At 73.2% G+C, this 230686-nt stretch carries 179 protein-coding genes, 2 tRNA genes and 3 pseudogenes (2 of these 184 running past the window's edge); 96 read left to right on the forward strand and 88 right to left on the reverse strand.

Features of this window, described 5'->3' with window-relative positions:
- Positions 1-265: the 3' portion of a GNAT family N-acetyltransferase gene (locus SCA03_RS01690; protein ID WP_030890331.1), read on the forward strand. The gene continues 359 nt to the left of window position 1, outside the view; only the last 265 of its 624 coding nucleotides appear in the window; its start codon lies off the left edge, out of view; the stop codon is at positions 263-265.
- Positions 266-415: 150 nt separating this feature from the next.
- Positions 416-1759: an NADP-specific glutamate dehydrogenase gene (gene gdhA / locus SCA03_RS01695; protein ID WP_030878318.1), complete on the forward strand. Its 1344-nt coding sequence runs from the start codon at positions 416-418 to the stop codon at positions 1757-1759.
- Between the two features lie 210 nt (positions 1760-1969).
- Here the strand turns inward: gdhA and SCA03_RS01700 are convergent, their stop codons facing one another.
- Positions 1970-2560, reverse strand: a complete 591-nt coding sequence (locus SCA03_RS01700; protein ID WP_086814656.1) for a TetR/AcrR family transcriptional regulator — start codon at positions 2558-2560, stop codon at positions 1970-1972.
- Positions 2561-2696: 136 nt separating this feature from the next.
- Between SCA03_RS01700 and SCA03_RS01705 the strand changes: the two genes are divergently transcribed.
- The gene (locus tag SCA03_RS01705) at positions 2697-4217 is read left to right on the forward strand and encodes a DHA2 family efflux MFS transporter permease subunit (protein ID WP_170223826.1); all 1521 of its coding nucleotides are present in this window, start codon (positions 2697-2699) and stop codon (positions 4215-4217) included.
- Here SCA03_RS01705 and SCA03_RS01710 read toward each other — a convergent pair.
- On the reverse strand, positions 4207-5037 hold the full coding sequence (locus tag SCA03_RS01710; protein WP_086818156.1) for an alpha/beta fold hydrolase: 831 nt from the start codon (positions 5035-5037) through the stop codon (positions 4207-4209). The genes SCA03_RS01705 and SCA03_RS01710 overlap by 11 nt on opposite strands.
- A 57-nt stretch (positions 5038-5094) precedes the next feature.
- On the opposite strand from SCA03_RS01710, the gene SCA03_RS01715 reads away from it, so the two are divergent.
- On the forward strand, positions 5095-5622 hold the full coding sequence (locus SCA03_RS01715) for a MarR family winged helix-turn-helix transcriptional regulator (RefSeq protein ID WP_051846366.1): 528 nt from the start codon (positions 5095-5097) through the stop codon (positions 5620-5622).
- Positions 5623-5653: 31 nt separating this feature from the next.
- On the opposite strand, the gene pip is transcribed toward SCA03_RS01715, so the two are convergent.
- Both pip and SCA03_RS01725 read right to left on the reverse strand, forming a co-directional pair.
- Positions 5654-6580, reverse strand: a complete 927-nt coding sequence (gene pip / locus SCA03_RS01720; protein WP_212767249.1) for a prolyl aminopeptidase — start codon at positions 6578-6580, stop codon at positions 5654-5656.
- A gap of 109 nt (positions 6581-6689) precedes the next feature.
- Positions 6690-7928, reverse strand: a complete 1239-nt coding sequence (locus SCA03_RS01725) for a globin domain-containing protein (protein WP_086818252.1) — start codon at positions 7926-7928, stop codon at positions 6690-6692.
- A gap of 541 nt (positions 7929-8469) precedes the next feature.
- Here SCA03_RS01725 and SCA03_RS01730 point away from each other — a divergent pair.
- Positions 8470-9132, forward strand: a pseudogene (locus SCA03_RS01730) (response regulator); the annotation flags it as partial.
- Positions 9133-9570: 438 nt separating this feature from the next.
- On the opposite strand, the gene SCA03_RS01735 reads toward SCA03_RS01730, so the two are convergent.
- Complete coding sequence (locus tag SCA03_RS01735; protein WP_030890316.1) at positions 9571-11289, reverse strand: sensor histidine kinase; 1719 nt, start codon at positions 11287-11289, stop codon at positions 9571-9573.
- Positions 11290-11440: 151 nt separating this feature from the next.
- The gene (locus SCA03_RS36715) at positions 11441-12844 is read right to left on the reverse strand and encodes an NUDIX hydrolase (RefSeq protein ID WP_211293522.1); all 1404 of its coding nucleotides are present in this window, start codon (positions 12842-12844) and stop codon (positions 11441-11443) included.
- 246 nt (positions 12845-13090) lie between these two features.
- On the opposite strand from SCA03_RS36715, the gene SCA03_RS01745 reads away from it, so the two are divergent.
- The 16 genes from SCA03_RS01745 to SCA03_RS01820 all read left to right on the forward strand — a co-directional run bounded on the left by SCA03_RS01745 (position 13091) and on the right by SCA03_RS01820 (position 28965).
- Positions 13091-13597, forward strand: coding sequence for a hypothetical protein (locus SCA03_RS01745; protein WP_174864478.1), 507 nt, complete (start codon positions 13091-13093; stop codon positions 13595-13597).
- Positions 13598-13744: 147 nt separating this feature from the next.
- The gene (locus SCA03_RS01750) at positions 13745-14359 is read left to right on the forward strand and encodes a DNA polymerase ligase N-terminal domain-containing protein (RefSeq protein ID WP_030892071.1); all 615 of its coding nucleotides are present in this window, start codon (positions 13745-13747) and stop codon (positions 14357-14359) included.
- A complete protein-coding gene (ligD, locus tag SCA03_RS01755; protein ID WP_030890305.1) occupies positions 14356-15372 on the forward strand; it encodes a non-homologous end-joining DNA ligase in 1017 nt (338 codons plus the stop codon). The genes SCA03_RS01750 and ligD overlap by 4 nt, the downstream gene beginning before the upstream one ends.
- Positions 15373-15437: 65 nt before the next feature.
- Entirely contained in the window at positions 15438-16958 is a 1521-nt protein-coding gene (locus tag SCA03_RS01760; RefSeq protein ID WP_086815263.1) for an aminotransferase class I/II-fold pyridoxal phosphate-dependent enzyme, read from the forward strand.
- Complete coding sequence (locus SCA03_RS01765) at positions 16955-17152, forward strand: hypothetical protein (RefSeq protein ID WP_086815262.1); 198 nt, start codon at positions 16955-16957, stop codon at positions 17150-17152. The genes SCA03_RS01760 and SCA03_RS01765 overlap by 4 nt, the downstream gene beginning before the upstream one ends.
- Positions 17149-17598, forward strand: coding sequence for a monovalent cation/H+ antiporter complex subunit F (locus SCA03_RS01770; protein WP_030890296.1), 450 nt, complete (start codon positions 17149-17151; stop codon positions 17596-17598). Before SCA03_RS01765 ends, SCA03_RS01770 begins: the two co-directional genes overlap by 4 nt.
- A gap of 6 nt (positions 17599-17604) precedes the next feature.
- Positions 17605-17871, forward strand: coding sequence for a Na(+)/H(+) antiporter subunit B (locus tag SCA03_RS01775; RefSeq protein ID WP_030890293.1), 267 nt, complete (start codon positions 17605-17607; stop codon positions 17869-17871).
- Positions 17868-18725 carry an MnhB domain-containing protein gene (locus tag SCA03_RS01780; protein WP_078874131.1) on the forward strand — a complete coding sequence of 286 codons (858 nt, stop codon included), beginning with the start codon at positions 17868-17870 and terminating at the stop codon, positions 18723-18725. Before SCA03_RS01775 ends, SCA03_RS01780 begins: the two co-directional genes overlap by 4 nt.
- Positions 18722-19069, forward strand: coding sequence for a sodium:proton antiporter (locus tag SCA03_RS01785; RefSeq protein ID WP_030890288.1), 348 nt, complete (start codon positions 18722-18724; stop codon positions 19067-19069). Before SCA03_RS01780 ends, SCA03_RS01785 begins: the two co-directional genes overlap by 4 nt.
- Entirely contained in the window at positions 19066-20898 is a 1833-nt protein-coding gene (locus tag SCA03_RS01790) for a complex I subunit 5 family protein (protein WP_086815258.1), read from the forward strand. The genes SCA03_RS01785 and SCA03_RS01790 overlap by 4 nt, the downstream gene beginning before the upstream one ends.
- A gap of 352 nt (positions 20899-21250) precedes the next feature.
- The gene (locus tag SCA03_RS01795) at positions 21251-23794 is read left to right on the forward strand and encodes a sensor histidine kinase (RefSeq protein WP_086815257.1); all 2544 of its coding nucleotides are present in this window, start codon (positions 21251-21253) and stop codon (positions 23792-23794) included.
- A complete protein-coding gene (locus tag SCA03_RS01800; protein WP_030875311.1) occupies positions 23791-24201 on the forward strand; it encodes a roadblock/LC7 domain-containing protein in 411 nt (136 codons plus the stop codon). Before SCA03_RS01795 ends, SCA03_RS01800 begins: the two co-directional genes overlap by 4 nt.
- A 94-nt stretch (positions 24202-24295) precedes the next feature.
- Positions 24296-25507 (forward strand): ABC transporter substrate-binding protein, encoded by a 1212-nt coding sequence (locus SCA03_RS01805; protein WP_051846363.1) that lies wholly within the window; start codon positions 24296-24298, stop codon positions 25505-25507.
- Between the two features lies 1 nt (position 25508).
- On the forward strand, positions 25509-27443 hold the full coding sequence (locus SCA03_RS01810) for a branched-chain amino acid ABC transporter permease (protein ID WP_086815256.1): 1935 nt from the start codon (positions 25509-25511) through the stop codon (positions 27441-27443).
- Positions 27440-28267: an ABC transporter ATP-binding protein gene (locus SCA03_RS01815; RefSeq protein WP_086815255.1), complete on the forward strand. Its 828-nt coding sequence runs from the start codon at positions 27440-27442 to the stop codon at positions 28265-28267. Before SCA03_RS01810 ends, SCA03_RS01815 begins: the two co-directional genes overlap by 4 nt.
- Positions 28246-28965, forward strand: coding sequence for an ABC transporter ATP-binding protein (locus SCA03_RS01820; protein ID WP_086815254.1), 720 nt, complete (start codon positions 28246-28248; stop codon positions 28963-28965). Before SCA03_RS01815 ends, SCA03_RS01820 begins: the two co-directional genes overlap by 22 nt.
- Before the next feature lie 136 nt (positions 28966-29101).
- Here the strand turns inward: SCA03_RS01820 and SCA03_RS01825 are convergent, their stop codons facing one another.
- Positions 29102-30343 (reverse strand): Rossmann-fold NAD(P)-binding domain-containing protein, encoded by a 1242-nt coding sequence (locus SCA03_RS01825; protein WP_086815261.1) that lies wholly within the window; start codon positions 30341-30343, stop codon positions 29102-29104.
- 155 nt (positions 30344-30498) lie between these two features.
- On the opposite strand from SCA03_RS01825, the gene SCA03_RS01830 reads away from it, so the two are divergent.
- Positions 30499-31086: a DUF2165 domain-containing protein gene (locus tag SCA03_RS01830; RefSeq protein WP_051855600.1), complete on the forward strand. Its 588-nt coding sequence runs from the start codon at positions 30499-30501 to the stop codon at positions 31084-31086.
- A gap of 41 nt (positions 31087-31127) precedes the next feature.
- On the opposite strand, the gene SCA03_RS01835 is transcribed toward SCA03_RS01830, so the two are convergent.
- A complete protein-coding gene (locus SCA03_RS01835) occupies positions 31128-32213 on the reverse strand; it encodes an enoyl-CoA hydratase/isomerase family protein (protein WP_086815253.1) in 1086 nt (361 codons plus the stop codon).
- A 320-nt stretch (positions 32214-32533) separates the two neighbouring features.
- Here SCA03_RS01835 and SCA03_RS01840 point away from each other — a divergent pair, with 320 nt between their 5' ends.
- Complete coding sequence (locus SCA03_RS01840) at positions 32534-33418, forward strand: ABC transporter substrate-binding protein (protein WP_086815252.1); 885 nt, start codon at positions 32534-32536, stop codon at positions 33416-33418.
- Between the two features lie 56 nt (positions 33419-33474).
- Here SCA03_RS01840 and SCA03_RS01845 read toward each other — a convergent pair whose 3' ends face one another.
- Positions 33475-34062 (reverse strand): DinB family protein, encoded by a 588-nt coding sequence (locus SCA03_RS01845; RefSeq protein WP_086815251.1) that lies wholly within the window; start codon positions 34060-34062, stop codon positions 33475-33477.
- 214 nt (positions 34063-34276) lie between these two features.
- Here SCA03_RS01845 and SCA03_RS01850 point away from each other — a divergent pair, with 214 nt between their 5' ends.
- A complete protein-coding gene (locus tag SCA03_RS01850) occupies positions 34277-35092 on the forward strand; it encodes an SAM-dependent methyltransferase (protein WP_030875280.1) in 816 nt (271 codons plus the stop codon).
- 102 nt (positions 35093-35194) lie between these two features.
- Here SCA03_RS01850 and thiI read toward each other — a convergent pair whose 3' ends face one another.
- Both thiI and SCA03_RS01860 read right to left on the reverse strand, forming a co-directional pair.
- Positions 35195-36574, reverse strand: a complete 1380-nt coding sequence (gene thiI / locus SCA03_RS01855) for a tRNA uracil 4-sulfurtransferase ThiI (protein ID WP_371863883.1) — start codon at positions 36572-36574, stop codon at positions 35195-35197.
- Between the two features lie 245 nt (positions 36575-36819).
- Positions 36820-37977, reverse strand: a complete 1158-nt coding sequence (locus SCA03_RS01860) for an FAD-dependent monooxygenase (RefSeq protein ID WP_086815250.1) — start codon at positions 37975-37977, stop codon at positions 36820-36822.
- 79 nt (positions 37978-38056) lie between these two features.
- Between SCA03_RS01860 and SCA03_RS01865 the strand changes: the two genes are divergently transcribed.
- Positions 38057-38629, forward strand: a complete 573-nt coding sequence (locus SCA03_RS01865; RefSeq protein ID WP_030890254.1) for a TetR/AcrR family transcriptional regulator — start codon at positions 38057-38059, stop codon at positions 38627-38629.
- Between the two features lie 24 nt (positions 38630-38653).
- On the opposite strand, the gene SCA03_RS01870 is transcribed toward SCA03_RS01865, so the two are convergent.
- The 6 genes from SCA03_RS01870 to SCA03_RS01895 form a co-directional block, all read right to left on the reverse strand.
- A complete protein-coding gene (locus tag SCA03_RS01870) occupies positions 38654-39757 on the reverse strand; it encodes a PP2C family protein-serine/threonine phosphatase (protein ID WP_086815249.1) in 1104 nt (367 codons plus the stop codon).
- A 248-nt stretch (positions 39758-40005) separates the two neighbouring features.
- Complete coding sequence (locus SCA03_RS01875) at positions 40006-40995, reverse strand: zinc-dependent alcohol dehydrogenase family protein (RefSeq protein ID WP_030875263.1); 990 nt, start codon at positions 40993-40995, stop codon at positions 40006-40008.
- Complete coding sequence (locus SCA03_RS01880) at positions 40992-41888, reverse strand: carbohydrate ABC transporter permease (RefSeq protein ID WP_030875261.1); 897 nt, start codon at positions 41886-41888, stop codon at positions 40992-40994. The genes SCA03_RS01875 and SCA03_RS01880 overlap by 4 nt, the downstream gene beginning before the upstream one ends.
- Positions 41885-42841 carry a carbohydrate ABC transporter permease gene (locus tag SCA03_RS01885; RefSeq protein WP_086815248.1) on the reverse strand — a complete coding sequence of 319 codons (957 nt, stop codon included), beginning with the start codon at positions 42839-42841 and terminating at the stop codon, positions 41885-41887. The genes SCA03_RS01880 and SCA03_RS01885 overlap by 4 nt, the downstream gene beginning before the upstream one ends.
- Positions 42838-44217: an ABC transporter substrate-binding protein gene (locus tag SCA03_RS01890; RefSeq protein WP_030875254.1), complete on the reverse strand. Its 1380-nt coding sequence runs from the start codon at positions 44215-44217 to the stop codon at positions 42838-42840. The genes SCA03_RS01885 and SCA03_RS01890 overlap by 4 nt, the downstream gene beginning before the upstream one ends.
- A gap of 131 nt (positions 44218-44348) precedes the next feature.
- Positions 44349-45113, reverse strand: coding sequence for a DeoR/GlpR family DNA-binding transcription regulator (locus tag SCA03_RS01895; protein ID WP_030875251.1), 765 nt, complete (start codon positions 45111-45113; stop codon positions 44349-44351).
- 646 nt (positions 45114-45759) lie between these two features.
- On the opposite strand from SCA03_RS01895, the gene SCA03_RS01900 reads away from it, so the two are divergent.
- Positions 45760-46395 carry a M23 family metallopeptidase gene (locus SCA03_RS01900; protein ID WP_086815246.1) on the forward strand — a complete coding sequence of 212 codons (636 nt, stop codon included), beginning with the start codon at positions 45760-45762 and terminating at the stop codon, positions 46393-46395.
- Positions 46396-46566: 171 nt separating this feature from the next.
- Here SCA03_RS01900 and SCA03_RS01905 read toward each other — a convergent pair.
- The 3 genes from SCA03_RS01905 to SCA03_RS01915 all read right to left on the reverse strand — a co-directional run bounded on the left by SCA03_RS01905 (position 46567) and on the right by SCA03_RS01915 (position 48364).
- Positions 46567-46640 (reverse strand) — tRNA-Pro (locus SCA03_RS01905).
- A 252-nt stretch (positions 46641-46892) separates the two neighbouring features.
- Positions 46893-47348, reverse strand: a complete 456-nt coding sequence (locus SCA03_RS01910; RefSeq protein ID WP_030890245.1) for a cold-shock protein — start codon at positions 47346-47348, stop codon at positions 46893-46895.
- 164 nt (positions 47349-47512) lie between these two features.
- A complete protein-coding gene (locus tag SCA03_RS01915) occupies positions 47513-48364 on the reverse strand; it encodes a helix-turn-helix transcriptional regulator (protein ID WP_030875242.1) in 852 nt (283 codons plus the stop codon).
- Positions 48365-48581: 217 nt separating this feature from the next.
- Between SCA03_RS01915 and SCA03_RS01920 the strand changes: the two genes are divergently transcribed.
- A complete protein-coding gene (locus SCA03_RS01920) occupies positions 48582-50102 on the forward strand; it encodes an MFS transporter (RefSeq protein WP_230988437.1) in 1521 nt (506 codons plus the stop codon).
- Positions 50103-50239: 137 nt separating this feature from the next.
- Here the strand turns inward: SCA03_RS01920 and SCA03_RS01925 are convergent.
- Positions 50240-50316, reverse strand: a tRNA-Pro gene (locus SCA03_RS01925).
- A 254-nt stretch (positions 50317-50570) separates the two neighbouring features.
- Between SCA03_RS01925 and SCA03_RS01930 the strand changes: the two genes are divergently transcribed.
- On the forward strand, positions 50571-51899 hold the full coding sequence (locus SCA03_RS01930; protein WP_030875235.1) for an NAD(P)/FAD-dependent oxidoreductase: 1329 nt from the start codon (positions 50571-50573) through the stop codon (positions 51897-51899).
- A 616-nt stretch (positions 51900-52515) separates the two neighbouring features.
- Positions 52516-53598, forward strand: a complete 1083-nt coding sequence (locus tag SCA03_RS01935; protein WP_086815245.1) for a glycosyltransferase family 2 protein — start codon at positions 52516-52518, stop codon at positions 53596-53598.
- A gap of 24 nt (positions 53599-53622) precedes the next feature.
- On the opposite strand, the gene SCA03_RS01940 is transcribed toward SCA03_RS01935, so the two are convergent.
- On the reverse strand, positions 53623-55080 hold the full coding sequence (locus tag SCA03_RS01940; protein WP_086815244.1) for a lipase maturation factor family protein: 1458 nt from the start codon (positions 55078-55080) through the stop codon (positions 53623-53625).
- Between the two features lie 122 nt (positions 55081-55202).
- Here SCA03_RS01940 and SCA03_RS01945 point away from each other — a divergent pair, with 122 nt between their 5' ends.
- The 4 genes from SCA03_RS01945 (at position 55203) to SCA03_RS01960 (ending at position 60925) form a co-directional block, all read left to right on the forward strand.
- Entirely contained in the window at positions 55203-57722 is a 2520-nt protein-coding gene (locus SCA03_RS01945) for an excinuclease ABC subunit UvrA (RefSeq protein WP_086815243.1), read from the forward strand.
- Positions 57723-57822: 100 nt separating this feature from the next.
- The gene (locus SCA03_RS01950; protein ID WP_086815242.1) at positions 57823-59046 is read left to right on the forward strand and encodes an FAD-dependent monooxygenase; all 1224 of its coding nucleotides are present in this window, start codon (positions 57823-57825) and stop codon (positions 59044-59046) included.
- 58 nt (positions 59047-59104) lie between these two features.
- On the forward strand, positions 59105-59782 hold the full coding sequence (locus SCA03_RS01955; protein ID WP_030875217.1) for a response regulator: 678 nt from the start codon (positions 59105-59107) through the stop codon (positions 59780-59782).
- 120 nt (positions 59783-59902) lie between these two features.
- Entirely contained in the window at positions 59903-60925 is a 1023-nt protein-coding gene (locus SCA03_RS01960; RefSeq protein WP_086815241.1) for an MsnO8 family LLM class oxidoreductase, read from the forward strand.
- Here the strand turns inward: SCA03_RS01960 and SCA03_RS01965 are convergent.
- From SCA03_RS01965 to SCA03_RS01995, 7 genes are all read right to left on the reverse strand, one after another.
- A complete protein-coding gene (locus SCA03_RS01965) occupies positions 60894-62348 on the reverse strand; it encodes an acyl-CoA synthetase (RefSeq protein WP_086815240.1) in 1455 nt (484 codons plus the stop codon). The two genes, SCA03_RS01960 and SCA03_RS01965, sit on opposite strands and share 32 nt — an antisense overlap.
- Positions 62349-62620: 272 nt before the next feature.
- Positions 62621-64480, reverse strand: a complete 1860-nt coding sequence (locus tag SCA03_RS01970; RefSeq protein ID WP_086815239.1) for an alpha-L-fucosidase — start codon at positions 64478-64480, stop codon at positions 62621-62623.
- A 53-nt stretch (positions 64481-64533) separates the two neighbouring features.
- The gene (locus tag SCA03_RS01975) at positions 64534-66876 is read right to left on the reverse strand and encodes a glycosyl hydrolase family 95 catalytic domain-containing protein (RefSeq protein ID WP_086815238.1); all 2343 of its coding nucleotides are present in this window, start codon (positions 66874-66876) and stop codon (positions 64534-64536) included.
- Between the two features lie 398 nt (positions 66877-67274).
- Positions 67275-67943, reverse strand: coding sequence for an N-acetylmuramoyl-L-alanine amidase (locus SCA03_RS01980; RefSeq protein WP_086815259.1), 669 nt, complete (start codon positions 67941-67943; stop codon positions 67275-67277).
- A gap of 236 nt (positions 67944-68179) precedes the next feature.
- On the reverse strand, positions 68180-69628 hold the full coding sequence (gene xylB / locus SCA03_RS01985) for a xylulokinase (protein WP_030875198.1): 1449 nt from the start codon (positions 69626-69628) through the stop codon (positions 68180-68182).
- 124 nt (positions 69629-69752) lie between these two features.
- Positions 69753-70784, reverse strand: coding sequence for a sigma-70 family RNA polymerase sigma factor (locus tag SCA03_RS01990; protein ID WP_086815237.1), 1032 nt, complete (start codon positions 70782-70784; stop codon positions 69753-69755).
- A 139-nt stretch (positions 70785-70923) separates the two neighbouring features.
- Complete coding sequence (locus SCA03_RS01995) at positions 70924-71424, reverse strand: ATP-binding protein (protein WP_371863889.1); 501 nt, start codon at positions 71422-71424, stop codon at positions 70924-70926.
- Between the two features lie 243 nt (positions 71425-71667).
- Here SCA03_RS01995 and SCA03_RS02000 point away from each other — a divergent pair, with 243 nt between their 5' ends.
- The 4 genes from SCA03_RS02000 (at position 71668) to SCA03_RS02020 (ending at position 74583) form a co-directional block, all read left to right on the forward strand.
- Positions 71668-72492, forward strand: a complete 825-nt coding sequence (locus SCA03_RS02000) for a Sco1979 family transcriptional regulator (RefSeq protein ID WP_170297860.1) — start codon at positions 71668-71670, stop codon at positions 72490-72492.
- 1 nt (position 72493) lies between these two features.
- Positions 72494-72730, forward strand: a complete 237-nt coding sequence (locus tag SCA03_RS02005) for a DUF397 domain-containing protein (protein WP_030875188.1) — start codon at positions 72494-72496, stop codon at positions 72728-72730.
- 269 nt (positions 72731-72999) lie between these two features.
- Positions 73000-73611 (forward strand): hypothetical protein, encoded by a 612-nt coding sequence (locus SCA03_RS02015; RefSeq protein WP_030890203.1) that lies wholly within the window; start codon positions 73000-73002, stop codon positions 73609-73611.
- Positions 73612-73785: 174 nt separating this feature from the next.
- Positions 73786-74583, forward strand: a complete 798-nt coding sequence (locus SCA03_RS02020) for an SGNH/GDSL hydrolase family protein (RefSeq protein WP_030875181.1) — start codon at positions 73786-73788, stop codon at positions 74581-74583.
- Between the two features lie 43 nt (positions 74584-74626).
- On the opposite strand, the gene SCA03_RS02025 is transcribed toward SCA03_RS02020, so the two are convergent.
- Both SCA03_RS02025 and SCA03_RS02030 read right to left on the reverse strand, forming a co-directional pair.
- Positions 74627-75973 carry an SWIM zinc finger family protein gene (locus SCA03_RS02025; protein ID WP_086815235.1) on the reverse strand — a complete coding sequence of 449 codons (1347 nt, stop codon included), beginning with the start codon at positions 75971-75973 and terminating at the stop codon, positions 74627-74629.
- Complete coding sequence (locus SCA03_RS02030; RefSeq protein WP_230988439.1) at positions 75970-78870, reverse strand: SCO1167/SCO6262 family helicase; 2901 nt, start codon at positions 78868-78870, stop codon at positions 75970-75972. Before SCA03_RS02030 ends, SCA03_RS02025 begins: the two co-directional genes overlap by 4 nt.
- A 191-nt stretch (positions 78871-79061) precedes the next feature.
- Here SCA03_RS02030 and SCA03_RS02035 point away from each other — a divergent pair, with 191 nt between their 5' ends.
- Positions 79062-79244, forward strand: coding sequence for a tail-anchor membrane protein (locus tag SCA03_RS02035; RefSeq protein ID WP_086815233.1), 183 nt, complete (start codon positions 79062-79064; stop codon positions 79242-79244).
- A 37-nt stretch (positions 79245-79281) separates the two neighbouring features.
- Here SCA03_RS02035 and SCA03_RS02040 read toward each other — a convergent pair whose 3' ends face one another.
- Positions 79282-80064, reverse strand: a complete 783-nt coding sequence (locus tag SCA03_RS02040; protein ID WP_086815232.1) for a hypothetical protein — start codon at positions 80062-80064, stop codon at positions 79282-79284.
- A gap of 88 nt (positions 80065-80152) precedes the next feature.
- Here SCA03_RS02040 and SCA03_RS02045 point away from each other — a divergent pair, with 88 nt between their 5' ends.
- On the forward strand, positions 80153-81079 hold the full coding sequence (locus SCA03_RS02045) for an oxygenase MpaB family protein (RefSeq protein WP_030875166.1): 927 nt from the start codon (positions 80153-80155) through the stop codon (positions 81077-81079).
- Between the two features lie 117 nt (positions 81080-81196).
- Here SCA03_RS02045 and SCA03_RS02050 read toward each other — a convergent pair whose 3' ends face one another.
- Positions 81197-81889: a class I SAM-dependent methyltransferase gene (locus SCA03_RS02050; protein WP_086815231.1), complete on the reverse strand. Its 693-nt coding sequence runs from the start codon at positions 81887-81889 to the stop codon at positions 81197-81199.
- Between the two features lie 149 nt (positions 81890-82038).
- On the opposite strand from SCA03_RS02050, the gene SCA03_RS02055 reads away from it, so the two are divergent.
- The gene (locus tag SCA03_RS02055; RefSeq protein WP_030875161.1) at positions 82039-82425 is read left to right on the forward strand and encodes a roadblock/LC7 domain-containing protein; all 387 of its coding nucleotides are present in this window, start codon (positions 82039-82041) and stop codon (positions 82423-82425) included.
- Positions 82426-82531: 106 nt separating this feature from the next.
- Positions 82532-83500, forward strand: coding sequence for a DUF6397 family protein (locus tag SCA03_RS02060; RefSeq protein WP_086815230.1), 969 nt, complete (start codon positions 82532-82534; stop codon positions 83498-83500).
- A 76-nt stretch (positions 83501-83576) separates the two neighbouring features.
- Here the strand turns inward: SCA03_RS02060 and tesB are convergent, their stop codons facing one another.
- Positions 83577-84491 carry an acyl-CoA thioesterase II gene (gene tesB, locus SCA03_RS02065; RefSeq protein ID WP_030890185.1) on the reverse strand — a complete coding sequence of 305 codons (915 nt, stop codon included), beginning with the start codon at positions 84489-84491 and terminating at the stop codon, positions 83577-83579.
- A gap of 52 nt (positions 84492-84543) precedes the next feature.
- The gene (locus SCA03_RS02070) at positions 84544-87072 is read right to left on the reverse strand and encodes a DEAD/DEAH box helicase (RefSeq protein ID WP_141275171.1); all 2529 of its coding nucleotides are present in this window, start codon (positions 87070-87072) and stop codon (positions 84544-84546) included.
- 175 nt (positions 87073-87247) lie between these two features.
- Here SCA03_RS02070 and SCA03_RS02075 point away from each other — a divergent pair, with 175 nt between their 5' ends.
- Positions 87248-88042 carry a metal-dependent hydrolase gene (locus SCA03_RS02075; RefSeq protein WP_030875154.1) on the forward strand — a complete coding sequence of 265 codons (795 nt, stop codon included), beginning with the start codon at positions 87248-87250 and terminating at the stop codon, positions 88040-88042.
- A gap of 131 nt (positions 88043-88173) precedes the next feature.
- Here SCA03_RS02075 and SCA03_RS02080 read toward each other — a convergent pair whose 3' ends face one another.
- Positions 88174-90009, reverse strand: a complete 1836-nt coding sequence (locus SCA03_RS02080; RefSeq protein ID WP_086814572.1) for an ABC transporter ATP-binding protein — start codon at positions 90007-90009, stop codon at positions 88174-88176.
- 798 nt (positions 90010-90807) lie between these two features.
- Positions 90808-92823, reverse strand: a complete 2016-nt coding sequence (locus tag SCA03_RS02085; RefSeq protein ID WP_086814565.1) for an ABC transporter transmembrane domain-containing protein — start codon at positions 92821-92823, stop codon at positions 90808-90810.
- A gap of 145 nt (positions 92824-92968) precedes the next feature.
- Between SCA03_RS02085 and SCA03_RS02090 the strand changes: the two genes are divergently transcribed.
- The gene (locus tag SCA03_RS02090; RefSeq protein ID WP_107428941.1) at positions 92969-93817 is read left to right on the forward strand and encodes a L,D-transpeptidase family protein; all 849 of its coding nucleotides are present in this window, start codon (positions 92969-92971) and stop codon (positions 93815-93817) included.
- A gap of 23 nt (positions 93818-93840) precedes the next feature.
- On the opposite strand, the gene SCA03_RS02095 is transcribed toward SCA03_RS02090, so the two are convergent.
- Positions 93841-95250: a Gfo/Idh/MocA family protein gene (locus tag SCA03_RS02095; protein WP_030890171.1), complete on the reverse strand. Its 1410-nt coding sequence runs from the start codon at positions 95248-95250 to the stop codon at positions 93841-93843.
- 391 nt (positions 95251-95641) lie between these two features.
- On the opposite strand from SCA03_RS02095, the gene SCA03_RS02100 reads away from it, so the two are divergent.
- Positions 95642-97057: an alpha-amylase gene (locus tag SCA03_RS02100; RefSeq protein ID WP_086814564.1), complete on the forward strand. Its 1416-nt coding sequence runs from the start codon at positions 95642-95644 to the stop codon at positions 97055-97057.
- A gap of 48 nt (positions 97058-97105) precedes the next feature.
- Here SCA03_RS02100 and SCA03_RS02105 read toward each other — a convergent pair whose 3' ends face one another.
- A complete protein-coding gene (locus SCA03_RS02105) occupies positions 97106-100081 on the reverse strand; it encodes an FAD-binding and (Fe-S)-binding domain-containing protein (RefSeq protein WP_086814563.1) in 2976 nt (991 codons plus the stop codon).
- Positions 100082-100332: 251 nt separating this feature from the next.
- Positions 100333-100767, reverse strand: a pseudogene (locus tag SCA03_RS02110) (MarR family winged helix-turn-helix transcriptional regulator); the annotation flags it as partial.
- Between the two features lie 152 nt (positions 100768-100919).
- Between SCA03_RS02110 and SCA03_RS02115 the strand changes: the two are divergent.
- Positions 100920-102731, forward strand: coding sequence for an ABC transporter ATP-binding protein (locus tag SCA03_RS02115; RefSeq protein WP_030875131.1), 1812 nt, complete (start codon positions 100920-100922; stop codon positions 102729-102731).
- An 18-nt stretch (positions 102732-102749) separates the two neighbouring features.
- On the opposite strand, the gene SCA03_RS02120 is transcribed toward SCA03_RS02115, so the two are convergent.
- Positions 102750-103139 (reverse strand): VOC family protein, encoded by a 390-nt coding sequence (locus SCA03_RS02120; protein ID WP_086814561.1) that lies wholly within the window; start codon positions 103137-103139, stop codon positions 102750-102752.
- A gap of 53 nt (positions 103140-103192) precedes the next feature.
- Positions 103193-104485, reverse strand: a complete 1293-nt coding sequence (locus SCA03_RS02125; RefSeq protein WP_086814560.1) for an exo-beta-N-acetylmuramidase NamZ family protein — start codon at positions 104483-104485, stop codon at positions 103193-103195.
- 210 nt (positions 104486-104695) lie between these two features.
- On the opposite strand from SCA03_RS02125, the gene SCA03_RS02130 reads away from it, so the two are divergent.
- Positions 104696-105211, forward strand: a complete 516-nt coding sequence (locus SCA03_RS02130; RefSeq protein ID WP_086814559.1) for an O-acetyl-ADP-ribose deacetylase — start codon at positions 104696-104698, stop codon at positions 105209-105211.
- 84 nt (positions 105212-105295) lie between these two features.
- Here SCA03_RS02130 and SCA03_RS02135 read toward each other — a convergent pair whose 3' ends face one another.
- From SCA03_RS02135 to SCA03_RS02145, 3 genes are all read right to left on the reverse strand, one after another.
- Positions 105296-106387, reverse strand: a complete 1092-nt coding sequence (locus SCA03_RS02135; RefSeq protein WP_086814558.1) for a questin oxidase family protein — start codon at positions 106385-106387, stop codon at positions 105296-105298.
- Between the two features lie 105 nt (positions 106388-106492).
- Positions 106493-107299, reverse strand: coding sequence for an ABC transporter ATP-binding protein (locus SCA03_RS02140; RefSeq protein ID WP_086814557.1), 807 nt, complete (start codon positions 107297-107299; stop codon positions 106493-106495).
- Positions 107300-107487: 188 nt separating this feature from the next.
- Positions 107488-108081, reverse strand: a complete 594-nt coding sequence (locus SCA03_RS02145; RefSeq protein WP_030875115.1) for a hypothetical protein — start codon at positions 108079-108081, stop codon at positions 107488-107490.
- A 191-nt stretch (positions 108082-108272) separates the two neighbouring features.
- On the opposite strand from SCA03_RS02145, the gene SCA03_RS02150 reads away from it, so the two are divergent.
- On the forward strand, positions 108273-109475 hold the full coding sequence (locus SCA03_RS02150; RefSeq protein ID WP_230988440.1) for a LysR family transcriptional regulator: 1203 nt from the start codon (positions 108273-108275) through the stop codon (positions 109473-109475).
- Positions 109476-109512: 37 nt separating this feature from the next.
- On the opposite strand, the gene SCA03_RS02155 is transcribed toward SCA03_RS02150, so the two are convergent.
- Entirely contained in the window at positions 109513-111018 is a 1506-nt protein-coding gene (locus SCA03_RS02155) for a rhamnulokinase (protein WP_086814556.1), read from the reverse strand.
- On the reverse strand, positions 111015-112202 hold the full coding sequence (gene rhaI, locus SCA03_RS02160; RefSeq protein ID WP_086814555.1) for an L-rhamnose isomerase: 1188 nt from the start codon (positions 112200-112202) through the stop codon (positions 111015-111017). The genes SCA03_RS02155 and rhaI overlap by 4 nt, the downstream gene beginning before the upstream one ends.
- A 378-nt stretch (positions 112203-112580) precedes the next feature.
- Between rhaI and SCA03_RS02165 the strand changes: the two genes are divergently transcribed.
- The 5 genes from SCA03_RS02165 to SCA03_RS02185 all read left to right on the forward strand — a co-directional run bounded on the left by SCA03_RS02165 (position 112581) and on the right by SCA03_RS02185 (position 118422).
- Complete coding sequence (locus tag SCA03_RS02165) at positions 112581-114122, forward strand: sugar ABC transporter ATP-binding protein (RefSeq protein ID WP_086814554.1); 1542 nt, start codon at positions 112581-112583, stop codon at positions 114120-114122.
- A gap of 73 nt (positions 114123-114195) precedes the next feature.
- Positions 114196-115233, forward strand: a complete 1038-nt coding sequence (locus SCA03_RS02170; protein ID WP_030875100.1) for an ABC transporter permease — start codon at positions 114196-114198, stop codon at positions 115231-115233.
- Entirely contained in the window at positions 115230-116252 is a 1023-nt protein-coding gene (locus tag SCA03_RS02175; protein WP_086814553.1) for an ABC transporter permease, read from the forward strand. Before SCA03_RS02170 ends, SCA03_RS02175 begins: the two co-directional genes overlap by 4 nt.
- A gap of 31 nt (positions 116253-116283) precedes the next feature.
- Positions 116284-117372 carry a rhamnose ABC transporter substrate-binding protein gene (rhaS, locus tag SCA03_RS02180; RefSeq protein ID WP_030875096.1) on the forward strand — a complete coding sequence of 363 codons (1089 nt, stop codon included), beginning with the start codon at positions 116284-116286 and terminating at the stop codon, positions 117370-117372.
- A 30-nt stretch (positions 117373-117402) separates the two neighbouring features.
- Positions 117403-118422, forward strand: a complete 1020-nt coding sequence (locus SCA03_RS02185; RefSeq protein WP_086814552.1) for a LacI family DNA-binding transcriptional regulator — start codon at positions 117403-117405, stop codon at positions 118420-118422.
- Positions 118423-119050: 628 nt separating this feature from the next.
- Here SCA03_RS02185 and SCA03_RS02190 read toward each other — a convergent pair.
- Entirely contained in the window at positions 119051-120157 is a 1107-nt protein-coding gene (locus SCA03_RS02190; protein WP_086814568.1) for an NAD(P)-binding domain-containing protein, read from the reverse strand.
- Positions 120158-120261: 104 nt separating this feature from the next.
- On the opposite strand from SCA03_RS02190, the gene SCA03_RS02195 reads away from it, so the two are divergent.
- On the forward strand, positions 120262-120684 hold the full coding sequence (locus SCA03_RS02195; protein WP_030875088.1) for a secondary thiamine-phosphate synthase enzyme YjbQ: 423 nt from the start codon (positions 120262-120264) through the stop codon (positions 120682-120684).
- Positions 120685-121143: 459 nt separating this feature from the next.
- Here the strand turns inward: SCA03_RS02195 and SCA03_RS02200 are convergent, their stop codons facing one another.
- Positions 121144-122088, reverse strand: coding sequence for an amidohydrolase family protein (locus tag SCA03_RS02200; RefSeq protein ID WP_086814551.1), 945 nt, complete (start codon positions 122086-122088; stop codon positions 121144-121146).
- 63 nt (positions 122089-122151) lie between these two features.
- Here SCA03_RS02200 and SCA03_RS02205 point away from each other — a divergent pair, with 63 nt between their 5' ends.
- Entirely contained in the window at positions 122152-122679 is a 528-nt protein-coding gene (locus SCA03_RS02205; RefSeq protein WP_086814550.1) for a MarR family winged helix-turn-helix transcriptional regulator, read from the forward strand.
- A gap of 130 nt (positions 122680-122809) precedes the next feature.
- Here the strand turns inward: SCA03_RS02205 and SCA03_RS02210 are convergent, their stop codons facing one another.
- From SCA03_RS02210 to SCA03_RS02270, 13 genes are all read right to left on the reverse strand, one after another.
- A complete protein-coding gene (locus SCA03_RS02210; protein WP_371863884.1) occupies positions 122810-124078 on the reverse strand; it encodes a metallophosphoesterase in 1269 nt (422 codons plus the stop codon).
- Positions 124079-124466: 388 nt separating this feature from the next.
- Entirely contained in the window at positions 124467-125369 is a 903-nt protein-coding gene (locus SCA03_RS02215; RefSeq protein ID WP_212766951.1) for a CPBP family intramembrane glutamic endopeptidase, read from the reverse strand.
- Between the two features lie 196 nt (positions 125370-125565).
- Positions 125566-126882, reverse strand: coding sequence for a sensor histidine kinase (locus tag SCA03_RS02220; RefSeq protein ID WP_086814549.1), 1317 nt, complete (start codon positions 126880-126882; stop codon positions 125566-125568).
- A gap of 485 nt (positions 126883-127367) precedes the next feature.
- Positions 127368-128027, reverse strand: coding sequence for a response regulator (locus SCA03_RS02225; RefSeq protein ID WP_086814548.1), 660 nt, complete (start codon positions 128025-128027; stop codon positions 127368-127370).
- A 410-nt stretch (positions 128028-128437) separates the two neighbouring features.
- Positions 128438-129646, reverse strand: coding sequence for a cytochrome P450 (locus tag SCA03_RS02230; RefSeq protein WP_141275172.1), 1209 nt, complete (start codon positions 129644-129646; stop codon positions 128438-128440).
- Between the two features lie 56 nt (positions 129647-129702).
- Positions 129703-130518, reverse strand: a complete 816-nt coding sequence (locus SCA03_RS02235; protein WP_086814546.1) for a tRNA-dependent cyclodipeptide synthase — start codon at positions 130516-130518, stop codon at positions 129703-129705.
- Positions 130519-131786: 1268 nt separating this feature from the next.
- Positions 131787-134054, reverse strand: coding sequence for a protein kinase domain-containing protein (locus SCA03_RS02240; RefSeq protein ID WP_086814545.1), 2268 nt, complete (start codon positions 134052-134054; stop codon positions 131787-131789).
- Positions 134055-134283: 229 nt separating this feature from the next.
- Positions 134284-135342 (reverse strand): GNAT family N-acetyltransferase, encoded by a 1059-nt coding sequence (locus SCA03_RS02245; protein WP_230988441.1) that lies wholly within the window; start codon positions 135340-135342, stop codon positions 134284-134286.
- A 525-nt stretch (positions 135343-135867) separates the two neighbouring features.
- On the reverse strand, positions 135868-137316 hold the full coding sequence (locus SCA03_RS02250) for an MFS transporter (protein WP_086814544.1): 1449 nt from the start codon (positions 137314-137316) through the stop codon (positions 135868-135870).
- A gap of 119 nt (positions 137317-137435) precedes the next feature.
- A complete protein-coding gene (locus SCA03_RS02255; RefSeq protein WP_086814543.1) occupies positions 137436-138470 on the reverse strand; it encodes a dipeptidase in 1035 nt (344 codons plus the stop codon).
- Complete coding sequence (locus tag SCA03_RS02260; RefSeq protein WP_086814542.1) at positions 138467-139171, reverse strand: hypothetical protein; 705 nt, start codon at positions 139169-139171, stop codon at positions 138467-138469. Before SCA03_RS02260 ends, SCA03_RS02255 begins: the two co-directional genes overlap by 4 nt.
- Positions 139168-140913, reverse strand: a complete 1746-nt coding sequence (locus tag SCA03_RS02265; RefSeq protein ID WP_086814541.1) for a serine/threonine-protein kinase — start codon at positions 140911-140913, stop codon at positions 139168-139170. Before SCA03_RS02265 ends, SCA03_RS02260 begins: the two co-directional genes overlap by 4 nt.
- Positions 140914-141330: 417 nt before the next feature.
- Entirely contained in the window at positions 141331-142116 is a 786-nt protein-coding gene (locus SCA03_RS02270; protein WP_086818146.1) for an IclR family transcriptional regulator, read from the reverse strand.
- Between the two features lie 517 nt (positions 142117-142633).
- Here SCA03_RS02270 and SCA03_RS02275 point away from each other — a divergent pair.
- The 4 genes from SCA03_RS02275 (at position 142634) to SCA03_RS02290 (ending at position 147088) form a co-directional block, all read left to right on the forward strand.
- Positions 142634-143596, forward strand: coding sequence for an alcohol dehydrogenase catalytic domain-containing protein (locus tag SCA03_RS02275; protein ID WP_211293552.1), 963 nt, complete (start codon positions 142634-142636; stop codon positions 143594-143596).
- A 360-nt stretch (positions 143597-143956) separates the two neighbouring features.
- On the forward strand, positions 143957-144922 hold the full coding sequence (locus SCA03_RS02280; protein ID WP_086817491.1) for an alpha/beta hydrolase: 966 nt from the start codon (positions 143957-143959) through the stop codon (positions 144920-144922).
- 55 nt (positions 144923-144977) lie between these two features.
- Positions 144978-145973, forward strand: coding sequence for a hypothetical protein (locus tag SCA03_RS02285; RefSeq protein WP_063767332.1), 996 nt, complete (start codon positions 144978-144980; stop codon positions 145971-145973).
- 239 nt (positions 145974-146212) lie between these two features.
- Entirely contained in the window at positions 146213-147088 is an 876-nt protein-coding gene (locus SCA03_RS02290; protein WP_086817492.1) for an SDR family NAD(P)-dependent oxidoreductase, read from the forward strand.
- 138 nt (positions 147089-147226) lie between these two features.
- On the opposite strand, the gene SCA03_RS02295 is transcribed toward SCA03_RS02290, so the two are convergent.
- Complete coding sequence (locus tag SCA03_RS02295) at positions 147227-148177, reverse strand: alpha/beta fold hydrolase (protein WP_086817494.1); 951 nt, start codon at positions 148175-148177, stop codon at positions 147227-147229.
- A gap of 282 nt (positions 148178-148459) precedes the next feature.
- Entirely contained in the window at positions 148460-149392 is a 933-nt protein-coding gene (locus tag SCA03_RS02300) for an NADP-dependent oxidoreductase (protein WP_086817496.1), read from the reverse strand.
- A 566-nt stretch (positions 149393-149958) separates the two neighbouring features.
- Between SCA03_RS02300 and SCA03_RS02305 the strand changes: the two genes are divergently transcribed.
- A complete protein-coding gene (locus SCA03_RS02305; RefSeq protein ID WP_030875023.1) occupies positions 149959-150717 on the forward strand; it encodes an IclR family transcriptional regulator in 759 nt (252 codons plus the stop codon).
- Between the two features lie 386 nt (positions 150718-151103).
- On the opposite strand, the gene SCA03_RS02310 is transcribed toward SCA03_RS02305, so the two are convergent.
- Both SCA03_RS02310 and SCA03_RS02315 read right to left on the reverse strand, forming a co-directional pair.
- Positions 151104-151937 carry a PIG-L family deacetylase gene (locus SCA03_RS02310; RefSeq protein WP_030875020.1) on the reverse strand — a complete coding sequence of 278 codons (834 nt, stop codon included), beginning with the start codon at positions 151935-151937 and terminating at the stop codon, positions 151104-151106.
- Positions 151938-153019: 1082 nt separating this feature from the next.
- A complete protein-coding gene (locus SCA03_RS02315) occupies positions 153020-153919 on the reverse strand; it encodes a collagen-like domain-containing protein (protein WP_107429098.1) in 900 nt (299 codons plus the stop codon).
- Positions 153920-154569: 650 nt separating this feature from the next.
- Between SCA03_RS02315 and SCA03_RS02320 the strand changes: the two genes are divergently transcribed.
- From SCA03_RS02320 to SCA03_RS37140, 5 genes and pseudogenes are all read left to right on the forward strand, one after another.
- Positions 154570-156267, forward strand: coding sequence for a PucR family transcriptional regulator (locus tag SCA03_RS02320; RefSeq protein ID WP_086817501.1), 1698 nt, complete (start codon positions 154570-154572; stop codon positions 156265-156267).
- Positions 156268-156494: 227 nt separating this feature from the next.
- Positions 156495-157886 (forward strand): type III PLP-dependent enzyme domain-containing protein, encoded by a 1392-nt coding sequence (locus tag SCA03_RS02325; RefSeq protein WP_086817503.1) that lies wholly within the window; start codon positions 156495-156497, stop codon positions 157884-157886.
- Entirely contained in the window at positions 157883-158716 is an 834-nt protein-coding gene (locus tag SCA03_RS02330; RefSeq protein WP_030875013.1) for a M55 family metallopeptidase, read from the forward strand. Before SCA03_RS02325 ends, SCA03_RS02330 begins: the two co-directional genes overlap by 4 nt.
- A gap of 137 nt (positions 158717-158853) precedes the next feature.
- Positions 158854-160299, forward strand: coding sequence for an amino acid permease (locus tag SCA03_RS02335; RefSeq protein WP_187767651.1), 1446 nt, complete (start codon positions 158854-158856; stop codon positions 160297-160299).
- A 34-nt stretch (positions 160300-160333) separates the two neighbouring features.
- A pseudogene (locus tag SCA03_RS37140) lies at positions 160334-160426 on the forward strand (carboxymuconolactone decarboxylase family protein); the annotation flags it as partial.
- A 109-nt stretch (positions 160427-160535) separates the two neighbouring features.
- Here SCA03_RS37140 and SCA03_RS36720 read toward each other — a convergent pair.
- On the reverse strand, positions 160536-162719 hold the full coding sequence (locus SCA03_RS36720) for an FUSC family protein (RefSeq protein WP_086815529.1): 2184 nt from the start codon (positions 162717-162719) through the stop codon (positions 160536-160538).
- Between the two features lie 71 nt (positions 162720-162790).
- Here SCA03_RS36720 and SCA03_RS02350 point away from each other — a divergent pair, with 71 nt between their 5' ends.
- From SCA03_RS02350 to SCA03_RS02375, 6 genes are all read left to right on the forward strand, one after another.
- Positions 162791-163210 (forward strand): MarR family winged helix-turn-helix transcriptional regulator, encoded by a 420-nt coding sequence (locus tag SCA03_RS02350; protein WP_030874996.1) that lies wholly within the window; start codon positions 162791-162793, stop codon positions 163208-163210.
- Between the two features lie 545 nt (positions 163211-163755).
- Positions 163756-164622: an FAD binding domain-containing protein gene (locus SCA03_RS02355; RefSeq protein ID WP_086815530.1), complete on the forward strand. Its 867-nt coding sequence runs from the start codon at positions 163756-163758 to the stop codon at positions 164620-164622.
- The gene (locus tag SCA03_RS02360) at positions 164604-165164 is read left to right on the forward strand and encodes a (2Fe-2S)-binding protein (RefSeq protein WP_212767694.1); all 561 of its coding nucleotides are present in this window, start codon (positions 164604-164606) and stop codon (positions 165162-165164) included. The genes SCA03_RS02355 and SCA03_RS02360 overlap by 19 nt, the downstream gene beginning before the upstream one ends.
- Complete coding sequence (locus SCA03_RS02365) at positions 165161-167629, forward strand: xanthine dehydrogenase family protein molybdopterin-binding subunit (RefSeq protein WP_141275173.1); 2469 nt, start codon at positions 165161-165163, stop codon at positions 167627-167629. The genes SCA03_RS02360 and SCA03_RS02365 overlap by 4 nt, the downstream gene beginning before the upstream one ends.
- A 19-nt stretch (positions 167630-167648) precedes the next feature.
- Positions 167649-168302 carry an SRPBCC family protein gene (locus SCA03_RS02370; RefSeq protein ID WP_030874987.1) on the forward strand — a complete coding sequence of 218 codons (654 nt, stop codon included), beginning with the start codon at positions 167649-167651 and terminating at the stop codon, positions 168300-168302.
- 668 nt (positions 168303-168970) lie between these two features.
- On the forward strand, positions 168971-170347 hold the full coding sequence (locus SCA03_RS02375) for an NsdA family TPR-like regulatory protein (protein ID WP_086815531.1): 1377 nt from the start codon (positions 168971-168973) through the stop codon (positions 170345-170347).
- Positions 170348-170416: 69 nt separating this feature from the next.
- On the opposite strand, the gene SCA03_RS02380 is transcribed toward SCA03_RS02375, so the two are convergent.
- The 4 genes from SCA03_RS02380 to SCA03_RS02395 form a co-directional block, all read right to left on the reverse strand.
- Positions 170417-171892 carry a flavin-containing monooxygenase gene (locus SCA03_RS02380; RefSeq protein WP_086815532.1) on the reverse strand — a complete coding sequence of 492 codons (1476 nt, stop codon included), beginning with the start codon at positions 171890-171892 and terminating at the stop codon, positions 170417-170419.
- Positions 171893-171950: 58 nt separating this feature from the next.
- Complete coding sequence (locus tag SCA03_RS02385) at positions 171951-173048, reverse strand: SDR family oxidoreductase (protein WP_086815533.1); 1098 nt, start codon at positions 173046-173048, stop codon at positions 171951-171953.
- Positions 173045-179275 (reverse strand): sulfolipid-1 biosynthesis phthioceranic/hydroxyphthioceranic acid synthase, encoded by a 6231-nt coding sequence (gene pks2 / locus SCA03_RS02390; RefSeq protein WP_086815534.1) that lies wholly within the window; start codon positions 179273-179275, stop codon positions 173045-173047. The genes SCA03_RS02385 and pks2 overlap by 4 nt, the downstream gene beginning before the upstream one ends.
- A gap of 71 nt (positions 179276-179346) precedes the next feature.
- Positions 179347-179565 (reverse strand): DUF5988 family protein, encoded by a 219-nt coding sequence (locus SCA03_RS02395; RefSeq protein WP_107429002.1) that lies wholly within the window; start codon positions 179563-179565, stop codon positions 179347-179349.
- 318 nt (positions 179566-179883) lie between these two features.
- On the opposite strand from SCA03_RS02395, the gene SCA03_RS02400 reads away from it, so the two are divergent.
- On the forward strand, positions 179884-180072 hold the full coding sequence (locus tag SCA03_RS02400; RefSeq protein WP_141275174.1) for a hypothetical protein: 189 nt from the start codon (positions 179884-179886) through the stop codon (positions 180070-180072).
- A gap of 262 nt (positions 180073-180334) precedes the next feature.
- Here SCA03_RS02400 and SCA03_RS02405 read toward each other — a convergent pair whose 3' ends face one another.
- Positions 180335-181303, reverse strand: coding sequence for an NmrA/HSCARG family protein (locus tag SCA03_RS02405; RefSeq protein WP_230988442.1), 969 nt, complete (start codon positions 181301-181303; stop codon positions 180335-180337).
- Positions 181300-182262 (reverse strand): NADP-dependent oxidoreductase, encoded by a 963-nt coding sequence (locus SCA03_RS02410; RefSeq protein ID WP_086815536.1) that lies wholly within the window; start codon positions 182260-182262, stop codon positions 181300-181302. The genes SCA03_RS02405 and SCA03_RS02410 overlap by 4 nt, the downstream gene beginning before the upstream one ends.
- A 128-nt stretch (positions 182263-182390) precedes the next feature.
- Between SCA03_RS02410 and SCA03_RS02415 the strand changes: the two genes are divergently transcribed.
- Positions 182391-183392: a GlxA family transcriptional regulator gene (locus SCA03_RS02415; RefSeq protein WP_086815537.1), complete on the forward strand. Its 1002-nt coding sequence runs from the start codon at positions 182391-182393 to the stop codon at positions 183390-183392.
- Here SCA03_RS02415 and SCA03_RS02420 read toward each other — a convergent pair.
- Positions 183389-184825: an FAD-dependent oxidoreductase gene (locus SCA03_RS02420; RefSeq protein ID WP_086815538.1), complete on the reverse strand. Its 1437-nt coding sequence runs from the start codon at positions 184823-184825 to the stop codon at positions 183389-183391. The genes SCA03_RS02415 and SCA03_RS02420 overlap by 4 nt on opposite strands.
- 78 nt (positions 184826-184903) lie before the next feature.
- On the opposite strand from SCA03_RS02420, the gene SCA03_RS02425 reads away from it, so the two are divergent.
- On the forward strand, positions 184904-185533 hold the full coding sequence (locus SCA03_RS02425) for a TetR/AcrR family transcriptional regulator (protein ID WP_086815539.1): 630 nt from the start codon (positions 184904-184906) through the stop codon (positions 185531-185533).
- A gap of 48 nt (positions 185534-185581) precedes the next feature.
- Here SCA03_RS02425 and SCA03_RS02430 read toward each other — a convergent pair whose 3' ends face one another.
- On the reverse strand, positions 185582-186220 hold the full coding sequence (locus tag SCA03_RS02430; RefSeq protein ID WP_230988443.1) for a TetR/AcrR family transcriptional regulator: 639 nt from the start codon (positions 186218-186220) through the stop codon (positions 185582-185584).
- 86 nt (positions 186221-186306) lie between these two features.
- Between SCA03_RS02430 and SCA03_RS02435 the strand changes: the two genes are divergently transcribed.
- Entirely contained in the window at positions 186307-187548 is a 1242-nt protein-coding gene (locus SCA03_RS02435; protein WP_230988444.1) for an oxidoreductase, read from the forward strand.
- 30 nt (positions 187549-187578) lie between these two features.
- On the opposite strand, the gene SCA03_RS02440 is transcribed toward SCA03_RS02435, so the two are convergent.
- From SCA03_RS02440 to SCA03_RS02455, 4 genes are all read right to left on the reverse strand, one after another.
- A complete protein-coding gene (locus SCA03_RS02440; RefSeq protein WP_230988445.1) occupies positions 187579-187911 on the reverse strand; it encodes a muconolactone Delta-isomerase in 333 nt (110 codons plus the stop codon).
- Positions 187912-188004: 93 nt separating this feature from the next.
- On the reverse strand, positions 188005-189330 hold the full coding sequence (locus SCA03_RS02445; RefSeq protein WP_086815542.1) for a nicotinate phosphoribosyltransferase: 1326 nt from the start codon (positions 189328-189330) through the stop codon (positions 188005-188007).
- Between the two features lie 228 nt (positions 189331-189558).
- The gene (locus tag SCA03_RS02450) at positions 189559-192138 is read right to left on the reverse strand and encodes a glycoside hydrolase family 65 protein (RefSeq protein WP_086815543.1); all 2580 of its coding nucleotides are present in this window, start codon (positions 192136-192138) and stop codon (positions 189559-189561) included.
- 517 nt (positions 192139-192655) lie between these two features.
- On the reverse strand, positions 192656-193381 hold the full coding sequence (locus SCA03_RS02455; RefSeq protein ID WP_230988446.1) for a LuxR C-terminal-related transcriptional regulator: 726 nt from the start codon (positions 193379-193381) through the stop codon (positions 192656-192658).
- 752 nt (positions 193382-194133) lie between these two features.
- On the opposite strand from SCA03_RS02455, the gene SCA03_RS02460 reads away from it, so the two are divergent.
- The 3 genes from SCA03_RS02460 to SCA03_RS02470 all read left to right on the forward strand — a co-directional run bounded on the left by SCA03_RS02460 (position 194134) and on the right by SCA03_RS02470 (position 197133).
- On the forward strand, positions 194134-194712 hold the full coding sequence (locus SCA03_RS02460; RefSeq protein WP_158102292.1) for a helix-turn-helix domain-containing protein: 579 nt from the start codon (positions 194134-194136) through the stop codon (positions 194710-194712).
- Between the two features lie 314 nt (positions 194713-195026).
- Positions 195027-195938 (forward strand): dTDP-4-dehydrorhamnose reductase, encoded by a 912-nt coding sequence (gene rfbD / locus SCA03_RS02465; protein WP_230988447.1) that lies wholly within the window; start codon positions 195027-195029, stop codon positions 195936-195938.
- A 145-nt stretch (positions 195939-196083) separates the two neighbouring features.
- Positions 196084-197133, forward strand: a complete 1050-nt coding sequence (locus SCA03_RS02470) for a methyltransferase (RefSeq protein ID WP_086817892.1) — start codon at positions 196084-196086, stop codon at positions 197131-197133.
- Between the two features lie 88 nt (positions 197134-197221).
- Here the strand turns inward: SCA03_RS02470 and SCA03_RS02475 are convergent, their stop codons facing one another.
- Complete coding sequence (locus SCA03_RS02475) at positions 197222-198202, reverse strand: dTDP-glucose 4,6-dehydratase (protein WP_086817891.1); 981 nt, start codon at positions 198200-198202, stop codon at positions 197222-197224.
- The gene (locus SCA03_RS02480; protein ID WP_030874943.1) at positions 198199-199266 is read right to left on the reverse strand and encodes a glucose-1-phosphate thymidylyltransferase; all 1068 of its coding nucleotides are present in this window, start codon (positions 199264-199266) and stop codon (positions 198199-198201) included. The genes SCA03_RS02475 and SCA03_RS02480 overlap by 4 nt, the downstream gene beginning before the upstream one ends.
- A 183-nt stretch (positions 199267-199449) precedes the next feature.
- Here SCA03_RS02480 and SCA03_RS02485 point away from each other — a divergent pair, with 183 nt between their 5' ends.
- The 10 genes from SCA03_RS02485 to SCA03_RS02520 all read left to right on the forward strand — a co-directional run bounded on the left by SCA03_RS02485 (position 199450) and on the right by SCA03_RS02520 (position 211510).
- Positions 199450-200484, forward strand: a complete 1035-nt coding sequence (locus SCA03_RS02485; protein WP_086817890.1) for a T3SS effector HopA1 family protein — start codon at positions 199450-199452, stop codon at positions 200482-200484.
- Positions 200485-200496: 12 nt separating this feature from the next.
- A complete protein-coding gene (locus SCA03_RS02490) occupies positions 200497-201648 on the forward strand; it encodes a glycosyltransferase family 2 protein (RefSeq protein WP_086817889.1) in 1152 nt (383 codons plus the stop codon).
- Positions 201649-201747: 99 nt separating this feature from the next.
- Positions 201748-202890: a class V lanthionine synthetase subunit LxmK gene (lxmK, locus tag SCA03_RS02495; RefSeq protein WP_086817888.1), complete on the forward strand. Its 1143-nt coding sequence runs from the start codon at positions 201748-201750 to the stop codon at positions 202888-202890.
- A 77-nt stretch (positions 202891-202967) separates the two neighbouring features.
- A complete protein-coding gene (locus SCA03_RS34930; RefSeq protein WP_169729690.1) occupies positions 202968-203129 on the forward strand; it encodes an LxmA leader domain family RiPP in 162 nt (53 codons plus the stop codon).
- 121 nt (positions 203130-203250) lie between these two features.
- Positions 203251-205002: an ABC transporter ATP-binding protein gene (locus tag SCA03_RS02500; protein ID WP_086817887.1), complete on the forward strand. Its 1752-nt coding sequence runs from the start codon at positions 203251-203253 to the stop codon at positions 205000-205002.
- A gap of 185 nt (positions 205003-205187) precedes the next feature.
- Positions 205188-206138 carry an LLM class flavin-dependent oxidoreductase gene (locus tag SCA03_RS02505; RefSeq protein ID WP_086817886.1) on the forward strand — a complete coding sequence of 317 codons (951 nt, stop codon included), beginning with the start codon at positions 205188-205190 and terminating at the stop codon, positions 206136-206138.
- Positions 206135-206938, forward strand: coding sequence for a flavoprotein (locus SCA03_RS02510; protein WP_230988448.1), 804 nt, complete (start codon positions 206135-206137; stop codon positions 206936-206938). Before SCA03_RS02505 ends, SCA03_RS02510 begins: the two co-directional genes overlap by 4 nt.
- Complete coding sequence (locus SCA03_RS34935) at positions 206923-207828, forward strand: hypothetical protein (protein WP_030890015.1); 906 nt, start codon at positions 206923-206925, stop codon at positions 207826-207828. The genes SCA03_RS02510 and SCA03_RS34935 overlap by 16 nt, the downstream gene beginning before the upstream one ends.
- Entirely contained in the window at positions 207825-210434 is a 2610-nt protein-coding gene (locus SCA03_RS02515; protein WP_170223827.1) for a M16 family metallopeptidase, read from the forward strand. Before SCA03_RS34935 ends, SCA03_RS02515 begins: the two co-directional genes overlap by 4 nt.
- Positions 210431-211510 carry a glycosyltransferase family 2 protein gene (locus tag SCA03_RS02520; protein ID WP_086816368.1) on the forward strand — a complete coding sequence of 360 codons (1080 nt, stop codon included), beginning with the start codon at positions 210431-210433 and terminating at the stop codon, positions 211508-211510. Before SCA03_RS02515 ends, SCA03_RS02520 begins: the two co-directional genes overlap by 4 nt.
- Before the next feature lie 4 nt (positions 211511-211514).
- Here the strand turns inward: SCA03_RS02520 and SCA03_RS34940 are convergent, their stop codons facing one another.
- Complete coding sequence (locus tag SCA03_RS34940) at positions 211515-211661, reverse strand: hypothetical protein (protein ID WP_158102314.1); 147 nt, start codon at positions 211659-211661, stop codon at positions 211515-211517.
- Between the two features lie 203 nt (positions 211662-211864).
- On the opposite strand from SCA03_RS34940, the gene SCA03_RS02525 reads away from it, so the two are divergent.
- Genes SCA03_RS02525 through SCA03_RS02540 form a run of 4 tightly spaced genes read left to right on the forward strand, consistent with a single transcriptional unit; the run spans position 211865 to position 214578 of the window.
- Positions 211865-212842, forward strand: coding sequence for an ABC transporter ATP-binding protein (locus SCA03_RS02525; protein ID WP_086816366.1), 978 nt, complete (start codon positions 211865-211867; stop codon positions 212840-212842).
- Complete coding sequence (locus SCA03_RS02530; protein WP_030874928.1) at positions 212839-213699, forward strand: ABC transporter permease; 861 nt, start codon at positions 212839-212841, stop codon at positions 213697-213699. The genes SCA03_RS02525 and SCA03_RS02530 overlap by 4 nt, the downstream gene beginning before the upstream one ends.
- Positions 213692-214024, forward strand: coding sequence for a helix-turn-helix transcriptional regulator (locus SCA03_RS35900; RefSeq protein ID WP_230988449.1), 333 nt, complete (start codon positions 213692-213694; stop codon positions 214022-214024). Before SCA03_RS02530 ends, SCA03_RS35900 begins: the two co-directional genes overlap by 8 nt.
- A 5-nt stretch (positions 214025-214029) precedes the next feature.
- Positions 214030-214578, forward strand: coding sequence for a hypothetical protein (locus SCA03_RS02540; RefSeq protein WP_030890003.1), 549 nt, complete (start codon positions 214030-214032; stop codon positions 214576-214578).
- A gap of 91 nt (positions 214579-214669) precedes the next feature.
- Here the strand turns inward: SCA03_RS02540 and SCA03_RS02545 are convergent, their stop codons facing one another.
- Positions 214670-215287 (reverse strand): TetR/AcrR family transcriptional regulator, encoded by a 618-nt coding sequence (locus SCA03_RS02545; RefSeq protein WP_037865472.1) that lies wholly within the window; start codon positions 215285-215287, stop codon positions 214670-214672.
- Between the two features lie 46 nt (positions 215288-215333).
- Here SCA03_RS02545 and SCA03_RS02550 point away from each other — a divergent pair, with 46 nt between their 5' ends.
- The 4 genes from SCA03_RS02550 to SCA03_RS02565 all read left to right on the forward strand — a co-directional run bounded on the left by SCA03_RS02550 (position 215334) and on the right by SCA03_RS02565 (position 219580).
- Complete coding sequence (locus SCA03_RS02550; RefSeq protein WP_086816360.1) at positions 215334-215798, forward strand: SRPBCC family protein; 465 nt, start codon at positions 215334-215336, stop codon at positions 215796-215798.
- Positions 215799-216020: 222 nt separating this feature from the next.
- A complete protein-coding gene (locus tag SCA03_RS02555; RefSeq protein ID WP_030874924.1) occupies positions 216021-217274 on the forward strand; it encodes a glycosyltransferase family 4 protein in 1254 nt (417 codons plus the stop codon).
- The gene (locus SCA03_RS02560) at positions 217271-218233 is read left to right on the forward strand and encodes a hypothetical protein (protein WP_086816358.1); all 963 of its coding nucleotides are present in this window, start codon (positions 217271-217273) and stop codon (positions 218231-218233) included. Before SCA03_RS02555 ends, SCA03_RS02560 begins: the two co-directional genes overlap by 4 nt.
- 84 nt (positions 218234-218317) lie before the next feature.
- Positions 218318-219580 (forward strand): APC family permease, encoded by a 1263-nt coding sequence (locus tag SCA03_RS02565; RefSeq protein WP_086816356.1) that lies wholly within the window; start codon positions 218318-218320, stop codon positions 219578-219580.
- A 46-nt stretch (positions 219581-219626) separates the two neighbouring features.
- Here SCA03_RS02565 and SCA03_RS02570 read toward each other — a convergent pair whose 3' ends face one another.
- The gene (locus SCA03_RS02570) at positions 219627-221108 is read right to left on the reverse strand and encodes an MFS transporter (RefSeq protein WP_230988450.1); all 1482 of its coding nucleotides are present in this window, start codon (positions 221106-221108) and stop codon (positions 219627-219629) included.
- Positions 221109-221181: 73 nt separating this feature from the next.
- Here SCA03_RS02570 and SCA03_RS02575 point away from each other — a divergent pair, with 73 nt between their 5' ends.
- Positions 221182-222096, forward strand: a complete 915-nt coding sequence (locus SCA03_RS02575) for a LysR family transcriptional regulator (protein WP_030874917.1) — start codon at positions 221182-221184, stop codon at positions 222094-222096.
- 104 nt (positions 222097-222200) lie between these two features.
- Here the strand turns inward: SCA03_RS02575 and SCA03_RS02580 are convergent, their stop codons facing one another.
- From SCA03_RS02580 to SCA03_RS02595, 4 genes are all read right to left on the reverse strand, one after another.
- A complete protein-coding gene (locus tag SCA03_RS02580; protein WP_086816354.1) occupies positions 222201-223082 on the reverse strand; it encodes a hypothetical protein in 882 nt (293 codons plus the stop codon).
- On the reverse strand, positions 223082-224350 hold the full coding sequence (locus tag SCA03_RS02585; RefSeq protein ID WP_086816352.1) for a VWA domain-containing protein: 1269 nt from the start codon (positions 224348-224350) through the stop codon (positions 223082-223084). Before SCA03_RS02585 ends, SCA03_RS02580 begins: the two co-directional genes overlap by 1 nt.
- Positions 224351-224449: 99 nt before the next feature.
- The gene (locus tag SCA03_RS02590; RefSeq protein ID WP_086816350.1) at positions 224450-225922 is read right to left on the reverse strand and encodes a flavin-containing monooxygenase; all 1473 of its coding nucleotides are present in this window, start codon (positions 225920-225922) and stop codon (positions 224450-224452) included.
- On the reverse strand, positions 225919-230686 hold the 3' portion of the coding sequence (locus tag SCA03_RS02595) for a type I polyketide synthase (RefSeq protein ID WP_086816348.1). Its footprint extends 2453 nt past the window's final position; 4768 of the gene's 7221 nt are visible here — the last part of the coding sequence; the start codon falls outside the window, past its right edge — the gene reads right to left on this strand; its stop codon occupies positions 225919-225921. Before SCA03_RS02595 ends, SCA03_RS02590 begins: the two co-directional genes overlap by 4 nt.

The following is a 230686-nucleotide window of genomic DNA, read 5'->3' on the forward strand; positions in this document are numbered from 1 at the left end:
GGCCCCCTACCGGCCCACGGAGCCGGCCTGGTTCCTCGGCACCGTCGGTGTCGCCCCCGACGCGCAGGGCCGGGGCCTGGGCAGCAAGGTCGTGCGGGCGGGCCTCCGCGCGGCGGACGAGGCGGGCCACCCCGCGTTCCTGGAGACGTCCAGCGAGCGGAACGTGGCCTTCTACGAGCGCCTCGGCTTCACGGTGACCGGCGAGGTCGACCTCCCGGACGGCGGTCCGCGCACCTGGACGATGCTGCGCCGGCCGGGCGTCTGAGCGCTCCCCGGTCGGCCGGGCGCCGGCGTCCCGCGTCTCGTATGCCGATCACCCTACGGGCACGTACGGCATCCACACGTACCCTCTGGGAAGCCTGTTCGAAAGAAGATGGGTGACGACCGAACCGACCGACAGACGAGGAGGGTGCCTGTGGACGCCAGCGCCCGTATCGAGGCCGTGTACGCCGACGTGCTGCGCCGCAATCCCGGCGAGGAAGAATTCCACCAGGCCGTGCACGAAGTGCTGCACAGCCTGGGCCCGGTGCTGAGCAAGCGGCCCGAGTACGCGGAGGCGAAGCTCGTCGAACGGCTCGTCGAACCCGAGCGGCAGCTGATGTTCCGGGTGCCGTGGACCGACGACAAGGGCGAGGTCCACGTCAACCGGGGCTACCGCGTCGAGTTCAGCAGCGCGCTGGGCCCCTACAAGGGCGGCCTGCGGTTCGTCCCGCACCTCGCCCTGGGCACCGTCAAGTTCCTGGCCTTCGAGCAGATCTTCAAGAACGCGCTCACCGGACTGGGCATCGGCGGCGGCAAGGGCGGCGCGGACTTCGACCCCAAGGGGCGCAGCGACGCCGAGGTCATGCGCTTCTGCCAGTCCTTCATGACGGAGCTGTACCGCCACCTCGGCGAGCACACCGACGTCCCGGCCGGCGACATCAACGTCGGCACCCGCGAGATCGGATTCCTCTTCGGCCAGTACAAGCGGCTGACCAACCGCTACGAGGCCGGCGTGCTCACCGGCAAGGGCACCGGCTGGGGCGGCTCGCAGGCCCGTACCGAGGCCACCGGCTACGGCACCGTCCACTTCGTCCAGGAGATGCTCGCCACCCGGGGCGAGGAGCTGGCCGGGCGCCGGGTCGTGCTGTCCGGCTCCGGCAACGTCTCCCTGTTCGCCATCGAGAAGGCACAGGCCCTCGGTGCGCACGTGGTGGCCTGCTCGGACTCCTCCGGCTACGTCGTCGACGAGCGCGGCCTCGACCTCGACCTGCTCAAGGAGATCAAGCTGGAGCGCCGGGCCCGGCTGGACACCTACGCGGAGGCCCGCCCGGCCGCCGAGTTCTCCTCGCGCGGCTCGGTCTACGACGTGGCCTGCGACATCGCACTGCCCTGCGCGACGCAGAACGAGCTGACGGAGAAGCACGCCGTCGGCCTCGTCAAGAACGGCGTCAAGGCCGTGGCGGAGGGCGCCAACATGCCCTGTACGCCGCCCGCCGTCGAGGTCTTCCGCGACGCCGGTGTCCTGTACGGGCCGGGCAAGGCCGCCAACGCGGGAGGCGTGGCCACCTCTGCGCTGGAGATGCGGCAGAACGCCGCCCGGGAGATCTGGGGCTTCGAGGAGACGGAGGGCCGGCTGGCCGCCGTCATGCGGGACATCCACACCGAGTGCGTCACCGCGGCCGAGGAGTACGGCGCCCCCGACGACTACGTGCTGGGCGCCAACGTGGCCGGTTTCCTGCGGGTCGCCGACGCGATGCAGGCCCAGGGCCTGGTCTGACGGCTGCGGCCTCCGCGGTCCCCGCGCGCCCGCGCACCTTCGCGGCCCCGCGCGCGGGGGCGGGGGCCGTCGGTGCGGCCGCCGGGAGCGGCCGGACAGCGTGGCGCGGCTGCGGCGACCGGGTCCGGGAGCGCCGGAGTTGCGTGCGCGCCGACTCTTGTGCGCCGGGTACGGACCGGGGTCTCGGCGACGGCGGGGGAGCGGGGCGGGTCAGGTCCGCCCCGGTGGTTGCGGCCGGGCTCCGAGGGTGGGCGGTTCGGCTGCGGGCAGGCCGCGCAGCAGGCTGTCCAGGAACAGGTCGAAACGTACGGGGGCGTCCCCGAGCAGCCGCTGTTCCTGCGCGCCGAGCCAGGTGACCAGCGAGGTGCCGAAGATGTACCAGCTGTGCAGCGCCGTCTCCCGGGAGGCGCCGGCCGCGGTGAAGGCGGAGACGACCGCGTCCTGCATCGTCGTGAACGCCCGTGAGTGGCGGTGGGGCCGGGAGACGCGGGTCGCATAGCCGGGGACGGCGAGGAATTCGTCGTGTGCGGCCCAGCCGAGCCGGGCCAGCCAGGAGCGCCAGTCGGCGGCGGTCGGCGGCTCGGCGGGCACGATCCTGTCCACGACCACTTCGCTGACCAGGTCGATGATCCCGTCCCGGCCGTCCACCCACCGGTAGAGCGCGGAGTGCGAGACGCCGAGCCGGGCCGCCAGTTCGCGCATGGACAGCGATTCCAGATCACCCGAGGCCACGGCGGCCCGCACGATCGTCTCTCGGCTCAGCCGCGCGGGCGGGCCGGGCCGCTTCCCGGGACCAGTCATGACCAGGACTTTACCGAGCCGCGGACGAGTGCTGTGCGGCAGGTGGTGACCACTGGTCTCTATTCGGTTAGGCTCACCTTAGTTTTGGTGAACTGGCGCTCGTCGGCGCTCCGGTGGGCCGACGGAAGGGAGCACTGTGTCCGGGGACGTGTCCGGTCGTGTGGCCGGTGAGGTGGCCGAGGAGGCGCCCGGGGAGGGGTCTTCCGGTGCGACGACGGGTTCCACGGGGGCGGGGCGTGCGCCCTCGCCCGCGCTGCGCATGGTGCTGGCCTGCGGTGCGCTGTTCCTCGTCGTGCTCGACGCGACGATCGTCTCGGTCGCCCTGCCCGCGATCGGCGGCCGGCTCGGCCTGGGCGGCGCGGGGCTGGGCTGGGTGGTCAACGCCTACACCCTGGCCGTCGCGGGTGTGCTGCTCCTCGGCGGGCGGCTCGCCGATCTGTTCGGGGTCCGCGCGGTCCTGGTGGGCGGGCTGGCGGTCTTCAGCCTCGGCAATCTGGGCTCGGCGTTGGCCATGGAGCCCGCCCAGCTGATCACCGCGCGTGCCGTGCAGGGGATCGGCGGTGCGCTGCTGCTCCCGGCGACCCTGACCGTCGTGCACCGGACCTACGACGATCCGGTGCGCCGCACCCGGGCGTTGGGCCTGTGGAGCATGGTCGGCGCGGTCGGCGCCGCCGCCGGGACCGTCGCCGGGGGATTCCTCACCGACAGCCTCGGCTGGCGCTCGGTCTTCTGGACGAAGGTGCCGCTCGGCGCGGCGCTGGCCGTCCTCGGGCTGTGTGTGCTGACCCGGCGGACCGCGGGGGCCCGGGCGCCGCGCCCCCGGCTCGATGTGCTCGGCGCGCTGCTGGTGACCGCCGGGCTGACCGCTCTCGTGTACGGCATCGTCGCCGTCCGGGACACGGCCACGCGCGGTGGGGCGCAGGCCGCGCTGGTGGCGGCCGTGGTGCTGCTCGGGGTGTTCCTCGTGCACCAGGCCCGCTGGGCGCCCGAACCGCTCGTCCCGCTGCGGATCTTCGCCCACCGCTCGGTCAGCAGCGCCAACGTGGTCGTCTTCTGTCTGGGCGTCGCCTACCTGGCCAGCCCGGTGCTGCTCGCCCTGTACCTCCAACAGGTGCTGCACTACAGCGCGAGCCGCGCCGGCTTCGGCTTCCTGCCCGCCGCGTTCGCGGTGATGCTCGGCGCCCAGCTGGCCGGGTGGCTCACCTCGCGCTGGGGTCCGCGCCGCACCGCCGTGCTCGGTACGGCGCTCACGGCCGCCGGGTTCCTGCTGCTGGCCCGGGTGGGGGAGCACAGCTCCTTCCTGCCGGACATCGCCGTGCCGTCGCTGGTCTTCGGGCTGGGCGCGGGGCTCTCGTTCACGCCGATCACGGTGAGCGCCACCAGCGGTGTCGACGCCTCGCTGACCGGTCTGGCCTCCGGGCTGCTCAACACCACGCGCCAGGTGGCCACCGCGCTGGGTGTCGCGGTGCTCTCGACGGTCGCCGAGGCACGGGGCGGCGCGGCGGGCTACGCGCTCACCTTTCTGATCAGCGGCGGCCTGGTGCTGCTCGGCACGGTGACGGCCCTGGTGTGGATGCCGGCGCCGGGGGCGTCACGTACGGCGGGGGAGGCGGGGGCATCGGGGGGCGGGCCGTCGTCGCGCGGTGTCAGGGGGTGAGGCCCGCGAGGAAGTCGCCCAGCAACGAGTTGTAGGTATCGGGGCGTTCCATGTTGGGGAAGTGGCCGGCGTTCTCGACGGTGGCGGCGCGGCCGTCGGCGACCGTGCGGACGAGGCGTGCGGACATCGCCAGGTGGTCGGAGGTGTCCAGCGCGCCGTCGATGGCCAGGACCGGGACGGTGATGTCCGCGGCGCGCTTCCAGGTGTCCTCGACGGGGACGCGGTGGTCCGGTTCGCCCGCGGTGTGCTTGGCGATGGTCCGCTGCGTCATCTCGCGCAGCCGGCGGAGCACCTCGGGATCCACGTCGGCCGTCTCGCGGTGGGGTCCGGCCGCGAACCGCAGATGGACGGCCAGCCAGCGCTCCGCGTCGCCCGCGGCCAGCGCGCGCTGCTGTTCGGCGAAGGCCGCCAGGTTCCAGGGGTCCTCGAACGTGGGCTCGCTCGTCCCCACCCCGGTGACCACCACCGCGCGGACCAGCTCGGGGTGTTCGAGCGCGGTGTCGACCGCGGTGGCGCCGCCCATCGAGACGCCGGCCAGGACCGCGGAGGGCAGATCGAGGTGGCGCAGCAGCGCGGCCAGGTCGTCGGTGGCGCGGAAGGGGCGGGTCGCGTTGGCGGATTCCCCGTGTCCCCGGGCGTCCGGGGTGATGACCCGGTACCGCGAGGCGAAGGCCGCCCGCTGGGCGTCCCACATGCCGTGGTCGGCGAAGCCCGCGTGGAGCAGGACGAGGGGCGGCCCGGAGCCCTCGTCGAGGTAGGCCAGGCGCCCGTCGGGCGTCGCGAACGAGGAGATCCGGGAACGTGCGTCACCGTCAGACATGACAACCAAGGTGTCATTTCTCTGGGGAGTTGGCAACCCAGGTGTCATCCTGGTGGGGTGACAGACGACACCGCCTCCCGCGCACCCTCCCCGGACCCGTCCCGAGCCCCGCTGCCTCCCGGTGAACTCGCCGCCCGGCTGGCCGAGGTCTACTCCCTGGTCGGTCCGCTCTACCGGCGGGCCCACCGCAAGATGGAACAGGTCGCGCCGACCGAGAGCCTCTCGGTCGGCATGCGTGCCGTGCTGGATCTGCTGCGCGAGCACGGGCCGCAGACGGTGCCCCAGATGGGCCGCGCCCAGGCGCTCAGCCGGCAGTTCGTACAGCGGATGGTCAACGACGCGACGGCACAGCACCTCGTGGAGGCCGTCCCCAACCCGGCGCACCGGCGCTCCCCGCTGATCCGGCTCACCGAGGCGGGCAGCGCCGCCGTCGGCGCCCTGCACGCCCGCGAACAGGACCTGTTGAGCCATGTCGGCGGCGAACTGACCCGCGAGGACGTCGAGTCCTGCGTCAAGGTCCTCACCCGGATGCTGGCGTTCCTGGACGACGTCGACGTGGACGTCGCCACCGACGAGCAGACGTAGGGCGCCGAACGGGCGCTGCGCGGCGGCCCGTTCAGCCGGTGGCGGCGAAACGGTCCAGGGCCGCCGTGATCCGTCGCCCGGTCTCCTCGGTGCCCAGGTGCCCGGCGTCCTCCACGACGGTCAGCTCCGCGTCCGGCCAGGCCCGGGCCAGCTCCCAGGCCGTCTCCAGCGGGCCGCCCAGATCGAGCCTGCCGTGCACGAGGACGCCCGGGATCCCGGCCAGGCGGTCCGCGTCCCGCAGCAGCGCGCCCTCCTCCAGCCAGGCGCCGTTCGAGAAGTAGTGCGCGCAGATCCGCACCAGCCCCAGCCGGTCGCGCGAAGGGCGGTCGCTGTAGGGGCGGGTGGCGCCGCCGGTCTCGCCCAGCAGCACCGTGTCCTCCCAGGCGCACCACTCCCGCGTCGCCCGCTCGCGCACCGCCGCATCGGGGTGGCCGGTCAACCGGGCGTAGGCGGCGGCGAGTTCGACGCCGCTCGCGTCGGCTGAGGCGCCGGCGGCCGTCCGGAAGCGTTCCCACTGGCCGGGGAAGTAGCGGCCCACGCCCCGGTAGAGCCAGTCGATCTCGCGGCGCCGGGTGGTGGTCACCGCCGCGATCACGATCTGCGACACCCGGTGCGGATGGGCCTCGGCGTAGGCCAGCAGCAGCGTCGAGCCCCACGAGCCGCCGTGCAGCAACCACCGCTCCACACCGAGGTGTTCGCGCAGCCGCTCCATGTCGGCCACCAGGTGCCAGGTCGTGTTGTGCCGCATGGGGGTGGCCGGGTCGCTCGCGTGCGGCGTGCTGCGTCCACAGCCGCGCTGGTCGAACAGGACGATGCGGTACCGCGCCGGGTCGAACAGCCGCCGCCACCCCACCCCGCAGCCGGACCCGGGGCCGCCGTGCACGACGAGCGCCGGCTTGCCCTCCGGGTTCCCGCACACCTCCCAGTAGACGCGGTTGCCGTCACCCACGTCGAGCATGCCGCTGTCGTACGGCTCGATGTGCCCGAACACCCGCCCACCCCGCTCCGTCGGCTCCGGCCGGGCCCCCGCCCGGCCGGGCCACGTTACGTCACGGGCACCCGCCCGGTCAGGCCGGTTGTGCGGCCCCGGCTGCGTCGGATGCGTCGGCTGCGTCGGCCGTCCACAGGTCGGGGCCGAAGACCTCGTAGCGGATGTTGCGGGCGGCGAGCCCGCCGGCCAGCAACTGGCGCCGCACCGCCCGCATGAACGGCAGCGGCCCGCACAGGTACGCGGTCGCGTGCGCGGGGAGGTCCAGCGCGGTCACGTCGAGGAGCCCCGAGTGCACCCCGGGCGTCTCGGCGCCGGGCCGCTCGTACCAGAACTCGCCCCGGCCGCCGGGGAGTTCACGCACCAGCCGGTGCATGTCCGTGCGCAGCGCGTGCGTCGCGGGAGAGCGGTCGGCGTGCAGCACCAGCACCTCGCGCTCGGAGTGGGTGGCCGCCAGATGCTCCAGCATGCCGACCATGGGAGTGCAGCCGATCCCCGCCGAGGCGAGCACGAGCGGGCCGTTCCCGTCCGCGAGCGTCACCTCGCCGAACGGCGCGGACAGCAGCAGCTCGTCGCCCGCGCGCACCGTCTCGTGCAGCAGCGTGGACACCTCGCCGTCCGGCGTCCGGCCCCCGCCGCGCAGCCGTTTGACGGTGATCCGGCGCAGCTCGCCGCCGGGGGCCGACGACAGGCTGTACTGCCGCAGCTGGTGCACCCCGTCCGGCATCCGCACCCGCACGCTCACGTACTGCCCGGGCAGCGCCGGGGGCAGCGGCCCGTCGTCGGTGGTGCGCAGCAGGAACGAGACCACGTCCGCCGTCTCCTCCCGCCGCTCGACGACCGTCCACGGCCGCCACGGGTGCCCGGGCCGCACCTGCGCCTCCAGATACAGCCGCGCCTCCTGCGCGACGAGGGCGCCGGCCATCAGCCAGTACACCTCGTCCCACGCCGCGACGACCTCGGGGGTGGCGGCCGGGCCGAGCACCTCGCCGATGGCCCCGAACAGGTACTTGTGCACGATCGCGTACTGGTCCTCGGTGACCCCGACTGCCGCGTGCTTGTGCGCGATCCGGGACAGCAGCGTGTCCGGCCGGGCCTCGGGGGCGCCCAGCAGCGCACCGGCGAAGGCCGCCACCGCCCCGGCCAGCGCCCTGCGCTGACTGCCGTCCGCCTGGTTCCCGCGGTTGAACAGGCCGTCCAGCAGATCGGGATGCTCGGCGAACATCGTCGTGTAGAAGCGGTGGGTGATCTCGTCCAGTGCTCCGGACACGGCCGGCAGGGTCTCTCGGACGACCGAGGCGGAGGAGGGGGACAGCATGACGGTGCTCCTTGCGGCAACGTGCGGAAACGGACGGACGACGGGCGGACGGTGCGGTGACGGCGGAGGCGGACGGCGCCCGGGAACGGCGGTCCGCGCGCCGTCGGTGCCCCGGCCGCTCGGGCGCCCGGTGGCCGGCCGGCGTGGCCGTCGGGGGAAAGCGGCACGCCGGCCGGCACCGTCACCGTGGTACCAGTGCACGACCCCGCCGCCGGTGCCGCTGCGGCGGATCGGGGACCAAGGTCCCGGGGATCCGGGACGGCCGGGCCCCGCGCGCCGCGCGCCGCCGGGACCAGTGGACCGCGGCGCGGGAAGAACCCGGCCGCGCCGCCCTCGGCGGGGGACCGGGGACCTTCGGCCCTGTCGGCGTGGCGAAGAATGTGCCTGACTGTCTGGTGCCGGTGCGCCCCTCCCGACCGTGGGACGCGAGGTGCGCGCACCGGCCCAGCTTCAGCACACAGCAGCTGCCGCACGCCCGCCCCGGCCCGCCGGGGGCCGGGCGCCGGCGCGGCGACCGGGAACCATCAGGGATGAGGCAAGGGTGAGCGGCACAGCCGGAGCGCGGCCCGAGGAAGGCCGCCCGATCAGGGTCTTCCTGCTCGACGACCACGAGGTGGTACGCCGAGGAGTGCGCGACCTGCTGGACGACGAGCCCGGCATGACCGTCGTCGGCGAGGCCGGCACGGCGGAGCAGGCGCTCGCACGGGTGCCGGCGCTCCGCCCGGACGTGGCCGTCCTCGACGTCCGGCTGCCCGACGGCGACGGGGTGACCGTCTGCCGCGAACTGCGCTCCCTCATGCCGGGACTGGCCTGTCTGATGCTCACCTCCTTCGACGACGAGGAGGCGCTGCTCGACGCCGTCATGGCCGACGCGGCCGGCTACGTCCTCAAGCAGATCACCGGCACCGATCTGATCACCGCGGTGCGCACGGTGGCCGACGGGCGCTCGATGCTGGACCCGGGGGCCACCGCACGCCTCATGGCCCGGCTGCGGGGACAGGCCGACGGAGGCGGCCGGGACGATCTGGAGGAGCTGACCGCCCGCGAGCGCGAGATCCTCGCGCTGATCGGGGAGGGGCTCACCAACCGGCAGATCGGCGCGCGGCTGTATCTGGCGGAGAAGACCGTCAAGAACCACATCTCCCGGCTGCTGGCCAAGCTCGGCGTGGAACGCCGGGTGCAGGCCGCCGTCATCGCCACCCGCCGCCTCGGCACGGGCACCGCCCCCACCGAGCGCCGCACACCCGCCGAGCGCCGCGCCCCCGGCGACCGGCGTACCCCCGGCGACGCGGGCACCACCGCCCGCCCGGCCCGTCCCACCGGCGCCCCGCTGCCCCCGTCCGGGATCCGGCCCCGCCCCGGCGGCGCGGCACCGTTCCCCGGCCGGCCCGGCTGAACCCCCGCCGCCGACGGCCGTCCGCGTCCGGGCCGAGCCCGGTGCCGACGGTCAGCGGCGGCCCGGCCGACGGCTCGATGGGACCCGCGCCGCCGCACCAGCCGCTCGACCGCGCCGTGCCGCCGGGGCAGCGGCGGGCGGCCGGGCGGCGGTATCGAACGGGTGGGCCGAAGAAGGGCGTGGGAACGGGACACCGGCGGAGCCGTCGGGTGACGGCGCCGGGTGCCCCGGGCCCCGGCCGTCCGCTCAGTCCGTGTCCAGGGGCGCCGACCAGCGCAGCCGGGTGCCGCCGTCGGGCGGGGTGGACAGTTCCAGGGAGCCGCCGACGCCGGCCGCACGGTGCTCCAGGTTGCGCAGCCCGCTGCGCCGGACCCCCTCGGGTATGCCGCATCCGTCGTCCGTGACGGTCAGGGTGACGTGGCCGCCCGCGGCCTGGAGGGAGACCTGGACGGCGCTCGCGCCCGCGTGCCGGGCCGCGTTGCTCAGCGCCTCACCGAGGACGGCGAGGACGTGGTCGGCCACATGCTCGGGCACATCCGTGTCCAGCAGGCCCTCCAGGGAGAGCCGGGGCGCGTATCCGAGGGTTTCCCGTGCCGCCTCCACCGCGCGGGCCGCCCGGGCGCGCAGCCCGTCGCCGGCCTTCTCGTCCTGGCGCAGCCCGAAGATGGTCGACCGGATGATCTTGATCGTCTCGTCCAGGTCGCTCACCGCGCGGGTCACCCGGTCCCGGGCGGCGGGGTTGTCCACGAGACGGGCGGCGCTCTGGAGCGTCATACCGGTCGCGAACAGCCGCTGGATGGCGAGGTCGTGCAGGTCCCGTGCGATGCGGTCGCGGTCCTCCAGGAGCGCGATCTGCTCGGCGTCCCTGCGGTGTTCGGCCAGCTCCAGGGCGAGCGCCGCCTGGCCGGCGAAGCCCAGCAGCGCGTCGGTCTCCTCCCCGGCGAAGACGGCCGAGCCCCGCTCCCGCGCCAGCAGCAGGACGCCGCGCACCACTCCGTCCCGCGCCCCGAGCGGCACGGCGACGGCGGGGCCGAGCCCGTGGAAGCGGGGCGGTCCCGCCGTGCAGCGCGGATCGTCCGCGATCCGTTCCGTCGCGGCGGGCGAGCCGGTGAGACAGGCGGTGCCGGAGAGCGTGCCCTCCAGCGGGACGGTCAGACCGAGCCGGGACGGCGCGTCCCGGCCGGCGGCGAACTCCACCGTGAGTTCGCTCCCGTCGCCCGCCGGTGTCGAGACGTCCGCCAGGGCCGCGCCGGTGATCTCCCGGGCGCGCTCGGCGATCAGCTCCAGCACCTCGACCCGGGGCAGGCCCGACAGCAGACCGCGGGTGATCTCCGCGCCCGCGCCCAGCCACGCCTGCCGGCGGCGGGCCTCCTGGTAGAGGCGGGCGTTGTCGATGGCGACGCCCGCGGCCACCGCCAGGGTGGAGAGCACCGCCTCGTCCTCGGCGTCGAAGTCCGAACCGTCCCGCTTGTCGGTCAGATAGAGGTTGCCGAAGACCTCGTCACGGACCCGCAGCGGCACCCCCACGAAGCCGCGCATCGGCGGGTGGTTGGGCGGGAAGCCGGACGAGGCCGGGTGGGTGGTCAGATCGCTCAGCCGCAGCGGCCGGGGATCGCGGATCAGCTCGCCCAGGATGCCCTTGCCGGACGGCAGCGGGCCGATCGCCTCGGCCTCCTCCTCGCTCAGGCCGACGGTGAAGAACTGCCCCAGCGTGTGCCCCTCGGGGCCGATGACGCCGAGGGCGCCGTACCGGGCGTCGACCAGGGCGACCGCTGCCTCGACGACCCGCTGGAGCACCTGGTCGAGGTCCAGCTCGCGGCCGACCGACAGCACCGCCTCCAGCAGACTGTGCACCCGGTCGCGGATGCCGCGGGCCCCCTCGATGTGCGCCTGGAGTTCGTCCAGGAGCTGGTCGAGCCGGAGCCGGGGCAGCCGCGAGGGTCTCTCGGCGGGCTCCTGCGTCACCGTCCGGTCACCTCCGTGCGTGTCCTGCCGCGGCCTCCGCGGACGGAAACCGCACGTCACGCCTACGGTAGCGGCCGGCCTCCGGCGCCTCGGAGGCAGCCCGGGCACCGGCCGGCGACCGGGCCCGGTCCCCGGCCGGTCCGGCCGCGGTTCACTCCGGCGTTCCGCCGCCCCGCTGCGCCCGGGGCGGGGCGCCGGCGGCGGTGCCGGGCTGCGGCACACCGCCTTCCAGCTGCGCGACGGTGCCGAGGGCCAGGGCCCGCAACCCGTGCCGGAGCAGCGGGGCCTGCCAGTCCGGCAGGAGAGCGGCGGCCTCCCGCGCCTCCACCCACACCGCCCGGACCGCTCCGGACCCACCCGGCGCCCCGGCCTCCGGCCCGGCGGTCGACCGCGGTTCCGCGTCCGGCCCGACCTCCGCCTCGGCGTCCGACCGGGGTTCCGTGCTCGGCTCGTCCTCCGGCCCCTCCGGCCCCTCCGGCCCCTCCGGCCCGTCCTTCCGCCCGGTGCCCGGGACGGTTGCCGCTTCGTCCGCTCCCGTCGGGCCGAACGCCCCGGAAGCGCAGCCCGGGTCCGTGGCCGGGTGGGCCGGGTCCGTGGCCGGTTGGTCCGGGACCGCCGTCGGGTGGTCCGGGTCCGCCGCGAACAGATGGGCGGTCAGGGCGCGTCCGCCGGGCGGGGCGGGCACACCGTCCACCGCGAGCAGCCTTCCCACCGGCGCGGGGCGGGTGCCGAGCGCCCGGGCCGCAGCGCGGGCGGCTCCCCGGGCCGGTGTCTCCGCGGCCGTGAGCGGTCCGCCGGGCAGCACCAGACCGCCGCCCGGTGCCTCGGCCGCGCCGTCCCCCCGCTCGTCCGGCCCGTCGGTGCCCGCCCGCACCAGCAGCACCCGGCCCCGCCCGTCCTCGTGGAGCACCGCGGCGTACACCGCGGGCGACGGCAGGAGGGCCCACCGGTCCCGGGGATCCAGCGGTACGGGCCGGCCGTCATGCAGCTGGGCGGTGTGTGCGCCGCGTTCGGCCTCCAGCGCGGCGGCCGTGCGCCGGCGCAGCCGCCGGGGCAGCCGGGCCAGCGCGGCCTCCTCCGGGAGGAAGGCGGCGGCGCGCAACTCGTCCCGCTGGAGCACCAGATCGTCCACGGTCACCGGCAGCGGCAGCCGGACGGTGTAGACGCAGGCGACGAGGGCGCGGCCGTAGACGGCGGCGGGTACGTCGTCGACGGCCAGCAGCCGCCCGGCCCGCGCGGGAACCGGGCCCAGCTCCTCGCGGATCTCCCGCAGCAGGCCGTCGACGAGCCCCTCGTCGTCCACCATGCCGCCGGGCAGGTCCCAGCCGTCCTTGTAGACCGGGTCGACGACGAGGATGCGGCCCCGCTCGTCCCGGATCACGGCGTCCACGGCGGCCGCCGGTGCGGGGTGCGCGGCCAGATAGCCGGCCAGGTCCGCGTCGTAGGGCTCCTCGGCCCGGTCCGGGGGTGCAGGCGTTCGGGGGACGGCCGGGATGCCGGACGGGGGAGTACGGGGGACGGTGGATGCGGCGGGGGTGCCGGATACGGGCTGCACGCGGGCCTCCAGAAGTCGGGCGGCGGTCGCCGGGAGGGCGGGCGGTCCGTACGCACGGTGCCGCCGTCGCCTCCCGGTGAGGTCAACTCGCCGGACGGGCAACGGGGCACGCGCCGCGCGGCCGGTGCCGCACACCGGCACCGCACCCGGCGGCGGCACGCTCCGCGTGGGCCGCCGGGCCCGGTCCGGTGCCGGCGCCGAGCGGTGCACGGGCACCGCCGAGACCAGCGGACGAGGGGAACGACGATGGTGAAGGAATACATGTCCGAGCAGGCCGTACGGGACGCCGCCGGCACGAACCACCCGGTGGCCCGGCACGTCACGGGCACGGCGGGCCCGCCCGACGCCGGCCACCCCGTGGTGCGCATCTTCACCGAGGCGGCCGCCTCGGTGCCCGGCTATCCGCTGGATCCCCTGGTCAGCGACGAGTTCTGTGTGCTGATCGGCCCCGGCAACGCCTCCAGCATGATCGCCGTCTATCTCGACGACACCGTCACGCTGTGGGTGGACCAGTACATGTGGAACGTCTACGAGTGGTCCGACGAGGACACCAGCCAGCTGGGCGCGCTCGCCGACGCGATCGCCGCCGTCCAGCGCGGCGACGGAGCGGTGCACTACCGCGAGGAGGACGGCCGCCTCGTCCGGCTGGGCGGACGGCTCGGCGAGGTCACCGTGGGGCCCGGCGTCACCAAGCCGCCGCCGCTCGTCCTGCCGCTGACTCCCTGGAGCGAGCAGCTCGGCCCGGTGCGCTGACGCGGCGGGCCGGAGCGCCCGCCCTGCGCCGGCGGGCGCCGAGGGGGACAGTGGATCCGGCGACCCCGTGCGCCACCCGCCCGTGGCGGGCACCCGGGCCGGCGTACCGCAGACAGCCGACGCAGACGTCGGTCGAGGAGGCAGGCCGTGAGTGACAAGGACACGCTGAGCACCTACCGCGGCAAGCGGGACTTCGCGAGGACGGCGGAACCCCAGGGACAGCCCGGCGAGGCCGGTGAGCAGCCGGTCTACGTGGTGCAGATCCACGACGCGACCACGCTGCACTTCGACTTCAGGCTGGAGTGCGAGGGGGTGCTGAAGTCCTGGTCCGTGCCGAAGGGGCCGTCGACGGACCCGAAGACCAAACGGCTGGCGATGCCCACCGAGGACCATCCGATGGAGTACCGGCACTTCGAGGGCGTCATCCCGCGCGGCGAGTACGGCGCGGGCCCGGTGATCGTCTGGGACCAGGGCACCTACGAGCCGCTGACCCGCGACTTCCCCCGGGCACTGGCCAAGGGGCACATCTCCTTCCGGCTGCACGACGGCAAGCTGCGCGGCGAGTGGGCGCTCAGCCGCTTCCGCAGCGGGGAGGACGGCGAACGCGAGGCGTGGCTGCTGGTCAAGAAGAACGACCGGTACGCCTCCCCGCGCCCCGGCGTCGACCCGCAGCGGGTCCGCTCGGCGATCAGCTCCCGCACCCTCAAGCAGGTCGCCGAGCACGGCGAGGAACGCATGCCCGAGGGAGACACCGGGACATGAACCCGCTGCTGGAGAAGCTCCCCGAGGCCGAGCGCTCCCGGCTGCGCACCGCACCGCCCGGCGCCGAACTCGCCGAGAACCCGATGCGCGCCGAGCTGAGCGACCGGCGCGACTTCCGCGAGGGCTGGCTCTTCGAGCGCAAGCTCGACGGGGTGCGGGCCCTCGCCGTCCGCGAGGAGGGGCGCACGCGGCTGCTCTCCCGCACCGGACGCCGGGTGGACGAGACCTACCCGGAGATCGTCGACGCGCTCGCCGCGCAGCCCTGCGCGGACTTCACCGTCGACGGGGAGATCGTCGCCTTCTCCGGCAACCGCACCGACTTCGGCCTGCTCCAGCAGCGCATGCAGCTCAGCAGCGCACGCAAGGCCAGAGCCAGCGGCGTCGCCGTCACCTACTACGTCTTCGATCTGCTGCGGCTGGACGGCACCGACCTCACCCGGCTGCCGCTGCGCACCCGCAAGTCCCTGCTGCGCAGGGCCCTCGACCCGGGTGCGCCGCTGCGCTTCACCCAGCACCGCAACCAGGGCGGTGCCGAGGAGCTGGCGAAGGCGTGCGCGCGCGGCTGGGAGGGGCTGATCGCCAAACGGGCCGACGGGCCCTACCGCTTCCGCCGCTCCGGGGACTGGCTCAAGCTCAAGTGCGCACGCGAGCAGGAGATGGTGATCGGCGGCTTCACCGAACCGTCCGGCTCGCGCATCGGGTTCGGCGCCCTGCTGCTCGGCTACTACGAGAAGGGCGCGCTGCGGTACGCCGGCAAGGTCGGCACCGGCTGGGACACGGCCTCGCTGCGCGCCCTGCGCGCCGGCCTGGACCGGATCGAGACGCGCCGCAGCCCCTTCGCCGGGCAGGTGCGCGAACGCGGCGCCCACTGGGTCGAGCCCCGGCTCGTCGCCCAGATCGCGTTCGGCGAGTGGACCCGGGACGGCATGCTGCGCCACCCGCGGTTCCTGGGGCTGCGTGACGACAAGGCGCCGCACGACGTGGTGCGCGAGATCCCGCGGGAGCGGCGGTGACGGCCCGGGCCCCGCACGGCGGCGGGACAGGTTCCGGATCGTCCGGCGCGGGCACCCCGTCCCGCATGGACCACACTTCCGCGCCCGTGCTGGAGGCACTGGAGCACTACCGCGGCGCAGGCCACCTGCCGTTCACCCCGCCCGGGCACAAGCAGGCCCGCGGGGCCGATCCGCGGGTGCGCGAGGTGCTCGGCGACGCCGTCTTCCTCGGTGACGTGCTGGCCTCCGGCGGGCTCGACGACCGGCGGGACCGCGGCGAGGTGCTGCGCAGCGCCGAGCGCCTCATGGCCGACGCCGTGCACGCCGAGCACACCTTCTTCTCCACCTGCGGCAGCTCCCTGTCGGTGAAGGCCGCGATGCTCGCCGTCGCGGGGCCGCACGAGAAGCTGCTGGTGGGCCGGGACGCGCACAAGTCGGTGATCTCCGGCCTGGTGCTCTCGGGCATCCGCCCCGTGTGGGTCGAGCCGCAGTGGGACGACGAGCGCCAGCTCGCACACGCGCCCGCGCCCGAGGCCTACGAGCGGGCCTTCGCCGCACACCCGGAGGCGCGCGGCGCGCTGGTCACCAGCCCGACGCCGTACGGCAGTTGCGCGGATCTCGCGGCGGTCGCGGAGGTCTGCCACCGGCGTGGGCGCCCGCTGCTCGTCGACGAGGCGTGGGGCGCCCATCTGCCCTTCCATCCGGACCTGCCCACCTGGGCGATGGACGCGGGCGCCGACGTCTGCGTCACCAGCATCCACAAGATGGGCAGCGGCCTCGAACAGGGCTCGGTCTTCCATCTCCAGGGACCGTACATCGATCCCGTCCTCCTCTCCTCCCGCGCCGATCTGCTGGGCACCACCAGCCCCAGCGTCCTCATCTACGCGGGACTGGACGGCTGGCGCCGGCAGATGGTGCAGCACGGGCACCAACTGCTCGGCCACGCCCTGGAGCTGGCCGGCCGCACCCGCGCGGCGCTGGAGGGCGTGCCCGGCGTCCATGTGGACGGCGCCGGGGACCTCACCGGGCCCGGCCGGGGCGCCGCACTGGATCCGCTGCCCGTCGTGCTCGATCTGTCCGGGCTGCCCGTCACCGGCTACCAGGCGGCGGACTGGCTGCGCGCCACCCACCGGGTCGACGTCCACATCAGCGACCACCGGCGCATCAATGTGCAGCTGACCCACGCCGACGACGAGGACAGCAGCCGGCGGCTCGTCGACGCGGTGCGCGACCTCGCCGAACGCGCGGACAGCGGCGAGGAGTTCGCGTCCTCGCCCACCGTCCGGCTGCCCGCCGCCTCCCGGCTGCGGATGGAGCAGGAGTGCCTGCCCCGGGACGCCTACTTCGGCCGGGTCGAGGACGTCCCCGCCGACGAGGCCGTCGGCCGTGTCGTCGCCGAGATGATCACCCCGTATCCGCCCGGCATCCCCACCGCGCTGCCCGGCGAGCGGCTCACGCACACCGTGCTGCGCTATCTGCGCTCCGGCGTCGAGGCGGGGATGAACCTGCCCGACGCGGCGGCGCCCGACCTGTCCACGGTGCGGGTCGTCGTCGAGGGCGCGGACGAGGCCGCCGAGGGCGGGCCCGAAGGGTGCGCGGCACCGTGAGGCCCCGGCCGCCGCGCGCCCGGCGGGCAGCCCGCGCCGCCGGGGAGACCGCGCTGTGGTGGGCCGTGCTGACCGGGCTGTGGCTGGTGCTCATCCAGACCGTCGACCGGCTCGAACTCGTCGTCGGCACGGCCGCCGCGCTGCCGGTCGCCTGCGCGGCCCGCGCCGCCCGGCTCGCGGCGGCACACCGGTGAACGGCTGGCTGGCGGCGGCCTGCGCGCTGCTCGTGCTCGGTCTGCTGCCCGCGCTGGCCGCCGCCTGCACCGGGCCCGTGCTGCGCCGCGTGCTGGCGCAGAACCTCACCACCGTCCTCACCGCGCTCGTCCTGCTGCTGCTGGCGCAGGGGTACGCGCGCCCCGCGTACGGCGATCTCGCGCTGGTGCTGGCGGTGCTCGGCCCGGCGGGCACGCTCGTCTTCGAGCGGCTGCTGGCCGAGGAGCTGGCCGCGAGCCCCGCCCGCACCCCCTTCCAGCGTCTGATGGGGCTCGCCGGGACGGCGGCCGTGCCGCCGGTCGTGCTGGCGCTGGCCGTGGTGACCGACCCGGGCCGGGCCACCGTGAAGCTGCTGCTGACCGGCTGTCTGCTGCTGGCCGGCAGCGCCGTGTGCACCCGCGCGCTGACCGCCGCCTGGGGGAGGTGACCGGGGGTGGACGAACTGCCCGTGGCGCTGGCCCTGTTGCTGGTCGCCTGCGCGGGCACGGCGGCCGTCGCCACCCGCGACCCGGTACGCCAGTCCCTGGTGCTCGGGGTGCTCGGGCTGGCGCTCGCCCTGCTGTTCACGGTCCTCCAGGCGCCGGACGTCGCCCTGTCCCAGCTGGCCGTCGGCACGGCTCTCACACCGCTGATGGTGCTGCTGTCCGTCCGCAAGGTGCGGCGCAAGGCACGCAGCGAGCGCAGGGAGGAGCACGAGTGAGCCCGCGGACGCGGCTGTGGGTGCTGGCGTGCGGCGTCGCCGGGGTGGCGGCGCTGCTCGCGGTGACGGTGTGGCGGCTGCCGCCGTTCGGCGGGGCCCGGCACCCCTACGGCGAGCGTGCCGTGGAGGCGGCGCTGGCAAGCCGCGTGGCCAACGCCGTGGCCTCCGTCAACTTCGACCAGCGTGCCTTCGACACCCTCGGCGAGCAGGCCATCCTGTTCGGTTCCGTGCTGGGCACCGTCGTCGTGCTGCGGCAGACCCGCGACGAGCGGCGCGTCGAGCCCGAACCGGCCGGGGTCGCGGGACCGGTGCGCCGCTACGCGCTGATCGCGCTGCCCGTCGTCCTGCTGACCGGCGTCTACGTCGTCGCGCACGGCCAGTTGAGCCCCGGTGGCGGCTTCCAGGGCGGGGTCGTCGCGGCGACCGGGCTCCATCTGCTGTACGTGGCCGTCGACTACCGGGCGCTGAAGAGGGTCCGGTCGGTGCATCTGTTCACCCTGGCGGACGCCGCGGGCGAGGCCGGCTATCTGCTGCTGGGCACCGGCGGGCTGCTGGCGGGCACCGCCTACCTGACGGATGTGCTGCCGCTCGGCACGTTCGGCACCCTCGCGTCGGGCGGCACCGTGCCCCTGCTGAACGCCGCGATCGGTGTGGAGGTGGCGGCGGCCGTCGTGGTGCTGCTGGCGCGCTTCCTCGACCAGGCCATCGAGATCGTGACGAGCGGCGAGGAAGGGGACCGGGCACCCGGCACGGACGGCGCACCCGGCACCGGCGGTGCGCGGCCCGCGGGCGGTACGGGGCGTGCGGACGGTGCGGACGGGCCGCACCGCACCGGGCGGGGTGGGGCCGGGTGAGCGTGCTGCCGTATCTCGTCGCCGGCTGGCTGTTCCTGGCCGGCTGCGTGGGCATGGCCACCAGCCGCAACCTCATCCACGCCGTCGGCTCGCTCGCCGTCTGCCAGTCCTCGACCTATGTGCTGCTGCTGGCCGTCGGCTACCGGCGCGGCGGTACGGCGCCCGTGCACTCCGACATCCGGCCCGGCTCCCGGCCGCTCGTCGACCCCGTGGTCCAGGCGCTCACCCTGACCGATGTCGTCGTGGGCGCCACGGTGACGGCGCTGCTGCTCGCGCTCGTCGTCCAGGTCGCCAAGCGGCACGGCACCGTCGACCCGGACGAGCTGCGGGAGCTGCGCGGATGACGGCCGCCCAGGCGCTGCCGCTGCTGGTCGTGCTGCCGCTGACGGGCGCCGCGCTGCTGGTGGCGGCCGGGCGGTGGCTGCCCCGGTACGCGGCCGACGCGTTCGGCTGCGCCGTCGCGGCGGCCACCGCGGCGCTGGCCTGTCTGCTGCTGGCGGCCCGGAGCGGGAGCGCCCCCGTCGAGTGGGTGGGCGGCCGGCGTCCCGTGCACGGTTCGGGGGTGGGCATCTCCCTGGTCGGGGACCGGGCCGGGCTGGGGCTGGCCGCGCTGGTCGGCGTCCTCGTCGTGGCGGCGCTCGTGCACTCCTGGCGGTTCTTCGACGAGCCGCCCAGCGGCCAGAACGGCGCCTTCCCCGCGCTCGTGCTGATCTTCCAGGCCGGTATGGGCGGATTCACGCTCACCGGCGACCTGTTCAACGCGTTCGTCTTCTTCGAGCTGATGGGCGTCATCTCCTATGCGCTGACCGGCTACCGCGTCGAGGAGGCACGGGCCGTGCAGGGGGCGCTCACCTTCGGCTTCCTCAACTCCGTGGGCGGCTACGCCACGCTGCTGGGCATCGGGCTGCTGTACGCACGCACCGGCGAGCTGGGCTTCGCCCAGATCGGCGCGCGGCTCGACGCCCGCCCCGGCGGGGGCGACGCGCTGGTGACCGGGGCGCTGGTGCTGGTGGCGACCGGGCTGCTGGTCAAGGCGGCCGCCGTGCCCTTCCACTTCTGGCTGCCGGACGCCCACACGGTCGCGCCGTCCCCGGTGTGCATGCTGCTGTCCGGCGTCATGGTGCAGCTCGGGCTGTACGGCGTGGCCCGGGTGTACTGGACGGTCTTCGCCGGGCCGGGCGGTGTCCCCGAGCAGGCCGTGCAGCGGGCCCTGCTCGCGCTCGGGGTGCTGACCGCCGTCACCGGCGCGCTGCTGTGCTGGCTCCAGCGGCACATCAAGCGTCTGCTGGCCTTCTCCACGATCGCGCACACGGGGCTGTTCCTGGTGGCGCTCTCCGCGCTGACCCCCGACGCGGTCTCCGGTGTGGCGCTGTATCTGCTCGCGCACGCCGGGGTGAAGGCCGCGCTGTTCGCCGGGGCCGGGGTGCTGGTGTCGCGGTTCGGCAGCGTCGACGAGCGGGAGCTGCACGGCCGGGGCCGCGGGATCTGGGGTGTGGCGGCGGTGTTCGGCCTGGGCGGGCTCGCGCTGGCGGGGCTCCCGCCGTTCGGCACGGCCCTGGGCAAGGCGCTGTGCGAGGAGTCGGCGGGACCGGCGGCGAGCGTGCTGTTCGTCGCCGTCTCGGCGGTCACCGGGGGAGCGGTGCTGCGGGTGACGGGCGGGGTGTTCCTCGGCCTCGGCGGGCGCGGTGCCCCGGCGGACGGCGGGCGCGCGGCGCGGGCGGGCCGGGAGCAGCAGGCGGAGGAGACCAGCGGGGCGGGCGAGGAGCCGGAGACCGGGGTGCGGCTGACGCGGGTGCCCGACACGATGCTCGGCTCGGCCGCCGCCCTGCTGGCCGGGGGACTGGCCGTCGGCTGTGTGCCCGCGCTGTGGCGCGCGGTCGGGGAGACGGCCGGTGCCTTCACGGACCACGCCGGATACGCCGCGTCCGTGCTCGGTACCACGGCGACCGGTCCGGTGCTCTCCGCACCGCCGCACTGGTCGGTGCCGGGCGTGGGCCTGGGCCTGCTGTCGGTGGTGCTCGCGCTGGCGGCCGCGGCCGGCGGGGTGCGTGCGGCGGGCGGGCGCAGGCCCCGCTGGTCGTTGCCGCTGCGCCGGCTGCACTCGGGGCATGTGGGCGACTACGTCGCCTGCGCGATGGTGGGCATCGCGCTGTTCGCCCTGCTGCTGTGGTGACGCGGCGCCTCCCCGACGGCAGCTGAAGCGGAGGTTCCTCCTCCTGTGACCTCCGGTCAACCCCCGTGCGCCGCCCTCCGGTTCGGGGTGCCGAGGAGATTGACGGGGATGTGCCGGAATTGCCGTGCCCAAGATCCTCGGGATCTTCACGGAGCCTTGGCCAATGCCTCGTACGCAGCAGCCGAACGGCATAGCATCGGGGATCGAACACGGGGGCAACTCCCGTCACTTCCACGCCCATTGGCATGCCCTGACACGGGAGCCACAGGCGCCGCACCCGTTCCGCCGACCAGCAAGACAGGTGTTCCGTGCAGTACACGATCCTGCCCCGACCAGGCAGGAGGGGACCGCGTTGAGGATCACTCCGCGCCTCGTCCTGTTGGTGGCGGTACCGCTCGCCGTCGCCCTCGCGTTCGCCGTCCGGGCCCTCACCCCCGCCACCGAGCAGGCCGTCGAAGCCAACCGGCTGACCCACCTGGTGGAGGTGGCGTCCTCCGCTTCCGAGCTGGCGCACGCCCTCCAGAACGAACGCGCGGCCGCCACCGCCTATGTCGCCTCGCACGAGGACGACACCCACTTCGCGCGCACCGCCGAGGCCACCGACCGCGCCGCCGAGCGCTACCGGCAGCGGCGGGGCGAGGTCTCCTCACCGCCGGAGGGAACCGCCGCGGCCCTGCGCCGCATCGACCGCTCGCTGGAACAGCTCCCCTCCCTGCGTGCCCAGGTGCGCTCCGGGAACGGCTCCCTCAGCTCCCTCGCGTTCGGCTACCGCATCACCATCGCCGAGCTGATCGCCTACCGCGAGGGCCTCGCCCAGGCGGGCGGCGTCGACCCGGCCACCGCCGACCGCATCCGGGCCGCCGCCGCCGTCACCGAGGCCGGCGAGAACCTCGGACAGCAACAGGCCGCCGTCACCCGGTCGTTCGCCGCGGGCGGCTTCACCCGCGCCTCCCACCAGTCGTTCGACGCGACCCGCACCGGCTACACCGACGCGCTCGCCGACGTCTACGCGCTCGGACCCTCCGCGTGGCGCACCTGGCTGGAGCGCTCGCTGTCCGGGCCCAAGGCGCTCGCCGCGCAGCGACTGGAGGACGAGGCGGCCCGAACGACGCCCGGCTCCCGGCCGGACTTCTCCCCGGCACGCTGGCACAAGTCCTCCGCCGACCGGCTGTCCCTGCTGCACACCGTCGAGCGCCGCATCGACGACGACCTGAACGGGACGGTCACCTCGCGGCGCACCACGCTCATCTGGTGGGCCGCCGGTGAACTCGCCCTGGTCGTCCTCACCCTGGCCGGCGTCCTGTTCATCGCGCTGCGGCTGGCCCGTGCCATGATCCGGCGGCTGCGGGACCTGCGCAACGCGGCGCACGAGGTCGCACACCGGCGGCTGCCCGAGGCGATGAAGGAGCTGTCCACCTCGCGGGCGCCGGGCGGGGCGACACCCGAGGAGATCGCCCGGCGCGCCGGCAGCCCGCTTCAGACGACGGGCCGGGACGAGATCGGCGAGGTCGGCGAGGCGTTCAACGCCGTCCACCACGAGGCGGTGCGCCTCGCCGCCCAACAGGCCGCCTCGCACGAGAAGTTCGCCCAGACCCTTGTCGGTGTGGCCCGGCGCGGCGCCGTGCTCACCGGTGTGATGGCCGGCCAGCTCGACGCCGTCCAGCGCGACGAGCTGGACCCCGAACGCATGCGCACGCTCTTCGCGCTGGACCACCTGGCCATCCGCATGGAGCGCAACACCAACAGCCTGCTCGTCCTCGGCGGACACGGCCAGGGCCGGGTGCGCACCGCCAACGCCTCGTGCACGGCCGTCGTCTACGCCGCGGCCCAGCAGATCGAGCGCTACGAGCGGGTCACCCTCGGCCATGTCGAGCCCAGCATCGGCATCGCGGCCCGCGTGGTGGACGATGTCGCCCATCTGCTGGCCGAACTGCTCGACAACGCCACCCGGTTCTCCCCGCCGGAGACCGAGGTCGGGGTCGCCGCCTGGCATCTGAAGGACCGCGTCGTGGTGCAGATCGTCGACGAGGGCGTGGGCATCGCACCGCACCGGCGCGGCGAGCTGAACGAACGGCTGGCCACCCCCAGCGACGACGTCGGCGCCGCCGCCCGCTCCATGGGCCTGCACGTCGTCTCCCGCCTCGCCGCCCGGCACTCCATCGGCGTCGAACTGCGGGCCTCTTCGGGCCCCGGCACCATCGCCGAGGTCACCCTGCCCGGCTCGGCACTGGCCGAACTGCCCCCGCCTGAACAGCCCGGAGGCCACCCGGCCCTCGCCCGCGGGACCGGAACCTCCGGAGCCCCCGGAAGAGACGCGACGGACTCGACGGACTCGACGGACCCGGCGGCAGGGGCCGCGGGCGCGGACGGCGGCGGCCCGGCGGACGGGCGCGCGTCCTCCGCACCGGCGCCCGCCGCCCGGCCCCAACGGCCGCTGCCCGGCGGCCGGCCGGTGCCCCGCCGGCCGGACCGCGCCCGCGGCGCCGACCCCGAGCACGAGCAGACGGCGGACGAGGCACCCCGGCCCGCCGACCCGGCACCGGCCCGTTCCCAGGAGCGGGTGGCCGGCATCAGCCCCGCCGGGCTGCCCGTCCGCCGCCGCCGGCCCACCCCGGGCCGGCTCGGCGCCCGCCCGGACGAGGGCGCCGGGACCCCGGGGGCGCCCGGGAGCACCGCGAACGCCCCCGGCGCCGGGGACGCCGCCGGAGCCCGCCCCGCCAAGGGCCCGCGGCAGCGCCGCGACTCACGCCAGGTCTCCGACGTCCTGGCCGCGTACACCCAGGGCATCAACCGCAGCGCCCGCGCCTCGGGCGGCGGCAGGGCCGCCCCGGCCACCGACCACGCCGCCGGGGCCACCGACGACACCGACGACGACACCCAACGGAGCACCACATGACCACGGAATCCACCGGAGACCTCGGCTGGCTGCTGAGCGACTTCGCCGCCCGCGTCCCCGGCGTGACCCGGGCCATCGCGGTCTCGGTCGACGGACTCGCGCTCGCCTCCACCGGGATGGACACCGACGACGCCGACCGGCTCGCCGCCATCGCCTCCGGGGTCGTCAACCTGCTCTCCGGCGCCGCCCAGTTGATGCGCACCGACCCGGTCGAGCACAGCCTCACCGCGATGGAGGGCGGCTATCTGTTCTCCATGGCCGTCTCCTCCGGCGCCTCCCTGCTGGTGACCACCACCCGGGACGCAGACATCGGCGAGGTCAGCTACATGATGTCCGAACTGATCAACCAGGTCGGCGACGCGCTCAGCCCCCAGCTGCGCGAGCAGGCCGGGCCCTCGGCGCAGTGACACCGGCGGCCCGCCGCCCCGGCCGGGCCCCGTCCGGTCCGTGCGGCGGCCGCCCGGCCACCGTCCCCCTCGTCGACGTCGAAATGGAGCCACAGTGACGCAGATCGCCCGCGCAGCCCGTCCGGTCCGGCGGGTGCGCCGTACCGTGCAGGCCGTCGCGCTCGCCCTGTCCCTGACGGCCGCGGCCGCGTGCAGCGGCGGTGCAGGGGATGACGGAAAGGTCAAGGTGGGCCTGCTCGTCTCGCTCTCCGGCACCTACAAGTCCGTCGGCACCGACATGCGCTCCGGTTTCGAGCTGTACCTCGACACCCACGGCGGCAAGCTCGGCGGACGCGAGGTGGAACTCTCCGTCGCCGACGAGGGGGACGGGCCGCCCACCGCCGTGCCCGCCGCCACCAAGCTGCTGAAGAAGGACCGCGTCGACGTGCTCACCGGCATCGTCGGCGGCGGCTCCTTCAACGCCGTCCTGCCGCTCACCAAGCGCAGCGGCATCCCGCTGATCGGCTCCAACGGCCGCCCCGAGGTCAAGGACGTCTCCAACGTCTGGCACACCAGCTACCTCTCCGACGAGCCCGGCGAGGCCATCGCCGAGTACGTCAAGAAGAAGGTCGACGGGCCCGTCTACGCCATCGGCCCCGACTACCAGGGCGGCCACGACGAACTGCGCGGCTTCACCACGGCGTTCGAGAAGGCCGGCGGCAAGCTCGCCAACTCCGACGGGAAGACCCGCTGGACGCCGTTCCCGAAGACGACGAACTTCACCCCGTACTTCGCCGACATCGCCAAGTCCGGTGCCAAGGCCGTCTACTGCTTCTACGCGGGCAAGGCGGCCATCGACTTCGTCAAGCAGTACGCGCAGTCCGACGTGGCCGACCTGCCGCTGTACTCCGCCGGGTTCCTCACCGAGGGCAGCACCCTGCCCGCCCAGGGCAAGGCCGCGAAGAACATCTACTCCTCGCTCAACTACGCACCCGACCTCGACAACGAGGCCAACCGCACCTTCGTCGCCGACTGGACCGAGGCGCACGACACCACACCCACCACCTACGCCATGTCCTCCTACGACGCGGCGGCGGTGCTGGACAAGGCCATCTCCGCCGCCGCCGACGCCGGCAAGGAGATCACGCCGAAGACCGTCAACGAGGCCATCGGCGAGCTGGGCCAGCTCGAAAGCCCCCGCGGCACCTGGGAGTTCGGCGACCGCACCCACGCCCCCGTGCAGAAGTGGTACCTGCGCCAGGTCCGCCCCGACGGCAAGAAGCTGGACAACGTGATGGTCCAGGACCTGGCCACACTCGGCGACTGAGGTGGGCGCACTCGACGCACAGCTGGTGCCGGCGGTCGACGGCGTGGCCTACGGGCTGCTGCTCTTCGTCGTCGCCGCCGGACTCGGCCTCGCCTTCGGCACCGCCGGCGTCCTCAACCTGGCACACGGCGCCCTGTACGCCGTCGGCGCCTACACGGGCGCCGCGCTCTCCGACGGCACCTGGACCGGGCTGCTGCTCGGCCTGGCCGCCGGCACCCTCGCCTCCTGCGCCGCCGGAGTGCTGCTGTCCGTGGCCCTCGCACCGCTGGCCCGGCGCGGCCATCTCGCCCAGGCACTGCTGACGTTCGGCCTCGCGCTGATCGGCGGCAACCTGCTCATCGAGGCGTTCGGCGCCGACGAGATGCCCGTGCACGTCCCCGCCGCGCTGGACGCCTCCGTCCCGCTGCTGGGCCACCGCTACCCGGCCTACCGGCTGGTGTTCTGTGCGATGGCCCTCGTGCTCGCCGCCGCCGGCACCTGGGTGCTCACCCGTACCCGCGCCGGCGCCGCCGTCCGCGCCACCGCCGACGACCCCGGGATGGTGGCCGCCTGCGGCATCGCACCCCGCGCCGTGCACACCGGGGTGCTCGCCGCCGCCGGGGCACTGGCCGGGGCCGCCGGGGTGCTCGGCGCGCCCATCATCGGCCCCGGGCCCGGCACCGCCGACACGGTGCTGATGCTCTCCCTCGTGGTCGTCGTCCTCGGCGGGCTCCGCTCGCTGTGGGGCACGCTCGCCGCTGCCGTCGCCGTCGGCGAGGTGCAGACCCTCGGCGTCTCCCTCGCCCCCGACTGGGCGCCCTACCTGCTGTTCGCCGCCATGGCCTGCGTGCTCACCCTGCGCGCCCGCAGCGCCCCGCTGCACGACCCCGCCGGGGCGTCCGACGCCGCCTCGGCGCCCGCCGCCCCCGGCCCGGTGCGGCGGCTGACCACGGCCCTGCACACCCTGACCGGCGCCGTACGCGGGGCCGCAGCCCGGGTGCCCGGCCCCCGGCTGCGGCGCGGACTGCCGCTCGCCGTCCTGCTCGTACTGCTGGCCGCCGTGCCCTGGCTGCTGGACCTCTACAGCGTCTCCCTCGCCGCCTACGCGCTCGCGCTGGGCCTCGTCGCCGTCAGCGCCTCGGTCATGACCGGGCACGCGGGCCTGCCCACCCTGGGCCAGACCGCGCCGTTCGCCGTCGGCGCCTACACCACCGCGCTGGCCGCCGACGCCGGCTGGACGGCGGGGCCCCTCCAACTGTGCGCCGCCGCTGCCGCCGCCGCGCTGTTCTCCGCGCTCACCGGCCCCGCCGTCGTCCGCGCCCGGGGCACCACGGTGCTGATGATCACCCTCGCCCTCGGGGAGCTGACCCACACCGCGCTCGGCGGCATGACGTCGCTGACCGGCGGCACCGACGGCCTGTCCGGCTTCCCCGCCACCCGCCCGCTGTGGGGCGCCGAGCCCCTCGCCGACGAGGCCGCCACCTACGGCTACGTACTGGTCGTCGCCGTGCTCGCGCTCGCCGTCACGCTGATGCTGCTGCGCTCGCCCGCGGGCACCCTGCTGGCCGGGATCCGCGGCGCCGAGCCGCGGATGCGCGCCGCCGGGCACCCCGTGGGCCGCTATCTGCTGGTCGCCCACATCGGCGCCGGCACCCTCGCGGGCATCGGCGGCGCCCTCCTCGTCACCGTGCAGAGCTACGTCTCACCCGCCGACGTCGGCTTCGAGATCGCGGCGCTCGCCCTGCTGGCCGCCGTCATCGGCGGCACGACCTCCGTCGTCGGCGCGGTCCTCGGCGCCGGGCTCATCGTCTTCACCCGCGACTGGCTCGCCGGCGTGTGGCCCGGCCACGGCCCCCTGCTGCTGGGCGTGCTGTTCGTGCTCACCGTCCATCTGCTGCCCCAGGGACTGGCCGGACTGCGCGGCGGCGGCCCGGCACCCGCGAAGGAACCGGCATGACCAGTCCACCGGCCACCGGCACCACCGGTCTCGTCCTGTCCGGCCTCACCCGCCGCCACGGCAGCCTCACCGCGGTCGAGGACGTCGGCCTGCACCTGCCGCCGGGCGCCCGGCACGCCGTCATCGGGCCCAACGGAGCGGGCAAGACCACGCTGCTCGACCTCGTCGCCGGCGCGATCGCCCCGCACCGCGGCACCGTCACCCTCGACGGCCACGACCTCACCCGGGCCGGGCCCGCCCGCCGCAGCCGCTTCGGCATCGCCCGCAGCTTCCAACGGCCCGCCCTGGCCGACGAGGTGAGCGTCCTGGACCATCTCGTCCTCGCCGCCTGGCACCACCACCCCCGGCGCCGCGGCGCCTGGCGCAGCCCGGCCCGGCACCGCGCCGTGCGTGCGGACGCCGCCGAACAGGCCGCCGCCGTCGGCCTCGGCGACGCGCTGCACACCCGGGCCGGTGCCCTGCCGCACGGCCGCCGCCGGCTGCTGGACGTGGCCGCCGCGCTCGCCTCCCGGCCCCGCGTCCTGCTGCTCGACGAGCCGGCCGCCGGCCTCACCGACGACGAACTGGCCCTGCTGCCCGGACTGCTGGACGAGCTGGCCGACGGGGTGAGCATCCTGCTGGTCGAGCACCACACCGAGGTCATCGGCCGGCTCGCCGGCACCGTCACCGTGCTCGTCGAGGGCCGCACCCTCCTCACGGCGCCCACAGCACAGGCGCTGGAGCACCCCGCCGTACGCGCCGCCTACCTCGGCCTCCCGGAGGAGACACCCCCGCGCCCCCGCCCCGCCGAAGGAGACACCCCGTGCTCGAACTCGACGCCGTGAGCGCCGGTTACGGCGGCGGCACCGTCCTGCACGCCCTGGACCTGACCGTGCCGGCGGGCAGCGTGCACGCGGTCGTCGGCCACAACGGCGCCGGCAAGACCACCCTCGTGCACACCGTCGCCGGGCTGCTGCGGCCCCGCGCGGGCAGCATCCGGGTGGCCGGCACGGAGCTGGCCGGCCGGCCGGCGCACCGTGTGGCGCGCGCCGGAGTCGCCCTCGTCCCGCAGGGCCGGCGCGTCTTCGCCTCGCTGACCGTCGCCGAACATCTGCGGCTCGCCCACCGCGCCAAGGCCGCCGGGCCGTGGACGCCCGAGCGGGTCCTCGCGCTGATGCCCCGGCTCGCCGAACGCCGCGGCCACCGCGGCGGTCAACTCTCCGGCGGCGAACAGCAGATGCTCGCCCTCGCCCGCGCCCTGCTCACCGGCCCCCGCGTGCTGCTCCTCGACGAGCCCACCGAGGGCCTCGCCCCGGTCTACGTACGCCGCGTCCGGGAACTCGCCGGCCTCCTCGCACAGGAGGGCCTCGCCGTCCTGCTGGTCTCACCGAGCCCCGCACTGGCCGTCGACTGCGCCGACACGGTGACCGTCCTCACCTCCGGCCGCATCACCGCCCGCCTCGCCGGCACCCCCCTGCGCACCGACCCGGAGCCCCTGCACACCGCCCTGTCCCTGGACACCGCGGGACCGACGGGCGACTGAGGCCCGCCTCCTTCGAACGGGGAATCAGGGGAATCAGCGGTCGCGCCGCGCGCAGGGCTCCGCGCCGGTGTCCTCGGCCCGAGCGCGGTCCGGCGGGCCCACCGGGCGGCACCCGACGGCGCCGCCCGGTGGACGGTCAGGCCCGGCCGCGGGCGTGGCCGCCGAATCCGCTGCTGTGTTCGGAGCCCTGGTGCTGCGCCCGCCACCACTGCTCCAGGTCCTCCTCGGTGAGCCCGGCCCAGTCGGGGGCCTCCGTCACCTGGGCGCGGCCCAGCCGGCGGCCGAGGCCCACCATGGTGGCGCCGACGGCGGTGCGGTCGGCGTCGTAGGTCTTGGTGACCGCCTCCCAGTCGGCACCGGACCGCCAGGCGGTCTCCAGGGCCCAGGCGTCCTGGAGGGCCTTGACGCTGGAGCCGCCGGTGTGCGGGCGGGCCACGGTCGCCGCGTCGCCGGCCAGCAGCAGCCGGCCGGCGGCGTAGTGCGGCACCTCCAGGTCGTAGATCGGCTGGACGAGCGTGCTGTCCGCCGGTGTGTCCAGCACGCATCCGGCCCAGTACGCCGGGAAGTGCTCCGCCACCAACCCGCGCAGGAATCCGGTCAGTTCGGGGTCCAGCCCGCCGGGCGGCAGCGAGGTCGGCGTCCGCAGGTCCTGCCGGGCGTCCGTCCCCGCGGGCGGCGCCACGTACAGCACCCAGTTGAGCCGCTGCCCGCCCCGCCCGTCGGGTATGCGGTACATCATGCAGTGGCCGCCGGGGAACAGCACCGTGCGGGCCTCGGCGGGGTCCGGCGCCGACTGCCGGCGGGCGGACTCCTCCGGGTACGGCGGCGGGGCGCAACTGCCGCGCCAGGCGAGATAGCCCGCCCAGGTGGGGCGCAGCCCGGGGAACATCGTCTCGCGTACCACCGAGCGGTAGCCGTCGGCGCCGATCACCGCGTCGTAGCGCTCGCCGCGCCCGTCCGCCAGCCGCAGCGTCACGCCGTCGGCGTCGGGCTCGACCGCCGTGACCACGGTGTCCGTCCGGTACACGGCGCCCTCCGGCACCCGGCGTCTCAGCTCGTCCCACAGCGAGCCCCAGGAGTAGGCCCGGAACGGGAAGGTGTGCACAGCGACGGCCCTGCCCAGCGGGGCCGAGCCGTCGCGTACGGTCCAGATCCGGCGGTGCAGCGGGGACCAGGGCATGGCCGCGTCGACGTAGCCGGCCGCCTCCAGCTCGGCGAACCGGTCGCTGTGCAGCGTCACCCCGAGCCCGCGCTCGCGCAGCCGTCCGCCCGCCCTCTCCAGCACGGTGACCCGTCCGGCGCCGCCCCGCGCCGCCGCCAGCGCCGCCGCGCACCCGGCGACGCTGCCGCCCACCACCGCGATGTTGCCGTCCCGCACCGCACACTCCTCGTCGTTCACCTGTTCCTGGACGCGGCCACGCTTCCGTGTGCGGTGCGCCGCGTCAACATCCCGGCGTGGCAGGGTCGTTGCCGAAACGGCACGGAGACCGAGAGAGGGTGACCGGCCGGTCACCCGGTGGAGAGGAGAGCCCGATGTCCGACGCATCCGGCGGCAGGCCCGCACCCGCGGACCCGTCCCGCGACGAGGACGCGGCACAGGGCCCGCTGTGGCGGTACGTACGCGCCACGAGCTGCGCGGTGACGCTGATGACCGCCCTGTACTTCCTGCTGGTGGCCTTCGACAACCTCAGCAACCCGGGCAGCAACTGGGAGTTCGTCAAGGGCGTGCTCGCCGGGGACGGCACCCCGCCGGACGACGGCTTCGAATGGCGCGGGATCCACGCCACCTGGTTCGCCGTCCTCGCCTACGTCCTGATCATCGCGGGGGAGACCGTGGCCGGGGCGCTCCTGGCGTTCGGCGGCGTCCGCGGGCTGCTGCACCTGCGCCGCCCCGGGCGCTGGGAGCGCGAGCAGCGTGCGGTGTTCGCCGGGGGCGTGGTGGGCCTGCTGGTCTTCTTCCTCGGCTTCCTGGTGATCGGCGGCAACTGGTTCGTGATGTACCTCAACGACAAGTGGAACGGTATGCAGCCGGCTTTCCAGAACACGGTCGTCGTGCTGTTCACCCTGGTGCTGAGCGCGCTGGCGGCCCTGGGCGGCGGGCGGAGCGGCCGGCGCGGATGATCCGTGCGGATCCGCGCGCGGCGGCTGCGGGCGCGGACGGCTCAGCCGAGCCCCAGCTCGCGTCCGGCGAGGGGCGCGAAGTACCGCCCCACGTCGGCCTGTTCCACCGCGTCGAACCGGGCGGGCGACCAGCGCGGGCTGTTGTCCTTGTCGATGAGCCGGGCGCGCACCCCCTCGGCGAAGTCGGCCGAGTGCAGGGCCGTCAGCGACACCCGGTACTCCTGGTCCAGGGCCTCCCGGAGCGAGCCGAGGCGCCGGGCGCGGCGCAGTGCGGCGAGCGTCACCGTCACCGCGGTCGGCGAGCGGCTCTCGATCGACTCGGCGGCCTCCTTGGCCTCCGGGTCGCCGTGGTCGCGCAGCCGGCGCAGGATCTCCGGGACGCTGTCGGCCGCGTAGCAGGCGTCGATCCAGGAACGCTGCCCGGCCAGCGGCGCCTCCGGTGCGGGCCGGGCCACGCGCGCCACGGCCCGCGCCGGTGTCTCCTCCTCCAGCGCCGTCAGGAGTTCCTCCAGCGCTCCGGCCGGTACGAAGTGGTCGGCGAGACCGCACAGCAGGGCGTCGCCGGCGCCCACCGACGAGGCCGTCAGCGCGAGATGGGTGCCCAGCTCGCCGGGCGCCCGGGACAGCAGCCAGGTGCCGCCGACGTCGGGCACGAAACCGATGGCGGTCTCCGGCATGGCCAGCACCGTCCGGTCGGTGACGACGCGCACCGAGCCGTGCGCAGACAGGCCGACACCGCCGCCCATCACGACGCCGTCCATCACGGCCACATACGGCTTCGAGTACTCGGCGATCCGGGCGTTGAGCCGGTACTCGTCCGCCCAGAAGGCCGTCGAGGCCGCACCGCCGCCCGCCGCGACGTCCGCGTGGATGCCCCGCACGTCCCCGCCCGCGCACAGGCCGCGCTCCCCGGCGCCGGTGAGCACGACGGCGGCCACCTCGTCCTGCCCTTCCCAGCCGTCCAGCGCCCCGGCGATCAGCCGGACCATCGCGTGGTTCAGGGCGTTGAGCGCGCGCGGCCGGTTGAGCCGGATGTGCCCGGTGCGGCCCCGGCGGCCGAGCAGGACGGGCTCCTCGCCCTCCGCCGAGGAGTGCGCGGCGGGTCCGGGGGAGGGGGCGGAGGACATGGGCGGCGGCTTCCTTCCCGTCGACACGGATGATCGTCCGGTCACGGTACCCGCAGCGCCCGGTGTGCCCGGCCGCGGGTACGCCACCGGCCCGCGGGGCAGAGTCGAGGGCAGGCGCCCCGGCCCTCCGTACGGCGAACCGGCGTTCCCCCGCCGGTGGTTGAGCGAACGGCACCCGCCGCCGGGCCGTGGACGGCGGCCCCGGGGGGGCGGGAGCACGCAGCACCGGACGCCCACACGACAACCGCGGAACACACGACAACCGAGGAACTCACGGCAACCGAGGAACTCACGGCAAGCGAAGAGAGGTACTCCGCACCATGACCGCACAGACGCCCTGGTTCTTCCACGACGACAGAGGCCACCGCGCCACCGCGGCCGCCCCGCCCCGGCGCATCGTCGCCTACCTCCAGGCGGCGGCCTCGTTATGGGACCACGGTCTGACCCCCGCGGGCCTGTTCGGCTCGCTGCACGACGGCGCCGCACCCGACCCGCTCAAGACGGGCGACCTGCCGCTGGACGGCGTGCCCTACCTGGGCGCGGGGGACGCGCTGAGCACCGAGGCGGTGCTGGCGGCCCGGCCCGATCTGCTGGTGGCCGTCACCTACGACGGCAAGAGCGTCTACGGGCTCGATCCGCAGCAGGCCGAGGAGTTGGCCGCGCGGGTGCCGACCGTCGCGCTCGCCGTCGGGCCCGGGCACAGCCTCGTGGCGGTACGCGACCGGTTCGCCGCGCTGGCGGCCGCGCTCGGCGGCCGGGGAACGGCGCGCACGCCCGCACTGGACGCCGCCGAGCAGCGGCTGACCCGGGCGGCGTCCGGCGCCCCCGGCATCCGCGTCCTGGCGCTCTCGCCCGCGGGCCGGGACAGCGTGCACCTGGCGCGGCCCGAGGCGTGGGGCGACCTCGCCGAACTGGCCGCCCGGGGCGTGACGACGGTCCACCCGCCCGCCGGCCTGAGCGCCAACTGGTCGACGACCGACTGGGACACGGCCGCCGCCCTGCAACCGCACCTCGTCCTCGCGGACGCACGCGGCAATGCCACCCCGGCCGGTGAACTCGCGGGCGTGCCCGGCTGGGAGGCGCTCACCGCGCGGGCGCGCGTCCTGCCGTGGAACCCCGAACTGCCCTGCGGGCCGCAGGCGCACGCCGCCTTCCTGGAGACGGTCGCCGAGGCCCTGGAGGGCGTGGGCCCGGACACGGACTGACCGCCCGGCACCGGGACCGGCCGCCGGGCGGCCGGTGAGCCCGGGCGGGGAGGAGGTCATCCGTCCGCGGCCCGTGCGGCCCGCTCCACCCGGTCCCGGTGCTCCGCCCACCAACGCGCGTCGCCCTCCGGCAGGTTGGTGTTGTCCGCGCGCAGCCCGGCCGCGCCGTCGATCAGTTCGCGCACCAGGTCGGCGTGGCCGGCGTGCCGGTGGGTCTCCGCCGTCATATGGATCAGCGCGCGGTGCAGCGTCAGCTCCCGCTGCCCCGCCGGCCAATGCGGGGCCACGCCCACCGCGTCCAGCGGCAGCCGGGCGATCGTCTCGTCGGAGTGCGCACACGCCTCCCGGTACTGGCCGAGGATCTGTGCCCGCGGCTCGTCCTCGGTGGCCCACATGTCCACGTTCGCGGGGGCGTCTTCCGTCAGCCACCGCGGCGGGTGCGGATACGCCCGGCCGAAGACCGTGCCGAAGTAGCCCAGTTCGCAGCCCGTCAGATGTTTGACGAGGCCGAGCAGATTGGTGCCCGTCGGGGTCAGCGGCCTGCGTATGTCGTACTCGCCGAGGCCGTCGAGCTTCCAGACGAGCGCCGCACGGCCCGCCCGCAGATATCTCAACAGGTCCTCTTTGGCTCCGGAGTCGGTCATGCGGGCAGCCTGGCACGGTGCCGCGCCGTGTCCCACCGGATTCCGCACACGCCCGGCAGGACACCGGCGGCGCCGGCAGCGCCGGCAACGCCGGCAACAGGGCGGGGAGCGCGACCGCAGCAGGCAGGCCGAAGGCGGATCCGGTACGCACCCTGGCGCCCGGCCGAGGTGTGTACCAAGCTGGGCGGCCCACGGACCCACTCCGGGAGAGGACATGAACCACGCGTCCCCGGCCCCCGCCTCGCCGGGCCTTCGGCCGCACACCGCCCGCCTGTACGACTACTTCCTGGGTGGGAAGACGAACTACGGCGTCGACCGGAAGCTGGCCACCGAGGCGCTGAGCCTCTATCCGAACACCATGGTCGCCGCCCGGCACAACCGTGCCTTCATGCACCGGGTGGTGCGGTATCTGGGCCGCGAGGCGGGCCTGTGCCAGTTCCTCGACATCGGCACCGGCATTCCCACCGAGCCCAATCTGCACCAGGTCGCACAGCGCGAGCACCCCGAGGCACGCGTCGTCTACTCCGACAACGACCCCATCGTCCTCGCGCACGCCCGGGCCCTGATGACCGGCAGCCCGGAGGGGGCGACCGACTACGTCGAGGCCGATGTCCGCGACCCGGAACTCATCCTCGAACACGCCGGGAGAACCCTCGACTTCGACCGGCCCGTCGCGCTGTCCCTGATCGCCCTCATGCACTTCGTGGGCGACGCCGACGACCCGTTCGGCATCGTGCGGCGGCTGGTCGACGCCCTTCCGTCCGGCAGCGCGCTGGCCCTCTCGCACGCCACCCTGGAGCTGGACCCCGGTCTCCAGAAGGTCGCCGACGCCTACGGCCGGCAGGGCCTGGAGGTCCGGCTGCGCGACCACGAGCAGGTGCTCGGCTTCTTCTCCGGCCTGGAACTCGTCGAGCCCGGCCTCGTGGCCACCTGCGACTGGCGGCCCGAGCTGGACGACTCACCCCAGGACGCGGACATGGTCGACCGCTCCGAGGTCGGCGTCTGGGCGGCACTCGGCATCAAACCGTGACACGGCCGACCACGGCGGCCCGGCCGGAGCGCCCCGCCCGCGCCGACGGGCCGCCGACCGGCCGGTGACCGGACGGGCCGCCGACGGGACGGGCCGCCGGACTCACGCCCCGGACGAGGCAGCCCGCGCGCCGGCAGCACACGAGGACGAGGACGAGGACGCGGGCGAGGGAACAGGTGCGGACGCCGACGGAGAGGCCGACGCGGAGGGCGCGTCGTCGGCGCCGGGCGTGAGCGTCCAGGAGCCCTCCAGCAGTTCCTCGACCAGCTCGTCCACCTCCAGCCGGCGCTCGATCCGGTGCACGTCCGTCGTCCGCGCGCGGGTGCTGACCTGCCGGGGCGCGAGCAGGCTGCAACAGTCCTCGTCGGGCAGCACCGAGATCTCCGCGGTGCCCAGCTGCTGCGCCTCGTCGATGATCTCCTGCTTCTCCCAGCCGACCAGCGGACGCAGCAGCGGCAGCGGCGCCGCCTCGTCCACGGCCGCCATGTTCGCCAGCGTCTGGCTGGCGACCTGGCCCAGGCTGTCGCCCGTCACCAGCGTCTCGGCGCCCAGCCGCGCGGCGAGCGCCCCGGCGGTACGGGCCATCAACCGCCGCTGCGCGACGACCTGGTAGCGCCCGGCGCCCGCGATCGCGAGCTGCTTCTGCGCCTTGCCCAGCGGGACGACGTGCAGCCGGCCGCCGGGCTGGAACCGGCACAGCTGCCGGGCGAGCGCGTACGCCTTGTACACCGAGGAAGCGTCGGTGTACGGCGCGCCGGTGAAGTGCACGAAGTCGCAGGCCAGTCCGCGCCGCATCGCCCGGTACGCCGCGACGGGCGAGTCGTAGCCGCCCGACAGCAGCGCCAGGGCCCGCCCGCTCGACCCCACCGGGAGCCCGCCCTGCCCGGGCAGCTTCTCCCAGGAAAGACAGGTGCCGCCCCGCTCGACCTCGATGTTCAGCTCGACGTCCGGCGCGGACAGGTTCACCGGCAGGCCCGTCTCCTCGCACACCCGTGCGCCGACGGCGGCGGCCAGCCGCGAGGAGGTCAGCGGGAACGTCTTGTCCCGCCGCCGGGCCCGCACCGCGAAGGTGACCTCCCGCCCGCGCTCCTCCCGTACGGAGCGCAGCACCTCCACCGCCGTACGGCCGATGTCCTCCTCGCTGCTGCTCACCCGCAGCGCGGGCTGCACGAGGTTGAAGCCGATCACCCGCCGGACGCACTCCACCAGCCGCTCCCGCGGGACCCGGCCGCCGACGAGCGTGACGCTGCGGCCCTTCTTGACCCAAGTGGGCCCCTCCACGCCCCGCAGCGCGTCCTGGAGGTTGCGCTGGAGCAGCTCCTCGAACCGCGCCCGGTTGCGTCCCCGCAGAAAGACCTCGCCGTGCTTGAGCAGCACACACTCCTGTGCCGAGGCGACGCCGCCCGCCGCCGTCCCGGCCCGCTGCTCCGGCTCGGGCCGGCCGGGCGAGGGGATGCTCGGAACACTCGGAACGATGGCCACGGAACTCTCCTTCGCGAGTCACGCTTCTCCAGCTGCTGAGCGGCCCCGACCCGCAACGGGTTCTCCTCCCCTGCGGTGCTCCCGCCACGGGCGCGGGCCGCACCACCTTCCCGACCAGCCTATGCGATCGCCCGGCGGAGGCGGCCGGGGTCGCCCGAGGCCCCGGGGCTCCACCGGGCCCGGGAGCGCGCCCGCCGCCAACCCCCGCACCGGCCGGGGGAGTCGGGCCGCAGGACGCGCCGGGGTCAGTCCGGCGCCGGAGGCGTCCAGTCGGCGTGGCGCAGCATCGCCCGGACGGTGACGCGGTCCGGGGCCAGCCGCAGGGCGGCGTTGCGGGCCGCGACGGCGAGCGGCGCGGACAGCTGCGGGCCGAGCCGTCCGGCCCGGCGGGCGGCCGCCGCCACGGACTGGCTGCGCGGCCGGCGCTCGGCGTCGTACCGCACCAGCGCGGCGTCGGTCCCCACCCCGGAGGCGAGCGCGGCGGCCAGCGTCACCGCGTCCTCCAGCCCCTGGCAGGCGCCCTGGCCGAGGTGCGGCGCCATGGCGTGCGCGGCGTCGCCCAGCAGCACTGTGCGCCCGCCGAAGTAGCGGGGCAGGGGAGTGGCCAGCTCCTGGACGTCGTGCCGGAGCACCTCGCCGGGACGGGTCGCGGCCAGCAGTTCGGGCACCGGCCGGTGCCAGCCGGCGAACTCTTCGCGTGCGGTCTCCAGCGCGTCCCCGGGCGGCGCCCCGGCGGACGCGGGGAGGACCGCGTGCCACTCCGCGCGCCCGTCGGCCAGCGAGAGATGCCCGAACTCGGTGCCCCGGCCCCAGGTGAGCGTGAAGTCCTCGTCCGTTGCGACGGGCCGGTGGGTGAGCGCACGCAGCACCGTCGCGCCCGTGCGGACGGGGCCGGGATGTGCCGGGAAGAGCCGGGCCCGCAGCCGGCTGCCCACACCGTCGGCGGCCACCACGAGGTCCGCCTCCCGCACGGTGTCCGTCGCGTGCACCCGCACCCGGCGGCCGTCCGCCGGACCGGTCCCGGTCACCTCGGCGCCGGTCACCAGGGCGCCGTCGGGCAGGGCCGCGCGCAGCAGCCGGTGCAGCCGGGCGCGGGAGATGCCCACCAGCGCCGTCCCGAGCTTCCGCTCCAGCACCCGGCCGTCCATGCGCGCCAGCCGGCGCCCGTCCGGGGTGCGGGTGCCGCCGGTGTACTGGGGGCGGCCCGCCGCACGCAGCGCCGGACCGAGCCCGAGCGCCTCCAGGGCGCGGACGCCGTTGGCCGCGAGGGAGATGCCCGCGCCGACGTCCGCCAGCACGGGCGCCCGCTCCAGCACGGTCACCCGCCAGCCGGCCCGGTGCAGCCCGATCGCCGCGGCCAGCCCCCCGATGCCGCCGCCCACCACCACAGCACGGTCGTCCATGACGCCTCGCTTTCTACATCTGTAGAAATCTCTGTGCGGGACAGCGTACGGCGGTCCTCTACCGGTGTAGAAAGGCGGGGTGACGACGGACCGCAGAACAGCACTCGCCGACACCGCCATCGACGTACTCGCCCGGGACGGCATGCGCGGCCTCACCCACCGCGCCGTGGACCGGGCCGCCGCCTTCCCGCCCGGCACCACCTCCGCCTACTTCCGCACCCGGCAGGCCCTGCTCACCGCGCTCGTGCGCCGCCTCGCCGACCGCGACCAGGCCGAACTCCAGGAAGCCGGACGTGCCGCCGGCCGCCCCCGCACCGTCGCCGAACTCACCGCCGGACTCACCGCCTTCACCGCCCGCCGCCTCACCGGCGAGGGCCGGCTGCGCACCCTCGCCCGCTACGCCTGCGCCGTCGAGAGCGTCCGCCACCCCGAGCTGCGCGAGATCCTCACCCCCCGCGACAACGCCGCACGGAGCGCCGTACGCGACTTCCTCGCCGCGCACGGGGCCCGGGAGCCGGAGGAGCGCACCAACACCCTGCTGGCCTGCGTCGACGGCCTGGTGTTCGACCGGCTGGTGAGCGGCGGCGCCGTCGCGGAGACGGAGATCGAGGCCCTGGTCGCCGCCGCGCTCTCGCCCGCCGGCACCCCCTGACCGGCCCGGCGCGCGCCCGTCGCCCTACGCCGTCTCCGGCCCCTCCCGCCCGGGCTCCTCGTGCAGCAGGACGAGCACCGCCAGATCGTCCTGGCGCTGGCCGCCGGTCCAGTGGGTGACGGCGGCGATCAGCGCATCGGCCAGCTCGCACGGGTGCCGGGGCGTGATCCCGGCCAGGTCCCTGGTGGCGTCGAAGAACACGCCGCGCGCGTCCCTGGCCTCCGTCACCCCGTCCGTGACCAGCACCAGCGCGTCCCCGGGAGCGAACGGCAGCGTCTCGGCCACCCGCCGCGCCGGCCGCCCGAGGCCCGTCGACAGCGGCAGCTCGGGATGGGCCGGCTCCAGACAGGTCACCTGACCCTCCCGAACCAGATAGGGCGGCGGATGGCCCCGGTTGAGCAGCGTCACCGAGCCGCCGCCGGGTGGGATCTCGACGAGCAGGGCCGTCACGAAGCCCTCGATGTCGTCCAGCGTGTCCTGCCGCCGGCCGCCCTCGCGGTCGAGCGCCCGATCGAGCCGCTCGGCCAGCTCGTGCAGCGTCGGCATGTGCTCGGCCGCCTCGCGGAACGCCCCCACGACCACCGACACGGCCGAGACGGCGCGCAGCCCCTTGCCCCGCACATCGCCGATGATCGCCCGGATCCCGAACGGGGTCTCCTGGAGCGCGTACAGGTCGCCGCCGATCGCCGCCCCCACCTGCGCGGCCACGTACCGGTCCGCGATCGTCACCGGGCCCACGCTCTCCGGCGGCGCCGGCAGCACCGCCCGCTGGGCCGCCTCGGCGACGTCCTGCACCGCCGTCAGATCGTCCTGCTGCCGGTCGACGAACCACTTGATCCACAGCCCGACCAGCCCGACGAGCAGCACCGCCAGCACGTCCGTGACGACGGCCGTCGGCTCGCGGTGCGCGGCCACCGCCATCCCCGCCGCCGTCCCGCAGGCGGCCAGCGCGTACAGCGCACAGACCCGGAAGGTGGAGACCATGCTCGCCAGCAGCGGTGCGCAGGACAGCAGGGGGAGCCCGAAGTACGGCCGGGGGCCGAAGGCGTCGGCCAGCGCGCCGCCGACGAGCAGCACCAACGGCGCCGTATGCGGCACCCTGCCCAGCACGTTCCGCGCTCTGCGCACCCCAGCTCTCCCCGTTCCTCCTCGATGGAGCACGGAAATCCGTGCTCTTTCCCGCCGATTCTTACATTTATGGGTATTTCCGCAGCTTTACTGCGGACGAGCGGCAGGGGAGGGCGAGCACGCCGGAGCGCCGTGCCGGGAGAAGGAGGAGCCGACACGGCGCCCGGTGGACGGCCGTGGGGTGCTGCGGTGTGCGGCCGTCGCCGTCCGGTGCTCCGCCCGGGGGCGAGCGGAGCACCGGGGAGCCGTCAGGGAGCGACGACGATCTTCCGCCCCTTGCCCTGGGCGAACCGGTCCAGCGCCTCGGGGTAGGAGTCCAGCGGCATCCGGTCCGAGATGAACACCTCGGGGTCGAGCACCCCGGCGGCGAACAGCTCGGCGGCCCGCTCGTAGCTGTGCAGCACCGCCATCGAACCGGTGATGGTGATCTCCTGGTTGTAGATCCGGTACGGGTCGATCGTGGCGCGCGTCGCGTAGTCCGCGACCCCGAACTGCAAGAAGGTCCCCGCCTTGGCGACCCGGCCGAGCCCGTCCTGGATGGCCGCCGCGTTGCCCGTGGCGTCCACGACCAGGTCCCAGCCCTCCGGCTGGTCCAGCTCGTCGGCGCCGACCGCCGCCCGCGTGCAGGACAGCTGCCGGGCCGTCGCCAGCCGGTCGGGGTTCACATCGACCATGTCGACGGAGGCCGCACCGGTGCGCTTGGCCAGCTCCAGCATCATCAGGCCCATCGTCCCCGAGCCGTAGATGAGCACATGGGCGCCCAGCCTGGTGTTGAGCACGTCGTAACCGCGCACGGCGCAGGACAGCGGCTCGATCAGCGCGGCGTCCTCGGTGCGCACATGCTCCGGCAGCGGCACGCAGTTGGCGACGGGCGCGACGGCGTACTCGGCGGCGCCGCCCGCCCGCGTCACCCCGATCGCCTGCCACCGGTCGCACAGGTTGTTGTGCCCGGTGCGGCACCAGCGGCACTCGTAGCAGTACAGCGAGGGGTCGACGGCGACCCGGGTGCCCTCGGCCAGCTCGGTGACCTCGCTGCCCACGGCCACCACCTCGCCCGCGAACTCGTGCCCCGGCACCACCGGCAGGGTGGGCGCGAACTCGCCCTGGAGGATGTGCAGATCGGTTCCGCACAGACCGCACGCCGCCACCTTCACCACCACGTCGCGGGGTCCGGGGGTGGGGTCGGGGACGTGCGAGAGGGCGACCTTGCCCACGGACTCGACGACTGCGGCCTTCATTTGACAGCTCCTAGCGACAGGCCCTGGACCAGCTTGTCCTGGGCGGCGAACCCCGCGGCGAGCACCGGCAGGGAGATCACGAGGGACGCGGCGCACACCTTCGCCAGGAACAGCCCCTGGCTGGTGATGAAACCGGTCAGGAAGACCGGCGCGGTCTGGGCCACCACACCGGTCAGCACACGCGCGAAGAGCAACTCGTTCCAGCTGAAGATGAAGCAGATCAGCGCGGTGGCGGCGATGCCGGGCGCGGCGACCGGCGCGACGACGCGGGTCAGGACGGTGGGCAGCCGCGCCCCGTCGATCTGCGCCGCCTCGATCAGCGCCACCGGCACCTCGGCGAGGAAGGACTGCATCATCCACACCGCGATCGGCAGGTTCATCGACGTGTAGAGGATGACCAGCAGCCAGACGTTGTCCAGCATCCCGGTGTTCTTCGCGAACAGATAGATCGGCAGCAGGCCGGCCACCAGCGGCAGCATCTTCGTCGACAGGAAGAAGAACAGCACATCCGTCCACTTGCGCACCGGACGGATCGACAGCGCGTAGGCCGCCGGCAGCGCGAGCACGAGCACGCACAGCGTCGAGAACACCGACGCCATCAGCGAGTTGGCGAGCGCGGGCCACGGGCTGGGCCCGCCCCCGCCGCCGAAGAACTCGCGGTACCCGTCCAGCGTGAGCGAGGCGCCCACCGAGGGCGGATTGGTGGCGGCGTCCGACTCCGAGTGGAAGGAGGTCAGCACCATCCAGGCCATCGGCAGGACGAACACCAGGGCGCACACCCAGGCCAGCAGGCCCAGCAGGGTGTTGACCCGGCGTGCCCGGCGGGGCGACGGGGCGCCCGGCGGGGCCTGTGCGCCCCGGGCGGCGGGCGGAGCTGCGGTGGCGGCGCTCATGCGCGGACCTCCTCGCGGAAGAGGGACGAGACCACCCGCAGGACGAGGGTGGCGATCACCAGCGAGCCGATCACCACCAGCACACCGGCGGCCGAGGCGAGGCCGTACTCGTGGCCCTGGTAGAAGGTCTGGTAGATCGTGTACGGAAGGTTGGCGGTGCCGAGCCCGCCCGAGGTGATCGTGAAGACGGCGTCGAAGTTCTGCACGATGTAGATGGAGCCGAGCAGCGCCCCCAGCTCCAGGTAGCGCCGCAGATGCGGCAGTGTGAGGTACCGGAAGATCTGCCAGGCACCGGCCCCGTCGATCCGGGCGGCCTCGATGGCGTCCGCCGGGCGGCTCTGGAGACCGGCCAGCAGGATGAGCATCATGAACGGCGTCCACTGCCAGATCAGCGCGATCTCCACCGCGCCGAGCGGCATGGAGGCGATCCAGTCCGGCTGGGGCGGTTTGTCGCCGCCCACCCAGGTGAGCAGGCCGTTGAGCAGCCCGTACTCGGGGTTGAACAGCACGTGCTTCCACAGCAGCGCGGCGGCCACCGGGACCAGCAGGAACGGCGCGATCAGCAGCGTGCGCACCAGGCCGCGGCCCGGGAAGCGCCGGTCGAGCAGCAGCGCGAGCAGCAGCCCGAGCACCAGGCTCACCAGCACGACGACGACCGTGAGCAGGATGGTGGTCAGCACCGAGTCGCGCAGCTGCGCATCACCCAGCACCTCCTGGTAGTTGGCCAGGCCGCCGAAGGTCCGCGCCTCCGGGTAGAGGGCGTTCCAGTCGAAGAAGGAGACGACCAGCGTGGCGGCGAAGGGCAGCTGCGTCACCACGATCAGGAAGATCAGCGCGGGCAGCAGCGGCGCGCGCGTCACCCAGGCCCGCACCTTGCCGGGCGGCCGGGAGGCCGGGGCGGCGGACGAGGGGGCGGCGGACGGTTCCGCGGGAGCGACGGTCGGAGTGGTCACTGGCGGTCCCGCCCCTCGTAGTCCTCGGAGATCTCGGACGCCAGCTTCTGGGACTTGCGCAGCGCGCTGTCCACCGACTGGCGCCCGGCGATCGCCGCGCTGATCTCCTGCGACACCTTCGTACCCAGGTCGGCGAACTCGGGTATGCCGACGAACTGGATGCCGATCGCCGGGCGTTCCTGCACGCCCGGATCCCGCGGTTTGGCGCCCGCGATGGCCTGCTTCGTGACCTCGCCGAAGTCACCGGCCTGCTTCTTGTACTCGGGCAGCTCATAGGTGGAGGCCCGCTTGCCCGCCGGCACGTTGGCCCAGCCGAACTCCCGCCCCACCAGCCGCTCGTACTCCTTGCCGGAGGCCCAGGAGATGAACTTCCACGCCTTGTCGGGGTTGGGGCTGGCCTTCTGGATGCCCCAGGCCCAGGTGTACAGCCAGCCCGACTGCTTGGTGCGCTCCACCGGGGCCGGCACGTACCCGATCTTGCCGCGCACCGGGGACTTGGCCGCCTCCAGCGAGCCCGCCCCCGCGGTGGCGTCGTACCACATGGCACTCTTGCCCTGCGTCATGTTGTTGAGGCACTCGGCGTACCCGGACTGCGCGGCGCCCGCCTGCCCGTGCTCGCGCACGAGCTTCACATAGAACTTCGTCGCCTTGACGAACTCCGGGTCCTGGAGCCGGGCCTTCCAGTCCTTGTCGAACCAGGTGCCCCCGAAGGTGTTGACCATGGACGTCAGCGGTGCGATCAGCTCGCCCCAGCCGGGCAGCCCGCGCAGACAGATCCCCTTCATCCCCTTGCGGGAGCCGTCCGCCTTCGCGGCCAGCTCCGCGACCTGCTGCCAGGTGGGGTGGGCGGGCATCTTCAGCCCTTCCTCGGCGAAGACGTCCTTGCGGTACATCAGGAAGGAGGACTCGCCGTAGAACGGCTCGGCGTAGACCTGCCCGTCCTCGCCGCTGAGCGACTCCCGCACCGGCGGCAGGATGTCCTTCTGGTCGAAGCGTTTGTCCTTCTTGATGTAGGGGTCCAGCGAGCGCAGCCACTCGTTCTTGGCATAGACCGGCGTCTCGTAGTTGCTGAGGGTCGCCACGTCGTACTGGCCCGCCTGGTTGGCGAAGTCCTGGCTGATCTTGTCGCGGACGTCGTTCTCCGGCAGGACCGTGAAGTCGACCTTGATACCGGTCTTCGCGGTGAAGTGCTCGGCGGTCAGCTTGCGCAGCTCGGCCATCTGAGGGTTGTTCACCATCAGGACGCGAAGCGTGTCACCGCCGGACGCGAGCTCTCCGGCCCCGGCGCAGCCGGAGAGCGCTAGCAGCATGCCGGCGGTGGTCACCGCCAGAACCGCGCGGCCTCTCCGCATGCGGGGGCGGCTCGGATGGTGCATCGGGAACTCCTGGCATTTTCGGATGGATTTCGATTCAGCGGATGCGTAAGGAGCCACCGTCCACCGCCAGGCTGCCCGCAGCGGCGCGCGACGGCTCCCCACGACGGAGAGCGGACAGGCCGTCGGACCCGTCAGACCCGGATGACCTGCGGCCCACGCAGGGCGTAGCGGTGCGCCTCGTGCCCGGGCAGCGCCGTCGAGGTCACGATCGCCTCGAAGTCGCCGACCTCGGCGAACCGGCAGAAGCTCACGGCGCCGAACTTCGAGTGCAGCCCCGCGAACACCCGCCGCCGGGAAGCCCGCACCGCCTGCGCCTTCACCTCGCCGACGGCCGGATCCGGAGTGGTCAGCCCGTGCTCCCGCGAGATGCCGTTCGCGCCGACGAAGGCCAGGTCGATGACGAAACCCGCCAGCATCTTCGACGTCCAGTGCTCCACGGTCGCCAGCGTGCCGCCACGCACCCGGCCCCCCAGCAGCAGCACGGTGAACTCCCCGTCGCCCGCCGCCAGGGAGCTGGCGACCGGCAGGGACGCCGTCACCACCGTCAGCGGCCGGTCCCGCGGAAGCGCCTCGGCGATCAGCTGCGGGGTGAACCCCTCGTCGATGAACACCGTTTCGGCGTCCCCGAGCATCCCGGCCGCCGCCTGCGCTATCCGCCGTTTCTCCGGCACGTGCATCGTCGTGCGGAACGCCAGCGTCGTCTCGAAGCCCGCACTCTCGACCGGATAGGCGCCACCGTGCGTACGGCGCAGCAGCCCGTGCGACTCCAGTACCCGCAGATCGCGGCGCACGGTCTCCTTCGCGACGCCCAGATCCACCGCGAGCCGCCCGACGTCGACGGCCCCCTCACGGCGGGCCGTCGCCACGATCGTCCGCTGCCGCTCCTCCGCACTCATGCTCTCGGGTGCACCTCTCCGTTCGGTCACCGCGGTGCCCGTTCCTGCCCGCAGGGAGAGTTCTACCGGCCCGCGTGCCCCCCGACCAGACTCCTCCTGAACCCGATGCTGCCCGCTTCTGCCCGCTTCCGATGGGGAGTTGAGCCGCTTCAACCCTGGAACCAGGGGTTCCGCGGTCACGAACGGATGCCCGCCCGCACAGCACGGGCGCCCGTTTCCTGCCCGGTGCCTGTCCACCACCGCCCGGAACGGACGTTGCGCCTGTCGACGAGTGCCGACGAGCGCCGACGAGCGCGGACGACTGCCGGCGATTGGCGCCGACCGCCGACCACCACCACTGCCGACGGCGGCCGACAGCCTCCACCGGCCACCCGGCCGACGGGCACGGACGGACCCGCGCACGCCAGGGGGCGCACAGCGCTCTTCCCGGCGCCTCGCTTACATCCCGTTGGGCGCTCCCGCTACCTCTGCGCGGGTGAAAGAACCACGATCGCGCCCGGAATCTCAGCGGCACGGCGCCCCGTAACGAGTTTGCTACCTCTCACCCGGCACGGGGGGAGCGGCCCGCCCCCCGGTCCGGGACGTACGGGCCTGACTCCGACACCAACCCAGAGTTTCCGGACTCGACGGCAAGGAGCTGATCCAGATGCGCAAGACCAAGGTCGCAACCTTCGGTGTGCTGGCCGCGGCGATGATCGCGGTCCCCGCCACCCCCGCATTCGCCTACGAGGTGGAGCCCGGCGACACGCTCTCCGAGCTCGCCCAGAAGCACGGAACGACCTGGCAAGACCTCGCGGCCAGAAACGGCCTCCCCGATCCCGATCGCATCTACGCCGGCCAGCATCTCGACCTGGACGGGGCCAGTAGCCCCGATACGCCCACGGCCCCCCGTCAGCAGGCCGCTCCGCCCCAGCAGTCCGCACCCCAGCAGCCCACCGCACCCCGGCGCGAATCCCGGCCGCAGAGCGAAACGCAGCCGTCCGGGCAGCAGTCCTCCGGCAGCCACTCGGCCGGGAAGCACTCCTCCGGCGGGAGCCGTGCCTCCGCGCCCCAGGCGGCCTCCCGCTCCGAGGCCCGGGCCAAGAAGGAGATCATCCGCCGCGAGTCCAGCGGCAACCCGAACGCTCAGAACGGCAAGTACCACGGCCTGTTCCAGACCGACCAGCCGTGGGGCCGCGGCACCGTCGCCGAACAGCACGCCGGCGCCGAGAAGTACGTCCGGGAGCGCTACGGGTCCTGGAAGTCGGCGCTGCACTTCCACGACACACACGGCTGGTACTGACCCACACACGGCTGGTACTGACCCGCGACGCAAACCCCCAGGCGGCACCGCCCGGCCCAGGCGCCGGGCCGGGCGGGCCCCCGGAACAGCAACCCCCGCACAGCGCGGACGCGCACACGAAAGAGCCGCTCCGGCACTGCCGGAGCGGCCTTCACCTGCTCTTCTTCACTGTCGGGACGGCGGGATTTGAACCCACGACCCCTTGACCCCCAGTCAAGTGCGCTACCAAACTGCGCCACGTCCCGGTGCCTCACGACTCGGGGCCGGGCCCCGCGCCGCTCGCGCGGTAAGAACAATACAACACTTCGAACGCCCGGATCACCGCCGACCTGCCACCGCCCGCGGTACCGGCCGTCCCGGGCGCCCCGCCCCGCCTCGGCGGAAACCGGCACCCGGCCCCGGCCCCCGGAGCCCCCGGCCCGGGCCCGTGCACACGCTCGGCGCACGACGGGCCCCACGCGGGCCGGGGGCCGGAAACAGCCGGAGGAAAGAAGACGTCAGTCCTCCGCCCAGCCGTGACTGCGGCCGAACTGCACCAACTGCCGCCGGATCTCCAGGACCTGTTTGCCCGTCAGCTCCGGCGCCGTGGCCAGCAGCAGCTCGGTGACGGAACGGGTGTACTCGGCGACACTGAGCACGTCGCACAGCGGATCCTCGCCGTCCTCCGTGCGCGGCGACGGCGACGGCACCGACGAGGAGAGCCCCGCGGGAGCCACGGCGCCGCGCGCCGGAGCGGAGGCGAACTCGGCCGCCTTCGACAGCCGCACCGAGGAAGCCTTCAGCCCCCGGTCGCCGTCCTCGATCTCGAACTCGACCGCCACGCCCGCGTGCACCAGGGACTCGGGGACCAGCAGATCGTTCGCGTGCAGAAACACGTCTTCGCCGCCGTGTTCCGGCGCGATGAACCCGTAACCCCTCGCACCGTCGAACCGGACAACTCGGCCAGCAGCCATACGTATTCACCTCAACCACATCTCCGGGCCCTGTGCCCGAACACCTGCGCAGATCCTAACGGGCCCGCTGTCGCGAGGAACACGGTTCCCGCAAGTCCACCGCCGAACCGCCGCCCCCGCGCTGCTCCGGCCTCGCGCCTCCCGCCGTGTGAGCGGCAGCGCGCTCAGCCGGGCCGCGCCTCCGCCCGCCGTGCCAGCCGCTCCCTCGTACCCGTCCCCGGCTTCGGCCGGAGCAGCACGATACGCAGATCGGGACGGTCGCCCAGCTGGAGCGCCGTCCGCTCGAACACCAGCCGCCCGTCCGGCACTTGGAAGACCTTCTCGCCGAGTCCGGAGTCCCGCACCTCCTGCTCGGCCCACAGCCGCGCGAAGCTCTCGCTGCGCCGCGACAGCCGGCCGACGATCCGGGCGAACTCCGCGTCGTCCGGATGCCGTGCGGCGTCCGCCCGGAACTGGGCGACGAGCGACGGCGCCATCGACTCCCACTCCGGCAGCACCCGCTCGGCATCCGGACCGCGCTCGAACCCCTCCAGACAGCTGCGCAGCGGGGCCGCCTTCCCGAGCAGCAGCTCGACGGGTGCGTTCGCGTACACGCAGCGCCAGTAACGGTCCAGGACATAGGCGGGGTTCGGGGCCCACTCGTCGGCGAGGGCGGCCACCTGCCCGGGGACGCCCGGCTCCGTGCCGCCGGTGTCCGCGTCCGGCGCGGGCGGTACGTGCCCGGCCAGCCGGTACAGATGCGCCAGTTCGTCCCCGTCCAGCCGCAGTGCCTCACCGACGGCGGCGAGGATGCCCGCGGTGACGGAGATCGGCCGCCCCTGCTCCAGCCACGTGTACCAGGTGAGGCCGACTCCGGCGAGCGTGGCGACCTCCTCGCGCCGGAGCCCCGGGGTGCGGCGCCGCCTCGTCGGCGGAAGCCCCACGTCCTGCGGGGAGAGCCTGGCCCGCCGACTGCGCAGGAAGTCGCGCAACTCCGTTCTGCGTCCTGCCTGCTCCGCTCCCGGCGTGGTGGTCACAGCAACAGCATAAACACCAACTTCACCCTGTGCGCGGGCCGGTTGAGACTGGTCCCGGCCGCGGCGGCCGGACCTTCCCCGGCCGCGCGCTGCCCCGGGCGGCGGCCCCTGCCGGGCCGCCGCGGGGGCCCGGGCCGCCCACCGGCCCGCTCCTCATCTCCGCATCCGCTCGCATCACAGCCCGGGCCGCTCCCGGCACACCGAAAGGCAGCACCACGTGTCCCGCACACCCGACGACGCGCCACGCTCCGGCCCTGCCGAGCCCTCCAGGACCGGGGCACCGGGCACGAGCCCGGACGAGGGACCCGCGGCCGCCACACCGGCCCAATGGGCGGCGCTCGCGGTGCTGTTGCTCGGCGCGTTCATGGGGTTCCTCGACATCTTCATCGTGAACGTCGCCAACCCGTCCATCCAGGCCGAACTGCACGCCGGATTCGCTGAGATCCAACTCGTCCCCACCGGATACACGCTCGCCTACGGCGCCGGCCTGGTGACCGGCGGACGGCTCGGCGACCTCCTCGGCCGGCGCCGCCTCTTCCTGGCGGGGCTGGTCGCCTTCGCCGCCGCCTCGGTGGGCTGCGCCGCGGCCCAGAGCCCCGGCTTCCTCATCGCCGCCCGTGTCGTGCAGGGCCTCGCGGCGGCCGTGATGCTGCCCCAGGTGCTCGCGCTGATCCAGGTCACCTTCCGGCGGGAGAGCCAGCGTGCCCGCGCCATCGGCCTGTACGGGGCGGTCATCGGCGTCGGCGTCGTCGCCGGGCAGATCGTCGGCGGTCTGCTCATCGCCTGGGACGTCGCCGGGCTCGGCTGGAGGTCCGTCTTCCTCGTCAACGTGCCGCTGTGCCTGATCGCCCTCGTGGCCGGTGTCCGGCTGATCGAGGACGACGAGCGCGGCAACGGCGCGGCCGGCCCCCGGCCGACCCTCGACCTGCCGGGTGCCGCCCTGCTCGGTCTCGGTCTGCTGGCCGGTATCCACGCCCTCGTCACCGGAGCGGAACGGGGCTGGCCGGGAGTCCGCACAGCTCAGGCCGTCCTGGCCGTCGCACTGCTGGGCCTGTTCGCGCTCCGGGAGCGCCGTGTGGCCGCCGCCGGGGCGGCACCGCTGCTGCCGCCCCGGCTCTTCCGGCAGCGGGGCTTCGCCCTCGGCCTGCCCACCGCCGCGAGCTTCCACGGCATGAACGGCGCCTTCGTCTTCCTTCTCGCCTTCCATTTGCAGAAGACCGAGGGCCTCACCGCACTGGAGTCCGCGCTGACCTTCACCCCCATGGCGATCCTGACGTCCGTTGCCTCCGTGCTGTGCGGCCGCCTCGTGGCACGTTTCGGCCGCCACGCCGTCACCGCTTCCGCAGCTGCCATGGCGCTCGGACTGCTGCTCGTCCTCGCGGGCGTCGTCCTGCGCCCCGACGGTCCGGCCACGGCGCTGCTGCCCGGTCTGCTGCTGTACGGCGCCGGAGGCGGCATCGTGGCGACCTCACTGCTGGGTACGGCGCTCTCCGGTGTGCACCCGGACGACGTGGGTGCCGCATCGGGAGGCATCCTCACGGCCATCCAGGCGTCCGAGGCACTCGGCGTCGCGGGGATCGGCGCCCTCTTCGCGACGCTCTCCCACAGTGACGCCGCATACGGCTTCGCCCGCACCGTCCTCGTCCTGGCGGCCCTCGCCCTGCTGACCGCCGCGCTGCTCGACCTGCTGGGACGGCCCGGCCGCCGGAGCGCACCGGCGGGGGAGCAGCACAGCTGACCAACCCCGCACAGCTGGTGGGGGCCCGGATGGGAGCAGCACAGCTGAGGAAGTTTTCCGTCGCGAGGGGACGCCGCAGGGCATACGAAAAGGCCATCCCCGAAACCTCGGAGATGGCCTTCGACCTACGAAATCGCTGGTCGGGACGGCGGGATTTGAACCCACGACCCCTTGACCCCCAGTCAAGTGCGCTACCAAACTGCGCCACGTCCCGGTGCCTCACGACTCGGGGCCGGGCCCCGCGCCGCTCGCGCACAAAGAACAATACAGCACTCCAGGCAGTGCTCGCGCACCCCCGTCCGGACCAGCCGGCCCGCATTCATGCAGGCAGGAGCCACGGCAGCGGTCGCCACCGCATCAGCGGCGGGTTTCACGGCGGTGCCCCGGGGAACCCCGGGACGGGCCCGTGCACACGAGGGCCCGCCCCGCGCGGTCCCGCCCCGCCGCTTCCGGAAGGAGGCACACGCAGTGAGCCGGTCGCGCATCGTGATCGTCGGAGCCGGGTTCGCCGGATACCAGGCGGCACGCACCCTCTCCCGCAGGCTCCGCGGACTCGCCGAGATCGTCCTGGTCAACCCCAACGACTACTTCCTGTATCTGCCCCTGCTGCCCGAGGTGGCCTCCGGAGCCCTGGAGCCCCGGCGCGTCTCCGTCTCCCTGGCGGGCACACTGCCCCGCGTCCGGCTCGTCCTGGGCGAAGTGGGTGCCATCGACTTCGACCAGCATCTGCTCCACTACACCGACCCGGAGGGCGGCCGGGGCGAGCTGTCCTACGACCGGCTCCTGCTGACCGTCGGCAGCGTCAACAAACTGCTGCCCATCCCCGGCGTCGCCGAGCACGCCCACGGGTTCCGGGGCATGCCCGAGGCGCTCTACCTGCGCGACCACGTCAACAGGCAGATCGCCATGTCCGCCACCTGCGAGGATCCCGCCGAAGCCGAGGCACGCCGGACCTTCGTGGTCGTGGGCGCCGGATACACCGGCACCGAGGTCGCCGCGCACGGCAAGATGTTCACCGATTCCCTCGCCCGGCAGCACGCCCGCCCCGGGGGGCCCGGCCGCAGGGCCGACCACGCGCCCCGCTGGCTGCTGCTCGACATCGCCTCCCGCGTCCTGCCGGAACTCGACGAACGCCTCTCCACGACAGCGGACCGGGTGCTGCGCAAACGCGGTGTCGAGGTCCGCACCGGAACGTCCGTCAAGGAGGCCACGGATGACGGCGTCCTCCTCGACGACGGAGACTTCGTCCGCACCCACTCGCTCATCTGGTGCGTGGGCGTGCGCCCCGACCCGCTCGTCGAGGACATCGGACTGGACACCGAGCGCGGACGCCTCGTCGTCGACCCGTACCTGCGCGTGCCCGGATGCCCCGACGTGTACGCCTGCGGCGACGCCGCCGCCGTGCCCGACCTGACACAGCCCGGGTCCTACACACCGATGACCGCTCAGCACGCCACACGCCAGGGCAAGATCGCGGGCCGTAATCTCGCCGCCTCCCTCGGCCACGGTGACGCGCGGCCCTACAAGCACCACGACCTGGGCTTCACCGTGGACCTCGGCGGGATCCAGGGCGCCGCGAATCCGCTGGGTCTCCCGCTGTCCGGACCGCTCGCCAACCTCGTCACGCGCGGCTACCACCTGGCCGCCATGCCGGGGAACCGTGTGCGCGTCCTCGCCGACTGGGCCCTGGACGCCGTTCTGCCGCGCCAGGCGGCCCAGCTCGGGCTGGTCCGCTCCTGGTCCGTGCCGCTGGAATCCTCCTCGCCGGAGGTCGCACGGCTGCCCTCCGCGCACTGAGCCGCCGGGGCCGGGCTGCCGACGAGTCCGGCTGGGCCCTCTGAGCTCCCGAGCCGCCTGATCGGGTCTCGCATGAGCCCTCTGATCGGGTCTCGCGCGGGTGCGTCGGCCCGCAGGGGGTGCCGGGGCCCGTACGAGGGCGTTCGGTGCCGGGCCCCGGGTGCCGGAGGTGGCGCTCCGCGTCGGTGTACCGCGGCCTGCGCACCGGGGCCGGTGCACCGGGGCCGTCACTCACCCACACGAGTGCCGGAGTTGTCCACAACTCCCTGGTTTTCCACGGGAATCGGGTCTCTTCGGCAGCCCTCGCCGAACGCCGCTACCTTCCTTCGCATCGCCCCCGGGACCCACCGGCCGGGCTCCGCACCACCAGCAAGGGAGGGATCCCCATGCACGGGGGACTGCCCATGATCGGGCTCAGCGTGCTCGTCTACGCGGCCGTCGCAGCCGTGGTTCTCGCCGGGACCGCCTGCGGCCGCGTCCGGGAGCACACGCGAAGGAGCCGCCACGTCCGGAACGCCGGGGGCTGCGCCCGTCCGGCGTCGCGGCACGGGGCCCGGCGGCACCGGCGATTCCGGCGCGTCCGCCGCGCCGGGCAGGCACGGGGGAGTGGTGAGCCGTGCACGGCCGTGTGACCGTCATCGTGCCGGCCCACAACGAGGAGGCCGGCCTCCCCGCCACCCTGGAGTCCATCCGGGCCCAGACCCACCCGCCGGTCCAGGTCATCGTCGTCGACGACGCCTCCCAGGACCGCACCGGAGACGTCGCCCGGCGCCACGGCGCCCAGGTACTGCGCCCACCCGCGAACCTCGGCAGCAAGGCCAAGGCCCAGAACCACGCCCTGGCCCACTGCGAGGGAGACCTCGTCCTGGCCGTCGACGCCGACACCGTCCTCGCACCCGACTACATCGAACGCCTCGTGCCCGCCTTCGACGCCCCCGAAGTCCTCGTCGCCGCCGGCAATGTGCAGACCCGCTTCGCCAGAACCGTGTGGGAACGCGGGCGCTCCGTGGAGTACCTCTTCGGGTTCCACTGGCACCGCCCCATCCAGGAGCGCGCCGGCAGCCCCATGGTCTGCTCGGGCTGCTGCTCCGTCTTCCGCCGGGACGCGCTCGTGGCGGCGGGCGGCTTCCCGGAACGCACCATCGTCGAGGACATGGACTACAGCTGGCAGGTGCAGATCGACGGCCACCGCGCCCGCTACGTGAGCGGGGCCGTCGCCTGGGCCGCCGACCCGGAGACTCTGCTGTACCTGCGCAAACAGCTCTGGCGCTGGATGGCGGGTTTCTGCCAGAACATCCGTATCCACGCCGCCGACCTGGTGGTGCGCAAGCCGATGCTCGCCGTATGGGTGCTGCTCGCCCTCACCGAGATCCTCATCGCGCCCCTGTGGTGGGCCACACCCGTACTGCTGACCCTGGCCTGGGACGAGCCGCTGCCCCGCGCCCTCGCCTGGTGGGTAGGCGGCGAACTCGCCCTCACACTGCCGCCGTTGCTCTACGCCACGCACAAACGGGGTCTGCGTCTGCGCAAGGTGCTCACCGATCTCCCCTGCGTCTATCCGACCAGAATCGTCAACCTCTGGTACGCGTGGAAGGCGGTCCTCGTCGAGTTGGTACTCGTCCCGCTGCGCCTCTCCCGCGGCCTCACCGTGTACGAGAAAGGCAGGGCGCCGGGACCGGCTCTCGCCGCACCGGCATGAGCCGTACGGAGGGGCCGGCCGCTCTCAGCCGAAGGAACGGCCCGGCCGGCCCGTCTGGTCCAGCTGGACAGGCGGCAGGAACTCCCGGACATAGGTGCGGTGCCACCATGCGCCGGTCTCCCGCCGCTCCCGCGCCGTCGTGAAGCGATAGCGGTACAGCAGTGCCCGCACATGGGTGGGCGGATGGTCCGGGAACGGGCTGTGGCGCAACAGAGCCAGGGTGGCCCGGTCGTTCTCCAACAGTCGCTCCAGCAGACGGTCGAACCAGCCGCGGGTGTAGAGCGGCGACAGCGCGGCGAACCACATCTGCCAGTCCAGACGGAGGTGATAGGGCGCGAACTGACGCGGCAGCCGCCGCACATCGCCCGGCTTTCCCTTGAACTCGTACTCCCGCCAGACGGTGTCCTTGGTGATCTGCTCCTCGTCCGTCCCCTCCAGCACCACTTCCTGACGCACCCGCGTCACGCTGCCGAACGCCCCGTAGGTGTTGACCAGATGCAGCGGATTGAACGAGCGGTTCATCTGCTGGGAACGGCTGAGGAGATTGCGTGCGGGCCAGTAGCTCAGCAGCACGATCAGCAGCGCGGCGGCACAGACGAGTACCGCGAACCAGGCCGGTGTTGCGGCGTACGACGGGGTGCCCGTCACGGGGGAGCTGTCGACGGCCGAGAGAGCGAGGATCATCGTGAGCCAGTTCAGCCACGAGAAGTTGCCCGACGTCACGAGCCACAACTGGGTGACGATGACGATCGCCGCGGCCACGGTCGCCACCGGCTGCGGGAAGAACAGACCGAAGGGGACGATCAGTTGGGCCACGTGGTTGGCGGCGACCTCCACCCGGTGCAGCGGCCGGGGGAGCCGGTGGAAGTGCCAGCTGAGCGGCCCCGGCATCGGCTGGGTCTCGTGGTGGTAGTAGAGGCAGGTCAGATCCCGCCAGCAGGGGTCACCGCGCCATTTGATCAGGCCCGCTCCGAATTCGACCCGGAACAGCAGCCAACGCAGCAGGAACAGGACCAGGATGGGAGGAGCCACGTCCGCGTTGCCCAGGAACACGGCGAGAAAGCCCGTCTCCAGCAGCAGGGACTCCCAGCCGAAGCCGTAGAAGATCTGGCCGACGTTGACGAACGACAGATAGAGCGCCCACAGCAGCGCCCACATCAGCATCGAGGCCCACAGCGGTACGACGTCACCGGCGCCCACCAGGAGCGCCGCGGAGAGAGCCGTGCCGAACCAGGCGCAGCCCGTCACGAAGCGGTCCGTGCAGCGCCAGTGGAACAGGCTGGGTGCTTCGCGGAAGGGGATCCGGCGCACGAAGATCCGGGCCGGGAGCAGTCCGCGCTCGCCCAGCAACGCGCGGTACTGCATCGCGGCCGAGAGGAAGGCCACCAGGTAGATGCAGGCCAGCGCGCGTTGCAGCACCAGACGGCTCAGCCCGTATCCCGAGGCTGAGAACCACGACGTGAACCAGTCCATGGCGGCCATGGGTACCACCGGCGCGCGGCCTTCACGCCACGCGCGGACCGCCCGGGCCCCCGGGGCGCGGGGAGAGCGGGCGGCGGGAGCCGGGCCGGGCCGCCCGCCCCGGGTGCGCGATCATTGGCCCCATGAAGCACGACGCATATGTTCGGGTCCGGGGTGCGCGGGAGCACAATCTGCGAGCGGTGGATGTGGATGTTCCGCGCGACGCACTGGTGGTCTTCACGGGGGTCTCGGGCTCGGGCAAGTCGTCTCTGGCGTTCGGGACGCTGTACGCGGAGGCGCAGCGGCGCTACTTCGAGTCGGTCGCGCCGTATGCGCGGCGGCTGATCCACCAGGTCGGGGCCCCGAAGGTGGGGGAGGTGACCGGGCTGCCGCCGGCGGTGGCGCTGGAGCAGCGCCGGTCGGCGCCGACGGGCAGATCGTCGGTGGGGACGGTGACGACACTGTCGAATTCCCTGCGGATGCTCTTCTCCCGCGCGGGCCGCTACCCGGAGGGCGCGGAGCGGCTGGACTCGGACGCCTTCTCGTCGAACACGGCAGCCGGGGCGTGCGCGGAGTGTCACGGCCTGGGCACGGTGCACCGGGTCACGGAGGAATCGCTGGTGCCCGACCCCTCGCTCTCGATCCGGGAAGGCGCGATCGCGGCCTGGCCCGGTGCCTGGCTGGGGAAGAACCTGCGCGACATCACCCAGACACTGGGGTACGACATCGACCGTCCCTGGTCCGAGCTGCCGCGGGCGGACCGGGAGTGGCTGCTGTTCACGGACGAGCAGCCGGTGGTGACGGTGCACCCGGTGCGCGAGGCCGGCCGGATCCAGCGTCCCTACCAAGGCACGTACCAGAGCGCGAAGCGCTATGTGCTGCACACGTTCGCGGAGACGAAGAGCGCGACGCTGCGCCGCCGGGTGCAGCGGTTCCTGGTGAGCACCAGGTGCCCGGTCTGCGCGGGCCGTCGGCTGCGTCCGGAAGCGCTGGCGGTGACGTTCGCAGGCAGCGACATCGCCGAGCTGGCTGCTTTGCCGGTGGAAAGGCTGGCGGAGGTGCTGCGGCCGAGCGCCCGGGGCGCGGAGGGGCAGGACGCCGTGGAGGGCGGCATCCGGGAGAGCGTGGCGGCGACGCTCTCGCGAGAGCTGGTGTCCCGTATCGACGTGCTGACGGAGCTGGGCCTCGGCTACCTGAGCGTGGACAGGCCGACGCCGACGCTGTCGCCGGGCGAGCTGCAACGCCTCCGGCTGGCGACGCAGCTGCGATCGGGCCTGTTCGGGGTGGTCTACGTGCTCGACGAGCCGTCGGCAGGGCTGCATCCGGCGGACACGGAGTCGCTGCTGGGCGTCCTGGACCGGCTGAAGGAGGCGGGCAATTCGCTCTTCGTCGTCGAGCACGACATGGCGGTGGCCCGCCGGGCGGACTGGATCGTGGACGTCGGGTCCTGGGCGGGCGAGCACGGGGGAGAGGTCCTCTACAGCGGGCCCGTCGCCGGGCTGGCCCAGGTGGACCGCTCGGTGACGCGCGGCTTTCTGCACCCCACGCCGGCCGCGGACGGACCCGCGGCGCGGACGGGCGACGGCGCGGACGGCGACCGGGAGACGGACCGGGCGGTGCGGGAGCCGCGGGGATGGCTGAAGCTGTCGGGGGTGACGCGGCACAACGTGCGCAACCTCGACGCGGAGTTCCCGCTGGGCGTGTTCACGGCGGTCACGGGTGTTTCGGGTTCGGGTAAATCGACGCTGGTCAGCCAGGTGCTGGCGGGCCTCGTGGCGGAGCACACCGGGAGCCGGACGAACGAGACACCGGCCGAGGACGCCGAGGAGGAGACCGAGGGCGCGGCAGGGGACGTGTCCGCCGTGACGGGCCTGGAGGCGGTGGACCGCCTCGTCCGGGTCGACCAGAAGCCGATCGGCCGGACACCGCGCTCGAACCTGGCCACGTACACGGGGCTGTTCGACGCCGTGCGGAAGGTGTTCGCCGCGACGGACGAGGCCCGGGCGCGGGGGTACGGCGCCGGCCGGTTCTCCTTCAACGTCGCCGAGGGCCGGTGCCCGACCTGCCAGGGCGAGGGATACATCGCCGTCGAACTGCTCTTCCTGCCCGGCACGTACGCGCCCTGCACGGACTGCCACGGCGCCCGGTACAACCCGGAGACGCTGGAGATCACCTACGCGGGCGCGACCATCGCGGACGTGCTGGAGATGACCGTCGACCACGCGGCGGAGTTCCTCTCCTCGGTGCCAGCGGCCGTGCGCGGCCTGGAGGCACTGCAACGGGTGGGCCTGGGATATCTGCGGCTGGGGCAGCCGGCGACGGAGCTGTCGGGCGGCGAGGCGCAGCGCATCAAGCTGGCCGGCGAACTCCAGCGCACCCGGCGCGGGCACACGCTCTACGTCCTCGACGAGCCGACGACGGGCCTGCACCCGGCGGACACCCGAGTGCTGCTGCGGCAGTTGCACGGCCTCGTGGACGCGGGACACAGCGTCATCGTCGTCGAGCACGACATGGACGTGGTCTCCGGAGCCGACTGGGTGCTCGACATGGGGCCGGGCGGCGGCGAGCGGGGCGGGCGGATCGTCGCCGCAGGGACACCCCAGGAGGTCGCGGCCGGGGGCGGGGCGACCGCGCCGTATCTGAAGGCTTCCCTGCGCGGCTGACGCGACCCCGGCGGGCTTCTGCACCGGGCCGCCGCTGCATACGGTGGGGTGCTCGGGGCCGGGCCGGCCGGGCGTCCGGACAGGCGGGAAGGTGGGGCGGATGACCCATGCCTTGATCATCGGCGGCGGTATCGCGGGCCCGGTGAGCGCGATGGCGCTGCACAAGGCCGGGATCGGGGCGACGGTGTACGAGGCGTATCCGGCGCCCGCCGACGACGTGGGCGCCTTTCTGGTGCTGTTCCACAACGGGCTGGAGGCGCTGCGCACGATCGACGCGCACCGGCCCGTGCTGGACGCCTCCTTTCCGGCCGACCGGGTGGAGATGCTCGACGCGCAGGGGCACGGCCGTGAGCGGCCGGTGTCCGGAAGCGGAACGGGGGACGGGCGGCCGGTCCTCGGCCCGCGCACGCTGCGTCGCTCCGCGCTCTACCGTGCGCTGCGGGAGGAGGCCGAACGCCGAGGCGTGGCCGTGGAGTTCGGCAAGCGGCTGGTCGCGGCCGACGTGGGGCCGGACGGGCGGGTCACGGCGCGGTTCGCCGACGGGAGCAGCGCGCGGGGCGATGTGCTGCTGGGCGCGGACGGTGTCCGCTCGCTCACCCGTACCCTCATCGATCCTGAGGCGCCCGCACCGCGGCACACCGGTCAAATCACGGTGTGCGGCTTCTCCCCGCTGGTGCCCGCCGAGGCGGCGCCCGCGCCCGGCGTCTACCGGATGATCCGGGGCAGCAGGGCGTTCCTGGGCTGCACCCGGGCACCGGACGGCGCGGTGTGGTGGTTTGCGAACACACCCGGCGGCGAGCTGGCCCCGGAGCGTCTGGCGGCCGGCACACCGGAGCAGCGCGCCGGATGGCGTGACCATGTGGCCGGCCTGTTCGCGGACGACGCCTCACCCGCCGAGGCCGTGGTACGCGCCACGGGCGACCGCATCGTCGCCTTCAACGCCTACGACCTCGCCCATACGCCCGTGTGGTCGCGCGGCCCGATGGTGGTGCTCGGCGACGCGGCCCACACCGCGGCGCCGAACGCCGCACAGGGCGCCTCGCTGGCCATCGAGGACGGCGTGGTGCTCGCCCGCTGCCTGCGCGATCTGCCGCTGCCCGGCGAGGCGTTCGCCGCGTTCGAACGGCTGCGCAGGGCGCGGGTGGAGGCCCTCGTCGACCGCAGCGCCCGGCTGAACGCACGCGTGGTGCCGGGAGCCGGCCGGCACGCGGACCGCCCGGGCCCCGGAGCCGCCGGCGGACCGGAGGCGGAATCCGGGGATCCGGCGGACCGGTTCCTGCACTACCGCATCGACTGGGACGCCCCGGTCTCCGCCGCCGGTTGAGACCGCGGCGGGGGAGACGGGGGACGGACGGGCCGTCGCGGCTGGCTACGGTAGGGGCATGCCAATCCGTGTGCTCCTGGTCGACGACGATCCGCTGGTACGAGCCGGACTGCGGCTGATGCTCGACGGGGCGCAGGATGTGGAGATCGTCGGGGAGGCGGCGGACGGTGACCAGGTGCTGCCGCTCACCGACCGGCACCGTCCGCATGTGGTGCTGATGGACATCCGGATGCCCGCCGTGGACGGGCTGAGCGCGACCGAACAGCTGAGGGCACGTCCGGCGGCGCCCGAGGTGATGGTGCTGACCACCTTCCACGCGGACGCACAGGTGCTGCGGGCCCTGCGGGCCGGTGCCGCGGGTTTCCTGCTGAAGGACACGCCGCCCGCCGAGATCCTGGCGGCGGTGCGCAAGGTGGCGGCGGGCGAGCCCGTGCTGTCACCCGCGGTCACCCGTCAGCTGATCCGGCACGTGGCGCCGGCCGGGGGCGACAGCCGCCGGGAACGGGCCCGCGAGGCCCTGAGCGCGCTGGGCGAGCGCGAACGTGAGGTGGCGGTGGCGGTCGGGCGGGGGCGCGCGAACGCCGAGATCGCGGCGGAGCTGTACATGAGTGTCCCCACGGTGAAGACCCATGTCTCGCGCATCCTGACCAAGCTGGACCTCAACAACCGGGTGCAGATCGCTCTGTTGGTGCACGACGCGGGCCTCCTGGAGAACGCCGGCCCGGACGCCGGATGAGGCGGGGCAGGTCTCACGCGGGGGCGGGGCGCGGAGGCGTGCGGGCGCGGGTCGCACGCGGGGCGCGATGGTGCAGAACCGGCGCGGGAATCCTGAGCGCTCACGGTTGTTGAACCGGACGTGACTTCTCTTCCGGTCTTTCCCGCACAGCTGTCCGTTCTCGACCGTTCGCTGGTGCGTGACGGCGAGCACCCGAGCGGTGCGCTGCGCGAGACGGTGGAGTTCGCGCGGGCAGCCGAAGAGCTGGGCTTTCTGCGGTTCTGGGTCTCGGAGCACCACGCCGTGCCCGGAATCGCCGGCTCGGCGCCCACGGTGCTGGCCGCGGCCGTCGCCTCCGCCACCTCGCGTATCCGCGTGGGCACGGGCGGCGTGATGCTGCCCAACCACCAGCCGCTGGTGGTGGCCGAGCAGTTCGGGGTGCTGGAGTCCCTGCACCCCGGCCGGATCGACATGGGCCTGGGCCGCTCGGTCGGGTTCACCGACGGGGTGCGCAAGGCCCTGCGGGTCGGCAAGGACGCGGCGGACGGATTCAGCGGCCAGGTGGCCGAGCTGCTCGGCTACTTCCACGGTGCGGGGCCGGTGCGGGCCCGGCCCGTGGAGGGCCTGCGGGTGCCGGCGTTCGTCCTGGCGGTCGGCTCGGCCCAGGCGGTGGCCGCCGAGCACGGCCTGCCGCTGGTCATCGGCCTCTCCCGGGACGAGGCACGCACCGCCGAGGCGGTCGACGCCTACCGCGCGGCGTTCCGGCCGGGTCCGGGCGGTGCGGAGCCGTATGTGGTCCTCGCCGTGAACGCGGCGGTGGCGGCCACGGCGCGCCAGGCGGAGCTGCTCCAGATACCGGAGGCGTGGTCCACGGCCGTCTCCCGTACCCGCGGTTCGTTCGTGCCGTTGCAGCCGGCGGAGAGCGTTCTCGCACGGGAGATGACGGCCAAGGAACGTACGGCGTACGAGGAGGCCCGTGCCTCGCAGCTGCACGGCAGACCGGACGAGGTGCTGCCCCGGCTGGAGGCCGTCGTGCGGCGCACCCGCGCGGACGAGGTGCTGCTGACGCTCAACACCTACGACCCGCGCGAGCGCCTGGACTCCTACCGGCTGCTGGCGCGGGCCGCCGGGCTCACGCCTGCCCCGGCAGCTGCCGCTTCATGATCTTGCCCATGTCGTTGCGGGGCAGCGCTTCGAGGTGGCGCACCGCTCGTGGCCGCTTGTGCGGGGCGAGCTGCCCGGCGACGAGCGCGGCCAGCTCCTCCTCGTTCGGCGGGGACTGCGGATCGGCAGGCACGATCCACGCCACGATCCGCTCGCCCAGATCGTCGTCGGGCTCTCCGGTGACGGCCGCCTCGGCGACCCCGGGGTGGCCCAGCAGGACGTTCTCGATCTCGCCCGCCCCGATCTTGTAACCGCCGCTCTTGATCAGGTCGGTGGCCTTGCGCCCGACGAGGCGGAAGAAGCCGTCCGCGTCCCGCATGGCCATGTCGCCGGTGCGGAACCAGCCGCCGTCGAACGCCTCGGCTGTCGCGTCGGGCCGGTTGAGGTACTCGGTGAACAGATTCGGACCACGGACCTGTACCTCGCCGACGCTCTCGGTGTCCTCCGCGGGCAGCCGCGTGCCGTCCTCGTCGACGAGGCGTACATCGACGTCCTTGAGCGGCACCCCCACCGTGCCGGGCCGGAAGGGGCCTTCCGCGCGGACGCTGGTGTTCATCAGCGTCTCCGTCATGCCGTAGCGCTCGACGATGTGCTGACCGGTGGCCGCGGTGAGCCGCTCGTGGTCGTGCAGCGGCAGCGCGGCCGAGCCGGAGACCAGCAGCCGGGCCCCGGCGAGCGCCTGCACCAGGCCGGGATCGCTCTGGCACGCGTCGGCGAGCCGGTGGTACATCGTGGGCACGCCGAACAGCATCGTCCCGCCGCTGCTCAGCTCCCGCGTGACGCCCTCCGTGGTGAAGCGGCCCAGATGGCGGACGGTACCGCCGCGCCGCAGCGGGCCGAGCACACCCAGGATCAGCCCGTGCACATGGAACAACGGCAGCCCGTGCACCAGGACGTCGTCGGCGGTCCACTGCCAGGCGTCCTGAAGAGCGTCGAGGCTGCTGGCGATCGCACGCCGCGACAGCACAACCCCCTTGGGCGGCCCGGTCGTTCCGGAGGTGTAGACGACGAGCGCCGACGTGCCCTCGTTCGGCTCCGGCGGCAGACCCCAGGCGGCCTCCGCCTCCCCCTCGGAGAGGTCGACATCGGTGCGGGGGAGCCCTGCCAGGGACTCGGGCAGTTCGGCGCCGGGCGCCGTCAGCACCGCGGCAGGCGTGCTGTCGGCGACGATGTGCGCCAGCTCGCGCTCCCCGCTCCTGGGGTTCACCGGGACGACGGGCACGCCGGCGAGCAGCCCGGCGACGGTCGCGACCGCCGTCTCCGGCTCCGGCGTCGCCCAGACCGCCACCCGCGAGGCCCCGTCCAGCTTCGTGGCCAGGCCGCTGGCGACGGCGGCCAGCTGCCGGTAGGTGAGGGCCCGGTCGCCGAAGCGCAGTGCGGTCTGCGAGGACGCCGTGTGCAGCGCGGGGAAGAGCAGGGACACCCGGGGACTCCTTCGTGATCTCTCGCCTCTGGGACCGCCAGCATCTCACCGACCGCCGACACCGCCGCCCGGGAGGGGAGGGCAGGTGCGGAGGAGGAGCGGGGCCGGCCCGGACACGGTGCCGACAGATCACCCGACCGTGGGACGGCGGGCCGCGCCCGGGCCGCTGCCGCGACACCCTCGTCCGGCCCCGACTCCGGCCCGCCGCACCGGCCTCCGGCTCCCCGGCCCCGGCCTTGCCGTCCCCGCGCCTTCCGCCGTGAGGAGGCCGCTCACTTCCCGTACAGCTGTGAGCGGGGCACGATCTCCTGCTGCTGATGCGGACTGGACCACAGCAGCTTCATGTGCGCCTCACCGCTCAGCTCCCGGTAGTCGACCCGGATGCGGTGCCTCTTGCCGGCCCGGAGCCGCACCGTGCCCGTGTCGACGCGTGGGCCGTGCGGGTCGGATGCGTCGACGACGAGACGGCCGTCGATCCACACCCGGGCCGTGTCGTCGGAGACGGTGGTGAAGGTGTAGGTGTCCGACCAGCGCGGCTGGACCGAGCCCGTCCAGCGGGCGCTGAAGTGGTCGGCGGGCACGGACGGGGACGGTGAACCGTCGAACCGCCAGGCGTGGTTGACCGAAGCATCGGTGCGGGTGGCGGCCGGTGCTCCCCGGAAGGAGTCGTTGTCCCAGAACCGTGCCTTCAGTCCGCTGCCGCTGCCGGCCCGTCCCCTGGGGACGGAGACACGCAGTTCGACCACGGTGGCCTTCTCGTCCACCGGGCCGCCCGAGGGCATCAGGTCGAAGCCGTCGCCGCTGCGGGAGACCGCGACCTTCTGGCCGCTGCCCAGCACGCGCGCCCCAGTGATCTCGAAGTCGGTTCTCGCCTTCAGATGCAGAGGTTTTCCCTCCTCCGGCCAGTCGGTCACAGCTGCGTACAGCTGCCCTCGACGGCCGCGGGTGACCTCGCCCCACCCCGGCGACTCGACGAGGCCGCTGTATCCGGCGCCACGGACCGCACGGCCCTGACCGTGCGCACGCATCCAGGAGCCGACATCCCGCAGCCGCCGAAGGGACTCCGCCGGCACCCGGCCCTTGCTGTCGGGGCCGATGTTCGGCAGATAGTTGCCACTGCGGCCCGCCGAGGCCAGCAGATTGCGGACGAGTTCGGCAGCCGGCTTCCAGTCGTGGTCGTACCGGGCGTATCCCCAGTGCCCGTTGAGCGTCATACAGCTCTCCCACGGCTGCCCGTCCACCGGACCGTCGGGGATCTCCTGCTCCGGTGTGCCGAAGTCGCCGTCGACGACGCGCCGTTTGCCGACCCTGTTGTTCACCAGCAGCCCGGGCTTGAGGCTCTTCACATAGCTCTCCAGCTCGGCGCCGTCCCGCGCGGACCAGCGGTTGACGGGGTTGTCGGCGTCCCATTCGCCGTCGAACCACAGCAGCGCCGGGTCGTACTCGTCCACCAGCTCTTTCAGCTGTGCGTACATCCGCTTCTTGTAGCGGGGGAAGGTGTCCGGGTCGGCGAAGTCGGGGTCGTGCCAGTCCCAGATCGAGTAGTAGAAGCCGAGCTTGATGCCTGCCTTGTCCGCCGCGGTCTTCAACTCGCGCATGATGTCGCGGTGTTCGTCGAAGGCGGAATGATCGCGCAGATTCCAGGAGTTGACCTTCGTCGGCCACATGGCGTAGCCGTCGTGGTGCTTGGACGTGATGACGATGTACCGCTGTCCTGCGTCCTTGGCGGCCCGCACCACGGCCTCGGCGTCGAACGCGGAGGGGTCGAAGCGTGCCGCCTGCTTCTCGTACTCCTCCTTCGGGACGGCGCACTCCCGCATGATCCACTCCGCGTCCCGGCAGACGCTGCCGTCCGGACGGGTGTACTCGCCCTCCAACTGGGAGTAGGCGCCGAAGTGAATGAACATGCCGAAGCGGTCCTGGCGCCACCAGGAGGTCCGCTCCGCGGTGAACGGGTCGTCCACCGCGTGGTCCGTTCCCGGCCCGCTCACGGCGCCCTGTGCGCCCGCGACCGCCGCCGTCTGTGCCGCCGCCCCCGGACCGCCGGGAAGGGCCGGCAGACAGACGGCCACCAAACCCGCTCCCAGCAGGGTCCCGAGCGCTCGTGCACGGCCTCGTCTCCCACGCTGCATCACTGACTCCTTCGTTCGCCGGGTCTCCTCGTCAGGGCGCATCCGCTGTGTGCTCATCCGGGCAGCCCCCACTTCCGGGCCCCGGGGTCCGGAGCGACGGGTTCGACCGTCATGCCGGGCCGTTCTCCGCGCACCGTCAGCACCGCTTCCTCCCCACGACGCAGCCGGAGGCGGACCGTTCCGGGCGCCACCCGCTCGTGCGGCAGCTGTCCGCCGTGGCCGTCCCGCACCTCGATGTCCTCGTCCGGCAGGGAGTGCCGGACCACACAGGGAGCGCCCGCTTCGCTGCGGACGCGCACCCAGCGGGTCCGCCCCTCGCGGCGTACGGCGCTCAGCAGGAAGGCGCCCTGCGTGCGGAAGTCGTGCACGGTGATCTCACGCCAGCTGCGCGGGACGGCGGGGAAGACACGGATCACGCCGTCCCAGCTCTGGCACAGCATGTCGTGCAGCGACTGTGCCGCCGACAGCGGTGTCTCGATGACCGGACCGGACTCCTTGTACATCGTGTTCGGCTGGATGAAACGCTCCAGCAGCTGACCGAGATGTTCCAGCGCCTGTTCGCCGCGTCCCATCTGTGCGGCCATGGAAGCGGCACCGGTGAAGGTGTAGCCCTGGAGTGCCCCCTCGAAGCCCACCCAGTGCCGCAGCGAGGTTTCGATCACCTCGCGGTGCTCCGGCTGTTCCCAGGTGACCTCGTACAGCGGATACACGGCCAGCAGATGCGAGTAGTGCCGGTGCGACTCGGCGAGCGGGACCCCTTCGGCGATCATGAACCCGTTCTCGTCCCGCGGACAGGGCGTCAGCCGGTGCAGCACCTCCCGCCATCGCGGCGCGAGTTCGTCGTCGAGGCCCAGGACACGCGTGGCGTCCAGCAGTGTGCGGCAGCCCCAGCGCAGCAGCATCAGGTCGTAGTTGCAGTCGGGACCCGAGCGCGGGTACTCGGGCGAGAAGGTCAGCGGCAGATGCAGCCGGCCGTCCGCGCGCGGTTCCAGAAAGTGCAGATAGTACGAGACGGCCCGGCGCAGCAGAGGGAAGAGCGTGTCACGCAGGATGCCCTCGTCCATGGTGTGCCGGTAGCTGAGCCACACGTTGTGCAGCGCCCAGGTCAGATTGCCCACCTCGGGAGTGGGCTCGGCCTGCCCTGGGACACCGACGCCGTAGCCGGCGTTCTCCGCGCGCGCACCGCCCCGGAGCCGGGCGTCGGTGGTGCGCGGTATGCCCGCCGAGTCGCCGCGGTAGGCGGGCGCGACCGCCCTGGTGAGCTCGTCCCGGAAGGCTCCCAACGCCCGTGTGACGGCGTCGAGTTCGAGGTGATTGGAGCCGTGGATGAGCCAGTACGCCAGCTGCACGTTGAGGTTCCACCAGGTGGCAGGCCAGGGAGTCGGCTCCAGCCAGGGGCCGCAGGTGGCCATCACCGGCGCATCGGCGCGGGCAGCGGAGGCCACCTTGTACAGCTGGATCCAGTAGAAGCGCTGGAGCCCGGTGTCCGGCACGGACAGGAAGCTCTTCCGGTAGTAGGCGCGCCACCAGGAGCGGTGTGCCCTCATCAGTGCCTCGTAGGAGAGGTGGGCGGCCTTGCGCAGGGTCGCGAGCGCTGTCGCCACGGGCGAGCCCGACGCGTCGGACGGCGCCACCGTCACATGGAGCGTGCGGCTCGCTCCCCGGCCCTCCACCTCCTGCCACGCGGACACATGGTGGCCGCCTCCGTGCAGTGGCTGCACCACGGCTGTGACATCGCCGTGGTGCTCCGTCCGGGCCGGAGGGTTGGCCGTGTACCCATCCGGCGGCTCCTTGAAGGCAACTCGGGGGCTGACGGCCTCGGCCGGGTGGAAGCGCCAGCTGCAATCGTGTTCGCCGCCGGCGGGGACGAGTGCGACGGCGAGCAGCGGGCGCGCGGTGTGCACGGCGGCCCGGATCCCGATGTGTCCTTCGCTGGTGGTGATCGTCCCGGTGAGTTCGGCTTCCTGGAGCCGCAGGCGCCAGTCGACATTCGTGATCCTGCCCGCCGTCTTCAGGGTGAAGTGTCCGACCGGCAGCCGGGCGAGGCCGAACAGGGAGCCGAACTCGGGCCTGTTGTCCTGCACTTCGCTGTGCTGGACCGTCACCCGCAGCGCGCGCCCCTCCGCCTCCGGCTCGGCGTAGAGGGTGGTGCCGAGCCGGGCGTTGCCCAGGAATGGCGCCTCGTACCAGGCTTCCGGCACCCGCCGCCACACCGGGTCGGCGTCGTCGAGGACGCTGCTCCACGCCTCGGGGGCCGGTACGGGGCCGCCGCGCCCGGTCCGGTCCGGTGTGTCCCCGGCCCGCGCGGGGGACGGCAGGAGCGCCTCGGCGGCACCGGCCGTGGCGGCCGCGCCGGCCGTACCGAGAACGGCTCTCCGGGAGGGTGGTCGGGGCATTGAGGGGGAGGGTGGACGGCTGGGCATACGAGTCTCCAGTCACATATGCGGCGCGAAGTCCGGTCCGTGAATCCCTCTCGCATAGTGCAGACGTCCGGGCATGAGCGGAAGACCTCGGCTTCATAAACATCGGATGAACCCGCCCTCGGGAAGCCTTGGTGGTGGAGATCTCGCCACCGGTGTCCGTCACACCTCGGACGAAAGAGTGGGTGGAGGGTCGTCGTTCGCGGCCCGGCAGCGTCGAGGCGGTCCCGGAGTCGGTCAGCTCGTTGAACACCCGGACGCCGTACGGCAGATGAAGTGGGGACGCCGGGCGCGGGCGGTGTGCGCCGTGCAGCACAGCGGCCCGCACCCCGCCGCTGTGGGCGGGGTGCGGGCCGAGGAGGCGCGCGCGGCGGTTACCTGGACGCCGCCTGGACCAGCTCCATGTACCGGGCCCAGTCCCAGCCCGGGCCGGGGTCCGTGTGGTCGGCTCCGGGCACCTCGTTGTGGCCGATGATGTACCGGCGGTCGACCGGGATGCCGTGCCGGGCGCAGATGTCGGCGGTGAGCGCGGCGGACGCCGAGTAGAGCGCGTCCGTGAACCACTTGTCGGGCTCCTCGATCCAGCCCTCGTGCTCGATGCCGATGCTGCGTGTGTTGTAGTCCCAGTTGCCGGCGTGCCAGGCGATGTCCTTCTCCCGCACCAGCTGTGCGACGTGTCCGTCGGCGGAACGCGTCACATAGTGCGCGGACACCTGCTTGTCCGGGTTCTGGAAGATGTCCAGCGTGTTCTTGTACGTCTCCTGGGTCACATGGATGACGACGAACTCCACCGGATAGTCCGAAGGCCGGTCGCCGCCGGTGTAGTTGCCGCCGGCCGCCGGGACCCATTCGGCCTCCGGGTAGTCGACGTCGCGGGCGGAGGGCTTCCTGGACGCCGGGCGGGCCAGAGCGGCGCCCGCGCTCGCGCCCGCGATCCCCGCCGCGAGGGCGAAGCCTGCCGCGCCGCGCAGCAGTGTCCGGCGACCGGTGGGCGGGGGAGCGGAGGTGTGCTGCGGTCTGTGGGGCCGGGAGGGATGTGCCATGTCCATCGTGTCTCCAGGTGGGGGGTGGAGCCGAAAGGCTGAGACCGAAGGTTGACAGGTGTGCGCATGACAAGTTGACGCGCGTTGAATGATGGCAGGAGCGAAAGGAACCTGCCAAGAGCCGGGCACACGACTCCCTACGGCAGTCACCGTCCCGGGCCTGCCACCTGGGGCTCTCCGACCGGGAACGCAGAAGGCCGGGAGAGCGCCGCCGCGGGCGCTCTCCCGGCCTGCCGTCAGCTCTTGCGGCTCAGCAGCTCCCCGGCCCCCTCCAGGACCGAGTCGAGCCGCGCGAGAGCCTCCTCGTCCCGCTCGACGGGCTCGTGCACCGGGCCCTCGGCCGTGTTCCACCGGCGGGCCACCGCCCCGGGATCCTCACCCAGCAGCAGCCCGGCGGCCTGCGCGGCCGCACCTAGCGCCACCAACTCCTCGGCCCGCGGCACCTGCACGGCGCGGCCGGACAGCCGCCGCACCGTCTCCCGCCACGCGACACCCTTGGCGCCGCCACCGATCAGCAGCAGCGGCTCCGACGCCGCCCGCGCCGCCTGCGGGTCGACCTCCAGCACCAGATCCAGGGCCCGCAGCAGGGCGAACACCGCGCCGTCGTAGGCCGCCTGGAGGACCTGCCCGCCCGACGTCGCCTGCTGTACTCCCGTCAACAGCCCGGTGGCGTACGGCAGATGGGGTGTGCGCTCGCCGTCCAGGAACGGCAGCATCGCCACCGTGCCGCCGGGCTCGACCTCTTCGCGATCCCGCCGCAGCAGTGCGGCCGTACGGTCCACCGCCACGGTGCAGTTGAGCGTGCAGGCCAGCGGCAGCCAGTCGGCACGCGCGTCCGCGAACCCCGAGACGGTGCCCGACGGGTCGGCGGGACGACGGGTGGAGACCGCGTACACCGTCCCCGACGTGCCCAGGCTCACCACGGGCCGGCCGGGACGCAGGCCCAGTCCGAGTGCCGCGGCCATGTTGTCGCCCGTGCCCGTGGCCACCAGTGTGCCCGGCGTCAGTGGGCTGTCTTCGAGGTCCCGCACGGTGCCGGCCGCCTCACCGGGCGTCAGCACCGGTGGCAGCAACTCCGGTGGCATACCGGCCAGTTCGAGGATCTCCTCGTCATAGGTGCCGGTCTCCGTCGACCACCAGCCGGTGCCCGAGGCGTCGCCCCGGTCGGTCGCGGCCCGGCCGGTGAGCCGCTCGGTCAGGAAGTCGTGCGGCAGCCGGACGGCCGCGCTCGCCCGGGCGGCCTCCGGCTCGTGCCGGCGCAGCCACGCCCACTTGGTCACGGTGAACGCGGGCGCCGGCACGCTGCCGGTGCGCCGCGCCCACTGCGCCGGGCCGCCGAGCTGCTCCACCAGCAGCTCCCGCTGCGGTGCCGAACGCACGTCGTTCCACAGCAGAGCGGGCCGGACGGGACGGCCCTGCGCGTCCAGTGTGACCAGGCCGTGCTGCTGCCCGGCGACCGAGACGGCCGCCGCTTCCGCGGCGGCGGGGCCGCACTCCGCCAGCGCGGCGAGGAGCGCCCGCCACCACTGCTCCGGGTCGCTCTCCCGGCCCTCGCCCGTCGTGACGGTGTGCGGGGCCTGGCCCCGGGCGACCACCCGCCCGGTGGCCGTGTCCACCACGAGAGCCTTGGTGGACTGCGTCGAGCTGTCGACACCCGCGACGAGTGGTCCTTCCGGTGCGGTCATGACGGGCCGCTCCTTCCCTCGGTCCGAACGCTGGGCGCATCGTATGTCCCGCGGTCCGGCCCGGGGTCGGGAGACCTCGTGGACGGCGGCGCGAAGCACCGGGCGCGCGGCGGCAGGAGCCGGTTCAGCGGCCCGCCTCTCCGGCCGGAACCGCCTCGGGCAGCCCGAACCGGGCGAAGAGATCCTCCGAGAAGAACGCCGCCACATGCTCCACCCGGAGTGCGCGCACGGTGAGCACCTGGATGTGGAACGGCCGGAAGAACCCGTCCTGGAGACGGTAGAGGCCGAAGGCCGGCTGGCCGTTGGCCGCGGTGGGCAGCATGAGCCCCTCGCCCGGGCCGATCGGACACTGGTTCGCGACCAGCCGCACGATGGTCTCCGCGCCGCGGAACCACTGCGGGAACGGCGGCATCTCCCAGACCGCGTCCTGCGCGAACAGGTCGACGATCGCGGCCACATCGGCCTTCTCGAACGCGGCCGCATAGCGGTCCAGCAGCGTGCGCATCTCCGGATCGGAGGGCTCCGTCAGCTCCTCCTCCACGGGCGCGGCCTGGGCGAGATGCGCACGGGCCCGCTGGAGCGCGCTGTTGACGCTCGCCGTCGAGGAGTCGAGCAGTTCTGCGACCTCGGCTGCACGCCACTTGAGGACGTCGCGCAGCAGCAGCACGGCTCGCTGACGCGGCGGCAGATGCTGGAGCGCGGCCACGAGCGCGAGCCGCAGGGACGAGCGGTTCACCACCACCGCAGCGGGATCGGCGGGCTTGTCGCCGGTGAACACCGCGTCCGGTACGGGTTCCAGCCAGGGGATTTCGGGGGACTCGGAGACCGGCTGTTCCGGATCGCTCGGCGCGCCCAGCCCCGACGGCATGGGTCTGCGGCCGCGCTGTTCGATGGCAGTGAGGCAGGCGTTGGTGGCGATGCGGTAGAGCCAGGTGCGCAACGAGGAGCGGCCCTCGAAGCGTTCGCCCGCGCGCCAGGCACGCAGCAAGGTGTCCTGCACCAGATCCTCGGCGTCGTGCAGCGAGCCGAGCATGCGATAGCAGTGCGCCAGCAGTTCATTGCGGTACGGCCTGGCCTCCTCCAGCAGTGCGTCGGCGCTCGGGCCGCCCGTGGAGGAACGCGCGGGGCCGGGTGCGGTGGGTGGCGTCTGTGCCATCGTCCTCGCCTTTCGTGCTGCGCCGTCGACGGCCGCAGCGGAGGTCTCTTGGTGAGGACCGAACCTAGAGCAGGGGTCCGACAATCGTCCGGCGAACCCCGGAAGCGCTGCCGCCCCGTGCGCGTGGCGCCGCCGCTGGTCAGTGAGGGCTTGGCCGCGGCGTGGGCGCCGGCCCGGACGCCGGATCCGACCCGAAGGTGCGATGGCACTCCAACTCGGCCCAGACGGCGTGCCCCGTGTTCTCCTGCGCACCCCCGCGATGCGCAGGCCGGACACCCCAGTCGTCGGCCAGGACGCTGACCAGCAGCAGGCCCCTGCCGCTCTCACCGTCCTCGTCCTCGGACGGTGGTGCGGAGCCGGTACACGCGGCCGTGCGTATCTGCTCCGAACCGCTTCCCTCGTCGGCCACTTCCAGGCGCAGACGCACGCCTATGACCCACAGCTCACAGCTGACCTTCTCGCTGTCGGTGTGCCGCACGGCGTTGGTGAACAGCTCCGACATCAACAGCTGGGCGTCGGCGCTCGACTCCTCGTCCACGCACCACTCGCGCAGCTTGTCCAGTACGCGTGCGCGCGCCACGGCTACGGAGGTGTCTCGCGCGGGGAGGTGGAAGGCGTCTCGCAGCGGGCGGGTCGTCAACGCGCCAGGGGGACGGCAATTCAGGGACAGGGCGTCATGGGGGGCAGCCACAGCTCCACTATGCGGTTCGTCACTCGCGCATGGCAAGGATCAATCTGTGAATTGCAGAACTGTGATTGACAGGGTGTGCCAGGAGTCACGGTCGTGCCAAACTTGCCCCTCTGCAACCTGAGTTGGTGGGGACCGGGAGGGAGAACAGTGGCGGAGACGCGTTCGGGCGGTGCGGCGCCCACCGTCTTGCGCATGGTGCTGGGCAAAAGGCTTCAGCATCTGCGGGAGAAGGCGGGGGTCTCCTTCGACCAGGCGGCCAGGGCGCTCGACGTCACCCATGCGACCGTCCGCAGGATGGAGAAGGCCGAGGTCGGCCTGAAGGTTCCTTACGTCGAGAAGCTGCTGCGCACCTACGGAGTGCGCGATCAGAGCGAGATCGACGGTTTCGTCTGCCTCGCGCGCGAGGCCAACCGGCCGGGCTGGTGGCACCGTTACCGCGATGTGCTGCCGGAGTGGTTCAGCGTCTTCGTCAGCCTGGAGGCGGAATCGCAGGTGATCCGCGCCTACGAGCCGCACTATGTGCCGGGACTGTTGCAGACGGAGAGCTACGCGGCAGCTGTGCTGCGCTCCGGCAAGCCGCACGCCGAGGAGGAAGAGATCATGCGCGGGGTCGCGCTGCGCATGGAGCGGCAGACCGTGCTGAGCGGAGGTGATCCGCCGATGCTGTGGGCCGTGTTGGACGAGACCGTCCTGCGCCGCGGCATCGGCGGTACGGAGGTGATGCGTGAGCAGCTCGACGAGCTCATCGAGGCCACCGAACACCCCCAGGTGCGGTTGCAGATCCTGCCGTTCAGCTCGGGGCCGCACGCGGCGATGTACGGCCCTTTCCACCATTTCCGGTTCCCTCTCGACGAACTTCCGGATGTCGTGTGCTCCGAGAGCCTGGTCGGCGCGGTCTACTTCGACCAGCGTGACGACGTCCGGGTGTTCCGTGAGGCGCTGGACCGGATGTGCGCCCAGGCCCTGCCGCCGGCTCGGACCCGGGCTGTCCTCGGTGCCTTGCGCAAGGAGATCTGAGATGAGACGCATCTACAACGGTATGCCCGCCGCGCACCTCGGCCGCGAAGGCTGGCACAAACCCTGGAGCGGTGGAAACGGCGGCAGCTGTGTGGAGGTTCTGCCGCTCGCCGACGGACGGGTGGCCGTACGGCAGTCCACCGATCCGGACGGTCCGGCACTCATCTGTAGTCGTGCCGGTATCGCGCTCTTCGTCGAGGCCGCCAAGGCGGGGGAGGCGGACTTCCTCGTCGCCTGAAGTGCCCTCGGCGGAGGGGGCGATGTGCCACAGCCGTGGTGCGGCGCTCAGCTGGGGAAGGCCGCGGAACAAGCGGAATCCCACTGCGGGGGGTGAGTTGGTCATGACAGGGTGAGGTCATGACCATGCCGCCCGGACAGCAGCCGCCCCCTCCGCCTTCCGTCCCGCCGGGTGCCTTCGGCCCGCCCGGGTCCGGCGGATTCGGCCCACCGGCGCCGGGCTGGCCGCCGCCTCCTCCGCCGCCGCCCGGGCCGCGCCGGGGGCGCGTCGTGGTCGCGGTGGTGGCGACGGTCGTGATCGTGGCCGCGCTCGTGACGGCCGGCATCGTCTTCCTGGGCGGTGGCAGCGACGACGGAGGAGGCGCCGACGCGGGCCCGTCCCCGTCCGCCTCACCGACCGCGGAGCCCTCGCCGGAGGACAGTGGCACGGAGAGCGATGAACCCGACGCGCCGGACGACGGCGCCGCGACGGACTTCCCCGATCCGGACGAGGACGACGACCTGTCGTCGGACGAGCCGGAGGACGAGCCGGACGACACCGAGTTGCCCTCCTTCCTCCTTCAGGTCGGCGACTGCTTCGACACCGCGGGGAAGTCCGCGGGCGGGGTCCGGAAGAAGTCCTGCGACGGCGCGCACGAGGCGGAGGTCGTCAGTCGCGAGGAGCTGACGGGGGACTACACGTCGGACTCGGCGGTGCGCAGCAAAGCCGACTCCCTGTGCCGCGAGCCCCTTCGGGACAAGGCGGCCGAACAGCCCGGCGGCACCGTCGGCGGCACGCTCGTCTCCTACCCGAAGGCCAAGGGCGTCGAGGCCGGATTCACGTCCGTCACATGCAGCCTGACGGCGGGCAAGGGGAAGAAGCTCCACAAGCCTCTGACCTGAGCCGTACCGCGTGCAACGGGAGGCGGAACCTCCTATTCGAACGGGTAGTGGAAGGGTCAACTCCATGGTTTACGCGTGTAGTTGAGGTGGTGATACTTGGCGTGGACACATCGCGTATGCAGGTCGACGTGCTGTGTGCCGGGTGCTCCTTCCATGCCATCCATGAGAGGTTCCATGAAGATCCGCAGATGGGCGTCCACGGTCACCGCCGTCGCCGTCCTGGGACTGTCGACCATCACGGGCGCCACCGCCGCCTCCGCTCAGGAGGCGGCACCGACCGGCTACGTGGCGCTCGGTGACTCCTACTCCTCGGGCGTCGGCGCCGGGGACTACGAATCCGGCGACTGCAAGCGGAGTGCCAACGCCTACCCCCAGCTGTGGAAGGCCGCGAACTCCCCCTCCTCCTTCGACTTCACCGCGTGCTCGGGGGCGCGCACCGGTGACGTGATATCCGGTCAGCTCGGGCCGCTGAACGACTCCACCGGACTGGTCAGCATCAGCGTCGGCGGCAACGACGCCGGCTTCGCGGACGCCATGAGCACCTGCGTGCTCCAGGGCGAGAGCGCCTGCCTGACCCGGATCCAGGAAGCCCGCGACTACATCGCCAACACCCTGCCCGGCAAGCTCGACACCGTCTACGACGCCATCAGCGACAAGGCGCCGTCGGCCAAGGTCGTCGTCCTCGGCTACCCGCGCATGTACAAGCTCGGCGGGAGCTGCTCCGTGGGCCTCAGCGAGAAGTCGCGCGAGGCCATCAACGGTGCCGCCGACGACCTGAACGACGTCACCGCCAAGCGCGCCGCCGACCACGGCTTCGGCTTCGGCGACGTCCGTCCGGCTTTCACCGGGCACGAGATCTGCTCCGGCGACGAGTGGCTGCACAGCGTCACCCTGCCGGTCGACGAGTCCTACCACCCCACGGCCGAGGGGCAGTCCGGCGCGTACCTGCCCACGCTCGAAAGCCTCGCCTGAACCGCACGCGGGGTGCCGTGCCGAGCGGCACCCCGCGGACCGGTCACACAGCGCCCTGCACGTCCGGGAATCCCTCTTCTTGCGCCGCACCCGCCGCACGCGCGACCGCGAGCGCGGCCGCCGGGTCCCGTTCCGCCGTGCCCACCGGCCACCAGACGCCGTTCTCGCGCCGGAAGGGCCACCACAGACCGTCCGGCCCGTAGCGCAGCTGGACGTCCTCTCCCACGACCGTCCAGCCGCTCCGCGACGCCCGCAGCCGTGGACGGTTCTCGCTTCCCGTCCACGCCTCGGCCAGTTCCTCCCGCGCCCGCTCCGCGCTCTCCGGGGCCGGCTGTCCGTCGAGCACTTCCAAAGCCGCGGCGCCGCCCAACTCCCAGGCCCGCACGGCCACATCCAGGCCCTGTCGGCCGCGCCCGCCGACCGCGGCGAGCCGCGCGGCGACGGCGGGAGCGGGACGGCGTGCGGCCAGCCGGACCGCGTCCTCGGCCTCGGTGAGCGGACGCGGCACCGGGCGCGTGTGATGACCGTCGGCCAGAGCGTCCGCGAGCAGACGACGGGCCCGTGCGGTGGCGGCGGACGCCAGGAACGCCACGGCGTCCAGATCGACCTCCTCGGGCGGCTCCGAGCCGGTGTCCAGGACGGCGGGCTCCTCCGCGCCGGGCACGGCCACCGGGGGCGGCGGAAGGGGCGGAAGCACGGCACCCAGCGCGAAGGCCTCCACCGCGTCCACCCCGGCCGGTGTCCCCGAGCCGCCGCCGGACCCCTGCACGCGCGCGGGGACGGCGGTCGCGGCCCGCGCCGCACTGCGCTCCTGGACGAGCTCCCACAGCTGTCGCTCGCTCCGGCCGCGCAACAGCAGCAGAGCGAAGGGATCCTCGTCCAGCAGCCGCGCCATCTGATAGCTCAGCGCCGCTGTGTGCGGGCAGTGGTCCCACGCGCCGCAGCCGCACTCGGCCTCCAGGTCGCCGATCGCCGGGAGGAGGTCCAGGCCGCCGTCGGCCGCGTCCGCCACCAGCCGCGGCGGCAGTTCGTGGTCCAGCAGCGCGGCGATGTGGCCCGCCTCGTCGGCGATCATCTCCAGCACCCGCTCCCACTCGTCGTCCGACAGGCGCCGCAACAGGACATCGGCACGGTGCGCCGAGCCGTCCCCGTCCCGCACCACCGCGGTGATCCGGCCCGGACGGACGGAGACGGCACCGACCGCTCCCCGGCGCGCGTACGCGCGGCCCAGCTTGAGCTGCGCCCCGTCCAACGCCGAGTCCTCCAGCGCGTCCAGCCACGAACGCCCCCACCAGGTACGCGCGAATCCACGGCCCCGGGCCGGCGGCAGCGGTGCGAAGACCCGCTCCTCGTCCGTCACACGCCGTGGCGCTTCCTCGGTGCTGTTCACCCCTCCGCCTTCCGCAGCTCGACGAGTTCACTCAGCTCGGCATCCGACAACTCGCTCAGCGCGGCCTCTCCCGAGCCGAGCACCGCGTCGGCCAACTCCTGCTTCCGGCGCAGCATCTGGGCGATCCGGTCCTCGACCGTGCCCTCCGCGATCAGCCGGTGCACCTGGACGGGCTGCGTCTGGCCGATCCGGTAGGCGCGGTCGGTCGCCTGCGCCTCGACCGCGGGGTTCCACCACCGGTCGTAGTGGATGACGTGGCCGGCGCGGGTCAGGTTCAGGCCCGTCCCCGCGGCCTTGAGCGACAGCAGGAACACCCCCGCCTCGCCTTCCTGGAACCGGCGCACCATCTCCTCACGCCGTGCGACCGGCGTCCCTCCGTGCAGGCACTGCACCGGTACGCCCTGGGCCAGCAGATGACGCTCCAGCAGATGTGCCATCTCGACGTACTGGGTGAAGACGAGCGCAGCCGCGCCCTCCGCGCGCAGCGCCCGCAACAGCTCGTCCAGCAGCTCCAGTTTTCCCGACCGCCCGGTGAGCCGCCCGTCGTGTTCCTTGAGGTAGTGCGCGGGATGGTTGCAGATCTGCTTGAGAGCGGTGAGGAGCTTGACCAAGAGTCCGCGCCGGGCGAATCCGTCCGTGCCGCGCAGCGCGTCCAGGCTCTCCCGCACGACGGCCTCGTAGAGACCGGCCTGCTCGGGAGTGAGGGCGACCGCGCGGTCCGTCTCGGTCTTCTTCGGCAGTTCCGGGGCGATGCCCGGGTCGGACTTGTGCCGGCGCAGCAGGAAGGGCCGCACCAGACGGGCCAGCCGCTCGGCCGCCGCCGGATCCCCTTCCTCGGCGGCGTCCGCGTGGCGTCTGCGGAAGGTGCCCAGCCGTCCGAGCAGTCCGGGAGTGGCCCAGTCCAGAACCGACCACAGCTCGGAGAGGTTGTTCTCCACCGGGGTGCCCGTCAGCGCGACGCGCGCATCCGTGGGCAGGGTTCGCAGGGCCCGCGAGGTCGCGGCGAACGGATTCTTCACGTGCTGGGCCTCGTCCGCGACGACCATGCCCCACCGGACCGATGCGAGGCGCTCGGTGTCCAGGCGCATGGTGCCGTACGTCGTCAGCACGAACTCGCCCTCGCGCAGCTGCTCCAGCTCACGTGCCGGCCCGTGGAAGCGGCGCACCGGGATGTGCGGGGCGAACCGCTCGATCTCGCGCTGCCAGTTGCCCAGCAGCGAAGCCGGACACACGACGAGCGTCTGGCCGGCGGTCCGCGCCTGCTCCCCGCGGCGGAGATGCAGGGCGATGAGCGTGACGGTCTTGCCGAGCCCCATGTCGTCGGCCAGGCAGGCACCCAGGCCGAGCGAGGTCATACGGTGCAGCCAGTCCAGGCCGCGCAGCTGGTAGTCGCGGAGCGTCGCGCGCAGCTGTGCGGGCGGCGGAAGCGGTGGCTCGTCGCGGCGTTCCGGGTCGGACAGCCGTTCCCTGAGCGTCTCCAGCCAGCCGGTCGCGTGCGCGTCGAACCGCTCCCCGCCGTCCTCCGCCGTGCCGCTCAAGGCGGCCCTGAGCGCGCCCAGGGCGCTGATCTCGCCGTCCTGACGGCCGCGTGCCCGCCGCAGCTCCTCGGGGTCGAGGAGTACCCAGCGGTCCCGCAGCCGCACCAACGGGCGTCCTGCCTCGGCCAGTTGGTCCAGTTCCGCGCGGGAGATCTCCTGGCCGTCCACCGAGAACCGCCAGCGGAAGCCGAGCAGCGTGTCGGACGAGAGCGCCGGCGGCAGCCCGGACCGTGCCGAGCTCCCGGAATCCCGGCCGTCGTCCTCCGGGCCGATCAGGGCCTGTGACGAGAGGGAGCGCGCGACTCCGCGCGGCCAGTGCACCCGCAGTCCGGCTGCCGCGAGGGCCCGGGGCACCGAGGGACCGAGCAGCTCACCAATGTCCTCGTCGGCGAGGTCGACCGCGTCGGGCACGGCCGCGGACAGCAGTGGGGTGAGTGCGTCCCAGGCGGCGGCCGCCCTGCGCAGGGTGAGGAGGGTGTCCGTCCGGACCCGGGGCCCGAAGCGGGCCGCCGAGGCGGAGGCCCCGGACCAGACGTCCGCGGCATCCGCCACCAGCGTGCCGTCATCGGGCGCGTGCAGCTGGACCACGCCCCGAAAACCGCCACCAGCTGTGGCCGTTTCCGTGGCCGCGTCGCCCGGGGGCAGTCCCGTGATCTCGATGCGCAGCGAGAGCCGGACACCGCTGTCCAGCCCGGCGGCCACCTCGTCGGCCCAGGAGCGCAGCCCCCGAGGAGCGCAGGGCGCCTCACCGGCGAAGGCCGCGCCTCCCGAGGCGTGGCCGGCGGCAGGCGTGCGCGGCAGCCCGTCGGCCACGGCGTCCAGGAACGCGCTCAGCTGTGACTCGGGAGCGGGCATGCGGGGCGGGCCGTCGCCGGGCAGCGGCACGGCGTGTGCCAGGGGCGGCATCGCGGCGGCGAGCCGGGCGAGCACCTCCCGGTCACGGGCGGTGAGCGGGCCCAGCCGCCAGGCGTCGTACCCCGCGGGGCTGACGCCGGGCAGCAGCCGCCCACGGGAGGCGATCTCCAGCGCGTGCACGGCGGCCGCGCCCCAGAAGGCGGCGGTGGTCCCGGTGCCGGCCGCGTACGCGCGGGTGAGCACCGGGAGCGCGTGCTGCGCCGGCATCAGCAGAGCGGGGACCTCCCGGACGTCCACCGTGCCCGAGCCGTCCGGGAGGAGAACGGTCAGGGACTGCTGTCGTGCGGTGGACGGCCCGCTCGTGCCGTCACCCGGAGGCCCGCCGGGAAGCGGCGGTCCGCCGTCGGGACGCCAGAAACCGATGAGGGAGCGGCGGGGAGGGTCGGTGGGCAGGAGCACGGCCGCGCAGTCGGCGAGCGCAGTCGTCCATGAGGGCGTTGCCACGGTCTTTGCCACGGTGCTGACGCATTCCTCAAATTTGACCAGTAAAAGTGGGCGGCCGAGGGTACCCCACGTCCGGACGGCCGGGGAACGCCGACGGAACCCGCGGGCTCGAAATGGCGTTTCAATGGAAGGAGAGCACCGTCGTGCGACGGGGCGGCGGCGAGGCCGCTGCTCCCGGAGGAGGGATCGAGATGACCAACCGGGCCAAGGTCGCCGTCGGTGGAGTGGCCGTGGGGCTGCTGCTGTGGTGGCTGACGTCGTTCTGGATCGCACTCGTGGTGATCGTCGGTGTACCGACGGTCGCCTACCTGGCGCTGGATCCCGGACAGCGGCGCAGGCTCCGCAGGGTCGGCAGGAAGCAGTTGGACCGCTAGGACAGCTGGACCGCTGGACGCGCGTTCCCCCGCGGTCTTACGCAGCCGGACGCAGGGCGATGCCGTCGAGTGCGGCCAGCAGTCCGGGGAGTTCACTGCCGCGCCCGACCGGGAACACCTCGCCGGGCGCCTCGTCGAGCAGGACGAAAGCGATGTCATCTGTGCGTGCGACCACGCTCCAACCCGGGCCGTCGGCCCGGAGGATGCGGGCGTCGCCGGACGCGAAGGCGGAGCGGACCCGGCCGGGCGGGGGAGGGGTCTGCACATAGGCGCGGATCGCCGCCAGGACTCCCCGCACTCTGCTGTCGCAGCCCTCACCCCGAGGCACGAACTCCACGCCGTCCTCGGCCTCTTCCCGCCACTGCGCCCACTGTAGAGCGATCTCGTCCGCGCCCAGCCGCCGCTGTGCCGGCCCCCACGCGGAGGAGTCCGGCGGAGCGAGTACCGGCACTTCCGAGGCGAGTTCGTCCGTCTCCGGCGGGTCGTGCGGGGCGGGAAGTCCCGGCGCCGCGACGGCAACGGACAGCGGCCAGCCGGGCAGCGCCGAGATGACGGTGCCGGCGTCGGGGGAGAGCTCCTGGTCGATGCCGCAGTCCCAGGCGGCGATGGCACCGGCGACCAGCGTCACGTCCTCGGTCACCACGGTCCAGCGCGCGCCCCCGCCGTCCTGGCCCAGCACCAGTCCGTACCCCTCGGCATAAGGCTCCAGCCCCAAGGCCGCACACGCCTGCGGGTAGTCGTCGCCCAGCACACTCGGGAACCGGGCCGGAGTCAGCAACACAGCTGTCAGCACATGGAGCGAATCCTCGTCCGTGGCCACCGGCGGCCTCCCCTCCGTTCATGATCCCGGCGACCATAGTCCCTCCAGCGCATCAGCGACAGATGTGTACCGACAGGAGGCGACGCGCGTGGAGCGTTACGACAGGCTCAGGCAGATCCTGCGCATGGACCCGGAAGCGGACTGCCATGAGATCTACCGGCTGATCGCCGTCTACGAGTTCCCCTGGGACGTGACCCGAGCCCTCGAACTGGCTCTCTTCCGCACCTACGCGGTCCCGTCCATCGGACGACTGCTGGCCGAGACAGCGGAGCTGACCGAGCGTTCACAGAAGCGCTACGACGACACCTCGCTCCTGCTGGACGCCGTCGTCGAGCACGGCTTCGACAGCACCGAGGGCCGCACAGCCATCCGGCGCATCAACCGGATGCACCGCTCCTACGACATCTCCGACGACGACATGCGCTATGTGCTGTGCACCTTCGTCGTGGTGCCCAAGCGCTGGCTGGACGCTTTCGGCTGGCGTCGGCTGACCGAGCACGAATTGCAGGCCCTCGCGCACTACTACCGGACTCTCGGGCGGCACATGGGCATTCCGCAACCGCCGCGCACCTATGCCGAGTTCGAGGAGTACCTGGACACTTACGAGGAAGCGCACTTCGGCTGGGACGAGGGTGCCCGCAGCGTCTCGGACGCCACACTCCGGCTGATGGGCTCCTGGTATCCCCGCCCTCTCGCGCCGCTGGCCCGCGGTGCCGCGATGGCCCTGTTGGACGACGCGCTCCTGCGCGCCTTCCGCTACGACCCGCCCGCCGACCACGTCCGACGCCTGGTGCGCACCGCGGTACGGCTGCGCGGCCGGGGCGTACGGCTGCTCCCGCCCCGGCGCCGCCCGCACTACGCACGGCAGAATCCGGAGATCAGGAGCTACCCGGGGTACCCGCGGGGCTACCGCGTCGCCGACCTCGGCACCTTCCCCGGACAAGGGGGCTCGCCTGCCGAACGAGGGGCGCAGAGCTGCCCGGTGACACAGCTGCGGGACCGGACGCAGAGCTGAGCCTTCCCTCGGCACAGCGGGCGCGCACGGAGGCTGGCGCGCGGCTTCCGGACGTACGGAACGGCCGCGGGCCGGACGTCCGGCACAGCCGCGGTCCGCGCTGCCGGCGTCGGCACGCTACTCGCGCCGGGCCAGTACGAGATACCGGTCGTCCTCGTCCGCATACGAGAGCATGCGCCAGCCGGCCGCCGTCAGCAGTGGGCGCAACCGGGGCTCGGCACGTACGTCGTCCGGGGTGAGGGCGTGTCCGTGCCGTGCCGCCAGGGCACGGCGTCCCACGGGATGGAAGAGGACCAGCCGGCCCGACGGCCGTACCACGCGGGCCAGTTCGCGAAGGCTCTGCCCGGGGCCCGGCATGTGGGAGACGAGCCCGGCGCCGAACACGGCGTCGAGGCACGCGTCCGGCAGCGGCAGCTGTGCCACGTCGCCGAGGAGGAGTGCCGCATGCCGGTGGCGTCCTGCACGGGCGGCTTCCTCCAGCATGGCCGGTGTCACGTCCAGGCCCAGCACGGTCCCGTTCGGCCCCACCGCCTCGCGCAGCGGCGCGAGCGCCCGGCCCGTGCCGCAGCCCGCGTCGAGCACCCGCTCGCCCGGCCGCAGTCCGAGCTGCGCCACCGCGGCGGCGTAGGCCGGGCCGTCGTCGGGGAAGCGGGAGTCCCAGCGGCTCGCCCGCTCGGCGAAGAACTCCTGCACGGCCGCCCGGTTCCACCAGGAGCCGGACACCGGTCCCTCGCGCCGCCCGTGGGCCGTGTCCTGCCCCGGAGATGCGGCGGATCCGGACGAGGTCCCCGGCGTTGTTTCCTGAGTCATCCGCCCATCATGGCCCGCCGTGGCCGGTGCCGGAGTGACAGGAGTGACACAGGGGCCGATGCTCCGGACGGAACGCGCCGTGGTGGTTGCTCACCGTGCTCTCGTGGGTAAGGGTGGCACGGCAGGAGCCGAGGAAAAGGGGGCAGCGGGTGGCACTGAACACGGGACTCGACTGGCTGTTGGACGACCTCACGAAGCGCATCTCCACCGTGCGGCATGCGCTCGTCCTCTCCAACGACGGGCTCGTCACGGGCAGCAGCCAGGACCTCGAACGGGAGGATGCGGAACACCTCGCCGCCGTCGCCTCCGGACTCCACAGCCTGGCCCGGGGATCGGGACGGCACTTCAAGGCCGGGCGGGTGCGTCAGACGATGATCGAGTTCGACGAGGGCGTCCTGTTCGTCACGGCGGCGGGCGACGGGAGTTGCCTGTGCGTACTCACCGGGGCGGAGGCGGACATCGGCCACGTCGCCTACGAGATGACGCTGTTGGTCAACCGGGTCGGCGAACACCTGGGCGTCGCCGTACGGAGTTGACGCTCTGACCTGCACTTTTGGAAGTTATCCACAGGCTCGGACAAGAATCGTTCCGCGGGCTATCGTCGTTGCACCACGTGAGGAAACGACAACGGGGGGAACGAGCATGCCGCGAGCGAGCGTGCAGAACCGAGCCGGAACCCCCGCCGCCGACGTGACGTTGCGTACGGCGGCGCGGGAACTGGGCCTGCGGCCCATCGAGTTGAACCTGGCGGTACAGACAGGCCGGGTGCACACCGTGCCCGGAGCATCCGGCGGGCCACGCCGGATTCCGCGTGCGGAGTTGGAACGCCTGCGAGAGCATCCCGATGTCCCCGAGAGCCTGCTGGAGCGGGCGCGCGCGGTGGGGGCAGCCGAGGCGGCCGCGCTGCTGGGCATCTCCCCGCACCGGTTCTCCCGCCTGGCCAGACTGGGCCTGTTCAGCCCGGTCACCTTCTACGTCAACCGGTACCGCAGCGTGGTCTGGCTCTATCTGGCCGATGAGCTCCGGGAGTTCGCCGTCGCGGGAGCCGAGGTGCTCACCGGGCGGTTGCCCCACGGCATGCGGGAGGAGCTGGCGGCGGGGGCCGATCACCGTGCCCGGTGCTGGCGGCAGCGGCGGGTGCGGGAACTGGTCGGCCAGGCCGCAGGGCCCTGGGAGCGCGCCGCGGCCCACGCGGCCGTCCTGCCCGACGCCGTCCTCGCCGAGGCCGTGCCCGACGCCTCCGAGCGGGAACGGCTGCTCGCCCACCGGCCGCGGCTCGCCGGAGCCGGGGGCATCTCGGACGCCGTGTGCGAGGCGCTGAACCGGCTGGCACCCGCGCAGGCCGAGGAGGAGATCCAGGCACACCGGGCCCTGCTCGGCGCCGAGTTGCACACCGCACGCACCGGCGAGCGCCCGAAGCCCCGGCGGCACACGACCACGGGGCCGGAGCGCGGGCGTCGGCACCGTGCCGGTCCCGTCCGCCCCCACACACCGGGCGGCGCGGACGCAACCCCGTCGCGGGCGGCGCCGGCCGCGGAGGCCGGGGCTTCCCGGCGCCGATGGTCCCTGCGCCGCCGACGGCGCGGCAGTGAGGCACCACCGACGGCGTGAGCGGACTCGTGGGTCCACCGGGCCCCCGGGCCCGTCCGGGCGTGCGGCCCGGACGGAGACGGCCGGTTCCGTCCGGTCAGCGCTGCGGACCGCTCGGGCCAGGCTGCCGCCCGGGCGGCCGTGCTCCGGCGGCCCGGAACAACCCCTCCTGCATCACCGAAACGATCAGTTGACCGCTCCGGTTGAAGATCAGGCCGCGGGCCAGCCCCCGCGCTCCCGTCGCGATCGGTGACTCCTGCTGGTACAGAAACCACTCGTCGGCACGGAAGGGCCGGTGGAACCACATGGCGTGATCCAGCGAAGCGGTGTCGAAGTTCCGCTGCCCCCACAGGGGTTCCATGGGAAGACGGACGGCGTCCAGCAACGTCATGTCGCTGGCGTACGTCAACGCACAGGTGTGCACGAGCGGATCGTCACCGAGTGAGCCGATCGCCCGCATCCACACGGCGCTGCGCGGCTCCACGTCCGCCAGCTCGGAGGCGTCCCAGCGCAGCCGCTCCACATAGCGCAGATCGAACGCCTGGCGGCGGGCCATGCGCTCGAACGGCACCGGAAGGGAGCCCAGGTGCTCCCGGATCTCGTCGGCGAGCCGGGGGAGGGTCTCCGGCTCAGGAACGTCGGGCATCGGCAGTTGGTGCTCGAAACCCGGCTCGGGGTGATGGAAGGAGGCAGTCAAATTGAAGATCGTCCTGCCCTGCTGCACGGCAGCCACCCGGCGCGTGGTGAAGGACCGGCCGTCCCTGACCCGCTCCACCTGGTACACGATCGGCACCCCGGGCATGCCGGGTCGCAGGAAGTACGCATGGAGGGAGTGCACCGGCCGTGCCGCGTCGACGGTGCGGCCGGCGGCCACCAGTGCCTGCCCGGCGACCTGCCCGCCGAAGACCCGCTGGAGGGACTCCTGGGGGCTGCGGCCACGGAAGATGTTGAGGTCGATCTCCTCCAGGTTCAGCAGGTCGACGAGGCGTTCAGCAGGGCTGGGCCCGGTCATCGCACTCCCTCTCCTCCACCCGGCAACGGGGTCGTTCCGTCCGGTACGGCGGTCACATCGGGCCGACGTCGGTCACCTTGACCACGGCACGCCCCTCCTCGTCCGAGGCCACGAGGTCGATCTCGGCCGAGATGCCCCAGTCGTGGTCCCCGCGCGGGTCGGCGAACGTCTGCCGGACGCGCCACAGCCGGTCCTCGGGCACCTCCTCGATCCGCAGCAGCCGCGGCCCGCGGGCGTCAGGGCCGGTGCCCAGCTCGTCGTACTCGTCCCAGTAGGCGTCCAGCGCCTCGCCCCAGGCGTCCGCGTCCCAGCCTGCCTCGCCGTCGAGTTCGCCCAGTTCCTCGACCTTGTCCAGCGCCGCGAGTTCCACCCGGCGGAACATGGCGTTGCGGACGAGGACGCGGAAGGCACGCGGGTTGGCCGTTACGGGCTTGACCTGGTCGGCCCGGTCCTGGGCCTCCTCCGCCGACTCGTCCTCCGGATTGGCGAGCTGCTCCCACTCGTCCAGAAGGCTGGAGTCCACCTGGCGGACCATCTCGCCGAGCCACTCGACGATGTCCTGGAAGTCCTCCGACTTCAGGTCGTCGGGCACGGTGTGCTCCAGCGCCTTGTACGCGCTCGCCAGGTAGCGCAGCACGATGCCTTCCGTGCGCGCGAGTTCGTAGAAGGAGACGAACTCGCTGAAGGTCATCGCCCGCTCGTACATGTCGCGGATCACGGACTTGGGGGAGAGGGGATGATCACCCACCCACGGGTGGGACGTGCGGTAGAGCCCGTAGGCGTGGAAGAGCAGCTCCTCCAGCGGCTGGGGGTAGCTGATGTCCATCAGCCGCTCCATGCGCTCCTCGTACTCGATGCCCTCCGCCTTCATCTCGGCGACGGCCTCGCCCTTGGCCTTGTTGGTCTGCGCGGCGAGGATCTGACGCGGATCGTCCAGCGTCGACTCGACGACGGAGACCATGTCCAGAGCGTAGGAGGGCGACTCGGGGTCGAGGAGTTCGAAGGCGGCGAGCGCGAACGTCGACAGCGGCTGGTTGAGCGCGAAGTCCTGCTGGAGATCGACCGTCAGCCGGATCCTGCGCCCCTCCGCGTCCGGCTCGTCGAGCTGCTCGACGATGCCGCCGTCCAGCAGGGAGCGGTAGATCGCGATCGCCCGCCGGATATGCCGCAACTGGGCGCGGCGGTCCTCGTGGTTGTCCTCCAGCAGCCGGCGCATCTGCGTGAAAGCGTCCCCGGGACGCGCGATCACCGACAGCAGCATCGCGTGCGTCACCCGGAACCGCGAGGTGAGCGGCTCCGGTTCGGACGCGATGAGCTTCTCGAAGGTCTGCTGGCTCCAGCTGACGAAGCCCTCCGGAGCCTTCTTGCGCTGGACCTTGCGGCGCTTCTTGGGGTCGTCCCCGGCCTTCGCCAGCGCCTTCTCGTTCTCCACCACGTGCTCGGGCGCCTGCGCCACGACGAAGCCGGAGGTGTCGAAGCCGGCCCGCCCGGCGCGCCCCGCGATCTGGTGGAACTCGCGCGCCCGCAGCGTGCGTACGCGCGTGCCGTCGTACTTGGTGAGCGCCGTGAACAGCACCGTACGGATCGGCACGTTGACGCCCACGCCCAGGGTGTCCGTACCGCAGATCACCTTGAGCAGCCCGGCCTGGGCCAGCCGCTCCACCAGGCGCCGGTACTTCGGCAGCATGCCCGCGTGGTGCACGCCGATCCCGTGCCGCACGTAGCGCGAGAGGTTCCGGCCGAACCGCGTCGTGAACCGGAAGTTACCGATGACCTTGGCGATCTCGTCCTTCTCCGCCCGGGTCGACATGTTGATGCTCATGAGTGCCTGCGCCCGCTCCACGGCCTGCGCCTGGGTGAAGTGCACGATGTAGACGGGCGCCTGCCGGGTCTCCAGCAGTTCGGTGAGCGTCTCGGTGAGCGTCGTGGTGCGGTACTCGTACGACAGCGGCACCGGGCGGGTGGCCGAGCGCACCACCGACGTCGGCCGGCCGGTGCGCCGGTTGAGATCCTTCTCGAAACGCGAGACATCGCCCAGCGTCGCGGACATCAGCACGAACTGCGCCTGCGGCAGCTCCAGCAGCGGAATCTGCCAGGCCCAGCCACGGTCCGGCTCCGCGTAGAAATGGAACTCGTCCATGACCACCTGGCCGATGTCCGCGTCCGCGCCGTCCCGCAACGCGATGGACGCCAGGACCTCGGCGGTGCAGCAGATCACCGGGGCGTCCGCGTTGACCGAGGCGTCGCCGGTGAGCATCCCGACGTTGTCGGTACCGAACAGCTTGCACAGGTCGAAGAACTTCTCCGAGACCAGGGCCTTGATCGGCGCGGTGTAGAAGGTGACCTTGTCCTGCGCCAGCGCCGCGAAGTGGGCCCCCGCAGCGACCAGACTCTTCCCGGATCCCGTCGGCGTCGAGAGGATCACGTTCGCTCCCGAGACGACCTCGATCAGGGCCTCCTCCTGGGCCGGGTAGAGGGAGATCCCCCGCTCCTCGGCCCAGCTGGAGAAGGACTCGAAAAGGGAGTCCGGGTCGGCGTCGCTCGGCATCTGGTCGATAAGGGTGGCTGTCACGCCCCCCATACTGCCTGCTGGTCCCCGGGATGCGGGAACCGGTGGGTTCCACGTGATCTTCGGGCGCTACGCTGTGTTGCCGACCCGGCGTCAGAACCGGGTGGCAGGACGACGGGGGCTCCGCCCGGCAGCCTCGGGGCGGGAGCGCGACGCACGCGAGAGACGGAACAGGGCGGGGATACGCATGATGGGACCGGCGCATTCGCTGTCGGGAGCCGCGGCCTGGCTGGGGGTGGGCGCGGCGGCAGCGGCGCTGGACCATCCCATGCCCTGGCCCGTGGTGGTGGTCGGAGCACTGATCTGCGCGGGCGCCGCGCTCGCCCCCGACCTGGACCAGAAGTCGGCGACGATATCCCGGGCCTTCGGCCCGCTCTCCCACGCCCTGTGCGGCGTGATCGACAAGCTGTCGACGGTGGTCTACAACGCGACACGCAGCCACGGGGAGCGCCGGCGCGCCGGAGGCCACCGGACACTGACACACACCTGGCCCTGGGCGGTGTTCATAGGCGCCGGCTTCTCGACGGCCGCCGTCGTCTGGGACCGGTGGGCGGTGCTGATCATCCTGTTCATCCACATGGTCCTCGCCGTGGAGGGCCTGCTGTGGCGGATGGCCCGGGTCTCCAGCGACGTCCTGGTGTGGCTGCTCGGCGCGACGAGCGCCTGGATCCTGGCGGAAGTGCTGGACCAGCCCGGCAACGGCTCGCACTGGCTGTTCACCGGCGAAGGCCAGGAGTACCTCTGGCTGGGGCTGCCCATCGTGGTCGGGGCGCTGGTGCACAACATCGGCGACGCCCTGACGATCTCCGGCTGCCCGATCCTGTGGCCGATACCCATCGCCGGCAAGCGCTGGTACCCGCTGGGCACGCCCCGCTTCATGCGGTTCCGGGCCGGGGCCTGGGTGGAGCACAAGGTGCTGATGCCCGCGTTCATGGTCCTGGGTGGCGTCGGCAGCCTGGTGGCTCTCGGCGTCGTCGGCTGACACCGCCGCGGGGGTGGCGGCTGCCGGGGCCGCCGCACCGGCGGCAGAGCGGCCGCGCGGCAGGGTGCCGGTCCTGGTGGCCGCCGCCGCACCGTCCGCCCGCCGCCCGGCCGGCCCGGTCGCCGTCGTCGCTATCCACGCCGTGGCGCCGGCTCCTCCGGCTCGTCCTTGCGGCCGTGCCAGGAGTTCCAGAGCGCCGCGTACGGCCCGCCCGAGGCCACCAGCGCGTCGTGGCTGCCGAGTTCACTGATGCGCCCGTCCTCCACCACGGCGATCACGTCGGCGTCGTGCGCCGTGTGCAGCCGGTGGGCGATGGCCACCACGGTCCGGCCGTCCAGCACCCGTCCCAGCGAGCGCTCCAGATGCCGTGCGGCGCGCGGATCCAGCAGCGACGTGGCCTCGTCCAGCACCAAGGTGTGGGGATCGGCCAGTACCAGCCGGGCCAGCGCGATCTGCTGCGCCTGCGCCGGGGTGACGCTCAGCCCACCGGAACCGACCCGGCTGTCCAGCCCCTCGTCCAGCGCGGACACCCACTCCTCGGCGTCGACCGCGCGCAGCGCCGCCCACAGCTCGCTCTCCCCGGCGTCCTGCCGGGCCAGCAGCAGATTGTCGCGCAGGGTGCCGACGAAGACATGGTGCTCCTGGTTGACGAGCGCCACATGCCGGCGGATCGCCTCGGCCCGCATCCGGCTCAACTCCGCACCGCCCAGCGTGACTTCGCCCGAGCGGGGGCCGTAGATCCCGGCCAGCAGGCGGCCGAGTGTCGACTTCCCGGCCCCCGAGGGCCCGACGAGTGCGACCCGGGTGCCGGGCGGCACCTCCAGGCTGAGGTCGTGCAGAACGTCCACGCCCTCGTGGTAGCCGAAGTGCACCTCGTCGGCCCGGACGAGATCCCCGGCCGGGGTGGGGCCGTCCTCGCCCCGGTCCGGCTCGATCTCCTGCACGCCCACCAGCCGGGCCAGCGACACCTGCGCCACCTGGAGTTCGTCGTACCAGCGCAGGATGAGGCCCACGGGTTCCAGCAGCATCTGCGCCAGGAGGGCGCCGGTGGTCAGTTGGCCCACCCCGATCCAGCCCGGGAGCACGAAGAACCCGCCGAGGAGCAGCACACCGCCCAGGATGAGCATGTTGCCGAGATTGATGACGGGAAAGAGGACGGTGCGCAGCCACATCGTCCGGTTCTCCCACGCCGTCCACTCACCGATCCGCCGCTCCGAGAAGGCCACGCGGCGCGCACCGAGCCGGTGTGCCTCCACCGTGCGGCCCGCGTCCACCGTCTCGGCCAGAGCAGCGGCCACGGCCGCGTAACCGGCGGCTTCGGCCCGGTAGGCCCCCGGCGCCCGCCGGAAGTACCACCGGCAGCCCGGCACGAGCACGGGCAGCGCGAGCAGCACGGCCAGCGCGAGCGGCGGGGCGGTGATCGCGAGCGCACCCAGCAGCAGTGCCGTCCACACGGCCGCGATGGCGAGCTGCGGAACGGCCTTGCGCATGGCGTCGGCCAGGCGGTCGATGTCCGTGGTGATCCGGGACAGCAGATCGCCGGTACCGGCCCGCTCCAGCACGCCCGGCGGGAGCGCGACGGAGCGGACGAGGAAGTCCTCACGCAGGTCGGCGAGCACCTGTTCACCGAGCACCGCGCCACGCATCCGCACCTGCTGGGTGAAGACCGCCTGGACGACGAGCGCAAGGGTGAACAGGGAGAGGACGCGGCCCAGTTGGATGTCGCGTGCTCCGTCGGCCAGGTCGTCGACGACCCCGCCCAGCAGCCAGGGGCCGGCCATGGAGGCCACCACGGCGACGGTGTTCACGGCGATGAGCGTCACGAACGTCCAGCGGTGCCGGCGCAGCAGCGTGCCGGCGTAGGCGCGGACGGTGGCGGGAGCGCCGACGGGCAGGATGGTCAGGTCCTCCGGCGCGGAGGGATCGTAGGCGGGTACGGGCACCCCGAACCGCCACCGGCGCGGCAGTTCGGCTTTCGGCGCCCGCCGGGCCCGTGACGGCGCCGGCAGCTCGCTCTTCGGCGGTGGGCGCTCCCTTTGCCGCCTCGTCGGCCTGTTCTTCGGCTGTGCGCGAGTCCTCCGAGTTTTCGGCGATCCGGTTGCCGGCTTCCGCCGGGCCCGTGTCGGTTCCGGGGGCTCGCCCCGCGGCTGTGTCCGAGCCCCATGCGGCCGGCGCAGTCCAACCCTCAACCGCGCCCCGGTCCTCTGGCTCCAGCTGCGAGGCCCGCCCAGGTTCGGTGGCCCGGGGTCCGGTCGCGTCCGGGTTCCTCGCGGTCTCGTCGGCCCGGCCTGCGCCCATGCCCGAGCCTCCTGCGGCTGGTACCGCTCGGCTGCCGGTCTCCCCTGTGCCTCCTGCGGCGGGTACCGCCCGGCTGCCGGTTGCGCCGGTGTCTGCTGCGGCCGGGCCGTCCCCACCTGCGGAGGAGCTCAAGTCCCCGGCTGCACACGGCTCCTGCACGGTCCCAGCGGCGGCCTGAGTGGCCCCGGCGGCCTCAGCGGCCTGGCTCGCGGGCGGGCACGAGTCCCCCGGTCCCGCGCCGGCCCGGCCTCCGTCCGTGCCGTCCCCGCTCGCCGACCGGGGTGTCACCGGGCCCCGGTGTTCCGGCCGCTCTGCCGCTCCCCGGCGTTCGTCCTCCGGGGCCGCGGAAGGCCCGGGCTGCTGTGCTGCTGCCTGTCCAGCCGGGTGCGGGGCTGCTGCCCGGTGGGGGCCGGAGTCGTTCGCCGGTCCGTCGGGCGCCGGTTGTCCGGCCTGTTCCGTCCGCGCGCTCATCGGCTGTCGGTTCCTTCCGTCTGTGCGGTGCCGGTGGGTGCGGCCGGCAGCAGGGCGGCGGGTGGGGTGGTCTCCGGCTCGCGGGTGACGACGGCGCGGTAGGCGGGATCGGTGCGCAGCAGTTCCTGGTGGGTCCCCACTGCGGCGACGGTGCCGCAGGGGACGAAGACGACCTCGTCAGCCTGGTCGAGCAGCAGGGGGCTGGAGGTGAGCACGACCGTGGTCCGGCCCGCACGCAGGCGGCGGAGCGCCCGGGCTGTGCGGGCCTCCGTGTGCGAGTCGACGGCGGAGGTGGGCTCGTCGAGCACCAGCACGGGCGGGTCGGTGAGCAGGGAGCGGGCGAGGGCGAGCCGTTGGCGCTGTCCGCCGGAGAGGGAGCGTCCGCGTTCGGTGATCCGTGCGCGGCGCGGGTCGCCGTCCGCGTCGGGACTGCCCTGGAGCAGCGCGGTGAGGACGTCGTCGCACTGGGCGCTCGCCAGCGCCTCGTCCATGGTCACCTGCCCGGAGGCGGGCACGGCGAACAGTTCGTCCAGCGTGCCGGAGAGCAGGGTGGGGTCCTTGTCCTGGACGAGCACGGTGGAGCGTGCGGTGTCCAGCGGCAGTCGGTCGAGTGGGACGCCGTCGAGGAGGACGGAGGTGTGCGGGGCGGCGTCCGCGGTTCCGTTGTGTCCCTCGGCGCCCCCTTCGGCCGGGGCGTTCCTCCCGACGGCTGGCGCGTCCCGACCGGCCGGGGCGTTCTGCCCGGACGGGGCGGTGGTCGAGGGAGGCGCGTCGGCAGGTGCGCCCTCGGGAGGTGCGCCCTCGGGAGGTGCGGCCTCGGACGGCGGGTGTCCGCCCAGCCGTTCGGCGAGCCGTCCGGCGGCGTCCGGGTCTCCGCACACCACGGCGGTGAGCCGGCCCGGGGCGGCGCGGAGCCCGGTGACGGGGTCGTACAGGCCGTCGCGCTGCCCGCTTCGTGCCTCGGGTCCGCCGCCCGCCGTGCCGCTGCCCTCCTCCCGGGCGTCGGCGTCCACGGTGGCGCGTCGCAGGGCGAGCACACGGGCGGCGCGGGCGGCGGAGGGCCGGGAGAAGGAGTAGGACATGGCGAATTCGCCGAACAGCCGGAGCGGGAAGAGCAGGAACGACATGGCGCCGTAGACGGTGACGAGCTCTCCGACGGCGATCTGCCCGTCCAGGGCGAGGCCGGTCCCGTACCAGACGACGCCCACCAACAGCAGTCCGGGGAGGGCCACTTGGAGGGCTTCGATCAGGGCCCACATCCGTGCCGTGCGCACGGCGGCCCTGCGTACCCGCTGGGAGAGGTCGCGGTAGCGCCGCAGGAAGAGTTCCTCGCCGCCGATGCCGCGCAGTACCCGCAGCCCGGCCACGGTGTCGGCGGCCAGTTCGGTCGCCAGCCCGGCCCGTTCCCGCTGGGCGTCGGCCCGCCGGGTGGCCCGGGGCAGCAGCGGCAGTACGACGAGGACGAGCCCGGCCGTGCCCGCGCAGGCCAGCAGTCCCAGCCGGGGCTCGTGGACGACGAGGCCGGCGCAGACGGCGAGGGTGGTCAGCACGGCGGCGCTGAACCGGGAGACGGCCTCGACGCACCATCCGATGCGTTCGATGTCGCCCGTCGAGACGGCGACGACCTCGCCGGCGGCCACCCGCCGGGTCAGCGTGGCGCCGAGCGTCGACGCCTGCCGTGCCAGGAGCTGCTGGACACGGGCCGCCGCGGTGATCCAGTTGGTGACGGCCACGCGGTGCAGCATCGTGTCGCCCACCGTCACGGCCAGCGTGACGCACAGCATCACTCCGGCCACGCCCAGCAGCCGCTCACCCGATCGGTCCACGACGGCGTCGACGGCCAGCCCGGCGACGACGGGAAAGGAGGCCATGGCGGCCAGGTGCAGCACGCCCCAGCCGAGAGCCTTCAGCTGGCCGCCCAGTTGCATGCGGCCCAGCCACAGCAGGAAGCGGAAGCCCGAACGGACATCGGGGACACCGGGATCGGGGTGGGGGAGATCGCGAATGCGCATGAAATTCCTGATCGTTGGGCGGTCGGCCCGGCCGGACGGAGAAGCGCTGCGGGGATGCGGTGACAGGCTGACCGCGCTGTGTGCCCGACGGCAACGGATTTTCCGGGCGGGCGGGGCACTTTGGGCCGGTGCGACGATGGGGGGCATGCGCACAGCTGGAACAGGACGCGGGCAGGACAGGGCGGAGGCGCGGAGGATCGCGGCCGGCCGCCGAGGGGACGCGGCGGCGCGGGAGCGGGCGCGCGCGAAGGGCAAGGCCGCACTCGTGGCGGGCGCCGCGGGGGTGGCGCTGGCCGTGCTGTTGTCCGGCTGCGGCAGCGGGAACGCGCAGGGTGGCGGCGGGGACGCCGCGAGTGAGCGGGCAACGGCCAAGGCCGACCGGGCACACCGCCCCGCCCGCGCCGAGGGGCTCACCGAAATCCCCGGGGTCGGCTCGCGGTTGCAGGGCCGTATCCCCGAGGACAGCCGTCAGGTGGTGGCGGTCGAGGGGAAGGGCGAGGACTCCGCGGACGCTGTCGTGCGGCTGTACACACGCGCGGGGAACGGCACATGGAAGCGGGCGCACAGCTGGCCCGCGCACAACGGCAAGAACGGATGGACGCACCATCACCACGAGGGCGACAAGCGCAGCCCCGTGGGGGTCTTCTCGCTCTCCGACGCGGGAGGTGTGCTGCCCGATCCGGGAGCGAAGCTGCCGTACGCGCACAGTGCGGCGTTCACTCCGCCCACGTACTGGCCGAAGAAGACGCGGAACGACTTCGACTACGTGATCGCCATCAACTACAACCGGGTCAAGGGCACCACCCCCCTCGACCCGACCCGTCCGCAGGGCCAGGCCAAGGGCGGCAGCATCTGGCTGCACCGGGACCACGGTGACGGCACCTCCGGGTGCGTGAGCGTCTCCAAGGCCGTAATGCGCACGCTGTTGCGCACCCTCGACCCGGACAAGCACCCGGTGGTGGTGATGGGGGACAAGGCGTCACTGAGCGGCTGAGCGGCCGCCTTCCGTGTGCCTGCTCACTCCTCGGGCTTGCTGGAGTCGATGCCCTCGCGCTTCTTGCGCCATCCGCCGCGGGTGAAGTCGGGGAACTCCTGGGGCGTGCCGTGTGCCTTGATGGAGGCGTGGCTGAGCGGAACGGGGGCGCTCCAGGTCGCCGCGTCGTAGACGTCGAAGTCCGGGACGAGGCCCAGGCGCATGCACTGCATCAGCCGGAAGAGCATGATGTAGTCCATGCCGCCGTGCCCGCCGGGCGGATTGGCGTGTTCCTTCCACAGCCAGTGGTCGTGGTCCTTGTACTTGTCGAAGTCGCCCCATTCGTGGCCGGACATCTCCGGCTCCAGATAGATGCGGGGCGGGTAGTCCTCGAAGACCCCCTTGGTGCCGCCGAGGATGTTGAGCCGGTCGTAGGGGTGCGGGTTGCTGACGTTCTGTTCCAGCCGGATCACCCGCCCCTTCTCGGTCTGGACGAGACTGATCGTCATGTCGCTCTTGATGTACGTCTCCTTCCAGCTCTCGTGGCCGGCGGGCATGTTCTCCTCGCGGTAGGCGGCCAGGCCGAGGGAGGGGGAGCCGAAGCTGGTGATGCGTACCGCGCGGTCGCCCCGGTTGACGTCCATGTAGTTGGCGGCGGGGCCGAAGCCGTGGTTGGGGTAGAGGTCGCCCTTCATCCGGGTGTGCCACAGCCGGCGCCAGGGGCCTTCGTAGTACTCAGGGTCGAACATCAGCTCGCGGAGGTCGTGGATATAGGCGCCCGCGCTGTGCAGCAGATCGCCGAAGAGCCCCTCGTGCGCCATGCGCAGCACCCGCATCTCGTTCTGCCCGTAGGCGCAGTTCTCCAGCTGCATGCAGTGTCTGCGGGTGCGTTCGGAGAGGTCGACCAGCTCCCACAGCTGCTTGAGCTCCAGGGCGAGCGGGCATTCGATGCCGACGTGTTTGCCGCCCTTGAGCGCGGCCGCCGCCATCTCGTAGTGCCAGTCCCAGGGGGTGGCGACGTAGACGAAGTCGATGTCGCCGCGGCGCACGAGCTTCTCGAAGTCGTGGTCGCCCTTGACGTAGAGGGCGGGGGCGGGCTGGTTGGCGTCGGTGACCTTCTTGGCGGCCCGCTCGGCCTTCTCCTTGACCGGGTCGCACAGGGCGGTGACCCGGACCCCGTCCAGCGCGAGGAACAGGTCGATCATGCTGCCGCCCCGCTGGCCGAGTCCGATGATGCCGACCCGTACGGTGCTGCGCTGTTCGAAGGGGACGCCGATCATGCTCTTTCCCCGGCGGGGCGGTGCCGCCGCCGCGGTCTGCTGCGCCGGCGCCGGTGCGGCCCCGGGGGTGGCGGCCTGTGCCGCGCCGGTGCCGAGTGCGCCGATACCGAGACCGGCACCGGCGGCGCCGGCGGAGCGCAGTACCGAACGGCGGCTGAAACCTTGGTCGTTCATCGGGCCTCCCACGCTTCGGACATCCTCTGTCTGTGTCTGCACATGACCGCACGTGTCGGCGCGTGCCGAACGCGTCCGCACGTGACGGGTGTACCTGCGTGAACCTGCGTGAACTTGCCAGTGAGCAGTCAACTCCGCACAGGACCCTGGTGGTTGGGACCAGTCGAGCGCAAGAGGACGGACTTGGACTCTTGTTGCTCCGTGGATGGACTTTTGCGTGGCAAGAACTTGCAGAAAGAAGCTGGAAATTCTTGCGGACTCTCTTGACGTGCTCACGCAGGCTCGGCAGGCTCCCCGCTGACAGCACGACATCCCCCCACGGCGGCCAGGCGCGTGGCTGCCTTCCCGGGCACACCCCCACGTGCCCGCAAGAGGACGAAGGAGCCGCATCATGAGAAAACGTCTGCTCGGCGCCGGCTCGGCCGGTGTCCTGGCGGTGGCCTGTCTGACGGGACTCGCGCCCTGGCAGTCCCAGGCGACCCCGCAGCAGAGCGCAGCGAGCCCCGGCGCACGCCCCGCGGGAGAGGCCGGCCCGCCCGGTGAGAAGACCGTCACCGCCACGCTCTTCGAGCGTCCCTTCCGCTCCGTCGCCCAGGAGTGCACCGACACCCTCGGCCCGGCCGGATACGGCTATGTGGAGGTCTCACCCGCGTCCGAGCACATCGCGGGCGACCAGTGGTGGACCTCGTACCAGCCGGTGAGCTACAAGATCGCGGGACGGCTGGGCGACCGGCAGGACTTCGCCGACATGGTGAAGACCTGCGAGACCGCCGGGGTCAAGGTCATCGCGGACGCGGTCATCAACCACATGTCGTCCGGCTCCGGCACCGGTACCGGCGGCACGCAGTACACCAAGTACGGCTATCCGGACACCTGGCAGGACGGCGACTTCCACACCTGCCGCAAGGACATCGCGGACTACACCGACCGCGACGACGTACAGAACTGCGAACTGGTGGGCCTGGCCGACCTGGACACCGGCAGCGAGGCCGTCCGCTCCCGGATCGCCGCCTACCTCGACGACCTGCGTTCCCTCGGTGTGGCCGGCTTCCGTATCGACGCCGCCAAGCACATGGCGGCGGACGACATCGCGGCCATCCGCGGCGCGATGACGCAGGACCCCGGCTTCTGGGTCAGCGAGGTCATCCACGGAGACGGCGAGGCCGTACAGCCCGAGGAGTACACGGGCATCGGCGACGTCGACGAGTTCCGCTACGGGCGGCAGCTCAAGAGCGCCTTCCAGGGCGGTGACCTGAGCGCGCTGCGCACCATCGGCGAGGGCATGCTGGACGGGGCGTCGGCACGCTCGTTCGTCGACAACTGGGACACCGAGCGCAACGGCTCCACCCTCACCGCCAAGGACGGGGCCACCTACACGCTGGCCAACGTCTTCATGCTGGCGCACCCCTACGGCTCGCCGAACGTCTACTCCGGCTACGAGTTCGACGACCAGGACGCGGGCCCGCCCGGCGGCGACACCGGCTGGACGAACCGGCACGCCGATCCCGCGATCAGCGGCATGGTCGGCTTCCGCAACGCCGTCGGCGACGCCGAACCGACCGACTGGTGGTCCGAGGGGCAGGCGCTGGCCTTCAGCCGCGGAGAGCGCGGTTTCGTGGCGCTCAACAACGGCGACGCCCCGCTGTCCCGCACCTTCGACACCTCGCTCCCGCAGGGCAGCTACTGCAACGTCGCCTCGGAGCAGGGCGGTTGCGACGAGAAGGTCGAGGTCGCCGCCGACGGCACGGCCCAGGCGACCGTCCCGGCGCACGCCGCTCTCGCGCTGCACGTGGACGCGACCGGCTGAGCCGAGCCCGCTGTGCCCTCCCGGGACGGGCCCGGGAGGGCACACGCGTCAGCGCGGCCGGGTGGCGCGCTCCAGCTCCTGGATCACCGAGTGGTAGCCCCGGTTCCCGGTCGCGTGGTCCATGCCGATCTCGCAGGTGCGGTTGGCCGAGAGATAGGCGTCGAACTCCCGGGAGGTGACCTCGGCCGCCTCCCGGGCCGTCGCGGACGCCGTCAACTCCTCGTGCAGCAGACCGCGGTCGCCCGCGAAGGCACAGCAGCCGGCGTCGAGCGGCACGACGACCTCCTCGGCGCACGCCTCCGCCACCCGCCGCAGCTCCGCCTCGTCGCCGAGGTGCCGCATGGAGCAGGTGGGATGGACCGTCGCGGAGTCCACCCGCCGCTCCACGGTCAGCCGGGGCAGCAGCGTGTCCGCCGCCCACTGGAGCGAGTCGAGCACCGTGAGCCGGTCGTGCAGCTTGCGGTTGGCGGGCGTCAGATACGGCACGACCTCCTGCGCCAGGCCCAGCGTGCACGAGGAGGCGTCCACCACCAGCGGCAGGTCGCCGCCGTCCGTCCAGCGCCAGGCCGCCTCCACCATCCGGTTGGCCATCAGCGCATTGCCCTGCTCGTAGCCCTTGGAGTGCCAGATCGTCGCGCAGCAGGTGCCGTTGACGTCCGAGGGGATCCACACCGGACGGCCCGCACGTGCGGAGACGACGACCATGGCCTCCGGCAGCGAGGGGCCCTCGTGGCCCTCCGGATCGCCGAAGATCCGGTTGACGCACGCCGGGTAGTAGACGGCCTCGGCGCCCTGCCGGCTCGTGGCGGGCAGCCGCCGCGCGGCGGGACCGGGGATCTCCGGCAGCCACTCCGGGACGAGATCGGGGCGCACGGCGCGGCGGGCCGCGCGCGTCACCGCGCCGAGCGCCCGGTCGGCGCGGGCGCCGTCCCGGCCGCCGAGCCGCCCGCGTGCCTGCTCGGCCGCCGCCAGGGCGAGCCGCGCCGCGCGCTCCACGGCGCCGAAGTGGCGCGCGGTGAGCGCCGCGGTGCGCTCCTCGCGCGCGGAGTGGCGCGCGTGCCGGAACTGCTTCATCAGCGCCCCGGTGTCGATCCCGACGGGACAGTCCAGCTTGCAGGTGGAGTCGCCGGCGCAGGTGTCGACGGCGTCGTAGCCGTAGTCCGCCAGCAGGCTGTCGGTGACGGGGGAGCCGGGCGTCTGGCGCATCATCTCCCGGCGCAGGACGATGCGCTGGCGGGGCGTGGTCGTCAAGTCCTCGCTGGGGCAGGTCGGTTCGCAGAAGCCGCACTCGATGCACGGGTCGGCGATCGCCTCCGTCCGCGGGATCGACTTCAGGCCCCGCAGATGCGCCCGCGGATCGCGGTCCAGCAGGACGCGGGGCGCCAGCACCCCGGAGGGGTCGACGAGTTCCTTGATGCGCCACATCAGCTCCGTGGCGCGCGCTCCCCACTCCAGCTCCAGGAACGGCGCGATGTTCCGGCCCGTGGCGTGCTCGGCCTTCAGCGACCCGTCGAAGCGGTCCACCGTCATCCGGCAGAAGTCGTCCATGAAGGCGGCGTAGCGGGCCACGTCGCCCTCGTCGGCCGCGTCGAACGCGAGCAGGAAGTGCAGGTTCCCATGGGCGGCGTGCCCGGCCACGGCGGCGTCGAAGCCGTGCTGCTCCTGGAGTTCGAGGAGCGCCTCGCAGGCTTCGGCGAGCCGCGAGGGCGGTACCGCGAAGTCCTCGGTGATCAGCGTCGTGCCGGGCGGACGGGAGCCGCCGACGGCGGTGACGAACGCCTTGCGTGCCTTCCAGTAGGAGGCGATCGTCCCGGTGTCCCGGGTGAGTTCGTTGGTGACCGACGCGACCGGCTCGATCAGCTCCAGCCGGTCCAGCACCTCGCGTGCGGCCTGCTCGCGCTCGCGCTGTGTCTCCTCGTCGGGGGAGCGGAACTCCACCAGCAGCGCCGTCGCCTCCCGGGGCAGCTGCGCCCAGTCCTGCGGCACGCCCTGGACGCTGACCGAGGCGCGCAGCGTGTTGCCGTCCATCAGCTCCACGGCCAGGGCGCCGGCCTCGTTGAAGAGGGGCACGGCGGCGGCAGCGGCCGACAGCGTCGGGAAGAAGAACAAGCCGGTGGAGGTGCGGCGGCCCAGCGGCAGGGTGTCGAAGACCAGCTCCGAGAGGAAGCCGAGGGTGCCCTGTGAGCCCACCATGAGGCCGCGCAGGATCTCGACGGGGGTGTTCCCGTCCAGGAAGGCGTCCAGCCGGTAGCCGTTGGTGTTCTTCAGCTCGTACTTGGCGCGGATGCGGGCGGTCAGCTCCGGGTCCGCCTCGATCTCCGCCTTGAGGGCCAGCAGCCCTTCGCAGAGCCCGGGTTCGGCACGGGCGAGGGCCTCGTCGGCGTCGGGCGCCGCGGTGTCGACGACCGTGCCGCTCGGCAGGACGACGGTCAGGGAGGCGACCGTCCGGTAGGAGTTGCGGGTGGTGCCCGCGGTCATGCCGGAGGCGTTGTTGGCGACGACACCGCCGACCGTGCAGGCGATCGAGCTGGCCGGGTCGGGGCCGAGCAGCCGGCCGTGCCGGGCCAGCGAGGCGTTCGCCCGGAACACCGTGGTGCCCGGCCCGATCCGTGCCTGCCGGCCCTCGTCGTCCAGCACCTCCACGCCGGCCCAGTGCCGCCGGACGTCCACGAGGATGTCCTCGCCCTGCGCCTGCCCGTTCAGGGAGGTGCCGGCGGCCCGGAAGACGACGTTGCGGCCGTGGTCGCGCGCGTACGCCAGCACCCGGGAGACGTCGTCGGTGTCCTCGGCGAGGACCACGACCTGCGGGACGAACCGGTAGGGGCTCGCGTCCGAGGCGTACCGGACGAGATCCGAGACGGAGGAGAGCACCTTCTCCGCGCCCAGCAGACGCTCCAGATCGGCGCGCAGGCGTGCCGGTGTCCCGTGCGCGCGGACATCGGGGACGCGGTCGGCAGCGGGGGAGTCCGCCTGTCCTCCGGGGCGCGGGCGCAGGGCGCCGGGGTTCGGTTCGAGCAGCGGCATGCGGACTCCAGAACGTGCTGAGGGGAGCCTGATCAGGCGTTTCTCACATGCTAGTTCGACCGGGAGAATCCCGGTGCGGGACGGTCCCGGGGCGCCGTCCCCGGCTCCCGCGGCGCCTCCGGTTCCCGCCGCGCACCGGGCTCTCCGGGCTTTCGGGGATTCCCGTGCGCCGCCGGCTCCCGTCCGTCCGCCGGCTCCTTCGGCTCCTTCGGCTCCTGCGGTCCCTGTGCCGGGGCCTCGGGCTCGGGCGCGTCCTCGGGTTCCAGCCGGGTGAGCAGCCGGCTCAGTGCCGTGCGCTGTGCCGGGGACAGCGGTGCCAGGAGTTCCTCGGCCGAGGTCCTGCGGGCCTGCCGCAGCCGGGTCAGCGCCGTGCCGCCGTCGTCGGTGAGCTGGATCCGGGTGACGCGGCGGTTCGCCGGGTCCTGCGCGCGGCGGACCAGCCCCCGCTCCTCCAGCGCGTCGACCAGGCTCGTCACCTGGCGGGGGACGACGCCGAGCAGCTCGGCCAGATCGGCCATCCGGGGCGGGCGCGGGCTGTGCGCGACCGTCCGCAGCATCCGGGCCTGTGCCGGGGTCACGCCGAGGGGGGAGAAGTGCCGGCGGTGGGCGTGGTGGAGCCGGCGGGTGAGACGCAACAGCTGGTCGGCGAGGTCTCCGGCGCTCTCGTCCGGGGGGTGCTCGGGCATGGCCGCAGGCTACCAGGACACAGTTCATTGTGAATATAGGTAACGATGAACTATGCTCCGGTATCCGGTGTCTTCCCCTGCCCGTCGGCGGTCCGTCCCCGCCCTCACGCAGGGCCCGTACCGACCGCCTCCGACCCACCTCAAGGAGCGCCTTGCGCCATGACGCCCCCGGCTGGACGCCGCCCGAGACCCCGTCCGAACAGCCCGCGCAGGTACGCCGGATCCTGAGACTCTTCCGGCCCTACGCCGGGCGGCTCACCCTCGTCGGGCTGCTCGTGGGCGCCTCCTCACTGGTCTCGGTCGCCTCGCCGTTCCTGCTGCGCGAGGTGCTGGACGTGGCCATTCCGCAGCAGCGCACCGGCCTGCTCACGCTGCTCGCCCTCGGCATGATCGTGACCGCCGTCATGACCAGCGTCTTCGGCGTCCTCCAGACCCTGATCAGCACCACCGTCGGCCAGCGGGTCATGCACGACCTGCGTACCGGGGTCTACGCGAAGCTCCAGCGGATGCCGCTCGCGTTCTTCACCAGGACCCGGACCGGCGAGGTGCAGTCGCGGATCGCCAACGACATCGGCGGGATGCAGGCCACGGTCACCTCCACCGCCACCTCGCTCGTCTCCAACCTGACCAGCGTCGTCGCCACCGTCGTTGCCATGCTGGCCCTGGACTGGCGGCTGACGGTCACCTCGCTGCTCCTGCTGCCCGTCTTCGTCTGGGTCAGCCGCCGGGTCGGCCGCGAGCGCAAGCGGATCGCCACCGAGCGCCAGCAGCAGATGGCCTCCATGTCGGCCATCGTCACCGAGTCCCTGTCGGTCAGCGGCATTCTGCTCGGCCGCACCATGGGCCGGGCCGAGTCGCTGACCGGCAACTTCGCCAAGGAGTCCGAGCGCCTGGTCGATCTGGAGATCCGCTCCAGCATGGCCGGCCGCTGGCGGATGTCGACGATCGGCATCGTCATGGCCGCGATCCCCGCGCTGCTGTACTGGACCGCCGGGATGCTCGTCCAGATGGGCGGGCCCGCCTTCTCCATCGGCACCCTCGTCGCCTTCGTCACGCTCCAGCAGGGGCTGCTGCGGCCCACCGTCTCCCTGCTGTCCACCGGCGTGGACATGCAGACGTCCCTGGCGCTCTTCCAGCGCATCTTCGAGTACCTCGACCTGCCCGTCGAGATCGAGGAGAGGGAACACCCGGTCCGGCTGGAGAAGGTCAAGGGCGAAGTGCGCTTCGAGGACGCCGACTTCTCCTACGACGCCGGGACCGACCCGCGCGCCACCCTGCGCGGCATCGACCTGACCGTGCCCGCCGGCAGCAGCCTGGCCGTCGTCGGCGCCACCGGCTCCGGCAAGAGCACCCTGAGCTACCTCGTACCGCGGCTCTACGACGTCACCGGCGGACGCGTCACCCTCGACGGAGTGGACGTGCGCGAGCTGGACTTCGACACCCTCGCCCGCGCGGTCGGCGTCGTCTCGCAGGAGACCTACCTCTTCCACGCGAGCGTCGCCGACAACCTCCGCTTCGCCAAGCCGGACGCCTCCGACGAGGAGCTGCGCGAGGCCGCCCGCGCCGCGCAGATCCACGAGCAGATCGAGGCCCTGCCGGCCGGCTACGACACCCTCGTCGGCGAGCGCGGCTACCGCTTCTCCGGAGGCGAGAAGCAGCGCCTCGCCCTGGCCCGCACGATCCTGCGCGATCCGCCGGTCCTCATCCTCGACGAGGCCACCAGCGCGCTCGACACCCGCACCGAGAAGGCCGTGCAGCAGGCCGTCGACGCGCTGTCCGCCTCCCGGACCACGCTGACGATCGCGCACCGGCTGTCCACGATCGAGAACGCCGACCAGATCGTCGTCCTCGACGGCGGACGCATCGTCGAACGCGGCACCCACCGTGAACTCCTCGCCGCCGGCGGGCGCTACGCCGCGCTGGTGCGCCGCGACGCGGGGACGGGCGCGGTGGCGGCCACCTGAGCGGCGCCGCCCGGCGGACTATCTGCGGGCGGGCCGGACGACGGGCGGCTTCGGCGGAGTGAAGACGCAGAACTCGTTGCCCTCCGGGTCGGCCAGCACGTCCCAGTCGAGCTCGGTGTTCCGGGAGCGGACCAACGTCGCGCCCAGGGCGAGGAGTTCGTCCCGGTGGCCGTAGACGTCCAGATGCATCCGGTTCTTCGCCTTCTTCGGCTCGGTCACCGGGTTGATCCAGATGAGCGGGCCCGCACCCTCCGGGTCGTAGATCGGCACCGGCCACTCCGCGGGCGGTGGCTTCGGCGACCCGGCCGGGGGCTCGCGGCGTACGTATCCGAGAGCCGCACACCACCAGTCGGCGAGCGCTTGATGGTCGAGAGCGTCCAGCGCGAGGTCCTTGAAGCGTGCGGCCATGGCGCCGAGCCTACGGCCGGGGCGCAGGCCCGGCAGCGCAGCCGTCCGGTGGCTCAGCCGTACAGCAGATACGGGCGGCGGGCCCGCTCGAACTCCCGTACCTCCTCGCGCCAGGCGGCGGCGATCCCGTCCGGACGCGCCCCCGAGTCGACCATCGTGCGCAGCCGTGCGGAGCCCGACAGCTTGTCGATCCAGTACGGATGTGCGGTGCCGGAGTCCTTGCGCCAGGCGAAGCCCTCGTAGCGGTGCGCCTCCACCAGCATGGCCACCGCCGTCGGCACCGCCTGGTAGCGCTCCGGATCGGTCACCAGCAGCTGCACACCCGCACACGTCTTCCCCTCGTGCTTGGAGAAGGTGGGCACGAAATAGCCCTCGCGGAACCGCACCCCCGGCAGCCCGTACGCGTTCAGCCGGTCGCTGTAGCGGTGGTCCAGATAGGGCGCGCCGACGAACTGGAACGGCTGTGTCGTGCCGCGCCCCTCGGACAGGTTCGTCCCCTCGAACCAGCCGGTGCCCGCGTACGCCGACGCCGTGTCCGGGGTCGGCATGTTCGGCGAGGGCGGTACCCACGGCAGCCCGGTGTGCTGCGCCGGTGTGCCCGGCTTCCAGCCCCGCACCCGCACGACCTTCAGCTCCACCCGCCCGCCGTCACCCTCGTGGGGCAGCAGCTCCGCGTTGAAGTACCGGGCGAGCTCACCCACCGTCATGCCGTGCTGCTGGATCAGCGGCTTGAGCCCCACCCCCGACGCGAACTCCGGCTCCAGCATCGGCCCGTCCACCCGTCGCCCGATCGGGTTGGGCCGGTCGAGCACGACGAACGAGGCGCCCACGGAGCGGGCGGCCACCATCGCCTGGTACATCGTCCAGATGTAGGTGTAGAAGCGCACGCCCACGTCCTGGATGTCGAAGACGAGGGTGTCGGCTCCGGCCTTCTCGAACAGCTCTGCCATCTTCCGTGCGTCGGCGCCGTACGCGTCGTAGACCGTCAGCCCCGTTCTCGGATCCTCGAACTCCGGCTCCGACTCGCCGGCCTGTGCGCTGCCGCGGAAGCCGTGTTCCGGGCCGAACACCCCGACGATGTCCAGGCCGTCCTGCTCGGCCAGCGAGTCGACCACGTGCCGGGCGTCGCGCAGGATGCCCGTCGGATTGCTGATGACGCCCGTCCGGCGGCCGCGCAGCAGCCGCCACCCGGAGGCCGCCGCCACATCGGCGCCGGGCACCACCGCCCGCCCGCCGTCCCGCCCGGAGGCGCCGCCGGCGGCGGCCGCCGAGGAGGAGAGCGGGGCCGCGAGCGCGGCGGCCGTACCGGAGGCCACCAGGGAGCGGCGGGTGAGAGCACTGGCCATGGGGGACGGTCCTTCCTTCGGGCGGCGACGGCGCGGGCGCCGGGGCGGCCGGCGCGGGGCTCCGGCGGTGGACAGCGGTGGACAGCCGTGGACAGGGGCGCGCGCCGGACGGGCAGCAGACGCAAGCTAGTACGAACGCGGCACCTGCGACCAGGGTGCGGGCGGGACGGAAGGTGTGCACCGTGACACGCGTCGCGCGAGGATGGGGGCATGGCGACACCCCACTTCACCCTGGTCCAGGGAGACATCACCGAACAGGACGTCGACGCCGTCGTGAACGCCGCCAACTCCAGCCTGCTGGGCGGCGGGGGAGTGGACGGCGCGATCCACCGCAAGGGCGGGCCCGACATCCTGAGCGAGTGCCGTGAACTGCGCGCCTCCCGGTACCGCACGGGCCTGCCCACCGGGCAGGCCGTCGCCACCACGGCGGGGCGGCTGCCCGCCCGCTGGGTCATCCACACGGTCGGTCCGGTGCACAGCCACCAGGAGGACCGCTCCGGCCTGCTGGCCTCCTGCCACCGCGAGTCGCTGCGCGTCGCCCGCGAACTCGGCGCGCGCACGGTCGCCTTCCCCGCCATCTCCACCGGCGTCTACCGCTGGCCGGTGGCCGACGCCGCGCGGATCGCCGTGCGCACCCTCCGCGCGGAGGGCGAGGGCTTCGACGAGCTGCGCCTCGTCCTGTTCGACCGGGACTCCTACGACGCCTTCGCCGACGCCGTGGGGTGACACCCGCGAACGGACGCCGCGAAGGGACACCGTGAGCGGACGCCGTGAGCGGTGCGGGTGCGGGCCGCTCACGGCGCCGGCCGGTCACCGGGCGGCCATCGGCTCGATCAGCTCGATGGCGCGGAGCGTCGCCGCGACGGCCGTGGGATCGTCCCCGGCGCCGGTCGCCACGTCCCAGGCGGTGTCGGCGAACTTGATGGTGTGCTCGTCGCCGTGCGCGGCCGCGCGGGCGAACACCTCCTCCATGGGCGGGAGCCCGCTGGTGTGCACGTCCGCCGGCTCGGCCGGGGCGTAGACGGCCGTGACGGCTGCCGCAGCGGTCCACGCCGCGTCCACGCTCGCCTCCCACAGGGCGCGGGGCAGCGACGGCAGCGTCCGCAGGACGGCGTTCGGCGCCGTCGCCGCGTGGACGAGCATCACCGGGGCGCCGTACGCGTGCGTCGCGTACCGGTGTGTCGCCGCGCGCACCAGATCCACGAGCACGGCCCGGGCCTCGTCCGGGCCCTGGCCGCCGTCCGCGCCGGGCCGGGCCGGCAGCCCGGTGATCCGCGCGAGCCGATCCCGGACGCCGCCGCTCCCGTCGAGGACCCGGGGCACGGCCGCGAGGCCCTCGGCCGCGGTCGGCGCCCCGGGCAGCGCGGCGATCCCCGGCAGCGGCTGGTGGCGGGCCGCCCAGTAACCGAGCGCGTGCGCCAGCTCCGCGCGCCGGGGTGCGGAACCGGCCCCCGGGCCCCCGGCACGCAGCGCCCGCACCGCATGGCCGGTACGGATCACCGGGTGGGTGGCGGAGGCCGCGATTCCGGGCAGCAGCCGGGGCCACCAGGTGGCCAGGACGTCCCGCCAGTCCTGCTCGGCGACCAGCCGGCCGAAGTAGCCGGCCCAGTCCGCCAGCCGCCGTGGATCGCCCAGCGCCTCCCGCCAGTTGGCGTCGGTGACCGGCTCGACAGGCTCCGGCGGATCCTCCAGCTTGTCCCGGTAGCCGTCGATCCAGCGGTGCACGGCGCCCGCCTGCCCGTGCCGCACCAGCGCCTCGACGGCCATGGGCGCGTGATTGCTCAGCCAGCCCTCGCGTTCCGGCCCGCTCAGGTGCAGCCGCTCCAGCGCCTCGTCCAGCACACCGGTCCCCTCGCCGGATCCGGCCGCGGCCTCGTCGGTGTTCCTCGCGTCGGTGTCCATGGCCCGACGCTACGGAGCACCCGCCGCCGGGCGGTATCGGACGACGGCCCGAACCCCGCGGTCCGCAGGTCCTCGGTCGTGCGACGGACGCCGCGCGCCGGCGGACTACGGCTGGTTGCCGGAGCGGGCCAGCCAGCGGCCGTTCTGGGACGTGACCTCGATGGCCCGGCCGAACGTCTGCGTCATCAGCTCCCCGGTGAGCACCTCGGCGACCGGGCCCTGGGCGCGCACCCTGCCCTCGCGCAGCAGCAGCGCGTGCGAGGTGTTGGGCGGCAGCTCCTCCAGGTGGTGCGTGACGGTGATGGTGGACAGCGCGGGGCGGTCGGCGGCGAGCCGGGCCAGCGCGTCGATGAGGTCCTCGCGCGAGGGCAGGTCCAGCGCGTTGAACGGCTCGTCGAGCAGCAGCAGCGACGGCGCGGGCATCAGCGCGCGGGCGATGAGGACGCGGGCGCGCTGTCCGCCCGAGCACACCCCGAAGGGGCGGTCGGCCAGCTCCTTGCAGCCCAGTTCGGTGAGGAGTTCATGGGCCAGCTCGCGGGTCGCGTCGTCGTACTTGCGCCACAGCGGCTGCACCGTCCCCGTGGCGCCGGTGAGCACCACCGTGTGTCCCGTGGCGTCCTGCGGTACGCGCTGCGCTGTGGACACGTGTCCGATGTGGGCGCGCAGCTCGCGCACGTCCACCCGGCCGAGCCGGTTGCCGAGCACCTCCACGCTGCCGGTCGTCGGGTGCATGGTCGCGCCCAGCAGCTTGAGCAGCGTGGTCTTGCCCGCGCCGTTGGCGCCGAGCAGCGCCCAGTGCTCGCCCGCCCCCACCGACCAGGAGATGTCGTCGAGGATGACCTGGTCCGTGGTGATCCGGCGGACGCCGACGCCTTCGAGCGCGGCGAGGGGACGGGGCGGGTCCTGGCGCATCTCAGCCTCCCGGCGGGTGGTTCGCGGCACCGGGGGACGCCGTCCCCGGGTGCTCTCGGACGGCCCAGGTTAGCTGTAGCGTGCACCGGTCGGTTCGGCGTCTCAGCAGGTGGAACCCGGTGCGGGGGCCCGGAACGCCGCGGCGGCCGGCCCGCCGGGAGCGGGGACGGCCGCCGGTGCGTCAGGCGTCAGCCGGCGGCCCTGCGGGCCTTCTTGTACCGGCCGACCGGCGGCAGCCAGCACAGCACCAGCGCCGCCAGCCCCAGCACGATGGCGCCCGTGCTGGTCGCGGCGAGCCCGGTGGGCGCCGCGTCGCGGAGGATCAGCGCGTGCGGGAAGCACAGGGCGATCGGCACCGTGACGGTGATCAGGACGCGCGCCCACAGGGCACCCGAGCGTGCGCCCAGCGCGAAGATCAGCAGACCGACGGCGAACACCAGGGCGATGGTGGCCCGTGCCGACATCGTGCCCTGCCAGTCCGAGACGACCTGGTCCCACAGGGAGCCGGTCACGTGCTTGATGTCCGCTGATGTGGTGCCGGCGGGCAGCCCGACGAGGTCGGGCTCGCTGTCGACGGCGTTGCGGACGTTCTCGTCCGCCAGATCCTTGCCGCCGGCGTACACCAGCAGCGAGCCGAGCGCCCCGGACAGCGCCGCCAGCACCGTCGTGACCAGCAGGGCGACCAGGACGCCCGGCTTCTTCGGCGGAGCCGCGGGCACGGCGGGGCCCGGGTGGCCCATGGCCGGACCGCCCCGGGGATGCGCGGTGGGGGGATAACTCACTTTCGACGAACTCCTCGTGGGAACAGATGTGTTGGATGCGAAGGACGGGCCGAGCTTTCCATGGGCATCCGAAGGGAAACCAGGCTTTCCGCCAAGGAATCCGCAGAACATTTCCGCTGAACTCACGGACAGTTGGGGGGAGTTAGGCTGCTGGGCCCGAAACCGTCCCCGAAGGAGAGTGAGAAGGGCCCATGTCCGTGCCCGCCCCTGCCGACTATCCGCCCGGCCTGCTGGACACCACCATGGATCAGCTGCGCACCCTGCTCGCCGTGCACGAGGAGGGCACGGCGCTGGCTGCCGCCCGTCTGCTGGGCCGGGAGCAGTCCAGCATCCAGAAGCAACTCGACACCATGAACCGGAAGTTGGGTGAGCACTGCGGCGAGCCGCTGCTGCGCAAGCGGGGCCGCGGCGAGCGGGTGCAGTTCACCGCGACCGGCGAGGCGCTGGTCCGGCTGGCCCGCGGCACCCTCGACGAGTGGCGCGAGGGGCTGGACGACGCCCGACGGCGCGGCGGGCGCACCCTGAAGGTGGGCTCCACCCGCTACACGCTCGGCTATCTGCTCGACGCCGTCGAACAGGTCAACGACCGCTATCTGAACGACGGTGTGGAACTGAAGATGGCGCACGTGCGCTCCAGCAGCATGCTGGAGCGGCTGCGGCACCGCGAACTCGACCTCGTGTGCGGCAGCATCCTCACCTCGGCGTCCGCGGGGGCCGCCGAGGGCGAGGCGCTCCGTGGCGGGGCAGGCGCGCCCGGCGCGCACGGCGCCACCGGCACCCACGGACCCCACGCCGCCGACGGGCCCTACGGGACCTACGAGGGCTACGAGGTCATGGAGTGGCGGCGCAGCTGGCTGTCCGTCGTCACCAACCAGGACGCCGCCCGGCTGCCCCGCGACGGCGTGTCCGTGCGCGCGCTGGCCACGCTGCCGCTGGTCGTCTCGGCCGACGGGCTGATACCGGACTTCCTGCGGGGCTGGTTCGGGTCCGACTACCGGCGCCGGATGCGGATCGCCGCCGAGATCGACTCCGCGCACTACGGCTTCGAACTGCTGGCCTCCGGCGTGCTGAGCGGCAGCATGCTGGTGACCGAGGGCATCGGCGAGGCCGTCGCCGAGGGGCGGCTGGCCGAGGCGCGGGGGCTGCGCGCGCTGCCGCTCGTCGAGGACATGGGCCCGCCGCAGCGGGCGCTCGTCGGCGCGTTCCGGCGCCGCGGCCCCGAGGCCCGCGACCCCTCGCACCCCGTCAGTCTGCTGTGGGACGCACTCGCCCGGCGCAACGCCCGCGAGCGGCGGTCGGCGGCGGAGCGGGCCGCCGCGGACGGGCCGCGCGGATCGCTGGTGCGGTGCTCGTCGCGCACCGTCCCGGACGCCTGCCCGCTGCCGTCGGCGTGACGCCCGGCCCCGGGACGCGCCCCGGGCGCCGGGAGGTTCACGGTGCGAGGCGTGCGGCGGCCCGCTCCCAGGCGGTGGTGCCCTCCCCGCCCGGCGGATAGCGAAGGGGCGGCAGGCTCGTGCGTACCAGTGCGCGCAGCTCGCCCAGACCGCCCCGCACCGCCCCGGCCGACCGGGCCTGCACCAGCAGATTGCCGCACGCCGTGGCCTCCACCGGGCCGGCCACCACCGGCCGTCCGCAGGCGTCGGCCGTCAGCCGGCACAGCAGCGCGTTGCGCGCCCCGCCGCCGACGATGTGCACCGTCTCCACCTCGCGTCCCGACAGCCGCTCGGCCTGCGCGATCACCTGCCGGTGCGCCAGTGCCAGCGAGTCGAGCACACAGCGGGTGGTCTCGGCAGGGTCCCGCGGCACGGGCTGTCCGGTGCTCCGGCAGGCGTCCGCGATCCGCTCCGGCATCCCGCCGGGCGCCAGGAAAGCGGGGCTGCCCGCGTCCACGACCGACCGCAGACCGGGGGCGCGGGCCGCCGCCTCCAGCAGGCCGGTCAGGTCCTCCGTCCCCGGCACCTCGTCGGCGCGCCACTCGCGCAGGCACTCCTGGAGCAGCCACAGGCCCATGATGTTGCGCAGATAGCGCACCGTGCCGTCCACGCCCAGCTCGTTGGCGAAGTTCGCCAGCCTGCTCTCCTCGGTCAGGACGGGAGACGGCAGTTCGACACCGGCCAGCGACCAGGTGCCGGTGGAGATGTAGGCGAACCGGTCGCCCTCGGCCGGTACGCCGACGACGGCCGAGGCCGTGTCGTGCGCGCCGACGGCGGTCACCGGTACCGGCCCGTCGAGCCCCGTCTCCGCCAGCACCTCCGGCAGCAGCGCACCGGCCGGGTCGCCGGCGTCCCGCAGCGGCGGGAACAGCCCCGTGTCGAGCCCGACAGCGGCGGCGGCCCGCGGTGACCAGCGGCGGGTGCGCGGATCGAGGAACTGCGTGGTCGAGGCGATCGTCGTCTCCGTTCCGGCGACGCCCGTCAGCCAGTAGGAGAGCAGGTCCGGCATCAGCAGCATCTGCCGCGCAGCCGCGAACCCTTCGGTGTGCCGGGCCGCCGCCACCTGGTAGAGCGTGTTGATGGGCAGCTGCTGGAGACCGGTGAGCCGGTACAACTCCCGTGCGGGCAGCACCTTTTCGACCTCGTCGGCCATGCCCTCGGTGCGTGTGTCGCGGTAGTGGACGGGATTGCCCAGCAGGGCGCCGTCCCCGTCCAGGAGGCCGAAGTCCACGCCCCAGGTGTCGATGCCGACCGACGCCGGCCCGCCCTCGCCCCGGGTCAGCGCGGCGGCGGCACGCAGCCCGTCCAGCACGCCCCGGTACAGTCCCAGCGCGTCCCAGTGCAGCGTGCCGTGGACACGCACCGGCCGGTTGTCGAACCGGTGTGCCTCGCGCAGGACGAGCCGGCCGTCCACGGGCCGCCCCAGCAGCACCCTGCCGCTGGAGGCCCCGAGATCGACGGCGGCGAACGGGCCCGTCCGGGCCCCCGCCGAAGGGCTGTTCACGCTCCCCAGCCCGCCTGCTCGCCCCCGACCCGCTCGGCCACGATGCGCTCGGCCCAGCCGGACGCCCGGTAGGCGGCGAGCGGGTCGCCGTCCGCGCCCAGGCTCTCCCGCAGCCGGGCCAGCAGCGGGCGCACATCGGTGTGGTAGGCGTCCATCAACACCTCGTTGGCGCCCAGGACATCGCCCTCACGCTGGGCCTTCGCCAGGGCCTCGGTGTCCACCAGCAGCGCCTTGGCGGTGGCTTCCTGGACGCTCATCACCGAGCGGATGACGGCCGGGATCTTCGGTTCGATGTTGTGGCACTGGTCCAGCATGAAGGCGATCCCGGCGTCCGGGGCGAGCCCGCCGCCGGCGCGGACCTCGTACAGGATGCGGAAGAGCTGGAAGGGGTCGGCGGCGCCGGCCATCAGGTCGTCGTCCGCGTAGAAGCGCGAGTTGAAGTCGAACGCGCCCAGCTTCCCCTCGCGCAGCAGGAACGCCACGATGAACTCGATGTTGGTGCCGGGCGCGTGGTGCCCGGTGTCGACGCACACCTGGGCGCGGTCGCCCAGCCGCAGACAGTGCGCGTACGCCGTGCCCCAGTCGGGGACGTCCGTGGCGTAGAACGCCGGCTCGAACAGCTTGTACTCCAGGATGAGCCGCTGGCCGGTGCCGAGCCGCTCGTATACCTCGGTCAGCGCCTCGGCGAGACGGTCCTGGCGGGCGCGCAGGCTGTCCTGGCCGGGGTAGTTGGTGCCGTCGGCGAACCACAGCTTCAGATCGCGGGAGCCGGTGGCGTCCATGATCTCGACGCACTCCCGCAGATGGTCCAGGGCCTTGCGGCGCACCGCGGGGTCCGGGTTGGTGACCGAGCCCAGCCTGTAGGCGTCGTCCTGGAACACATTGGCGTTGACCGTGCCCAGCCGCACGCCCTGCTCGCGTGCGTACGCGGCGAGCCGGGCCCAGCCCTCCGCGCCGCCCTCGACGCGGTCCCAGGGGATGTGCAGGGCGACGAGCGGCGCCACGCCGGTGTGCCGGTGGACGCGGGCGGCGTCGTCGAGCTTCTCGCGCACCGTGCGGGGCACACCGGGCTGTGCGAACACCTTGAAGCGGGTGCCGGAGTTGGCGTACGCCCACGACGGCGTCTCGATCCGCTGGCCGCGCAGGACGTCTTCGACGGCGGTGAGGTCTGCTGGCTCCGGCATGCGGCTCCTCGGTCCGTGGGGGCGCGTGAATCGATTCAGGCGGTCCGCCGGGGAACCTAGGTTCGGCTCCGGCGGGCGTCAAGACGCCGTTGCCGACCGGAACTTGATCATGTGCCGCGATCCGCCGGGTGATCACCGGGCACTCTCCCGGCCCCGGCCACGCCCTACCGGGCCCTCCCGCCTTGAACGTTTCAGCGCGCCGAGCCGGACGGGCGGCCCTCCCGCAGACTCGTCAACGCACCTGGAAACAGGGCACGTTGCGGGACGGCGACCTCTTGACCGCGTCCAGTCACACGGCTAGCTTCCCCTTCCGTTGTCTGAAACATTTCACCCCGCCCCAGGTGCCGCCAGGCCCGTCCGCCGCACGGGAGGATCAGCATGAGCACGACCGCACCGGCCGCCGACGGGCGAGCCGCGCCGGTCCTCGCGCTGGAGGGGGTGAGCAAGAGCTTCGGCACCGTGCGTGCCCTCCGTGAGGTCTCGCTGTCACTGCACGCCGGCCAGGCACACGCGCTCGCCGGCGAGAACGGCGCGGGCAAGTCCACACTGATCAAGATCCTCGCGGGCGTCCACGCCCCCGACGCCGGCACCCTCACCCTCGACGGCACACCCGTCACCTTCTCCGGGCCCGCCGACGCCCGCGACGCCGGTATCGCCGTCATCTACCAGGAGCCCACGCTCTTCGCCGATCTGTCCATCGCCGAGAACATCTTCATGGGCCGCCAGCCCCGCCGCTCCCTGGGACGCATCGACCACACCGCCGTCCGCTCCGCCACCGCCGCCCTCATGGAACGCCTCGGCGTCGACCTCGACCCCGGCCGGGTCGCACGCGGGCTGTCCATCGCCGACCAGCAGCTCGTCGAGATCGCCAAGGCCCTCTCCTTCGACGCCCGCGTCCTCATCATGGACGAGCCCACCGCGGCCCTCACCGGCAGCGAGACCGAGCGGCTCTTCTCCGTCGTGGACGCACTGCGCGCCGAGGGCACCGCCGTGCTGTTCATCTCCCACCGGCTCGGCGAGATCTTCCGGCTGTGCGGGCACGTGACGACCCTGCGGGACGGGCAACTCGTCGCCACCGAACCCCTGGACGGGCTCACCGAGGACGACCTCGTGCGCCGCATGGTCGGCCGCGACCTGGACGAGCTGTACCCCAAGCAGCCCACGCGCCCCGGCGAACCTGCCCTGACCGTACGGCGGTTGACCAGGGAAGGCGTCTTCCACGACGTCTCCTTCGAGGTCCGCAGCGGAGAGATCGTCGCCCTGGCGGGGCTCGTCGGCGCGGGCCGCAGCGAGGTCGCACAGGCCGTCTTCGGCATCGACCGTCCCGACGCGGGCGAGATCCGGGTCGGCGGCGCACCGCTGCGCCCCGGATCCCCCACCGCCGCCGTGCGCGCGGGGCTCGCCCTCGTGCCCGAGGACCGCCGGCAGTGCGGCCTGGTGATGGCCGCCTCCATCGAGCGCAACATCGGACTGACCGGGCTGGGGAAACTCGGCAGGGCCGGCCTCGTGCGCCGCGCCGGGGAACGGGCCCGCGCCTCGGACTGGGCGCTCAAGCTCCGGCTGAAGTACGACCGGCTCACCGACCCGGTCGGCCTCCTCTCCGGCGGCAACCAGCAGAAGGTCGTCCTCGCCAAATGGCTGGCCACCGAGCCCACCGTCCTCGTCGTCGACGAGCCCACCCGCGGCATCGACGTCGGCACCAAGGCCGAGGTGCACCGCCTGCTGTCCACGCTGGCCGCCGACGGGCTCGCCGTGCTGATGATCTCCTCCGATCTGCCGGAGGTGCTCGGCATGGCCGACCGCGTGCTCGTCATGCACGAGGGACGGCTCACCGCCGAGATCCCCCGGGACGAGGCCGACGAGGAGCGCGTGCTCGCCGCCGCCACCGGCCGCCCGCACACCGCGGGGGAGGCCGCATGACCGGCGGGAGAACCGGCCGCCGGCCGCCGCGCGCGGCCCACGGCGCGCGCCCGGAAGCGAACGGGGGACCCCGATGAGCACCACCCTGCCGCCGCGGACCACCGCGCCCGCCCCACCCGCGCCCGAGCGCCGCTCCGCCGCCGAACTCGTCCTGCGTGTACGGGAGTTCGTCATCGGCGCCGCGCTCGCCGTGCTCATTCTCGTCACCTGGCTGGTCAACCACTCCTTCCTCGACGACCAGGGCGTCAAGGACCTGCTCCTCAACGCGGCGATCCTGGTGCTGCTCGCCACCGGCCAGTCCGTCGTCGTCCTCACCCGCAACATCGACCTGTCCGTCGGCTCCGTCGTCGGCCTGTCCGCCTTCGCCTGCGGCTCGTTCGTCTCCGGCACCGACCACGGCCCCGCCCTCGTCCTGCTGCTCGGCATCGCGCTCGGCACCTGCTGCGGCCTGATCAGCGGAGCACTGGTCAGCTTCGGCAAGGTGCCCGCGCTCGTGGTCACCCTCGGCATGCTCTACGTCATCCAGGGCGTGGGCCACGCCTGGGCGCACGGGGACCAGATCAACGCCTCCGACGTGCCCGACAGCGTGCTGACCCTGGGCAGCGGCAGCGTCCTCGGCATCCCCTACCTGCCGCTGATCTCCGCCCTCGTCCTGGCCGCCACCGGCTACTTCCTGCGCACCTACCGCAGCGGCCGACAGCTCTACGCCATCGGCTCCAGCCCCGAGGCGGCCCGGCTGGCCGGGATCCCCGTGCGCCGCAGGACCCTCGCCGCCTACGCCTTCTCCGGCGCCGTCGCCGGATTCGCCGGCGCCCTGTGGCTGGCCAGGTTCGGCACCGTCGTCGCGGACGCCGCCAACGGCTGGGAACTGACCGTCGTCAGCGCCGTGGTGGTCGGCGGCGTCGCCATCACCGGCGGCGTCGGCACGGTGTGGGGCGCAGCCCTGGGCGCCATGCTGCTCACCACCATCGGCAGCGCCCTCGTCGTCCTCAAGGTCAGCGCCTTCTGGGAGCAGGCCATCACCGGCGCCCTGCTGCTCGCCGCCATCGCCACCGACCGCGTCGTGCGCACCCGCAGCACCAGGGCGCTCAGGAAGAGGAGAAGGGATTGAACGCACCCGCCACCGCTGGGGCCCGGCCGGACACGGGCCGCCCGGGCCCCGGCCGGTTCCTGCGCTGGGACACGGCCGTCGGCGCCCTGCTGGTGGCCGCCTTCCTCGTCGGCACCGGCACCACCGACGGCTTCTCCGACACGGCCAACCTCGCCGCCGCGCTCAACGACACCGCCGAGGTCGCGCTCATCGCGCTGCCGATGACGCTGCTCGTCGTCGCCGGCCAGGTCGACCTGTCCGTCGCCTCCATGCTGGGCCTCTCCAGCGCGCTGGCCGGGCGGTTGTGGGACGCCGGCTGGACGTTCGAGACGCTCGTCCCGCTGTGTCTGCTGATCGGCGCACTCGGCGGACTCCTCAACGGCTGGCTCGTCACCCGCGTCGGACTGCCCTCGCTGGCCGTCACCATCGGCACGCTCACCCTCTACCGGGGGCTGGCCTCCGTCGTCCTCGGGAACAAGGCCGTCGCCGACTTCCCCGAGAGCTACGCCCGGTGGGCGAGCAACACCGAGACCGTGCCCGGCACCTTCGTCCCCTGGCCGATCGCACTGTTCTGCCTCCTCGCCGTGGCCGCCGCCATCGCCCTGCACTGCACCGGCTTCGGGCGCGCACTGTTCGCCGTGGGCGCGCAGGAGGACGCCGCGCGCTTCGCGGGGATACGCGTCAAGCGGCTGAAGCTCGTCCTGTTCACGCTCAGCGGGCTCGTCGCCTCGTTCGCCGGGATCGTCTACACCCTGCGCTACGGCAGCGCCCGCGCAGACAACGGCCTCGGGCTCGAACTCGCCGTCGTGGCAGCCGTGTTGCTCGGCGGCGTCGACTTCGACGGCGGCAAGGGCACCCTGGGCGGCGCCGTCGCCGGCGTCCTGCTCATCGGCGTCCTGGACAACCTGCTGACGCTCAACGACATCTCGCACGAGATCCAGGTCATCGTGACCGGCGTGCTGCTCGTCGTCTCCGTCCTCACCCCGCGGCTGGCCGCGGTGCTCACCGCCCGCCGCCGGCGCCGAGCCGCCGCGGGCTGACCCCCGACCCCCACCCTCGAAAGGCACAGCCATGCGACCGCATCCGCCCTCCCGCGGCCTCGTCGTCACCGCGGCGGCCTGCGCCCTCTCGCTCGCCCTCGCGGGCTGCTCCGGCACGACGAAGAGCGACTCCGGCGACTCCGGGGCCGACGCCAAGGACAAGGCAGGCAGCGCGCAGGCCGACCCCGACGCGCCGCTGAAGAAGGGCCTCAAGCTCGCCTTCCTGCCCAAGCAGATCAACAACCCCTACTTCACGGTCGTCGACAAGGCGGGCATCAAGGCGGCCGAGGAGTTCCATGGCACGGGCAAGGAGGTCGGGCCCTCCGACGCCAAGGCGTCCTCCCAGGTCAGCTACATCAACACGCTCACCCAGCAGCGTCAGGACGCCGTCATGCTGGCGGCCAACGACCCGAACGCGGTCTGCGGCCCGCTGAAGCAGGCGATGAAGCAGAACGTCAAGATCGTCTCCTTCGACTCGGACGCCGGAAAGGACTGCCGGAACATCTTCGTCAACCAGGCGGGCTCCCAGGAACTCGCCCGCGCCATGGTCAAGGACATGGCCGAACAGATCGACTACAAGGGCCAGTTCGCGGTGCTGTCGGCGACCCAGAACGCCACGAACCAGAACACCTGGATAAAGATCATGAAGGACGAGCTGAAGAAGCCGGCCTACAAGGACATGAAGCTCGTCAAGATCGCGTACGGCGACGACGTCGACCAGAAGTCCTTCCAGGAGACCCAGGGTCTCCTCAAGGCGTACCCGAAGCTCAAGGGCATCGTCTCGCCCACCACCGTCGGCCTCGCCGCGGCGGCCCGCTACGTCAGCGGCTCCTCCTACAAGGGCAAGGTCGTCCTCGGCGGCCTCGGCACACCCAACCAGATGCGCAAGTACATCAAGGACGGCACGATCGAGGAGTTCCTGCTGTGGGACGCCGAGGAACTCGGCTACCTCAGCGCCTACGCGGGCGCCGCCCTCGCCTCCGGACAGGTCACCGGGAAGGAGGGCGAGACCTTCAAGGCCGGAAAGCTCGGCAAGCGCGAGGTGGGCAAGGACGGCGAGGTCGTCCTCGGCCCGCCCACCGTCTTCGACAAGAAGAACATCGACGACTACGACTTCTGACGGCCGGCGAGCGGGGCGGGGAGAGGACGGATGGGACGCACGGTCGGCATCAAGGAGGTCGCCCGGGCGGCCGGCGTCTCCGTCGGCACCGTCTCCAACGTCATCAACCGCCCCGCGACGGTGGCCGAGGACACCCGCCGCAGGGTCCAGGCCGCCATCGAACAACTCGGCTACGTCCGCAGCGAGTCGGCCCGCCAACTGCGGGCCGGACGCAGCCGGCTCATCGGGCTGCTCGTGCTGGACATGGCCAACCCGTTCTTCGCTGACGTCGCCACCGGCGCCGAACGCGTCGCCCGCGCCGCCGGCCTCGGCGTCATGCTGTGCAACAGCGCGCACAGCCCGGCCGAAGAGGCCGCCTACCTCGGCATGTTCGCCGAACACCGGGTACGCGGCGTGCTCGTCACCCCCGCCGACACCACCGGGGAAACCCTCGCCGCCTTCCAGCGGCACGGCATCCCCAGCGTCTGCGTCGACCGCCTGGTGCCCTCCGCCGAAGGCTGCTCCGTCTCCGTCGACGACGTCCGGGGCGCCGCACTCGCCGTACGCCACCTGCTCGACGCGGGCCACCGCGACCTGGCTCACGTCAGCGGGCCCATGCAGCTCACCCAGTGCCGCGAGCGCCACACCGGCGCTTGCCGGGCCGTTGCCGCGTTCCCCGGCGCCGGCGCCACCCTGCGGCACCTGGAGACCGACCGCATGGACGTCGCCGCCGGACGCGACGCCGGCGCCCGCCTGCTGGGCATGTCACCCCGCCCCACCGCCGTCTTCTGCGCCAACGACCTGCTCGCCCTCGGCGTGCTCCAGGCCCTCTACGGCGCCGGAGTGGCCGTGCCCGAGGAGATGGCGCTCGTCGGCTACGACGACATCGAGTTCGCCGCTGCCGCCGCCGTGCCCCTCACCTCCGTACGGCGGCCCGCCCGGCGCATGGGCCGCATCGCGGCCGAACTCCTCATCGAAGAGACCACCGCCCCGGCCGCACACCACCACCACCGCATCGTCCTGCCCCCCGAACTCGTCGCCCGCACCTCCACCCTGCCGCGCCGCGCCTGACCCCTGACTCCGCGGCCGATGCTGAGTGCCCGGCGGGCCGCGCCCTGGCTGTCGGTGTGCGGTCCGGTGGGCCGTGTCTGGTCGGGGCCTTGCGGTCGGTGTGTGGGGTTCGGTGGGCTGTGCCGGTCTTGGCCGTGTGGCGGTGTGTGGTCCCGTGGGCCGTGCCTTGCCAGGGCCTTGCGGACGGTGTGTGCGGTTCGGTGGGCTGTGACCGTCCTGGCCGTGTTGCGGTGTGCGGTCCGGTGGGCCGCGCCTTACCGGGGGCCTCGCTGCCGGTGCGTGCGGTTCGGCGGGCCGTGTGTGGTCCCCGCCCGCTTCGTCGGCGTCTGCCGGCCTGCTCGGCCGCGCCCGGCTCCGCCTCGTTGCTCGCGTCTGCGTCCGTGTCCGTGTCCGCGGGGGGGGGAGTCCGGCCTCTGGCTCCGCCGCCCGACTGGGCAGTCCGCCGGGCTGGCCCTGGGCTGGGCCTCTCCAGCCGTGTCCGCCGGCACCGCCATCCGCGTGACCGGCCCGCCGGCCGACCGTGTCCCTCGGGCCGAGCAGGCCGGACGCCTCCACAGACGCCACCGCGACAGGACAGCAACAGCACGGCTCACGTCCCCCCGCTCCGAGGCATCCCGGCGCCCCGGGCTCACGCCGCCGCCGCGCCCTCCACACCCCGCTCGGCCGGTGCACCGGAGGCGCCCAGCAGCGCACGGATGTCCCGCACCGCCGCACGCCCCGCCCGGTTCGCCCCGATCGTGCTGGCCGACGGGCCGTAGCCGACCAGATGGACGCGCGGATCCCGCACCGAGCGCGTCCCCTCCATCCGGATACCGCCGCCCGGCTCCCGCAGCCGCAGCGGCGCCAGATGGTCGATGACCGGGCGGAAGCCCGTCGCCCACAGCAGCGTGTCCGCCCGGAACCGGCTCCCGTCCGGCCACTCCACCCCGTCCTCGGTGATCCGCGTGAACATCGGCCGCCGCACCAGCACCCCGTCCGCACGGGCCCGGCGCATCTCCTCCGTCATCGGCAGGCCCGTCACCGAGACGACACTGCGCGGCGGCAGCCCCTCACGCACCCGCTCCTCCACCAGCGAGACCGCCGCCCGGCCCTGTTCCTCGTCGAACGGTCCCTCGCGGAAGACCGGCGGCCGGCGCGTCACCCAGACCGTCTCCTGCGCCACCCGCGCGACCTCCAGCAGATGCTGCACCGCCGAGGTGCCGCCGCCGATCACGACCACACGCCGCCCCACGAAGGCGTCGTCCCGCGGCCCCGGATACCCCGCCGTGTGCAGCTGCCGCCCCCGGAACAGCTCCTGCCCACGGATCCGCGGCCAGAACGGCCGCTCCCAGGTGCCCGTCGCGTTGATCACTGCCCGGGCCGACCAGTCGCCCGCCGAGGTGCGCACCAGCAGCCGGCCCTCCGCACCCGCGTCACGCACCTCCCGCACATCCACAGGGCGGCGCACCGGCAGCTCGAACCTGCGCTCGTAGCGGGCGAAATACTCCCCGATGACCTCCGCGGAGGACCGGCCGGGATCCGCGCCCGTCAGCTCCATGCCCGGCAGCGCGTGCATGCCGTGCACCCGGCCGTATGTCAGCGTCGGCCACCGGAACTGCCAGGCACCGCCCGGCGCCGGAGCATGGTCCAGCACCACGAAGCCCCCGCCCGGCTCGAACCCGGAACGCCTCAGGTGGTACGCCGCCGACAGGCCCGCCTGCCCGGCGCCGACAACCACGACCTCCACCTCGTCCATGCCGTGCACAACCACCCGGAGCCCGCGAACCTTCCCACGGCGCCCCGCCGCACCCGGGGACACCCACCGCGTCCGGGCGCGCACCGGGAGCCATCATGGGAGCCATGACCGACGCACTGAACACCCACGTCCTCGACATCACGACCGGCTCGTCGGAGACCGTGCACGACCTCACCCACGACTGCGACGCCTTCCTCTCCCGCGTCGCCCGGGGCCGCGACGGCCTCCTCAACGTCTTCGTGCCGCACGCCACCGCGGGCATCGCGATCCTGGAGACCGGCGCCGGCAGCGACGACGACCTCCTCGCCGCCCTGCGCGATCTGCTGCCCCCGGACAACCGCTGGCGCCACCAGCACGGCACCCCCGGCCACGGCCGCGACCACGTCCTCCCCGCCCTCGTCCCTCCACACGCCACCCTCCCGGTGACCGACGGCTCCCTGGCCCTGGGTACCTGGCAGTCGGTGTGCCTGGTGGACACCAACGTGGACAATCCGCGACGGCAGGTGCGGTTGAGCTTCCTCGGCTGATGACGGTCAACTCCCGGGGCAGCGCTGTCGTTTCGCCGTGCTCTGCGTGCGTGGAACTGCGTGACCTTGCGCGCGGCTCTCGGCAACTTGCCCCTTGCCGCGAAGAGTTCGGCGGTCGCTCACCGTGGCGGTCGGCAACCTGAGTCAGAGCCTGAGTGGCGACAGCGGTTGTTCGTGTGTCCGGGAGGTGTCGGTGTGCTCCGGGCGGATGGAAGAGTGCACGGGTTTCGGTGGCAGCCGCGGGGTGTCGGGACCCACTCGCGGTGCTCTTTCCCAGGGGCTGACTGCCCGGAGGTGCCCGGCGTCCAAGCGTGGTCGGGCAGGGAACAGTGCGGAGGGGGAAGGGGCGGCGATGAAGCCGCTGGGGTGGCGGGTGTTGAGGCGTTGGCTCGGCAGAGGAGGACGGGGTGCTGATTCGGGCGCTGGGCCGGGGCCAGGGCTTCGGGGCTTCGCCTCTGGTCAGTGGGCGAGGCGGGGGAGGAGGGCCTCGGCGTTCTCGCGGTTGATGGCCTCTGCCTGGCCAGGTGTGAAGTCGGGGTGGGACTCCAGGAAGTGGTTGTAGTAGGTGCCGGCCTCCTGTGGGGCGAAGGGCCAGTCGCTGCCGTAGAGGACATGGCCGGGTTCGGCGAAGGCGAGCAGCGCGGGCAGTGCGCTGGGGCTGGCGGACAAGGCGGTGTCGAAGTAGAAGCGCTTCAGGTCGTGCAGGACGTCCGCCGGCTTGAGGTCGGGAGCGACGACGGTGGAGGTGAGTCCGGCGAAGCGGTATGCGGCGTAGGGGAGGAAGCCGCCGCCGTGGGAGAGGATCACCCGGACGTTGGTGTAGCGGCTCATGACGCCGTTCAGCACCAGGTTGAGGGCGCTGCGAGTGGTGTCGAAGACGTAGTCGGCCAGCGGGGCCGGGGTGCCGGGCAGCAGGGCCATGGGGGGCTGGGCGGGGTGGACGAAGACGTTCGCCGCGCGGCGGTCCAGTTCGGCCCACAGTGGCTCGAAGCCGGGGTCGCCGAGGTAGCGGCCGCCGGCGTTGGACAGCAGGACGACGCCGTCGGCGTGCAGGGTGTCCAGTGCGTGCACGGCCTCGGCCACGGCGGCGTCGACGTCGGGCAGGGGAATGCTCGCGAAGTGGCCGAAGCGGTCGGGGCGGTCCTTGACGACCTCGGCGCCGTACTCGTTGACGGCACGGGCGAGATCCCGGGCCCGGGCGTCGTCTCCGAGGTGGACACCGGGAGCGGTGACGGACAGGACGCCGGTGGCGATACCCTGCTGATCCATCATCGCGATGGCACTCTTCCGGCTCCAGTCGGGGATGGCCCAACCGCCGGAGTCCAGCCCCTGCGCGGCGAGGGTCCGGGCCCAGGCGGGCGGAACGATGTGCTGGTGGACATCGATGCGAGCGGGAGAGCGCATGTTGCTTGCTTTCCTTCCTAATCATTAGCTTGCTAACTAGATTCATTTAGTAAGCTAACCGTCATGAGCGAGGCAAGCAACTCCGAGGCCGGCGGCACGTCCGGACTGCGGGTGGACCCTGGCATCGAGGACCTGGCCGAGGCCGCCGACCGGCTCTTCTATGCCATGCGTCGCTCACGGTCTGCCACAGTCGGCCAATCCGAGGGCGGCCTGTCCATGGCGCAGATGTCCCTTCTCGCCGTGCTGGCGGAGGACGCCGAAGGCGCGGGCCTGCCGGTCAGTCAGCTGGCCGCCCACGCCGCGATCAGTGTCCCCACCGCGACGCGCATGCTCCAGCAACTGGAGGGCAAGAACGTGGTCACCCGACGCCGTGCTCCGCACGACGAGCGTCAGGTCCTCGTCCGGCTCACCGAGGAAGGCGGGGAGCGCCTCGCCGCCATGCGGGCCGAGCTGCGCACGCGCCAGTACGCCGCTCTGTCGCAGTTCGCACCGCATGAACGGCACGAACTCGCCGCACAGTTGCACCGCCTCGCCCGCATCATCGGCGAGACCGTCCCCGGTGCAACTGCATCAGCAGGGGAGGGGGGCTGAGCACTCAAGGCCCGCCGGTTCGGCCGACATCGGAACGGATCCCGCGGCGCGCACATGAGTGGATGCGGCGCACACACTCGGCGCCGAGCGGAGGTCTCGCACCCGGCGCCGATGTGCCGGAACAGCGTGTCTAGGACGTGGTGGTGGACCGGGTGGACCGCTGCGGGGAGCGCAGAACCAGCAGGGTGATCTCGCTGGGGGCGAAGACGCGGAAGGGTGGGCCCCAGAAGCCGGTGCCGCGGCTGGTGTAGAGGAGGGTCCGGGTGCCGTGGCGGCTGAGGCCGGCGAGGGCGGGTTGGTCGAGGCGGACCAGGTGGTGGAAGGGCCATATCTGGCCGCCGTGGGTGTGGCCGGAGAGTTGGAGGTCGACACCGTGGGCCGCCGCGCGGTCGACGAACTGGGGCTGGTGGGCGAGGAGGAGGACGGGAAGGTCGGGGTCGGCGCCGTGGAGGGCTCCGGGGAGGTGGGCGCGGTGGCCCGCCAGTCCGGACGACTCGGCGGTGACGTCGTCGACGCCGGCGACCACGAGGGCGTCACCGCCGTGTTCGAGCAGCAGATGCCGGTTGCGCAGCGGCTCCCAGCCCAGTTCGTCCATCAGGTCGACCCAGCCCTGGGCCTCGCTGTAGTACTCGTGGTTGCCGGTGACGTAGACACGGCCGTGAGTCGCCTGCACGGTGCCGAGCGGGGCGGCCTGGGCGCGGCGGCGTTCGGCCGTGCCGTCCGCGATGTCGCCGGTGTGGCAGACCAGGTCGGCTTCCAGGGTGTTCACCGTCTCGCAGACCCGTGCCGACCAGCGGGCGCGGTCGAGCGGACCGTAGTGGGTGTCCGTGATCAGGACGACGCGGGTGCCGTCCAACCCGGCCCCCAGGCGGGGGAGTTGCACATCGAGTCGGCGTACACGTGGTACGCGCCGGGCCTCGGCGTACCCCCAGGCGAGCAGCACGGCGGTGATGCCGAGGACGGCCCAGGTGACGGTGCGCGCCCGGTCCTGCCCGTCACCCGCACCGGCCAGGCTCAGGCCGAGCCGCAGCAGGACTCCGAGCAGAACGGACCAGGTGAACAGGACCCAGACGCCGCCCAGCAGCGTGTCACCCAGGATCGCCGCGCGGTCGCGCTGGCGCCGACCGTGGCCGTGCACCAGCGCGAGCGGCATACCGACCAGGCCGAGGGCGAACAGCGCGGTGCCGGTCACTGTGACGGGGAGCGGCCAGTGCTGACCGGTGTACAGGAGAACCCAGCACGGCACGGCCCACAGCAGGACGGGGGCGATCAGGGGGAGGTAGCGCATCAGCCGCCGCAGTCGGCTCGGTGGCGCCTCCTGCTCTTCGCTGTCTGCACTGTCGGCGCCGTCGGCACTGTCCACACCGTCGGCGGTTCGGGTACTGCTGGTCTCGGTCAAGCTTCCCCTCCTGACGTCTCGTCCGGCGGCGCCCCGCGGCGGCGTCACCGCCGGGCGCGGCGCCCCCGGGCATCACCGCGAACTGTCCGTTCGCCGTGCAGGAGACGATACGTGTCGACCGATCGGCGTCCGGGCGCGCGGGCTGCCGGGCTGCCCGGCTTCCGGTGTGCCGTACGTCGTCGGTGTATCGGTACCGCGGGACCGCGCGCGGCGGGCGGGGCGATGGAGCCCGGTGTGCGCACGGCCCCGGGACGGCTGCATACCGGTGGAAGGCCCGCCGCACTCCCACGCCGGGCCGGGCGGTCGTCGTCGAGCGCCTCGCGTCGCGACGGCCGGTCCGCGGGGGAGCCGTGCTTGCCACGGGTACGGGCCTGGTCCGCCTCGCGCGTCAGAGCCGCGGGGGCCGGGCCGCGAGGGGCGGCTGCTCGGGGAGCGGCGGGAGCGGGTGGAGCGGCCTGTCCGAGGGCGGCTGGCCGAGACGGCCGCGGGTGGTGAGGAGGATGATCACCGCGGCGATGGCCGAAGCCGCCAGGAAGGCGTGCGTCGTATAGGAGTTGGAGAGCCAGGGGAACATGTCGCCCCAGCCCATCGAGTAGAAGTTGTTCACGCCGCAGTGCAGCAGCATGGCCAGCGGGAGGCTCTCGCCGGTCGCGTTGAACACCCAGGTCATGACGAAGCTGAAGGCGATGGTGGTCGCGATGAACTCCACCGGTATGTTCCAGGTCACCGCATCGCCGCCCCAGTCGGTGAGGTACAGCGGCATGTGCCACAGGCCCCAGATCGGGCCGACGATCAAAGTGGCACGCACGGGCCCGAAGCGGCGTTGCAGGCGTGGCATGGCGAACTCGCGCCAGCCGGGCTCTTCCGCGAGCCCCGTGGTGACGAGCTGGAACACGAGCCCCGGCAGGTAGGCGGTGAGGAGCACGGCCGAGGGCATCGCCGGGCCCCGCGCGCCCAGCACCGTGGAGGCGAGGACGAGCACGGCGGGCACGGAGACGATCACACCCACGTACCAGCGCCAGTTGACCCGCCACTTGCTCATGCGCCGCGCCCAGGTGCGCAGCCCTTCCCGTCCCTCGGTGAGGCCGGTCACCAGCAGCGCGGACGTGATCGGGCCGAGGTACGCGCCGGGCAGCACGCCCAGGAGCTGGGAGGTTCCTCCCACGGCGGGGAAGGTGAAGTCCCAGATCCCCACGCCGTTCCGGGACAGGACGTAGGGGGTCCAGGCGGCCCAGCTCAGCAGGAAGGCCAGCGTGAAGAACCAGGTCAGGGGTCTTTGTCGGATGGTCAACGGTGCCTCTTCGCAGGGGATGGATGTGACCTCGCCAGCACACCAAGCAGCCCTGCCGGTTTCACTACCGCCCACGCCCCGATTCGCGGTACCGCCTTCTGTACCGGCGCGGTACCGCCCTCTGCCCGGGGCGCCGGTCCGCCCCGCGCGCGTCGCCGCCCCGGCGCGTGCCGGTGTCCGTCGTCCCGCCCGTCCCTCAGACGCCGCGGGGCAGGACGACCTCCACAACGGTGGGCCCGCCGGGCGGACTCGACAGCGTGAGGGAGCCGTCGTGCGCGGCGACCCGGCGGCGGATGCCGGAGAGCCCCGTGCCCGCCTCCTCGTCGGCTCCGCCGTGGCCGTCGTCCTCGATGCGCAGGCGCAGTCGGCCCGCGCCCCCGCGCACGGTGACGAAGGCGCGGTGGGCGCCGCTGTGCCGGGAGATGTTCGTCAGGGCCTCGGCGACGACGAAGTAGGCGGTCGCCTCGACGGAGGCAGCGCACCGCTCCGGAGCGTCGACGTCGATGTCGCAGAGGACGCCGCAGCTCGCGGCCAGCCCGGACAGCGCGCCCTCCAGCCCGCGGTCGGCGAGGACGGGCGGCAGGATGCTGCGGGACACGGTGCGCAGCTCGCCGAGGGCCTGCTCGGCCGCGGACTGGGCCCGTTCCAGAAGCTCGTCCGCCCCCTCCGGGTCGCGCGCCACCATGCGCCGTGCGGCGCCGAGCAGGACGGTGACCGTGACCATCCGGTTCTGTGTGCCGTCGTGCAACGAGCGCTCGATACGGCGTAGTTCGGTGGCATGGGCGTCCAGGGCGCCCGCACGGGAGGCGGTCAGCTCGGCGATCCTCAGCGACAGGTCGGCACCGGGCGGCGCGGTGAGCAGACGGCGGCCGGGAACCGCCTGGAGGCGTGCCATGCCCGGGGCGAGGGCCAGGACGACGACGATCCAGCCGAGGCCCAGCAGGCAGACGGAAGTGGCGTCCAGCCAGGTGTGCGCGACACCGAAGCCGAGCGAGGTGCTCGCGGCGTCCTCGGGCGCGAGCGGCCAGTACAGCGGGAAGGTGCTGTCCCGTACGGCGAACAGTGGTATCAGCACCCCCAGCAGCCCCAGGAGCAGCCCCAGCGTGGCGTGCACGACCAGCCAGCACAGCGTGCGGTACGTGACCGGGTCGGACCACGCCGCGCGCAGCCGTGTCGACGGGGCGTGCGGAGCGACGATCTCGGGGACCCAGCGGCTGAGCCGGTCGCGTTCCCTGCGGGCCAGCGCGTGCACAGAACGCAGCGCGAGAGGCGTCAGGAGCAGGCCGACACCCAGGGGGATCGTCAGGACCGAGACGAGCAGCCCGGCCAGCACGATCAGAGCCAGCATGCTGGTGCCCAGGCCGCCCGCGAGCTGTTCCAGCGCGGCGAGGGCGGCCGACGCCGTGCGGGCGGCGGCGCCTTTGAGCCCGGCGACCGGCCGGGCGCGACGGGGAGCCGCCGGGCCGCCCGACTCGGAGTGCGTACTGGCCCCCGAGGCCTGGTCTGCCCGCATGCGCGCCTCTCCCCGCCCTTCGCCGACGTCGCCACCGACCCTATGCCGAGGGAGAGTTGGGCGGTGCGGGCGGCGGGTGCCGCCTGCCGTGCCTCGAACCGGCTCGCGGGCGGGATCGCCCGCCGCCCGTCCGGCCGCGTACCGTCGGCCAGCGGAGGAAGCGGGCGAACCCTGACCCTGGACGGAGCAGCGGTGCCGGCAGCCGATCCGCGCGGCGACACGGCCGCGCGTTCCCGGCCGCGTGTTCCCGGCCGCGTGTTCCCGGCCGTTCGGGGCGTTGCGCCCGGCGCTGTGGATGGCGCCGGTCCCGGGCACGACGGCTCGTTCCGCGGCGTCAGGTGCGGCCACGGTGCCCAGTGCGCACTGCGCCCGTGGACCGACGACCGCGGCCTGCGCGGCGGTGCCCGCTGCCCTGTGGCGGCAGGAACACCTCGTCCGGCAACCCGGGCGCACCCGTCGGCCGGGCCCGTCGACCGGCTCCCCGGTCAGGCGCGGTGCTCCGCGTCCTCCAGGTAGCGCAGTACGGCCGCCACACGGCGGTCCGTGCGGTCGGTGGGAGCCAGGCCGAGCTTGGCGAAGATGTTCCGGATGTGCTTGTGGACGGCGCCCTCGGTGACGACGAGCCGTTCGGCGATGGCCTTGTTGCCCAGCCCTTCCGCCATCAGGCCGAGCACGCCGTACTCGCGCGGGCTGAGGCGTTCGAGGGAAGCGTCGGGCAGCCTGCGGGCGAAGAGTTGCGCGACGACTTCCGGGTCGATGGCGGTGCCGCCCTCCGCCACCCGGTGCAGCGCCGTCATGAACTCCTCGACGCGGCCGACCCGTTCCTTGAGGAGGTAGCCGAGCCGGGCGCTTCCCTCGGCCAGCAGCTCGGTGGCGAAGGACCGTTCGACGTAGGCGGAGAGCACGAGCACCGCCAGGCCCGGCATGCTGCGCCTGGCCTCCACCGCGGCGGCGATGCCCTCGTCGGTGTGCGTGGGCGGCATGCGTACGTCCACGATGGCCACGTCCGGCTCGTGCGCCTTGACCGCCGAGAGGAACGCGTCCGGCGTGCCCGCCGTGGCCACGATGTCGAGCGATTCCGCGCGCAGCAGCAGCGCGAGTCCCTCCCGCAGCAGCGGGTCGTCCTCGGCTATCACAACCCGCATGGCAGGCTCACCCCTGTTGTCGGCCGGTGGCGGTCCGGCTGTTCCGCGTCTTCCGACGGTGACGATAGAACACGCCCGGCATGCGTGACGCGGCAGGCCACGGCCCGAAGTGCCGCCGCACCGCGGCCCCTTGACCGGAACGGCCCCGCTCGTCCGGCCTGCCGCGGAGAGGCGCCTCGCCGGTCAGGCGCGGGTACAGCCTGCCGCGCCCGTACCTGCCCGTCGGCGGGATCGAGTGGCTCGTGGATCGTCCGCGGCGTCGCGTCTTTGTGCCCGGCCGAGAGCGGCAGCACGTCACCGACGGCGCCACGAAGGGGAGTTCCCCCGTGTGGAAACCTCACATCCTTCACGCCGAGGGGGAGGACTCGACGGTGCCGGACGGGCACGTACGACGGGTCGGCGCCCGTGTGTCACCAGGAAGCGGGGATCGCCTTCGGGCGGCGGAAGAAGAGGCCCTCGTGCCAGCGGATCTCCTCGGGGCCCACCGTCAGGTGGAGTCCGGGCCGGCGGGCCACCGCGCGTACCATCGCGTCGATCAGACAGCGGGCCAGCCGGTTGCCGGGGCAGAAGTTCGGGCCGTGACCGAAGCCGAGGTGGCCCGGGCCCTGCCGCTCCGGGCGGAAGCTGTCGGGGTCGTCGAAGGCGTCCGGGTCGTGGTTGGCGGCCTCCAGCGAGACCATCGCCACCTCTCCCCGCCGGATCCGCACGCCGTCGATGTCCGCGTCCTCGGTGGCCATCCGCTTGGCCGCCCCGGTCGACAACGGTGTGTGACGCAGGAGTTCCTCGACGGCGTCCGGAATCAGCTCCGGATCCCGGTGCAGCCGGCCGACGGCTTCCGGGTGCCGCAGCAGGGTGATCAGGGCGCCGCACAGGAACCCCGAGGACGTGGGGAATCCGGCGATCAGCAGCAGTGCGGCGATCTCGGACAGCGCGGCGTCGCCGAGCGGACCGTTTTCGGCCGGGGCTTCGGCGAGCCGCTTCAGGAGGTGGTCGCCGGGGCCGTCGGCCAGTCGGCGGGCGTGGGCGGTGAAGAACCGGTGGATGTCGATGAGGCCCCCGCGCTGCTCCTCGGCGGTGGCGCCGCAGAACTGGAGCGCAAGGTCGGTCCGGTCACGGAGCAGCGCGGCCTCCTCGGTGCTGAGTTCGCCGAGCAGGACACGGGACGTCATCGCCACCGCCAGCGGCTGTGCGAAGTCCGCCGCGAGGTCGACGGGGCCTTCGCACTCGGCGAGGTCGCGCAGCAGCGTATCGGCCCGGTCGCGGAGCCACTTCCCGTGGCGCCTGGCCGCGCGCGGCCCGAGGCCCTCGGTGAAGACCGTGCGCAGACCCGCCTCGCGCAGCACGGACACTCCGTCTCCGGTGGTGCCGGGAGCGCGCAGCTCCACCGGCTCCTGACGGGGAGCGCCGGGTGCCATCGCGGCGGTCGAGCTGAACCGCCGGTCCTCCAACAGCCGCTTCGCGGTGGCGTACCGGGTGACGAGCCACAGCCGGTCTCCGGTGTACTCGGAGACGACGGGGCAGACCGGTGCGTCGGCTTCGCGCAGCCGGTCGTGGTGCGGTGACAGCTCCTGACTCCAGTCGTGGAAGGGGAAGGTGAGGGGGACCGGTGCGGTGGTCACGGTGCGGCACTCCTTCGTGTACGGGTCCACGGGGGACCGGTGCGGCTGCGGTCGGATCACTGCTGCGTCACGTGGTCCTTGAGGAGGACGAAGCCCTGGTTCGCTGCGGCGTGCAGGGGACCGTCCTCGGTGTAGAGCAGATCGGCGAACCCCACCGGCGCGTGGTAGCAGGCCAGTGACGAGGGGACACCGAGGATGCTCGGTGTATCGATGAAGAAGGGCAGTTCGTCGATGAGGTACTCCAGGGCCAGGGCAGTGGCGTCGCCGCCCGTGCCCCCCGGTTCCGCGCCGCCGTCCTCGGCGGACCCGGTTGCGGTTCCGGGGTCGCCCGGGGTCCCGGATGCGGCTGCCGCCACGGGGACGGCGCGGGCGGACAGGCTCCGGCAGAGGGCGCGGATCCGTCCGTCCATGGTCAGCGCGTTCCGGACGCGCAGATGCAGTTGCTCGTAGGCATCGGACCGCGCGAGGTCGGACAGCAGATGGGCGCGCCGGTGTTCCTCGGGGATCTCGCCGCGCTCCCACGCGCGGCGGACACGCCTGGGGACACAGGACACTTCGGTCCGCGCCTTCTTGCGCGCCGCCTGCTCCGGGTAGCCCTGGGCACGGTAGTTGGACGCCAGGGAGCGGTCGGGGACGATGACGTCCACCCGTCCGAAGGTGGCATGCGCCCAGCGGAACATCCGGGTGAGGGTGGGAATGCCGAAGTAGCCGTTGCCCGGGCTCACCCCGATCAACAGGTGATCGGCGTCTTGCAGGATCCGACGGCAGTTGGGCGTGTACGGCAGCGGGGTGTGGCTGCCGGCCGATGGTGGCTGTGCGGCTGCGGGTGCGGGTGCGGGTGCGGGTGCGGGTGCGGAGGCGTGTGTGGCCATGGGGGTGGTCGTCGTGAAGGAATGCGGCACAGGGGACCCTTCGGATGTGTGCGAATGGGGCTCTGCTCGGTTGTGGACGTACGTGACCGCGCCGCCCGTGACGTGGGGGACGGCGAACGGAGGTGCTGGGCGGACCGCCGGATCGGCCCGGATCGCGGAGACTCACCCCTGCGGAGCCGCCACAGCGGCGGCAGCCTTCTCGACGGCGTGCGCCCCGCGTCGGCGCGCACCGTGGAGCAACTCGACGGTTTCCACGTGCCGTTGCGGCCTCCCCGTGCTGCTGCGGCGCGGGCCGTGACCTGTTGGGCCTCGTCGGGTACTGCGGACCGCGGACCGCGGTGTCGCGGACGCCGCCGGGGCGCGGAAGCCGTCCTCCTCCAGCGGCTTCAGGGCGCGCTGCGCGCCGTCCACGTACCGGCGGACCGGTGGGAGGGCGGGCCGTCCATCAGTCCTTACGCGCTGCTCGGCAGAGGCCGGTCACCGGGGCGAGGCCCTCGGCCCTGCCGGGAGACCGCGTCGGTCGGTCGAATCATGGTGGCCGGGACAGGGCCCGGGTTCATCGGGGGATCGGCAGCCGGGCGCGCGGCGTGGCTGTCCGGGAGCCGAGGCCCCGTACGGGACGGCGATCGGGGGCGGCAGCTCGGGCAAGCGTCACGGAAATCCTCTCAACGTGCCTGTACGCAGGCTCGGTTGGTTCGGTGTGCGCGAATTCGAGTATCCGGCAACTTTCCTCGCTCCGAGCCGTTTTCCTTTCTGCCGGAGAGGGGTTGAGCAGAATCGAGTCATTGTCGAGGCGGCCGCTGCGGCTGCTCGGCCGCCCCTTTCCGGCCGCCCCACCGGACCCACCGGCCGCGCTGCCGCCCTCGCGTTCGGCTCGGCAGCAGCGGGCTTGTGCCGGACGGCCGTTGGCCGCGGCTCGTCGGTTCGCTGCCGTGCCCGTCACTTCCCGGCCGCGCGACGGTCGGCGGAAGACGTCCGAATCCCGTGAGAGGCCGCTGCGATGTCGGCGGTGGATCCGGACCGGGTGCGGGCGCGGTTCAGCCTGCGAAAACCCGGGTGCCTGGTGAAATGACCCCTGCTGTTCATCAGTCGGCAACCGATCCGGAGGAGCGACGGGCGGGGCATCTCCGGGCCGGGCGGCTGCGCGGCAACTGCCGGGCCCACGCTGCTGTGTGTGCCCGGGACGGCGGCAGGGGCGGTCTTCCCCGGACACGGGCCCGCACTGGAGCGGGCCTCGTGCGTTCCAGGGGCGGGCCCGGTCCGGTCTGCTACCCCTCGACCGCGTACAGAGCCGTGTCGGAGCGGAAGTAGACGGTCCCCCTGGACGCGACGGGTGTACTGACAGGGCGTTTCCCGTCAGCGGTGAATTCCCACTTCTTTTCGCCGCTTTTGGTGTCCAGTGCATGCATGACGGAGTCACCGCCGATGTAGGTCACCCCGTCGACGGTTCTGGCACGCGACGAGCCCACCTCGACGGCCATTTTGAACGTCCATGTCACCTTGCCGCTCTTCGGGTCCACTGCCCTGATGTCCGCGGGACTGCTGATCAGCATCATCCCGAATTGCGGGATGTAATGGACTGCTACACCGTCAGGGTAGGGGAGACGGAGGTTCCATTTCTTACGGCCTGTGTTCGCGTCGAACGCTTGCAGTTCTTGTTCCGTCATCACACAAGCAAGGCCGCCCGCAACCGCCAGATCGAAGTCCCGGACATCCCCCGCTGCGGATGCTCCGCGCCCCGCGATGACGTTCCAGTGCTCGCCCCCGGTTCGCGTCCCCAGGGCGTACAGTCGATTTCCGATGACGATGAACAGCTTCCCATCGGCGATGACGGGCGTACTGGAAAGATCAGTGAGGGAGCGTCGCCATCTCTCCTTGCCGGTGCGGGAGTCCATGGTGTGGAGAATCTGCTCGGTGCGCACGTAAACGGTTCCGCTGTTCAGCACCAGATCCACTGTGGCTCCCGCCTCGTCGCCCCCGATCTTCCTCTCCTTTATGCTTTCACCGGTGGAGGCTGACAGAAGGAAGAGGTTGCCTTCTCCGGCAAGGCAGACCACGTCGTTATCGAATTCCGTCACGAGTGGATCGGATGAATCCGTGACCATAGGGAAAAAACGGCCCCAAGCCTTCCTTCCCTTGGATACGTCAACAGCTTCGATCCTGTTGGGCATGGCCATGTAGGCGAACTTTCCGGTGCCGCCCATGAATTCCGAAGTGTTATCGATTCTGTATGCCCACTCGCGTTTCCCGTCAGTCGTCCTCACGGCAACCAGACGAGAGTCATCCGTATACAAGAGCTTGTCGGGAGGCAGGAGTTCGGGGTCGCTGTTGTCGCCGCCGCGGATCTTCCGCATCCAGCGGCTCTCGGTCGATCCGAGACCGCCCGACCGGTCGCCCGCAGTGGATCCTCCGTTGTCGCGCAACTGCCAACCGGTGATACCGAGAGCGCCGGCAACGGCGGCACCGCCGCTCAACAGCAGCCACCTGCGGGTGGGAGTACCCCGCCCCGTTGATTCCTTCGGAGAGTTCCCCTGTGCCGAGGCGGGGAGCGAGCCGTCGGAGGAGGCCGCCGGCCCGGCTCCCGGGGCCCCGGTACGGGTCTCCTCCTCGGACAGCGACGGAAGCGGAACGTGCGGAACCTCCGGGAGAGCGGCGATCGTCGCGGCGACGGGCGCCGGCACCCAGTCGTTCCCCGCCAGGACGGAGGCGATGTCGTCGCTGCCTCCGGCGTCCTGAGCGAGCTGGTCCAGCAGGGCGGCGGCGGTGGGGCGCTGCCTCTCGTCCTTCGAGAGACAGCGGGACACCACTTCCGCCAAGGACCGCGGCAGGCGGCTGAGGTCGGGGGCCTCATAGGCGGTCCGGAAGCAGAGCACGGGCAGTGTCCCGGTCCCGAACGGGCCGACGGCCGTGGCGGCGAAGGTGAGGACCGCTCCCAGGGCGAAGATGTCGCTGGCCGGGCCGATCCGTTGGCCGAGGACCTGCTCCGGAGACATGAAACCGGCCGAGCCCAGGATCACCCCGGACTGGGTGAGCGCCGTGGCGTCGCCCATCACCGAGATCCCGAAGTCGATCACCCGGGGCCCGTCCGGGGCGAGGAGGATGTTCGACGGTTTCAGATCCCGGTGCACCACACCCGCGAGGTGGATGGCATGCAGGGCTTCAGCCAGCCCGGCACCGAGCGCGACAACCGACCTCTCCGGCCAGGCCCCGTGAGCGGCGACGGCCTCGGTGAGCGGTGTGCCACGTACGAACGCGGTCGCCAGCCACGGTGTCCGCGCCGTCGGATCGGCATCGACCACCGCGGCGGTGTAGGCGCCGTTCACCTGCTGCGACGCGGCGGCTTCCCGCTCGAAGCGGCGTCGGAACTCCGGGTCGTCGGCCAACTCCGGACGCACCACCTTCACGGCAGCGACGCGTCCGCTCCGAGAGCGCCCCAGATAGACGCTGCCCATCCCACCCGCACCCAAGCGCGCCAGAATCCGGTAGGGACCCACCTGCTTCGGATCCTCCGGGGTTGTCGGCTTGAACGTCTCCACACCCGTACCCTTCTCAACTCCCCGCAGTCGAGAGGGGGTTGAGACCCCCCTGGCCCGGCGGGCGAGAGCTGGCGCGCACACTGTATCGATCACGCATTCCCCGTGACTGTCGCCCTCGGTCTTCCCAGGCCGGCGAAACGGACAACTCCCCGTCCGCCGGCCGGGGGGGGGCGGTCCGTCGTACGGAAGGGTAGGCCGGTGTCAGCGCGGCATGAGGTGAGTCACCTGGTCAGAGGCCGTTGCTCAGCACTCGATGACGTTCACCGCACCGCAGGGCACACGCCCTCAGTTGCCCATCAGCACGCCGAAGACCGCGAGCCAGCACAGGCCGACGAGGAGCGGCAGCAGGACCATGATCGTCCCGGTTGGCGAGATCTTCAGATAGGTGCCGCCGGGGTCCGTGGCGCGCCAGGACACTATCCGCTGGCCGCCGTGCCAGGCCATGTCCTCTTCGAGGTCGGTCACCGCGCTCTTGCGTGCGAGCAGATACCGCCGTCCGAAGCGCAGCATCTGGGAGAAGGCCACCGAAACCCCGAAGCCGATGATCGCGATGATCGAGGCCAGGGCTTCTCCCGGAGTGCCCCCCGCCCGCGCCCTCCTTGCCGAGTGCGAACGCGGTGGCGGCGGCGAGGCCGGCAGTGATGTAGAAGAAGTTGTTCAGCTTCTGCCAGTTGGTGTTGTCCTCGTGTTTGTAGAGGTCCACGGCGATCGCGTACTGGACTTGCAGCATCGCCTCTCGCGGCTTGCGCCATACCCACACGACCCGCTGTCTGCCGTCCGGCGGCGTCAGTTGGGTCAGTTCCTGGAAGCCGAGTTTGTGGTGGAAGCGGGAGGACGCTTCGTTGGGCGGGTCGTTGACGACGGCCGCGATGACGGGGCTTTCCTGCCAGTGTTCCAGCACGCGGTAGTAGAGCATGGAACCGATCCCGAGGCGCGCGGCTCCCCGTGCCACGCAGACCTGCTTGATCACGAGGAAGCCACCCAGCGTGATCTTGATCCGGTGGTTCAGCCACTCGTCCGGCTCCAGCTGGTCGGAGGTGTAGGCGAGCAGGAACGCGAGCACTTCTCCGCCCTTGACCGCCACGTAGAACTGCTCGGCTGTCCCCAGCCGTGCACGGTAGTCGGCCTCGGTGTACGCGGACACCAGAAAGCCGCTCTCCGTCGCTCCCGTATCCGTCCTGTCGGTCGTGCTCAGATTCCGCGACTCGGCGAGCCGGACGATCTGCTGAAGATGCTCCTCGCCCGCTCGTACGATCTCGACCTGTTCGTCCAACGGAGCATCGACCATCCCCCTTCCCCCTTCCGCGCACTCGCGTACTTCGGCGAGCCCAACGTACCCCGGGCGGCGGGGAATTGGAGGTGTTCGCGCCGACCTCCGGGGTCGTTCCCTTCTCTGTGGAGGCCCGTTCGAAGAGGGCCGGGGGCGGCTCGGCGGGCCGGGCGGCCTCGTGGACGTCGAGCAGTGCCGGCGGGTCGGTGAGGTCCGCGTCGCGGAGGAACAGGTTCGGGGCAGGCGACGGCGTCGGTCCGGTGCCGGGTGGGTGCCGTCGGGCGCCGCCGAGAGCCGGGCCGAGGACCTGCGCCCTCGCCGCGACGGTGACGTTGACGCCCAGCACGGTGGGCGGACGGCGGGCGGGGAAGGCGTCGGTCAGCGGGCCAGGACGCTCTCGCGCACGCTGCGCGCATAGGCGGGGGCCGGCCCGCGCGAGGCCCTCGTCGGTCAACACCGCCAGCCGGCCCCGCTCGTCGCCCTCGGGCACCTCGCGGCGAAGGCGCGGAAGACCCGTAGAGGCGCCGGCGCCCGCCCCGCCCGTCAGGAACCCCGCGTCAGGGTCTCCAGGGAGCGCCCCTTCGTCGCGGTGGACAGTGTGAGGGTGAGGACGCAACCGGCGGCGAGGACCAGGCAGATGAGGCTGAAGACGCCGGTGAACCGGAGGGAGGTGTACATCGTGCCGATGAGCAGGGGTGCGACGATGCCGCCGATCCGGCTGAACGCGTCCGATGTGGCGGCGGCCATGGACCGCAGCTGGGTCGGATAGACCTCCGGCAGATATGTGTACAGCGGAGCGTAGAGGCCGTTGAGGAAGAAACCGAGGAGCAGGCTGAGGACGAGGACCGACAGATCGGTCTGTGCCTGGGAGACGAGGTAGGCGCACAGCGTCGACGCGGCCAGACAGGACACGATGGACCACTTGCGGTCCGTCCGGTCGGCGAGCCGTGCGGCCGGGTAGTAGCCGAGCACCTGGGCGATCTCGACCATCAGTGCGTAGCCGAAGCTGTCGGTGATGCTCATGCCCCGGTCGAGCAGCATGCTGGGCAGGAACGTCAGGAACCCGTAGTACGCGAAGCTGGCGACGAAGAACATGCTCCACACCACGACGGTCTGCCGCAGACAGGGGCCGCGCCACAGCCCGGCGAACTGGGCGGCCGCGCCGAGGTCCTCGTCGCGCCCGGCGGCCTCCGGCGGTTCGGGCGCGGGCAGTGGCGCGCCGGTGCGTGCGCGTACCGCGTCCTCCAGCACGGTGACCACGGCCTCCGCCTCGTCGTCGCGTCCCTTGAGCAGCAAGTAGCGCGGTGACTCGGGCAGTCGGCGCCGCCACCACAGGGCGAGGATCACGGGCAGGCCGACGACGACCAGCCCCCAGCGCCAGCCGTGGTCGAACCGGGCGACCACGAACGTGCCCACCAGCGCGGCCAGTACGTACCCCAGGCCGAAGAAGCCGGCGAGGGAGCCGACATAGGCGGCGCGCTTGGCGCGCGGCGCGAACTCGGCCAGGTACGGGATCACGATGTTGACGTTCACGCCCACGCCCACCCCCGCGAGGAAGCGCAGGACCAGCAGGAGCCCGTAGTCCGGGGCGGCGGCCGACAGCAGCGTGCAGCCGCTGTAGAGGACGAGAGACCACAGCAGCAGGGGCTTGCGGCCCACCCGGTTCCCGAGGAGCGCCAGCGACAGGTCGCCGACGAGCGCCCCGGCGAGCGTCGCGCTTGCGATCATGCCCTGCTCACTGCCGCTGAGCGCGAACGCCGTGGTGATCAGCGGCAGCAGGAAGGACATGATGCCCAGGTCGAGCCCGTCCAGGGTGGTGCTGAGGCCGCCCTGAGTGAGGATGCGGCCCTGCACCCATGTCATGGGAAGCCGGTCGATACGGGCGGTGAGCCGGGCGGCGCGTGCGTCCCTTCCGTCCGGTGGTGGCGCCGCGCCGGGGTCCGGCTCCTGCGCCGGTTTGCGCGGCATGTTCGCGGTCTGCTCAGATGTCATGGCCCGTCGGCCTTTCGCTGGGAGGGCGGCCCGCCCGATGCCGTGGAGCAAGGGCCGCCCGTCGGTGGGCGGGTGGAGGGCCGGGCGGCCCGTTGCCGCGGACCGCCCGGCCACGCGGTTCAACTGCCGTCGCCGTCCCCGGTCTTGAGGACGGAGGCGTAGAGGCGCAGCCAGTTGCCGCCGACCACCGCGTGCGCCTCGTCGCGGGTGAAACCGGTCGCGACGAGCCCGTCGGCGACCCGGGCGAGACCGGAGGCGTCGGCCAGCCACTCGCCGGTCCCGGTCGCGCTGGCGGGAGGCGAGCCCAGGTCGGCGCCGCGCTGCTCGCTGCGTGTCCAGCGGCCCTTGCGCATCCACGCGAACTCGGCCGCCCCGGCCTTGGGGCTCAGGTCCGTGCCGATGGCGACGTGCCGCACACCGACCAGCTCGACGGTGCGTGCCACCATCGCGCACCAGTCGTCCAGGGTGCGCGCGTAGCGTCCGCAGAGGGAGCCGTACGTGGCGAGGCCCACGACTCCGTCCCGTGCGGCGAGCGCCTTGAGCGTGGCGTCGTCGGCGTTGCGCGGATGGTCGTAGAGGGAACGGGGGTTGGCGTGGGTGAGGACCACCGGGAGCGCCGAGTGCTCGATGGCGTCCCGCCGGGTGCGTTCGCCGGAGTGCGAGAGGTCGACGAGCATGCCGACCGCGTTCATCTCGCGCACCACTTCGCGGCCGAAGCGGGTGAGACCGGGGTCGGTCTCCTCGTAGCAGGAACCCCCGAACTCGGTGTTGTTGTTGTACGTCAGCTGCATGACGCGCAGCCCCATGGCGTGGAAGTGGCGGACGAAGCCGAGCCGGCCCTGGAGCGGGCTGGCGTTCTGTGCCCCCAGGAGGATGGCGGTCCGGCCCGTCTCGTGCGCCCGCTCGATGTCGCCGACGGTCCGCGCCGGCAGGACCAGATCGGCGTTGGCGTCGAGGAGGTCGTTCCAGGCGGCCAGCGCGTCCATGGTTTCGATCGCGTCCTCCCAGAACGCGACGGTGGCCGTCGCGCAGGTCACGCGGCCCGCGCGCAACTGCTGGAAGACGTCGCGGTCGTAGGGTCCGCACTGGAGCCCGTCGATGACGAGCGGTGTGTCCGTCGTCCGGGCGGCGGTGGCGGCGGTGGTGGCGGTCACGGGGCGACCTCCACCGGCTCGTCCTCGCCCTCCACCGGTTCGGCCTCCACCGGTTCGTCCTCCCCGACCTCGGCGAGGATCTCGCCGTCCGGGCCGAACACGGAGTCACCGGCGTGGGTGCGTGAGAGGGCGCTGTCCGGGGTCAGCGCCGTCTCGGCCTCGGCGACGACGCGTCGCCACAGCGCGGTCGGGACCGCCACTCCGTAGGTCAGGGCGCGCAGCTCGGCGGCGTCGGGCCCGGGGCGCGGTCCGTCGGCGGAGGCTTCGGCGGTGACCGTCGTCCGGGTGAGGGTCAGTTCGACGCCGTGGCGGCGGGCCCGCGGGGGCAGGGCGCGCACGGCCCAGTCGTCGCCGGGGGCGGCGAAGGAGGCGGAGCCGTCGGCGTGGGCGCCGGCGACGGCGAGGTCGAGGAGGTCCGCGGCCGTGGCGAGCGCGGGCTGCGACTCCGGGGCGGGGAACAGGGCGGTGGCGCCGCGCAGTTCCGGCCGCAGATGCCGGGCGCGCAGGGCGGGCAGCGCGTCCAGCAGACCGGCCAGGCCGTCGAGGCCGTGCGTCTCGGCGCCGACCACGATGTCGCGGGTCGCGGCGACGGTGCCGAACGGGATCGCGGTGGTCAGCAGCACGCGGCCGGTCATCAGGCGCAGTTCGCGGACCGACACCCGTAGATCGGTGGGCGCGGGGCGTGTGGGGGAGCGGGTCACTCGTCCTCCTCGGTGTGAGCGGCGGGGCAGACCTCGGCGGGGGAGGTCTCGACGGCCGGTGCTTCGTGGGCCGTGGCTTCGGCGGCGGTGATGGTGGCGGGACCGGAGGCGGGGGCGTCCGGGAAGGCCGGGCGCACGGGAAGCGTCCAGTCGGAGCTGTTGGAGCTGTTGGAGCTGTTGGAGCTGTTGGAGCTGCCGTCGCCGTCGTCGCAGCCGTCGCGGTCGTGCGTATGGACGGTGTGGCGCGTCGGTGCGCCGTGGAACAGGAGCCCGAGGACGTTCCGCCCGGCCGAATCGGCGGTCTTGTCCAGGCCGTGTACGGCGGAGTTGAGGAACCGTACGAGGGTCGCGGGCACGAACGCGTCGTCGGCGATGTTCATGTGCGGGCTGTGCAGGGCGCAGTCGGCGAGCCCCTGCACCCGTACGACCGTGTCCCGGTGCTCGGGGTGGCGTACACAGAAGGCTCCCGTGGTCTCGCAAGGGTCGGCGGCCTTCAGGTCCCGGTGGAGGGCCTGCACCGAACGCGGCACGTTGAGCTGCCAGTCGAGCCCCTCGGCGACCTCCTCGCGTGGTCCGCGCCGGGGCTCCTCCGCAGCCCGGGACTTGTACCAGATGTGGCGCAGCGCACCGGGCGCGGTCAGATCCATATCGAGCGCCCAGCGGTAGGCGTCGTCCAGGTGTTCCAGGAGGGCACCGGTGGTCTGCCGGGGTTCGCCGGTGAGCGTCTCGTCGACCCGCTGCCGCTCCACCAGCGGATCGGTGAGGTCGGGCACGCTGTCGATGAGCACACCGGCGAGGGCCTCGACGGCACGCTCGTCCAACTCCGTGTTCCACAGCGCCCACAGGCGGGGCAGCGCGTCCGCGTCGTCCGGCCGTGGCAGCGCGTCGAGCGACGTCAGCGCCCGGTGCAGGGAGCGGACGAGCGCGTCCGGTGCCTCGAACCGGTCGTAGACGGTGGGGTCCTGCTCGTGGAAGCGCGCGGTGCGCTCGATCAGCGCGCGTACGGCCGCCAGGTGCGGGGCACCGCGCCGCGCGTGCAGGGCCTGCGCGAGAGCCCGCTCGCGCAGGGCGAGCCAGCGGTCGACGAGCCGGGGATGGTTGTTGGCGAAGAAGACGAGCCCGAGAGCGGAGGCGTTGCCGAGCCCCAGGCGCCGCCGTAGGCCCGGGGCCAGCGCGGGGGCCGCGGGGTTGCGGTGCCGGGCGAGGTGGTCGACGAGGTCGGCGGCGAACTCGCGCATCAGATAGGCGGCGAGCATCTGGGCGTGCAGCGGTGCGGCCAGGGGATGGTTGTCGGGCAGTGCGGCGAACGAGCGGGTGCCGAAGGTGCCGTTGCCGTCCAGGCCGGTGTTGCGCATCAGGTACCCGACGTCCCAGAGGCGTCGGGCGTCCGGCTGGCGCCCCTCCGCGAGGCTGGAGACGACGTGCTCGAACAGCCGCAGGCTGCGGTTGGAGCGGCACCACACCAGGGTGTGCGCGGTGGCCCGGCCCTCGTACAGCTTCGGCAACTCCCGTTCGGTGTGGGCGAGGTCGCGCTCGTCCGCCGTGCCGTCGAACAGGGCGCCCGTCATGTCCCAGTCGGTGCCGACGATGCGGCTGGTGCGCCCCTCCAGACGCGGCCGGAAGGAGAAGGCGACGAAGTCGAGGGGCCCGCCCGGCGTCCGGACCCGGTAGCGGGCCCGGCCGCGGGCCTCCGCGTCGACGGCGAACTCCAGCAGCTCCACGCGCCACCGCTGCGCGATCATGCGGTTGACCAGGGCCCGGCTCGCGCTGAGCCGGGTGGGCGGGAGCAGAGCGAGGCGCTCGGGCCGCAGGAGACGGTCCGGGGTGCGACCGACAGGTCCGGTGGGGGCAGCGGTAGCCGCGGAATCGGGGCCGGCTGCGGGAACGGCGGAAACCGGGGAATCGGCGGGGCCGGGGGAGCCGCCGGGGCCGGCGGTGGAAAGGGGAGCGTTCATACGCGGTCCTGATCGTGTGTGGACGGGCATGCCGCGATACGGCCCGGTACGGCGCGGTATGCGCTGACATGCGGCGGGAGGTCCCGGCGCGCCTGACGGAGAGGGAAGGCGCGGGTGAGCCGGGAGTCGAGAAGGGCCGAGAAAGACCGAGAAGGGCTGAGAAGGGCTGCGAAGACCGGGTGTGGGGCCGGGAAGGCGGTGTGTTCAGCCGTACAGACCGAGCGCACCGTCGGTGTCGAGCCGGAGCAGCTGCTCGACCTCGCGAGCGGTGGGGCGCAGCACGGCGAGCGCGTCCGCCGTCGTGATGCGCTCACGCGGCCCGTGCACGCTGAGGGCCGCGACGACTTCGTCACCGTGACGGCACAGCGGTACGGCGAGCGCCGCGATGCCGTCCTCGTCGTCGTCGGTGGACGTCGCCCACCGGGTGCCGTTGATGAGGCCGACCGCGTCGTCGTCCGGCAGGGCGACGCCCCGTTCCCGCAGCGGCTCCACGACGTCCTGCGGGCACAGCGCAGCGAGCAGCCGTCCCGAAGCGCTGGAGGTCAGGCTCAGCCGGTCGCCGAGGAGCAGGGTGGCGTGCAGCGAGCGGCCCGGGTCGGCGCGCTGCACGACCCGCGCCGTGTCCGTGTCGAGCACGGCGATGCTGACGACCTCGCCTGCCTGGCGCGCGGCCCGTTCGAGCAGCGGAGCCGTGCGCTCGCCGATGCCGGCTTGGCGCAGGGCGGCGTGTCCCAGATGAGCCGGGCGCAGGGTCAACCGGTAGGCGCCGTCCGGGAGTTGTTCCATCCAGCCGGCGGCCTCCAGGGTGACCAACTGGCGGTGGATCTCGGCCCGTGACGTCCCCATGGCGCGGGCGAGGGACGAGACCCGGACGGGCTCCGTGGCGTCGGCCAGCGAGTCGAGCAGGGCCAGTGCCTTCACGACGGTGGCCAGGGGAGGGGTGGTCGACCGTGTCCGCTGCGGCGTCGCGGCGCTTGTCACAGTATTCATGACACCGTCTTTCCTTGAGAGACGGCGGGACTGTAGGGAGCGGCCGGGAGTTGCACAAGGGGTTGCGCGCTGTTTCCGGGACGCCTGATACGCGTTTTCCTCGGCGGCGTACACCCGAGGTCCGCGGGCACTGAGCACCGCGTACGGCCCGGAGGCGTCGGGAGCCCGGCCCCGGCGCTCTCCGGCGAGACGGGGCACCCGGCCGACGCCGAAGCCGACCTCCGACGCACCTCGCCGGTGACGCGCCGCCCATGTCCCACCCGCCCGCCCGGCGACCGGTACGGCGCGCGAATGGCGGACGAAGGCTCCGACATCTGCCCAGCTCGGCGGTGCCACCGGCCCGTGCCGCGACGGAGCATTGCCGCCGCGTGCCCGGAAGCGCACGTCAGACCCGAGGGAGCCCGATGCCGGCCTGCCCGCGGCCGTCGTTCGACGGCGCGGCCGGGCCGGCCCCGACGGGTCGCGCCGGCAGGACGGTCACCGGAGAGCGGTGACCTCGCAAGTGAGGAGTCGAACGATGAAGGCAGCACGGTTCCACGGCAAGGAGGACCTCCGTATCGAGGAGGTGCCGGAACCCGTTCCGGGGCGGGGGCAGGTGAAGCTGCGCAACGCCTACGCCGGTATCTGCGGCTCCGATCTCCACTTCTACTTCTTTCCGGAGTCGCTGCCGTTCTCCCTGGACGAGCCGCACCCGCTGACGGGGGCCAGGCTGCCGCAGATCCTCGGCCACGAGTTCTCCGGCACCGTCGTCGAGACCGGTGAGGGCGTGGCCGATGTGCAGGTGGGCGACCGCTGTGCCGTCTTCCCGCTGGCGGTCTCCTGCGGCACGTGCGCCGCCTGCCGTCGGGGGCTGCCCTTCTCGTGCCCGCTGATGGGCTCGCTCGGCTCGAACGCCGAGGGCGGCGGCCTGTCCGAGTTCACCGTCTGCGACGCGTCCCAGGTGCATGTGCTGCCGGACGGTGTGGATCTGCGGATGGGGGCGCTCGTCGAGCCCATGGCGGTGGGCTGGCACGCCGCCGCGCGCAGCGGCGTGGAACCGGGCGGCAGCGCGCTCGTGGCGGGGGCCGGGCCGATCGGTATCGGCACCTGGTTCGCCTTCAGGGCACGCGGGGTGGAGAACGTGCTGGTGTCCGAGCCGAGTGCGGACCGTCGCGCGCTCATGGCCGCGCTGGGCGCCCGGGACGTCGACCCGGTGAACGAGGACCTCGCGGGCGCCATCGCCTCGCTCACCGACGGTGACGGTGTGGACGCCGCGGTGGACGCCGCCGGCGCGGGCGCCGCGGTCTCCTCCGCCCTGGCCGGTCTGGCGGCCGGCGGTCGCTTGGTGGTCGCCGCGCTGCACGAGCACACGATGGACTTCCGGCCCACCGGGCTCATGATGGGCGAGACCGGGATCGTGGGCGCGGTCGGCTACCGCCCCGAGGAGTTCGACGCGGTCATCGCCGCCATGGCCGAGGGCTGCTACGACACCACCGGCTGAGTGCGCGAGCTGCCGCTGGAGGGCCTCGTCGACGCCCTCCACTCGCTGCGCCGCGGCCTCGGCGGGAAGACGCTGCTGCGCCTCGGCTGAGCGGCCCGGACGCTCCGGTACGGGCGAGCCCGGGGACTGCCCGTGCCGGCCTGCGCCCTCGCCTCGGGCCGGGCGCGCGAACGGCGGAGGGCACGGCCCCGGACAGCGGCGTCCGGCGGTTCCGCACGCGACGGCCCACACCGGACGATCGCTCCGCACCGTGACACCGGACGCGACCACACCCCGACACACCGCGACCGCACACCCCGACACACCGCGACCGCACACGCCGACACACCGCGACCGCACACCGCAGAGGAAGGAGCCACGATGTCCCTCATCGTTCCGCGTCCCCCGTTCGATCCGGAGCTGGAGGCCGTCCTCGCGGTGCTCGGGGACCGGATACCGCCGACCATGACCGCGGAGATGATCCCCGGCATGCGGCAGGCGGCCCCGGCGGAGGTCACCGACGAGATGCTGGAGGCCTCCGGCCTGACCCGGCGCGATGTCGCGATCCCGGGCTACCTGGGGGACGAGATCGCCGTCTCGGTGGTGGCCCGGAGAGATCATCGGGGGCTCGGGCCCGGGATCTACCACACGCACGGCGGCGGCATGGTCTCCGGCGACCGGTTCTCCGGTCTGACCCAGGCACTGCCGTGGGTCGTCGAGCACGACGCCGTGCTGGTCACCGTCGACTACCGGCTCGCTCCCGAACACCCCGACCCGTACCCGGTCGAGGACTGCTACGCCGGGCTGCTCTGGACGGCCGAGCACGCACGGGAACTGGGCATGGACCCCGACAGACTGCTCATCGCCGGGCAGAGCGCCGGGGGCGGTCTCGCCGCGGGCGTCGCACTGATGGCACGCGACCGGCAAGGACCGGCCCTGATCGGCCAGGTCCTCATGTACCCGATGCTCGACGACCGGGACCGGACGGTCTCCTCGGCCCAGTTCGAGGGCGTCGGCGTCTGGGACCGCGGAAGCAACGCCATGGGCTGGACCGCGCTCCTGGGCGAGCGGCGCGGCACCGACGACGTCTCGGTCCACGCCGCGCCCGCCCGCGCGAGCGACCTCGCGGGGCTGCCGCCCGCGTTCATCGACTGCGGCTCGGCCGAGGTCTTCCGGGACGAGGACGTCGCCTACGCGACCGCGCTCTGGCACGCGGGCGTCCAGGCCGAGCTGCACATCTGGCCCGGCGGATTCCACGGATTCGACCTGACCGCGCCCCACACCGCGCTCGCACACGCCATGACCGCCACGCGCAACGCGTGGGTGGCCCGCACCCTGGGGTCCTGAGACGGGGGCCCTCCCTCGGCGCTCGGTACACTGCGAAAAGGAAGAAAGGGCGCAATTGCATCATTTGGTCGGCCGGCTGAGCGCACTCGACCCGGAGGCGAGCGAGAGCCTGCGGATCGTGTCGTACTTCGACGTCCTCATCACCCGGGGCGCCGGACTCGACGGGCTCCTGCGCGGCGCCGCGGTCCTTTCCGGCACGGTCGCGGGCGCCGAGATCCGGGGCCGTGTGAGCCGCCGCGACCCCGACGGGCGATCGGTCACCGAGGCCGGCGGAGCCCGCCGCTCCGCACAGATGTCCCACGGCGACTGGACGGTGTGGCTGGAGCGGGACGGGGAACCGGGACCCAACGACGAGATGATCATGGAACGCCTCGCGCTGGGCGTCGAGTTGATCGAGGGGCGCCGTCGTCCCGTGAGCGGCTTCGACGCGGTCATCGATCCGGCCCGTCCGCTCGCCGAGCGGGTGACGCTCCTCGCGAAGCACCGGCTCGATCCGTCGACACCGGTGCGGATCCTGGCCACCCCCGCGGACACCGCCGAGCTGGGCGCACCCTCCGCGATCACGCCGACCCGGTACGGGCTGCTGCGCGCCACCCTCGACGTCTTCGGCAAGCTCGCCCCTCCCGGACCGGTCGGTTTCGGGACGTGGGTGCGCGCCGACCGGGCCCCCGAATCCTGGGACGCGGCGATCGTCGCGCTCCGGCTGACGGACGACGACACACCCGCCGTCGACGCGTCCGAGCTGGGAGCGATGCTCCTGCTCGCCCAGGCGTACGACCCACGGACCCCGCACGAGGACGTCCGCGCTCTCGCCGGGCTCGATCCGCGTTCGGCGGACGTACTCCGCACGCTGGTGGAAGCCGACAGCATCCGCTCCGCCGCCGCCGAACTGGGCATGCACCACTCCACCGTGCAGGCACGCCACGAAGCGCTGACCCACACCCTGGGCTACGACCCGCGCAGCAACATCGGCCGCATGCGGTACATCGCGGCGGCCCTGCTGCTACGCCTCACCGGGCCGGTCGACCGGGGGCATTCCCAGCAGATGTAGCCGTCCCGCGACGCGGACGCGGGCGGCCCGCCGCCCCACCGCCCGGCGGCCGACGACCACCGCGGGACCCACGGACCGGCTCACCCGTGACCGGCGTGCGGCGACCACCGTCCCCGCACGCCGAGCGACGTTCCCGCACCGCTGGCAGCGACGACAGCCCTGACAGCGATGACTGCCCCGACAGCGATGACGGCGACGACAGCTCTGACAGCGATGACAACGAGGAAGAGGAGAAGACCATGGACTGGCCGGCAGGGGAAGCCGCACTCGTCACCGGCGCGGCATCCGGAATCGGACTCGGGATCGCCCGGGCGCTCGTGGCCGCCGGCGCGAAGGTCGCGCTCGTCGACGTCGACGAAACGCGGCTCGCGGGAGCCGAGAAGGCGTTGCGGGACGCAGGGGGCACCGTGGCGGCCCTCCCCTTCGACATCAGCGAAACAGGCCGGTGGGAGAGCGTGGCCGACCGTGCCGAGGACGCCCTCGGACCGATCTCGGTGCTGTGCAATGTCGCCGGTGTGCACGGTGGGAGCACGGTCGAGCAGACGCCGCTCCAGGTGTGGCGGTGGGTCCACAGCGTGAACATCGACGCGCAGTTCGCCTCCGCGGCGGCCTTCCTGCCGCGGTTCAAGAGCCGCGGCCGACGCAGCCACATCCTGAACACCGCTTCCGTCGCCGGTCTGCTGCCCATGGCGGGCGTCGCCGCCTACGCCTCCTCGAAGTTCGCCGGCGTCGGGCTGTCGATGGGGCTGCGCGAAGAGTTGCGGGGCACGAACGTCGGCGTCTCGCTGCTCGTGCCCGGCGCGGTCGCCACCCCGATCAACTTCAACGCCGGCGCGGCCGAGGCGAAGCTGCTCGGACGCGCGATGGACACCGCCGTCGCCGAGGAGAACAGCGCGCTGCTGCTGCGGGGAGCCGACCCCGATCGTGTGGGCGAACAGGTCGTCGAGGCAGTCCAGCAGCGCGAGTTCCTGATCGTCACCCATCGTGAGTGGGCGCCGTTCCTGGCCCGGGTGCACCGGGAGATCGAGCGCGCCCATGCGGAGTTCGACGGCCGGCACGGTCCGGACCCGGTCGCGGTCGCCATGGCGGACGGCGAAGGCGCGGTCTCCCCTTAGCCCCTGCCACCGGGTACGGCGTACCGGCCAAAGAGCGTACGGGAGGGGCGCGTTCGCGCGCTCCGGCCCGATGCTCCGGCAGGTCCCGGACGGCCTCGGCTTCCCGGGACCTGCCGCCTTTCGGCCGCGCGGGACCTGTCAGTCCGGCACGGGCGTCATCACTGCACCACAGCCGTGCCCGTTGTCCCGGCGGCGACCGGCGGATACCGACGGACACCGGCGAAGACCGATGGAGGACGGCGGATACCGGAGGAGGTCGCTACCGGCCCGGCCGTGCGGGGGCGAGGACCCGGGCGTGGAGCCCGCGCCCGGCGACGGCCTGTTCGCGTGGCGGCCGAGGAACTCGCGGATCTCCCGGGCGACCGGCTCGGGAGCCTCGTAGGGGGCGAGATGTCCCGCGTCCGACAGGAGGACCAGTCGGCCGCCGGGCATCGCACGGACGTCGGCGATCAACTTGTCCTGCGGGGCGACGGTGTCCCTGCCGCCGAGGACGTAGCACACCGGCACGGCGATCCCGGACAGCTCCTCGAACATGCTCGTGTAAGCACCGCCGCCCGTCCCGAGCCAGCTGCGCCAGAACTGCTCGGTGACCGCGCTCGTCATGGTGTGCACGACGTCGGTCGTCCTGCTCGGCTCCAGCGACATGGCCCCGATGGCCCGCGTGACGGCTTCGACGTCACGGAAGGACGCGTGGAACTCTTCGATGACGGGATCGCCCGCCTCGGTACCGCCCGCGTTCCACGGCATGAACGCCATGACGGCCGACACCCGGCCGGGCCGGTCGAGAGCGATCCGCACGCTGAGCGCCCCACCGAACGAGAGGCCGACGAGGGCGAAGCGTTCGAGGCCGAGCTGATCACAGGCGTCGAGCACCGTCCCGGCGATCCGGCCGAGGCTCGAACCGTCGGCAGGCGCGTGCAGGGACCCGGCGTGGCCCGGCAGGTCCATGAGAACGAGACGGTAGCCGTCCAGCAGGGGCGCCACCTCGGACCAGCACCGGAGCGAGCATCCGAGCCCGGGCAGCAGAACGATCGTCTCCGGCCCGCTTCCGCGCTCCTCGTAGTGGACACCGTTGCTCGTCTTCGGCATGAGAACTCCTTTGTGTGTCACAGGTTCCGGGCCCCCGCCGGTCATCGCGGGAACGGTTGCACGCCGCTGCACCGGCGACGGGTCCGGGCGCGGTGAGGCGAGCGGAGCCGACCCGTGGCGGAACGCGTCGGCCTCGACGGCCCGGAACCGGTGGACGGAGCCCGATGTCCCGCAACTCCGCGCACACGCTGGGGCCTTGTCCATGTGCGCGCCCGGGACTTGTACGCGTGCGCCCAGGGCTCGTACGCGTGCGCCAGGGACTTGTCCGTGGCGGAGACCGCCTCAGGTGGCGTCGACGTTCAGCACGATCCGGCCGCGGGCGCGGCCGTCCGCGTGGAGCAGCCGCCAGGCGTCGGCGGCCTGCTCCAGCGGGAAGGAACGGTGCACGGGCACGGTCAGCTTCCCGGCCTCGGCGAGCGCGGCCAGCTCCGTCAGCTCCGCGGCGTTCGCGCGCGCCCACACCAGTTGGCCGCCCTGTTCGGGAGCGGTGAGGTCGGCCACGGAGGCGACCCGCGCGGGGTCCTTCAAGACCTTCTGCGAGACGGCCACCGCGTCCCCGCCGTAGAAGTCGAGCGCCGCGTCGACGCCCTCCGGTGCGAGCGCGCGCACCCGCTCGGCCAGTCCTTCCCCGTAGGTGGTCGGTGTGGCGCCGAGTGCCCGCAGAGGGTCGTGGTTGTGCGCGCCGGCGGTGCCGATGACGTGTGCGCCCCGGCCGACGGCGAGCTGCACGGCGAGCGTTCCGACCCCGCCGGCCGCTGCGTGGATCAGGACGGTGTCGCCCTCACCGATGCCGATGCGTTCGATGGCCTGGTACGCCGTCAGCCCGGTCAGCGGCAGACATGCCGCATGCAGCCAGTCCCAGGACGCCGGTTTGCGTGCCAGCGTCCGGGCCGGAGCAGAGACCAGTTCGGCGTAAGTACCGTGCTCCGCCCAGTCCTTGAGGACGAAGCCGATCACCTCGTCGCCGATCTCGAACTCGGTGGCGCCGAGACCGCGGGCTTCGACGACGCCGGCCACATCGAAGCCGGGGATGAGCGGAAAGTGGGTCACCATGATGCCGTCGAGATTGCCGATGGCGATCTTCTCGTCGGCCGGGTTCACTCCGGCCGCCTTGACCCGGACGAGGAACTCCCCGGGCGCGACCGCCGGTGTCGGCCGCTCCGTCAGCTCCAGGTCGTCCGCGCCGCCGTACTGCGCGACTGTGATGGCCTTCATGGGTACCTCGCTGTCTGGTCAGTGGGTGGGATGCGGAGGTGCGGCCGCCGCGGTCACACGCGGCCGGGCCGGTCGGCACGGTCGGGCCCGTCAGCCCGAACACGCCGGTGGAGGACGCCGGTTGCCGGTTCGCGCCGTGACAGCGCAGGCCCGCATGGCCGAGTGCCGCGACGGAGCGGGGCGAGCCCGGTACGCCACTCCTCCCGGGACAGTGTTCTGCACCGCAGATCGCGTTCTGCACCGTAGTCCGGTCCCGGTACCCCGTCAATCGATCAGTTCTGCTGGACGGCTGCTGCTCTGCTCAGCAGAACGGGAGAGCTGTGCGGTACATCGGGGGAACGGCGATCGCGGCGTGACCGGCCTGCCGGAAGGCGCCCGCGCCTTCGGGGACGTGCCCGGCGACGGCTTCCGGTGCCACGGCGGCGGTGTGACGCACCGCCCACCGGCCGCGGGCTGATCCGTGCGATCGCCGGGAGAGCGGGAGGCGGGGCTGCGGCTATTCTGACCTGCGAAATGCAGTTCCATCATCAGAACTGCCGCAGTGGAGACGGCGAGAGGGAGGGGTTGTGGCAGTGTCGGCCGCCTACCCGGTGGAATCGATCGACAACGCGGCGCGGATCCTGCTGATGCTGGTGGACAGGCCGGTGTTGCGGGTCGCCGACGTGTCCGCCGAACTGGGGGTGGCCAGGTCGACCGCGCACCGGATGCTGACCACCCTGCAAGCCCGCGACCTGCTCCGCCAGGACGCCCGGACCAAGGGCTACGGGCCCGGGCCCGCGCTGGCCAGGCTCGGCATCGCCGTGATGGGGGCGGTCTCCCTCCGCGACGAAGCGCGTCTCCTGCTGGAAAGGCTGGCCGAAGACACCTCCGAGACCGCGCATCTGCTCGTGCTGGAAGGCACGGAGATCGTCTTCATCGAAGGGGTGGAGAGCCAGCAGGTGATCCGTGCCGGGCTCCGCACCGGGCAGCGAGGCCCCGCGCACACCTCTGCCGCGGGGAAGGTTCTGCTCGCCGAACTCTCCCGGGACGAGCTGCGGCGCCGCTATCCGGGCACCCGCCTGCGAGGCGGAACCGAGCACGCGGTCAGCACCCGCCGGGCGCTGGAGGCCGAACTGGAGAAGGTCCGGGAGACCGGCTACGCCACCAACAGGGAGGAGAGCGAACCGGACCTCTACGCGGTGGCCGCCGCGGTACGGAACCAGCAGGGCATGGCCTGCGGTGCGCTGTCCGTCTCCGGCCCGTCGAGGCGGGCCGACACCAAACTCGACCTCCTCGGTGACGCCGTCACCGCCGCCGCCACCGAACTCGGCGCACGCCTCGGCTGACCCGGGACCGGGGCCTAGTGCTTCGGCGGGACCCCGCGGCCGCGGGCGCGACGCCGTGACGGTGCCCGGGGCGAGGCTGACGGAGTCGGACGGGTCACTGTCCAGGCCCTGACACCGGATACGAGGGCGCGTGGAGCAGGGCACGGTGCGAAGGAGCGAGGCGCAGGGACCAGGTGGCGCGGATCCGCGCATGCGAGGAGCGATTCGTCCCTCATGCGCCGCACCGTAGGAGCGCAGTTCGGGCAGCTGTCCCGCCCTGCGCCTCGGTCGAGGGCGCGGGACGGGACATGTGACGGGCGTCAGGGGGACATCACTGTTGCCCGGTGGGATCGTCGAGGGCTCCGTTCACCGTTCATCGCTTTCCAAGCCCTCGCCGGACGGACGGATCAGCGCAGTCCGGCGAAGAGATCGTTCTCGGGTACGGGCGCGTCCGTGGTGTCCCGGACGCGGACGAAGGTCTCCATGCCCATCAACTTGCCGAAGCGTTCCTTGCCCATCTTGAGAAAGAAGATGTTCTCGCCCTGACTGGCGTGCGCGGCCAGAGAGTCGAACTTCTGGTCGCTGAACGGCGTGGTGTCCACCCAGGTGGTGATCTCGTCGTCGGGCAGGCCGAGTTCGGCCAGCGCGGCGGCCTCGGCAGGATCCGGCTCCGGCATGTCCTCACCGAACTCGCGCACCGTCTCCCCGAACTGCTGCATCATCGAGCGGGGCATCGTCGTCCAGTACACCTTCGGCGTCAGCGTGATCATCTCCAGCGCCGCCATCGTGATGCGGTGGGCCTGGATGTGGTCGGGGTGGCCGTAGAAGCCGTTCTCGTCATAGGTGACGACCACGTCGGGCCGGTAGTGCCGCATGAGTTCCGCGAGCCGGGCGGCGCCTTCCTCGACGGGGCTCTGCCAGAAGGAGCCCGGGGCGTCGTTGCTCGGCCAGCCGATCATCCCGGAATCGGCATAGTCCAGCGTCTCCAGGTGGCTGATCTTCAGGACGTCGCAGCTCGCCTGGAGCTCTTGACGGCGCATCGCGGCGACGGCCGACGGATCGTGCCCGGGCTCGCCCGGTTTGACCCCCTCCGGTCCGTCACCGCAACCGCCGTCGGTACACGTCACAAGAACCGTGCGGATGCCTTCGGCCGCGTACCGCGCGAGGATGCCCCCGGTGCTGGTGGCCTCGTCGTCGGGGTGGGCGTGCACCGCCATGAGCGTCAAGGGACGGTCGGTCATGAAAAAAGTCCTCTCGCAGGAATGCGTCGTGTTCCGAGTGCGCGGCGGGCGTACCGCGGTCCCGGGGGCCGGGGCCGGATGCCGGGGGAGGGGCGAACGACCTGGTGGCCGCCCTGTTCCCGCCCGCTGTGCCGGCCCTTCAGTGGATGCAACCGTGTCGGGCGGACCGGATGTTCCCGGCGCGGCCCTCGGCCTTCCGGACATCGGTGTGACGACGAGGCGGACCGCAGCCCGACCGTCCTCGGATTCGCGGTCGCGCGCTGCCGCTCCGGCGATACACGAGCGGCACCATCGCACAGCCGCACCACCACGTGCGGCGCGGCCCGGTTCTGCACGGTGTGCAGCAGTCAGTCATGCTGCGAGGTCGGCGACGAAGACCCTCCCACTGGTCGGCGGTCGGACCTGCGGGGGCGCCGCAGTGGCGCACCCCCGAGCAGTCGATCCGCCGTCGGCCCACCGACCTGTCCCCGCAGCCCGAGCTGTCCCGCGACCCGGCGTACCGGGCTGCCCGCTGTGCCGAACTCCCGGGCGCGCGGGCGCATTCCGGCTCCCGTGCGCTGCCGAAGGCCGTCGCCGTACTGTCCGGCAGGCAGTGGGAGGCCCGCCGGGCAGTTACGGCGACGGCGGCCCGGTTCACGGGGGCGCCCGAAGAATTCCCGGCCTCGACGAGCAGCTGTGACGGCTGACGCGTCGGGCTGCCCGAGCTACCCGAACCGCCCGAGCCGCCGCCTCCGCCCGGCGAACGCGCGGCACGGCGCACGTGCGCCCTGGGGAACCCGCGGCCCGCGCCGGGCGCACGGCGATGCACCGGGCGCACGGCGACGAGCACGTCATCACCTACGGCGGCGGAGGCGTCGTCGCCGTGGCCGTCGGTGGTGCGGGCGGTGGTGCGGGCACGGCTGCTGCGGCGGAGTCCGGTGGGCGGGCCGAGGCGGTCCAGGGCGGTGCCTCGCGCTGCTGGGTCGCGGCGCACGAGTCCGCCGTGGGTGGACAGGGGGCGCCGCACGGCTGCGGACCCCGCGGGCGCCGCCGTCGGACAGCCTCGGCCCGGTCTCCACCAGAACGCGGAGGTCTCGCCGGACTCAGGAGCATTCCAATCTGTCGAACATGCGCTTAACGATGGTGCAGACCATGGCCTCGATGGCTTCCCAATCAGGAGGGTCGCCCTTTTCTCCCTTTTCTCCGCGATCACCCCGGGGCCCGGGATCGCCCTTCTCACCCTTTTTGCCGGGTTCACCTCGCGGTCCGGGGTCACCCTTTTCTCCCCTGTCGCCCGGCTCCCCGTCGCAGCCAGGAGGACCGGGAATGCCTTGGGGTCCCTGCTTCCCTTGTTCGCCACGCGGCCCCGGGTCGCCCTGTTCCCCCTTGTCTCCTTTTTCGCCCTGCCTTCCCGGCTCACCCTTGTTGCCCTTGTCGCCTTTCTTTCCCCGGGGGCCTGGCTCGCCCTTCTCTCCCCGCTCGCCCTGCTCTCCGTCCCTGCCGGGGTCACCCCTGCATCCCCGCTCGCCCTGAGGTCCGGGATCTCCCTTGTCGCCTTTTTCTCCTCGCGGCCCGGGGTCGCCCCGGTCTCCCTTGTCCCCCTTTTCGCCCTCGGCTCCCCTGTCTCCCTGCCTTCCGCGGGGGCCGATGTCTCCCTTCTCGCCCTTCTCTCCCTTTTCGCCCCTGGCCGGTTCCCTGATGGTGACCGACAGGGTCTCGGTCGCCCAATCGCAGTCGACATACTTCCTGAGCGCGACGGTGGCCTCGCCGAAGGGGGCGTCGGGGAGGAGCGTGAAGTCGCCCACCCAGTAAGAGGTTCCGCACACAGATGTGAGGGCGTGCCACGTGCCGGATCCGCCGGGGCAGATCTGGCTGCTGTACTCGACCGTTTCCCCGCCGCACGGTCCGGGCCAGAACACGATGATCTGGGTGGTGACACCCGGGAGCAGTGCGTCTCCGAAGAGAACGAAGACCGAGGAACTCGTGGTGATCGGCGTGGCCATACCTCCTCCTTCGAAAGCGCCCGGGAAGTATGGGTGGTGACGGTGCTCATTGCGCATCCATCTTCACCATGGGGAAGAATTGTTCGCAAAGTCGACCGTCGTAGGCCCGTGGAATCGAAGGCAACCGGAATTATTCATTCCCCCGAGCGCAATCCGGGGCTCAATGAAACACTGGCGCCACGGTCGTGCTGGCGCCGACGGTGAATATCGTCCGACTCTGTGCCGGGGATCTACCCACCGGGTGTCCGTGGAAGCCGCTTTTCCGTGATTACGCCCGACAAGGTGAATCGGGGGAAGGCGTGTTCATCTCAACTGGTCTGTTGTTCCCGTGCCATGTGTGTGACGTGGCTCTGCGTAAACCATCCCGCACAAGGAGACGCACGGCTGTCTTTCCAGAGGAGCTTTCCCCCGGGGATGTTCTCAGGAAACTCTGCGGTGCGAGCGGCGCTTCCGTGTCGGTGCGGAATTCGGAATTCTTCTTTCTGCCGGGTGAATGATGAGGCGGGGAAGAGCTTGTGAGTTCCTTGTGCCGGGGGGCATGCCGAGGAAATGCCGGGAAAGTGCCGGGAAAGTGGCGGGGAACCCGGAGCGGGTGCGGAGCGTGCCTGGCCGGCATGGCCTGGGGGGCGGAAACGCGCCATGATGGCCGGATGAATACGAGCACATCGGGCTCCCCGGCCGCCGCCGGGCCCACGCTGTCACAGGTGCTGCGGCAGGCCGGTTCCGGCGTTCTCGATGTGGCCGTCGCGCCCCGTGGCACCGATGTGCCGGTGACCGATGTGGTGCTGCACGATCCCGGGGACGCGCTCGGCGGTCCCGGGGAGGCTTCGGGGCTGATACTGCTCGCGGTCGGCCTGGAGGCCACCTCGCCGGAGGCCGAGGAGGCGGTACGCGCGGCCGACCGCGCGGGGGCGGCCGCGGTGGTCATGCGGTGCGGCGCGCAGGGTGTGCGCCCGGCGCTGGCGGAAGTGGCCGCGCGGGGGCGTACCGCGTTGCTGACCCGAGGGGCGGGGATCGGCTGGACCGATGTGCTGGGCCGGCTGCGGACCGCCCTGGCGCAGAGCACCGGGACCGGCTCGCAGGCCGTGGACGGGCTGCGGCTCGGCGATCTGTCGGGGCTGGCCAACACGGTGGCGGACCTGGTGGGCGGTGCGATCACCATCGAGGATCCGCAGTCGCGGGTTCTGGCGTACTCCCGGATGGACCGCGAACCCGACCCGATGCGCAGGCTCACCATCCTGGGCCAGCAGGTTCCGCGCTGGCGCGTCGAGGAGCTGCGCGAGAGCGGCTTCTTCCGCGCCCTGTGGAGTGCCGAGGGCGTGGTCCGGCGGCCCGCCGAGGGCCCGTACGCCGAGCGCCTGGCCGTCGCGGTGCGGCACGGGGGCGAGGTCCTCGGTTCGATCTGGGCAGCCGCCGACGGGGCCGCGCTCTCCGAGGAGTCGGAGGCGGCGTTGCGCACGGCGGCGCGCGCCGCCGTGCCGCACCTGGTCCACCACAGGGAGTGGGGCCGGGAGGCGGCGCGGAGACAGGAGGAGGCCGTGCGGACGCTGCTGGCGGGGGAGGCCGACGTCGAGCAGGCGGCGCAGATCCTCGGCCTGGCGCCCGACCGGTCCTACGCGGTGGTGGTGGCGGAGGCCCATGACACCGGGACGCTGGACGCCGCGGTCCGGGGCGCGGGCGGCGGCGCTCCCGCTTCGCCCGTCGACACGGCCGAGCAGCGCGTGCTGGACGTGCTGGCGCTGCAAGCCGCCGCCCACCGGCCGGGATGTGTGACGGCGCGCTCGGGCCGGCGTCTCTTCGTCCTGGTTCCCGCGGCGGAGGACGCGGAGGACCCTGCCGAGCCGGTGCGGCGACTGGTGGCGACGGCGCGTTCGGTGCCGCGCACCGTGGTCTTCGCGGGGATGGGCCCGGCGGCCGGGGATCCGACCGGTCTGCCCGCTTCCCGGGAGGCGGCCGAACTCGTGGTGCGGGTCCTGCGGCAGCGCGCGTCGGCGGGACCGGCGGCTGCGCGGGAGTCGGCGTGGGCGCTGCACGGGGAGGTCGTCTCCCAGGCGGCGCTGCTGCGCGTCATGGATCATCTGGAGCCGCTGTGGCGGGTCTTGGCGGGCCCCGTGCACGACATGGTCGCGCACGACCGGGCGCACGGTTCGCAGTACGGCGCGTCGGCCGCGGCCTATCTGCACGCGTTCGGCGACACCGCGAAGGCCGCGGCGCGTCTCAACGTCCATCCCAACACGCTGCGCTACCGGCTCCGCCGGGCCCGCGAACTGTTCGGCGTCGATCTCGGCGACCCCGACGGCCGGTTGCTGGCGGACCTCGGACTGCGGCTCGCCCGCCACAAGCCGTGACCGGGGCGGAGGCAGATCCCGCTTCAAGATCGTTTTCTTGTCGGGGCGCACATCCGGGCAGCTCCGAGATGGTCGTCCGGGCTGAAGACGTGTCCTTCGTCTCCGTCGAAACTGTCATGGCGACTCGCGTCCGCCGCCCGGGCCGGCTCCCTCGGAGACGTCCGGCGGCGGCACAGGCACAGGGCGGGTCGTGTCTCTTCCGACGTAGGTATCGAGGTGTGGTGCACGTGACTTCCGGTCTGGCCGAGCGACGGCGAACGGCCCGTGAGGCGGCGCTGAAGGCCGCCGTCGCCGAAAATCTGCTCGGCCCGCACGCGCCGGTGATCGGCCTCCTGGACGTGGACGGGGTGCGGTCCGCCGTCGCCGATCTGCACCAGGCGTTCGAGGGGCCCGCGACGGTGCAGCACACGTTCGCGGCCAAGGCGTGCGGCCTCGTCCCCGTGCTGCGGCTGCTCGCACGGGCCGGAATGGGGTGCGAGGTGGCCTCGCCCGGCGAACTCCAGCAGGCGCTCGCCGCGGGCTTCGGCCACGACCAGCTCGTCTTCGACAGCCCCGCGAAGACCGTGGAGGAACTGGAGTTCGCGCTCGACCACGGCATCGCCGTCAACCTGGACAACTTCCAGGAACTCGCCCGGGTCGATCGTCTGCTGGACGGCCGGGACGCCGCCGGTCCCGTCGGGCTGCGGGTCAATCCGCAGGTCGGCGCGGGAGCCATCGGTGCCATGAGCACCGCGACCGCCACCTCCAAGTTCGGTGTCGCGCTCCGGGACCCGGGAGCCGTCGAGGCGGTCGTCGAGGCGTTCGCCGCCCGGCCCTGGCTCAACCGGCTGCATGCGCACGTGGGTTCGCAGGGATGTCCCCTGCCCCTCATCGCACAGGGCGTACGGGCGGCCTACGAGTTGGCCGAGCAGATCAACGAGACCCTGGGGCGCCGCCAGGTGACCGGCCTGGACATCGGGGGCGGTCTGCCGGTGGACTTCGGCACCGACGAGGACCGGCCCCGCTACGCCGACTACGTGGCGGAGCTGCGTGCCGCCGCGCCCGGGCTGTTCGACGGCCGGTACACCCTGGTCACCGAGTTCGGCCGCTCGCTGCTCGCCAAGAGCGGCACGATCGCCTCCCACGTCGAGTACACCAAGTCGGCCGGCGGACGCGACATCGCGGTCACCCACGCCGGCGCCCAGGTGGCCACCCGTACCGTCTTCATGCCGGACGCCTGGCCGTTGAGGGCCGGTGTCTTCGACGCGCGGGGCGAGGCCAAGCAGGGGCCGCAGCGGACCGTGGACATCGCGGGCCCCTGCTGCTTCGCGGGGGATCTGACGGCCGTCGGACGCGAGCTGCCGGAGATCGCTCCGGGCGACATCGTCGCGCTGTACGACACCGGCGCCTACTACTTCTCCTCGCACTTCTCCTACAACTCGCTTCCCCGGCCGGCCGTTTACGGCTACCGCGTGGACGCCGGGGGACGGGTGGCGTTCGCTCCCGTCCGGTCGGCGCAGAGCCTGCGCGAGGTGGTCGAGGAGAGCGGAGCCGCGCACACCGAGGCCCTGCTGGCACTGGCCGAGGACCCGGGCGCGGAGGACGCCGCGCCGGGCCGGGACGAGCAGGTGAGCGCATGAAGCGGGTGCTCATCTCCGCGGACATGGAGGGCGCGACGGGTACCGTCCTGCCCACCGACGTGGCCGCCGGGACCCCGGAGTACCAGCGCTTCCGCCGCCTGCTCACCGGGGACGTGAACGCCGCGGTCGCGGGCTTCGCGGACGCCGGAGCGGACGAGGTGATCGTCAACGACGCGCACTGCGGCATGAACAACGTGCTCATCGAGGAGCTGGATCCGCGCGCGCTGCTGATCACCGGCCGCCACAAGCCGCTCGGCATGATGCAGGGCCTGGAGGACGGTGTCGACGCCGTGGCCTTCGTCGGCTACCACACGGGCGCGGGCGAACAGGGCGTTCTGGCGCACACGTATCTCTCGCACAGCATCCTCGGGGTCCGTATCGACGGCCGTCCCGCCGACGAGGGAACGCTCAACGCCCTGGTGGCCGCCGAGGCGGGGATCCCCGTGGTGCTGGTGACCGGCGACGACGCCACCTGCCACCAGGCCGCCGCCTACGCACCCGGCTGCCGCACGGTCGCCGTGAAGAGGGCGATCTCCCGCCACGCCGCGGTCTGCCGCACCCCCGCCGCCACCTCGGCCGAGATCCGCCGGGAGGCCGCGGCGGCGCTCGGCGCACCGCTCCCGCGCCCCGCGACGGAGGCCGCGGGCCACGTCGTGGAGATCGATCTCGACAGTCCTCACCAGGCAGAACGTGCCTGCTCACTTCCCGGAGTGACCGCCTCCGGCCCGCGCCGTGTGCGTCTGGAGAGCCCGGACGCCCGCGAGGCGCTCCGCCGCTTCCGCGCCCTGACCTGGGTGATCGGCGGCGGCCGCGAGGGCGACTGGACCTGACGGGACCGCCACCGTCCCCCTCGGTCCCGCCCGACCCGCTCGCCCGAGCCCGACCCGGTTCCGCGGGCCCAACACCCCCCCGGAGCACCGCACGGAGGTACGCCCCGCGGCCGCTCCCCGCCCTCTCAGGAGTACCCATGTCCACCACCTCGCCGGACAGAGAACAACCACGACTGAACCGCTCACTGCGCAACCGTCACATGTCGATGATCGCCATCGGCGGTGCGATCGGTGCGGGGCTCTTCGTCGGCAGCGGATCGGTGATCAAGACCGCGGGGCCGGCCGCGATCATCTCCTACTGCCTCGCCGGGGCACTCGTGCTGTGCACCATGCGCATGCTGGGGGAGATGGTCGTGGCACGGCCCTCCACGGGGTCCTTCTCCGACTACGCGCGCACCGCGATCGGCCCCTGGGCCGGGTTCACCATCGGCTGGCTCTACTGGTACTACTACGTCATCATCGTGGCCGTCGAAGCGGTCGCGGGCGCCGCGATCCTGCACAACTGGATCGATGTGCCGCTGTGGGTGCTCGCCATGGGCCTGATGGCCGTGATGACCGCCACCAACCTGTTCTCGGTGAAGTCCTTCGGCGAGTTCGAGTTCTGGTTCTCCTCCGTCAAGGTCGCCGCGATCGTGGCCTTCCTGATCGTCGGCGGGCTCCACGTCTTCGGTGTCTGGCCGGGCAGCTCCCTCGACTTCTCCCATCTGACCGCGCACGGCGGCTTCGCGCCGAACGGGACGACAGCGATCTTCTCGGCCATCGTCGTGGTCATCTTCGCCTTCGGCGGCGCGGAGATCGTCACCATCGCCGCGGCCGAGAGCAAGGAGCCGCAGCGCTCCGTGGCACGTGCGACCACCGGCATCATCTGGCGGATCATCCTCTTCTACGTCGGCTCCATCGTCCTCGTCGTCACGATCGTTCCGTGGGACAGCGCGAAGGTGCTCGCGAGCCCCTATGTCGCGGCGTGGAACGCGATCGGCCTCAAGGGCGCGGGCACGGTGATGGACGTGGTGATCCTCACCGCCGTGCTGAGCGTGCTCAACTCCTCGGTCTACGTCTCCTCGCGCATGCTGTTCGCGCTGGCCTCGCACGGGGACGCCCCCCAGTGGTCGGTGAAGACCAACAAGCGCCAGGTGCCGGTCCGCGCCATCCTCGCCGGGACCGCGGTCGGATGGATCTCCGTGATCCTGGCCTACGTCTCGCCGGACACGGTCTTCAGCTTCCTCGTCAACTCCTCCGGTGCGGTCGCGATCTTCATGTATCTGATGATCGGTGTCTCCCAGCTGAGGATGCGGCGACGCCTGGAGCGCGAGGACCCCGGGCGTCTGACCCTGCGCATGTGGCTCCACCCGTATCTGACCTGGCTGGTGATGGCCGGCTTCGCCGCCGTCCTGGTGGCCATGGCCGTGATCGACGACCAGCGGGCGCAGCTGTTCACCAGCCTCGGCAGCCTCGCCGTGGTCCTGCTCGCCTACACGGCACGCCGCGCCTTCGGCCCCCGCCGAGCGGCCGCCGCCCCGGACACCCCCGACGCGGACGACGCCACCACGGACCGGGAAGCGCACTCCGTCTCCGCGACCTGACCCCCCGCGCGGACCGGCCCCCCAGGTCCGCGCCGCCCGCCGCAACGGCCTCACCCCGGACGGGATCGCCGCCGCCCTCCTCCAGGCGGGCGTCCACCGCGGCGTCCCGGCCGCGCGCTCCGCGTTCGCTGTGGCCCGCCGCGTCCTGGGCGGAGACCGCCGACCCGAAGCGGGGGACCGCGTCGCCGGGGGAGCAGCGGGCGGGCCGGGCCGGGCGTGGCTGCCCGGCGGACCGTTCATCCTCCGGGGACGGGCACCCGTACGGCGTGTGCGGTCGGGGCCGTGGTGCCGTCGGCCGTGGCGATCAGCAGATGGCGCCCTGTGCCGGCCGGGCGCAGGGCGTAGCGGCCGTGGGCGTCGGTGTAGGCCACGTCCGCCTGGGTGCCGTTCGGATCGATCAGGGTCACCGGGGTGTGCGGCAGCGGGTGGCCCTCGGGGCCGCGCAACTGCCCCCGGATCAGGCGGTCGTCGGCCGGGAGCGGCAGCCCGTCGCCCAGTGCGGCGCGCAGCCGGCGGAAGGCGTCCCGGGCGTCCGGGGTCGCCCAGTCGGCGGGGAGCGGGTCGCCGGACCGGGGCGGGGTGCCGTGTTCGGCCGCTTCGGCGAGGCCGTGAAGTGCCCGGGCGGCGCTGTCCCGTTCGGTCGTGGACAGCGGCCGGGCGGCCAGGTGGAAACCGAGCTCTTGCAGGGCGAGGAAGGAGGGCCACAGGGCGAGCGCGGCCTGCGAGGGCCGCAGGTCGGCGAGCGCTTGGCGGAAGGCGTTGCCGGTGTTCTGGAGCGCGGTGAGCACCGTGCGCCGCCGGATGTACTCGGCGTGCGGGCCGGAGGCTTCGGCGGTCAGGGCGCGTACGGCGGTGGCCAACCGGGCGCGCAGCAGGGCCGCGTCGGGGCGCCGCCACAGCGCCGGCACGGTCAGGACGGCGACCGCGCAGCCGAGTGCGGTGGTCAGCAGCCGGTCGTCGAGCAGGGGCAGATAGGGGCCGGAGCCGCTGTAGGACAGGGGCAGCACGCCCGGGGTGAGCACCACCATGGCGAGGGCCGAGTTCTTCGCCAGGAAGGGCTGGGCCAGGCCGACCAGGGCAGCGGCGAGCAGCACCACCACGGCCTCGGCGGGGCGCAGGGCGAGCACGGCCGCGGTGGCGCCGAGCCCGACCAGCGTGCCCAGGCAGCGCTGCACCGCCCGGTTGACCGTACCGACGCCGTCGGACGCGAGCAGTACCGAGCCTGCCGCGATCATGGCCCAGCCCGGCTCGGTCAGCCCGGACAGGTGGGTGAGCACCCCGGCCGCCAGTACCGCGCCGCCGGCCCGCGTCGCGTGCCGCCAGGCGAAGGAGCGCCTGCGGAGGCCGGCGGCCAACGCCGTCCGCAGCGAGGGGTACCGGGCGCAGTCGGCGGGGCGGTGTCCGGCGGGCGCGGTGGTGCGGAAGGACCGTCGGGCGTCGGCGAGCGCCCGGTGCAGGCGTGCCGTCGCGTCGGTGGGAGTGCGGTGCCGGGAGGCGGGCGGCGGGTCGGGGTCCGGGCCCTCGTCCGGTGCCGGGCCCCGGCCGCGCCGGGCCTGCTGCTCCAGCCGCTGTGCCGTCGTGGAGGCGGCGGCGTGCCAGGCGTCCAGCGCGGTGCGCCCGGTGGTGTGCGGCAGCGCTCCGGCGGCGGCGACGGCGGTGGCCGCGTACCGGCAGAGGTCTGCCAGGCGCTGCCACTCCCCGCTGCGCCGCATCGCCTCGGTGGCTCCCCGGCGGACGGTCTGCCAGGTCACGTCCAGGTCGGTGACCGCGGTGTGGCGGGCGGCTTCGGCCCGCTCGCTGCCGGTTGCGGCGATGAGCGCCGCGAGGGAGCGGTAGGCGCGGGCCACCGCCCGGTGTTCGGCGGCCCGCCCCACCGCCAGGGTCTCGGCGAGGGCGATCAGCCAGCCGGCGGCGGCTCCGGCGGCTGCCCAGCCGAGCAGGGCCGGCAGTTGACCGGTGGTCACCGGGGTGGCGCCGCACAGGGAGTAGGCGAGCAGGTAGAGGAATCCGCCCGGCGGCGCGGCCCGGAGGACCAGGCACAGGTAGTAGCAGCCGGCGGTGAGCGCCGCCCCCGTGCCGATCACCGCCCAGGGGGAGGCGTGCACGGCGGAGAGCGTGAACCCGGCCATGGCGGCCAGGACCAGGGCGACACCGGTGACGGGGGCGAGCCGTCGGCGGTGTGCCGCGGGGGTGCGCTGCTCCAGCATCACGTTCCAGCTGCCGACGAAGGCGGCCAGTCCGGCGGTGAGCCCGGCTGCCCACACCCCGCAGAGGAAGACGGCCGCACCGGAGCCGGCCACCAGCAGCGCCTGGCCCCACAGCCACGGGCCGGGGTTGAGGGCCAGCACGCCGCGGAGCGAGAACCGGGCCGTCGGCGGGGTCTGGATGCCGGGGCGGGCTCGGACGGGCAGGGAGATCACCTCGTTACTAAGGAGCCTTACTTAGGGGAACTTAACACAGGGGGGCCGGGGGAGCTGGTTAGGCTGCTGGCATGGGGCAGAGCGACGTGGCAACGAGTGACGTCTGGCGGGCGGGGGTGCTTCTGCGCGAGGTCCACCAGCGCAAACATCAGGCGATCGACGCGGCGCTGAAGCCGTGCGGAACCTCCATGTCGCAGTACGTGGTGCTGCTGGCGATCGCCGAGCAGCCGGACGCTTCGTCGCACGAGGTGGCGGTGCGCACCGCGCAGACGGACCAGTCGGTGGGCGCCATGCTGCGCCGGCTCGTGGACGGCGGGCTGGTGGAGCGGACGGAGGGCCCCGGGCGGATCTACCGTCACCGGCTCAGCGCACCCGGGCGCGCGCTGGTGGAGCGCTGCGAGGGCCCGGTGGGCAGGGTGCTCGCCGAGGAGTTCTCGGCGTTGAGCGCCACGGAGATGGCACAGCTCAGGGAGCTGCTGGAGCGGCTGTAACCGGCGTCGACCGGCGTCGACCGGCGTCGACCGGGGGCGATCGGTGGTGCCCGTGGGCTGCGGGCCGCCGGGTGGGTCCGGGTGAGGCTGCCGCCCCCGGGTCGGTGGGCGCAACGGCCGGGTTGTCGGGGCGAGGTCGAGCGGATGTGCCGCCGTCGGTCGGTGGGCGGCAGCGGTCCGGTCATGGCGGTGCCGAGGTGTGGGCCGGTCGGTGGAGCCGGGGTGAGGGTCCGGCCGGAGCCGTGGTGGGGGCGTGGTCGGTGTCGCGGTGAGGATCCGGTCGGCGTCGTGGTGGGGGCGCGGTCGGTGTCGTGGTCAGGGTCCGGTTGGAGCCGTGGTGGGGGTTCGCTCGGAGGTGTGGTCGGTGTCGCGGTGAGGGGGGGGGCGTTGGGGACGTCCCGCGTGCTCGGTCCCTTCGTGTCGTGCACGGCCCGGGGGTTGACAGCTTCGCGGCGTACGGCGTCTCCTGTCTAAGGTTCCTTACTCCTTAGTGCTTAACTATTTTGCCGGGGTTGGCCGGCCCCGCGGGAGGATCAGGTGGTGCAATGAAACCGGGCCCCTTCGACTACATCGCCCCCGCGGCGCTGCCCGAGGCGTTGCGGCTGCTCTCCGACACCGAGCGGGATGGCAAGGTGCTCGCCGGCGGCCAGTCGCTGATCCCGATGCTCAACATGCGCCTGGCCCGCCCGGAGTTGCTCGTCGACATCACCCGCATCCCCGAGCTGGACCGGCTGGGCGTGGACGCGGACGGAGCGCTGCGGATCGGTGCCTCGGTGCGGCAGTCCACCGTGGCCGCCGACCCCGCGGTCCGCGCCGGATGGCCGCTCCTCGCGGCGGCGGTCGAGCGGATCGGACATCCGCAGATCCGCAACCGCGGCACCGTCTGCGGCAGCCTCGTCCACCACGACCCGGCCGCCGAACTGCCCGCTGTGGCACTCGCGTTGGACGCGCGGTTCACCGTGGCCCGGGCGGGCGGCAGCCGGACCGTGCCGGCCGGGGACTTCTTCCGCGGCACCTTCACCACCGATGTGGAGCCGGAGGAGATCGTCACCGAGGCGGTCGTCCCGCCCCTCCGGGCCGGCACGGGCTGGGCCTTCCGCGAACTCGCCCAGCGGCGCGGCGACTTCGCCGCCGTCGGCCTCGCCGTACTGCTGCGGGCCGACGGCGCCGCGGTCGGCTCGGCGCGTCTCGTCTACTGCGGCGTCGGCGGCACTCCGGTGCGGGTGCCGGAGGCCGAACAGGCCCTTGTCGGCCGGGAGTTCGGCGCGGCGTCGAGGTCCGACGCCGCCCGCGCGGTGGGCGCCGTCCTCGACCCGCCCGGGGACGTGCACGCCAGTGCCCGGTGGCGACGGGAAGCGGCGGAGGTCCTGCTCGCACGGGCCCTCACGGAAGCATGGGAGCGCACGACATGAACGTCGGCACCGGCCCTCGCCGGGCGCAGCAGCCGCCGCTGCCCGAGCCCACGGCCTGGCACGAGGTGTCCCTCACCGTCAACGGCGAACCGGTCGCCGCCCAGGTCGAGTCGCGGCTGCTGCTCAGCGATCTCCTGCGGCAGCGGCTCGGCCTCACGGGTACGCACGTCGGCTGCGAGCACGGCGTCTGCGGGGCGTGCACGGTGCTGATGGACGGCGTCCCCGTGCGCTCCTGCCTCACCCTCGCGGTGCAGGCCGCCGGAGCGGACGTGCGCACCGTCGAGGGCCTCGCCGGGGACGGCGAGCCGCTCGGGCCGGTGCAGCGCGCCTTCCACGAGCAGCACGGCATGCAGTGCGGCTTCTGCACCCCCGGCTTCGTGATGACCTGTACCGCGCTGACCGGGCGCGCCGAGCGTCCGGACGAGGAGACGGTGGCCGACGAGCTGAGCGGTCATCTGTGCCGGTGCACCGGCTACCAGAACATCCGCGCCGCGGTGCGCCAGGCGCTGGACGAGAGCTTCGGCCCGCAGGAGGCGGAATGAACACCTCGCAGACCGGCACCCGGCAGACCGGCACTCGACAGACCGGCACTCGACAGACCGGCACTCGACAGACCGGCGCCCCGCGGACCGGTGCCTCGGACACCGGCGCCGCGTCCGGCGGCCGGGCGGCGGACGGTCCCTGGATCGGGCGCGCCCTGCCGCGCGTCGAGGACGAACGCCTGCTGCGCGGGCACGGCCGCTACGTCGACGACATCCGGCTGCCCGGCACCCTGGAGGCCGCGTTCCTGCGCAGCCCGCACGCGCACGCCCGGATCACCCGGATCGAGACGGACGCCGCGCGCGCCATGCCCGGCGTGCGCGCCGTCTGGACCGCGGCCGACATCGCCGGCCTCGCGCCGGTGGTCAACGAGGCCGAACTGCGGGTCCCGGAACCCCTCCGGCGGGAGCTGGACCCGCTGGTGCGCTCGCTGCCCCACCCCCTGCTCGCCGACGGCCGGGTGCGCTTCTCCGGCCAGCCGGTGGCCATGGTGGTCGCGGAGAGCAGGTACCTCGCGGAGGACGCCCTGGAGGCGATCGAGGTCGACTACACCCCGCTGCCCGTGGTGGTCGACCCCGACGAGGCGCTGCTCCCCGGCGCCCCACTGATCGAGGAGAGCTGGGGCGACAATCTGGCGCTGGAGGCCGCCACCTCGGTCGGGGACCCGGACGCCGCCTTCGCCGGCGCCGCCGTGGTGATCGAGGAGGAGTTCCGTGCCCACCGCCATGTCGCCTCCCCGATCGAGACCCGCGCCGTGCAAGCCGCGCCGGGCGCGTACGACGGGCGGCTGACGGTGTGGTCCAACACCCAGACGCCGCACCGGCTGCGCGACCACCTCGCGCAGACGCTGGGGACGGCCGCCGAGGCGGTGCACGTGGTCGCGGTGGACGTCGGCGGGGGCTTCGGCCAGAAGGGCATCATCTACGTCGAAGAGGTCCTCGTCCCGTACGCGGCACGGCAGTTGGGCGTGCCCGTGCTGTGGCGGGAGGACCGCAACGAGAACCTCACCGCGGCCTCGCACGCCCGCGAGCAGGTGCACCGGATCGCGCTCGCCGCCGACGCGGACGGAACGCTCCGCGGGCTGCGCGACGACTTCGTGGTCAACTTCGGCGCCGGCACCTTCACCGGACTGGTCGTGCCCTACAACTCGGTGGTCCATCTGCTCGGCCCCTACCGGGTGCCGAACGTGGACATCCGGGTCAGGGCCGCGCTCACCCACACCGCGCCCACGTCGCCCTACCGCGGCGCCGGCCGCCCGGAGGCCGTGTTCGCCATGGAGCGGGCCCTGGACCGGCTGGCCCGCGAACTCGGCATGGAACCGGTCGCGTTGCGCGCCCGCAACCTGATCACCCCCGGCGAACTGCCCTACCGCACGGGCCTCCTGGACCGGTCCGGCAATCCGCAGGAGTACGACTCCGGCGACTTCCCCCAACTGCTGCGCCGTGCCGAGGAGATGGCCGATCTGCCCGCGGTGCGCGAGCGGCAGGCCGCACTCGCGGCAGCAGGCTCGGACCACCGGATCGGTGTCGGCTTCGCGGTCTATCTGGAGGCCACCGGGCTCGGCCCGTTCGAGTCGGCCCGCGCCTCCGTCCTGTCCGACGGGCGGGTGCGGATCGCCCTGGGCACCCCCTCGCAGGGGCAGGGCCACCGCACCAGCATGGCGCAGATCGCCGCGGACGCGATCGGCGTCCCGTTCTCCGCCGTCGAGGTGGTCGGCGGTGACACCGACACCGTGCCGTACGGCGTGGGCACGATCGCCTCGCGAGCCCTGGTCACCGCGGGCAACGCCACCCATCTTGCCGGGCGGCGGCTGCGGGAGCGCATCCTGGCCGCCGCTTCCGCCCGACTCGGCGTGCCCGCAACGGAGTTGACCCTGGACGGGGATGCCGTCGAGCACCATCCGACCGGTGTCCGGGCCGGACTGGCCCAGCTCGTCGCCGAGGGCCACGAGCTGAGCGAAACCGCCCACTTCCACCCGCCCGGCTTCACCTTCGCCGGCGGGGCCGGCGTGGTCGTCGTCGATGTGGACACCGCCACCGGCGAGGTCACTCTCGACACCTGTGCGATGGCCCACGACGCCGGGCGGATCGTCAACCCGGTGATTGCACACGGCCAGATCGCCGGCGGCGTCGCGCAGGGCATCGCCGGAGCCCTGTACGAGGAGATGCGCTACGGCCCGGACGGCCAGCCCGTCACCACCACCTACATGGACTACCTGGTCCCCACCTCCGCCGAGGTGCCCGACCTGGAACTGGCCGAGATCACCACACCGAGCACGCTTAACGCACTCGGGGTCAAGGGGCTCGGCGAGGGCGGCGCCATCGCGCCGCAGGCGGCCATCGCCAACGCCGTGGAGGACGCCCTCGCCCCGTTCGGCGTGGTCGTCCGGCGCGGCCCGCTCACCCCCGACCGCGTCCGCGGCCTCCTGCGCGAGGCGACCGGCACCACCGCACCGGCCACCGTCTGAACACCCCGGGAGCTCCACAGTGCAACTCGACAACAGCTTCACCGTCCCCGTCGGGCTCGACGACACCTGGCAGCTCTTCCAGGACATCGGCGCGGTCGCCCCGTGCATGCCGGGCGCCGTCCTGGACACCGTGGAGGGCGACAGCTTCACCGGACGGGTCGGGGTCAAGGTCGGTGCGGTCCGGATGAGTTACCGCGGCCGGGGCACCGTCCGCCGCGACGAGGCGGAACACACCGTCGTCCTCGAACTGAGCGGCAGCGAGACCCGCGGGTCCGGAACCGCCTCGGCCGAGGTCACCGCCCGGCTCACGCCGGACGGGGACCGCACCCGGGTCACCGTCCGCACCGACCTCGCTCTCACCGGCCGCCCCGCCCAGTTCGGCCGCGGCATCCTGGCCGAGGTCGCCGACGGCCTCGTCCAGCAGTTCGCCGCCCGGCTCGCGGAGTACCTGAGCACGCACCGGCAGGACGGCGGCGCGCCCGGTACCGCCCTGCCGGGGCCGGGCACCTCCACCGCGCCCGCCCCGGCCGAGCCGGACGCCGTGGACCTGGGCGCCGCCGTGCTCCCCGTCCTGGCCCGGCGCGCCGCCCGGCCCGCCGCCGCACTCGCCGGCGCCGGCCTGCTCGCCTGGCTCCTGGCCCGCCTGCTGAGCAACTCCCGCCGCAGGGGCTGAGCTTCGCCCGGGCGGCGTCCGGCCGTGAGCCGAGCGGCGCGGTGGCCCCTCGACCGGACGACCGGAGGGGCTGGGCCCAGCCCCGCCGCGGTGGCGGTAGAGCCGCGCACATGGCTTCCAGGACGCCCGGCGAGCAGGTCTCTGGCGCCGGCCCGACCTCAGCCCGACCCCGCGCGAGAAACGCGACAACACGACGGTGGATTTCCGTCGTTTGCCGACCGGATTCCTTTTTTCGGTTCGGTTTCGGCACTCCGGCAGCCCCTGTACATCTGGCGGCGGAATCGGCACCGCGACTCGAAACCGCGGTGTCGGGCCGTCCACTTGAGAACCCATCGGTCCGGTGACCACGGAGAATGAAAGGGGCCGAGTGGGAGGTCAGTGGCGTCTGTGAGACCCGGGGTCGAAGGCGACTCGGCGGTTTTCAATCCATCGAGAATGTGAAGGCTCCGTTCGGGAACACCTATTTCATTCAACACGTTCACGGTGCCCCGGCCTGGCGCTCCTTGCGTGGAAAATGCCCATGGAATTCCCTGTGAGGACAGGTGATCTCGGGAAGGGGAGGACCACGGCCCAGGCTGCTTGCCGCAGCGAGCCCGGTCACCCAGCCGCCCCCGGCACCCACCAGTTCCCGGCGTTCCACATCGGCGCAGCTTGCTGGAGGATACGACATGCCCCGCCACCGCACACCCAATGAGCGTCTGCCCAAGTTGCTGGACGAGGCAGGCTGGTCCGGCACAGCGCTGGCGCGAGCGGTCAACGGACTGGGGCGGGCACAGGGTCTGGCGCTGCGCTACGACCGGACCTCGGTCGCGCACTGGGTCAAGGGCTCGTGCCCACGCCAGCCTGTGCCCGCACTCGTCGCCCAGGTACTGAGCACGCGCATCGGACGGCCGGTGACCGAGGCAGAGACCGGGCTTGCCGCCCGCACGGGCCCGTCCCGGCCGATCGCCGCGGAACTGGTCGAGGACGACGACCCGGTACGGCGTCTCACACACCTGGTGAAGGCGGACTCGGACCGTCAACAACGCCGGTTACTGCACCACTTGGTCTACGACCCGGGCTTCCGTACCGAACGGCGACGTCCCGCCCGGGAAGATGTGGTCGCTCCCCGACACACACGAGAGGCCCCCGGCCCCGGAGCGATCTCCGACATGGCCGGGGTCTTCTTCCAGCAGAGGGAGCGGTACGGCGGCACGCAGGGACGGACGGCGCTGGTCGCCTACCTCGCCGACTACGCCGTCCCCGTGCTGACCCGGGCCGCATCCGCCTCGCAGCGGCGCGGCCTGTCCAGGGAACTCGCCCGGGCCACTCACGTCCTGGCGATGATGTGCGAGGACAGCAACCTGCACGGACTCGCACAGCGCTACCACGGAGTCGGCCTGGATCTCGCCCGGAACGCGGACGACGACGCGCTCACGGCGATCGTCCTGCGTGCCCTGAGCGTCCAGGCATCCCGGCTGGGGCACGACCGACGGGCGCTCACTCTGGCCCACGAGGCCATGCGTGCGGCTCACCACTGCGAACTCTCCCCGGTGCGTGCGTTCGTTCTCGCGCAGCGAGCCGTCGCCCACGCCGGTGCCGGTCTACGCCGGGAGGCCGTCGACGATCTCTCCGCCGCCGAGCGGGAGTTGGGCGCCTCCACTCCGGACGCCGGCCACTACTTCGGGTGGTACCCGCCGGCGGCGTTACGGTTCCAGGAGGGCCAGGCGCTGCTCGCCCTCGGTGACAAACGTGCCGGGATCAGGGCGCTGGAGGCATCGGTGAGCACCCGGGCCCCCGAACAGCGGCGGGCGCGGGTGCTCACACGCGCCCGGCTGGCCCAGGCGCGGCTGAGCCTGGGGCATGTGGAGGACGGATGCCATGACTACGGCCTCTTCCTCGACGAGGTCTCCCATCTCTCGTGCCGGCGGGCGACCTCGACCCTCACCACCCTCCATGCCGCTCTGTTCCCTTTTCACCGCTACCGTCCGGCGCGCAGCCTTTTGGCGCGCTCGGCGCATGTCCGGGACGAGGTGACGCGGCACGATCCCCCGCACCGGAGCTGAAGCGGGAGGCTGCGGGAGCAGGGTACTGCCGCCGGCCGGGCCGTACGGGCGGGGCAGTGCACGGGCTGCTCACCGCACGGTGAAGTCACCGGGATCGGGCGTGGCCAGAGCGTCGGCGTACTGTTTCGCCGTCCAGGGCCACACCTCGGGGTCACCGTGCTGGTTGAGATACCAGCTGTGGCAGCCGGCCGTCCACACGGTGGCCGGCAGGGCCTGACGCACACGTGCCCGGAAGCGGTCGGTGGCCTCCCGGGTCGGCGCGATGGTGCTGATGCAACTGCGGCGCCAGATGTCGATCCACTGCACCACATAGCGCGCCTGGACCTCACCGACTGCGGTGATCGAGTCGTTGCCCACCGGACTGTGGGGCCCGATCAGCATGAAGAAGTTCGGGAAGTCGGGGTGGGCGATCCCGTAGTAGGAGGTCGCTCCCTGCGCCCACGCCTCGCTGAGGGAACGGCCACTGGGCCCGGTGAGCTCGGCCGGTCGCAGATAGGAGTGGGCGTCGAATCCCGTGGCGTAGATCAGCACATCGGCCTCGTGGAGGGTGCCGTTCTCCGTCTCGACACCGTGCGGGACGAGGCGGGTGATCCTGTCGGTGACGAAGGAGACGGACGGGTGCTGAGCCGCACGGTAGTACCGGTGGGACATGACGATGCGCTTGCACAGGGGCGGATAGGCCGGAGCGAGACGGCGACGCAACTCGGGGTCGGTCACCGTGCGCAGATGTGCCCGGCACAGTCGGCCGATCAAGCGCCTGCGCCAACCGGGTTCGACGAAGGCAGGGGAGAAGAACCAGTAGTAGAGGGCGAACAGAAGCCGGCGCTCGGCCTTGTGCAGCCGGGGGAAACGCCGCCGCAGTCCCCGAGCGACACGACCGGTACGCCAGTTGGGAAGGGGCAGGACCCACTGCGGTGTGCGCTGGAAGACGGTGAGGCGGTGAGCGGTACCGGCGAGGGCAGTCACCAGCTGGACGCCCGTGGAGCCGGTACCGACAATGGCGACACGTTTTCCCGCGAGGTCGACCGAGTGGTCCCAGCGGGCCGAGTGGAAGGCCGCGCCGCGGAACGCGTCGCCTCCCTCCAGGGCAGGGGTCCTCGGCCGGTGGAGAAACCCGGTGGCGGAGACGAGGAAGTCGACGGTGAAGGTTGTGCCGTCGGCCGTGACCGCCTGCCATTTCCCGTCGGCGAAGCGGGCCGAAGTCAGGCGTCGGCCGAGCAGAATGTGCGGCCGCAGCCCGTATCGGTCCACCACTCGCTCCAGGTAGTCCCTGATCTCGGCGCCGGGAGCCATGCAGGACGACCAGTCCGGGTTCAGCGCGAACGAGTACTGGTAGATCGCTGCCGGAACGTCGCAGGTCAGCCCGGGGTAGGTGTTGTCACGCCAGGTACCGCCGATACGGTCTGCCTTTTCGACGACCGTGATATCGGTGATCCCGGCCTGCTTCAGCCGCACGCACAGGCCGATGCCGGACATACCCGCCCCGACGACCAGCACCGCGGGGTTCCTCGGGGCGTCCCGGCCGACGCCGGGGACCGTGTCCATGACGCGTTCTCCTTTCTTCAGGCAGGTCGAGGTGTGCGGAGCTTCCCCGCGGGCCGGCTCAGGAGGCGAGCAGTGCGCGCACCAGCCGGTAGAGATACGCATCGTCCAGAGCGGCCGCGTGATGGCCGGCCCGCTCCAGCGCCGTCCAGGTCTTTCCGCTGTGCAGGGCGGGAGACTCGCGCTCGGCTCCGATTCCCAGCAGCCGGCGGCCGGCCTCGCCCAGACCGTGCAGGGGGAGCACGTGAGGGTGTTGCCGGTGGTCGTCGGCCATCCGCAGCCATTCCTCCCGGCCGACGGAGCGCATCTCGACACCCGTGCGCCGGAGCGCGGACACCACGCGGCTCAGCGGCAGCGGATCCGGCCGGAAGAGATGAAACACCTCTCCCGCCGCGCACGGCACCGTGGAGAGCGTCACCAACTGGCGGGTGACCTCGTCGACCGCCTCCACCGGGAAGGGGGGGACGCCCTCGGGGGCCGCGCCCAGAGCCGCCACCGCCCGGATGAGCGGCGCGAGCACGTCCGAGCCCGAGGTGCTGCCGGTCCTGGAATGTCCCGTGACCACAGCCGGCCGATAGATGCTGCTGTGCACTCCCCGCTTCTGCGCTCCGTCCAGTTCACGCTCGGCGGCCGCCTTGGTCTGTCCGTAGCCGAGCGGTTTCCCGGTCCTCACGGTCGGCTTGCTCGTCTCGTCGACGTGCGGGACACCGGCACGGCGTGCCGACATGAAGACGCTCGCCGAGGACACGTGGTGGAAGCCCACCGGGTCGCCTCGACGGTCGGCCGCGGTGGCCGCGAAGCCCAGCAGGTTCCGGGTACCGCCGATGTTCACCGGGGCCAGCTGCCGGTAGGGCGCCGTCAGATGGACGTGGGCGGCGCAGTGGTATACGGCAACGGTGCGCTCGACCAGCTCTTCGTAACGGCGCGGGGCGAGGCCGAGCTGCTCTCGGCGCAGATCCGCGGCGACGGCGACGAGCCGGTCCGGTCCGGCGCACCCCCCGACCTCCTTCAGCCGTTTCCGGAGCCGTCGGGCCGCGGCCTCGTCCTCGGGGGCACGGATCAGACAGTGGACGGTGCTGTCCGTGGCCTCCAGCAGCGAGCGCGCCAGGTGTCCGCCGAGCGATCCGGTCACGCCCGTCAGCACGATGTCCCCGGTCATGCGGCGCCTCCGAGGTGCGACGGCAGTCGGCCCCACAGGTAATGGGCCAGCGCACGGGCCGTCCTATGTGTCCGGATGTCGTCGGGGGTGAGCCGGACGCCGGTGCGTGTCTCGATGCGAGTCCGGAGTTCCAGCGTCCCCAGGGAGTCGAGCCCGCAGCTGTCGAACGGTCGGTCGACGTCGACGTGATCGCGGATGATGGCGCCGGCCTCTTCGCTGACGAAGCGCCGGAGCCTGCCGGGCCGTTCGTCCTCCGGCAGTTCACGCAGTTCGTGCAGGAGCGTGGAGTGTTCCCTGCCACTGGTCCCCGAGCGGAGTGCCGCGGCGAAGGGGCCACGTTCGGCGAGTGCGGCGAGCGTGGGGTTGCCATGGCGAGGGGCGTAACCGGTGTACGTCCGTGTGTGCCGCAGCATCGACAGGAAGGCGTCGGCGCCTTCGCCGGGGCGGATCGCCGCATGACCGCCCTTCTCGGCGAGCGCCGTGGCACGTCCCACTTCCGCCCATACACCCCAGGCGATCGCTTGAGCGGGCAAGCCCTGAGAACGGCGCCAGTGCGTAAAGGCGTCGAGCCAGCTGTTTGCCGCCGCGTAGGCGCCCTGCCCGGGGGAGCCGAACAGGGCCGCCCCGGAGGAGAACGAGCAGAACCAGTCGAGAGGGTGGCCTTCGGTGGCGCGATGGAGATTCCAGATCCCGTGCGCCTTGGGGGCCCAGTCCCAGTCGATGATCTCGTCGGTGATGTTGGCCAGCGTGGCGTCCTCGACGACCGCTGCCGCGTGGAGCACGCCGCGGAGCGGCAGCCCCGTCGCGCACGCCGCCTCCACCAGGTGCGGTGCGGTCTCGGGCGCCGCGATGTCACCGCACACCACCTCGACGTCGGTACCCACCGCGCGCAGCCCGTCCACGACCCGGCGGGCCTCCTCACCCGGCCGGGAGCGGGAGGTGAGGACGATGCGGCCGCATCCCTCTTCGGCCATCCGTTGCGCGAGGAACAGACCGAGTCCGCCGAGCCCTCCGGTCACGATGTAGGCGCCGTCCCGGCGGAGGACGGGAACCCGGTCCGGCGGGATCACGACCTCGGACCGGGCGCCGCGGTCCACGCGCAGTACCAGCTTCCCGTCGTGCTGCGCGTTGCTCATCTCACGGACCGCGTCCGCCGCTTCGTGCAGAGGCCGTGAGGTGAGCACCGGCTTCGGCAGTATGCCCTGCGCCACCTGTGCGCAGACCGTCCGCAGCAGCTCCTGCACGAGGCCGGGATGCGTCTCCCGCAGCAGACTCAGATCCACCAGGTGGAAGGAGAGGTTGCGACGGAAGGGATAGAGGGCCAGCCGGGTGTTCTCGTAGACGTCCCGCTTGCCGACTTCCAGGAACCGGCCGCCGTCCGCGAGGAGTTCGATACCGGCTCGCTGGGCGGGCCCCGGCAGGGAATTGAGCACGATGTCGACGCCGTATCCACCGGTCGCGTCCCGCACACGGTCGGCGAACTCGGTACCACGCGAGTCGTATACGTGCTTCACGCCCAGCTCGCGCAGCACCTTCCGTCGCCGGGGACTGCCGGCGGTGGCGTGGATCTCCGCTCCCGCCGACCGGGCGACGGCCAGTGCGGCCCGTCCCAGTCCGCCGGTCGCCGAGTGGATGAGCACACGCTCCCCCGGCGCCATCCGCCCCTGTGTGTGCAGCGCGTACCAGGCGGTGGCCCCGGCGGCTGCGCAAGCGGCGCCCTCCTCGTCCGAGAGGTCCTCGGGCAGGGGGACGGCCAGCCGGGCGTCGCAGGTGACGAAGGTGGCCCACGTCCCGGTGCCGGGGTCGGCGGTGCCCGCGACACGGTCGCCCACCCGGTGTCCGGTGACGCCCTCGCCGACAGCGGCCACCGTGCCGGCAAAGTCCACGCCGAGTTCCGGATCGTGCGCCGCTTCGCCGAAACCACGCCCCAGCACGTTGAGGACGTCGACGAAGTTGACACTGGCCGCCGTGACCGCGACCTCGATCCGGCCCGGCCCCGGGGGCCGCCGGTCATGCGCGGTCGGCTCCAGCGTTCCGGGATCTCCCGGGACGCGGACCCGAAGACGCACGCCGTCGTCCGCGTGGGCCGCCGGGGCCCGGTGGCGCTCCTCCGGGCCGAAGGGCGCGCTGTGCAGGCGTGCCGCGTACCGCACACCGCCCCGCCACGCCGTCTCGTCCTCTTCCCCGCCGCAGAGCAACTCCCGGACGACGTCGGACACCTCCGTTGTGGCCGCCTCCAGATCGATTTGGGAGGCGCGCAGCCCTGGATGTTCGACGGCGAGGGTTCGCACCAGGCCGCGCAGGCCGGCCTGGTCGAGGCTGATCTGATCGGAATCGAGGACGTGCTGTGCCGCACGCGTCACCACGTACAGCCGTGGCGGAGAGGTCAGATCCGGCAGCAGCCGGGCGGCCCGGACCAGTTGCCTGACCTGTTCACGCCCGCGTGTCGCCGAGTCGGTGTCCGGCGTGAGGCCGTGCGGAGCCGGCGCCAGATACACCACACCATCCAGCCCGGTCACCTCCTCCGTGCTCCGCGGGACGGAGCGGAGCACCGCACAGGAGGCGACGTGCCGCCGCAGAGCCGCGGCCAGCTCCTCGCCCAGTGGCTCGTCGGAGATCACCAGCCAGTGCCCCGCGGCGTCGTCGGAGGGGCCGGGCCCGAGCTGCCGTGGGCTCCAGCTCACCGTCATCAGGCGCTCGTCCCGCAGCGCGTCGGCCCGGCGTCCGTCCGTGCCCGCACTGCCCATCCGTATGCCCCGGACGCACAGAAGCACGGAGCCGTACTCGTCGACGACGTCCAGGTCCGCCGTCACCTGCCGCTCGTCCGCCGCCGTCACCTCGGTCACGCAGTAGCGGGCCTCGCGCAGCGGCCCGTGCCGGCTCACGTGCTCCACACCGAGCGGCAGGAACAGGCCCCTGGACCGCCCGGGTTCGACGAGCGTCACATACGCGGCGGCGGACTGGAAACAGGCGTCGAGCAGCGCCGGGTGCACCACGTAAGCGCTCTGCTGCCGGTGGAGTGCCGCCGGGAGAGCGAGTTCGGCGAGCAGCGTCGAGGTGTCCTCGCACAGGTGGACGCGCGCGAGCCCGGAGAAGGCGCTGCCCAGAACCACACCGCGTTCGCCGAAGCCCCGGCGCAGCACGTCGCCCTCGGTGGTCCCGGTATGCCCCGCACGCAGGCCGGACACGTCCCGCGGGAGCGGCTCTTCCGGAGCCCCGCCTCGCAGACGCGCGGCGGCGCGCCGGACGGGGGCCTGACCGTCCATGGTGTGCACGGCGAAGGCCGCCTGCTCCGGCGCCTCGGTCTCCGTCGTCACCGAGAGGGGAGTGTGCTCATCGAGTAACAGCATGTCTTCGAAGGTGAGGTCATGCACGCACGCGCTCTCGCCGAACAGCACGTGCGCGGCGGAGAGCGCCATCTCGCAGTAGGCGGCTCCGGGAAGTACGGGCACGCCACCCACTTGGTGGCCGGAGAGCCACGGGAGCGGGCCGGTTCCCACATCGCCCTGCCAGGCATGCCGCTCCTGTGCTTCCGGAAGCCGTACATGAGAACCGAGCAGCGGATGCTCTCCCGCCGCGCCGGTGTGCCGGGGCCCCTCCCCTGTCCGGAACATCAGCTGCCTGTGGGTCCAGGAGGGCAGCGGGGCATCGACCAGCCGTCCGTCGGGGCACACGGCGGCGAAGTCGACGGCGGCCCCGGCACAGTGAAGGGCGGCGACCGTGGGCAGCAGCCCGTTCGGCAGATCCATGTCGCGTCGCATGCAGACGACAGTTTCGGCCGGGTTGTCCTCGGCCTCCGCCGTCTGCTCGACGGCTCGCGCGAGCAAGGGGTGGGGGGACAGCTCAGCGAATACCCGGTGCCCGTCCTCCAGAGCGGCCCGCACCGCGTCCATGAACCGCACCGGCTGACGCAGATTGTCCACCCAGTAGTCCGGTCCGAACTCCGGCTCGACCAGGGGATCTTGCAGGCACGTGCTGAAGAAGGGGACAGCGGGCCGCTTCGGAGCGAGGCCGTCGAGGCACTCGGCGAGCGGGTCGAGGACCGGGTCCACCTGCGGAGAGTGCGAGGCCACCTCCACCTGGACCTCGTGAGCCGGCACCCCTCGCCCTTCCCAGGAACGCACCAGACGCCGCACCGTCTCCCGGGCCCCGCTCAGCACCGTGCTGTGGGGGGAAGCGACGACGGCCACCCCCACATCCGTGAGGCCCTGGCCCGCCAGCTCCGCACGGACGTGCTCGGCGGGCAGTTCCACCGACGCCATCGCACCGGTACCCGCGATCCGGGCGCACAGTGCCGAACGGCGGCAGATGACCCGGACCCCGTCCTCCAGGGAGAGAGCGCCGGCGACCACCGCAGCACCGACCTCACCCATCGAGTGGCCGATCACCCCGCCGGGAACCACCCCGTGAGCGCGCAGCGCGGCAGCCAGGCCCAGTTGTACGGCGAAGAGCACCGGCTGCACCCGCTCCATGCCCGTCACGGTCTCGTCGCCGCACATCGCCTCGGTCACCGAGAAACCCGCCTCACGGGCGATCAGCGGTTCGGCCTCGGCGACGGCTGCCGCAAATCCCGGCTCGCGTGCCAGGAGTTCACGCCCCATACCTGCCCACTGCGAACCGTGGCCGGAGAACACCAGGACAGGTCCACGGTGCTGACCGGGCGCGACGATCGGCCGCAGGACACCGTCGTCAGCCAGCTCCCGCAACCGCCCCGCGAGAGCGGAGAGATCCGGTGCGAGGGCGACAGCCCGGACGGAGCGGTGCTCACGGCGCCGGGCCAGGGTGTACGCGACATCGCGGGCCGCCACACGGCCGTCGCTCTCCTCGGCCCATTCGGCCAGCCGCCGGGCGGTCGTCCGCAGCTCCTCCACGGAGGTCGACGAGACCGGGAAGAACAGGCTCTCCGGCTCACCGGGCGAGGGAGGCGGAGAGTCGGCGGCGGTCTCCGGCGCCTGTTCGAGCACCGCGTGCACATTGGTTCCGCTCATCCCGAAGGACGAGACCACCGCGCGCCGTGGTGTGTTCCCCCGCGCAGGCCACGGCTCGGCCCTGTCGGGCACGAACAGACCGGTCTCGGCGCCGCGTAGCGCCTCCGGGAACTCGGTGAAGTGCAGGTTGCGCGGGATCGTTCCGTGCAGCAGAGCGAGAACGGCCTTGGCCAGACCGAGCGCACCCGCCGCGGCTTCGGTGTGACCGAAGTTGGTCTTGGCCGAACCGACCGCGCACCTGCCCTCGCGCCCGTAGACCTCGCGCAAGCCGGTGAACTCGATCGGGTCGCCCACCGGGGTTCCCGTCCCGTGTGCCTCCACCAGGCCCACCGTTCCCGGCTCGACCCCGGCGTCCCTCAACGCGGCTTCGTAGACGCTTACTTGGGCATCCCGGGAAGGCTCGGTGATTGTGCCGGTCCGCCCGTCCTGATTCGTGGCGCTTCCCCGTACCACGGCGAGGACCCGGTCCCCGTCACGGCGGGCGTCTTCCAGGCGCTTCAGGAAGATCACGACACAGCCTTCGGAACGCACGAACCCGTCGGCGGAGGCGTCGAAGGCCCGGCAGCGTCCGGTCGGCGAGAGCATGCCCTGCGCCGACGCCGAGGCGCTGACCTCCGGCACGAGCATCACCATGCAGCCGCCCGCCAACGCTGTGTCGGTCTCGCCCTTTTGAAGGCTCTGGCAGGCGAGATGGACGGACAACAGGCCGGAGGAGCAGGAACTGTCGAGCGTCACTGCCGGCCCGGTCAGTGCCAGGGCGTACGCGATCCTGCCCGAGGCCATGCTGGAGGCGTTGCCGGCGAAACCGTAGGGACCTTCCAAGTTCCCCGTGTCATGGCCTATCAGGGCGTAGTCGTCGTGGGCCTGCCCCAGGAAAACGCCAGTCCTGTGACCCGCGAGGGTCGAAGGCGGCAGACCGGACGACTCCACCGCCTCCCAGGAGGTCTCCAGCAGCAGCCGGTGCTGCGGGTCCATCGCGCGCGCTTCGCGGTCCCCGAGACCGAAGAACGCCGAGTCGAAGCCCCCGACGTCGTCGAGGAAGCCGCCCCAGCGGGACACCGAGGCACCGGCGGCACCCACTTCCGGCGCGTAGTGCTCCTCCACGTCCCAACGGTCTGCGGGTATCTCCGTGATGGCGTCCTCACCGCGCAGCAGTGCCTGCCAGAGCCTGGCGGGGGAGTCGACACCGCCGGGGAGCCGGCAGCCGATACCCAGGACGGCGACGTCAGTCGAGCTCATCAAGTTCCCCTTTCGACAGTGTGCAAGGCCCGCAACACACACGGTTCGTGGCCGTGACCGGGCCCCGGCCGTCACTCGGCAATTTCCGTGCGGTAGCTCCAGTCGTAGCGCCGGAGCGGTATGCCGTCCTTGTCCCTGCCGAGCTCCGCGACGAAGAAGAAGTGTTCGTAACCCCCGCGGAAGTCCACTCGTAGGTGCTCCTCGGAGTTATGGGAATCCCTGAGCTGTTGGCGGGTTTTTCCGGGAAGTTCGGACGGTCCTCCTTCGAGGAGAACCCTGACCAGATACATGAACCAGACTCCCTACGAGCGTGTCCCGGCACGCGGGTCGGGACCGCCCCGGCCCGGCCGGAGCAGTTTCTGCCGTGCGCTTCTCTCTCTTTGATACGGCAGGCGCCGCGGGGGAGTCAGCGCACGGCCTTCGTGGACCCGTGAACAAGTTGAACGCCACGGCGTGCCGGTCGGGACGGTGCACGGGCCGCACGTGGCGGTACGTCGCGTGCCGTGCGCGGGGGCCGCGTCAGGTACGACGCGCCTGAGAGGGTGAATGTGCGCCCGCGTGCGGAGGACTCAGGAGCTCAACAGCTCGGGTGGGTTATGTTACTGATCATGCAAGATCCCTTTGATGCAGCGCTGGATTTCCTTCCCGTTTCCAGCACGCTGCCGAAGCGTGAGTTCCCTGTCGATGAGCAGGGAACCTCCCCCGACAACCGGATCGGATTCTCCGGTGAGTCTCCGACCGGCGGGTGCGCGGCCGAGGAGGACGGAAACAGCACGATGACGCCTGCGGACCCGTAGTTTCCGTTTCGGGCCCTCAGGCGTCATCGTCCCCGCTTGGAATATGCAACCGTACTCACGCCGTAGCATCTTTTCCCGGTGCAGTGACGCCTGTTCCGATTTCCGGCTCACAAGACGGTTCTGGCGAGCGGGAATTGCGTCGAGAACTCCCGCAGCACGACGCTCTTTCGAAGCATGTGCCTTCACCGGCGGCCGTGGTTTGACGCTCCCGAGGTGAGCGAAGGACGGGTGGGGGAGTCGTGTGTGCGGAGTCGTCGCGCTGTCAGGACGCGGCCGTGCCGTCCCAGCCCGTGGTGTGCAACCAGTCCCGGAAGGTGGCCAGTCGCGGGTGCAGCGTGCGCAGGGCGGGCAGGTCCCGGTCGCGGGTGAGGAGGTCGCGGTCCTGGAAGAAGGCGAACATCGCCGCCAGGTCGTGGCCGACCTCGGGGAAGGAGCGGCCGAACTCGTCGAGGTCCACCGCCTCGTAGGCGCTCGGCACACCGGTCACCTCCTCGAAGACCGCCGCGATCCGGTCACCGGTGAGGGCGTCGGCGGCGACACGCAGCGTCCGGCCGGCCCAGTCGTCCCAGTGGTCGAGCTGGTGGCGGGCGAAGTACGCGATGTCGTCGAGCGCGATCAGCGGCCAGCGGCCGGCCTCGCCCAGCGGCAGGGCGAAGACGAGGCCGTCACGCCCGTCGGGCAGCCGGGCCGGCCGCGGGGCCAGATCGTGGAGGTTCTCGAAGTACGGCGCGGTCACCAGGACGGCGACGTGCCGCGAGTACCAGCCGTCCGTCTCCTGCCGCATGGCCTCCTCGGAGCGCTCCAACGCGATGTGCGCCTCCACGGCGGCCTTCGCGTCGTAGTGCGGGACCGGGACGCGTCCGTCGGTGAGGACGGCGGCGTTGTCCAGCGACGACCAGACGAACCGGTCCACCCCGGCCTGCCGTGCCGCGCGCAGCGCCCGCAGTCCCTGCGCGTACTCCTGCCGCGGGCGGGCGGTGGCGAAGAAGTCGGTGTTGCAGAAGACCTCGTCGGCACCTCGGCAGGCGGCCGCCAGCGACTGCTCGTCGTCCAGGTCGCCACGGACCGGCCGCACGTCCCCGGACACGTTCTCGACCAGGGCACGCGCACGGTCCGAGGACGGGTCGCGGGTCAGCACCCGCACGACGGTGCCGGGCCGCGCGGCGAGGGCACGCACCACGCGGCTCCCCATGCTCCCGGTGCCTCCGATCACGAGCGCCGTCGTCGTCACCGTGCCACCTCCAGCACGAGCTTGCCGCGGGTGCGGTTGGTCTCGCCCAACCGGTGGGCCTCGCCTGCCTGTTCCAGGCCGAAGCTGCGCTCGACCTCGACCCGGACCGCTCCCGAGTCGACCAGGCCGGCGACGGCCGTCAGCGCGGCGGCGTCTGGCTCGACCAGCAGCGGGCTGGTGCGTACGTCGGCCTCTCCGGCCGCGGCGGCCAGCGCGTCGGAGACACCGCTCGGGACGGAGACGATCAGGCCGCCGGGCCGGGTCACCGCCACGGACCGGACATCGGTCCCGTCCGCCGCGCCGACCAGGTCGAGGACGACGTCCACCGCGCCGGTGGCCTCCTCGAACCGCCGGCTGGTGTAGTCGATCGTCTCGTCCGCGCCCAGTTCCCTCAGCCAGGTGTGCCGGTGCCCACGGGCGGTCGCTACCACCTCGGCGCCCAGGTGCTTGGCGATCTGCACCGCCAAGTGCCCCACGCCGCCCGCCGCGGCATGTATCAGCACCCGCTGCCCGCCGGTGACGTGCGCCGTGTCCACCAGGGCCTGCCAGGCGGTGAGCGCCGCGAGCGGCAGAGCCGCGGCCTCGGCGTGGGAGAGCGAGGCCGGCTTGCGGGCGAACTGGCGCGACGGCGCCGTGACGAACTCGGCGTAGCCGCCGGCCGGGCGCGGGAACCACGGCATGGCACAGACCTCGTCGCCGGGCGCGAGCGTGGTGACCCCGAAGCCGACCTCCTCGACGACGCCGGAGACGTCCCAGCCGAGGGTCAGCGGCAGCGTCTGCAACCCTGCCATGCCGTGGCCCGCACGGGTCTTCCAGTCCACCGGGTTGATCCCGGCGGCGTGCACGCGCACCAGCACCTCGGTCGGCAGCGGCTCGGGGCGCGCGACCCGCTCGACGGCCAGCACCTCCGGCCCGCCGAACTCCTTGATGGTGACCGCGCGCATGGTCTGCTCGCTCATATGTCCTCGCTCGATCCGCTGTGCACGTTCCTTCGCCCGGGAGCGGGTCCCGGGCACGTGCTTCAGCCTCGCCGACGATCCGGGGCTGTGTGAGTGGCCGGGCAGCCACCTGTCGTACCATTCCGGCCATGCCGCACCGCGTAGCCGTTCTCGCCCTCGACGGGGTCATGCCGATGGACCTGGGCATTCCGGCCCGGGTGCTGAACGAGGCCCTCGACCCGGCCGGGGCACGGCTCTACTCCGTGACGACCTGCTCGCTCGGCGGACGGCCGGTCCGCACCAACGAGGGCTTCCGGATCGTCGTCGACGAGGACGAGTCGCTCCTCGACGACGCGGACACCGTGGTGATCGCCACCCAGGAACCCGGCGAACACCTGCTGGCCACCGGGGAGTTGCCCACCCCGCTCGCCGCCGCCTTCGACCGGATCGGCCCCGGCACCCGCATCGTCAGCCTGTGCACCTCGTCGTTCCTGCTCGCCGCTGCCGGCCTGCTGGACGGACTGCGGGCCACCACCCACTGGGCACTGTGCGAGCGGTTCACCCGGCTGTTCCCGGACGTCGAGGTCGACCCGGACGTGCTGTTCGTCGACAACGGCCGCATCCTGACCGCCGCGGGCGGAGCGGCCGGCCTCGACCTGTTCGTGCACCTCGTCCGCAGCGACCACGGCACAGCCGTGGCCACCTCGGCGGCGCGGCGCTGCGTGGTCGCCCCCTGGCGCGAGGGCGGACAGGCCCAGTTCATCGAACACCCGGTGCCCGAGGAAGCCGGCCGCTCCACCTCGGCCACCCGCCAGTGGGCACTGACCCGGCTGGCCGAGCCGCTCACGCTGCGGGACCTGGCCCGCCATGCCCACATGAGCGAGCGCACGTTCACCCGGCGATTCCGTGCCGAGGTGGGCACCAGCCCCCTGCAATGGCTGTTGCAGAGCCGGCTCACCCAGGCGCGCACCATGCTGGAGTCCAGCGATCTGACCGTCGCGCGGATCGCCACACTCTGCGGCTTCGGCGACCCCGTGGCCCTCCGCAAACACTTCCACAACCACCTCGGCCTCTCCCCCCAGACCTACCGCCGCACCCACCGGGGCCCCGAAGGGGCGGGGGTGGACGCCGCTGCTGCGGGCACCCGCTAGCCGAACCACCGGCCGAGGGCCTCGTCGAGGGGTTGCTCGTCCGTGTCGGTCCAGGCGATGTAGCCGTCGGGGCGGACGAGGAGGGCTGTGGTGTCGGCGGTGTCCTCGGTGGTTGAGGCGAGGACCTGGCGTACGCGGTCGGAGTGCCTGCCGAGCTGCCTCGTTCTGCCGTCGAGGCAGAGGAGCAGGCCCTGGCCCGTGTGGAGGAGGTCGCTGGCGCGGGTGGGGCGGTCGTCGACGGTGAGGTCGTAGTCGGTGAGGCGGGGGCCGAGGCCGGGGTAGCGGAGGTCGAGTCCGGACATCATGCCGGCGATGTAGCGGTTGGCGTCGGGCAGGCGCAGCAGTTCCGTCATCAGCTCGCGGACCGCGGCGGCGTCCTCGTCGCGCCCGGGGTTGGTGATCAGGCTCTGGGCCCGGGTGTGCCGGAGCACGCGCGCGGCCACGGGGTGCCGTTCGTCGTGGTAGCTGTCCAACAGGCCCGCGGGGGCCCAGCCGTTGAGGGCGGCGGCGAGCTTCCAGCCGAGGTTGACGGCGTCCTGTATGCCCAGGTTCACTCCCTGGCCGCCGATCGGCATATGGATGTGCGCGGCGTCGCCCGCGAAGAACACCCGGTTCTCGCGGTAGCGCTCGACCTGGCGTTCGGCGTCGCTGAACCGGGACGCGGCCCGCAGCGCGCCCAGTTCGGTGCCGGGCCCGTACACGGCGTGGAGCGCCTCGCTGACCTCGTCGGCGGTGACCGGTGCCCGGCGTCCCGGCCCGTCGCCCGTCAGCTTGCCGAAGAGCATGCGGTACAGGCCGTCGTCCAACGGGTGCAGGATGGCGAAGAAGCCGCCCGCGGTGCGCGGGTACCGGCTGAAGTGCCCCTGTGCGGTGGGGACGGCGTCGGACCGGGACGCGAGGGTGAGGTCGGCGGCCACCGCGGACATCCGGCCCGCTCTGCCCGGGAAGGGTACGCCCAGCAGGGAGCGGACCGCGCTGTGCGCGCCGTCGCAGGCGACCAGGTAGTCGCCGTGGACGTCCCCGGCCCGTACGCCGTCCGCGTCCTGTTCGACCTCCGTGACCTCGTGGCCGCGCAGCACCGGCACACCTCTGCCGACGAGCAGCCGTTCCAGATGGGCCTCCAGGCGCGCCTGCGGGAGCTTGACCAGGTGCGGGTGGCGGGTGCGCCAGGGGCGGCAGTCCAACTCGACGGGGAGCATGGCGAAGTGGCCGCCGATCGGGTCGGAGGGCTGTGCGTCGTCGAGCAGCGGGTCCAGGAGGCCGCGCAGATCGAGCACTTCGGCCGTGCGGGGTTGCAGACCGCCGGCGCGGGACTGGATGCCGCGCTCGCGCTGCTTTTCGAGGACCACGACCGACACCCCGGCCAGGGTCAGTTCGTGGGCCAGCATCAGCCCGGTCGGTCCGGCGCCCACCACGATCACCTGGGTACGCATGGCACTTCTCCTCATCTGCATCGAGTGCTGCACCGAGTGCAAAAGTGCACTCAGTCTATATGCGGGTAGACTGCGTGCATGACGGAACGGACGGGCCTGCGGCAGCTCAAGAAGGAACGGACGCGGGAGGCCATCGCCGGGGCGGCGATCCGCCTGTTCCTGGCGAAGGGGTTCGACCAGGTCTCGATCACGGAGATCGCCGCCGCCGCGGAGGTCTCCCGGCGGACCCTGTTCGCCTACTTCCCGACGAAGGAGGACCTCGCGCTGTACCGGTTCGCCGACCACGAGAGCGAGGCCGCCCGTATCGTGCGCGCCCGCCCGGCCGGCCAGGACCCGCTGGAGGCCCTCCGGGAAGCGCTGTTGGCGGCCCTGGAGCGACGGGACCCCAACACCGGGTTGAACGACGTCCCGGAGACCCGGGCGTTCTTCCGGATGATCATCGACACCGAGAGCCTGGCCGCGCGGCTGACCCGGTATCTCGCACGGGGCGTCGACGCGCTCGCCGAGGCGCTGCGGGAGGCCGGAGCCGACCCGCTGGAAGCGCGTCTGAGGGCGGCGCAAGTGCTCGCCGTGCAGCACGAGTTGGCCTTCATGAATCACAGCGCTCTGCTGGCCGGCTCGTCCGCCGACGACCGCTACCCCGAGGCCGTCCGGGCCGCCGAGCGCGCCTTCGCCCTGCTGCGCCACGGGACGGCGGCCGGGCGCTAGGGACGCCTGGCCGCACGGACCCGGAGGGCTGCCGGGTGCGGCGCAGGGTCAGCGGTCGGCGCGGGGTGTGGTGCGGGCCGCGCCGGTGTCGAGCAGGGTGTGCACCACCGCGTCGATCAGGCTGTCGGTCCGGTCGGGGGTGAGCGCTCCGAGCCGTCCGCCCAGGAGCAGAACGCTCAGCCCGTGCACGAGGGCCCATACGCCGATCTTGAGTGACTCGCCCGCCTCCGGGGGGACGAAGGCGGCGAGGTGGGTGGCCACGACGCTCTGTGCCGCGTCGGACGCGGAGACCACCTCGGGGTGGCCGATGCACGGGTGCCCGAACATCAGGTGGAAGAGCCCGGGGTGTTCGAGGGCGTAGTGGACGGTGGCGCGTGCCATGGCCGCCGTCGTCTCCGCCAGTTCCGCCCCGTCCGCCCCGTCCGCCCCCGGTGCGGCGGGGTGCGCGACGGCGTCCGTCAGGCGCGCGGCGAGTTCGGTGAACCCGTGGGCGGCCAGCGCGGCGAGCAGCGCGTCCTTGTCCCGGTAGTGGCGGTAGGGGGCGTTGGGGGAGACCCCGGCGTGCCGGGCGACCGCGCGCAGGGACAGGGCGTCCACGCCCTCGGCGTCCAGGAGTTGCAGGGCTGACTGCTGTAGGGCGGCACGCAGATCGCCGTGGTGGTAGCTGCGCCGGTCCGATGTTGACACTGCCCACTTCCTTGGCATTGGATGTTGACGTTGCACACATTGTGGCGCGGTCCGCGCCGCATGGCCCCACCGGGGAGGAGCTTGTCTTGACCGGTCTTGGTGAACCGCTCGTTCTGGACTGTGGTCTGAGTCTGCCCAACAGGCTGGTGAAGGCGGCGATGGAGGAGAATCTGGCCGTCGCCGGGCAGCTGCCCGGCGAGCGGATCACGCGGCTGTACCGGCGGTGGGCGCACGGCGGCGCGGGCCTGCTGATCACCGGGCACGTCATGGTCGACGGCCGGGCGCTCGCCGACCCCTCCGATGTCGTCCTGGAGGACGGCACACCGCTGGAGCCGTTCGTCCGCTGGGCCGACGCGGCACGCAGCGGGGGCGGGCGGGTGCTGATGCAGATCAACCACCCCGGCCGCGTGGTGAGTTCGGACATGCCGGGTCTCGCGCTGTCGGCCTCCGACGTGTCCGTCGACGCCGGGCGGTACTCACGTCTGTACGCGCGGCCCGAGCCGATGTCCGAGGACGCCGTACGGGAGGTCGTCTCCCGCTTCGCCAGGACGGCCGCCCTGGCCGCCGACGCGGGCTTCCACGGCGTCGAGATCCACGCCGCGCACGGCTATCTGCTCGCGCAGTTCCTCTCCCCGCTCACCAACCGGCGGACGGACCGCTGGGGCGGCAGCCTGGACAACCGGGCCCGGATGCTTCTCGACGTGGTGCACGCCGTGCGCGCCGCGGTGCCGGACGGGTTCGCGGTGGCCGTCAAGCTCAACACGGCCGACTTCCAGCGCGGCGGGTTCGACGAGGGGGACGCCGCCCAGGTCGTGGCCATGCTCGCCTCGGCCGGCTGCGACATGGTCGAACTCTCCGGCGGCTCCGTCGAAAGCCTCGCGACCCACGGGCATCCCGCGGACGGCCGGACGCTCGCACGCGAGGCGTACTTCCTGGAGCTGGCCGCCGACCTCCTGCGTACGGCGCCCCTGCCGCTCATGGTGACGGGCGGGATCCGCCGGGCCGCGACCGCGCGACGCGTCCTCGACCAGGGGGGAGCGCTGGTCGGCATGGCGACGGCCCTGGCCAACGACCCCGATCTGCCGGGGCGTTGGCTGCGCGGTGAGCAGGCGGACGTCGCGCCGCGACAGGCGCAGTGGAAGGACAAGGCGCTCGCCGCCGCGGCAACCCAGGCCGTGGCGCGCCGGCAGCTCGCCCGTCTCGGCGCCGGGTGCTCCACGGGGCGGTCCCCGTCCGCCGTCACCTCCCTGCTGGGGGAGCGGCTCCACCGCCGTCGGGCGCTGCGGCGCTACCGCCGTTGGCACGCCGAGCGGAGCCGTGTTCTGTGAGGTCCGCGGGCGCTCGGGTCCTTCGGATGCTCAGCGGGGGAGGGGACCCTCGGCGGTCAGGGGGTGGGTGGCCAGGGCGGTGACCTCGATGTCGGCGTAGGGCCGGATCGGCAGGCTGTCGAGGGCCTCCTCCAGGGCGTCCGCGTCGTCGGCGCTCCACAGCCCGATGTTGGCGCGCTTGCCGGGCAGTCGCCACAGCCGCCGCAGGACGCCCTCGGCCATCAGCTCGCGGCCCCGGTGGCGCTCGCGCCGGACGAGGTCCGCGTGGTCGTCGGCGGGCAGGTCGTGGACGCGGCTGGTGTCGATGCGCACCAGGAAGTCCATGGCGGTCTCCGTTCCCTTTGATCGATGTTCGTCGATCATCGATATTACGGGCGAGCCGCTCCCGACTCAACATCCGCACCCCGGGGAGCCGAGCCGCACCCGGGGTGCGGGTACGCGGCGACCCGACACCCGCTACTTCGTGTAGGCGTCCTCGATGTGCTGCTGCACCTTCGCGGTCAGGGCGTCCAGCCGCGGGGAGAAGCGGCACGAGGGCGGCTCGGGGGAGTGGATGCCGCGCGCTGCCGGATCGAGCGCCGCCACCTCCGCGGCGCACCGGCGCCGCGCGTCGGCCAGATCCTCCCTCGGGTGCACCCGCCGGCCTTCGTGCATCAGGGTCCGCAGCAGGGGACGGCCGGGCCCGGGTGGCTCCTCGTCGGCCAACGTCACCAGATCCCCGCCGGCTTCGGAGCGGTGGACCTGTTTGCGGCCCGGGGCCGTCACCTTCTTCGTCGAGAGCTTCATGACGGGGCGGCCGTCGTACTCGACCAGTTTGTAGGCCGAGTTCAGATAGGGGGCGTCGGCGGACACCCCCACCTTCGTACCGACGGCGAAGACATCGACGGGGGCCCGGCGTCTTCTCAGCTCGTCCACGGCGTATTCGTCCAGCCCGCCGCTCACCACGATCCGGACGTCGGCGAGCCCGGCGGAATCCAGGATCCGACGGGCCCGGACCGCCTCTTCGGCGAGGTCGCCGCTGTCGATCCGGATCGCCGACCCGGGGCGGTCGAGGGACCGCAGGACGCGCGCCGCTGTTCCGACGCCTCCGGCGGTGTCGTAGGTGTCGACGAGCAGCGTCACCGGACCGGGGTGGGCCTCCGCGAAGGCGCGGAAGGCGCGCTCCTCCGGGCCGAACGCCTCGATGTAGGAGTGGGCCATGGTGCCCGTCGCCGGAATGTCCCAGGCAGCGGCCGCTTCCACGTTGCTCGTCGCCGAGAACCCGGTCAGCCGTCCCACGCGGGCCGCGTGGAAAGCAGCCCGGGTGCTGTGGGTGCGGCGCAGCGAGAAGTCGACGACGGGCGTGCCGTCGGCGGCGAGCACGCTGCGCACCGCCTTCGACGCCAGGGAGGTCTGGTAGCTGATCTCGTTGAGCACGAAGCTCTCCACGAGTTGGGCCTCGGGCAGCGGCGCCGTGACCTCCACCAGGGGCTCGCCCGGCAGCACGACCGTTCCTTCGGGGACGGCGCGCACCTCACCGGTGAACGACAGCCCGGCCAGCGGGGCGACGTCCCGCGGCGGGTGCCCCAGGGCGGCGGCGAAGTCGGCCAGATCCCGCTCCGTGGTGTGCAGGCCGGCCAGATGGTCGAGGACGTCCTCGATGCCGGCGGCCACCAGGAAGCCGCGGTCGGCGGGCAGACGCCGGACGAAGAGGTCGAAGGTCGCCGGTGCCGTCATCCCCTCCCGCAGGTAGGACATGGCCATGGTGACCTCGTAGAGGTCGGCCGTCGTCGCGCCGGGCATCACCACTCTCCTCCGCACGGGCCGGACCGGCTCGGCGCGCGGTCCGCTGCGCGCGCCCGGACCTGCTGGGCCGCGCCACGCCGTCGCCGCATACGCGGCCTTCCGGCCCCCGGGGTACCCCTCGTCCCGCCGGCCGATGTGCCCCGCCGGCCCACGCGCCGGGAGAGGCGGTGGACGCAGGGGACGGGAACGGCGCCCTCTCCTGTGCGACGGGGCCGCGCCGAACGGTCAGGGCGGCAGCGGCATCCTGCGCGTCCGGCCGGGCCACACCGTGTGCGGCCGGCCGCGCAGCAGGACCCGCAGCGGCGTGCGTTCCGCCGCGGGGAGGCCGACCTCCACCGCGTCGCTGCTCAGGCGCACGGAGATGTCCCGGTGGTGCCGGATACGCAGGGTGAAGCGGTAGGTGTACAGCTCGGGAAGCGGGGCCGGATCGAGGTGGAGGGCGCCGTCCCTCACCTCCAGCCCGGTCAGTCCGCGCTGGACGAGGTCCAGGGTGCCTGCCATCGCCCCGAGGTGGATGCCTTCCGCCGTGGTGCCTCCCTGGACGTCCGCCACGTCGCCCAGCAGGGCCTCCCGCATGTGCTGCCACGCCTGCGGCCGCCGCTCCCGGGCGAGGATCCAGCCGTGCACCAGGGCGCTGAGCGTCGAGCCGTGGCTGGTGCGTGCCAGGTAGTACTCGACGGTGCGCCGCCACACCTCGTCGTCGATCCGGTACCCGAGGTGCGCGAAGATCTCCGACAGCCGGGCCGGCGGGAAGAGATAGCCCAGCATGAGGACGTCGGCCTGCTTGGAAGCCTGGTAGCGGTTCACACTGTCGCCCTCGGCTTCCAGGATCCGGTCCAGCCGGCGGATGTCCCCGTAACGCGCCCGGTACGCCGTCCAGTTCAGCTCCTCCAGCGTGCAGTAGCCGTCGAACTGGCAGATGACCCCCTCGTGGAAGGGGACCAGCAGGCGTCTCGACACCTCGTCCCAGCGGGCGGTTTCGTCCCTGCCGAGCCGCAGGGCGTCGAAGAGCCGGTCCCTGCGGGGGCGGGGCAGGCGAGCGGCGAGTTCCACGGCGCGGCTGAGGACCCAGGAAGCGGTCACGTTGGTGTACGTGTTGTCGTCGACGCCCGCCCGTTCGCTCCCCGGATACCCGTCGTGGTACTCGTCGGGGCCGACCACGCCCCGGATGCGGTACCTGCCCACCGCCTCGTCGAACCGGGCCAGCCCGGACCAGAACTGCGCGATGCCCAGCAGCATTTCGGCGCCGTCGCCGAACAGGAACTCCCGGTCGCCGGTGGCTTCCGCGTAGCGCCAGATGTTGTAGGCGATCGCCGAACCCACGTGGCGCTGGAGGTGGGAACGGTCCGGGAGCCACCGGCCGGATGCCGGGTTGAGGTGCAGGGTCTGCGTCGCCTCCCGGCCGTCGCTGCCGCTCTGCCACGGATACATGGCGCCCACCAGCCCCGCCTCCCGGGCGGCACGGCGGGCAGCGGGCAGCCGGCGGTGCCGGTAGGTCAACAGCGCGCGGGAGACCTCCGGCAGGTGCAGATCGAGGAACGGCAGGACGAACAGCTCGTCCCAGAAGACATGGCCCCGGTACGCCTCACCGTGCAGCCCCCTGGCCGGGACGCCCACGTCCAGGGCCGCGGTGTGCGGGGAGAGGGTCTGTAGGACGTGGAAGAGATGCAGCCGCAGGATGCGTCCCGTCGGGCCGGGCACGGTCAACTCGGCGCGCTCCCAGATGCGATGCCAGGCGCGCCGGTGCGCGTCGAGCACCTCGTCGAGGCCCGGTGCGTGCGCCGCCTGGTCGAGGGCGGCACGCAGCGGATCGCGGGGCTCCCCGTCCCCGGCGGTGTGCAGCACGGCGAGCTTGTCGACGGTCACGTCCACGCCCGCCGCCAGCTCCAGGACGAAACGGTGCCCCGGCCGGTGGCCCGACGTGCGGGCCGTCGGCCTCGACGAGAGCGGCGGCGGGGTGCGCGTCCGGGAGGCGAGCGCGACGGCGATCCCGGAGGTGCGGGTGCGGCAGCTCACCCAGGCGCCGTCCGCCGCCGAGGTGCCCGTGCGCACGGCCGTCAGATGCTCGCCGTCCAGCTCCCGGTAGCGCTCCACCCCGCTGTTGGTCACCTCGGCGTCCAGCGCCGACTCCACCTCCAGCCGGCCCGACCAGCCCAGAGCGGTGAAGGTGGTGCGCAGCGCCGCCAGGTGCGGGTCCGCCATGCTCACCCAGCGGGTCTGTTCCACGCGCAGCCGCCGGCCCGGGCCGCACTGCCAGGTGAAGGCGCGCACGAGTACGCCGTCCCGCAGGGCGAGTTCCTGGGTGTACTCCACGAGCCCCGGCAACTCGGGCGACCACCACGGCGAGGCGCCGCGCTCGTCGTGCATCCGGAACCGGAGCGGAAGCCAGTTGGGCAGGTTGACCAGGTCCTCGTTCTCGACGCTGCGGCCCGCCACCGTGCTGGTGAGCCGGTCGTAGCATCCCGCCGCGTAGGTGCCGGGGTAGTGGTGGTCGCCGGCTGTCGCCTCCGGAGCGGCGCCCCGCGTGGCGAAGAAGCCGTTCCCCAGGGTGCACAGGGCCTCCCGCAGGCGTTCCTCCGCGGGCGCGTACCCCTGGTACACCCACCGCCACGTGCCGTCCTCACCGCCGTCCAGCCGCTGTCCGCCGTGCGGTTCGCCGTGCCCTCCCGTGTGCGGTTCGTCGTGTGTTCCGGTCTGTGTTCCGTCGGGTGTTCCGTCGGGCGTTCCGTCGCCGGGGCGGGGCTCCGGCTCGGCGGTGCCGGAGCGCTGGCGGTGGCGGGGTTCGCCGGTGTGGCCCTCACCCATGCGGTACCACCGCCACCGGGGTCCCGGCGCTGTGCGGCCGTGCCGGTGCCGGGCGCGCAGCCCCGGCCGTCGGTCCGTGGCGGTCCCGCCACGGTGCGTGTACGGACGCCGGCGCCCGGCGGTGAGCGCCCGTGACGTGCTGCGACCAGTTCTGCGACCGCTTCCGCGCCCACCGCGCTGCTGCCGCGCGCTCCTGGGCGCCGTCCGGATCGACGGCGAGCGTCCGCGCCATGCCTGCCTCCTCCGCACACGGGTCCGGCGGGGAGCCGGTTCCTCCAGGCTGACGCGGAAACGCCGCTGTGTCGATTTGTCCCTCTGTCTCCCTGCTGTTGCTGTCTCCCTGCTGTTGTGGGTGTCCGTCGTGTGGTGTCGTGCGGCCCGTTGCGAGTACGGCGGCGCGCTACGGGTGCTGCGTCGTCGCCCTGGCCGTATGGGCTGTCCCGGCCGCCGCGGTGGTCCCGGTGGTCCCGGTGGTCCCGGTGGTCAGGTCAGTTGCGGTACCCCGGCCGTCCCCGGGTCATCTCGTCTCGCGGGCACGCGAGCCGGGGCGGCTCACGAGGCGTTCGCGTAGCGCCACGGCCGCCGCCATGGTGCGGTTGTGGCAGTTGAGCTTGCTCAGCACGTTCGCCACCAGCCGTTTCGCGCCGTGCTGCGAGATGGCCAGGCGACGGGCGATCTGCTTGTTCGACAGCCCCTCGACCAGCAGTTCCAGGGTCTGTAGCTCGCGCGGGGTGAGCGTCGTCCGGCCCTGGGGTGACAGGGCGGAGGACTCCTCACGGCGGGCCCGGGTCAGCAGCCTGTTGGCGAACACGGGCGGCAGGTGCACGGAACCGGCGGCCACCTTGCTGAGGGCCGTGTTGAGTTCGTCGGGAGTCAGCTCCGCCAGCAGGAGAAATCCCTGTGCGGGGACCTGAATCGCCAGGTCGAGTTCCTCGCGGTCGGTGGAACTCACTAACAGCAGTACGGAGATGCTGTCGTTCCTGCACTTCTCCGTGAGTTCCTTGAGGTCGTCGACGAAGTGTCCGTCGAATTCGGCGATGACGAAGTCCACCGGGTACTCACCGGACACGGCGGTGCCCGGCGTGACCCGGTGACGCAGCGGCTGGAAATCGGATGCGAGGTCGAGCATGCTGAACAGGCCGAGCCGGACGATTTCGCTCTCGGTGGCGACCGCCACGGTCTGCGGCTGACGCTCCGTGCTGTGCTGTCGATGGCCGTTCTGCTGAAATGCTTCGTGCAGCAAAGCTCCCCCTTCGAAGGTCAAGTGCCCATGATCTCGGTGGTCTGTGATCTTCAGCGCCGGGCCGTGGCGCATCCCCCGTGGGCACGAAGCATGGAGATTGGCATCTTGCTCACCATCGCATCCGTTTTCCCCCGTGTCACGCCACTCTTCACATGCTGATCGAAGGGACGAGCCGGTACGAGTCGGAACCCGTGCCCGGGTCCCCGGACGGCCGCGCGCGCCGCCGGTGTGGGCTGCCCGATCGGCTACCCCCGGCGGGGAGATGGGCCACGCCCGTGTGGAGAGGTGCAAGCGGGTCGTGCGGGGCTGCAAGGCGTTGCCGGGGCGGCCGAGAATCCCAGACAGGGGCGCGGGGCGGGCAAGTCGACCGGTTCTTCCGGTAATTGTCTTGGCAAGAGAGGAAAAGCCGGACACGCTTTCCTCGCCGAGTTCCGCCCCCGACGACTTCCGCACGTCGGAGCGGATCCGGACGTGCGGGGAGCGCCAGCGGGCCGGCGGCGACACGGGGGAGCTGAAGGCACGTGCACCACGGGGTGGTTCGCGGACACATGTGCGGGCGGGGCCGCCCGTCGGGGACGGCGCGGCCGTCCGCACCCGCCGTCGGATCGTCGACGTGCGCGCGAGACCGCTCCCGACGCCCGCGCCCGGGGCCGGTGCGCGACCGGTACGGGCCCCAAGGTCCGGTGGACACCACGCCGCGGAAATCGAGCACTTCGCGCTCGCGCGGAAAGCACACAACGGGGAGGCAGCACATGGGAAGGCCCGAAACAGTGATCGATCCGACGGAAGGGCCGGTGCAGCAATTTTCCATGGAGCTGAGAGAGCTGCGGCGAAAGGCGGGAAGCCCCACCTACCGGGAAATGTCCAAGCGGGTCCACTACTCGGTGGCGGCCCTTTCCGAGGCGGCACGGGGAACGCGCCGCCCCACCCTGGAGATCACCCGCGCTTTCGTGGAGGCGTGCGCGGGTGATGTCCCGCACTGGGAGGAGCGCTGGCGGAAACTCAACGCGGAACTCGGGATCGACGAGGAGGCGGGAGAGGCCGGCGAAGTCAGGGAGGGGGCCGTGCGCGCGGTGCGGTCGCGGGTGCCGCTGTCGGCGCCGCGCCAGGCGGTGCCGAATCGGGGAGTGCCGAAGCGGCAAGTGCCGAGGCAGGGAGTGCCGAGGCAGGCGGTGCCGGGCCGGGTGCAGGGGACGCGGCTGCCGGCGTGGCGGGAGGTGCGGACACGTGCCGGCGGCGGGCCCGCTGTCCGGTACGCGGCGACCGCCGCCTGCGCCGCCGCCTTCGTGGCCGGTGTCGTCATGGGCGGCCGAAACGCGGCCCGCCGGTGAGCCGGGCGCGGGGCACCGGCCGCACCGATGCCACGGGCCGGGACGAGGAGCCCGGCCGGACCGAGGACGCGGGCCGAACCCGGCCCGGGCGTACGGACGGCACGAGCGGTGGCGAGGACACCGGCCGTCCCGACGGCACCGGCCGGAACGAGAGCACCGGCCGAACCGGGCCCGGGCGTACGGGAAGCGCCGGCGGTCGCGGGGACACGGGCCTTGACGGGCCTGGCCGGACGGAGACCGGCAGGGGTGGCGAGGGCGTCGGTCGTGAGGACGGGGGGACGGGTGCGGGTGGAGTGCGGGGGCGGGTGCGGTGGGTGGTGGTGGGTGCCGGTGGGCTGCTGGGGCGGGAGATGACCGGGTTCCTGGGCGAACGCGGCGACGACGTCGTCGCACTGCCGCGCCGTGCACTGGACATCACCGACGCCGGGGCCTGCGCCGCGGTGATCCGGCGCGGCGACGTCGTCGTCAACGCCGCCGCCTGGACGGCTGCCGACGACGCCGAACTGGACGAGGACCGCGCCTTCACGGCCAACGCGTACGGCCCGGCGGTCCTCGCCCGTACCTGCGCGGCAGCGGGCGCGCGGCTCGTCCACGTGTCGACGGACTACGTGTTCCACGAGGCGCCGGGCGGTCCGCACGACGCCGCTCCCACCCCGTACGCCGAGGACGATCTGCCGCGTCCGAGGTCCGCGTACGGCCGTACCAAGGCGGCGGGGGAGTGGGCGGTCCAGGCACTGTGCCCGGACCATCTGATCGTGCGGACCGCGTGGCTGTACGGCAGATACGGCGCCTGCTTTCCGCTGAGCATCGCGCGGCGGCTGCGTGAGCACGGTGAAGTGCGGGTGGTCGACGACCAGTTCGGCCAGCCCACCTGGACGCGTGATGTGGCGCGGCTCGTCGTCGAGCTGGTGCTCGCCGCGGCGCCGTCGGGCACGTACCACGCGACCGCCGCCGGCTGGACGTCGTGGCACGCGTTCGCCCGTGCCGTCGCCGCCGCGGACGGCGCCGACCCCGCTCTGGTGCGCCCGGCGACCACCGCGGGGATCGGGCGCCGGGCGCCCCGGCCGGCGTTCTCCGCGCTCGGTCACGACGCCGTGCACCGGGTCGCCGCCGCCGGGGCGGACGTCGCCCCCATCGGGCCCTGGCAGGAACGCTGGTCGTACGCGTCCGCGCTGGTGCTCGGCGCGCTCGGCCCGGGCCCGGAACGGGCGGACGCCGCGCACTGACCGTCTGCCCGAGGACCGCCCGACGACCGCCCGACGACCGCCCGACGACCGTCCGAGGACCGTTCGACGACCGTTCGACGACCGGACACCGCACGGGGCCGTGGGCCCGTGCGGCCACCGACCGCACCAGGTGAGGAGCACACGCATGGCAACCGAGATACCCCCGCAGGTCAGGGACCTGTTGAAGAAGGCCGACCTGTTGCCGCCGACCGCGATCAGGATCGCCGCGACCCTGCGCATCGCCGACCACATCGCCGACGGCGTACGCGACGCGGCGGGCATCGCGGAGCGCGCCGGTGCCCAACGGGTGCCCATGGAGAGGTTGTTGCGCTATCTGGCCACCATCGACGTGCTGTGCGAGACCGACGATGGCGGGTACGACGTCACCGGGACCGGCGCCCTGCTGCGCTCCGGGGCCGGGCTGCGGGAGGCGCTCGACATCGACGGCCTCATGGGCCGCGGCGAGAGCGCCACGCCCTTCCTCCTGCACACGCTGCGCACGGGGAAGTCCGCGTACGCCGGGGTCCACGGCCGCGAGTACTGGGAGGACGTCAACGCCGAGCCGGTGTTCCGGGAGCAGTTGAAGGCCCTCGGCCACTCGGGGCTCGCCTGGGAGGGGGAGCGGATCGTCAAGGAGTACCCCTGGTCCGGCGTCGGGCACGTCGTCGACGTCGGCGGCAACAAGGGGCAGTTGCTCATCGCGCTGTTGAGCGAGTTCTCCCATCTGCGCGGCACCCTCGTCGAGTTGCCGAACCTGGTCGAGCTGGCCACCGAGGACTTCGCCCGCGCCGGGCTCCAGGACAGGTGCACCGCGGTCGTCGGCGACTTCTTCGCGGAACTGCCCGCGGGCGCCGATGTGTACGTCCTCTCGGGCGTCCTCGCCGACTGGGACGACGAGGACGCGGTACGGATCCTGCGCCGCTGCGCCGAGGCGTGCGGTACGCGCGGCAGGATCCTGCTGGCCGACATCGATCTGGTGCTCGACATGCCCGATCCCGCCGACCAGGCCGCGGCGGAACTGCGCACCATGGCCACCGTGCCGGGCATCGGCCGGGACGTCGACGGGGTGAAGGAACTGGCCGGGCGGGCCGGGCTCGACATCACGTGGCAGGGGGAGGCCAGCGCCATCCGGTCGCTGCTGGAGCTGACGCCGCGGACCGGCACCGCGCAGGCGGCACCGGACGGAGGGGCGTAGCACGGAGACGAGCCGCCCCGCCTGGCGTCGGCACCCGGCGCACGGACCGCTCGGTGCCGGCGCCCTGGCCGGTGCGGTGCCCGCCGGGTCAGTCCGGCAGCAGCGGCCGCCACCACTCGGGGTGGTCGCGGTACCACTCGACGGTGTCGGCCAGCCCGGCACGGAAGGGCACCCGGGGCCGGTGGCCCAGGGCGGCGAGCCGGCCGCCGTCCAGCGCGTACCGCAGGTCGTGCCCCGTGCGGTCGGCCACGTGCGCGATCCGCTCCGGGCCGGCGCCCAGCAACTCCAGCAGCAGCTTCGTCAGCGCACGGTTCGTCAGCCGGGTGTCGCCCGCGACGTGGTACACCTCGCCGGGTGCGCCGCGCTCGGCGACGAGGTGGACGGCCCGGCAGTGGTCGCTGACGTGGATCCACTCCCGGACGTTGCGCCCGTCCCCGTACAACGGCACCTGCCGTCCCCGCAGCAGGTTCGTCACGAACAGCGGGATCAGCTTCTCCGGGAACTGCCGCGGCCCGTAGGTGTTCGAGCAGCGCGTCACGCTGACGGGCAGGCCGTGCGTGCGGGCACAGGACAGGGCGACGAGGTCGCCGCCCGCCTTCGCCGCTGCGTACGGCGAGCTCGGTGCGACGGGCGCCGACTCGTCCCACGCGCCGTGCGCGATCGAGCCGTAGACCTCGTCGGTGGACACCTGCACCAGGCGCGGCACCCGGGCGTCGAGGCACGCCCGCGCCAGCGTCTCCACCCCGAGGGTGTTGCTGCGGACGAAGTCGCCGCCGTCCCGGATCGAGCGGTCCACATGGGTCTCCGCCGCGAAGTTGACCACCAGGTCCGTGCCGGCGACGAGCCCGCGCACCGGATCCGCGTCGCAGATGTCGCCCTCGACCACCGTGCAACGGCCGTCGCCGGACGGGAGGTTGGCGGGGTGCGCCGCGTAGGTGAACTTGTCCAGGACAGTGACCGCCGCGTCCGCCGCCGGTGCCGCCGCCCCCAGTTCGCCGTTCAGCAGCGCCCGCACGTAGCACGAGCCGATGAATCCGGCCCCGCCGGTGACGAGCACCCGGTAGGTCATATCCGCACCTTGCTGTGGTCGCCCAGCACCAGCGTGCGGCGCGGCGCCCCGCGGTCGCCGTCCGACGCGATCTCCGCACAGTGGCCGATGAGGGAGGACTCGATGCCGTGCGCGCCGGCGATGCTGGCGTGCGCGAGCACGATGGAGCGGCGCAGGCCGCTGCCGCGCAGCCGGCAGCCCTCCCCGATGGAGGTCCACGGTCCGATGGAGCAGTCCTCGATGAGGGTGCCGGCCGCGATGTCGACGGGCCCGGCGATGCGCGAGCGCCGTATCCGGGCGCCCGCGGCCACCCGGACGCCGCCGGTCAGCTCGCTCACCGCGTCGACGTCCCCGTGGACGGCGGTCTCGTCGCCCCTGCGGTCCAGCAGCCGGCCGTTGACCTCCAGGATGGACTCGACGTCGCCGGTGTCCTTCCAGTAGCCCTCCACCGTCGTGGACGCCACGGGGCGGCCCCGGTCGATCAGCCACTGGATGGCGTCGGTGATCTCCAACTCCCCGCGCCACGAGGGCTTGATCTCCGCGGCGGCCTCGTGCACGGCGGAGCTGAACAGATAGACGCCGACGAGCGCGAGATCGCTCGGCGGCTCCGCCGGCTTCTCCACGAGCCGGACGACCCGCCCGGCACGGACCTCCGCGACGCCGAACATCTCCGGATCGGGGACGGGCGTCAGCAGCACCAGCGCGTCGTGGACGGCCGGGTCGAAGGAGCGGACCAGTTCGGTGATGCCGCCCACCAGGAAGTTGTCGCCCAGGTACATGACGAACGGCTCGTCGCCCAGATAACCGCGTGCGATCCGCACCGCGTGCGCGAGGCCCAGCGGCGCCTCCTGCCGCAGATACGTCACCTGGAGACCGAACGCCGAACCGTCGCCCACCGCTTCCTCGATGGCCGGCGCGGTGTCGCCGACGACGAGGCCGACCTCGGTGATGCCCGCGTTCCGGATGGATTCCAGCCCGTAGAAGAGCACGGGTTTGTTGGCGACCGGGACGAGTTGTTTGGCCCGGGTGTGGGTGATCGGTCGGAGCCGGGTACCGCTGCCCCCTGCGAGAACGAGCGCTTTCACTGCACCACCTCGATGACCCTGGCGGCCGCACGGGAATTCCCGGCCGCCCAGGCGGTCATTCTCGGCCGCCCGCTGAATTGTCCGCAATCGCCTGCCGGGCCACCGTTGTCTGCGGATTGTGCGTGCGGTTGTCCGGGTGGCCCGGCGCTTGCAGATAACCCGGTGCTCGGGGAAGTTCGGCATGTGATCCTTCATGACGCCGTATCGACGGACTGGCTGAATGGCGCACTCGACGGAATTCGGCTCGCGCGCGATCTGCGTTCGGCGGCGGTCGGGGACCGGCAGATCGCGGACGATTCGCCGCACGAACTGAGCAAGAAACTCTCCGTCGCTCTGTACGAGGTGCTGCACGCCGGCATCGGTGAACGGTCCGCCGCGCCGCCGCTGCCCCGCCGCGACTCCGCGTGCGACCGGGCGCTGGCCCGGGCGGTGCCGCACCGCGAGGTGTCCGTGCGCGTGCGGGTCCTCACCGGGGACGTCGTGCCCGCGGCCGAGGCGGCACCGGCCGGCCTCGCCGGAACGCCGCGGGGGCCGGACGGCGCGGACGGCGAACGCCTCCTCGTGGAACGTGAGGGCGTCCGGGTGTGGGTGCCGTGTACGGCGCTCGCCGGCGGGCCCGCGTCCTGGCGGCCGGGCGCCGTCGTGCGGATGCGGGCCACGTCCCGGCGGCCGATGCTCTCCCCGGGTTTCTTCTTCGTCGAGGGCACCCGCAGGCCGCACCCCGGCGACCCGGGCCTGCGCGTCTATGTGCACCTGGAGGACTTCGACTCCGCGACCGCCGTCTGGGAGGCCGTGCTCGCCGATCTGGAGGCCGCCGGCGCCGCCTACCGCGCCAAGGTCATCTCCACCCGCACCGGCTATCCGCGCTTCGACGCGCTCGTGCTGTACCTGGGCCGCGACTCCTGGCACCTGCATCCGAGGATCGCCCGCCTGGCCGGGGACATGCCGGGCGTGGGCGACGCCACCTCGGTGTTCGCCCGCCGGCTGCGCCCCGGGGTCGCCCTGGCCTGGGAGCCGTCCGACCCCCGCACCGGCATGCGCGGGCTGAGCTTCGGCCAGCACCGGGCCTCCGCCGTCGCACACGGCCTGGTCCGCTCCGTACGCGAGGGCGCACCCGCGGGTCAGGCCGTCCGCGAGGCGCTGCTGGAGGCCAACATCGACCCGGACCGGCCCGCCAGGAACTGCGACAGCCCCGACCCGGCAGCGCGCGGCGAGTGAGGACGGCACCCGATGAACGGCAACACGCCAGACACCCGACGCCCGGGCACGGCGCCCGAGTACGTCACGCTCCGCGCGGCCCGGCGGACGGCCGGGGAATCCCGGATCGACGTCGTCTGCCCCACCCACAACAGGTCCACCCGGATCCGGCCGACCGTCGACAGCGTGCTCGCCCAGTCCGTCGGCGACTGGCGCCTCGTCGTCGTCTCCGACGGCTCGACCGACGACACCGAGGACGTGGTGCGCGCCTACGACGATCCGCGGATCGCCCTGCTCCGCTGCCCGCCCCACGGCCACCCGGGCGGCCCGCGCAACATCGGACTGCACCACGCCGGCGCGCCGTTCGCCGCGTACATCGACCACGACGACACCTGGCGGCCCGACCATCTCGCGGTGCTGCTGGAGATGCTGGAATCCGGGGCGCAGGCGGCGGCCACGGGCTGCCGGCGGCTCACCCCGGAGGGCGGTGTCGAGGACGTCGGGGCCGTCGACATGGTGTGGCACCCGGAGATCCAGGCGCTCGCCGGGCTCAACGAGCCGTCCCGGGTGGGGCACGTACGCGAACTGGTGCCCCGGGTGGGCGGCTGGACGCAGGCCGACCACGGGTTCGAGGACTGGGACCTGTGGTGGCGCATGGCGGAGCAGGGCATCCGGTTCACCACCGACGCCCGCCGTACCGTGCAGATGCGCCAGACGCACGGCACCCGCCGCGAGACGATCACCGCCAAGTACGCCATCACCGTGGCGAGGACCAGCACCCGCGAGGTGGCGGAGGCCGTGGTGGAGCGGCTGCGCGAACCCCGCACGGCGCGGCGCATGCGGGACGGCGCCCGCGCCGACCTCGCCGCCTGGCACACGCGGCTGGCCGCGACGCCCGACTACGTCGTCCCGCGCGGGCACACGGTCGCCGCGCTGCGCGACGCGTGCCTGGAGAGGGTGGCACGGATGGAGAACCAGCACGGCTACCAGTCGGTGTTCACCGGCCCCAAGGGCGACGGCTGGGCGCTGTTCCTCACCCTCTGGTGCACCCAGCCGGCACACGCCTCCCGTGTCTCCGGGCTGCTCGCCCGGCGCGATGTGCGCCAGCGCGCCGTCCTGGCGGAACTCGTCGAGGAATGCGAGCGGCACGCGGGGCGGGGGAGCGGGCACCGTGTCGGTTCCTGAGCAGCGGAGCGCGGACGCGTTGTCCACACCTGGTTGTCCAGGGCGGAAGGGGCGAATCGGCGCTTGTGGACAACTTTTCACCGGGGGGAGTGTGGCGGCGTGACGGTTTCAGTGAAGTCCCAGCGCGGTGTGCACCCGGCGTCCGGGGAACTCGACCGGGTTCCCGCCGTGGGCGCGCTGCTCGCCCGGCTCGGGCTGGGTGAATTCGAGGAGAACTCCGTGGATTCCCGCCCCGGCCGCAACGACATCTGGTGCGGTACGACCACCACGGGCGCCTCGGTTTTCGTCAAGCGTATGACCGGGGATCCGTTCGACATTCAGCAGCGGACGCGGCGGCTGCTCTCCTTCGAAACCGCGCTGCGCGCCTTCTTCCCTTTCCCGCGGGAAAGCGGTGCCGCACTCGATGCGCCGCGCCTGCTCGGACACGACGCCGAAGCCGCCGTCTTCGCCTTCACCCGTGTCACGGACGGCGAGCCGGGCAACGACCTGATGATCGAGCGGCGCCTGGACGAGGACACCGCGCGCCGCTGCGGCCGAGCCGTCGCGCATCTGCACTCCCTGCGGCCCGGGGAGGCCGCCCAACTGGACGACTCCGTTCCGCTGTTCCCCTCCCTGAAGCTGCTGGAGGGCATTCCGGACACGATGTTCGACCTGCTCGGCACGGCGGAACTCCAGATGTGGCGGCTGCTCCAGACCGACGACGAACTGCGCGGAGCCGTCGCGCGGTTGCTGCGCCGGGAGCGGGAGGCACCACGGGTGCCGGTGCACTGCGACCTGCGGCTGGATCAGTTCCTCATCGCCGGGGAGCACCTCACCCTCACCGACTGGGAGGAGCTGCGGCTCGGCGACCCCGCCCGCGACGTGGGCGCCTTCATCGGCGAATGCCTCTACCGCTCCGTCCTCGACATCGTCTCCGCCCGTGGCGAGGTGGACTTCACGGCGGCGTCGCTGACGGTGGAGGACGTGCTGCGCCGCGGCGTGGAGCGCATCCGCGCGCGGCAGCCGCTCATGGCGGCGTTCACCGCCGGCTACGCGCAGGGCCGCCCCGGCCGCGACCCGCGGCTCGCCGCCCGCGCCGCCGCCTTCGCCGGCTGGCATCTGATCGACCGGATGATCGCCACCGCGCACTTCCGGCCGCGGCTGCTCGGCATCGAGCGGGCGGCGGCCGGCATCGGCAGGACCGCCCTGCTCGACCCGGACAGGTTCGTCGGATCACTGGGCCTTGAGCCCTTGCTGAACTGATTGCAGGGCGCGGGTGAGTACCGCACCCGTGCCCTGTTTTCAGATCAGCCATCGAGAGCGCAAAGGGGGTGAACAGCATGGGAGAGGTCGTCGAGATGGTGGCCGGCTTCGACACCTACGCGGATGTCGAGGAGCTGAACCAGATCGCGGTCGGCGAGGCGCCGGAGTCCTCCGCTCCGTGCACCATCTACGCATCGGTCAGCGCGTCCATCAGCGCCACCGCTTCCTGGGGCTGCTGATCGAGATCTGATCCAGCATCCCGGAACACACCGGTAATCAACCCTGCCCATCCGTCGGTTCGCGGAAACGCGGAGCGCGGATGGGCAGGGCTCCCGACACGGTCCGAGAAAGCCGGGGAACATGGAACGTACGCACTCCGAGGAGCAGCTGGGCATCACCCGCGAGCTGGTCAACCGGCAGCCCTGGCTGATCGCCGGGATCGTGCTGCTGTCCGTCGTCTCGACGCTCGGCACGCTCGCCCTGCCGCTGACCGCCGCCCGGCTCATCTCCGCCATGCAGCGCGGCGGTTCCACACTCGTTCCGGTTCTGCTCATGGTGGGCGCGGGCCTGGCCGCCGCCGCGGCGCACGCCCTGTCCACGTATCTCCTCTCCCGCGTGGGCGAGCAGATGGTCGGCAGGGTCCGCAGCCGCTTCATGGCGCACTCCCTCCGGCTACCGCTGTCCGTCGTGCGGCGCGAGGGCCAGGGCACGCTCGCCGCCCGGCTCGGCACCGACGGATTGCAGATGAAGGCCGTCGTCGACGTCGGAGTGCTGCAACTGCCGATGGCGATCATCACGGTGACCGGCACCGCCGTCATCATGGCCCTCCTCGACTGGGTGCTGCTGCTCTACCTGGTGGCGTCCTTCGCCCTGTCCGTGGGCGGCGTCGTCGTGATCATCAAGGTGATGCGCAAGCGCTTCATGGCGCTCCAGATGAGCGTGGCGAAGATGACCCAGGTCTTCATGAACGCCCTGGAGGCGCTGCCCACCATCAAGGCGTACCGCGCGGAACAGCGCACGTCCCGGGAGCTCGCCGCGCTCGCCGAGGACACGGCCGACCTGGGCGTGACGACCACCCGGCTGGCGTCCCTGCTGTTCCCGGTGATCAACCTGGGCCAGCAGATCGCGCTGGTGACGGTCATCGTCGCCGGCGGCGTACGGCTCAACAGCGGCCTGCTCACCCTGCCCGACCTCGCCGCCTTCCTCCTCTACATGCTGCAACTGACGGCGCCGCTGCTGCTGGTCGCCATGGGAGTGGGCAGCCTCCAGGCGGGGCTCGCCTCCCGGGACCGGTTCCGGGCGATCTTCGCCACCCCCACCGAGGAGTCCGCGGAAGCGGCCGCCCCCGCGCCCCGGACCGCCCCGTCCGAGGAGACACCGGCGGCAGCCGTCCGGTTCGAGGGCGTCACCTTCTCCTACGATTCCCAACCGGCCCTGCGCGCGGTCGACTTCACCATTCCGCGCCGCGGCATGACCGCGCTCGTCGGTATGTCCGGCGCGGGAAAGACGACCGTGCTCTCGCTCATCGAGCGGTTCATCAGCGCGGACAGCGGCACGGTCCGGGTCCTGGGCGAGGACGTCACCCGCTGGCGCGTCGCCGACCTGCGGGCCCATATGGCCTATGTGGACCAGAAGTTCACGCTCCTCAGCGACACCATCCGCGCCAACCTCACCCTCGGCACGAGCAGTCCGCCGCCCGACGACCGGCTGATGGCCGCCCTGGCCGAGGTCGGCATGGAAGAGGCGGTACGCGCTCTGCCCGGCGGGCTCGACGCACGGCTGGACGAGGGCACCGACATCTCCGGCGGCCAGCGGCAGCGCCTCGCGCTGGCCCGCGCGATCCTCGCCGAGGGCGAACTGGTACTCCTCGACGAGCCCAGCTCCCAGCTCGACAGCGTCAACGAGATGCTGCTGCGCGACTCCATCCGGCGCATGGCCGACGACCGCGCCCTGCTCGTCGTCGCCCACCGGCTGTCCACCGTGCAGGACGCCGACCACATCATCGTCCTCGACCGCGGCCAGGTGGTGGCCGACGGCACGCACCACGAACTCATGGCCAGGTCACCGGAGTACAGCCTGCTGGTCCGCGGCCAACTGCTCAGCAGCGTCTAGACCGCCCCGGCCCGGACGCCCCGGCCGAACGACGCTCGGCAACCGCACAACGGCCGCGCGCGAGACGCGGGCAAGCCGCACGGAAGACGCGAGCACGCCGCACGCGAGCCGCACGGAAGACGCACGGAAGACGCACGCGAGCCGCACGCAAGACGCACGGAAGACGCGCGAGGAAGGAGACACCGGTGGAGCTGTCCGTCATCACCCCCGTCGTGCCCACCCGGCCGGAACGCCTCGTCAGGATCGCGGCCGTGGCCGAGCGGACACGCAGCGGACGGCTGTGGTGCGGCCAGAGCATGACGCTCGAACAGCACCATCTGTACGCGTACCTGACCGGCCTCGGCTTCCGTATCGAGGCCGGACTCGGCGTCTCCCTCATGCCGTTCCGGCACCCCCTCCAGGGCGCGCTGGAGGCCCGCTCGATCGCCGCCACCACCGGCCGGCCGGTCATCGCCGGATTCGGCCCGGGCGCGACCGCGCTCCAGGCGTCGATGCACGGCGAGCCGTACGCCAGACCGCTGCGCGCGGCCCGCGAGTACCTCACCGTCGTCCGCACCCTGCTCGACGGCCGCCCCTGCCGCCAGGAGGGCGACTACTTCTCCTTCACCGGCGAGCTGATGCCGATGCCCACCCCGCGTATCGATGTGGGCCTCGGCGTGCTGCGCCCCGGTATGGCCCGGCTGGCGGGCGAGGTGGCCGACGTCGCCATCACCTGGCTCGCCCCGGCCCCGTACCTCCACGACGTGGTGCGGCCCGCGCTGGAGGAGGGCGCGCAGCGGGCGGGCCGGCCGGTGCCGAAGCTGGTGGCGGTCGTACCGATGGCGCTCGACCGCCCGGACCGCGACCCCGCCGTCCTCGCCCGCACCCCCCATCTGCGTTTCCCGCACTACCAGGACATGCTGCGCCGGGCCGGTGTGGACGTGAATGGCGAGGACCCGGACGCGACCGCGGCGGCCCTCGTGGACGGCGATGTGTTCCTGGTGGGCGATCCCTCGGCGCTGGACAAGAAGCTCGACGCGCACCGCGCGGCCGGCGTCGACGAACTGGTGGTGAACCTCGCCGGTGTCGCGATGCACGAGGGACCCACGGCGGCCGCCGCGGACCTGGAGGAGATCCTGGCGGGGGTGGACCGGTGACGGCGGACCCGGCCGGTGTGCCGGAGGTGGACACCTCCGTACGCTCGGTCTTCGGCTTCTCACGGCTGCTCGTCGTGGGCACCGGCTCCGTCAGCGTCTCCGAACTGCCCTTCTGGATCGGCTGGTTGAGGTCCTCGTTCAGCGACCTGGAGCTGCGGGTGGCGGTGACGCGCAGCGCCGAGCGGTTCGTGACCCGTACTGCGCTCGCCCTGCGCGCCGAGCGCGAAGTGGTGCGCGACGCCTGGCCGGAGGAGGAGACCGGCGGGCTGCCGCTGCACGCGGAGCTGGCGGAGTGGGCGGAGGCCGTCGTGGTCTACCCCGCCACCATGAACTTCCTGGCCCGGCTGGCACTCGGGATGGCCGACACCCCCGTGATGATCGCCTGCCAGTGCACCACAGCGCCGATCGCGCTCGCGCCCATGCCGCCACCCGGCGGCGCCCGGAGCGCCGCCTACACCCGGCACGTCGCGGAACTGGAGTCCCGGGACAACGTCGTGGTGGTTCCGGCGCGCAGCGCTGCCCGGCCCGGACGGCGGCAGGACAGCGCCGTCATCCCGCCGCTGCTGGACGTGCTGAAGGCCGTCGGCGGCCTGCGCGCCGACGGACCGGGCACGCCGGACGACCGCGGCGAGCGAGACGACCAAGGAGCCCGAGGCGACCAAGGAGACCGCGGCGACCGCGGCGACCGCGGCGAGCAGGGCGGCCGGGACGAGCGCGGTGAGCAGGGGGAGCGGAGCGGCCCGGCCGCGGACGGGCCGTACTCCCGGGAGGAGCCACCGGCCGCATGGGCGCGCGTATGACCACGGAGACCGGCCGCGCCCCGGTGCTGGCGTTCGCGACGGGGCTGCTGCGCACCACCGTGTACGAGCAGGACGACGGCCGCTACCGCTGGGAGCGCGCCCGGGGCGACGCGGCGCCCGCCGCGTTCCGCTACCCGGACGAGACACTCCTGCCGGTCCTGACCGCCGCCGAGTCCGCCGGCGCCCGCTTCGTCCTCGCCGCCGACGGCACCGAACCGCGCCGCTACACCGCCCCCGGCTGGCAGTCGTGCGCCCACCGGCTGCTGGTGGGCGGCCACCAGGCGTGCGCCGCCGTCACCGGCCCGCTCGCCGGCGCCGGCGGACTGCTGCGCGCCGTGCACGACCAGCCGCCCCCGCCCGGCGCCGCCCCGCCGCCCGGCCTGCTGCGCCTGTCCGCCTGGCTGGACGGCACCGCCGAGCGGCCCGACGCGGCGCGCTCCGCCGAGTTCCTGCGGCCGCTGCTCGGCGCGCCCGGCTGGGCACGGCTGCGCGCGTGGTCCGACGAGGCGCTCCAGGACCGGTCGGCGGCGCTGCACGGGGCGCCCGGCCTGGGCGCGCTCGTGCCGGGCGAGGGCACCGGTACCGGGCTCCTCGCCGGCGAGGACGTGGCGGCCGGACCACCGCTGTGGGACCTCGGCTGGATCGTCGGCGAACTGATGGAGTTCCAGTGGCGGTTGGCCGCCAAGGGCGGCACACAGGTCTGGCACGAGCTGCTGCGGAGCCTGCTGCGCGCGTACGGCGTCTCCGAGAACACCGGGCTGCGCCGTATGGCGGTGCTGCGGATCGCCCTGCATCTGCACGACTTCATCGCCTATGTGGGCTGGGACCAGCGGGAGTTCGCCCGCGCCGCCGCCTTCCTGGGGCATCTGATCAAGGAGAGTCGCGAGTGACGCGCACGACCGTGCCCGCCGCAACCGCCGCGCCCGGCAGCTCCACCGTCACCCGCGCGAGGCTGCCGAACGGCCTGCGGGTGGTGGTGGAGACCGTCCCCGGAGCGCCCCGCGCGGCGGTGAGCGTCCACTACGGGGTGGGCTACCGGGCGGAGCCGCCCGGCAGGGCCGGCTTCGCGCACCTCTTCGAGCACCTCATGACGCAGGGCAGCGAGTCCCTGCCGGGGCGCGCCTACATCGACCGGCTGCTGGCCGCGGGCGGCAACGGCAACGCCTCGACCCACCAGGACTACACCGACTTCCACCAGGTGGTCCCGCACGAGTGGCTGGAGCGGGCGCTGTTCTGCGAGGCCGACCGCATGCGCGCCCCCGTCCTCACCGAGCACGCCCTCGCCGGCCAACTCGCGGCGGTGGCCTGGGAGATCAAGGGCCGCATCCACGACCGGCCGCACGGCGGCCTGCCCTGGCCCCTGCTGCCCGGTGTGCTCTTCTCCGCCTTCCCCAACGCACACGACGGATACGGCGATCTGCGCGAGCTGGCCGGGACGACGGTGGCCGAGTGCGCCGCGTTCTTCGAGCGGCACTACGGCCCCGGCAACGCCGTACTGACCGTCCTCGCCCCGCAACACCCCGACGAGGTGCTGGACATGGCCGGACACCACTTCGCCGGCATCGCCGCGCGGCCCGTCCCCGACCGGCCGTCGCTGGCGGAACCCGCGGCGCACGAGGACCGGATCCGCACGGTGACCGGTCCGGGCAGCGGCGCGACCGCCGTCGCCGTCGGCCACCGCCTGCCCGACCCCGCCGCCGAACTGCCGGGCTATCTGGCCCATCTCGCCCTGGCCGGGCTCGCGTCCCGGCGGCCGGTCCACGTCCCCGGGGCGCCGCCGGTGCCGCTGCGCGCCCGGTGCGGCTTCTTCGCGCCGCTCGACGCGCTCGACCCGGACGCGCTCGTCTGCACCGCCACCGTCCCCGGCGACGTGCCGCCCCGGACCGTCGCCGACGCCGTCCGCGCGAGCCTGCGGGAGGCCGCCGCCGACCCGCGCCCCGACGACGTCGCCGCTGTCGGCGCCGGATGGCGGCGCACGCACGACGACCTCCTCGCCCGCTGCCGGGCCCGCGGCAGGACCGAGCTGCTGTTCGGCGACCCGTCGCTGGTGGACGAGGTGCCCCGGCTGCTGGCACGGCTCGGGCCCGACGACGTCACGGCCGCGGCCTCGGGGCTCGACGGATCGCCGTGCGCGGTGCTCGCCGTCGTACCCGGCGGCGGCCGGCCGGCCGCCGCGCCGCTCCCCGACGGGCTGCTCGGCTCCGGCCCGCCCGCGCCCGATCCGGCGCCCGCTCCGCTCGACCCGGCGCCCGCCCCCGCCTGGCCTGCGCTCGGCACACGCCACGCGCCGTCCGTGCGGGGCCTGCGGGAGACGACGCTCGGCAACGGCCTGCGCGTGACGGCGGTCCGTGCCGGGCACGCCCCGCTCGTCGAGGCCCGGCTGCGCTTTCCCGACAGCGGCGCCCGCGCCGCCGACGAGGCCGTACTGGAGTCGGCCGCCGCCCTGCTGCGCGCACGCTGCGCCGGCGGCCCGTGGTCCGTCCGCAGCGACGGGATCCGGCTGACCATGACGGGCAGCGCACCGGCCGACCGTACCGAGCACCTGCTCGCGCAACTCCGCGCCGTCCTCGTCCCCCCGCTCGTCCCCCCGCTCGCCTCCCCGCTCGCCTCCCCGCCCGCGGCCCCCCGCCGCCCGCTGCGGGCGCGCACGGAGAACGACCTGGCCTGGCACGTCCTCGCCGGGCGGACGCGGGGCGAAGCGGCAGCGGCGTGTGCTGTCCCGGACGGCGCCACCCTCGTGGTGGTCGGCGACGCCGGGCCGGACGACGTGGCCGCCGCGGCCTCCCGGCTGCTGGGCCCGTGGCAGGCCGGACCGCGCCGGCGGACCGCACCGGACACCGCACCGCGGGCGGGCCTGCGCATCCTGCCGCCCGACGCGCACACCCCGGTGGCGTTCCTCGGCCTGTGCGCCCCCGACCCCACGCCCCACGCCGCGCCCGGGACGCCCACCGACGCCACCCGCGGCGAGGCCGCGCGCTTCCTCGCGGTCGGCGTGCTCGGCGGCCAGCCCGGCTCCCGCTTCGCCTCGCTGAGCGGGGCCGCCGGTGCGCCGCTCGCCGGGGGGTTCGCCCTCGCCGGCCGTGACGTCCTCTTCGGCGCCGGCCGCGTGCTCGTCTCCGCCGGGATGCCTCCCGGCACGGTGCGGGACGGAGTGGCCGCCGTCTGCGGGCAGCTGCGGCTGTTGGCGGCCGACCCGCCGACCGCGGCCGAGGTCCGCCGCGTGGCCGAGTTCGGTGCCGGGCAGCTGAGCGGGGTCTTCGACTCCCAGGCGGCCCTCGCCGACCACCTGGTGCGGGCCGGCGCGCAGGGGCAGTCCGCGCGGACGCTGCTGGACCTGCCGCGGGCCCTGCGCGAGACCGGTGTCGAGGAGGTGGCCGAGGCCGCCCGACGGCTGTTCGGCGAGGCGCGGTTCACGGGAGTGCTGCGCGCCGGCGCCGAGGAGGCGGAGCAGGCGAGGCAGGCGGCGGCCGCCGTGTGCGGAGAGGTGACGGCATGACGGGAACCGAGGTACTGCGCGAGGCCACCGGCAGCCGCAGGCCGCGCATCGACATCATCTGCCCGACCTACAACCGCTCGACGGCGATCCGGCCGACGCTCACCGGCGTCCTGGAGCAGAGCGTCGGCGACTGGCGGCTCCTCGTCGTGTCGGACGCCTCCAGCGACGACACCGAGGACGTGGTGCTCGGCTGCCGCGATCCCCGGATCGCCCTGCTGCGCAGCGAGCGCCACGGCCATCCCGGCGGTCCACGGAACGTGGGCCTCGCCCACGCCCGCGCCCCGTACATCGCCTACCTCGACCACGACGACCTATGGGAGCCGCACCATCTGCGCACGCTGCTGGAGCAGTTGGAGCGCGGAGCCGAGATCGTGGCCACCGGCGCCACCTACATCGACCACGAGGGGCGGGAGACCGGCCGCACCGAGCCCGCCGACATGGTCTGGCACCCGGATCTACAGGCGGTCTACGCGCTGTTCGAGCCGGCCAGGGTCGGACACGTGCGCGGCGTCGTCGAGTCCGTCGGCGGCTGGACGACGGACACCGCCGGCTTCGAGGACTGGGACCTGTGGTGGCGCCTGGGCGAGGCGGGCCACGCCTTCCAGCCGGTCCTGGAGCGCACCGCGGTCATCTACCGGGGCAGCGACACCCGTACCGAATCGGTACGCGCCCGCTACGCGATCCCGGTCGGCCGCACCGACAGCGAGGACGCCGCACGCGGCTGCCTCGACGCGCTGGCCGACGACGGCACCCGCGACCGGCTCGCCGCCCTGTACGCGGCCGACTTCGCCGACTGGTGGGACGCCCTGGCGCGCGACGACCGGTTCCGTACGGCCCCCGGAACGGCCCGTGCCGAGGTGCTCGGCGCGCTGCGCGAGCGGTCGGACGGGGCGCGGACCCATGTGTTCACACAACTGCGGCACGCGCGCCGCCGCGACGGCCATCTGCTCTACGACCCGGCCTGGTGCACCTCGAAGGACCAGGCGGCACGGATGAGCGCCGTCATGCGGGACCGGGACGTGAGGCAGCGGGAGTTCCTGCACGGGCTGCTCGCCCGGGGCGCCTCCGGCGGCTGACGGGCTACCGGGGCCGCCAGATCAGCGTGACCACCCGTGCCGCGGCAGAGATCGCCTCCACGGTCGGCCGGGGGAAGCGGCGCGCGGAGCGGGGCCGGGCGCGGCCGTGTGCCGTGCCGCTTCGCCGTGCCCGGTCGGTGCTGTGGGCCATGGACGTGCTACCTCCGAGAAGACGCCGCCGGGTCCGGCGGGACCGTGCCTGCCCCCGAAGCCTCCCGCCGCGGCGGTCCCGGGGGGATACCCGAACGGGCCCGCCGGCCGGGCACCCCGGCGCTGTCGATAGCAACCTCTAGATGGAATGTAGTAGGTGTGCTATCTCTAGAAGTAGACCTGAGACGAGGGGGAAGGTGTCGTATGGCGGTGCAGAACAACCTTCGACGGCCGAGTGAGCGCCCGCCCGAAGCGCCGGAGCGCGAACCGGCGGTCGACGTACGCGGCCTGCGGATGCGCTACGGGACGCACGACGTCCTCAACGGCGTGGACCTCCGGGTCGAGCAGGGCGAGGTGCTGGTGCTCCTCGGGCCCAACGGCGCGGGCAAGACCACCACCGTCGAGATCCTCGAAGGCTTCCGCGGCAGATCGTCCGGCGAGGTGTCCGTGCTGGGCGTCGACCCGGACCGGGGCAACGAGGCGTGGCGGGCCCGGCTGGGCGTGGTCCTGCAATCCTGGCGCGACCACGCGAAATGGCGGGTACGGGAACTCCTCGCGCACTTCGCCGCCCACTACGCCCCGTACGGCACACCGGAGCGCCCCCGCCCCCGCGACGTGGACGAACTCCTCGAAACCGTCGGGCTCACCGAGCAGGCGGACGCCAAGGTGGGCTCGCTCTCCGGTGGCCAGCGGCGGCGCATGGACGTCGCCGTCGGGATCGTCGGCCGCCCCGAGCTGCTGTTCCTCGACGAACCCACCGCGGGCTTCGACCCGGTGGCGCGGCGGGACTTCCACGCGCTGGTGCAGCGCCTCGCGGGCGAGGAGGGCACCACGATCCTCCTCACCACCCACGACCTCGACGAGGCCGAGAAGCTGGCCGACCGCATCCTGATCCTCTCCGGCGGCACGATCGTCGCCGGCGGCAGCCCCGCCGCACTGGCCGCCCAGCTGGAGAGCGACGCCGAGGTGCGCTGGACCCACCGCGGCGAGCGGCAGGTGACCTTCACCCCGGACGGCACCGGCTTCGCCCGGAAGCTGTTCGAGCGTCACGGCGAGGAGATCGAGGACCTCCAGGTCCGCAGGCCCGGCCTGGAGGAGGTCTATCTGGAGATGGTGCGGCTGCACGAATCCGGCCGGGCCGAAGAGGCCGCGGGCAGCATCCCCCTGAGGAGGCAGCAGTGAGCGCGGACACGCGTACGGCCCAGACCCTCCGCCTCGGCGCGGAGCGCGGGTGGCGGGAGTTCAGAGGACTGCTCGCCAGCGGCAACGAACTCTTCAGCGCCGTCGTCATGTCGCTGGCCTTCGTCCTCGTCGTGTTCTTCCAGCGGAACGAGACCCTGGAGGACACCGGGATCAGCACGGCCACGGCCGCCCTGCCGGGCATCGTGGCGATGATGCTCGTCTACAACGGGCTCGTCGGCACCGCCACGTATCTGACGACGGAACGCGAGGACGGCACGCTGCTGCGCGCCAAGGCGCTGCCCGGCGGAATCGCCTCCTATCTGTGGGGCAAGACGGTCTTCATGCTGCTGAACACGCTGCTGTCCGTCGTGCTCGTCCTCGTCGCCGGACTGCTGCTGTTCGACGGCGTCGCGGACGGCCTCGCCGACGGCGGCCCGCAGATGCTCGGCATGATGGTGCTCGGCCTCGCCGCGTGCCTGCCCATCGGCGCGATCCTCGGCACCTGCTTCGACAATCCGCGCACCGCGATCGGCTCTTTGATGATCCCCTTCATGGGGCTGACGGTGATCTCCGGCGTGCTCATGCCGGTGTCCTGGATGCCGGACTGGGTGCAGACGCTGGTGCAGTTCACCCCGCTGTACTGGCTCGGCCTCGGCATGCGGGCCGCCATGCTGCCGGACACGATGCTGGCCCTGGAGATCGGCGGGAGCTGGCGGGTGCCCGAGACCCTCGGAGTCCTGGCCCTGTGGGCCGTGGCAGGCTTCGCCCTCGCGCTCGTCCTGCTGCGGCGGATGACGCGTACGGTCAACGGAGCCACCCTGGACGAATCGAGACTGAAGGCGATGCAGCGTGTCTGACGGTGCGGAATCACCGACGGGAAAGAAGGTGCGCAAGGCGGGCAAGGCGAGCAAACCGGGTCAGCCGGGCCGGGGCGCCGCGACCGGGGACAAGTCCTCGGAGCGCATCTACAACAGAATCGCGCTCATGCGCATCGAACGGGGCATCTCCCGGCGGCAGTTGGCCGACGCGCTCGATGTCCATTACCAGACCGTGGGCTATCTGGAGCGGGGCGAGTACAGCCCGAGCCTGCATCTGGCGCTGCGGATCGCCGCGTACTACGGCACCTCGGTGGAGTCGGTCTTCGCGCTGGAGCCGTTCCCCAGAATCGGAAGTGAGGAGTGACGCGCGTGACGCCGGAGAACGCCGTCGGAGGCCGGGACGGAGAACGGGACGGCCGGCAGGACAGGCTGCGGGCCAAGGTCGAGTCGGAGAAGGTGCGCAGGCGGTGGATGTCCCGGCGCCGCCGGCGTCCGCTCGTCGTCGCCGAGGCGGTGTCCGCCGTGCTCTTCGCCGGCGGCATCCGGCTGCTGGCGGGCGGGGAGAACCGGCTCGTCGGCCTGCTCGTGGTCGTCGTCACCGGCGGGCTGCTCGCGGTGGTGGGCACCCAGATCGGCCTCGCCAGCCGCTTCCGCTCCGACTACCACGACCTGGACGAACGCCAGCGCGCCGAGCAGGCCCGTGCCCGGCTGCTGGGCGACCGTGTGACCAACGTGGCCCTCGCCGTCGCCTTCGTGGCCGCCCTCCTGCTGAGCGGCCTCACCGACGAGGTGGACATGGCCGCCGTACCCCCGGCCGCCTTCCTGCTGCTGGCCCTGAACGTCTTCTTCCCGGCCGCCTGGCTGACCTGGACCCAGCCGGCCGAGAGCGACGACGAGCCGGGCGAGGAGGAGTTCTGAGAGGGGAGCCATCGAGGCGGACGGCCACGGAAGTGCCCGCCCCGGCCCGGGTGTTCGCGGACGACCCCGCCGCCCCGCGCGGCGCTCCCGTTCACCCGGGTCGCTCCGGCGGGTAGAACAGCCGGAGGAACTCCTCCAGCGCCGCGTCGACTCCGGCGCGGTCGCCGGTGGCGAGCAGATCGAGCAGCAGGCCGCGGACGGTGGCGAGTCCCAGTCTCGCGCGGTTGCGGGCCGTGCCGGCGTCCGCGCCCGCGGCGACCTCGGCGGCCACGAGCGGCTCCAGCCAGTCCGCCACGATCCCGTCCAGGACCCGGACGGCCTCGGGGCGCCCCCGGAGCGCGTATCCGCAGATCTCGAAGAAGAGCCGCTCCCGTCCGGCCAGCCGCGGGTCGGACAGCTCCCGCCAGAGGAGCCGCGCGACCTCGGCGGGGGAGCGGCCCGGTTCCGCGTGCAGCCGGGACAGCAGCTCGCGCTGGCGCCGCTCCGACCGCCGGACGACCTCGACGAGCAGCTGCTCCCTGGTGCCGAAGTAGTGGATGAGCATCCGGTGGCTGACGCCGATCGCGGCACCGAGACGGCGCAGGCTCAGATCCCCGATGCCGTGCGCCGTGACATGGTCGACGGCCGCTTCCACCAGTTCCGCGCGTCGGTTCCCGTCCGTACCGCGCGCGGTCGCGCCGGAAGGCCGCGGGTTCTCCGGATTCACCATCGAGGGAGCGTACCAAGTGGTACACGACGTCTGTACCGTCTGGTACATGAGACCTGTCACCGTAGCGATCGATGTTCCGCACACGCCCGCTCAGATCTACGACTTCCTCGACGTCATGGCACACCACGAGCGCTTCACCGACCACTACCTGACCAACTGGCGCTACAGCGGACCCGGCCGGGGCACGGGAGCGTGCGCCACGGTCACCGCCGCACTGGGCGGAACCAGGACCGACGTCACCATCGAGGTCGTCGAGGCCGAGGCGCCCCGGCGCATCGTCGAGCGGAACGTCAGCGCCGGCGGCCGGCGCCGGGCGCACGGCACCTACACCATCGAACCGCTGGAGACCGGGCGGAGCCGCGTCTCGTTCACCTACTCCTGGCTGCGCGCCCCGCTCGCCGACCGGCTGCTGGCGCCGTTCGTCCGGGGTGCGATGCGGAACGCCAACCGCACGGTCATGCGACGTCTGGCCGAGGAGCTGGCCCGCCACGCGACCGGTGGCGGGAGCTGACACCGCCCGGCGGGGAAGCGGGCCCATGGCCTGTTACAGAGTGCGGACAAGAACCCGTGAACAAACCCGTGCCGCTTGTCATCACAGTGAACGTACCGGGCGGAGAAAACGCCCCGGGACCGACACCGCACGACGTACGGGATGACATCTCGCCTCGTCGCTGTGGTGGCGGGATGTCAGCTGTCGGTCGGGCATGTGCCTTTTTGACGAGTGGGAGGGGATATGCACATCTCTTTCTTGATCTTCAGTGCGTACGGGATGGGGGGAACCGTCCGTACCACCTTCAATCTGGCGCAGGCGCTGGCCGAGCAGCACGAGGTGGAGGTCGTGTCCGTCTTCCGGTACCGGGACAAGCCGTTCTTCGAACCGGGCAACGGTGTGCGGCTGCGGTCGCTGGTCGACATGCGGCGGCACAGACCGGGCTACCAGGGCGACGATCCCGAACACGCCCTCCCCGCCACCGTCTTCCCCGCGGCCGACGGCAACTACAAGCAGCACAGCGCGCTGACGGACCGCCTGATAGGTGAACACCTGGCCACCACCGAGGCCGACGTCGTCATCGGCACCCGGCCCGGACTCAATGTGCACGTCGCCCGGCAGACGCGCCGCGGCCCCGTGCGCCTGGGCCAGGAACACCTCACGCTGGCCACCCACTCCGCACGGCTGAAGCGGGTGCTGCGCAGCAACTACCCCCGGCTGGACGCCGTCACCACGGTGACCGAGGCCGACGCCCGGGACTACCGCAAGCACATGTGGCTGCCCGGTGTGCACGTCCAGTCCCTGCCCAACAGCGTGCCCGAGCCGGCCGTCAGCCCCGCCGACGGCAGCGGCAAATGGGTCGTCGCCGCCGGCCGGCTCGCCCCGGCCAAGCGCTACGACGTGCTCGTACGCGCCTTCGCCGAGGTCGTCAGCGAGCGCCCCGACTGGGGGCTGCGCATCTACGGCCACGGCCGTGAGGAAGGCAAGCTGCGCAAGCTCATCGACGAACTGGGCCTCTACAACCACGTGTTCCTGATGGGCTCGGCCAACCCCATCGAGGCGGAGTGGGTGAAGGGCGCGATCTGCGCGGTCACCTCCAGCCTCGAATCCTTCGGGATGACCATCGTCGAGGCCATGCGGTGCGGGCTCCCGGTCGTGGCCACCGACTGCCCGCACGGGCCCAAGGAGATCATCCGCGACGGCGAGGACGGCCTCCTGGTGCCCACCGGCGATGTGCGCGCCATCTCCGGTGCGCTGCTGCGCCTCATCGACGACGAGGGCCTCCGGACGCGGATGGGCAAGGCCGCGCTCACCGCGTCGGCGCGGTTCGACCCCGCGGAGGTGGCCGCCCGCTACGAGGAACTGCTGACCTCGCTGGTGAACCACCGGCCCGGCGCGGTCCACCGGGCGCGCGGCAATCTGCTCGGCGGAGCGTACGCGGCCAAGGACAGGATCCGGCAGGGAGTCAGCCACGCGCTGGAAGGAGCACGGTCATGATTCAGGAACACCTCGGCACACCGCCCCGCGCCGTACCGGCGCCGGCCCCGCACCGCGCCGGCGCTCCCGCCGCTCGCCGCATCGACCACGCCCGCGCCGACTGCACGGCCGACAGCCGCGGCGGGCTCGCCTTCGCGGTGCGGCTCTTCGACGAGACCGCGGCGGACGTCCCGGCCCACGAGGCGCCGGAGTCCGCGGCCGTCCTTCTGCGCCTGCGACAGCAGCACGGCCCGGACGCCACCGTCCGGCTGCCGCTCGCCCGTGCGGAGGCGGGCGAGACGCTCCACGCGACGCTGGCCGGCACCGCGCTGCTGCGCGAAGGGCGCTGGGACGCCCATCTCGACCTGGGCGACGAGGAGTTGCTGCGCCTGCTGCCCGGCATGAACGATCTGCGCTCCCTCGCCGCCGGTGCGACCTTCCCGGCACACGCCTGGCTCGGCGTGCGGATCCCCTACACCACCAAGCACGGCAATCTCTCCGTCCGCGCCTGGCTGCGCCGCCCGCACGCGGAGGCGGGCGCGCTGCACCTGGCGGACGGCGTCATGGAGCTGCACGGCACCTTCCACGGTGTGCGCCTCGACACCACCGCACACCTGGAGGCGCGCCCCCGCGACGCCGCGGCCGCACCCGTGCGCGTCCCCGTGCGCCCGGACACCGAGGAACACCCCGGACAGGCGACCGCACCCGACGACGGCCCCGAAGGACGGCACCCGGTACGCGGCTTCACCACCGAACTGCCCCTGGACGCCCTGCTGTCCTTCGGCGGCGTATGGGACCTGTGGCTGCGCCCCGCCGAGAACGAGGAGCCGGTACGCGTCGCCCGCATACTCGACGACGTCCTGAACAAGAAGCGGGTCTTCAGCTACCCGGCCCAGCAGGTGACGGACGGCGACGGCACCGCCCACCCGGTGCGGCCGTACTACACGGTCAACAACAATCTGTCGGTGGAGGTGGGGTAGCGGGGCACGCCCGTCCGGCCGCAAGGCTCCGTATCGTCAGCGGATGCCGGCCTCCGCAGGAGGCGCACCGCAGGGGAGCGAGCCATGAGCAGAGCACCGGACGCCGCCGGGGCACCGGACGGGCTGCGCCGCCGGCTGGGCCCGGCGGACGCCGTCGTGATCGGGCTGGGATCGATGATCGGCGCGGGGGTCTTCGCCGCGTTCGGTCCGGCCGCCGAAGCGGCAGGTTCGGGCCTGCTGCTCGGTCTTGCGGTGGCCGCCGTCGTCGCCTACTGCAACGCCACCTCGTCCGCGCGCCTCGCTGCCCGCCACCCCACCTCGGGCGGCACGTACATCTACGGCCGGGAACGCCTGGGCGATTTCTGGGGCTATCTGGCGGGCTGGAGCTTCGTCGTCGGCAAGACGGCGTCCTGCGCGGCGATGGCGCTGACGGTCGGCTCCTACGTGTGGCCCGCCCACGCCCACGCCGTGGCCGTCGCCGCTGTGGTGGTGCTGACCGCGGTGAACTACGCCGGGGTGCACAGATCCGCCCGGCTCGCACGGGCCGTCGTGGCCGTCGTGCTGGCGGTGCTCGCCGCCACGGTGGCCGCCGCCCTCACCTCGTCCGCCGCGGACGCGGTACGGCTGAAGCCCGGCGACGGCCTCACCCTCGGGGGCGTGCTCCAGGCGGCGGGCCTGCTCTTCTTCGCCTTCGCCGGGTATGCCCGCCTCGCCACCCTGGGCGAGGAGGTCCGCGATCCGCGGCGCACCATTCCCCGGGCCGTCCCCCTCGCGCTCGGCCTCGTCCTCCTCGTCTACACCGCCGTCGCCGTCGCGGCGCTCGCGGTGCTCGGCCCGGACGGTCTCGCCGGTGCGGGCGCACCCCTGTCGGAGGCCGTCCGGGCCGCGGGCGCCGGCGCGCTCGCGCCCGTCGTGCGCGTGGGCGCGGCCGTCGCCGCCCTCGGTTCGCTGCTCGCGCTGATCCTCGGCGTCTCCCGCACCACCCTGGCCATGGCCCGCGACCGGCATCTGCCGCACGCGCTGGCCGCCGTGCACCCGAGGTTCGGGGTGCCGCACCGGGCCGAGCTGGTCGTCGGCGCCGTGGTGGCGGCCCTCGCCGCCGGTGCGGACGTACGCGGCGCGATCGGCTTCTCCTCCTTCGGCGTGCTGGTCTACTACGCCGTCGCCAACGCCGCCGCTCTCACGCTCACGCCCCAGGAGGGCCAACCGGTGCGGGCCGTTCCCCTCCTGGGGCTGGCCGGCTGCCTCGTGCTGGCCTGCGCCCTGCCCGCGTCGTCGGTCGTGACGGGAGCCGCGGTCCTGGCGCTCGGGGCCGTCGCCTACGCGGTCCGCCGGGCGGTCGCCTGACGGAACGTCCCCCGGTGGCCTTCCGCCGGGCGGCGCCGGTTCTCCGTCAGCCGGCGCCGGTCGGCTCCGCACCGGCCCGCTCGCCGGTCGCCCCCGGTGCCGCCGAGGAGACCGGCCGCGTCGGGCTCACGCTCGCCGGGAGGGACGGACTCACGCTCGCCGGGAGGGAGATGTGCACCGGCTCCGGGCCCGGCCCGGCAACGGTCGACGGGATCACCACAGGCGGCTGCTGCTGGGCGGGCGACGGGCGGGTGGTGAGGGTGCAGGTGGTCAGGAGGGCGATCAGGCCGAGGGCGGCGCCTGCCCAGCTGAGCCGGGTGACGGCCGTGGTGAGCGGTGTCCAGGCGGTCATGACGCCGACGGCGACGGCCGGTGTCCCTGAGCCCAGGTAGAACAGGAGGTAGAGCGCCGAGCCGATGCCGGCGTGGTGCCCGGGCGGGGTGTGCGCGTCCACGGCGCGGGCGGCGCCGCTGAAGGCGAGCCCGTGTCCCGCGCCGGCGAGCAGGGCCGAGCCGAGGGTGGCGGGCAGCGAGGCGGCGCCGGTGGCGGCGAGCAGCAGCAGGCTCGCGACGAGCGCGCCGAGGCCGAGCCGTTGGGCGGTGTGCGCGGCGCGGCGGGCGCCGCCCAGTTGGGACAGCAGCGAGCAGACCAGGACCGTTCCCAGCACTCCGCCCGACAGGGCCGGGGAGTCGCCGTGCGGGGTCTTCGCGAGAAGGGCGGGCACCAGGGCGAGGTAGACGCCGACGACGGCCCAGGCGAGGAAGCCGGACAGTCCCGCGACGGCGAACAACGGCCGGAGCGCGGCGGGGATGTGCGGCCTGGCCGGGCGCCACCGGCGCAGGGCCGGGCGTGCGGCGACCGGGCCGGGGACGGTCCGGTGCAGTCGCCACCACACCCAGACCAGCAGGGCCAGGTGCAGCAGGTAGGGGGTGACCAGCGGGGCCGGCGCGTACTGCGCGAGCACCCCGGAGCCGGCCGGTCCCGCTGCGGTACCGGCGGCGAAGACCAGGCTGGCGAACAGCGGGCCGCCGACGCGGGCCGAGGCGCTGCGGTGCCGGTTGATGAGCGCCTGCGCCGCGCCGGTGGCCGCGCCCAGGGCCAGCGCCTGGCCGACGCGTCCGGCGAAGAGCCAGGCCGGGCTGTCGGCGAGGACGAAACAGGCGGAGCCGGCGGCGGCCAGCAGCACGCTCAGCCGCAGCAGGGGCCGGGAGCCCAACAGGTCGGCCGCGGGGCCGCACAGCAGCAGCGCCGGGCCGCTCACCAGCGCGAAGGTGGCGAACAGCAGGGTCATGGTCAGGTCGTCGTAGCGGAAGAGGTGCTGGTAGTCCGGGTAGAGCGGACTGGGCAGATAGGCGCCGGCGGTCAGCACCACCACCAGCAGTCCCGCGGTCCGTACCGTCCTGCGGTCGGCGCGGCCCTCCGGCCGCTGGACGGTACGGCCACGCCACCGGGGCCGGGGGCCCGTGGGGCAGATGAGGGTGGGCTCCGTGTACGCGCTTCGCCCCGAAGAAACACGCTGATCAGTCACGTCAGCCAGTGTGCAGCCGAACAAACGCGAGGGGAATCAAACGCTTCTGGATCTGATCATGCAAACTCTTTGCATGATTGACTCCCGGCTCCGGATCCTCCAGGTGGTCGCCGAGCACGGCACCGTGACCGCCGCTGCCCAGGCGCTGAACTACACGCCGTCCGCCGTCTCCTACCAGCTGAAACAGCTCGCCGCCGAGGTGGACGCCAAGCTGCTGGTGCCCAGCGGCCGGGGCATCCGGCTCACGCACGCGGCCCGGGTGCTGCTGCGGCACACGGAGCGTCTCCAGGAGCAGTGGGAGCGCGCCCGCGCCGAGGTGGCAGCCGCCGACACCGAACCCACGGGACAGATCACCCTGTGCGGCTTCTCGACCGCCGCCAGCCGGCTGCTGCCGCCCGCCGCCGCCGGGCTGCGCGACGCCTACCCCCAGCTGACGGTGCGCATCATCGAGGCCGAACCCGACCGCTGCTTCGACCTGCTGCTCTCCCAGGAGGCCGATCTCGCGCTGCTGGTCGTCACGGCGGACTCGCCGCCCATGACGGACCGCAGGTTCGACCAACGGCCGCTGCTGGACGACCCGTTGGACCTCGTCGTCCCCCAGGGGCATCCGCTGACCGGGCGCCGGCGGGTCACCCTCGCCGACGCCGCGGCGGAGCCGTGGATCGTGGGCGCCCCGGGCACGACCTACCACCAGCTGGTGCTCGCGGCCTGTATGAGCGCCGGGTTCACCCCCGACATCGCGCACTACGCGGACGAGTGGGACACCGGGACCGCGCTGGTCGCCCACGGGTTCGGCGTGATCCTCGTGCCCCGGCTGGCCCGGCTGCGCGACGACTCGCCCGTGGCCCGTATCCCGCTGCACGGCGAACCGGCTCCGGCGCGCCGCATCATGTCCGTCACCCGGCTCGGCGCCCGCGAGATCCCCACCCTGACCCACGCCGTCGACACCATCACCGAGACCGCCGCCCGGCTCCTGCCCGGGCCCTGACCCGGTGGCCGCGGCGCGGCGGCACCGTGAGCGCCGGTCGCCGTCGCCCCACGGCCGGGGCGCGTGGCCGGAAGGCCCGGCCACGCGCGGTGTGGTGCGGTCGGTCAGTAGCCCGGCGGGACCCGCGAGGGGCGCTGCGGCCTGCGGGTGAGGGCGCGGCCGCCGAAGGCGGCGAGGACGGCGAGCACGCCTCCGGCGGCGGTCCAGATCCAGCGGTCGGACCACCACCCCGAGGACCAGCCGTCCTCCGGCTCGACGGAGGACGCCGTCTGCCGGGTGGTGCTCGGGCCGGGGCTCGCGTCGTCCCCGCCCTCCTCCTCGGCGGCCTTGTCGTCCTCGGCGTCCTCGGCGTCCTTGGCGGAGGCGCCGGGGACCAGCGGGGTGGACAGGGTGCCGTCGACCGCCTCGGCGCCGCCGGCGTCCTTCAGGTCCGCCTCGACCCGGGCCCGGACCGGCAGCCCGAGGTCCTTCTCCGGGGCGTCGGTGACGGTCAGCCGCAGGTAGTAGCTGCCCGGCAGCGGATGGTCGGACCACGGGTCGGCCAGCGAACGGACCGGCCGCAGCGTGCAGGAGAGCGCGACCGACCCGGTGTCCTGGCCGGCGGCCCTGCTCTGCATGCCGTACATGCAGGGCTGGCGGCGGCGCAGACCGTCGTAGACGTCGATGCGCCAGGTCGAGTCGCCGTGCCGGGCGGTCGCCTGGGGCAGGGTGACCTCGGCCTTGAAGGTGGGCCGCTGTCCGGCGTCGACGGGGAACGCCCAGTACAGATAGTCGCCGCTGGACGCCTCGGCCGTGGCCGCGCTGCCCGGCGGGACGGCGGTGGCGTCACGGAAACCGGTGCCCGCCTGGGTCGGCCCGGACGTGCTCTCCCCGGCGTCGGGCGAGGGGCTTTCCGCCGCCGCGGTGCCGGCTCCGGCGAAGCCGGTGAGCCCGGCGAGGACGGTCGTGCAGATCAGCGCGGTGAACGCCGTGCGGAGGCTGCGCATCAGTAGCTCCTCCCGGTGACGTCACGCAGGCGCGAGAGCCAGCCCCACAGCAGGCCGACCACCAGGCCGGTGAGCGCGAGGGCGCCCAGCAGCCACCAGCCGCGGCCCAGGCCGAAGGAGGCGACGTCGGACGCGTCGTCCGGGCCGTCCACCAGATCGACGGTCAGCTCGACGGGCAGGCCGGGCTCGGTCTTGACCGAGGCGGGCGCGGAGAAGGAGTTGCTGACCTGGAGGCAGACGGTCTCCTTCGCGTCCTTGTCGTCGTCGTCGGCGGGCGCCTTCGGATAGCGCAGGCCCGTCGAGATCACATCGGTGCGGCCGTCGCCCGCCTCGGAGCCGCGGACCACCTCCCGGCCGTGGACGGTGACCGCGCGCAGCAGCACCCCGTAGTCGTTGTGCACGGCCCGGTCGGCGCCGATGCTCACCGAGGCGCGCAGCTCCTGGCCGGGGGAGACGTCCACCCGGTAGAAGCGGTGCTGCCCGAACTTCTCCCGGTCGCTGTAGAGGCCGGGGCGCAGCCGCGGGGCCTGCGCGCACTCCTGGGCGCCCTCGGTCGCCACGGGCACGGCGACCGGATCGGCCGTACGGTCCACCAACTGGTTGACACGGCCGGACAGTTCGTCGGTCTTGCGGACCGAGGTGTAGGTGCCTCCGGTGGCCTCCGCGATGCACTTGAGCTGCTTGCGGGTCTTGGTGTCGGGGACGAGGCCGAGCGTGTCGACGGTCAGCCCGATCCCCTTGGCGGCTATCTCGCGCGCCACCTCGCACGGGTCGAGCGGCGCGCAGGTGTCCTCTCCGTCGGTGATGAGGACGATACGGCGGGAGCCCTCGCCGCCCTTCAGATCGTCGGCGGCGGCCAGGAGCGCCGGGCCGATCGGCGTCCAGCCGGTGGGGGAGAGCGTCGCCACGGCGGTCTTCGCCTCGGTGCGGTCCAGCCGGCCGAGGGGGTAGATCTGCCGGGTGTCCTTGCAGCCGACCTTCCGGTTCTCGCCGGGGTAGTGGGCGCCCAGGGTGCGGATGCCGAGCTGCACCTCGTCCGGCACCGCGTCGATGACTTCGTTGAACGCCTGCTTGGCCGCCGCCATACGGGACTTGCCGTCGATGTCGCGTGCCCGCATCGAACCGCTGACGTCCAAGGTCAGCTCCACCTTGGGGGCGTCCTCGCCGGACGCGGGCTCGGCCGCTGCCGTACCGGCCGGCAACAGCCCGAGGGTCAAGGCGGCGAGCAGGGTGCAGGCCCCGGCCGCCAGCCGTCTTCTGATGATCATCGCCAGATGGTATGGAGAATTCGGCGCTGATCCAAAACGGCCGCGACCAGGCACTGTTGGGCCCGGCCCGCACCGGGCGCGCCGGTGCGGGCCGGGTCTTCAGCGCGTGCCGAGGAACGCGAAGTCCTTCCGCCGCACGGTGCGCAGTTGCCGGCGGTACCGGGTGGTGGAGTCCGGCCACAGCACCGTCCCGGCCGCCGACTCCGACTGGTACCAGCTGCGGCAGCCGCCCACGGCCCACACGGTGCGGCCGTACTGCCGCCGTACCCCCTCCAGGAAGCGCCGTTCGGCCTCCGGGCGCACCACGAGAGCCCGCGCACGCGACGAGCGCAGCGCCCGGACGGCCCGCACCACGTACCGGGCCTGGGCCTCGATGCTGGTCACCACGCCGGTGTAGGGGACGAACCCGTTGGGCCCCAGGAGGAGGAACATGTTGGGGAACCCGGAGACGGCGACGCCGTTGTAGGCGTACATGCCGGTGCTCCAGGTGTCGTGCAGCAGCCGCCCACCGGTGCCCTCGACGCGTATCCGGTCGAAGGAGCCGGCGAGGTCGAAGCCCGTCGCGTAGACGAGTGCGTCGGCCCTGTGCTCGGTGCCGGCCTCGTCGACGACGCCCCCGGGACGCAGCGCGGCGGGGCCGCCGGAGACCACCCGCACATGGGGGCTGTTGAGCGCCGGGTAGTAGTCGTCCGAGAGCAGCACCCGTTTGCAGCCGAGCCGGTAGTGCGGGGTGAGCGTCTCGCGCAGCCCGGGGTCGTCGATGTGCCGGTCGATCAGGCCGCGGATCAGATCCTCCGCCACCCGCAGCGCGTCCGGCCGGTGGTGGAAGCCGATACCGCGCATCTCCCGGCGCACATGGATCCGCAGCCGGTACAGGTCCTGCGCCCACGGCAGCAGCCGGAACAGCCGCTTGCGCCAGGCCGGATGGGACACGTCGGGTTTCGGCAGCACCCACGCCGGTGTGCGCTGGAACACCGTCACCCCGGCGGCCCGCCGGGCCAGTTCGGGAATGATCTGGACGCCGGAAGCGCCCACCCCCACGACGGCCACGTGCTTGCCCGCCAGGTCGGCGTCGTGGTTCCAGCGGGACGAGTGCCACACCGGCCCGCGGAAGGCTTCCGAGCCCGGCGGCGTGGGCGTCCGCGGCGTGTGCAGGCCGCCCACGCCCAGGACCAGGAAGCGGCTGACATAGGTGGCGCCCTGCGCGGTGGTGACCGTCCAGGTGCCGGCCGCCTCGTCCCAGCGGGCCCCGCGCACATCGGTGCCGAAGCGGAAGTGCGGCAGCACCCCGCGCCGCGCGGCGACCCGGTGCAGATAGGCGAGGATCTCCGGCTGCCGCGCGAAGGTGGAGCTCCAGCCGGGATTGCGCGCGAACGAGTAGGCGTACAGATGGGACTCGACGTCGCACGAGGCGCCCGGATAGGTGTTGTCACGCCAGGTGCCGCCCAGGTCGTCCGCCTTCTCCAGGACGACGAAGTCCAGCCCGGCCCGGCGCAGTTCCACGGCCTGGCACAGGCCCGACATACCGGCCCCGACGACGACCACATCCGTGCGGACGGGGGAGGAGCTCATGCCGCGCCTCCCGTCAGGAACCCGGTGATGCGCGACCACAGCCCGGGCCAGACCTCGCCGGTGTGCTCGTTGTCGTGCCCCATCCCGGGCACCGTCACCAGCTGCGCCGACAGCCCGAGTCGCGCCGCCCGGTCGGCCAGGTCGAGGGCCTGTCCGACGGGGACGACCTCGTCCGCCTCGCCGTGGACGAGGAGCAGCGGTGTCTCCACCGTCCGCAGCGCGTCCAGGGGCCGCCGCCGCGGATCGGCGAAGTAGGCGCGGATCTCCTCCGGGCCCACGTCCGGGCGCGCGGGCAGCAGGGTCCCCGGCGCGTGCGTCTCGGCCTCGACGAGCCGGGCCGGGTCGTACAGGCCCATGAGGAGGACGGCGCGCTGCCACAGCGCGGGCTCGCGGGCCGCCGCCAGCAGCGCCGCGTAGGCGCCCCGGCTGGTGCCCAGGATGCTCAGCCGTGCCGGGTCGATCTCCGGCAGCCCGGCGAGGTGACGGGCCGCCGCCACCACGTCGTCGATGTCGCCGCCGCCCATCTCACCGCGGGCGGCGTAGGCGTCGCCGTGCCCGGGCGCTCCGCGGTGGTCGACGGTGAAGACCGCGAACCCGGCGGCGTGCAGCGGGGCGTGCTCGCCGACCGTGGCGTACCGGCCCTTGTCGTCCAGGGCGCCGCCCGCGCCCGAGGTGCACACGACCACCGCCGGGTGCGGTCCCGGGCCGGGCGGCACGCTGAGGTGGCCGTGGACGGTGAGCCCGTCTGCGGACTCGAAGGTGTGCGCGGTCAGTTGCTCCTGTACGCGGAAGGTGTCCGCCGGCTCCCGGCCCAGCTCCTCGGCCAGCAGGGCCGCCAGCCGCTCCACCGACAGATCGCGCAGCAGCCGCACGGCCGGGACCGACACCCCGAGCGAGTTCTGCAACAGCACCCGCAGCTCGACGCCGATCAGCGAGTCGATGTCCACCGACTGCTGGGCGCGCAGCTGTTCCTCGGACAGCCCCGTCACCCGGTGCAGCAGCGGCACCAGCACCTCGGACAGCAGCCGCAGGCGCTCCTCGCCGCCGGTGCGGCGCAGCCGCCGGGCCACCGACGCCTCGGCCTCGCCGTCCGCCCCGTCCTCCGGCACCAGGGAACGGAAGGCCGGCAGCGGCGCCAGCTGCGGATTGGCCTGTGCCCAGCGCCGCCAGTCGACGTCGGCGACCGACGCCTCGACGGGCCGGGTCCGCAGCAGGACGTCCAGCTCGGCCGCCAACTGCTCGGGCACCAGCCCGAGATGGCCGTTGCGGCGCAGGATGGAGCCGACGACACCGTCCCGGCTGACCGCCACACCGACCGTGTCGATCATTCCCCAGCCCACGCTGGTCGCCGGCAGCCCGCGGGCGTGGCGGTACCGGGCGAGCGCGTCGAGGAACTCGTTGGCGGTGGCGTAGGCGCCCGCCGCGACCGCGCCGAGCTGCGCCGCGATCGAGGAGAACAGCAGGAAGAAGTCCAGCTCGTCGCCGTGGGTGTGGGTGTGCAGATGCCAGGCGCCGTCGGCCTTCGGCCCGGTCGCCTCGACGAGCCGCGCCGGGTCGGTGTCCGCGAGCACCACGTCGTCGAAGTCCGCGGCGGCGTGCACGATGCCGCGCAGCGGCGGCAGTTGGGCCCGTACACGGGCGAGCACGTCCCGCACCGCGGCACCGTCGGACACATCGGCCCGCTCGACGCACACCTCGACGCCCCGCGCACGCAGCGCGCCGACCACCCGCTCCGCCTCCTCGGTGGCGACACCGCTGCGGCCCACGAGCACCAGATGCCGCGCGCCCTGCCCGGCGAGCCACTCGGCCACCACGAGCCCCAGGCCGCCCAGGCCGCCGGTGAGCAGATAGGTGCCGTCCGGCCGGACCGGGGCGGTGGGCTCGGCGCCGGGCACCGCCGCCAGGGAGGACGCCGGGACGGTCACCGGTTCGTGCGCCAGCCTGACGACGGTCTTGCCGACGCGGCCGCGCCCGGCCATCGTCCGGAACGCCTCGTCCACCTGCCCGGCCGGCACCTCGGTGACCGGCGGCAGTGCGAACGCGCCCCGCTCGCACAGCTCGGCCATCTCCCGCATGCAGGCGCGGACGGCCTCCGGGTCCAGCAGCATCATCCGGTCGTAGTCGAACGCGTGGAAGGACAGCGCCCGGTGGAAGTGCGCCAGACGCAGCGCCTGGTCCGCCGCCATGTCGGCCTTGCCCAGTTCGACGAACCTGCCGAACGAGCGCAGCAGCCCCAGGCTCTTGTGCAGCATCTCGCCGGACAGCGAGTTGACGACGACGTCCACGCCGGCCCCGCCGGTCATCCGCAGGATGTCGTCGGCGAAGGACGTCGAGCGCGAGTCGGCGACGCCCGCCACCCCCTCGCCGCGCAGGAACTCCCGGCGCTCCTCGCTGCCCGCCGTCGCGTAGACCTCGGCGCCCAGCGTCCTGGCGAGGCGTACCGCGGCCAGCCCGACCCCGCCCGTCGCCGAGTGGATCAGCACCCGCTCCCCGGCGCGTACCCCGGCCAGCCGCACCAGGGACTGGTGCGCGGTGACCGCGGGCAGCAGGGAGGCCGCCTCGGCGAGCGAGAGCGTCGAGGGCTTCTTGACCACGCGGACGGCGTCCACGGTCACATGCGAGGAGAACAGGTCCCGGGCGTGGACGAACACCTCGTCGCCCACGCTCAGTTCCGATACCTCGGCACCGGTCCGTACCACGGTGCCCGAGCACTCCAGGCCGAGCGTGTCCTGCGAGTAGCTGCCCTCCCGCGCCTCCGGGGCCAGCAGACCGGTCGCCTTCAGCACGTCCTTGAAGTTGAGCCCCACGTGGGAGACCTCGACCTCGACCTCGGTGGGGCCGGGGCGCCGCCGGGCCGCCGCGGTGAAGTGCAGACCGTCCGCCCCGGTGCCGTCGGCCCGCAGGCGCACCGGCGTTTGCTCGGGGCGGACGGTCACATGGTGCAGCGGGGAGCGGGCACCGGCGTGTTCCAGGGCGCGCACGTACCGGCCGGCGGCGCGCAGCGCCACCTCGTCCAGGCCGTCGTGGGTCAGCTCGTCGACGAGCGCGTCGGCGGCACCGGCGGCGCCGGTATCGGGGCCGAGGTCGATCAGCCGGCACCGCAGCTCCGGCCGTTCCGCGCCGATCACCCTGCCGAAGCCCCACAGGGAAGCGGTGAACGGGTCGCTCGTCGCGTCGTCGCCGTGCACGCTCTGGGCGCCGGACGTCACCAGGAACAGCTGCGCCCCGGGGGACGGGAGGGCCTGCACCAGCCGCAGCGGACCGGCGACGGGCGAGCAGGCCGCCACCTCGGCGCCGCCGTCGGCGAGGTCCGCCGCGGGTGGGGCGAGGTAGACCACGCCGCGGCAGTCCGGTGTCCGCGCCACATGGGCGGCCACCCGCTCCGGCCAGCCGGCGCCGGCGCCCGCCGCGCCGCCGTCCTCGCCCGGCTGGACACCGTCCTCGCCCGGCTCGTCGTCCGGTGCGAAGCGGACGACCGAGCCGCCCCGCTTCTCCAGCGCCTCGACGAGGGCGGCGTCCGCAGCGGGGGAGCCGACGACGATCCAGGTGCCCGCTGCGTCGCCCGCGGCGTCGAGCGGGCGGAGGTGCCAACTGTGCTCGTAGTACGGCTTCGGCGGGTCCGTGTGCTCCCCGTCCCGGCCGTCGGCCATGCGCTGGGCGCGCAGCCCGAAGACCTCGGCGACGACCTCGCCGCCGTCGGTGAGCAGCGTGAGGTCGCATTCGATCCGGCCCTCGACGGTGCTGCCGCGGTCCCGCCCGTGCACCCACAGCCGCTCGCCCGGCGGCCGGTGGAAGCGGAGTTCACCGATGCGCGCCGGGACGAACGTGGCGCCCTCGACATCGGCGGCCGAGCGCAGCGCACCGGCGATCATGGCCTGGAGCGCGGCGTCCAGCAGCGCCGGATGCAGCCGGTAGCCCTCGGTGTCGACGGTGCCGGTGCTCAGCTCGGCGAACACCTCACCGGTCCGCTCCCGGTGCCAGATCCCCTCGACGGCCCGGAACGCCGGCCCGTACTCCAGGCCGGTGTCGTCCAGCCGCGCATAGATCTCGTCGCGGTCCCAGCGGGGGAGGCCGTCCGTCAGCTCGGCCAGGCTCTCCGCGCGGGGCGCAGGCGTGCGCGGGCGGGCGAGTTCGGGGTGCCGCAGCCGCGCGTGCGGAGTCCACGCCGCGTCGCCGCTCTCCCGGGAGTGCAGCGTGACGAGCCGGGTCTCCGGGTCGTGGACCGTGCGCAGCGTGCTGACGGTGTGGGGCAGGAGCGTCAGCGGGCGCTGGAAGACCACGTCCTCGAAGACGACCGGGGCCTCGTCCGGGAACAGCGCCAGCGCCGCTTCGAGGTATCCCGAGCCGGGGAAGACCACGGTCTGCCCGATCCGGTGGTCCGGCAGATACGGGAACTCGGCCGTGGACAGCTGCACTTCGCGCGCGGGGACGGTGCCCCGGACCTCGCGCCCCGCCAGCCGGGGCCCCGCGCCGCCCAGCCGTGCCTCCCGGCCGGCCGCCGACTCGCTCCAGTGGTGGTCCCGCTGCCACGGATAGCGGGGCAGGTCGAGATGCTCGCGCGGGCCGGGGTGCACCCGCTCCCAGTCGGGTGCGGCGCCCGCCGTGTACAGGGTGCCCAGGGCCTGAAGCAGCTGCTCCCGCTGCGGCCGGTCCCGCCGTAGCGAGGCCACCCGCACCGGGCCGCCGGCCTGCCCGGACAGCGCCTCGTCGATCGCCGTCGCCAGCACGGGGTGCGGGCCCACCTCCACGACCGCGCCGGGCGCG

The sequence above is a fragment of the Streptomyces cacaoi genome (assembly GCF_006539165.1).
Taxonomy (GTDB): Bacteria; Actinomycetota; Actinomycetes; order Streptomycetales; family Streptomycetaceae; genus Streptomyces; species Streptomyces cacaoi.

Excerpts from the sequence above, each read along its gene's own strand:
- SCA03_RS01700 (WP_086814656.1), bottom strand. The coding sequence starts at position 2,560 with ATGACTGGTCCCGGGAAGCGGCCCGGCCCGCCCGCGCGGCTGAGCCGA.
- SCA03_RS01710 (WP_086818156.1), bottom strand. The coding sequence starts at position 5,037 with ATGTCTGACGGTGACGCACGTTCCCGGATCTCCTCGTTCGCGACGCCC.
- pip (WP_212767249.1), bottom strand. The coding sequence starts at position 6,580 with ATGCTCGACGTGGGTGACGGCAACCGCGTCTACTGGGAGGTGTGCGGG.
- SCA03_RS01725 (WP_086818252.1), bottom strand. The coding sequence starts at position 7,928 with ATGCTGTCCCCCTCCTCCGCCTCGGTCGTCCGAGAGACCCTGCCGGCC.
- SCA03_RS01745 (WP_174864478.1), top strand. The coding sequence starts at position 13,091 with ATGGTGAAGGAATACATGTCCGAGCAGGCCGTACGGGACGCCGCCGGC.
- ligD (WP_030890305.1), top strand. The coding sequence starts at position 14,356 with ATGAACCCGCTGCTGGAGAAGCTCCCCGAGGCCGAGCGCTCCCGGCTG.
- SCA03_RS01760 (WP_086815263.1), top strand. The coding sequence starts at position 15,438 with ATGGACCACACTTCCGCGCCCGTGCTGGAGGCACTGGAGCACTACCGC.
- SCA03_RS01790 (WP_086815258.1), top strand. The coding sequence starts at position 19,066 with ATGACGGCCGCCCAGGCGCTGCCGCTGCTGGTCGTGCTGCCGCTGACG.
- SCA03_RS01800 (WP_030875311.1), top strand. The coding sequence starts at position 23,791 with ATGACCACGGAATCCACCGGAGACCTCGGCTGGCTGCTGAGCGACTTC.
- SCA03_RS01815 (WP_086815255.1), top strand. The coding sequence starts at position 27,440 with ATGACCAGTCCACCGGCCACCGGCACCACCGGTCTCGTCCTGTCCGGC.
- SCA03_RS01830 (WP_051855600.1), top strand. The coding sequence starts at position 30,499 with ATGTCCGACGCATCCGGCGGCAGGCCCGCACCCGCGGACCCGTCCCGC.
- SCA03_RS01835 (WP_086815253.1), bottom strand. The coding sequence starts at position 32,213 with ATGTCCTCCGCCCCCTCCCCCGGACCCGCCGCGCACTCCTCGGCGGAG.
- SCA03_RS01840 (WP_086815252.1), top strand. The coding sequence starts at position 32,534 with ATGACCGCACAGACGCCCTGGTTCTTCCACGACGACAGAGGCCACCGC.
- SCA03_RS01845 (WP_086815251.1), bottom strand. The coding sequence starts at position 34,062 with ATGACCGACTCCGGAGCCAAAGAGGACCTGTTGAGATATCTGCGGGCG.
- SCA03_RS01850 (WP_030875280.1), top strand. The coding sequence starts at position 34,277 with ATGAACCACGCGTCCCCGGCCCCCGCCTCGCCGGGCCTTCGGCCGCAC.
- SCA03_RS01860 (WP_086815250.1), bottom strand. The coding sequence starts at position 37,977 with ATGGACGACCGTGCTGTGGTGGTGGGCGGCGGCATCGGGGGGCTGGCC.
- SCA03_RS01875 (WP_030875263.1), bottom strand. The coding sequence starts at position 40,995 with ATGAAGGCCGCAGTCGTCGAGTCCGTGGGCAAGGTCGCCCTCTCGCAC.
- SCA03_RS01880 (WP_030875261.1), bottom strand. The coding sequence starts at position 41,888 with ATGAGCGCCGCCACCGCAGCTCCGCCCGCCGCCCGGGGCGCACAGGCC.
- SCA03_RS01890 (WP_030875254.1), bottom strand. The coding sequence starts at position 44,217 with ATGCACCATCCGAGCCGCCCCCGCATGCGGAGAGGCCGCGCGGTTCTG.
- SCA03_RS01895 (WP_030875251.1), bottom strand. The coding sequence starts at position 45,113 with ATGAGTGCGGAGGAGCGGCAGCGGACGATCGTGGCGACGGCCCGCCGT.
- SCA03_RS01900 (WP_086815246.1), top strand. The coding sequence starts at position 45,760 with ATGCGCAAGACCAAGGTCGCAACCTTCGGTGTGCTGGCCGCGGCGATG.
- SCA03_RS01910 (WP_030890245.1), bottom strand. The coding sequence starts at position 47,348 with ATGGCTGCTGGCCGAGTTGTCCGGTTCGACGGTGCGAGGGGTTACGGG.
- SCA03_RS01940 (WP_086815244.1), bottom strand. The coding sequence starts at position 55,080 with ATGGCCGCCATGGACTGGTTCACGTCGTGGTTCTCAGCCTCGGGATAC.
- SCA03_RS01945 (WP_086815243.1), top strand. The coding sequence starts at position 55,203 with ATGAAGCACGACGCATATGTTCGGGTCCGGGGTGCGCGGGAGCACAAT.
- SCA03_RS01950 (WP_086815242.1), top strand. The coding sequence starts at position 57,823 with ATGACCCATGCCTTGATCATCGGCGGCGGTATCGCGGGCCCGGTGAGC.
- SCA03_RS01955 (WP_030875217.1), top strand. The coding sequence starts at position 59,105 with ATGCCAATCCGTGTGCTCCTGGTCGACGACGATCCGCTGGTACGAGCC.
- SCA03_RS01970 (WP_086815239.1), bottom strand. The coding sequence starts at position 64,480 with ATGCAGCGTGGGAGACGAGGCCGTGCACGAGCGCTCGGGACCCTGCTG.
- SCA03_RS01975 (WP_086815238.1), bottom strand. The coding sequence starts at position 66,876 with ATGCCCCGACCACCCTCCCGGAGAGCCGTTCTCGGTACGGCCGGCGCG.
- SCA03_RS01980 (WP_086815259.1), bottom strand. The coding sequence starts at position 67,943 with ATGGCACATCCCTCCCGGCCCCACAGACCGCAGCACACCTCCGCTCCC.
- xylB (WP_030875198.1), bottom strand. The coding sequence starts at position 69,628 with ATGACCGCACCGGAAGGACCACTCGTCGCGGGTGTCGACAGCTCGACG.
- SCA03_RS01990 (WP_086815237.1), bottom strand. The coding sequence starts at position 70,784 with ATGGCACAGACGCCACCCACCGCACCCGGCCCCGCGCGTTCCTCCACG.
- SCA03_RS02000 (WP_170297860.1), top strand. The coding sequence starts at position 71,668 with ATGGTGCTGGGCAAAAGGCTTCAGCATCTGCGGGAGAAGGCGGGGGTC.
- SCA03_RS02005 (WP_030875188.1), top strand. The coding sequence starts at position 72,494 with ATGAGACGCATCTACAACGGTATGCCCGCCGCGCACCTCGGCCGCGAA.
- SCA03_RS02020 (WP_030875181.1), top strand. The coding sequence starts at position 73,786 with ATGAAGATCCGCAGATGGGCGTCCACGGTCACCGCCGTCGCCGTCCTG.
- SCA03_RS02035 (WP_086815233.1), top strand. The coding sequence starts at position 79,062 with ATGACCAACCGGGCCAAGGTCGCCGTCGGTGGAGTGGCCGTGGGGCTG.
- SCA03_RS02050 (WP_086815231.1), bottom strand. The coding sequence starts at position 81,889 with ATGACTCAGGAAACAACGCCGGGGACCTCGTCCGGATCCGCCGCATCT.
- SCA03_RS02060 (WP_086815230.1), top strand. The coding sequence starts at position 82,532 with ATGCCGCGAGCGAGCGTGCAGAACCGAGCCGGAACCCCCGCCGCCGAC.
- tesB (WP_030890185.1), bottom strand. The coding sequence starts at position 84,491 with ATGACCGGGCCCAGCCCTGCTGAACGCCTCGTCGACCTGCTGAACCTG.
- SCA03_RS02070 (WP_141275171.1), bottom strand. The coding sequence starts at position 87,072 with ATGGGGGGCGTGACAGCCACCCTTATCGACCAGATGCCGAGCGACGCC.
- SCA03_RS02075 (WP_030875154.1), top strand. The coding sequence starts at position 87,248 with ATGATGGGACCGGCGCATTCGCTGTCGGGAGCCGCGGCCTGGCTGGGG.
- SCA03_RS02085 (WP_086814565.1), bottom strand. The coding sequence starts at position 92,823 with ATGCGCATTCGCGATCTCCCCCACCCCGATCCCGGTGTCCCCGATGTC.
- SCA03_RS02090 (WP_107428941.1), top strand. The coding sequence starts at position 92,969 with ATGCGCACAGCTGGAACAGGACGCGGGCAGGACAGGGCGGAGGCGCGG.
- SCA03_RS02095 (WP_030890171.1), bottom strand. The coding sequence starts at position 95,250 with ATGAACGACCAAGGTTTCAGCCGCCGTTCGGTACTGCGCTCCGCCGGC.
- SCA03_RS02100 (WP_086814564.1), top strand. The coding sequence starts at position 95,642 with ATGAGAAAACGTCTGCTCGGCGCCGGCTCGGCCGGTGTCCTGGCGGTG.
- SCA03_RS02105 (WP_086814563.1), bottom strand. The coding sequence starts at position 100,081 with ATGCCGCTGCTCGAACCGAACCCCGGCGCCCTGCGCCCGCGCCCCGGA.
- SCA03_RS02120 (WP_086814561.1), bottom strand. The coding sequence starts at position 103,139 with ATGGCCGCACGCTTCAAGGACCTCGCGCTGGACGCTCTCGACCATCAA.
- SCA03_RS02125 (WP_086814560.1), bottom strand. The coding sequence starts at position 104,485 with ATGGCCAGTGCTCTCACCCGCCGCTCCCTGGTGGCCTCCGGTACGGCC.
- SCA03_RS02130 (WP_086814559.1), top strand. The coding sequence starts at position 104,696 with ATGGCGACACCCCACTTCACCCTGGTCCAGGGAGACATCACCGAACAG.
- SCA03_RS02135 (WP_086814558.1), bottom strand. The coding sequence starts at position 106,387 with ATGGACACCGACGCGAGGAACACCGACGAGGCCGCGGCCGGATCCGGC.
- SCA03_RS02140 (WP_086814557.1), bottom strand. The coding sequence starts at position 107,299 with ATGCGCCAGGACCCGCCCCGTCCCCTCGCCGCGCTCGAAGGCGTCGGC.
- SCA03_RS02150 (WP_230988440.1), top strand. The coding sequence starts at position 108,273 with ATGTCCGTGCCCGCCCCTGCCGACTATCCGCCCGGCCTGCTGGACACC.
- rhaI (WP_086814555.1), bottom strand. The coding sequence starts at position 112,202 with ATGCCGGAGCCAGCAGACCTCACCGCCGTCGAAGACGTCCTGCGCGGC.
- SCA03_RS02165 (WP_086814554.1), top strand. The coding sequence starts at position 112,581 with ATGAGCACGACCGCACCGGCCGCCGACGGGCGAGCCGCGCCGGTCCTC.
- SCA03_RS02170 (WP_030875100.1), top strand. The coding sequence starts at position 114,196 with ATGAGCACCACCCTGCCGCCGCGGACCACCGCGCCCGCCCCACCCGCG.
- rhaS (WP_030875096.1), top strand. The coding sequence starts at position 116,284 with ATGCGACCGCATCCGCCCTCCCGCGGCCTCGTCGTCACCGCGGCGGCC.
- SCA03_RS02185 (WP_086814552.1), top strand. The coding sequence starts at position 117,403 with ATGGGACGCACGGTCGGCATCAAGGAGGTCGCCCGGGCGGCCGGCGTC.
- SCA03_RS02190 (WP_086814568.1), bottom strand. The coding sequence starts at position 120,157 with ATGGACGAGGTGGAGGTCGTGGTTGTCGGCGCCGGGCAGGCGGGCCTG.
- SCA03_RS02195 (WP_030875088.1), top strand. The coding sequence starts at position 120,262 with ATGACCGACGCACTGAACACCCACGTCCTCGACATCACGACCGGCTCG.
- SCA03_RS02200 (WP_086814551.1), bottom strand. The coding sequence starts at position 122,088 with ATGCGCTCTCCCGCTCGCATCGATGTCCACCAGCACATCGTTCCGCCC.
- SCA03_RS02205 (WP_086814550.1), top strand. The coding sequence starts at position 122,152 with ATGAGCGAGGCAAGCAACTCCGAGGCCGGCGGCACGTCCGGACTGCGG.
- SCA03_RS02220 (WP_086814549.1), bottom strand. The coding sequence starts at position 126,882 with ATGCGGGCAGACCAGGCCTCGGGGGCCAGTACGCACTCCGAGTCGGGC.
- SCA03_RS02225 (WP_086814548.1), bottom strand. The coding sequence starts at position 128,027 with ATGCGGGTTGTGATAGCCGAGGACGACCCGCTGCTGCGGGAGGGACTC.
- SCA03_RS02235 (WP_086814546.1), bottom strand. The coding sequence starts at position 130,518 with ATGGCCACACACGCCTCCGCACCCGCACCCGCACCCGCACCCGCACCC.
- SCA03_RS02245 (WP_230988441.1), bottom strand. The coding sequence starts at position 135,342 with ATGGTCGATGCTCCGTTGGACGAACAGGTCGAGATCGTACGAGCGGGC.
- SCA03_RS02250 (WP_086814544.1), bottom strand. The coding sequence starts at position 137,316 with ATGACATCTGAGCAGACCGCGAACATGCCGCGCAAACCGGCGCAGGAG.
- SCA03_RS02265 (WP_086814541.1), bottom strand. The coding sequence starts at position 140,913 with ATGATCGCGCAGCGGTGGCGCGTGGAGCTGCTGGAGTTCGCCGTCGAC.
- SCA03_RS02270 (WP_086818146.1), bottom strand. The coding sequence starts at position 142,116 with ATGAATACTGTGACAAGCGCCGCGACGCCGCAGCGGACACGGTCGACC.
- SCA03_RS02275 (WP_211293552.1), top strand. The coding sequence starts at position 142,634 with ATGAAGGCAGCACGGTTCCACGGCAAGGAGGACCTCCGTATCGAGGAG.
- SCA03_RS02280 (WP_086817491.1), top strand. The coding sequence starts at position 143,957 with ATGTCCCTCATCGTTCCGCGTCCCCCGTTCGATCCGGAGCTGGAGGCC.
- SCA03_RS02290 (WP_086817492.1), top strand. The coding sequence starts at position 146,213 with ATGGACTGGCCGGCAGGGGAAGCCGCACTCGTCACCGGCGCGGCATCC.
- SCA03_RS02295 (WP_086817494.1), bottom strand. The coding sequence starts at position 148,177 with ATGCCGAAGACGAGCAACGGTGTCCACTACGAGGAGCGCGGAAGCGGG.
- SCA03_RS02300 (WP_086817496.1), bottom strand. The coding sequence starts at position 149,392 with ATGAAGGCCATCACAGTCGCGCAGTACGGCGGCGCGGACGACCTGGAG.
- SCA03_RS02310 (WP_030875020.1), bottom strand. The coding sequence starts at position 151,937 with ATGACCGACCGTCCCTTGACGCTCATGGCGGTGCACGCCCACCCCGAC.
- SCA03_RS02315 (WP_107429098.1), bottom strand. The coding sequence starts at position 153,919 with ATGGCCACGCCGATCACCACGAGTTCCTCGGTCTTCGTTCTCTTCGGA.
- SCA03_RS02320 (WP_086817501.1), top strand. The coding sequence starts at position 154,570 with ATGAATACGAGCACATCGGGCTCCCCGGCCGCCGCCGGGCCCACGCTG.
- SCA03_RS02330 (WP_030875013.1), top strand. The coding sequence starts at position 157,883 with ATGAAGCGGGTGCTCATCTCCGCGGACATGGAGGGCGCGACGGGTACC.
- SCA03_RS02335 (WP_187767651.1), top strand. The coding sequence starts at position 158,854 with ATGTCCACCACCTCGCCGGACAGAGAACAACCACGACTGAACCGCTCA.
- SCA03_RS02350 (WP_030874996.1), top strand. The coding sequence starts at position 162,791 with ATGGGGCAGAGCGACGTGGCAACGAGTGACGTCTGGCGGGCGGGGGTG.
- SCA03_RS02355 (WP_086815530.1), top strand. The coding sequence starts at position 163,756 with ATGAAACCGGGCCCCTTCGACTACATCGCCCCCGCGGCGCTGCCCGAG.
- SCA03_RS02360 (WP_212767694.1), top strand. The coding sequence starts at position 164,604 with ATGGGAGCGCACGACATGAACGTCGGCACCGGCCCTCGCCGGGCGCAG.
- SCA03_RS02365 (WP_141275173.1), top strand. The coding sequence starts at position 165,161 with ATGAACACCTCGCAGACCGGCACCCGGCAGACCGGCACTCGACAGACC.
- SCA03_RS02375 (WP_086815531.1), top strand. The coding sequence starts at position 168,971 with ATGCCCCGCCACCGCACACCCAATGAGCGTCTGCCCAAGTTGCTGGAC.
- SCA03_RS02380 (WP_086815532.1), bottom strand. The coding sequence starts at position 171,892 with ATGGACACGGTCCCCGGCGTCGGCCGGGACGCCCCGAGGAACCCCGCG.
- SCA03_RS02385 (WP_086815533.1), bottom strand. The coding sequence starts at position 173,048 with ATGACCGGGGACATCGTGCTGACGGGCGTGACCGGATCGCTCGGCGGA.
- pks2 (WP_086815534.1), bottom strand. The coding sequence starts at position 179,275 with ATGAGCTCGACTGACGTCGCCGTCCTGGGTATCGGCTGCCGGCTCCCC.
- SCA03_RS02395 (WP_107429002.1), bottom strand. The coding sequence starts at position 179,565 with ATGTATCTGGTCAGGGTTCTCCTCGAAGGAGGACCGTCCGAACTTCCC.
- SCA03_RS02400 (WP_141275174.1), top strand. The coding sequence starts at position 179,884 with ATGCAAGATCCCTTTGATGCAGCGCTGGATTTCCTTCCCGTTTCCAGC.
- SCA03_RS02410 (WP_086815536.1), bottom strand. The coding sequence starts at position 182,262 with ATGAGCGAGCAGACCATGCGCGCGGTCACCATCAAGGAGTTCGGCGGG.
- SCA03_RS02415 (WP_086815537.1), top strand. The coding sequence starts at position 182,391 with ATGCCGCACCGCGTAGCCGTTCTCGCCCTCGACGGGGTCATGCCGATG.
- SCA03_RS02420 (WP_086815538.1), bottom strand. The coding sequence starts at position 184,825 with ATGCGTACCCAGGTGATCGTGGTGGGCGCCGGACCGACCGGGCTGATG.
- SCA03_RS02425 (WP_086815539.1), top strand. The coding sequence starts at position 184,904 with ATGACGGAACGGACGGGCCTGCGGCAGCTCAAGAAGGAACGGACGCGG.
- SCA03_RS02440 (WP_230988445.1), bottom strand. The coding sequence starts at position 187,911 with ATGATCGACGAACATCGATCAAAGGGAACGGAGACCGCCATGGACTTC.
- SCA03_RS02445 (WP_086815542.1), bottom strand. The coding sequence starts at position 189,330 with ATGCCCGGCGCGACGACGGCCGACCTCTACGAGGTCACCATGGCCATG.
- SCA03_RS02450 (WP_086815543.1), bottom strand. The coding sequence starts at position 192,138 with ATGGGTGAGGGCCACACCGGCGAACCCCGCCACCGCCAGCGCTCCGGC.
- SCA03_RS02460 (WP_158102292.1), top strand. The coding sequence starts at position 194,134 with ATGGGAAGGCCCGAAACAGTGATCGATCCGACGGAAGGGCCGGTGCAG.
- SCA03_RS02470 (WP_086817892.1), top strand. The coding sequence starts at position 196,084 with ATGGCAACCGAGATACCCCCGCAGGTCAGGGACCTGTTGAAGAAGGCC.
- SCA03_RS02475 (WP_086817891.1), bottom strand. The coding sequence starts at position 198,202 with ATGACCTACCGGGTGCTCGTCACCGGCGGGGCCGGATTCATCGGCTCG.
- SCA03_RS02490 (WP_086817889.1), top strand. The coding sequence starts at position 200,497 with ATGAACGGCAACACGCCAGACACCCGACGCCCGGGCACGGCGCCCGAG.
- SCA03_RS34930 (WP_169729690.1), top strand. The coding sequence starts at position 202,968 with ATGGGAGAGGTCGTCGAGATGGTGGCCGGCTTCGACACCTACGCGGAT.
- SCA03_RS02500 (WP_086817887.1), top strand. The coding sequence starts at position 203,251 with ATGGAACGTACGCACTCCGAGGAGCAGCTGGGCATCACCCGCGAGCTG.
- SCA03_RS34935 (WP_030890015.1), top strand. The coding sequence starts at position 206,923 with ATGGGCGCGCGTATGACCACGGAGACCGGCCGCGCCCCGGTGCTGGCG.
- SCA03_RS02520 (WP_086816368.1), top strand. The coding sequence starts at position 210,431 with ATGACGGGAACCGAGGTACTGCGCGAGGCCACCGGCAGCCGCAGGCCG.
- SCA03_RS34940 (WP_158102314.1), bottom strand. The coding sequence starts at position 211,661 with ATGGCCCACAGCACCGACCGGGCACGGCGAAGCGGCACGGCACACGGC.
- SCA03_RS02525 (WP_086816366.1), top strand. The coding sequence starts at position 211,865 with ATGGCGGTGCAGAACAACCTTCGACGGCCGAGTGAGCGCCCGCCCGAA.
- SCA03_RS02545 (WP_037865472.1), bottom strand. The coding sequence starts at position 215,287 with ATGGTGAATCCGGAGAACCCGCGGCCTTCCGGCGCGACCGCGCGCGGT.
- SCA03_RS02550 (WP_086816360.1), top strand. The coding sequence starts at position 215,334 with ATGAGACCTGTCACCGTAGCGATCGATGTTCCGCACACGCCCGCTCAG.
- SCA03_RS02555 (WP_030874924.1), top strand. The coding sequence starts at position 216,021 with ATGCACATCTCTTTCTTGATCTTCAGTGCGTACGGGATGGGGGGAACC.
- SCA03_RS02560 (WP_086816358.1), top strand. The coding sequence starts at position 217,271 with ATGATTCAGGAACACCTCGGCACACCGCCCCGCGCCGTACCGGCGCCG.
- SCA03_RS02565 (WP_086816356.1), top strand. The coding sequence starts at position 218,318 with ATGAGCAGAGCACCGGACGCCGCCGGGGCACCGGACGGGCTGCGCCGC.
- SCA03_RS02575 (WP_030874917.1), top strand. The coding sequence starts at position 221,182 with ATGATTGACTCCCGGCTCCGGATCCTCCAGGTGGTCGCCGAGCACGGC.
- SCA03_RS02580 (WP_086816354.1), bottom strand. The coding sequence starts at position 223,082 with ATGCGCAGCCTCCGCACGGCGTTCACCGCGCTGATCTGCACGACCGTC.
- SCA03_RS02585 (WP_086816352.1), bottom strand. The coding sequence starts at position 224,350 with ATGATCATCAGAAGACGGCTGGCGGCCGGGGCCTGCACCCTGCTCGCC.
- SCA03_RS02590 (WP_086816350.1), bottom strand. The coding sequence starts at position 225,922 with ATGAGCTCCTCCCCCGTCCGCACGGATGTGGTCGTCGTCGGGGCCGGT.